This is a genomic window from Micromonospora sp. C41, assembly GCF_018070485.1.
GTDB classification, from domain to species: Bacteria; Actinomycetota; Actinomycetes; order Mycobacteriales; family Micromonosporaceae; genus Micromonospora; species Micromonospora chalcea.
In genome coordinates, this window is record NZ_JAGPXP010000009.1 from 1 (window position 1) to 209,959 (window position 209,959).

The 209,959-nt window shown below is 72.9% G+C and carries 186 protein-coding genes, 1 tRNA gene, 1 other RNA gene and 1 pseudogene; 110 read left to right on the forward strand and 79 right to left on the reverse strand.

Translation table 11 applies throughout. The features are described 5' to 3' along the window. Positions 1–527 (forward strand): hypothetical protein (locus tag KBX43_RS12230; RefSeq protein ID WP_210884438.1); only part of this gene is annotated, 527 nt, incomplete at its 5' end. 66 nt (positions 528–593) lie between these two features. On the opposite strand, the gene gabT is transcribed toward KBX43_RS12230, so the two are convergent. Further along, positions 594–1,865 (reverse strand): 4-aminobutyrate--2-oxoglutarate transaminase, encoded by a 1,272-nt coding sequence (gene gabT / locus KBX43_RS12235; RefSeq protein WP_210884439.1) that lies wholly within the window; start codon positions 1,863–1,865, stop codon positions 594–596. Positions 1,866–1,870: 5 nt separating this feature from the next. Continuing rightward, positions 1,871–3,307, reverse strand: coding sequence for a gamma-aminobutyraldehyde dehydrogenase (locus tag KBX43_RS12240; RefSeq protein WP_030501380.1), 1,437 nt, complete (start codon positions 3,305–3,307; stop codon positions 1,871–1,873). A gap of 142 nt (positions 3,308–3,449) precedes the next feature. Between KBX43_RS12240 and KBX43_RS12245 the strand changes: the two genes are divergently transcribed. Then, complete coding sequence (locus KBX43_RS12245) at positions 3,450–4,889, forward strand: aldehyde dehydrogenase family protein (protein ID WP_210884440.1); 1,440 nt, start codon at positions 3,450–3,452, stop codon at positions 4,887–4,889. 19 nt (positions 4,890–4,908) lie between these two features. Here the strand turns inward: KBX43_RS12245 and KBX43_RS12250 are convergent, their stop codons facing one another. Continuing rightward, positions 4,909–6,144, reverse strand: a complete 1,236-nt coding sequence (locus tag KBX43_RS12250) for an SUKH-3 domain-containing protein (RefSeq protein ID WP_210884441.1) — start codon at positions 6,142–6,144, stop codon at positions 4,909–4,911. 78 nt (positions 6,145–6,222) lie between these two features. On the opposite strand from KBX43_RS12250, the gene KBX43_RS12255 reads away from it, so the two are divergent. The 14 genes from KBX43_RS12255 (at position 6,223) to efeB (ending at position 22,645) form a co-directional block, all read left to right on the forward strand. After that, positions 6,223–6,636 carry a YbaB/EbfC family nucleoid-associated protein gene (locus tag KBX43_RS12255; RefSeq protein WP_043326418.1) on the forward strand — a complete coding sequence of 138 codons (414 nt, stop codon included), beginning with the start codon at positions 6,223–6,225 and terminating at the stop codon, positions 6,634–6,636. 3 nt (positions 6,637–6,639) lie between these two features. After that, a complete protein-coding gene (locus KBX43_RS12260; RefSeq protein ID WP_064447725.1) occupies positions 6,640–6,996 on the forward strand; it encodes a hypothetical protein in 357 nt (118 codons plus the stop codon). A gap of 72 nt (positions 6,997–7,068) precedes the next feature. After that, on the forward strand, positions 7,069–11,232 hold the full coding sequence (locus tag KBX43_RS12265; RefSeq protein ID WP_307851510.1) for a toxin glutamine deamidase domain-containing protein: 4,164 nt from the start codon (positions 7,069–7,071) through the stop codon (positions 11,230–11,232). A 91-nt stretch (positions 11,233–11,323) separates the two neighbouring features. Continuing rightward, complete coding sequence (locus KBX43_RS12270) at positions 11,324–11,680, forward strand: hypothetical protein (protein WP_247677353.1); 357 nt, start codon at positions 11,324–11,326, stop codon at positions 11,678–11,680. A 16-nt stretch (positions 11,681–11,696) separates the two neighbouring features. Continuing rightward, entirely contained in the window at positions 11,697–12,416 is a 720-nt protein-coding gene (gene nfi, locus KBX43_RS12275) for a deoxyribonuclease V (protein WP_210884447.1), read from the forward strand. A gap of 105 nt (positions 12,417–12,521) precedes the next feature. Beyond that, complete coding sequence (locus KBX43_RS12280) at positions 12,522–13,493, forward strand: hypothetical protein (RefSeq protein ID WP_210884449.1); 972 nt, start codon at positions 12,522–12,524, stop codon at positions 13,491–13,493. A 199-nt stretch (positions 13,494–13,692) separates the two neighbouring features. Beyond that, positions 13,693–13,899 carry a Trm112 family protein gene (locus KBX43_RS12285; protein WP_030501390.1) on the forward strand — a complete coding sequence of 69 codons (207 nt, stop codon included), beginning with the start codon at positions 13,693–13,695 and terminating at the stop codon, positions 13,897–13,899. Next, positions 13,896–15,092 (forward strand): SIS domain-containing protein, encoded by a 1,197-nt coding sequence (locus KBX43_RS12290; RefSeq protein WP_043326408.1) that lies wholly within the window; start codon positions 13,896–13,898, stop codon positions 15,090–15,092. Before KBX43_RS12285 ends, KBX43_RS12290 begins: the two co-directional genes overlap by 4 nt. A 28-nt stretch (positions 15,093–15,120) precedes the next feature. Next, positions 15,121–16,143, forward strand: a complete 1,023-nt coding sequence (locus KBX43_RS12295) for a cation diffusion facilitator family transporter (RefSeq protein ID WP_210884453.1) — start codon at positions 15,121–15,123, stop codon at positions 16,141–16,143. Between the two features lie 3 nt (positions 16,144–16,146). Beyond that, positions 16,147–17,307: a mannose-6-phosphate isomerase, class I gene (gene manA, locus KBX43_RS12300; RefSeq protein WP_210884455.1), complete on the forward strand. Its 1,161-nt coding sequence runs from the start codon at positions 16,147–16,149 to the stop codon at positions 17,305–17,307. A gap of 298 nt (positions 17,308–17,605) precedes the next feature. Beyond that, the gene (gene ahcY / locus KBX43_RS12305; protein WP_043326405.1) at positions 17,606–19,105 is read left to right on the forward strand and encodes an adenosylhomocysteinase; all 1,500 of its coding nucleotides are present in this window, start codon (positions 17,606–17,608) and stop codon (positions 19,103–19,105) included. A 175-nt stretch (positions 19,106–19,280) separates the two neighbouring features. After that, complete coding sequence (gene efeU / locus KBX43_RS12310; RefSeq protein ID WP_043326403.1) at positions 19,281–20,168, forward strand: iron uptake transporter permease EfeU; 888 nt, start codon at positions 19,281–19,283, stop codon at positions 20,166–20,168. A 27-nt stretch (positions 20,169–20,195) separates the two neighbouring features. Beyond that, positions 20,196–21,326, forward strand: a complete 1,131-nt coding sequence (gene efeO / locus KBX43_RS12315) for an iron uptake system protein EfeO (RefSeq protein WP_104113183.1) — start codon at positions 20,196–20,198, stop codon at positions 21,324–21,326. Then, positions 21,323–22,645, forward strand: a complete 1,323-nt coding sequence (efeB, locus tag KBX43_RS12320) for an iron uptake transporter deferrochelatase/peroxidase subunit (protein WP_043326398.1) — start codon at positions 21,323–21,325, stop codon at positions 22,643–22,645. Before efeO ends, efeB begins: the two co-directional genes overlap by 4 nt. Positions 22,646–22,671: 26 nt before the next feature. Here efeB and KBX43_RS12325 read toward each other — a convergent pair whose 3' ends face one another. Next, positions 22,672–23,646: an RDD family protein gene (locus KBX43_RS12325; RefSeq protein WP_307851511.1), complete on the reverse strand. Its 975-nt coding sequence runs from the start codon at positions 23,644–23,646 to the stop codon at positions 22,672–22,674. Between the two features lie 41 nt (positions 23,647–23,687). Between KBX43_RS12325 and KBX43_RS12330 the strand changes: the two genes are divergently transcribed. Further along, complete coding sequence (locus KBX43_RS12330; protein WP_043326396.1) at positions 23,688–24,641, forward strand: stage II sporulation protein M; 954 nt, start codon at positions 23,688–23,690, stop codon at positions 24,639–24,641. Here the strand turns inward: KBX43_RS12330 and KBX43_RS12335 are convergent. From KBX43_RS12335 to KBX43_RS12355, 5 genes are read right to left on the reverse strand one after another with little or no spacing between them, the layout of a single operon-like run. Beyond that, positions 24,619–25,929: a DUF58 domain-containing protein gene (locus KBX43_RS12335; protein WP_210884457.1), complete on the reverse strand. Its 1,311-nt coding sequence runs from the start codon at positions 25,927–25,929 to the stop codon at positions 24,619–24,621. The two genes, KBX43_RS12330 and KBX43_RS12335, sit on opposite strands and share 23 nt — an antisense overlap. Beyond that, complete coding sequence (locus KBX43_RS12340) at positions 25,926–26,903, reverse strand: MoxR family ATPase (RefSeq protein WP_030501401.1); 978 nt, start codon at positions 26,901–26,903, stop codon at positions 25,926–25,928. The genes KBX43_RS12335 and KBX43_RS12340 overlap by 4 nt, the downstream gene beginning before the upstream one ends. Beyond that, positions 26,900–28,198, reverse strand: a complete 1,299-nt coding sequence (locus KBX43_RS12345; protein ID WP_210884458.1) for a DUF4350 domain-containing protein — start codon at positions 28,196–28,198, stop codon at positions 26,900–26,902. Before KBX43_RS12345 ends, KBX43_RS12340 begins: the two co-directional genes overlap by 4 nt. After that, positions 28,195–28,794 (reverse strand): DUF4129 domain-containing protein, encoded by a 600-nt coding sequence (locus KBX43_RS12350; RefSeq protein ID WP_064447734.1) that lies wholly within the window; start codon positions 28,792–28,794, stop codon positions 28,195–28,197. The genes KBX43_RS12345 and KBX43_RS12350 overlap by 4 nt, the downstream gene beginning before the upstream one ends. Further along, a complete protein-coding gene (locus KBX43_RS12355; protein WP_210884459.1) occupies positions 28,791–29,636 on the reverse strand; it encodes a hypothetical protein in 846 nt (281 codons plus the stop codon). Before KBX43_RS12355 ends, KBX43_RS12350 begins: the two co-directional genes overlap by 4 nt. 214 nt (positions 29,637–29,850) lie before the next feature. Here KBX43_RS12355 and mtrA point away from each other — a divergent pair, with 214 nt between their 5' ends. The 5 genes from mtrA (at position 29,851) to hpf (ending at position 35,710) form a co-directional block, all read left to right on the forward strand. After that, positions 29,851–30,540, forward strand: a complete 690-nt coding sequence (mtrA, locus tag KBX43_RS12360; RefSeq protein WP_030501405.1) for an MtrAB system response regulator MtrA — start codon at positions 29,851–29,853, stop codon at positions 30,538–30,540. Positions 30,541–30,556: 16 nt separating this feature from the next. Continuing rightward, on the forward strand, positions 30,557–32,308 hold the full coding sequence (gene mtrB, locus KBX43_RS12365) for an MtrAB system histidine kinase MtrB (protein WP_369830099.1): 1,752 nt from the start codon (positions 30,557–30,559) through the stop codon (positions 32,306–32,308). Further along, the gene (locus KBX43_RS12370; protein ID WP_043326390.1) at positions 32,305–34,104 is read left to right on the forward strand and encodes an LpqB family beta-propeller domain-containing protein; all 1,800 of its coding nucleotides are present in this window, start codon (positions 32,305–32,307) and stop codon (positions 34,102–34,104) included. The genes mtrB and KBX43_RS12370 overlap by 4 nt, the downstream gene beginning before the upstream one ends. Positions 34,105–34,110: 6 nt before the next feature. Further along, positions 34,111–34,815, forward strand: a complete 705-nt coding sequence (locus tag KBX43_RS12375) for a ComF family protein (RefSeq protein WP_043326388.1) — start codon at positions 34,111–34,113, stop codon at positions 34,813–34,815. A 250-nt stretch (positions 34,816–35,065) separates the two neighbouring features. Next, on the forward strand, positions 35,066–35,710 hold the full coding sequence (gene hpf, locus KBX43_RS12380; protein WP_064447737.1) for a ribosome hibernation-promoting factor, HPF/YfiA family: 645 nt from the start codon (positions 35,066–35,068) through the stop codon (positions 35,708–35,710). 45 nt (positions 35,711–35,755) lie between these two features. Here hpf and KBX43_RS12385 read toward each other — a convergent pair whose 3' ends face one another. Beyond that, a complete protein-coding gene (locus KBX43_RS12385; RefSeq protein ID WP_210884461.1) occupies positions 35,756–36,862 on the reverse strand; it encodes a GNAT family N-acetyltransferase in 1,107 nt (368 codons plus the stop codon). Next, positions 36,859–38,016, reverse strand: coding sequence for a GNAT family N-acetyltransferase (locus KBX43_RS12390; RefSeq protein ID WP_166457273.1), 1,158 nt, complete (start codon positions 38,014–38,016; stop codon positions 36,859–36,861). The genes KBX43_RS12385 and KBX43_RS12390 overlap by 4 nt, the downstream gene beginning before the upstream one ends. Before the next feature lie 169 nt (positions 38,017–38,185). Here KBX43_RS12390 and secA point away from each other — a divergent pair, with 169 nt between their 5' ends. Beyond that, on the forward strand, positions 38,186–41,083 hold the full coding sequence (gene secA, locus KBX43_RS12395; protein WP_043326381.1) for a preprotein translocase subunit SecA: 2,898 nt from the start codon (positions 38,186–38,188) through the stop codon (positions 41,081–41,083). Positions 41,084–41,302: 219 nt separating this feature from the next. On the opposite strand, the gene KBX43_RS12400 is transcribed toward secA, so the two are convergent. Continuing rightward, on the reverse strand, positions 41,303–41,881 hold the full coding sequence (locus KBX43_RS12400) for an Rv3235 family protein (RefSeq protein ID WP_210884463.1): 579 nt from the start codon (positions 41,879–41,881) through the stop codon (positions 41,303–41,305). Between the two features lie 95 nt (positions 41,882–41,976). Then, positions 41,977–42,204 (reverse strand): helix-turn-helix domain-containing protein, encoded by a 228-nt coding sequence (locus KBX43_RS12405; protein ID WP_030501414.1) that lies wholly within the window; start codon positions 42,202–42,204, stop codon positions 41,977–41,979. 195 nt (positions 42,205–42,399) lie between these two features. On the opposite strand from KBX43_RS12405, the gene KBX43_RS12410 reads away from it, so the two are divergent. Then, positions 42,400–42,909 (forward strand): hypothetical protein, encoded by a 510-nt coding sequence (locus KBX43_RS12410; protein ID WP_043326377.1) that lies wholly within the window; start codon positions 42,400–42,402, stop codon positions 42,907–42,909. A gap of 9 nt (positions 42,910–42,918) precedes the next feature. Here the strand turns inward: KBX43_RS12410 and KBX43_RS12415 are convergent, their stop codons facing one another. Beyond that, a complete protein-coding gene (locus KBX43_RS12415) occupies positions 42,919–44,052 on the reverse strand; it encodes a hypothetical protein (protein WP_210884465.1) in 1,134 nt (377 codons plus the stop codon). 568 nt (positions 44,053–44,620) lie between these two features. Between KBX43_RS12415 and pruA the strand changes: the two genes are divergently transcribed. From pruA to KBX43_RS12460, 9 genes are all read left to right on the forward strand, one after another. Continuing rightward, positions 44,621–46,249 (forward strand): L-glutamate gamma-semialdehyde dehydrogenase, encoded by a 1,629-nt coding sequence (gene pruA, locus KBX43_RS12420; protein WP_187693684.1) that lies wholly within the window; start codon positions 44,621–44,623, stop codon positions 46,247–46,249. Between the two features lie 134 nt (positions 46,250–46,383). Continuing rightward, positions 46,384–46,899: a PadR family transcriptional regulator gene (locus tag KBX43_RS12425; protein WP_043326375.1), complete on the forward strand. Its 516-nt coding sequence runs from the start codon at positions 46,384–46,386 to the stop codon at positions 46,897–46,899. A 45-nt stretch (positions 46,900–46,944) separates the two neighbouring features. After that, complete coding sequence (gene prfB, locus KBX43_RS12430; RefSeq protein WP_043326373.1) at positions 46,945–48,066, forward strand: peptide chain release factor 2; 1,122 nt, start codon at positions 46,945–46,947, stop codon at positions 48,064–48,066. Between the two features lie 118 nt (positions 48,067–48,184). Beyond that, positions 48,185–48,865 (forward strand): cell division ATP-binding protein FtsE, encoded by a 681-nt coding sequence (gene ftsE, locus KBX43_RS12435; protein ID WP_013284225.1) that lies wholly within the window; start codon positions 48,185–48,187, stop codon positions 48,863–48,865. Positions 48,866–48,930: 65 nt separating this feature from the next. After that, positions 48,931–49,806: a permease-like cell division protein FtsX gene (ftsX, locus tag KBX43_RS12440; RefSeq protein ID WP_030501420.1), complete on the forward strand. Its 876-nt coding sequence runs from the start codon at positions 48,931–48,933 to the stop codon at positions 49,804–49,806. A gap of 131 nt (positions 49,807–49,937) precedes the next feature. Further along, entirely contained in the window at positions 49,938–50,417 is a 480-nt protein-coding gene (gene smpB, locus KBX43_RS12445) for an SsrA-binding protein SmpB (RefSeq protein ID WP_030501421.1), read from the forward strand. Positions 50,418–50,520: 103 nt separating this feature from the next. Next, positions 50,521–50,896: a transfer-messenger RNA gene (gene ssrA, locus KBX43_RS12450) on the forward strand. 175 nt (positions 50,897–51,071) lie between these two features. Then, entirely contained in the window at positions 51,072–51,494 is a 423-nt protein-coding gene (locus KBX43_RS12455; RefSeq protein ID WP_043326371.1) for a hypothetical protein, read from the forward strand. 37 nt (positions 51,495–51,531) lie between these two features. Beyond that, the gene (locus KBX43_RS12460) at positions 51,532–52,476 is read left to right on the forward strand and encodes a hypothetical protein (protein ID WP_064447739.1); all 945 of its coding nucleotides are present in this window, start codon (positions 51,532–51,534) and stop codon (positions 52,474–52,476) included. Positions 52,477–52,479: 3 nt separating this feature from the next. Here the strand turns inward: KBX43_RS12460 and mdlC are convergent, their stop codons facing one another. Next, positions 52,480–54,072 carry a benzoylformate decarboxylase gene (gene mdlC / locus KBX43_RS12465; protein ID WP_210884467.1) on the reverse strand — a complete coding sequence of 531 codons (1,593 nt, stop codon included), beginning with the start codon at positions 54,070–54,072 and terminating at the stop codon, positions 52,480–52,482. A gap of 109 nt (positions 54,073–54,181) precedes the next feature. Beyond that, positions 54,182–54,982: an S-methyl-5'-thioadenosine phosphorylase gene (locus KBX43_RS12470; RefSeq protein WP_043326365.1), complete on the reverse strand. Its 801-nt coding sequence runs from the start codon at positions 54,980–54,982 to the stop codon at positions 54,182–54,184. Between the two features lie 148 nt (positions 54,983–55,130). On the opposite strand from KBX43_RS12470, the gene KBX43_RS12475 reads away from it, so the two are divergent. Both KBX43_RS12475 and KBX43_RS12480 read left to right on the forward strand, forming a co-directional pair. Next, on the forward strand, positions 55,131–55,721 hold the full coding sequence (locus tag KBX43_RS12475) for a YqgE/AlgH family protein (protein ID WP_043330624.1): 591 nt from the start codon (positions 55,131–55,133) through the stop codon (positions 55,719–55,721). A 90-nt stretch (positions 55,722–55,811) separates the two neighbouring features. Beyond that, positions 55,812–55,884: transfer RNA gene (locus tag KBX43_RS12480), tRNA-Ala, on the forward strand. A 642-nt stretch (positions 55,885–56,526) separates the two neighbouring features. On the opposite strand, the gene KBX43_RS32060 is transcribed toward KBX43_RS12480, so the two are convergent. After that, positions 56,527–56,748 carry a type II toxin-antitoxin system prevent-host-death family antitoxin gene (locus KBX43_RS32060; protein WP_167435536.1) on the reverse strand — a complete coding sequence of 74 codons (222 nt, stop codon included), beginning with the start codon at positions 56,746–56,748 and terminating at the stop codon, positions 56,527–56,529. A 536-nt stretch (positions 56,749–57,284) separates the two neighbouring features. On the opposite strand from KBX43_RS32060, the gene KBX43_RS32065 reads away from it, so the two are divergent. From KBX43_RS32065 to KBX43_RS12500, 3 genes are all read left to right on the forward strand, one after another. Continuing rightward, the gene (locus tag KBX43_RS32065; RefSeq protein ID WP_210884469.1) at positions 57,285–61,520 is read left to right on the forward strand and encodes a LamG domain-containing protein; all 4,236 of its coding nucleotides are present in this window, start codon (positions 57,285–57,287) and stop codon (positions 61,518–61,520) included. A 79-nt stretch (positions 61,521–61,599) separates the two neighbouring features. Beyond that, the gene (locus KBX43_RS12495) at positions 61,600–68,265 is read left to right on the forward strand and encodes a polymorphic toxin-type HINT domain-containing protein (protein WP_210884471.1); all 6,666 of its coding nucleotides are present in this window, start codon (positions 61,600–61,602) and stop codon (positions 68,263–68,265) included. 63 nt (positions 68,266–68,328) lie between these two features. Continuing rightward, positions 68,329–69,456: a hypothetical protein gene (locus tag KBX43_RS12500; protein ID WP_210884472.1), complete on the forward strand. Its 1,128-nt coding sequence runs from the start codon at positions 68,329–68,331 to the stop codon at positions 69,454–69,456. 94 nt (positions 69,457–69,550) lie between these two features. Here KBX43_RS12500 and KBX43_RS12505 read toward each other — a convergent pair whose 3' ends face one another. After that, positions 69,551–70,039, reverse strand: coding sequence for a DUF1772 domain-containing protein (locus KBX43_RS12505; RefSeq protein WP_210884473.1), 489 nt, complete (start codon positions 70,037–70,039; stop codon positions 69,551–69,553). 71 nt (positions 70,040–70,110) lie between these two features. Between KBX43_RS12505 and KBX43_RS12510 the strand changes: the two genes are divergently transcribed. Together KBX43_RS12510 and KBX43_RS12515 are read left to right on the forward strand one after the other, a co-directional pair. Then, positions 70,111–71,055: an AraC family transcriptional regulator gene (locus KBX43_RS12510; RefSeq protein WP_210884474.1), complete on the forward strand. Its 945-nt coding sequence runs from the start codon at positions 70,111–70,113 to the stop codon at positions 71,053–71,055. Beyond that, positions 71,052–71,393 carry a VOC family protein gene (locus tag KBX43_RS12515; RefSeq protein WP_113971956.1) on the forward strand — a complete coding sequence of 114 codons (342 nt, stop codon included), beginning with the start codon at positions 71,052–71,054 and terminating at the stop codon, positions 71,391–71,393. The genes KBX43_RS12510 and KBX43_RS12515 overlap by 4 nt, the downstream gene beginning before the upstream one ends. Before the next feature lie 35 nt (positions 71,394–71,428). Here the strand turns inward: KBX43_RS12515 and KBX43_RS12520 are convergent, their stop codons facing one another. After that, entirely contained in the window at positions 71,429–73,861 is a 2,433-nt protein-coding gene (locus KBX43_RS12520; protein WP_210884475.1) for a DUF4153 domain-containing protein, read from the reverse strand. A 155-nt stretch (positions 73,862–74,016) separates the two neighbouring features. On the opposite strand from KBX43_RS12520, the gene KBX43_RS12525 reads away from it, so the two are divergent. Next, positions 74,017–74,922: a lytic polysaccharide monooxygenase gene (locus KBX43_RS12525; RefSeq protein WP_140946168.1), complete on the forward strand. Its 906-nt coding sequence runs from the start codon at positions 74,017–74,019 to the stop codon at positions 74,920–74,922. 1 nt (position 74,923) lies between these two features. On the opposite strand, the gene mgrA is transcribed toward KBX43_RS12525, so the two are convergent. Then, a complete protein-coding gene (gene mgrA / locus KBX43_RS12530) occupies positions 74,924–75,913 on the reverse strand; it encodes an L-glyceraldehyde 3-phosphate reductase (protein WP_209960164.1) in 990 nt (329 codons plus the stop codon). 57 nt (positions 75,914–75,970) lie between these two features. Here mgrA and KBX43_RS12535 point away from each other — a divergent pair, with 57 nt between their 5' ends. The 5 genes from KBX43_RS12535 (at position 75,971) to KBX43_RS12555 (ending at position 82,579) form a co-directional block, all read left to right on the forward strand. Then, the gene (locus KBX43_RS12535) at positions 75,971–76,939 is read left to right on the forward strand and encodes an aldo/keto reductase (protein ID WP_166457288.1); all 969 of its coding nucleotides are present in this window, start codon (positions 75,971–75,973) and stop codon (positions 76,937–76,939) included. A gap of 58 nt (positions 76,940–76,997) precedes the next feature. Beyond that, positions 76,998–78,479 (forward strand): magnesium chelatase, encoded by a 1,482-nt coding sequence (locus KBX43_RS12540; protein WP_210884476.1) that lies wholly within the window; start codon positions 76,998–77,000, stop codon positions 78,477–78,479. A gap of 2 nt (positions 78,480–78,481) precedes the next feature. After that, on the forward strand, positions 78,482–80,437 hold the full coding sequence (locus KBX43_RS12545) for a VWA domain-containing protein (RefSeq protein WP_210884479.1): 1,956 nt from the start codon (positions 78,482–78,484) through the stop codon (positions 80,435–80,437). 952 nt (positions 80,438–81,389) lie between these two features. Beyond that, on the forward strand, positions 81,390–81,965 hold the full coding sequence (locus tag KBX43_RS12550) for a hypothetical protein (protein WP_210884481.1): 576 nt from the start codon (positions 81,390–81,392) through the stop codon (positions 81,963–81,965). Positions 81,966–82,102: 137 nt separating this feature from the next. Next, a complete protein-coding gene (locus tag KBX43_RS12555) occupies positions 82,103–82,579 on the forward strand; it encodes a hypothetical protein (protein ID WP_210884592.1) in 477 nt (158 codons plus the stop codon). A 38-nt stretch (positions 82,580–82,617) separates the two neighbouring features. On the opposite strand, the gene KBX43_RS12560 is transcribed toward KBX43_RS12555, so the two are convergent. After that, entirely contained in the window at positions 82,618–83,721 is a 1,104-nt protein-coding gene (locus KBX43_RS12560) for a GlxA family transcriptional regulator (protein ID WP_210884484.1), read from the reverse strand. A 53-nt stretch (positions 83,722–83,774) separates the two neighbouring features. Here KBX43_RS12560 and KBX43_RS12565 point away from each other — a divergent pair, with 53 nt between their 5' ends. Continuing rightward, entirely contained in the window at positions 83,775–85,073 is a 1,299-nt protein-coding gene (locus KBX43_RS12565; RefSeq protein ID WP_210884486.1) for an MFS transporter, read from the forward strand. A gap of 15 nt (positions 85,074–85,088) precedes the next feature. On the opposite strand, the gene KBX43_RS12570 is transcribed toward KBX43_RS12565, so the two are convergent. Genes KBX43_RS12570 through KBX43_RS12580 form a run of 3 tightly spaced genes read right to left on the reverse strand, consistent with a single transcriptional unit; the run spans position 85,089 to position 86,659 of the window. After that, complete coding sequence (locus KBX43_RS12570) at positions 85,089–85,805, reverse strand: RICIN domain-containing protein (protein ID WP_210884487.1); 717 nt, start codon at positions 85,803–85,805, stop codon at positions 85,089–85,091. 58 nt (positions 85,806–85,863) lie between these two features. Then, positions 85,864–86,148, reverse strand: a complete 285-nt coding sequence (locus tag KBX43_RS12575) for a DUF427 domain-containing protein (RefSeq protein ID WP_043330617.1) — start codon at positions 86,146–86,148, stop codon at positions 85,864–85,866. A gap of 40 nt (positions 86,149–86,188) precedes the next feature. Further along, a complete protein-coding gene (locus KBX43_RS12580) occupies positions 86,189–86,659 on the reverse strand; it encodes an aminoacyl-tRNA deacylase (RefSeq protein ID WP_069087588.1) in 471 nt (156 codons plus the stop codon). A gap of 91 nt (positions 86,660–86,750) precedes the next feature. Here KBX43_RS12580 and KBX43_RS12585 point away from each other — a divergent pair, with 91 nt between their 5' ends. The 12 genes from KBX43_RS12585 to KBX43_RS12640 all read left to right on the forward strand — a co-directional run bounded on the left by KBX43_RS12585 (position 86,751) and on the right by KBX43_RS12640 (position 98,454). Next, entirely contained in the window at positions 86,751–88,136 is a 1,386-nt protein-coding gene (locus tag KBX43_RS12585) for an FAD-binding oxidoreductase (RefSeq protein ID WP_210884489.1), read from the forward strand. Continuing rightward, positions 88,133–89,476 carry a class I SAM-dependent methyltransferase gene (locus KBX43_RS12590; protein ID WP_043326338.1) on the forward strand — a complete coding sequence of 448 codons (1,344 nt, stop codon included), beginning with the start codon at positions 88,133–88,135 and terminating at the stop codon, positions 89,474–89,476. Before KBX43_RS12585 ends, KBX43_RS12590 begins: the two co-directional genes overlap by 4 nt. 91 nt (positions 89,477–89,567) lie before the next feature. Then, the gene (locus tag KBX43_RS12595; RefSeq protein WP_069087567.1) at positions 89,568–90,128 is read left to right on the forward strand and encodes a helix-turn-helix domain-containing protein; all 561 of its coding nucleotides are present in this window, start codon (positions 89,568–89,570) and stop codon (positions 90,126–90,128) included. Next, positions 90,121–90,948, forward strand: coding sequence for an SRPBCC domain-containing protein (locus KBX43_RS12600; RefSeq protein WP_187693774.1), 828 nt, complete (start codon positions 90,121–90,123; stop codon positions 90,946–90,948). Before KBX43_RS12595 ends, KBX43_RS12600 begins: the two co-directional genes overlap by 8 nt. 78 nt (positions 90,949–91,026) lie before the next feature. After that, a complete protein-coding gene (locus KBX43_RS12605; RefSeq protein WP_064446874.1) occupies positions 91,027–91,260 on the forward strand; it encodes a zinc-ribbon domain-containing protein in 234 nt (77 codons plus the stop codon). Positions 91,261–91,262: 2 nt separating this feature from the next. Further along, positions 91,263–91,439, forward strand: coding sequence for a hypothetical protein (locus KBX43_RS12610; RefSeq protein ID WP_157539057.1), 177 nt, complete (start codon positions 91,263–91,265; stop codon positions 91,437–91,439). Positions 91,440–91,511: 72 nt separating this feature from the next. Next, positions 91,512–92,582, forward strand: a complete 1,071-nt coding sequence (locus KBX43_RS12615; protein ID WP_043326330.1) for a hypothetical protein — start codon at positions 91,512–91,514, stop codon at positions 92,580–92,582. Next, positions 92,579–94,084, forward strand: coding sequence for a hypothetical protein (locus tag KBX43_RS12620; RefSeq protein ID WP_210884491.1), 1,506 nt, complete (start codon positions 92,579–92,581; stop codon positions 94,082–94,084). Before KBX43_RS12615 ends, KBX43_RS12620 begins: the two co-directional genes overlap by 4 nt. 146 nt (positions 94,085–94,230) lie before the next feature. Further along, a complete protein-coding gene (locus KBX43_RS12625) occupies positions 94,231–96,510 on the forward strand; it encodes a bifunctional diguanylate cyclase/phosphodiesterase (RefSeq protein ID WP_176722751.1) in 2,280 nt (759 codons plus the stop codon). Positions 96,511–96,640: 130 nt separating this feature from the next. Then, positions 96,641–97,273 carry a hypothetical protein gene (locus KBX43_RS12630; protein ID WP_043326326.1) on the forward strand — a complete coding sequence of 211 codons (633 nt, stop codon included), beginning with the start codon at positions 96,641–96,643 and terminating at the stop codon, positions 97,271–97,273. Positions 97,274–97,383: 110 nt separating this feature from the next. Then, the gene (locus tag KBX43_RS12635; protein WP_210884507.1) at positions 97,384–98,142 is read left to right on the forward strand and encodes a MerR family transcriptional regulator; all 759 of its coding nucleotides are present in this window, start codon (positions 97,384–97,386) and stop codon (positions 98,140–98,142) included. A 27-nt stretch (positions 98,143–98,169) separates the two neighbouring features. Next, complete coding sequence (locus tag KBX43_RS12640) at positions 98,170–98,454, forward strand: putative quinol monooxygenase (RefSeq protein WP_013474158.1); 285 nt, start codon at positions 98,170–98,172, stop codon at positions 98,452–98,454. 6 nt (positions 98,455–98,460) lie between these two features. On the opposite strand, the gene KBX43_RS12645 is transcribed toward KBX43_RS12640, so the two are convergent. Continuing rightward, positions 98,461–99,969 carry an SLC13 family permease gene (locus KBX43_RS12645; RefSeq protein WP_210884513.1) on the reverse strand — a complete coding sequence of 503 codons (1,509 nt, stop codon included), beginning with the start codon at positions 99,967–99,969 and terminating at the stop codon, positions 98,461–98,463. A 22-nt stretch (positions 99,970–99,991) separates the two neighbouring features. Then, positions 99,992–101,533 carry a gluconokinase gene (locus KBX43_RS12650; RefSeq protein WP_210884515.1) on the reverse strand — a complete coding sequence of 514 codons (1,542 nt, stop codon included), beginning with the start codon at positions 101,531–101,533 and terminating at the stop codon, positions 99,992–99,994. Between the two features lie 244 nt (positions 101,534–101,777). On the opposite strand from KBX43_RS12650, the gene KBX43_RS12655 reads away from it, so the two are divergent. Both KBX43_RS12655 and KBX43_RS12660 read left to right on the forward strand, forming a co-directional pair. Beyond that, positions 101,778–102,932 (forward strand): hypothetical protein, encoded by a 1,155-nt coding sequence (locus KBX43_RS12655; protein WP_043326319.1) that lies wholly within the window; start codon positions 101,778–101,780, stop codon positions 102,930–102,932. Positions 102,933–102,974: 42 nt separating this feature from the next. Beyond that, complete coding sequence (locus KBX43_RS12660) at positions 102,975–104,147, forward strand: phosphotransferase family protein (protein ID WP_210884517.1); 1,173 nt, start codon at positions 102,975–102,977, stop codon at positions 104,145–104,147. Here the strand turns inward: KBX43_RS12660 and KBX43_RS12665 are convergent. Further along, positions 104,144–105,004, reverse strand: a complete 861-nt coding sequence (locus tag KBX43_RS12665) for an AraC family transcriptional regulator (protein ID WP_064446879.1) — start codon at positions 105,002–105,004, stop codon at positions 104,144–104,146. The two genes, KBX43_RS12660 and KBX43_RS12665, sit on opposite strands and share 4 nt — an antisense overlap. A 103-nt stretch (positions 105,005–105,107) precedes the next feature. Between KBX43_RS12665 and yidD the strand changes: the two genes are divergently transcribed. Continuing rightward, entirely contained in the window at positions 105,108–105,497 is a 390-nt protein-coding gene (yidD, locus tag KBX43_RS12670) for a membrane protein insertion efficiency factor YidD (RefSeq protein WP_307851512.1), read from the forward strand. A 90-nt stretch (positions 105,498–105,587) separates the two neighbouring features. On the opposite strand, the gene KBX43_RS12675 is transcribed toward yidD, so the two are convergent. Both KBX43_RS12675 and KBX43_RS12680 read right to left on the reverse strand, forming a co-directional pair. Continuing rightward, a complete protein-coding gene (locus tag KBX43_RS12675; RefSeq protein WP_209960180.1) occupies positions 105,588–106,322 on the reverse strand; it encodes a YqjF family protein in 735 nt (244 codons plus the stop codon). Between the two features lie 32 nt (positions 106,323–106,354). Then, positions 106,355–106,720: a VOC family protein gene (locus tag KBX43_RS12680; RefSeq protein ID WP_069087558.1), complete on the reverse strand. Its 366-nt coding sequence runs from the start codon at positions 106,718–106,720 to the stop codon at positions 106,355–106,357. 587 nt (positions 106,721–107,307) lie between these two features. On the opposite strand from KBX43_RS12680, the gene KBX43_RS12685 reads away from it, so the two are divergent. Further along, complete coding sequence (locus tag KBX43_RS12685; RefSeq protein ID WP_210884520.1) at positions 107,308–109,467, forward strand: MMPL family transporter; 2,160 nt, start codon at positions 107,308–107,310, stop codon at positions 109,465–109,467. Positions 109,468–109,602: 135 nt separating this feature from the next. Here KBX43_RS12685 and KBX43_RS12690 read toward each other — a convergent pair whose 3' ends face one another. From KBX43_RS12690 to KBX43_RS12720, 7 genes are all read right to left on the reverse strand, one after another. Next, positions 109,603–110,679, reverse strand: coding sequence for a macro domain-containing protein (locus tag KBX43_RS12690; protein WP_069087556.1), 1,077 nt, complete (start codon positions 110,677–110,679; stop codon positions 109,603–109,605). Further along, on the reverse strand, positions 110,676–111,359 hold the full coding sequence (locus KBX43_RS12695; protein WP_210884522.1) for a DUF4433 domain-containing protein: 684 nt from the start codon (positions 111,357–111,359) through the stop codon (positions 110,676–110,678). Before KBX43_RS12695 ends, KBX43_RS12690 begins: the two co-directional genes overlap by 4 nt. A 3-nt stretch (positions 111,360–111,362) precedes the next feature. Further along, on the reverse strand, positions 111,363–112,961 hold the full coding sequence (locus KBX43_RS12700; RefSeq protein WP_083296925.1) for a restriction endonuclease: 1,599 nt from the start codon (positions 112,959–112,961) through the stop codon (positions 111,363–111,365). Between the two features lie 627 nt (positions 112,962–113,588). Then, positions 113,589–116,663, reverse strand: a complete 3,075-nt coding sequence (locus KBX43_RS12705) for a DUF3427 domain-containing protein (protein WP_210884524.1) — start codon at positions 116,661–116,663, stop codon at positions 113,589–113,591. A 105-nt stretch (positions 116,664–116,768) separates the two neighbouring features. Further along, positions 116,769–117,320, reverse strand: coding sequence for a GNAT family N-acetyltransferase (locus KBX43_RS12710; RefSeq protein ID WP_210884526.1), 552 nt, complete (start codon positions 117,318–117,320; stop codon positions 116,769–116,771). Between the two features lie 45 nt (positions 117,321–117,365). Then, positions 117,366–118,265: a phosphotransferase enzyme family protein gene (locus KBX43_RS12715; protein WP_210884528.1), complete on the reverse strand. Its 900-nt coding sequence runs from the start codon at positions 118,263–118,265 to the stop codon at positions 117,366–117,368. Then, complete coding sequence (locus KBX43_RS12720; protein ID WP_187692611.1) at positions 118,262–119,698, reverse strand: helix-turn-helix domain-containing protein; 1,437 nt, start codon at positions 119,696–119,698, stop codon at positions 118,262–118,264. The genes KBX43_RS12715 and KBX43_RS12720 overlap by 4 nt, the downstream gene beginning before the upstream one ends. A gap of 317 nt (positions 119,699–120,015) precedes the next feature. Here KBX43_RS12720 and KBX43_RS12725 point away from each other — a divergent pair, with 317 nt between their 5' ends. Genes KBX43_RS12725 through KBX43_RS12740 form a run of 4 tightly spaced genes read left to right on the forward strand, consistent with a single transcriptional unit; the run spans position 120,016 to position 121,123 of the window. Then, positions 120,016–120,237 (forward strand): hypothetical protein, encoded by a 222-nt coding sequence (locus KBX43_RS12725; protein WP_210884530.1) that lies wholly within the window; start codon positions 120,016–120,018, stop codon positions 120,235–120,237. Continuing rightward, the gene (locus KBX43_RS12730; protein WP_210884531.1) at positions 120,234–120,476 is read left to right on the forward strand and encodes a DivIVA domain-containing protein; all 243 of its coding nucleotides are present in this window, start codon (positions 120,234–120,236) and stop codon (positions 120,474–120,476) included. Before KBX43_RS12725 ends, KBX43_RS12730 begins: the two co-directional genes overlap by 4 nt. Beyond that, positions 120,469–120,723, forward strand: a complete 255-nt coding sequence (locus KBX43_RS12735; protein ID WP_210884533.1) for a hypothetical protein — start codon at positions 120,469–120,471, stop codon at positions 120,721–120,723. The genes KBX43_RS12730 and KBX43_RS12735 overlap by 8 nt, the downstream gene beginning before the upstream one ends. Positions 120,724–120,742: 19 nt before the next feature. Beyond that, the gene (locus KBX43_RS12740; RefSeq protein ID WP_210884535.1) at positions 120,743–121,123 is read left to right on the forward strand and encodes a hypothetical protein; all 381 of its coding nucleotides are present in this window, start codon (positions 120,743–120,745) and stop codon (positions 121,121–121,123) included. Here the strand turns inward: KBX43_RS12740 and KBX43_RS12745 are convergent. Continuing rightward, positions 121,120–121,647, reverse strand: coding sequence for a flavoprotein (locus KBX43_RS12745; RefSeq protein ID WP_069087549.1), 528 nt, complete (start codon positions 121,645–121,647; stop codon positions 121,120–121,122). The genes KBX43_RS12740 and KBX43_RS12745 overlap by 4 nt on opposite strands. A gap of 73 nt (positions 121,648–121,720) precedes the next feature. Between KBX43_RS12745 and KBX43_RS12750 the strand changes: the two genes are divergently transcribed. From KBX43_RS12750 to KBX43_RS12770, 5 genes are all read left to right on the forward strand, one after another. Then, positions 121,721–123,013, forward strand: coding sequence for an AAA family ATPase (locus KBX43_RS12750; protein ID WP_210884538.1), 1,293 nt, complete (start codon positions 121,721–121,723; stop codon positions 123,011–123,013). A gap of 75 nt (positions 123,014–123,088) precedes the next feature. After that, complete coding sequence (locus tag KBX43_RS12755) at positions 123,089–123,331, forward strand: hypothetical protein (RefSeq protein ID WP_043326278.1); 243 nt, start codon at positions 123,089–123,091, stop codon at positions 123,329–123,331. A 47-nt stretch (positions 123,332–123,378) separates the two neighbouring features. After that, positions 123,379–123,684, forward strand: a complete 306-nt coding sequence (locus KBX43_RS12760; protein ID WP_210884543.1) for a DUF6403 family protein — start codon at positions 123,379–123,381, stop codon at positions 123,682–123,684. Next, the gene (locus KBX43_RS12765) at positions 123,681–125,045 is read left to right on the forward strand and encodes a hypothetical protein (RefSeq protein ID WP_307851513.1); all 1,365 of its coding nucleotides are present in this window, start codon (positions 123,681–123,683) and stop codon (positions 125,043–125,045) included. Before KBX43_RS12760 ends, KBX43_RS12765 begins: the two co-directional genes overlap by 4 nt. Beyond that, positions 125,042–126,130: a hypothetical protein gene (locus KBX43_RS12770; RefSeq protein WP_069087546.1), complete on the forward strand. Its 1,089-nt coding sequence runs from the start codon at positions 125,042–125,044 to the stop codon at positions 126,128–126,130. The genes KBX43_RS12765 and KBX43_RS12770 overlap by 4 nt, the downstream gene beginning before the upstream one ends. 27 nt (positions 126,131–126,157) lie before the next feature. Here the strand turns inward: KBX43_RS12770 and KBX43_RS12775 are convergent, their stop codons facing one another. Continuing rightward, positions 126,158–126,724, reverse strand: coding sequence for a snapalysin family zinc-dependent metalloprotease (locus KBX43_RS12775; RefSeq protein WP_064446896.1), 567 nt, complete (start codon positions 126,722–126,724; stop codon positions 126,158–126,160). Between the two features lie 116 nt (positions 126,725–126,840). Between KBX43_RS12775 and KBX43_RS12780 the strand changes: the two genes are divergently transcribed. From KBX43_RS12780 to KBX43_RS12800, 5 genes are all read left to right on the forward strand, one after another. Further along, on the forward strand, positions 126,841–127,227 hold the full coding sequence (locus tag KBX43_RS12780) for a globin (protein ID WP_307851514.1): 387 nt from the start codon (positions 126,841–126,843) through the stop codon (positions 127,225–127,227). A 138-nt stretch (positions 127,228–127,365) separates the two neighbouring features. After that, entirely contained in the window at positions 127,366–128,079 is a 714-nt protein-coding gene (locus tag KBX43_RS12785; protein WP_064446897.1) for a hypothetical protein, read from the forward strand. A 13-nt stretch (positions 128,080–128,092) separates the two neighbouring features. Beyond that, positions 128,093–128,353 (forward strand): hypothetical protein, encoded by a 261-nt coding sequence (locus KBX43_RS12790; RefSeq protein ID WP_030501893.1) that lies wholly within the window; start codon positions 128,093–128,095, stop codon positions 128,351–128,353. Then, entirely contained in the window at positions 128,350–128,757 is a 408-nt protein-coding gene (locus KBX43_RS12795) for a hypothetical protein (protein ID WP_210884544.1), read from the forward strand. The genes KBX43_RS12790 and KBX43_RS12795 overlap by 4 nt, the downstream gene beginning before the upstream one ends. Before the next feature lie 43 nt (positions 128,758–128,800). Continuing rightward, complete coding sequence (locus KBX43_RS12800; RefSeq protein ID WP_210884545.1) at positions 128,801–132,010, forward strand: AAA family ATPase; 3,210 nt, start codon at positions 128,801–128,803, stop codon at positions 132,008–132,010. Between the two features lie 51 nt (positions 132,011–132,061). Here the strand turns inward: KBX43_RS12800 and KBX43_RS12805 are convergent, their stop codons facing one another. Then, a complete protein-coding gene (locus tag KBX43_RS12805; protein WP_210884548.1) occupies positions 132,062–132,916 on the reverse strand; it encodes an ABC transporter permease in 855 nt (284 codons plus the stop codon). Then, positions 132,913–133,926 (reverse strand): ATP-binding cassette domain-containing protein, encoded by a 1,014-nt coding sequence (locus tag KBX43_RS12810; RefSeq protein ID WP_064446900.1) that lies wholly within the window; start codon positions 133,924–133,926, stop codon positions 132,913–132,915. Before KBX43_RS12810 ends, KBX43_RS12805 begins: the two co-directional genes overlap by 4 nt. A gap of 353 nt (positions 133,927–134,279) precedes the next feature. On the opposite strand from KBX43_RS12810, the gene KBX43_RS12815 reads away from it, so the two are divergent. Further along, the gene (locus KBX43_RS12815) at positions 134,280–135,821 is read left to right on the forward strand and encodes a collagen binding domain-containing protein (RefSeq protein ID WP_210884549.1); all 1,542 of its coding nucleotides are present in this window, start codon (positions 134,280–134,282) and stop codon (positions 135,819–135,821) included. A gap of 80 nt (positions 135,822–135,901) precedes the next feature. Here the strand turns inward: KBX43_RS12815 and KBX43_RS12820 are convergent, their stop codons facing one another. The 10 genes from KBX43_RS12820 to KBX43_RS12865 form a co-directional block, all read right to left on the reverse strand. Further along, positions 135,902–136,885 carry an aldo/keto reductase gene (locus KBX43_RS12820; RefSeq protein WP_166455619.1) on the reverse strand — a complete coding sequence of 328 codons (984 nt, stop codon included), beginning with the start codon at positions 136,883–136,885 and terminating at the stop codon, positions 135,902–135,904. A 108-nt stretch (positions 136,886–136,993) separates the two neighbouring features. Beyond that, entirely contained in the window at positions 136,994–137,848 is an 855-nt protein-coding gene (locus KBX43_RS12825) for an aldo/keto reductase (protein ID WP_209964006.1), read from the reverse strand. Between the two features lie 115 nt (positions 137,849–137,963). Continuing rightward, positions 137,964–139,139, reverse strand: a complete 1,176-nt coding sequence (locus KBX43_RS12830) for an endonuclease (protein WP_210884552.1) — start codon at positions 139,137–139,139, stop codon at positions 137,964–137,966. A gap of 42 nt (positions 139,140–139,181) precedes the next feature. Then, positions 139,182–139,721: a DUF1697 domain-containing protein gene (locus KBX43_RS12835; protein ID WP_210884554.1), complete on the reverse strand. Its 540-nt coding sequence runs from the start codon at positions 139,719–139,721 to the stop codon at positions 139,182–139,184. A 37-nt stretch (positions 139,722–139,758) separates the two neighbouring features. Further along, on the reverse strand, positions 139,759–140,502 hold the full coding sequence (locus KBX43_RS12840) for an FkbM family methyltransferase (protein ID WP_113972349.1): 744 nt from the start codon (positions 140,500–140,502) through the stop codon (positions 139,759–139,761). Positions 140,503–140,515: 13 nt separating this feature from the next. Further along, a complete protein-coding gene (locus KBX43_RS12845) occupies positions 140,516–142,285 on the reverse strand; it encodes a sulfatase (protein ID WP_082931007.1) in 1,770 nt (589 codons plus the stop codon). Further along, positions 142,282–143,088 (reverse strand): CDP-alcohol phosphatidyltransferase family protein, encoded by an 807-nt coding sequence (locus tag KBX43_RS12850; RefSeq protein ID WP_205795783.1) that lies wholly within the window; start codon positions 143,086–143,088, stop codon positions 142,282–142,284. Before KBX43_RS12850 ends, KBX43_RS12845 begins: the two co-directional genes overlap by 4 nt. A 153-nt stretch (positions 143,089–143,241) precedes the next feature. Then, positions 143,242–143,952, reverse strand: coding sequence for a hypothetical protein (locus KBX43_RS12855; protein ID WP_307851515.1), 711 nt, complete (start codon positions 143,950–143,952; stop codon positions 143,242–143,244). Continuing rightward, the gene (locus KBX43_RS12860) at positions 143,949–144,734 is read right to left on the reverse strand and encodes a hypothetical protein (RefSeq protein WP_069087540.1); all 786 of its coding nucleotides are present in this window, start codon (positions 144,732–144,734) and stop codon (positions 143,949–143,951) included. The genes KBX43_RS12855 and KBX43_RS12860 overlap by 4 nt, the downstream gene beginning before the upstream one ends. After that, entirely contained in the window at positions 144,731–145,630 is a 900-nt protein-coding gene (locus KBX43_RS12865; protein WP_069087539.1) for an ABC transporter ATP-binding protein, read from the reverse strand. Before KBX43_RS12865 ends, KBX43_RS12860 begins: the two co-directional genes overlap by 4 nt. Positions 145,631–145,762: 132 nt before the next feature. On the opposite strand from KBX43_RS12865, the gene KBX43_RS12870 reads away from it, so the two are divergent. The 4 genes from KBX43_RS12870 (at position 145,763) to KBX43_RS12885 (ending at position 149,833) form a co-directional block, all read left to right on the forward strand. Further along, positions 145,763–146,998 (forward strand): sensor histidine kinase, encoded by a 1,236-nt coding sequence (locus KBX43_RS12870; protein ID WP_210884557.1) that lies wholly within the window; start codon positions 145,763–145,765, stop codon positions 146,996–146,998. Next, positions 146,974–147,666, forward strand: a complete 693-nt coding sequence (locus KBX43_RS12875; protein WP_282101010.1) for a response regulator transcription factor — start codon at positions 146,974–146,976, stop codon at positions 147,664–147,666. The genes KBX43_RS12870 and KBX43_RS12875 overlap by 25 nt, the downstream gene beginning before the upstream one ends. Before the next feature lie 70 nt (positions 147,667–147,736). Then, positions 147,737–149,161, forward strand: coding sequence for a DUF234 domain-containing protein (locus KBX43_RS12880; protein WP_307851516.1), 1,425 nt, complete (start codon positions 147,737–147,739; stop codon positions 149,159–149,161). An 87-nt stretch (positions 149,162–149,248) separates the two neighbouring features. Further along, a complete protein-coding gene (locus tag KBX43_RS12885; protein ID WP_064446910.1) occupies positions 149,249–149,833 on the forward strand; it encodes a hypothetical protein in 585 nt (194 codons plus the stop codon). Positions 149,834–149,957: 124 nt separating this feature from the next. On the opposite strand, the gene KBX43_RS12890 is transcribed toward KBX43_RS12885, so the two are convergent. Continuing rightward, positions 149,958–150,737 (reverse strand): D-Ala-D-Ala carboxypeptidase family metallohydrolase, encoded by a 780-nt coding sequence (locus KBX43_RS12890; RefSeq protein WP_043326248.1) that lies wholly within the window; start codon positions 150,735–150,737, stop codon positions 149,958–149,960. Positions 150,738–150,993: 256 nt separating this feature from the next. Between KBX43_RS12890 and KBX43_RS12895 the strand changes: the two genes are divergently transcribed. Then, the gene (locus KBX43_RS12895; protein WP_043326246.1) at positions 150,994–151,635 is read left to right on the forward strand and encodes a DUF6642 family protein; all 642 of its coding nucleotides are present in this window, start codon (positions 150,994–150,996) and stop codon (positions 151,633–151,635) included. A 31-nt stretch (positions 151,636–151,666) separates the two neighbouring features. After that, on the forward strand, positions 151,667–152,131 hold the full coding sequence (locus tag KBX43_RS12900; RefSeq protein ID WP_030272926.1) for a PPOX class F420-dependent oxidoreductase: 465 nt from the start codon (positions 151,667–151,669) through the stop codon (positions 152,129–152,131). Between the two features lies 1 nt (position 152,132). Here the strand turns inward: KBX43_RS12900 and KBX43_RS12905 are convergent, their stop codons facing one another. Together KBX43_RS12905 and KBX43_RS12910 are read right to left on the reverse strand one after the other, a co-directional pair. Next, on the reverse strand, positions 152,133–152,774 hold the full coding sequence (locus KBX43_RS12905; RefSeq protein WP_043326240.1) for an NAD(P)-dependent oxidoreductase: 642 nt from the start codon (positions 152,772–152,774) through the stop codon (positions 152,133–152,135). Between the two features lie 54 nt (positions 152,775–152,828). Continuing rightward, the gene (locus KBX43_RS12910; protein WP_113971910.1) at positions 152,829–154,061 is read right to left on the reverse strand and encodes a serine hydrolase; all 1,233 of its coding nucleotides are present in this window, start codon (positions 154,059–154,061) and stop codon (positions 152,829–152,831) included. Positions 154,062–154,117: 56 nt separating this feature from the next. Between KBX43_RS12910 and KBX43_RS12915 the strand changes: the two genes are divergently transcribed. From KBX43_RS12915 to KBX43_RS12935, 5 genes are all read left to right on the forward strand, one after another. After that, positions 154,118–154,711 carry a pentapeptide repeat-containing protein gene (locus KBX43_RS12915; RefSeq protein WP_210884561.1) on the forward strand — a complete coding sequence of 198 codons (594 nt, stop codon included), beginning with the start codon at positions 154,118–154,120 and terminating at the stop codon, positions 154,709–154,711. 43 nt (positions 154,712–154,754) lie between these two features. After that, positions 154,755–155,207, forward strand: a complete 453-nt coding sequence (locus KBX43_RS12920) for a pyridoxamine 5'-phosphate oxidase family protein (RefSeq protein WP_210884565.1) — start codon at positions 154,755–154,757, stop codon at positions 155,205–155,207. 1,097 nt (positions 155,208–156,304) lie between these two features. After that, positions 156,305–157,183: a hypothetical protein gene (locus tag KBX43_RS31515; RefSeq protein ID WP_247677355.1), complete on the forward strand. Its 879-nt coding sequence runs from the start codon at positions 156,305–156,307 to the stop codon at positions 157,181–157,183. 125 nt (positions 157,184–157,308) lie between these two features. Beyond that, positions 157,309–158,214 carry a hypothetical protein gene (locus tag KBX43_RS12930; protein ID WP_307851517.1) on the forward strand — a complete coding sequence of 302 codons (906 nt, stop codon included), beginning with the start codon at positions 157,309–157,311 and terminating at the stop codon, positions 158,212–158,214. Between the two features lie 88 nt (positions 158,215–158,302). Then, positions 158,303–158,614: a hypothetical protein gene (locus tag KBX43_RS12935; RefSeq protein ID WP_043326231.1), complete on the forward strand. Its 312-nt coding sequence runs from the start codon at positions 158,303–158,305 to the stop codon at positions 158,612–158,614. Positions 158,615–158,636: 22 nt separating this feature from the next. Here the strand turns inward: KBX43_RS12935 and dacB are convergent, their stop codons facing one another. Continuing rightward, the gene (gene dacB / locus KBX43_RS12940; RefSeq protein WP_210884577.1) at positions 158,637–160,220 is read right to left on the reverse strand and encodes a D-alanyl-D-alanine carboxypeptidase/D-alanyl-D-alanine-endopeptidase; all 1,584 of its coding nucleotides are present in this window, start codon (positions 160,218–160,220) and stop codon (positions 158,637–158,639) included. A 192-nt stretch (positions 160,221–160,412) separates the two neighbouring features. On the opposite strand from dacB, the gene KBX43_RS12945 reads away from it, so the two are divergent. Then, positions 160,413–160,694: an iron-sulfur cluster biosynthesis family protein gene (locus KBX43_RS12945; RefSeq protein WP_030501863.1), complete on the forward strand. Its 282-nt coding sequence runs from the start codon at positions 160,413–160,415 to the stop codon at positions 160,692–160,694. Between the two features lies 1 nt (position 160,695). Here KBX43_RS12945 and KBX43_RS12950 read toward each other — a convergent pair whose 3' ends face one another. Continuing rightward, positions 160,696–161,787: a hypothetical protein gene (locus KBX43_RS12950; RefSeq protein ID WP_210884579.1), complete on the reverse strand. Its 1,092-nt coding sequence runs from the start codon at positions 161,785–161,787 to the stop codon at positions 160,696–160,698. 209 nt (positions 161,788–161,996) lie between these two features. Here KBX43_RS12950 and KBX43_RS12955 point away from each other — a divergent pair, with 209 nt between their 5' ends. Further along, a complete protein-coding gene (locus KBX43_RS12955; protein ID WP_043326228.1) occupies positions 161,997–162,401 on the forward strand; it encodes a hypothetical protein in 405 nt (134 codons plus the stop codon). A 250-nt stretch (positions 162,402–162,651) separates the two neighbouring features. After that, positions 162,652–163,044, forward strand: a complete 393-nt coding sequence (locus KBX43_RS12960; RefSeq protein ID WP_013284343.1) for a cupin domain-containing protein — start codon at positions 162,652–162,654, stop codon at positions 163,042–163,044. Positions 163,045–163,092: 48 nt separating this feature from the next. Here the strand turns inward: KBX43_RS12960 and KBX43_RS12965 are convergent, their stop codons facing one another. Then, entirely contained in the window at positions 163,093–164,274 is a 1,182-nt protein-coding gene (locus KBX43_RS12965) for a threonine synthase (RefSeq protein WP_064446915.1), read from the reverse strand. Between the two features lie 8 nt (positions 164,275–164,282). Further along, on the reverse strand, positions 164,283–165,317 hold the full coding sequence (locus KBX43_RS12970) for a DNA polymerase ligase N-terminal domain-containing protein (RefSeq protein ID WP_104114476.1): 1,035 nt from the start codon (positions 165,315–165,317) through the stop codon (positions 164,283–164,285). A 78-nt stretch (positions 165,318–165,395) separates the two neighbouring features. Here KBX43_RS12970 and KBX43_RS12975 point away from each other — a divergent pair, with 78 nt between their 5' ends. Then, a complete protein-coding gene (locus tag KBX43_RS12975; protein ID WP_210884580.1) occupies positions 165,396–166,178 on the forward strand; it encodes an aldo/keto reductase in 783 nt (260 codons plus the stop codon). Between the two features lie 65 nt (positions 166,179–166,243). Here KBX43_RS12975 and KBX43_RS12980 read toward each other — a convergent pair. Next, a pseudogene (locus KBX43_RS12980) lies at positions 166,244–167,377 on the reverse strand (cellulose binding domain-containing protein); the annotation flags it as partial. A 329-nt stretch (positions 167,378–167,706) separates the two neighbouring features. Between KBX43_RS12980 and KBX43_RS12985 the strand changes: the two are divergent. After that, entirely contained in the window at positions 167,707–168,813 is a 1,107-nt protein-coding gene (locus KBX43_RS12985) for an FAD-dependent monooxygenase (protein WP_210884581.1), read from the forward strand. A gap of 127 nt (positions 168,814–168,940) precedes the next feature. Further along, positions 168,941–170,698, forward strand: coding sequence for a cytochrome c oxidase subunit I (gene ctaD / locus KBX43_RS12990; protein WP_210884582.1), 1,758 nt, complete (start codon positions 168,941–168,943; stop codon positions 170,696–170,698). A gap of 217 nt (positions 170,699–170,915) precedes the next feature. On the opposite strand, the gene KBX43_RS12995 is transcribed toward ctaD, so the two are convergent. Genes KBX43_RS12995 through KBX43_RS13010 form a run of 4 tightly spaced genes read right to left on the reverse strand, consistent with a single transcriptional unit; the run spans position 170,916 to position 176,753 of the window. After that, positions 170,916–172,145 (reverse strand): MFS transporter, encoded by a 1,230-nt coding sequence (locus KBX43_RS12995; protein ID WP_069087529.1) that lies wholly within the window; start codon positions 172,143–172,145, stop codon positions 170,916–170,918. A gap of 39 nt (positions 172,146–172,184) precedes the next feature. Then, positions 172,185–172,766 carry an isochorismatase family protein gene (locus tag KBX43_RS13000; protein WP_043326212.1) on the reverse strand — a complete coding sequence of 194 codons (582 nt, stop codon included), beginning with the start codon at positions 172,764–172,766 and terminating at the stop codon, positions 172,185–172,187. Between the two features lie 11 nt (positions 172,767–172,777). Then, positions 172,778–174,064: a nicotinate phosphoribosyltransferase gene (locus KBX43_RS13005; RefSeq protein WP_210873613.1), complete on the reverse strand. Its 1,287-nt coding sequence runs from the start codon at positions 174,062–174,064 to the stop codon at positions 172,778–172,780. Positions 174,065–174,080: 16 nt separating this feature from the next. After that, positions 174,081–176,753, reverse strand: coding sequence for a LuxR C-terminal-related transcriptional regulator (locus tag KBX43_RS13010; RefSeq protein ID WP_210884583.1), 2,673 nt, complete (start codon positions 176,751–176,753; stop codon positions 174,081–174,083). Between the two features lie 192 nt (positions 176,754–176,945). Here KBX43_RS13010 and KBX43_RS13015 point away from each other — a divergent pair, with 192 nt between their 5' ends. From KBX43_RS13015 to rdgB, 9 genes are all read left to right on the forward strand, one after another. Then, positions 176,946–178,472, forward strand: a complete 1,527-nt coding sequence (locus KBX43_RS13015) for a hypothetical protein (RefSeq protein ID WP_064446922.1) — start codon at positions 176,946–176,948, stop codon at positions 178,470–178,472. Between the two features lie 115 nt (positions 178,473–178,587). Further along, positions 178,588–178,878 carry an ATP-dependent Clp protease adapter ClpS gene (gene clpS / locus KBX43_RS13020; RefSeq protein WP_030501849.1) on the forward strand — a complete coding sequence of 97 codons (291 nt, stop codon included), beginning with the start codon at positions 178,588–178,590 and terminating at the stop codon, positions 178,876–178,878. Further along, positions 178,875–179,378 (forward strand): DUF2017 domain-containing protein, encoded by a 504-nt coding sequence (locus KBX43_RS13025; protein WP_030501848.1) that lies wholly within the window; start codon positions 178,875–178,877, stop codon positions 179,376–179,378. Before clpS ends, KBX43_RS13025 begins: the two co-directional genes overlap by 4 nt. A 54-nt stretch (positions 179,379–179,432) precedes the next feature. Then, the gene (locus KBX43_RS13030) at positions 179,433–179,921 is read left to right on the forward strand and encodes a Mov34/MPN/PAD-1 family protein (RefSeq protein WP_030501847.1); all 489 of its coding nucleotides are present in this window, start codon (positions 179,433–179,435) and stop codon (positions 179,919–179,921) included. A gap of 67 nt (positions 179,922–179,988) precedes the next feature. Beyond that, complete coding sequence (locus KBX43_RS13035; RefSeq protein WP_030501846.1) at positions 179,989–180,327, forward strand: MoaD family protein; 339 nt, start codon at positions 179,989–179,991, stop codon at positions 180,325–180,327. An 11-nt stretch (positions 180,328–180,338) separates the two neighbouring features. Then, positions 180,339–181,304 carry a PLP-dependent cysteine synthase family protein gene (locus KBX43_RS13040; protein ID WP_069087527.1) on the forward strand — a complete coding sequence of 322 codons (966 nt, stop codon included), beginning with the start codon at positions 180,339–180,341 and terminating at the stop codon, positions 181,302–181,304. A 224-nt stretch (positions 181,305–181,528) separates the two neighbouring features. Next, positions 181,529–182,275, forward strand: a complete 747-nt coding sequence (locus tag KBX43_RS13045; RefSeq protein WP_043326202.1) for an MBL fold metallo-hydrolase — start codon at positions 181,529–181,531, stop codon at positions 182,273–182,275. 73 nt (positions 182,276–182,348) lie between these two features. Further along, positions 182,349–183,077: a ribonuclease PH gene (gene rph / locus KBX43_RS13050; RefSeq protein WP_043326200.1), complete on the forward strand. Its 729-nt coding sequence runs from the start codon at positions 182,349–182,351 to the stop codon at positions 183,075–183,077. Continuing rightward, on the forward strand, positions 183,074–183,691 hold the full coding sequence (rdgB, locus tag KBX43_RS13055) for an RdgB/HAM1 family non-canonical purine NTP pyrophosphatase (protein ID WP_043326198.1): 618 nt from the start codon (positions 183,074–183,076) through the stop codon (positions 183,689–183,691). The genes rph and rdgB overlap by 4 nt, the downstream gene beginning before the upstream one ends. Positions 183,692–183,693: 2 nt before the next feature. Here the strand turns inward: rdgB and hutH are convergent, their stop codons facing one another. Genes hutH through KBX43_RS13085 form a run of 6 tightly spaced genes read right to left on the reverse strand, consistent with a single transcriptional unit; the run spans position 183,694 to position 191,495 of the window. Beyond that, positions 183,694–185,232: a histidine ammonia-lyase gene (gene hutH / locus KBX43_RS13060; RefSeq protein ID WP_069087525.1), complete on the reverse strand. Its 1,539-nt coding sequence runs from the start codon at positions 185,230–185,232 to the stop codon at positions 183,694–183,696. Beyond that, positions 185,229–186,398: an imidazolonepropionase gene (gene hutI, locus KBX43_RS13065; protein ID WP_064446923.1), complete on the reverse strand. Its 1,170-nt coding sequence runs from the start codon at positions 186,396–186,398 to the stop codon at positions 185,229–185,231. Before hutI ends, hutH begins: the two co-directional genes overlap by 4 nt. Further along, positions 186,395–187,759 (reverse strand): formimidoylglutamate deiminase, encoded by a 1,365-nt coding sequence (locus KBX43_RS13070; protein WP_210884605.1) that lies wholly within the window; start codon positions 187,757–187,759, stop codon positions 186,395–186,397. Before KBX43_RS13070 ends, hutI begins: the two co-directional genes overlap by 4 nt. Then, complete coding sequence (locus tag KBX43_RS13075; RefSeq protein WP_210884584.1) at positions 187,756–188,976, reverse strand: allantoate amidohydrolase; 1,221 nt, start codon at positions 188,974–188,976, stop codon at positions 187,756–187,758. The genes KBX43_RS13070 and KBX43_RS13075 overlap by 4 nt, the downstream gene beginning before the upstream one ends. Before the next feature lie 11 nt (positions 188,977–188,987). Then, the gene (hutU, locus tag KBX43_RS13080) at positions 188,988–190,634 is read right to left on the reverse strand and encodes a urocanate hydratase (RefSeq protein ID WP_210884585.1); all 1,647 of its coding nucleotides are present in this window, start codon (positions 190,632–190,634) and stop codon (positions 188,988–188,990) included. Between the two features lie 12 nt (positions 190,635–190,646). Further along, positions 190,647–191,495 carry a MurR/RpiR family transcriptional regulator gene (locus tag KBX43_RS13085; protein ID WP_104114461.1) on the reverse strand — a complete coding sequence of 283 codons (849 nt, stop codon included), beginning with the start codon at positions 191,493–191,495 and terminating at the stop codon, positions 190,647–190,649. Between the two features lie 114 nt (positions 191,496–191,609). On the opposite strand from KBX43_RS13085, the gene KBX43_RS13090 reads away from it, so the two are divergent. Further along, positions 191,610–192,803 (forward strand): hypothetical protein, encoded by a 1,194-nt coding sequence (locus KBX43_RS13090; RefSeq protein WP_210884586.1) that lies wholly within the window; start codon positions 191,610–191,612, stop codon positions 192,801–192,803. 13 nt (positions 192,804–192,816) lie between these two features. Here the strand turns inward: KBX43_RS13090 and KBX43_RS13095 are convergent, their stop codons facing one another. Beyond that, positions 192,817–194,421, reverse strand: coding sequence for a hypothetical protein (locus KBX43_RS13095; RefSeq protein ID WP_210884587.1), 1,605 nt, complete (start codon positions 194,419–194,421; stop codon positions 192,817–192,819). A 153-nt stretch (positions 194,422–194,574) separates the two neighbouring features. Here KBX43_RS13095 and KBX43_RS13100 point away from each other — a divergent pair, with 153 nt between their 5' ends. Continuing rightward, positions 194,575–196,293 (forward strand): O-antigen ligase family protein, encoded by a 1,719-nt coding sequence (locus KBX43_RS13100; RefSeq protein ID WP_210884588.1) that lies wholly within the window; start codon positions 194,575–194,577, stop codon positions 196,291–196,293. Here KBX43_RS13100 and KBX43_RS13105 read toward each other — a convergent pair. The 8 genes from KBX43_RS13105 to rfbA are packed head-to-tail and all read right to left on the reverse strand — an operon-like array spanning position 196,209 to position 203,932. Then, a complete protein-coding gene (locus KBX43_RS13105; protein ID WP_210884589.1) occupies positions 196,209–197,501 on the reverse strand; it encodes an acyltransferase in 1,293 nt (430 codons plus the stop codon). The genes KBX43_RS13100 and KBX43_RS13105 overlap by 85 nt on opposite strands. 15 nt (positions 197,502–197,516) lie before the next feature. Beyond that, positions 197,517–198,323 (reverse strand): glycosyltransferase family 2 protein, encoded by an 807-nt coding sequence (locus KBX43_RS13110; protein ID WP_281605053.1) that lies wholly within the window; start codon positions 198,321–198,323, stop codon positions 197,517–197,519. A gap of 23 nt (positions 198,324–198,346) precedes the next feature. Then, positions 198,347–199,255, reverse strand: coding sequence for a glycosyltransferase family 2 protein (locus KBX43_RS13115; protein WP_231915518.1), 909 nt, complete (start codon positions 199,253–199,255; stop codon positions 198,347–198,349). Positions 199,256–199,260: 5 nt separating this feature from the next. Continuing rightward, the gene (locus KBX43_RS13120; RefSeq protein WP_064446932.1) at positions 199,261–200,337 is read right to left on the reverse strand and encodes a glycosyltransferase family 4 protein; all 1,077 of its coding nucleotides are present in this window, start codon (positions 200,335–200,337) and stop codon (positions 199,261–199,263) included. Beyond that, positions 200,334–201,185: a glycosyltransferase gene (locus KBX43_RS13125; RefSeq protein WP_187693929.1), complete on the reverse strand. Its 852-nt coding sequence runs from the start codon at positions 201,183–201,185 to the stop codon at positions 200,334–200,336. Before KBX43_RS13125 ends, KBX43_RS13120 begins: the two co-directional genes overlap by 4 nt. A 1-nt stretch (position 201,186) precedes the next feature. Beyond that, positions 201,187–202,455, reverse strand: a complete 1,269-nt coding sequence (locus KBX43_RS13130; RefSeq protein WP_307851519.1) for a hypothetical protein — start codon at positions 202,453–202,455, stop codon at positions 201,187–201,189. Continuing rightward, positions 202,452–203,054, reverse strand: coding sequence for a dTDP-4-dehydrorhamnose 3,5-epimerase family protein (locus KBX43_RS13135; protein WP_064446934.1), 603 nt, complete (start codon positions 203,052–203,054; stop codon positions 202,452–202,454). Before KBX43_RS13135 ends, KBX43_RS13130 begins: the two co-directional genes overlap by 4 nt. Continuing rightward, on the reverse strand, positions 203,051–203,932 hold the full coding sequence (gene rfbA, locus KBX43_RS13140; protein ID WP_043326169.1) for a glucose-1-phosphate thymidylyltransferase RfbA: 882 nt from the start codon (positions 203,930–203,932) through the stop codon (positions 203,051–203,053). Before rfbA ends, KBX43_RS13135 begins: the two co-directional genes overlap by 4 nt. A gap of 86 nt (positions 203,933–204,018) precedes the next feature. Here rfbA and rfbB point away from each other — a divergent pair, with 86 nt between their 5' ends. Together rfbB and rfbD are read left to right on the forward strand one after the other, a co-directional pair. Beyond that, positions 204,019–205,020 carry a dTDP-glucose 4,6-dehydratase gene (gene rfbB, locus KBX43_RS13145; RefSeq protein ID WP_064446935.1) on the forward strand — a complete coding sequence of 334 codons (1,002 nt, stop codon included), beginning with the start codon at positions 204,019–204,021 and terminating at the stop codon, positions 205,018–205,020. Next, positions 205,017–205,895, forward strand: coding sequence for a dTDP-4-dehydrorhamnose reductase (gene rfbD / locus KBX43_RS13150; protein ID WP_030501823.1), 879 nt, complete (start codon positions 205,017–205,019; stop codon positions 205,893–205,895). Before rfbB ends, rfbD begins: the two co-directional genes overlap by 4 nt. Here rfbD and KBX43_RS13155 read toward each other — a convergent pair. Together KBX43_RS13155 and KBX43_RS13160 are read right to left on the reverse strand one after the other, a co-directional pair. After that, a complete protein-coding gene (locus KBX43_RS13155; protein ID WP_043326163.1) occupies positions 205,864–207,306 on the reverse strand; it encodes a sugar transferase in 1,443 nt (480 codons plus the stop codon). The genes rfbD and KBX43_RS13155 overlap by 32 nt on opposite strands. Positions 207,307–207,415: 109 nt before the next feature. After that, positions 207,416–208,483, reverse strand: a complete 1,068-nt coding sequence (locus KBX43_RS13160) for an LCP family protein (RefSeq protein WP_043326162.1) — start codon at positions 208,481–208,483, stop codon at positions 207,416–207,418. Between the two features lie 165 nt (positions 208,484–208,648). Here KBX43_RS13160 and KBX43_RS13165 point away from each other — a divergent pair, with 165 nt between their 5' ends. Both KBX43_RS13165 and KBX43_RS31875 read left to right on the forward strand, forming a co-directional pair. Continuing rightward, complete coding sequence (locus KBX43_RS13165) at positions 208,649–208,948, forward strand: hypothetical protein (RefSeq protein ID WP_043326160.1); 300 nt, start codon at positions 208,649–208,651, stop codon at positions 208,946–208,948. Positions 208,949–209,019: 71 nt separating this feature from the next. Next, a partial coding sequence (locus KBX43_RS31875; protein WP_210884591.1) for an expansin EXLX1 family cellulose-binding protein occupies positions 209,020–209,959 on the forward strand: 940 nt, incomplete at its 3' end.

Sequence of the window (209,959 nt, forward strand, 5' to 3'; positions counted from 1 at the left end):
CCTTCTCGGCCGAGAGCGGCCCGCCGGCCGCGACGAGCGACAGGTTCCCGGTGGGCACACGCCTGCGGGTGACGAACCTCGACAACCGCAAGGTGGCCACGGTGACGGTCACCGGGCCGTCCGGTAGCTGCGTGCTGCTCAACGCCGCCGCCATGGACCTGGTACGCGAGCCGGGCAAGAACGTCATCCGCCGCAACATGGTGGAACGCCTCGACGGCGCCGCCGCCCCGGCCCCGGGCGCGCAACCGGGCGAGACCCGGCCCGGCGCCGCGCAGCCGATCGGCGGCAGCGTCTGCTCCGGCGCGCTCACGTTCTTCGCCGAAGGCGGGGCACCGGCCGCCACCAGCGGCCAGTTCCCGCTCGGCACCCGGCTGCGGGTGACGAACCTCGACAACAACAAGGCGGTGACCGTGACTGTCACCGGGCCGTCCGGTAGTTGCGTGCTGCTCAACACCGCCGCCATGGACGCCATCCGGGAACCGGGCAAGAACCTGGTCCGGCGCAACACCGTCGAGCTGATTCGCTGAATTCCGGGGTGGGACACCATGGGCCGGTCCTGGGGATGATCGGCCCATGGTGTTCCACGTCCGGGGTCAGCCGAAGGCGGCCGCCAGGATGTCCAGCCCTCGGCCCAGCTCGTCGTCGGAGATGACCAGCGGCGGCAGGAACCGCAGCACGTTGCCGTAGGTGCCGCAGGTCAGCGTGAACAGCCCGGCCGCGTGGCAGGCCGCCGAGATCGCCGCCGTGGCGGCCGGGTCGGGGGTCGACGTGCCCGGTACGACGATCTCCACGGCGAGCATCGCGCCCCGGCCGCGTACCTCGGCCACGCGCGGGTCACCGGCGGCGATCGCGCGCAGCCGCTCACCCATCACCGCGCCGATCCGGCGCGCGGCGGCGGCCAGGTCCAGCTCCCGCATCGTCTCGATCGACGCGAGCGCGGCGGCGCAGGCGATCGGGTTGCCGCCGTACGTGCCGCCCAGACCGCCGACGTGCACCGCGTCCATCAGCTCCGCCCGGCCGGTCACCGCCGCCAGCGGCAGCCCGCCCGCGATGCCCTTGGCCAGCGTGATCAGGTCCGGCTCGACGCCCTCGTGCTCGCAGGCGAACCAGTCGCCGGTGCGGCAGAAACCGGTCTGGATCTCGTCGGCGACGAACACCACCCCGGCCGCCGTCGCCCACTCGCGCAGCGCCGGCAGGAAACCCTCAGCGGGTACGACGAAACCGCCCTCGCCCTGGATCGGCTCGATCAGCAGCGCCGCAACGTTCTCCGCGCCCACCTGCTTCTCGATCATCTCGATCGAGCGGGCCGCAGCGGTGGCGCCGTCCAGCCCGCCGTCGCGCAGCGGGTACGACATCGGCACCCGGTAGACCTCACCGGCGAACGGCCCGAACCGGTGCTTGTACGGCATGTTCTTCGCGGTCAGCGCCATGGTCAGGTTGGTCCGGCCGTGGTACGCGTGGTCGAACACCACCACCGCCGGCCGCCCGGTCGCGTGCCGGGCGATCTTCACCGCGTTCTCCACCGCCTCGGCGCCGGAGTTGAACAACGCCGAGCGCTTCCCGAAACCACCCGGGGTCAGCGCGTTGAGCTGCTCGCAGACCGCCACGTACGACTCGTACGGCGCGACCATGAAGCAGGTGTGGGTGAACCGCTCGACCTGCGCGCGTACCGCCTCGACCACACGCGGCGCGGAGTTGCCCACGTTGGTGACGGCGATGCCGGCGGCGAAGTCGATCCACTCCCGCCCGTCCACGTCGGTGATCGTGCCGCCGCCCGCCCGGTCCACGTACGCGGGAATGGTGCTGCCGACGCCCCGCGCCACCGCCTCGACCCGGCGCTTGTGCAGCTCCTCGCTGGTGGCCATCGCGATCAGCCCTCGATGTTGTGCATGACGTGCTTGACCCGGGTGTAGTCCTCCAGGCTGTAGACCGACAGGTCCTTGCCGTGGCCGGAGTGCTTGAAGCCGCCGTGCGGCATCTCCGAGACGAACGGGATGTGCGTGTTCACCCAGACGCAGCCGAAGTCCAGCCGCCGCGTCATCCGCATGGCCCGGCCGTGGTCGCGCGTCCACACCGAGGCGGACAGGCCGTAGTCCACGCCGTTGGCCCAGCGCACCGCCTCGTCCTCGTCGGAGAAACGCTGCACGGTGATGACCGGCCCGAACACCTCGTCCTGGATGATCTCGTCGGCCTGGCGTACGCCGGAGACCACGGTCGGGGCGTAGAAGAAGCCGCGCTCGCCGACCCGGGCGCCGCCGGTGGTGACGTTCGCGTGGTCCGGCAGGCGGTCCACGAAACCGCTCACCCGGGCGAGCTGGTTGGCGTTGTTCAGCGGGCCGTAGAGCACGTCGGCGTCGTCCGGCCCGCCGGTACGGGTGTTGCGGGCCTGCTCGGTCAGCGCGGCCACGAAGTCCTCGTGGATGCCCGGCCCGGTCAGCACCCGGGTGGCCGCCGTGCAGTCCTGACCGGCGTTGAAGTAGCCGCCCATCGCGATCGCCTCGGCCGCCGCCGCCACGTCGGCGTCGTCGAAGATCACCACCGGGGCCTTGCCGCCCAGCTCCAGGTGCGTCCGCTTCAGGTCCGGCGCCGCCGCGGCGGCGACCTCCATGCCCGCGCGGGTCGAGCCGGTGATCGACACGAGCTGCGGGGTCGGGTGGGAGACCAGCGTACGGCCGGTGTCGCGGTCGCCGCAGACCACGTTGAACACACCCGGGGGCAGGTGCTCGGCGGCGATCTCGGCCAGCAGCAGCGTCGACACCGGCGTGGTGTCCGACGGCTTCAGCACCACCGCGTTCCCGGCGGCGAGGGCCGGGGCGATCTTCCAGACCGCCATCATCAGCGGGTAGTTCCACGGCGTCACCTGGGCGCAGACGCCGATCGGCTCGCGCCGCACGTACGAGGTGTGCCCGGCCATGTACTCACCGGCCGAGCGGCCCTCCAGCAGGCGCGCGGCGCCGGCGAAGAAGCGCAGCTCGTCCACCGCCGGCGGCAGCTCCTCCTCGGTGGTGAGCTGCCGGGGCTTGCCGGTGTTGCGGACCTCGGCGTCGACCAGCTCGGCGGCCCGCGCCTCCACCGCGTCGGCGAACTTCAGCAGCGCCCGCTGCCGCTCGGCCGGAGTGGTGTCGCGCCAGGTCTCGAACGCGGCGGAGGCGGCCTTCATCGCCGCGTCCACGTCCGCCGCGCCGGAGACCGGGGCCTGGGCGAAGACCTCGCCGGTGCACGGGTCGATCAGGTCGGCGTAGCCGCCGTCCACCGGGTCGACGTACTCGCCGTTGACGAAGTTGCGCAGCTGCTGCTGGTCGCTCATCAGAAGTCTCCGTGAAGGTGGCCGGGGAGAGGGTCAGCGGAGGTTATCGCAATCTGACTGCCATCTTGGCTACTAAATCCGAGGCAGACAAGGGTTTGAGCAACTGTTTCCGCGTGGGCACCTGTGGTCTAGGCTGCCGGTCGTGGAGCCGAGAGCCTTCTACGTCGCCGGTCGCCCCGCCCACGGCGAGGACGAGCTGACAGTCACCCACCCGTACGACGGGCAGCCGGTGGGGCGTACCACGCTCGCCACGGCCGACCAGGTCGAAGCCGCAGTCGCGGGGGCCGCCCGGGTAGCGGCGGAGGCCGCGGCCCTGCCCGCGCACGCCCGCGCGGCGGCCCTGGACCACGTCTCCCGCCGGCTCGCCGGGCGGGCCGACGAGGTCGCCGCGCTGATCACCGCCGAGAACGGCAAGCCGGTCAAATGGGCGAAGGCCGAGGTGGGGCGCGCGGTCTCCACGTTCCGCTGGGCCGCCGAGGAGGCCCGGCGCTTCTCCGGCGACCTGCAACGGCTCGACACCGACCCCGCCGCCATCGGCCGGATCGCCCTGGTCCGGCGGGTTCCGCGCGGGCCGGTGCTCGGCATCACGCCGTTCAACTTCCCGCTCAACCTGGTCGCCCACAAGGTCGCCCCGGCGCTCGCCGTCGGTACGCCGATCGTGGTCAAGCCGGCCCCGGCCACCCCGCTCACCGCGCTGCTGCTCGGCGAGATCCTGGCCGAGACGGACCTGCCCGAGGGCATGTTCTCGGTGCTGCCGCTACCGAACGAGCGCGCCGCCGAACTGGTCGCCGACCCGCGCCTGCCGGTCGTGTCGTTCACCGGCTCCGGGCCGGTCGGCGCGGCCATCCGCCGGGCCGCCCCGGACAAGCACGTCACGCTGGAACTCGGTGGCAACGCCGCAGCGGTCATCTGCGCGGACTGGTCGGCGGACGACGACCTGACGTTCGCCGCACAGCGCATCGCCACGTTCTCCAACTACCAGGCCGGGCAGTCCTGCATCGCGGTGCAGCGCGTCTACGTGCACGAACGGCTATACGACGGCTTCCTGCCCCGGCTCGTCGCGGCGGTACAGGCGCTGCGTACCGGCGACCCGCGCGCCGAGCTGACCGACGTCGGCCCGCTGGTGTCGGTCGAGGCGGCGCAGCGCGTCGAGACCTGGGTGGACGAGGCGGTCGCCGCCGGCGCCGTCGTCGAGGTCGGCGGGCGGCGCGACGGCGCGACCTATCCGCCCACAGTGCTCAGCGGCGTACCCGCCGACGCGAAGGTGTGCGCCGAGGAGGTGTTCGGACCGGTGCTGGTGGTCGCCCCGGTCGCGGACGACCGGGCCGCGTTCGCCGCCGTCAACGACTCCGCGTACGGCCTGCAGGCCGGCGTCTTCACCCACCGGCTCGACGTGGCGTTCGACGCCGCCCGCACGCTCGAAGTGGGCGGTGTGATCGTCGGGGACGTGCCGTCGTACCGGGCCGACCAGATGCCGTACGGCGGGATGAAGGGCTCCGGCGTCGGGCGGGAAGGGCTGCGCAGCGCCATGGACGACTACACCGAGCCGCGGGTCACGGTGCTGACCGGCGTGGCCCTCTGATCGCTCGCCCGCCCGCCGCTCACCACGTGCCGTCGTCGCGGACCCGGGCGGGGGCGCGGCCGAGCAGCAGGGTGGTGAGGGCGGCGTCGATGTCGGCGCCGAGGAACCACTCGCCGGCCTGGTCGAGGGCGAAGATCCGGCCGTGCTCGTCGACGGCGAGGAGGCTCTCCTGACGTTCGCTGCCGAGCGGGAAGAGGCGCGCGCCGATGACCGCGCCGAAGTCGGCGAGAGAGTCGGCGCTGTGTGCGGCCCGGAGTGGATTCGTGGTGAATCGGCTGATCCAGACCTGCTCCCCGGGGCCGCGTCGCCGGCTCAGGACGGCCGGGAACGCGGTGAGCGCCGCCTCGGCGGCAGGGAAGGGCTCATGCCGGTGATGCTGCCCCGCGATCTCTCTCGTCTCCGTCATCGCGCCCATCGCGAGCGCCTCGTTGAACATGCTGATCTGCCAGCCGCCGTCCATGAGCGCGTGGGCCACCTCGTCGGGAAACCTCCCGGGTTGAATGACCTCGCGTGGTTCCGGGCGCCATTCCTCGACGAAGGCGAGGTCAGGCCACGGCAGTACCCCGAAGCGCACCAGGAACTTGACGCACGAGTCGCAGGGGAGGTCGGCGAGTCCGCCAAGCGGATCACCCGGCTCGCGGCTGCGGTAGACCTCGATCCGGCTGGTGCCGAGCAGGTCGCGGGCGTCCTCGATGGTCAGTGGTGGCAGACCTTCGGCGGTCCGGCGGTGGTCGTGCTCGTACAGCGCGTCGGAGACCACGATCATCTCGGCGTGCCGCTCGCCGCCCCGCACCAGATGGCCCGGGGTTAGATCGTCCAGGTAGGACTGCACCAGCGGATGGTGCCGGACCTCGCCATCTCCTTTGGCACCCTGCGCGACGTGCCGGCGGCCGTCGAGCGTGAGGTGCGCCGCCGCGCCCGGCGTGGGCAGCCGGGTCAACTCGCGCAGCAGTTGGGCGGCCGGGTCGACGGCGCGCGGCGCACGGGGTTCATCGGGCCGCTGCTGCCGGTACATCGCCTCGACCGCCGGCGCCGGAATCCGCGGCCAGGTGGAGACCTCGCCGGTCTCCTTGTCGATGACTGTGGTCGGCAGGTCGCCGGGCAGCGCCCGGGCATCGGCGGACACAGTGGACAGCACCACGTAGCCCAGGTCGAACTCCTCGACCACCGGCGTGCAGGGAAAACCGAGGCGGTCGGAGTCCCGCCGGGCCCATACCGAGGCGATCTGCTCGGCCTGCTGTCGCTCGATCACCACTTGAAATTACCGGACCCCACGGATTTCGTGGCACCCGGTATGGTCGGGCCTACCCACGGTGACGGAAGGGGTGTGGCGGTGGCCGAGAGTGCGGACCGGGATGCGAACCGTGCACTACGCGCGCGATTCGACGAGGTGTACGGCCAGTACCAGCGGTTGCGGTCCGGTCTGGACGAACTTCAGGTCAAACTGGCCGAGCTGCGGGTCACCGAACGCTCCGACGACGGTCAGGTGACCGCTGTGGTCGGCGCGCGAGGCGAGCTGATCAGCGTCGAGGTGAGCCCTGCCGTCTTCCGGGACCGGGATGCCGGAGGGCTGAGCCGGAAGATCACCGAGACCGTGCTGCGCGCCTCCACGGCCGCTGTCACCGCCACCCGCGAGCTGGTCTCCGGCTATCTGCCCCCGGGTTCACCGTCGGTCGAGTTCCTGCGTACCAATGACTTCGGCGCGCTGCTCGGCCGGGCCGACGCCGTGCTGGCACGCGGCGAGTGACAGGTGGCCGGGGGAGAGATCTGGCTGGACCCGGACCGGGCCCGGCGCGGCGGCGCCGACCTGACCCTGTCCGGTAAGGCGATGAGCGCGGCCCGGCGGGAGACAGGCGACCCGATCGCGACTGCGAGCGCCCAACGACCCTGGGGCCGGGACGACATCGGCGTCGCCTTCGACAAGCACTACCAGGGCTACGCCGAGACGCTGCTGCGCGCGTGGGAACAACTCGGCCGGTCGCTGGAGGTGCTCGGGTCGGACGTCGTCCGCTCGGTCGCGGCCACCGTGGAGACGGACCTGAGCAACGCCCGTGACCTCGGAAAGATCCCCCAGCAGGGCCACAACCCGCGTCGGCCCTGGCGCTGACCACCGGAGGATCCGCGCGTGAGCATGCTGCCCAGCCCGATCCCGCACCCGCTCGACTTCTGCCCGTGGGACGTGCCCGGCTGGGTCTACGAAGCGCTCGACTGGGTCGTGGGCGTCGAGTGGCCGGAGGGCAACGAGCGCTCCGTCTGGGACCTGGCCGACCAGTGGTACGGCGTCGCGGGCGTCCTGACCGGTCCGCGCGACGACGCCACCGCCGCCGCCGGCGAGGTGAAGAGCGGATACGGCGGCGTCGGCCTGGTCGCCGGCGCGTTCGACAGGGCCTGGCACAAGCTCGCCGAAGGTGAGGATGCGCCGCTGCACGTCCTCGTGGCGGCCACCGACGAGTTGGGCCGGCTGGTCGACTCCTGCGGCTGCGACATCGAGGGCGCGAAGCTCGAAGCCTGGATCGAGCTGGGCATCCTGGTGGTGGAACTGCTGGCCCTGGCGGTGGCCGCCGTGCTCACCCTGGGCGCCGCCTCCCCGGCGGCCGCCGCCGCAATCACCGCGACGAGGGTCGTCGTCCAGCAGATCTTCAAGCGCCTGGTGGCCCAGCTCGCCCGCAAGGCGGTCAAGCAGGGGCTCAAGGAGGCGGGTGAGCGGGCCGCGAAGGAGGCGGCGAAGGCCGGTGCCCGTGGACTGGCCCGACGGGCGGCGCTCGGCGGCCTGGTGGAGGCCGGTCAGGAAGCGGGTACCAACCTCGCGACGCAGGCGTATCAGAACACCACCGGCCGACGTGACGGCCTGGACCTGACCGACGTGAGCACGTCGGCTCTCGGCGGCTTCGCCGGTGGGGCGGTCGCGCCGCTCGCGGGTCTGGGCCGTCATGCGAGCGGGCGGTTCGCCGAGATCGGCGAGCGGTTCGGCCGGGAGATGGCCGGGGAGACTCTGGCCGAGACCGCGGCCGGATTGGCCACCGGTCACGGCCCGTCGCTGGAGGATCTCGCGCGCGCCGCGGCGTCCGGCGCGACCGGCTCCGCCACCGGCCAGACCGACTCCGCGCTGCAACGCCGCCTCGACGGGCAGTTGAGCGGGCTGACCGTTCCGCCGGTCGGGCTGGACGTGCCACCCGTCGGCGACCCCGTCGGGCTCATCCCGGCCCAGCGGGTCGCCGAGCCGGTCGTCCAGGGCGGCGATGCGATCGCGGGCGCCGTTCCCGTGACATCGACGCACGTCTCGCCCCAGGTCGTCGGCCCGCACCCGCTCGCCGTGGACCTGCCCCGCTCCGCGCCGGAACCCCCAACGACGCCGCTCGGCGATGCCGTCCCGCACGACGTGGCACGTCCGACGGTCGCCGCGAGCCCCACGTTGTCCTCGGTGATCACGGACGCGCCCGTCGCCACGCCCTCGTCGACCGCGCCCGGCGTCCACAGCGGCGCGGGTCCGGTGGCGGCGCCGATCGACCACCCCACGCCGTCCCCGACCAACTCGATTCACACAGCAGCAGTGCCGACGACACTGCCAGCATCCCCTGCCGACCACCCGCAGGTCGCGACGCCACCCGCGGCGGACCGGGCCGTTCCCACCAGCAATGGAGGCCAGGCAGGACCGCCTCCGGCCTCACCGGTCAGCGCTCAGCCGGGACCGCACCCGGGAGCGCCGGCCGTGGGGCCCGACCCCCGGCCGGGGCCGAATCCCCGTTTCCCGCTGCTGGAGTCCTTGGCTCCGCATCGCCCTCCCACCGACTCCCCAACGCCCCACCCCGGCCCGTTCGATGTCCAGCCGCGGCCCCGCGAGACCGCCGAGCAGCGCGCCGCGCGGCTGAAAGCTGATCGGGAGGGCCTCGACCGGCGGCGCTACCAGGGCTATCTGCAGTCTCAGCGTGCCCTGCACGAGGAGAACCGGCAGCAGGCGCAGATCAAGGAACTGCGTGACCTCGCCGAACAGCACTACGAGGCGGCGCGTTGGCTCCTCACGCAGGCACACGAGCTGCGCCAAGCCGGGCAACACGACCTCGCTGACCGGCACGTGCGGGAAGGGCGGCGGCGAGAGCGCCTGCACTACCGAGCCGTCGACGAGGTGGAGGCGGTGCGTGCCGGCCAGCGTCTGCCGCGCGAGGTGATGGTCGAGGACGACCTCGACTTCTACCGGATCAACGACGACGTGGCGGACCTGGCCGTCGGCGCGGTCGAGACGGCCGACCATTCCGCGCTCACCGGCCACGGCCACCCCGAACCGATCGACAGGTCCCGGCCCTACGGCCGCCGGGGAGGGCTCCGGCCACCGCTCGCGCTGCATCAGACCGACCTGGAACGGCAGATGCCCCGCAACCCGGACGGCAGCGTCGCGCGTACCGCCGATCCCCGGCGTGGCGGATGGTTCCGCCTGGCGAACGACGGCGGACCGGCGGCGGACGCGACCCGGGGCATCAACTGCCTCGACTGCACCCTGTCGCTGTTCGAGACATGGGTCCACGGACGGCCGCGGGTCGCCGCTCCGCGTACGTTCGACGGCTACCTCGGCGGTGACGTGCTCCGCCCGGTGGGCGGCGAGGCGGACGGACCGCTGCGGGTCGAGCAGACCACTGGCGGCCGGTTCCAGAACCTGTGCCCGGTCGACCGGCCCGGCATCACCGGCCCGCAGCGCCAGTGGCTGGTGGATCGCGGCTACCGCGACCTCTACGCGCAGTTGGCGTCGGGCGGCCACGGCAGCTATGCCTTCCTCATCACCAGCTTCGAGGGTGGCGGATCGCACGCCTGGGTGGCGTTGAACCAGAACGGCACGATCCTCTTCCTCGACCCGCAGTCGGGCGCCGTCGCCGACCGGCCGCTCTACCACCACAGCGGTCGCCCGTTCGAGGGCAACGTGGTCGGCGTCGACGCGCTGGTGCTCGGCCCTGACGGACGGCCGATGCCGCTCACCGGCCGCCCGCCCGGCACGTTCAACGTCCTGCCCGAGCCCTTGCCCCGCCCGGCGCCGCCACGCCTGCCCGAGCCGCCGCCGGCCGACGACGGGAACGCGCCGGACTTCAATCACGTCCACCTGCTCGGCGAGTCCACCACTTTCCACACCCGGGCGGACGCACCCCCGCCGGGCAGCGCGCCGCCCGTCGAGCCGCAACCCGACCGGGTACGCGAGGAACACCGGCAGGCGCACGCCGACCGGATAGCCGGCGGGCTCTACGTACGCGACGTGCTCGCCGAGAGCGGAAGCCTCGACGCGGCCTTCGCCGCCGGGGTGACACCCGTGGAGCTGGCGCAGGCCGCCGACGCGCCGACGCTGCGGCGGCTCGCACCCGGGCTGGACGATGCCGCAGCGGCCGACCTCAGCCGGCTGTTCGCCGACCCGCGCGTGCAACGGATGCTCGACCAGAGCTGGGAAGCGCCGCCGCGACGGGAGGAGTTGCTGGCCGAGACGCTGGTACGGCAGCTCGCCGAGCGGCCCGACCTGGTCCGGATGCTCCTGGCGACACCGGAACTCGCGAACTCGCTGACCGCGCGACCGCTGACCCTGCATCACCTGGCCAGCCACCAGCAGGCCATCGACGTGTTGCAAGACGTGCTGGCGGATATCGAGAGAGACGGACCCGAATCGCAGATAGCGGCGGACGACCCGAAACCTCCTCCCACTCCACTCACCGCTGAGCAGCGCAGGCTGACGCGGGATCTGGCTTCCCGGCGCCAGCCGGCCGGACAGGACGGCTTCGACAGGAGCAGAAAGCGGGATCCGGTCTATGTCGCTGCGTACGTCAATGAACTGCGTGCCGAAGCGGCCGTAGCGCAGGCGGAACTGAACACGATCGCCACCACTCTGGCGGGCGAGAGGGGAAAGCCCGGCTGGCGTAACGAGCCCAAGGGTGATGAACGGGTGCGGGACAAACTGGTCGAGTACGGGAATGATGCCTCTCGGCTCAAGGACTTGGCTGCTGCGAAGGCCGAGTTCTTCACGCTCAATGACATCTATGACGCCCTGGGTGACCTCGTTGATGATCCCGAGGTGACGATTCTTGACGTCAAGGATCGTTTCGTTGCTCCGAACGGTAGTGGCTACCGCGACATCCTGCTCAATCTGCGCCTTTCGAACGGGCACGTAGGGGAGCTGCGCCTGCACCTCGAAGCCCTGGAAGATGTCGCCGAATGGGAGCATGCGCTGTATGAGGTTCGGCGCGACCTTGACGCCCTGGCGGAGTTGGACGGCCGTTCGCTGACGACGATGGAGACGGCGATCCGGGATGGTCTGCTGCTGCGCGCGCAGAGCACCTACTGGGACACGGTACAGAAGACATTGGGAGAGGCGTGAAGCAGTGAGGCACCCGACCGGGCTCGTGTTACCGAAGTTCTTCCTGTACTACGACTCGCCGGTGAAGTTGGTGAGGACGGAGGACGGTGGCATGGCGGGCTGGCGACTCTCACTCGACACCGGCCGCTGGCAGCCGGCGAACAATCTCGTGGACCGGCTGCTGTTCGGTAGGGACGACGAGATATTCGAGATCAGCCCCGAGGAGTTCGTCTGGTACGTCGAGCAGGAGCGGGGTCTGAGTCTGCGCGGCGACGGGCCGATCTTCGTTCTCTACGAGACCGTCCGGGCGATCCAGGACACCGTGCGGGAGGAACGCCGATATCCGACGCCGCATGAGCAGGCGCTGATCAGGGGAGTCAGGCGGCGGACCTTTGTGATGTTCGAGGAGCAGCTCCAGCAGGCCGGTGACCCCGCCGCCGACCCCACCATCGCCGCCTCCGCCTCCTGACGCGGCCGGGAACGTCATGTCCGTCGGCGAAAGTCCACCCGTGCCGTACGTGCCGCCCGCCGACGCGACGGAGGCGAGGCGCGTACAGGAGGAGCTGCGGTCGCGGGTGGACCTGGTGGGGCCCGGTCCCGCCGCGCCCGCGACGGTGGCCGGCCTAGACGTGGCGTACGCGCAGGACGGTGATTTACTCGCCGCCGCTGTCACGGTGCTGGACGCAGTCAGCCTCGCCGTGGTGGACGAGGCGGTGTTCGTGGGGCGGCCCGCCTTTCCGTACGTGCCGGGGCTGTTCGCCTTCCGGGAGATGCCGGCGCTGCTGGCCGCGTTGGGCCGGCTGACCGTCCGCCCGGAGCTGCTGGTGTGCGACGGGCACGGGCTGGCGCACCCGCGCCGGTTCGGGCTGGCCTGCCATCTGGGTCTGGTGACCGGGCTGCCCGCGATCGGCGTGGGGAAGACGCCGCTCGTCGGCTCGTGGACCGGGCCGGGCCCCGAGCGTGGTGACAGCGCCGACCTGTGTGACGAGGGCGACGTGGTCGGGCGGGTGCTGCGTACCCGGGAGGGCGTCCGGCCGGTCTTCGTCAGCGTCGGGCACCGGATGGGGTTGGACAACGCGGTCGAACGGGTACTGGCACTGACGCCCCGGTACCGGCTGCCGGAGACGACCCGGACGGCCGACCAACTGTGCCGCCGGGCGCTCGCCTCGGCCGTCGTCTCCGGCGGTGACCTGGACCGGCGGTGATCGCGTGGCGCGGCACACATGTGGCGTGGTCGATGCGAAGGTGCCCTCCGGGCCCGGTAGTAACCTGACCGGCGGATCCGGTCCGGACGCAACGGTGAGGTGGGGATGTCGGTGGGGAGGCACGCGGCGCGGTGGGCCATTGTCGGCGCGCTGCTGGGTGGCCTGATCGCCGTCCCGGCGTCGCCGGCGTCGGCCCGGGACGACCGGGTCGGGCTGCGCTCGGCGGGCAGCTTCACCGCCGGGGGTTCGCCGGGTGGCGTGACTGTCGAGGTGCGCAAGCGCACCGACGGCTGCGTGCAGCTGCGTACCGCGATCGGGCTCCGGTTGGAGGGCCTTCGGGCGGACCAGGTGCGGGTGCAGGTGGCCGCCGGGGACGGCTGGACGCCGGTGCCGGTCTCCGGTGGTGACGGCGCGGTCGCCACCGCCCAGGTCGCGCCGGTCGACCGGCCGCTGTGCAAGGGCAAGGGCGCCACCGTGCGCTACCGGGTGTCCTTCCTGGCCGGCGTCGTCGGCGGGCGGTTGGAACTGGCGGGCGAGGCGAGCGCCGCGAACGGTGACGTGCTCGGCCGGGCCGGTGGGTCGGCCCGGCTGGTGGGCGCGCCGCGTACGCCGAGCCCGAGTCCGTCCCGCAAGCCCTCGCCGACGCCCAGCGCGAGCGAGACCACACCGGCCGAGGCGACTGACACGTCGCCGGTCGCCGCTGCCGTCGCCCCGGCCACCGCCGCGGCCGACGACTCGTCGTTCGGAGGTTCCATGATCATGTGGTTCGGTATCGGGCTGGTGCTCGTCGGCGCCGCGCTCATCGTCCTGCTGCTGCGCCGCAGTCGCGCCGACCGCAGCGGCGGCGGGCCGGTCGCCGACCAGCCGCCGGTCCCGCTGCCACGCAGCACCACCACCTACCGCTCCGGCGCCACCGGGCCGGCCCCCACGGTGTACGGCGGCACGCCGGCGCCCCGTCCGGCGGGCAGCGTGTACGGCGCGCCTTCGTCCGGTCCGACCCCGCCCGTCTCCGGGGCGACGCCGCCCGCGCCCGCGGGCGGGGACGCGACGAGCCTCCTGCCCCGCTTGCCGGACTGAGGCCGAACCCGACCGGCTCCCGGGGTTACCGTGACGGTGGGTGGTCACGCCGTGACCCGGTGGCCGCCACCTGCCCGGCCGGAGGACCGGACACCGGGGCCGAACGGGGCCCGGTGCCGGGGCCGGTTGGCCGATAAGATCGCGTGCGCCGATCGGCACCGCCGACCGGTGAGACCGCATACGTGGAAGGAGCCGCGCCGTGGCCCTGGACCCGCAGTTGCTCGAGATCCTCGCCTGCCCGGACACGCATCACGCCCCGCTCGACTACGACGCGCAGGCGCAGACGCTCACCTGCACCGAGTGCGGTCGCATCTTCGAGGTCCGCGACGACGTACCGGTGCTCCTGCTGGACGAGGCGCGCGGTGGACCCGCGGCCGACGAGGCGCGGGGCGGGTCGTCGCGGTGATGGAGGGTACGGCCGGGGTCAGCGGGCACCGGCACGCCGATGAGGCCCTGCTCGACGACGCGGCGCTGCTGGCCGAGCGGGACCCGGGCGGCATGCTCCGGCACACCGCGTCCGCCGGCGCGCAGGTGCGTGAGTCGGCGGCGCTGGCCGCCGAGGCCAACCTGTCAGTGCTCGCCGACGACGGCCGGCCGCGCGCGGTGGTCATCGCCGGCATCGGCACCGCCGGGCGTACCGGTGACGTGCTGGCCACTGTCGCCGGGCCGCGCTGCCCGGTGCCGGTCATCCCGCACCGCAGCGCCGGCGTGCCGGGCTGGGTGGGCGCGGCGGACGTGGTCATCGCGGTGAGCGCGTCCGGGCGCAGCCCCGAGGCGCTGGGCGCGGCCGAGGCGGCGCACCGCCGTGGCGCCCGGCTGGTGGCGGTGGGCGCGCCCGACTCGCAACTCCAGTCGGTGGCGGAGCGGGCCCGGGCGCCGTTCATCCCGGTGCCCCGGCGCGCGCCGGCGCGCGCCAGCCTCTGGGCGCTCACCGTGCCGGTTCTGCTCGCCGCCCGTACCCTCGGGCTGGTGAAGGTCAACGAGGCCGACCTGGCGGAGACGGCGGCCCGGCTCGACGCCGACGCCGATCGATGCCGGCCGACCGCGGAGTCCTTCGTCAACCCGGCGAAGTCGCTGGCGCTGGGGCTGTCCGGCTCGATCCCGATCGTCTGGGGCTCGTCCCCGCTGGCGACCGTCGCGGCCCGGCGGTTCGGCGACACGTTGTCCGCCAACGCCCGCTACCCGGTGGTCGCCGGCGCGCTGGGCGAGGCGGGCCGGGGTCGTGTCGGCCTGCTCGACGGCGTGTTCGGCGGCCTGGCCGAGGGCGAGCGGGACATCTTCGCCGACCCGGGCGACGACGAGTCCGACGGCACCCGGCTGCGGCTGGTGCTGCTGCGCGACGGCGGGCTCAACGCCGACGACGACACCGACGAGCCGCTGGCGGTCGAGGAGCGCCGCGCGGACGCGGTGCAGACGCTCGCCGAGCGCCGTGGGGTGCGCTGCGACGTGGTGACCGCCGAGGGCGGCTCCGCGCTGGAGCGGCTCGCGTCGCTGGTGGCGGTCCCCGACTTCGCCTCGATCTACCTCGCCCTGGCACACGGGCTGGACCCGATGGCGGTACCGGCCATCACGGAGATGAAGGAGCTGGCGAACCAGTGAGCACACGGGGCATCGAGCGAGGCGGGGAATGAGCGCGAACGGGGGCACGAAGGCGATCGTCGCCGCCCTGGCGGCGAACCTCGGTATCGCCGTCACCAAGTTCGTCGCGTTCGCCCTCACCGGCTCGTCGTCGATGCTGGCCGAGTCGATCCACTCGGTGGCCGACTCGGGCAACCAGGGCCTGCTGCTGCTCGGTGGCCGGCGGGCCAAGCGGCAGGCCACGCCGCAGCACCCGTTCGGGTACGGCCGGGAGCGCTACATCTACGCGTTCATCGTGGCGATCGTGCTGTTCAGCCTCGGTGGCCTGTTCGCGCTCTACGAGGCGTACCACAAGGCGTCCGATCCGCACCCGATCGAGAGCTGGCAGTGGGTGCCGGTGGCGGTGCTGGTGGCCGCGATCGTGATGGAGGGCTTCTCCTTCCGTACCGCGATCAAGGAGTCCAACCTGGTCCGGGGCAACCAGACCTGGGTGCGGTTCATCCGCCGGGCCAAGGCCCCGGAGCTGCCGGTGGTGCTGCTGGAGGACTTCGGCGCGCTCGTCGGTCTGGTCTTCGCGCTGTTCGGCGTCGGCATGACGCTGATCACCGGAAACGGCATGTGGGACGCGGCGGGCACCGCGATGATCGGTGTGCTGCTCGTGGTCATCGCGGTCACGCTGGCGATCGAGACCAAGAGCCTGCTGCTCGGCGAGGGCGCGGAGCAGGGCGAGCTGGCCAAGATCGAGCAGGCCGTCACGAGCGGTCCCGAGGTCGAGCGGATCATCCACATGAAGACGCTCTACCTGGGCCCCGAGGAGCTGATGGTGGCCGCGAAGATCGCGGTGCCGGCCTGGGAGACCGCCGAGGACCTGGCCCGCGACATCAACGCGGTCGAGGCCCGGATCCGGCGTGAGGTGCCGACCGCCCGGGTGATCTACCTGGAGCCGGACATCTACTCGCCGGAGGCGGAGCGGGCGGGCACCGGGCAGGCGGCGGCGACCGCCGTCCCGGAGGCCGCGACCACCGGCGAGGCGCACGCGGCCGACGAGGTGGCCGGGCGGCCTGGGAGCTGACCGATGGAGCTGTTGCAGGGCCGGATCCGCGACTACGCCTGGGGCTCGCGCACCGCGATCGCCGAGTTGCAGGGGCGGCCGGTGCCGAGCAACGGGCCGGAGGCGGAGCTGTGGCTGGGCGCCCACCCGGGCGCACCGGGCACCGTTCAGCGGGACGGCCGTCCGGTCAGCCTCACCGAGTTGCTGGTGGCCGAGCCGGGCCACTGGCTGGGTGAGCGGCTGGTCGGCCGGTTCGGCACCCGGCTGCCGTTCCTGCTGAAGGTGCTGGCCGCCGACTCCCCGCTGAGCCTCCAGGCCCATCCGGACGCCGAGCAGGCCCGCGCCGGGCACGCCGCCGACGTGGAGCGGATCAACTACGTGGATCCGTACCACAAGCCGGAGCTGCTGGTGGCGCTCTCGGAGTTCGACGCGCTGTGCGGCTTCCGCGATCCGGGGGAGTCGGCGGCGGCGATCGCCGCGTTCGGCGTACCCGCGCTGGAACCTGTGGTGGCGGCGTTGCGCGCCGGGCAGGCGGGGCTGCGGGAGGCGGTACGCCTGCTGTTGAGCTGGCCGCGGGCGGAGCGCGCCGGGCTGGTGGCGGCCGTGCTGGCGGCGGCGGACGCCGGTCCCGGGTCGGCGGACGCCGAGCTGGTACGCACGCTGGCGGCCGGCTATCCGGAGGATCCGGGCGTGGTGGTGGCGTTGCTGTTGCACCACGTCCGGCTGGCGCCCGGCGAGGGCATCTGGATGCCGGCCGGGAACCTGCACGCCTACCTGCGCGGCACCGGCGTGGAGATCATGGCGGCCAGCGACAACGTGCTGCGTGGCGGGCTGACCCCGAAGCGGGTGGACGTGGACGAGCTGCTGCGGGTGCTCCGGTTCGAGGTGCTGACCGAGCCGGTGCTGCGGCCGGAGACGGTGGCGCCCGGGGTGCTGACGTGGCCGGTGCCGGTGGAGGACTTCGCGCTGCACCGGGTCGAGGTCGCCACCGGGGCGCCGGGGGCGCGGTTGACGCTGCCCGGGCCGCGGGTGGTGCTCTGCCGGACCGGGAAGCTCACCGTGGACGACGGGGTGGGCGTGGTCACGCTGGGCGCGGGACAGGCCGCTGTGGGCACGGCGGCGGGAGGTCCGCTGACGCTGAGCGGGGACGGCGAGGCGTTCGTCGCCACCTGTGGCCTGCGCTGAGCGCTCAGCCAAAGCCGCAAGTCCGACTTTCCTGAAATGGCTTGACGGCCCACTGGCGTGGTGTGACCCTATGGGTACGCAGCGTTGTCGCGACGAAGGTCCGATGACGTGCGGGGGAACCAAACCGGGGGGATGCACGGGGCGGCCGGGCCGTGGACGGAAAGTCCGTCCACGACCGACCGCCCCGTGCGCTGTCCGCCGACCGGCCGATTGTGTGCTCGGTCAACCGGGCACCGGCCGGGTGGGTCGCGCGCGTAAGGTGGAAGGCTGCGCACCACATCGTTCGACAGGAGCTTCCATGACCAGCACCCTCCCCGCGGCCTCCAGCGGCGCGTCGTCGCAGGCTCGGCCGAGCACCCTCGCCGAGGGCGACTACAAGGTGGCGGATCTGTCGCTCGCCGCGTTCGGTCGCAAGGAGATCCGGCTCGCCGAGCACGAGATGCCCGGCCTGATGGCGATCCGGCGTGAGTTCGCCGAGGCCCAGCCGCTGGCCGGCGCCCGCATCACCGGCTCGCTGCACATGACCGTCCAGACCGCCGTCCTGATCGAGACCCTTGTCGCGCTCGGCGCGCAGGTCCGCTGGGCGTCCTGCAACATCTTCTCCACCCAGGACCACGCCGCCGCGGCGATCGTGGTCGGCCCCGAGGGCACCCCGGAGGCCCCGGCCGGCGTGCCGGTCTACGCCTGGAAGGGCGAGACGCTGCCGGAGTACTGGTGGTGCACCGAGCAGGTGCTCGCCTGGCCGGACGGGCAGGGCCCGAACATGATCCTGGACGACGGCGGCGACGCCACCCTGCTCGTCCACAAGGGCGCCGAGTTCGAGAAGGCGGGCGCCGTACCGCCGGTCGAGTCCGCCGACTCCGAGGAGTACGCGGTCATCCTCGAACTGCTGCACCGCTCGCTGGCCGAGGACAACCAGCGCTGGACCCGGATCGCCGCCGGCATCAAGGGCGTCACCGAGGAGACCACCACCGGTGTGCACCGGCTCTACGAGATGCACCGCGCCGGCACGCTGCTCTTCCCGGCCATCAACGTCAACGACTCGGTGACCAAGAGCAAGTTCGACAACAAGTACGGCTGCCGCCACTCGCTCATCGACGGCATCAACCGGGCCACCGACGTGCTGATCGGCGGCAAGATGGCAGTGGTCATGGGCTACGGCGACGTGGGCAAGGGCTGCGCCGAGTCGCTGCGCGGCCAGGGCGCCCGGGTCGTGGTGACCGAGGTCGACCCGATCTGCGCGCTCCAGGCGGCGATGGACGGCTACCAGGTCGCCACGCTGGACGACGTGGTCGAGCAGGCGGACATCTTCATCACCGCGACCGGCTGCTTCGACGTCATCACCAACGAGCACATGGCCCGGATGAAGCACCAGGCCATCGTGGGCAACATCGGCCACTTCGACAACGAGATCGACATGGCCGGCCTGGCCAAGCGCAGCGACGTGACCCGGGAGAACATCAAGCCGCAGGTCGACGTGTGGCGCTTCGACGACGGCCACGCGATCATCGTGCTCTCCGAGGGCCGCCTGCTGAACCTGGGCAACGCCACCGGCCACCCGAGCTTCGTGATGTCGAACTCGTTCGCCAACCAGACGATCGCCCAGATCGAGCTGTTCACCAAGACCGAGGAATACCCGATCGGCGTCTACGTGCTGCCCAAGCACCTGGACGAGAAGGTCGCCCGGCTGCACCTGGACGCGCTCGGCGCGAAGCTGACCACGCTCACCAAGGAGCAGGCCGCCTACCTGGGCGTCTCCACGGAGGGCCCGTTCAAGCCCGACCACTACCGCTACTGAGTTCACACTCCGGAAGGGACCGGGGTCGGCCGCCGCGCGGCCGTCCCGGTCCCTTTTCGCGTACGGGGTGGGCCGGCGGGTGCCGAACCGGGTGACGTTACCGCGATCAGCTTGACGTTTGCTGTGAACAGGAGGAAGGTATGCCTGCCCTAAGTTAGCGACCACGGAGCAGCTGATGTTCGCCACGTACCTGATCGGCCTGCGCGAGGGCCTGGAAGCGACACTTGTGGTCAGCATCCTCGTCGCGTTCCTGGTGAAGTCGCAGCGCCGCGACCGGCTGCCGCAGGTGTGGACCGGCGTCGGCCTGGCCGTGGCGCTCTCCGTCGGCTTCGGCTCGCTCATCCAGTACACCTCGACCTCGCTGCTGCGCACCTCGGAGTCGCGCGAGCTGTTCGAGGCGGTCACCTCGGTCGCCGCCGTGGTGTTCGTGACCTGGATGATCTTCTGGATGCGCCGGGCCGCCCGCACCATCGCGGGTGAGCTGCGCGGCAAGCTCACCGACGCGCTCGCGGTCGGCTCCCTGGCGGTCGCCGGCATGGCGTTCCTCGCGGTCATCCGGGAGGGCCTGGAGACCGCGCTGATCTTCTACGCCGCCGCCGAGAGCGCGGCCGGCGGCACCGGGCCCGGCTCGCTGCTCGCCCTGGCCGGCGGCATCGCCACCGCCGTGGTGATCGGCTTCCTGCTCTACCGCAGCGCCGTCCGGATCAACCTCAGCCGGTTCTTCACCTGGACCGGGGCGCTGCTCATCCTGGTGGCCGCCGGCATCCTCAAGTACGGCGTGCACGACTTCCAGGAAGCGGGCGTGCTGCCCGGCCTGAACGACCTCGCCTTCGACATCTCCACCACGCTCGACCCGAACGCCTGGTACGGCGCACTGCTCGCCGGCATGTTCAACGTCACCGCCGCGCCGACGGTGCTGGAGCTGGTCGCCTGGGTCGCGTACGCGGTCCCGGTGCTCGTGCTCTTCCTGCGCAAGCCCGCCCGGCCCGCCAAGCCGGTTCCGGCCGCCGCCACACCCGCCGCGCCGGCCGACGTCGCCGCTGTTCCGTCCCCCCGCGCCTGAACCACCCGTTCCCGAGGAGACCGCACGATGCGTACCACCCGACTCGTCGCGCCCGCCGCCGCCGGGCTGCTCGCCGTCGCCGGACTGACCGGCTGCGGGGGCGGTGACGACGCCGACGCCAAGAACGGCGGGCCGATCGCAGTCAAGGCCACCGACACCGTCTGCGAGGTCGCCGACACCGAGATCGACGCCGGTCAGGTCACGTTCAAGGTGACGAACAACGGTTCCAAGGTCAACGAGTTCTACGTCTACGCCGCCGGTGACCGGGTGATGGGCGAGGTGGAGAACATCGCCCCCGGGCTCAGCCGGGAGCTGCGCGTCGAGCTGACCGCCGGCACGTACGAGACGGCCTGCAAGCCGGGAATGAGCGGCCGGGGCATCCGGGGCGCGCTGAAGGTGAGCGGCACCGCCGCGACTGTCGCCCCCGACGCCGCGCTGACCCAGGCCACCGCCAGCTACCAGCGGTACGTGCGCAGCCAGACCGCCGCGCTGCTGACGAAGACCGAGGAGTTCGTGGCCGCGGTCAAGGCGAACGACGTGGCGAAGGCCAAGGCGCTGTACCCGGTGGCCCGCACCTACTGGGAGCGGATCGAGCCGGTCGCGGAGAGCTTCGGCGACCTCGACCCGAAGATCGACGGCCGCGAGGAGGTGGTCGAGGAGGGCATGGAGTTCACCGGCTTCCACCGGATCGAGAAGGACCTCTGGACCACCGGCGACGTCAGCTCCGACGGCCCGATCGCCGACCGGCTCCTGGCCGACGTCAAGGCGATCGTGGCCAAGGCGGACGCCGAGAAGCTCACCCCGCTCCAGCTCGCCAACGGCGCCAAGGCGCTGCTCGACGAGGTCGCCAGCGGGAAGATCACCGGCGAGGAGGAGCGCTACTCGCACACCGACCTCTGGGACTTCAACGCCAACCTGGAGGGCTCCAAGGCGGCCATCGCCGCGCTGCGTCCGGCGCTGGAGCAGCGCGCGCCCGACCTCGTCAAGCAGCTCGACAGCGAGTTCGCGAACGTGGAGACCACGCTCGGCAAGCACCGCGCCGGCGACGGCTGGAAGCTGCACACCCAGCTCGGCAAGGACGAGCTGAAGGAGCTGTCGGACGCGGTCAACGCGCTGGCCGAGCCGGTCAGCAAGGTCGCGGCGGCAGTCGCGCGATGACCGGCCCGGCCGGCGGTGACGCGACGAGCGAGCCGAACCGCGAGCGGACCGGCCGCGGCCTGTCCCGGCGCCGGGCGATGACCCTGGCCGGCGTCGGCGTGGCCGGTGTCGCCGGGGTGGCGGGTGGCGCGGGCGCGCTGCTCGCCGGCGGGAACGAGGCATCAGCGACCGGATCGGCCGCCGGTTCCGTGCCGTTCCTCGGCGAGCACCAGGCCGGCATCACCACCCCGGCCCAGGACCGGCTGCACTTCGTCGCGTTCGACGTGGTCACCAAGGACCGGGACCGGCTCGTCGCCATGCTCCAGGAGTGGACCGCCGCCGCGGCCCGGATGACCGCCGGGAAGGACGCCGGGGTGATCGGCGCGGTCGGCGGCATGCCCGAGGCTCCGCCGGACGACACCGGCGAGGCGCTCGGGCTGCCCCCGTCGCAGCTCACCCTCACCGTGGGCTTCGGACCGACGCTGTTCCGCGACGCGCAGGGCCGGGACCGTTTCGGCATCGCCGCCCGGCGTCCGGCCGCCCTGGCCGACCTGCCGCACTTCGCCGGGGACGCGCTGCGGCCGGAACTGTCCGGCGGCGACATCTGCGTCCAGGCGTGCGCCAACGACCCGCAGGTCGCGGTGCACGCCATCCGCAACCTCGCCCGGATCGGCATGGGCGTGGTGAGCGTCCGCTGGTCGCAGCTCGGCTTCGGGCGTACCTCGTCGACGTCGCGGGACCAGGCCACGCCGCGCAACCTGTTCGGCTTCAAGGACGGCACCGCCAACCTCAAGGCCGAGGACGCCGCCCTGCTCCGCGACCAGCTCTGGGTGCAGCCCGGTGACGGCCCGGACTGGATGACCGGCGGCTCCTACCTGGTCACCCGGAAGATCCGGATGCTGATCGAGACGTGGGACCGCAGCCCGCTGGCCGAACAGGAGATGATCGTCGGCCGGACCAAGGGCAGCGGCGCGCCGATCGGCCGCCGGGACGAGTTCGACGAGCCGGACTTCGCCGCCAGGGGCGACGACGGCGAGCCGCTCATCGCCGACACCGCGCACGTACGGCTGGCCCACCCGGACACCAACGACGGCGCCCGCCTGCTGCGCCGCGGCTACAACTTCGTGGACGGCTCGGACGGGCTGGGCCGGCTCGACGCCGGGCTGTTCTTCATCGCCTACCAGCGCGACCCGCGCCGGCAGTTCGTGCCGATCCAGACCCGGCTGGCCCGCAACGACGCGATGAACGAATACCTGCGGCACGTCTCCAGCGGCCTGTTCGCCTGCCCGCCCGGCCTGCGCGACGCAGCCGACTGGTGGGGGCGCGCGCTGTTCTCCTGAAGCCGGCTCAGCTCACCCGAGGCGGCTCAGCGGCGTACCGGATCGGGTTCGACCTGCGGCGCGGCGGGCCGCAACCGGCCCGCGCCCGGCCCGGCGGGGCCTGGCAGGACGGCGCCCGGCCCGGTGGAGCCCGGCACCACGGCGGGCGCCGGGACCAGCTCCGGCCAGAGCGTGGCGGCGACCGCCCGGCTGCGGCCCAGCCGGTGCGCCGCCCGCCGCCCCCGCTCGGCGAGCACCGCCGACAGGTACGCCCAGTCCGGCGCGGCCCACGGCGGAGGCGGCGAGGTGACCGCCGCGACCTCCGTCCACAGCCCCCGGCCCAGCCGGAACCGGTCCGGTTCGGCGAGCTGGGGCAGCCGGTCCAGGTACTGCCGCACGGCCAGCGCCAGCCCGTCGTCGAGGCGGGTCAGGTCGAGCGTGCCGGCCCAGGCCAGCAGCGGCGGCGCGGCCGGCGGCAGCGGCCGCCACAGCGTCGCCCCCCGGGTGTGCACCACGAGCGTGCCGGCGACCAGGTCACCCAGCCGGCGTCCGCGCGGGTCGGTGACCATCACCGTGACGCTCGCCGCCCAGCTCAGCAGCGGCAGCACCAGCCCGGGCCACTCCACCGCGACGCCGACGAGCGCCCGCGTCAGCGACTGGCCCACCCCCACCGGGCCGCCGTCGGCCCGGACCACCCGCAGCCCGACGGCCAGCTTGCCCACCGTCCGGCCACCGGCGAAACGTTCCATCACCACCGGATAGCCGATCAGCACCAGCACCAGCAGCACGATCTGCAGCGCCCCCGCCAGGGCGGCGTCGAGGTAGTCCCCGAGCAGGGCGAGCGCCACCATCCCCAGCACCGCGCCGAGCACGAGCGCCAGCGCCAGCGCGATCACCGCGTCGATCAGCAGGGCCAGCACCCGGGAGCCCAGCCGGGCCGCCCGGACGTCCAGCTCCACCGCCTCGCCGCTGACCAGACCGGCGTCGGCCCACCGGGGCGGTGGGGGAGGTTGCGCGCGCACCCCGACAGTGAACACCATGGACGCCGAACGGGGGAGGGCGAGTGGATCTCGATGCGTACGTGGCCGAACACAACGCCGAATGGCGGCGGCTGGAGTACCTGACCGGGCGGCGTCGCCTCGACGCGGCAGAGGTCGACGAGCTGGTGGCGCTCTACCAGCGCAGCGCCACGCACCTGTCCGCCCTGCGCGCCCGGGCGCCCGAGCCGGCGCTGGTCAACCGCCTGTCCCACCTGGTCCTCGCGGCCCGTGCCCGGGTCACCGGCCGTCAGCGGTTCTCCTGGGCGGCGGTGGGCCGGTTCCTGGCCGCCGACCTGCCCGCCGCCCTCTACCGGGCCTGGCCGTGGTGGTGCGGCGTGGCCACCGGGTTCAGCCTGCTCACCGCGTTCCTCATCTGGTTCGTCGCCGGCAACCCGGACACCGCCGCCGCGTTCGTCGGCGACGAAGCCGCCCGGGAACTCGTCGACTCCGGTTTCGCCGGCTACTACACCGAGTTCGCCGCGCCCACCTTCGCGTTCCACCTGTGGACGCACAACGCCTGGCTGGCCGCCCAGTGCCTGGCCGCCGGCGTGCTCGTGGTGCCGGTGCTCTGGCTGCTGTGGCAGAACGCGCTGAACATCGGCGTGGTCGGCGGCGTGATGGTCGCCTACGGCCGGGGAGACGTCTTCTTCGGCCTGATCACACCGCACGGCCTGCTGGAACTGACCGGCATCTACGTCGCCGCCGGGGTCGGACTGCGTACCGCCTGGGCCTGGATCGCCCCGCCCGCGGACCTCGGGCGCGGCCGGGCGGTCGCCGAGGCGGGCCGGCTCGCCGTCGTGGTCGCGGCCGGGCTGGTCGGCCTGTTCGCGGTCTCCGCGCTGGTCGAGGCGTTCGTCACCCCGGCGCCGCTGCCGGTCGCGCTCCGGGTGGCCGCCGGCGCCGCGGTGTGGCTGACCTTCCTCGCGTACGCGCTGGTGCTCGGCCGGCGCGCGGTCAGAGCTGACCGAGGGACTTGAGCCGCAGGTAGGTGTCCGCGACGGCCGGGGCGAGCCGGTGCGCCGGCACGTCCACCACCGTCACCCCGTAGCGGGACAGCGCGGCGCGTACCCGGTCCCGCTCGGCCAGCGCCCGCCACGCCGACGCGGCCGCGTACGGGTCGTCCGGGCCGGTCGGGGTGGCAGTGGCGAGCCTGCTCAGCACCGGGTCGCTGCCGGCGGCCAGCACCACCCGGTGCCGGGTCGCCAGCCGGGGCAGCACCGGCAGCAGCCCTTCGCCGATCGCGCCCGCCTCCAGCGCGGTGAACAGCACCACCAGGCTGCGCTGCCGCTCCCGGCGCAGCACCTCCCCGGCGATCAGCTCGAAGTCGGTCTCGGCGAGCGTCGGCTCCAGCGGCGCCACCGCCTCGACCAGCCGGGCGAGCAGGGCCGGACGGCCGCTGCCGGTCACCCGCGCCCGGATCTCGGTGTCCGCCGCCAGCAGGTCCACCCGGTCACCGGCGCGGGCCGCGAGCGCGGTGAGCAGCAGCGCCGCGTCGATGGCGGTGTCCAGCCGGGGCTCGTCGCCCAGCCGGACCGCCGAGGTGCGGCCGGTGTCGAGCACGCAGACCAGGCGCCGGTCCCGTTCCGGGCGCCAGGTGCGGACCAGGATGTCGGCGCGCCGGGCGCTGCCCCGCCAGTCGATCGAACGGACGTCGTCGCCCACCGCGTACTCGCGCAGCGTGTCGAACTCGGTGCCGTGGCCGCGCCCCCGGGTCACCTGCACACCGTCGATGACCCGCAGCCGGGCGAGCTTCTCCGGCAGGTGCCGGCGGGAGTCGAACCGGGGCAGCACCCGCAGCGTCCACGGCGGGGTGGCGGGCTGCCCGGCGCGCTGCCGGGCGCCCAGGCGCATCGGCCCGAGCGAGCGTACGGTCAGCGCCACCGCGGGCCGGTCGCCGCGCCGGGTCGGGGTGAGCCGGACCGGCAGCGTGGCGACGCCACCGGGCGGCACGGTGAGCAGGCGCTGCGGCGGCACGTCCGGGCGGGCCCCGGCCGACGGCACCCAGGCGTCGCGCACCTGGGCGTACAGCGTGTGGTGGGTCGGGTTGGTCAGGTGCAGCGTGACGGTGGCGGTGCCGCCGAGCCGCACCGTACGGTCGCCGGAGCGGGTCACCGTGAGCGCGTGCGGCGGGGCGGCCATCGCCCGGTCGAGCGCCACCAGCAGCAGCACCACGACGGTCAGCACGGCCATCCCGACGAACGGCGCCGGCCAGAACGGCAGCGTCAGCGCGCCCACGCCGAGCAGCAGACCCGCCCGCCAGGTCATCGCGGCGTCGGCACGGTGGCCAGCACCGAGTCCAGCACCGCGTCCACGGTCACGCCCTCCAGCTCCGCCTCCGGGCGCGGCCGCAGCCGGTGCCGCAGCGTGGGCCGGGCCACCGCCTTCACGTCGTCCGGCGTGACGTGGTCCCGGCCGGCCAGCCAGGACCACGCCTTGGCGGTGTTCAGCAGCGCGGTGGCGCCCCGGGGCGACGCGCCCAGCTCCAGCGCCGGGGCGGAACGGGTGCCCCGGCACAGGTCCACGATGTAGCCGAGCACCGGCTCGGCCACGTGCACCCGCTGCACCTCGGCCCGGGCCGCGGCCAGGTCCGCCGCACCGGCCACCGGGCGTACGCCCGCGGCACGCAGGTCGCGCGGGTCGAAACCGGCGTGGTGCGCGCGGAGCACACCCAACTCCTCCTCCCGCTCCGGCAGCGGCACCGTCAGCTTGAGCAGGAAGCGGTCGAGCTGCGCCTCGGGCAGCGGGTAGGTGCCCTCGTACTCGACCGGGTTCTGGGTGGCCGCGACGATGAACGGGTCGGGCAGCGGACGGCGCTCGCCCTCGACCGAGACCTGCCGCTCCTCCATCACCTCCAGCAGCGCCGACTGCGTCTTCGGCGGGGTGCGGTTGATCTCGTCGGCGAGGAGCAGGTTGGTGAAGACCGGCCCCTCCCGGAACGTGAACGCGGCGGTGCGCTGGTCGAAGATCAGCGAGCCGGTGACGTCGCCGGGCATCAGGTCGGGGGTGAACTGCACCCGCTTGGCGTCCAGGTCGAGCGCGGCGGCAAGCGTCCGCACCAGCAGCGTCTTGGCCACCCCCGGTACGCCCTCCAGCAGCACGTGCCCCCGGCAGAGCAGCGCGATCACCAGTCCGGTGACCACGGCGTCCTGCCCGACGACGGCCTTGGCCACCTCGGCGCGCAGCCGGTGCAGGGCGGCGCGGGCGCCGGACGGGGCGGTGGTCGTGACGGGTCCGGTCACCGGGTGTCTCCTTCGCTCGGATGCGGGGCCAGGGTACGGGTCAGGGCGTCCAGTTCGCGGGCCAGCTCCAGCAGCTCGCGGTCCTTCTCCGGGGCGGGGCCGTAGAGCAGTTCGGCCACCCGTTCCGGGTCGGCGCCGGCACGCTCGGCGATCCGGGCGGCCACCTCGTCGTCGGGCGTGTCCGGAGGCAGGTTGAGCCGGGGCAGGAGCCGGTCCAGCGCGGCGGCGCGCAGCGTCTCGGCGACCGTGTCCCGGGCGCCCGCCCGGCGGTAGAGCCGCGCCCGGCCGCGTACCGTCTCGGCGGCCCGCACGGTCACCGGCAGCGGCTCCGACACCGGTGGCCCGAGCCGGCGGGCCCGCCAGAGCACGACGAGCAGCCCGGCCAGGGCGAGCTGCGCCAGCAGCGCCCAGAACCACTGCGGGAAGGCGCCCCAGAGCGGGTTCTCCCACGGCGGGTCGGCGCGGTCGGGCGGGTCGGGCCGTTCCGACCGTCCGCCGTCGCCGCCCTGGGCGGGCTCCTCGGTGAAGGGTTCCGGGGACCAGCTCGGGCGGGTCGGGGCCGGTACCGGCTCGGGCAGGTCGAGCCAGACGAGCGGGCGATTCCCGCCGAGCAGACCGGTGGCGAGGGCTTCGTTGCCCCACTCGCCGATCCGGTCGTTGCGGAACGGGTCGCTGGCGCCGGCCAGCACCACCTCGACCCGGCCGGGGACGCGCAGCAACGCGCCGCCGTAGCAGTGGTCGACCTCGGCCGGCCCGGCGTAGCGCTGCAGGTCGATCGCGGCGGCGCCGGCCCGGACCGCCTCGGGCAGCGGGCACGGCGTGCCGTCCGCGTCCGGCGGCACGGCCCGCGCGGCCCAGCGCCGGGCGGCCGGCTCGACCGGCGTGTCCAGTTCGGCGAGCACCCGCGGGGAGGGTTCGACGAACACCAGGCGGGTGCCCGGGGGCAGGGCGGTCAGGCGGTCGAGCAGGTCCGGGTGCACCAGTCCGGGCGCGGGCACGAAGACGGTGCTCGGCGCGATGCCGGCGGTCTGCAGCACCCCGTCGAACGCCGTCTCCCGGCGCACCGACACACCCTGCGCGCGCAGCGCCTCGGCGAGCCGGCTGCCCCCGTCGTCGTCGGTGGCGACCGGGGAGAGGAAGCCGGGCTCGTCGGTGTCGGGCCGGTCGACGGCGTGCAGCACGAGCGTGGTCACGATCAGCAGCACGGCCAGCCCGAGCGGGACGAGCAGCCGGTGCCGCCGACGGCGCGGCGTCGCGGCGGTGGCCGTCTCCGCCGGCGTCACGGTGGCGGTCATCGCGGCTCCTCCCCGGTCAGCTCGCGACGCAGGTCGGCGGCGAGTTCACGCATCCGGTGGTCGTGCGCGGCGGTGGCGGGACGCTGGGCGTACCAGAGGTCGGAGAAGATCGCCCCGGCGGTGTGCAGCGTCGGCCGCACCTGGGGCCGGGCACGGGCCGCCGCCTCGGTCAGCTCGACCACTGTGAGCCCGGGGCGGGGCTCCACGACGTGCCGCGTGACCAGGAGCCGGACCATCTCGCGCAGCCGTTCCCGGACCGCCTCGGCGTACCGGCCCTCTGCCGCGAGCCGGTCGGCCAGCCCGGGCGCGCCGGCCGGCACGGCCTCCGGGGTCCGGGGCTCGGGCACGCGTACCGGCGGCGGATCGGAGCGGCGGCGGCGCGCGGGCCGGCGCAGGCGGGGAAGCCGCAGCCGGGGCAGGCGCGGCAGGCGCAGCCGGGGCAGTGAGAACCGGGGCAGCCGGCGGGGCACCCAGGCCGGGAAGAAGTACCAGCCCAGGGCGGCCAGCAGCGCGACCGCCAGCAGGATCAGCGCGGCCAGCGGCAGCGGCAGCAGGTCACCGAGGGCCGCGACCGTCTCGGTCCACCACCGGCTCACCGCTGCGCCGCCAGCAGGACCGGTTCCGGTACGCCGGGTCGCGCACGGGAGAGCCGGATGTCCAGCCCTTCGGTGCGGATCCGGGTCTCCAGGTGCAGCACCGCGTCCAGGCAGGCCAGCGCCGGGTACGCCAGCGCGTTCACCGCGGCGAAGGCGGCGACGGTCACCGGCAGCGCCCAGGCGGACACGTCGAACAGGCCCAGCATGCCGAGACCGTGATAGACGCCCAGCCCGATGCCGAGCCGGATCAGCCACCAGCCCAGGTAGCCCAGCAGCCGGACGGCGGCGGCCCGCGCGCTCACCCGGCCCGCCAGGCGGATCGCCCGCCACGGGGCCCGGTGTCCGGGCACCCCGTCCAGCACCAGCACCGGCACCACCAGGCCGAGCAGCCCGTACGCCAGGAACCAGCCCGGCCCGGTCAGTGCGGCGAGCGCGACGACGGGGCCGATCGCGACGGCGGCCAGCAGCGCGGCGCCAGGGCGGGAGCCGCGCAGCAGCTCGGCCGGCCCGGGACGGCGCCCCAGCAGGGCCGCGCCGGCGCCGCGCGCGGCCGGGCCGCCCAGCAGCGCGATGATCGCCGCCTCGGTGCCGGCGCCGGTCGCCAGCAGCAGCCAGTACCAGGGCAGCGAGTCACCGAAATCCGCCGGCCACCACTGCGGCGGGTCGGCCTCGACCAGCAGCCGCAGCGGGTGGAGCACCGCCTGCTCGGCGAGGGCCAGCAAGAGGGCGAGCGGGACGAGCACCCGGGCGTGGTCGCGCAGCAGCAGCACTGCCGCGTCGAGCAGTTCGCCGACGGTCAGCGGACGGCGCGGCAGCACCGCGGTCGGGCCGGCGTCGGGCACGCGTACTCCTGGCGGGCAGGGCGGAGGTGGCGGGCGGCGCGGCGCCCGAGGGATCATGGTTGCACGGCGGGTCCGCATCCGGTGGACCCGTCCGCCCTGACGCGCCACGCTGTGCGGCCACGCCGCTTGCTGTGGTGCGCGGGCCCGCTCGGCGCTACCGTGCCGTGGAGACGCCGAACCCCTCCAGACGAACGGGGATGGAACGATAAACCCCATGAGAGCCCGGGTACTCGTGGTCGACGACGACCCCGCCCTCGCCGAGATGCTCGGCATCGTGCTGCGCAGCGAGGGCTTCGTGCCGTCCTTCGTCGCGGACGGCGAACGGGCGCTGGCCGCCTTCCGCGACAACCGACCCGACATCGTCCTGCTCGACCTGATGCTCCCCGGCATGAGCGGCATCGACGTGGCCCGCGCCATCCGGGGCGAGTCCGGCGTGCCGATCGTGATGCTGACCGCCAAGAGCGACACCGTGGACGTGGTGCTCGGCCTGGAGTCCGGCGCCGACGACTACGTGGTCAAGCCGTTCAAGCCCAAGGAGCTGGTGGCCCGGATGCGGGCCCGGCTGCGCCGGGGCGAGGACGTGGCCCCGGAGATGCTGACGATCGGGCCGCCCGGCAACCAGATCACCATCGACGTGCCGGCGCACACGGTCAGCCGCGACGGCGACGAGGTGAAGCTGACCCCGCTGGAGTTCGACCTGCTGGTCGCGCTCGCCCGCAAGCCGCGCCAGGTCTTCACCCGCGAGGTGCTGCTGGAACAGGTCTGGGGCTACCGCCACGCCGCCGACACCCGCCTGGTGAACGTGCACGTGCAGCGGCTGCGCGCCAAGATCGAGCCGGATCCGGAGCGACCCGAAATCATCCTGACCGTGCGGGGCGTGGGTTACAAGGCGGGTACCGGATAGCCTGGTCAGCACTGTGGTGACCACCCCGCTGCCGGACACGCCGACCGCCGAGCCCCGCCGGCTCCACGCCGTGCGGGCGCTCTGGCTCGCCCTGAGTGGCCGGGTCGCCCGGCTGGTCGCCGCGGTGCACCAGGCCTGGCGGCGGTCGCTCCAGGTGCGTGTGGTCACCATCACGCTGGTGGCGTCGAGTCTGCTGGTGGGCGGTTTCGCCTACCTGATCGCCGACAAGATCACCAGCATCCTGCTGGAGAACGCCGAGACCGACGTGCGGCTGCGGCTGAGCAACGGCAGCGAGTACGCGGCGAAGCAGTTCAACCTCTACAGCCAGCCGCAGGAGGCGCAGCTCCAGAACACCATCGACGGCACGGTGAACTATCTGGCCGGCGGTGACCCGACGCAGACCAGCGGCGTCGTGGTGGCGATCACCGCCGACAACTTCGCCGAGTTCATCGAGCCGCGCACCACGCCCGAGGTGCCGGTGGGCACGGTGATCGGCGACGAGCTGCGGGCCGCCGTGGCCTCCGGCAAGGTCGCCCACCAGATCCGCACCGGGTCGCTCGGCGGCGAACGCACCAAATACCTGGTCTACGGCTCCCCGGTGCCCACCAAGTTCGGGCAGGTCGAGCTCTACTACCTCGTACCCCTGGCCCGGCAGGACGCGACGGCGGCCGACGCCCGGGCCACGGTGGTCGCCACCGGCGTCGCGCTCGTGCTCCTGCTCGGCCTGCTGGCCGCCCTGGTCACCCGCCTGGTGGTGACGCCGGTACGGGTGGCCGCGCGCACCGCGCAGCGGCTCTCCGCCGGCCTGCTCGACCAGCGCATGGTGGTGAACGGCGAGGACGACCTCGCCCTGCTGGCCGCCTCGTTCAACCAGATGGCGACGAACCTGCAACGGCAGATCCTCCGACTGGAGGAGATGTCCCGGCTGCAACGCCGGTTCACCTCGGACGTCTCGCACGAGCTGCGGACGCCGTTGACCACGGTCCGGATGGCCGCCGACCTGATCTTCGCCGAGCGGGACGAGTTCGACCCGGCGGTGGCCCGCAGCGCCGAGCTGCTCCAGGCCGAGCTGGACCGGTTCGAGGAGCTGCTCACCGACCTGCTGGAGATCAGCCGGTTCGACGCCGGCTTCGCGGTGCTGGACAGCGAGCCGACCGACCTGGTGCCGGTGGTGCACCGGGTCACCGAGCGGCTGGCCGGGCTGGCCGAGCGGGTCGGGGTCACGATCGAGCTGGACCTGCCGGACACTCCGGTGATCGCCGAGGTCGACCCGCGCCGCGTCGAGCGGGTGCTGCGCAACCTGGTCGGCAACGCGGTCGAGCACGGCGAGGCCAAACCGGTACGGATCACCCTGGGCCAGGACCGCAGCGCGGTGGCGATCACCGTGCGCGACCACGGCGTCGGCCTCAAGCCGGGGGAGGAGAAGCTGGTGTTCAACCGCTTCTGGCGGGCCGACCCGTCGCGTGCCCGGCAGACCGGCGGCACCGGGCTCGGCCTGTCGATCAGCCTGGAGGACGCCCGCCTGCACGGCGGCTGGCTGGAGGCGTGGGGCGCGCCCGGCCAGGGCGCCCAGTTCCGGCTCACGCTGCCGGCCCGGGCCGGGGACCGGCTCACCACGTCGCCGCTGCGGCTGGTGCCGGCCGACGCCACGGTGCCGTTCGGCGGTCCCCGCGACGGCGGCCTGCTCGCCATCGGCCCGGGCACCGACGCCGGAACGCTGACCGTGGAGCCCGCCACCGACGGCGACCGGGCGGAGGTCCGGCCGTGAGCCGCCGCGCCCTGGCCCTGCTGCTGGCCGGCGCCCTGCTTCCGGCCGCGCTCGTCGGCTGCGGCATCCCGGGTGAGACAGACGTCCAGATCGACGGCTCGGTGCCGGCCGCGCAGGGCGGGGCGCTCAACGGCAGTCCGGCCCGGCCGCCCGAACCGGCCGACAGCAGCGAACCGGTGCCGTTCATCGAGAACTACCTGCGGGCCGCGGCGGCCGGGGAACGCGACCAGGCGTACGCCCGGGCCCGGAAGTTCCTCGCCGAGGAGTCCCGCGACCTGCTCCCGGGCAAGCCGCAGACCAGCGAGGTCGAGTTGACCGTGGTGCGGCTGCGGGAGAAGCCGGAGAGCACGCCGCCGAACAACCAGGGCACCAGCACGGTGACGCTCAAGGTGCAGCAGGTCGGCGTGCTGCGGGCGGACGGCACGCTCGGGCCGCCGGTGGCCAGCGACACGCAGTACGTCTTCGAGCTGCGCCGCGCCGAGCCGGCCGGGACCGGGCTGCTGATCACCGAGGCGCCGAACGTGCTGCTGGCCAGCGACTCGGCGATGCGTGAGTACTACCGCCCCCGCACCGTCTACTTCTGGAACTCGGACCAGACCCGGCTGGTGCCGGACCAGCGCTACCTGCTCTCCTCGGCGCCGACCGAGCGGCGGATCACCGAGGTGATGAAGTGGCTGGCGGACCGCCCCTCGGACTGGCTGGCCGCCGGCGTGACCGGGTTGCCCGACGGCACCCAGCTGATCAACAACGCGACCGGGACGGACGGGCACTGGGAGATCAACCTGAACATGCCGGGGGCCAACGAGCAGCGGCTGAACCGGCTCGGCACCCAGTTGGCCTGGTCCCTGTCGGACCTGGACGGCGTGGTCGACCTCAAGATCCAGAACCAGAAGCGGCTGACCGTCGACCTCCGGCGGGAGCGCGTCTCGGTCGTCGCGTACCCGCGCGGGGCGAACCCGATGCGGTTGGGCGTCTACGACGGTGCCGTACGCCCACTGGCGTTCGGCAACGAGCCGCGGGCCGCCGTGCCGCTGCCGCCGGAGGAGAACCGCAACGTGGTCTCCGCCGCGCTCGCCCGTGCCGAGGAACAGGTGCTGGCCGCGCTCGTCGTCACCGGCGCCGACAACCGCAAGCGGCTCAAGGTGGGCTCCGGCGCGGAGCCGGTGGCCACGCTCAACGCGAGCGACCGCACGTTCCGCGCGATGAGCCGCCCGACCTGGCTGCGGTCGCTGACCAAGGCCCGGCCGGGTGGCCTGGTGGCGGCAGACGGCAAGCTCTACCGGTTCGACGGGTCGGGCCGGATGAGCGAGATCGCGCTGTCCGTGTCCGGCCCGGTGACGGCGGTCGCCGGTTCCCTCGAAGGCCACCGGGTCGCACTGGTCAGCGGCGGCGCGCTCTACGTCGCCGCGGTCAGCGTCGACGGCGGCGTGGTCAACCTGGGACAGCCGCGCCGGGTGGCCACCCTGCTCACCGGCGTGACGGTGGTGGACTGGGTGGCGGAGAACGAACTCGTGCTGGCCGGCAACGAGGCGGACCGGCGTTCGGCGATCCACCAGCTCAGCGTCGACGGCGTGTGGGAGACCCCGCTGGCGGTGGAGATCGGCGCCCCGGTCACCCAGCTCGCCGGGTATCCGGGCGGCAGCGACCGGGGCCTGGCCGCGTTCTCGTTCATGTTCGAGACGGACGGGGCGGCCTGGCGGAACAACCCGTTCGACTTCGTCAAGCGGGAGCAGGTGCTCGACGTGCCGGCCGGCAGCCGGGCGACCAACCCGACCGCCCCGTTCTTCCTCTACTGAGCCGCCGTGCGTGACCTCGGCGGGCTCTGGTCGGACCTGACCGACCTGGTGCTGCCCGCCGGGTGCGCCGGCTGCGGCGGGGGAGCGGCGCGGCTGCGGCAGGGCTTCTGCCCCGGCTGCGTACGCGAACTGGAGTCGCTGCGCCCCGCGCCCACCCGGCCCGATCCGGCCCCGCCCGGCCTGCCGCCCTGTGTCGCGCTCGGCCCGTACGGCGGGGCGCTGCGCGAGGCGCTGCTCGCGTACAAGGAACGGGGCCGGCACGGGCTGGCCCGGCCGCTCGGCGCGCTGCTGGCGGAGGTGGTCGCCGAGGCGGTGGGGCCGCCCGGCCCGGTGACGCTGGTGGCGGTGCCGGACACGGCCCGCGCCGCCCGGGCCCGCTACGGCGACCACCTGGACCGGCTGGTCCGCCCGGCGGCGTCCCGGCTGCGCGCGGCCGGCTGGCCGGTACGCGTGCTGCGACCGCTGCGGGCACTGTCCCGGCCCGACTCGGTGACGCTGGACAGCGCCGGACGGGCCACCGCGGCGGAGGCGGCGTTCCGGTTGCGCCGCCCCGTGACCGGACACCGCCCGGCCGGGACCGTGGTGCTGCTGGACGACATCGTCACCACCGGCGCGACGCTCGCGGCGGTGAGCCGGATGTTGCACCGCGCGGGAATGACGCCAAAGGCCGCGGCCGTGCTCGCCGCAACGCAAAAGCGGCACGTTCGGTGACGCTTCGTGTATCCGTTTCACCCCATGGTGTATGAGGTGTTAAATTCCGCAACCCCTTTCGGCAACCAGGGGTGACGGTTGGCGGTACAGGAGTTAGCGTTTCGGTGTCGGGGGTAGAGAGGATGCCAACCTTCCCCCGGCGCTGGAAGGAGGCGTAGCCGAACACCACCGGTCGACGCCGAGCGGGGCCCTCCCGGGCGGGTCGACCGGATTCTCCGGACCGAACGACCGTCCGAACAAGGGAGGTCACGTGGACATCGTGGTCAAGGGCCGTAACGTCGAAGTGCCGGACCATTACCGGGTGCACGTAGCCGAGAAGCTCGCGAAGATCGAACGCTACGACCAGAAGCTCATTCGCGTGGACGTCGAGTTGTTCCACGAGCGCAATCCACGCCAGGCGGACCACTGCCAGCGAGTGGAGATCACCTGTGTCACGCGCGGCCCGGTGATCCGGGCCGAGGCCTGCACGAGCGACTTCTACAGCGCGCTCGACGCCGCAATCGCCAAGTTGGACACCCGCTTCCGCCGCGCGGCGGACCGCCGCCGGGTGCACCGGGGGCGGCACGCGCCGATCTCCGTGGCCGCCGCGACCGCCGGACTGCCGGTGGCCGAACTCGACGGGCCCGGCCTGGCGGCGCGCGACGGCCACGGCGCCGCCACCGCCGTCGCCGAACGTCCCGACGAGGACGGTTACGTCGAACCCGACGACCAGCCGTGGCACATCGCCCGGGCGAAGGTCCACCCCGCCGATCCGATGACCGTCGACGACGCGCTGTTCCAGATGGAACTGGTCGGCCACGACTTCTACCTGTTCCAGGACAAGGAGTCCGGCCGCCCGAGCGTGGTCTACCGGCGGCACGCGTACGACTACGGGATCATCCAGCTCGACACGTGACCCCTTGACCGGTGAGACGGGCCCCCGCACGCGCGGGGGCCCGTCTCAGTTCTCGTCGGTGGCGAGCCGGCCGTAGACCACCGAGTCGACCCGGGCGCCGTCCGGGCCGGGCAACCGCCCGCGCAGCAGCCCTTCCCGCCGGAAGCCGGCCCGTTCCAGCACGCGCTGCGAGGCCACGTTGTCCGGCCGGGTACCGGCCCAGAGCCGGGCCACCCCGATGCCGAACGCCCACCCGGCGACCAGCCGGACCGTACGCGCGGCCAGCCCGCGCCCGCGCGCCTCCGGCAGCAGGCTGTAGCCGATCATCGCCTGGCCGGTGGCGGGCTCGTCGTAGAACAGCGCGCACCCGCCGACGACAGCGCCGGTCACCGCGTCGACGATCGCCAGGTCGGCAGCCTCGCCGGCCAGCCAGCGGCTCGCCGCCAGCCGGCAGCGCCGCGCGAGCGCGGCCCGCTCCGGCGCCACCGGCGGCACCCGGTTCGCCACCACCTCCGGCAGCGAGTGCAGCCGGTGCAGCACGTCGGTGTCCGCCGGCCCCACCGGCCGCAGCGTCACCACGCCGTCGGTGAGCCGGCCGCCGGGCAGGTCCGGCAGCAGACGGGCGACCGGTCCCGGCGGGTCGTCGGCCAGCCGCACCCAGGCGATCAGATCCTCGCGTACGCCGCCCGCGCTCGCGCCCGCCGCCCGGCGTACGCCCTCGTGCCGGTAGCCGCAGGCCAGGGCGATGCGCTGGCTCGGCACGTTGTCGACGCGGGTGAGCAGTTCCAGCCGGGCCGCCCCGGCGGCGAACGCACGCTCGGTCAGCAGCCGGGTGGCGGCGCTCGCCACGCCCCGGCCGCGCGCCGCGGGACCCACCCAGTAACCGATCTCGTAGCTCGCCCGCTCCGCGCTGAGCCGGCTCAGACCGATGCTGCCGAGGAGCCGGTCGGTGGCCGGGTCGGCGATCGTGTACGCGGCCCCACCCGCCGCCCACGCCGCCGGCGAGCCCTCGGTGATCCACCAGCGGGCGGCGTCCTCGTCGTAGGGATCGGGCAGCAGGGGCATGAACCGGCGGGTCTCCGGGTCGGCGCACCCGGCCACCATGTCCGGCACGTCCGCGAGGTGGCACGGCCGCAGCCGTACGCCGTACCCCTCGATCGTCTCCGGCGTCACACCAGGTCCTCCGGCAGCAGCGCGCCGATCCACGCGTCCTGGCGCTCGCCGCGGTGCTGGACGCCGCCGCGCAGCGTGCCCTCGACGGTGAAGCCGGCCTTCTCGGCGGCCCGCCGCGAGGCGGTGTTGCCCACGTTGGCCCGCCACTCGATCCGGGCCAGGCCGAGCGTGGTGAAGCCCCAGGCGCACACGGCGGTGAGCGCGGCCGGCAGGTAACCCCGGCCGCGCGCGTGCGGCGCGGTCATGTAGCCCACGTCGGCCACCAGCGGGTCGTTGGGGAGGATGCGCAGGTCGATCGAGGCGACGTAGCTGTCGTCCGGGTCGGCCACGGCGAACGTCGCGGCGGTGCCCCGGGCCCAGGCCGGGCGGACCAGGTCGTGCAGGAAGCCCTCGGCGTGCTCCGGCCGGTACGGGTGCGGCACAGTGGTCCAGCGGATCGTCTGCTCGTCCTGGCAGGTGCGGGTCACCGCGGGCAGGTCGCGCTCCTCCAGCGCGCGCAGCCGCAGCTCGGTGTCCCCGGCGGTGGCGAACAGGACCGGCTGCGGCCGGCCGAAGACCGCCGCGCGGCGGGCCTGCAGCGTGTCCGGCCCGTAGGGGACCGGGTCGCCGGGCGCGGCCAGCTCGGCCGGGAACAGGGAGCCGATCCAGCCCTCCGGACGGCCGCCGGAGCTGGGGTGGGCCAGCCGCAGTTCACCCTCGACGCGGAAGCCGGCGCGCAGCGCGACCAGCCGGGAGGCGTGGTTGCCGATCTCGGCCTGCCAGGTGAGCCGGCGCAGCTTGAGCGCGTCGAACGCCCAGCGGGCGAGCGCGCGGGTGGCGCGGACCGCGACGCCCCGGCCCCGGGCCCACGGCGCGGTCCAGTAGCCGACCTCGGCCGAGTCCAGCTCGCGGTCCACGGAGACCAGGCCGCACGAGGCGAGCAGCTCCCCGGTGCCGGCGTCGCAGACCGCGAACGGTGCGCCCGCGCCCTCGGCCCAGGCGGTCGCGCTGAACGTGGTCACGAACTCGGCGGCGTGCTCCGGCAGGTACGGGCGAGGTACGGTGGTCCAGCGCTGGATGTCCGGATCCTGGCAGGCACGGTGCACCGCGTCGGCGTCCGCCGCACGCCAGGGGCGCAGCAGCAGGCCGTCCTCGATGATCTCCACAGGCTCCATCCGAGCCATCGTGCCGGATCGTTCGCGCACGGCGTAACCCGATTAGCGGCCGGTGGCGCACGGTCGCGGCGTTATGTCGGGTTCCGGAGCCCGGACCGCCGCCACCAGTGACCATCGTCGCCTCCGAGCGCCTACGATGGTTCGAGACCGTCTAGGGGAGCGTTGATCCGTGTCGATTCTGGAAAAGGTCCTTCGCGCCGGCGAGGGGCGCATGGTGCGTCGGCTCAAGGCCATCGCGGCCGCCGTCAACTCGATCGAGGACGACTACGTCAACCTCAGCGACGACGAGCTACGCGGCATGACCGACCAGTTCAAGGAGCGGCTCGCTGACGGCGAGACCCTCGACGACCTGCTGCCCGAGGCGTTCGCGGTGTGCCGTGAGGCGGCCTCCCGGGTGCTCGGCCAGCGTCCCTACGACGTCCAGGTCATGGGTGGCGCGGCACTGCACTTCGGCAACATCGCCGAGATGAAGACCGGTGAGGGCAAGACGCTCACCTCGGTCATGCCGGTCTACCTGAACGCGCTCGCCGGCAAGGGCGTGCACGTGGTCACCGTGAACGACTACCTGGCCGAACGCGACGCCGCCTGGATGGGCCGGGTGCACGAGTTCCTCGGCCTGCGCGTCGGCGTGGTGCTGCCCAACCGGCCCGCCACCGAGCACCGCGCGGCCTACGAGTGCGACATCACCTACGGCACGAACAACGAGTTCGGCTTCGACTACCTGCGCGACAACATGGCCTGGTCGAAGGACGAACTGGTCCAGCGCGGCCACTTCTTCGCCGTGGTCGACGAGGTCGACTCGATCCTCATCGACGAGGCGCGTACCCCGCTGATCATCTCCGGTCCGGCCGAGCACTCCGCCCGGTGGTACCAGGAGTTCGCCACCGTGGTGGCCCGGCTCCAGCCCGGCACCGACGGCGAGGGCGACTACGAGGTCGACTACGCCAAGCGCACCATCGCGATCACCGAGCGCGGCGTGGCCAAGGTGGAGGACCGCCTCGGCATCGACAACCTGTACGAGTCGGTGAACACCCCGCTCGTCGGCTACCTGAACAACGCCATCAAGGCCAAGGAACTCTACAAGCGCGACAAGGACTACATCGTCAACGACGGCGAGGTCCTGATCGTCGACGAGTTCACCGGCCGCATCCTGCACGGCCGCCGCTACAACGAGGGCATGCACCAGGCGATCGAGGCCAAGGAGGGGGTGGAGATCAAGCAGGAGAACCAGACCCTGGCCACCATCACCCTCCAGAACTACTTCCGCCTCTACGACAAGCTCTCCGGCATGACCGGTACCGCCCAGACCGAGGCGGGCGAGTTCAACAAGGTCTACAAGGTCGGCGTCGTGACCATCCCGACGCACCGGCCGATGGTCCGGCTCGACCGGCCCGACGTCATCTACAAGACCGAGAAGGCCAAGTTCAACGCCGTCGTCGAGGACATCGCCGAGCGGCACGAGCAGGGCCAGCCGGTGCTCGTCGGCACCGTCTCGGTGGAGAACTCCGAGATCCTGTCGCACATGCTGCGCCGCCGCGGCATCCCGCACTCCGTGCTGAACGCGAAGTTCCACGCCAAGGAGGCGGAGATCGTCGCCCAGGCCGGGCGCAAGGGCGCGGTCACCGTCGCGACCAACATGGCCGGCCGCGGTACGGACATCCTGCTCGGCGGCAACCCCGAGTTCCTCGCCGCGAACGAGCTGCGCCAGCGCGGGCTCGACCCGGTCGAGCAGCCGGAGGAGTACGCCAAGGCGATGGAGGAGATCCTTCCGACCTGGAAGCAGGCGTGTGACGTCGAGGCGGAGGAGGTCGCCGCCGCCGGTGGCCTCTACGTGCTGGGCACCGAGCGGCACGAGTCCCGCCGGATCGACAACCAGCTGCGCGGTCGCGCCGGCCGGCAGGGTGACCCGGGCGAGTCCCGCTTCTACCTGTCGCTGCAGGACGAGCTGATGAAGCGCTTCCGGGCCGGCGCGGTCGAGGCCGTGATGGACCGCTTCAACATCCCCGAGGACGTGCCCATCGAGTCGAAGATGGTCACCCGGCAGATCAAGAGTGCCCAGGCCCAGATCGAGGGCCAGAACGCCGAGATCCGCAAGAACGTCCTCAAGTACGACGAGGTGCTGAACAAGCAGCGCCAGGTGATCTACGCCGAGCGTCTGCGGGTGCTCAACGGCGAGGACCTGTCCGACCAGGTCCGCAACATGATCGACGACGTGGTGACCGCGTACGTGGTCGGCGCGACCAGCGACGGCTACGCCGAGGACTGGGACCTCGATCAGCTCTGGTCCAGCCTCAAGCAGCTGTACCCGGTCGGCGTCACAGTCGACGAGCTGGAGGAGGAGGTCGGTTCCCGCTCGGGCATCGACCAGGACTTCCTGCTCGCCCGCCTGAAGGAGGACGCGCACGCCGCGTACGACAGGCGCGAGGAGAGCCTCGGCGAGGAGGCGGTCCGCCAGCTCGAGCGGATGGTCCTGCTCCAGGTGATCGACCGCAAGTGGCGCGAGCACCTCTACGAGATGGACTACCTGCAGGAGGGCATCAGCCTGCGGGCGTACGCCCAGCGCGACCCGGTCATCGAGTACCAGCGCGAGGGCTTCGACATGTTCGCCACCATGATGGACGGCATCAAGGAGGAGACGGTCGGCTTCCTCTACAACCTGGACGTGCAGGTCGAGGAGGCCGAGCCGGAGGCCGAGGAGGTGCAGCTGCTGGAGAAGCCGGTGGAGATCCGGGCGAAGGGTCTCAACCGCGCGCCGCAGCAGCAGGGCCTGCAGTACTCCGCTCCCGCCGTGGACGGCGAGGCCGGTCGCGGCGCTCCGGTGATCGAGCGGCCCGAGCAGCAGGCGCCGGCGCTCGGCATCGGCCAGCAGTCGGAGCGCCCTGCCGCCGCCGGGCCGCGCCGGGCTCCGGCCGGTGCGAGCGGCCAGGCGGTCGCGGCGAGCACCGCCCGGCGGGCCGCCCCGGGCCAGGTCGACGGCGGCGAGGGCCCGTCCCGTAACGCGCCCTGCCCGTGCGGCTCGGGCCGCAAGTACAAGCGCTGCCACGGCTCGCCCAACGGCGGCAACTGACCCCGAACGCCCACGACGGGCCCCGGCCTCCCGGCCGGGGCCCGTCGCCGTCCCTGGGTTCCCCCAGGGCCCTCGCTCTCTCCCGCGATCTTGCAGTTTCGGCCCTCATCATGCCCGATTCATGACGTTATCTACGGGACTGAAGTGCAAGATCGGCGCCGGTGGAGGCGCGGGTGGCCGCGGCGCGGTCGAGCCAGGTCGGGGGGCCCACGACCGGGCTCAGAGGACGTCCAGGACGAGGCACAGCCAGGTGCCTCGGCGGCGTTCCAGGCGTATCGCAACGGCCCAGCTCGTGCCTCCGGCGCCGGCGAACACGGCGGTGGCCTCGACCGCGCCCGCGCGGGGCTCGCAGACCCGCAGACGCCGCAGGAGCAGAGTCGGCCGGGCGGTACGGCGGCGGACCGGGGTCACCCGGCGGGCTGCTCGGGTCAGCTCGGCCGCGACCGGGCCGGCCGACTCGGGCACGCAGAGCGGCCGGAGCTGGCCGGGTGGCCGGAAGCCGTTGACGATCTCCAGGAAGGTGCGGACGAATCGGTGTGCGGCCCGCGTTCCCTCGGGTGCGGCGGACGCGAGGGCTGACGCGGGGGTGCCGGTCCAGCGTGGCCAGGCGGGTGCCGGGTCCGGGGCGCGGCCGGCGGGGCGTGCGGCGGCACCGCGGCGCGGATCGCTCAGGTCGAGGGTGAGCTGCCCGACGGGACTCCACAACGGCTCCTCGTCGACGCACGGCGGGTCGAGTGGCGGGGCGGGCCGGAGACGGACCGGCGGGCGGGGTGCGCGGGGACGGCGGGTGTCGACCATCTCGAATCCTTGCGTTTGCCTTCGTTTGCCTCCGACAGGGCTTCATCTTCCCGGAATGGTGTCACCGGCGTCAATGGCCGACGGTCCTCGGGTGGTCACTCCTCGTCGCGCTCACCGAGCGGGTTCCCGCGTACCCACTCCGCCGTCTCGGCGTACTTCCGCTCGATGTATTCCTCCAGCCGGGAGCGCTCGACCCGCCACTGCCCCCGACCGCCGATCTTGATCGCCGGCAGCTCGCCACTGCGAACCATGTGGTAGACCTGCGAGTCCGAGACGTTCAGCTCGGCGGCGACGTCGGACAGCAGCAGGAACCTCGACTCCACGGTGACTCCCGGGGTTGGCTTCGTTTGCCTTAGTTTGCCATCACCGGCTGACATCGCCCCATGCCCGTTCGCCTGACACACCGGCGGGAGACTTCACCCGCGCGGATGCCGGGTGTATGACGGTCCTGGCGTACGGCATGATCGGCGCCCGGAGCCGGCGTCCGCCGGTGAGTGGCCTGAATGCGGGAGTGACCGGTGACCGACGAGCTTGTCCGGGTGTACCTGCCGGCGACCGTACCCATGCTCGCCCGGCTGCGCGAGGAGGGGCTGACCGCCGAGGCGGCGCACGCGGTCACCCCGGAACTGCGCGAGTGGTACGCCGAGGGCGACGAGGAGGAACTGGAGTACGTGGCCTTCACCCGGGCCGCCCAGGACGCGCTGTTCCTGCTCCGGAGCGACCCCGCCGCGCCCCGGCGACGGGTTGTCGTCTCGGCCGACCTGCCCGCCCGGGCGGTCGGACGGGTCGGCGGCGAGCTGGGGTCCAGCGTGGTCCGGCCGGCCGGACCGGTGCCGGTGAAGTCGGTCGCCGCGCTTCATGTCGACGGCGCGGAGGCGGTCGAGGACGTGGCCGCTGCCGTCGAGGTGGTGGCCGAGGCCCAGGCCGGGGACCCCGACGCCCAGTTCACCGTCGACGGCGCCGAGGACCACGAACTGGAGTGGTACGACGTGACCGAGCTGGACCTGCTGCTGCGCGAGGCCGGCTGAGCCGGCGGCTCAGGACGCCGCCGGCTCGTCCGTCTCGTCCTCGACCGGGCGGGGGCCGAGCGTGCGGCCGAACACGATGAGCGTGGTCAGCGCGCCCACGAAGAGCACCCAGATCCCGTTGTCCACCCGCGAGGTGCCGAGCGCGGTCTGCGCCACCTCGTCGGCCTCGCTGAGCGCGGCGGCCAGGTCGAGCAGCCCGCGGCCGCCGATCCGGATGATCACCTCGGTGAGCAGCAGGAGCAGGCCCGCGCCCGCGCCGGCCACCAGGTACGCCGGCCAGCGCAGCGGCGACGCCACGCCGTCACGGCGCTCGGCCCGGCGACGGGACCAGGTCAGATAGAGGTACGCGGCGAGGCCGGCGAGCAGGCCGGCGAGCAGCGATTCGGTACGCGAGACCCACTTGGCGGCGTCGAGCACCGACTGCTGGGTCTCCCCGGCGCCGAACAGGTCGGACAGCGGGTCCCGGGCGCGGCTGAACAGCACCACGAAGATCTGCGCGGTGAGCGTCGCAGCGGTGATCGCACCCACCACCCGGGCCTGACGCGCGCCCGCCATCGCGCCGCCGATGATCGCGGCTGCCGCCGTGGTCCCGGCGATCGTGTTCGTGGTGGCGTTGTCGGCGTACGTCAGGTTGATCGCCACCGCGGCGAGCAGGCCGACCACCAGGCCGGTCCCGACGGCGGCCAGGAACCGCAGCGTGGCCCGGCCGAGCCGGTTGGTCGCGGCCAGGGCGACGGTGGCGCCGGTGACCAGCGCCGCGGTGATGACGCCGGGCAGCGCGTACGCGGAGAGGCTGATCGCGGTGACGCCGGCCGCGGTCGAGTGGATCGCCTCGCGGGTCGACCAGAGCATGGCGGCCAGCCATCCGAGCGAGAGCAGGGCGAGTACGAGCGCGCCCGGGGCGAACTCCGGCCGACCGCCGGTGACAGTCCCCTCGTCCGCACGCGCGGGTCCGGCTGCGTCCTCGCCCGTCCGAGCCTCGCTCGCCGGTGCCTCGGCCGACGGTGCCTCTCCGGAGGACGCCTTGACGGAGGACGCCTTGACGGAGGACGTCTCGACGGTGGCCCCGTCGCCCGTGGTCGGCCCGACGGTCTCGGGCTGATCCGTCTCCGCGGCCGTGGAGCTGCCGGGCTGGTTGCTCATCGTCTTCCCTTCGACGGTCGCCGGATCCCCGAGCCGGGCCGGGCAGGTCACCGGTCATCCAGCGTACGCGGCGCATCACCACTCCTCGGGCGGGCCGTGTGCCGTGTGCGCGTTGATCGACTGCAGTACGGCGATGTGGTGGCATCCCGAGGGCCCGGATACCGCCATTTCCCCGAGGTGGAGTGGATCAGTGGCCGATAACCGCCAGCCGGGCGGGCCGTGTGGTGCCGTTGGTCGACTCCAGCTCGGGGAGGTGCCGCCCGGAGGCCCGGAACACCGCCACCCCCGAGGTGGGCTGGATCAAAGGTCGAGTAAGAGCCGACGAATCGTCGACGAACTGGGGCGCGATCCGATGTTTCGTCGGATCCGGGTCGGTTGGGGCCGACGGTCCGGAGATGAACCGGCCGTCCGGTGTGCCAGGGAGGCGCGTCCGGCGGGGGCTTGTCGTGACAGAATCGGGGCCAGGTCCCGCCGCCGCCCACCCCGCGGCGCCCCGGTGTCCGGCCGCCCGGCCGGCGCCCGCGGGTCCGGTTTCGCCGTCGCCGTCGAGATCGCCAGGAGCCTGTTGATGGACGCCGTGTTCTCCGTACCCGAGCCGCTCAACGAGCCGGTCCACTCCTACGAGCCCGGCAGCGCCGACCGGGAACGGCTCCAGCGGCGGCTGGCCGAACTGGCCGCCGAGCGGATCGAGCTGCCCATGACGATCGCCGGCGAGCGGCGGATGGCCGGCGGCGCGTCGATTGACGTGGTGCAGCCGCACAAGCACGCGCACGTTCTCGGCGTCACCGGGCACGCCACCCACGACGACGCCCGCGCCGCGGTGCAGGCCGCCAAGGACGCCGCGCCGATGTGGCGGGCGCTGCCGTTCGAGGAGCGGGCCGCGATCTTCCTGCGCGCCGCCGACCTGCTGGCCGGCCCCTGGCGGGACACGCTCAACGCGGCCACCATGCTCGGCCAGTCCAAGACCGCCGTGCAGGCCGAGATCGACTCGGCGTGCGAGCTGATCGACTTCCTGCGCTTCAACGTGCACTTCGCCCGGCGGCTCCTGGCCGAGCAGCCGCTGTCCTCGCCCGGGGTCTGGAACCGCCTCGACCACCGGCCGCTGGAGGGCTTCGTCTACGCGATCACCCCGTTCAACTTCACCGCGATCGCCGGCAACCTGCCGTCCGCGCCGGCCATGCTCGGCAACACGGTGGTCTGGAAGCCGTCCCCGACGCAGCAGTTCGCGGCGCACTTCACCATGCGCCTGTTCGAGGCCGCCGGCCTGCCGCCCGGCGTGATCAACATGGTCACCGGCCGCGGCGAGGAGGTCTCCGAGGTGGTGCTCGCCGACCCGGACCTGGCCGGCATCCACTTCACCGGCTCGACGAAGGTGTTCCAGCACCTGTGGAAGACCGTCGGCGACAACATCGCCCGCTACCGCGGTTACCCCCGCCTGGTCGGCGAGACCGGCGGCAAGGACTTCGTGGTCGCGCACACCAGCGCCGACGTGGACGCGCTGCACACCGCGCTGATCCGGGGCGCCTACGAGTACCAGGGGCAGAAGTGCTCGGCTGCCTCGCGCGCGTACGTCCCACGGTCGATCTGGGAGGGCGGGCTGCGCGACCGGCTCGCCGCCACCGCGGACTCGCTGACCTACGGCGACGTGACCGACTTCAGCAACTTCGGCGGCGCGGTGATCGACGACAAGGCGTTCGGCCGGCACACCGCCGCGCTGGAGCTGATCAAGGGTGACGACTCCTGCCGCATCCTGGCCGGCGGCACCGCCGACGACTCGGTCGGCTACTTCGTCCGGCCGACGCTGTTCGAGTGCTCCGACGCGGCGCACGAGACATTCACCACCGAGTACTTCGGGCCGATCCTCGGCGTGCACGTCTTCGACGACGCCCGCTTCGACGAGGTGGTCGCCCAGGCCGAGTCGATCGCGCCGTACGCGCTGACCGGGTCGATCTTCGCGACCGACCGCCGGGTGGTCGACCAGGTGGCGGAGAAGATGCGGTACGCGGCCGGCAACTTCTACATCAACGACAAGCCGACCGGCGCGGTGGTCGGGCAGCAGCCGTTCGGCGGCGCCCGGGCCAGCGGCACCAACGACAAGGCGGGTTCCTGGCACAACCTGGTCCGCTGGATGTCGCCTCGGACGATCAAGGAGACGTTCGTTCCGCCGACCGATCACACCTACCCGCACATGGGCTGAGACGCTCGAAGAGGGCCCGTCCCGGCCGGGACGGGCCCTCTTCCTCATCCGACAGTGCACATCGGACCGGTCCGCGGGTGCCGAAATAGGCAAATCCTGGACGCCAGAGCCGACAAAGTGGCAGCTTAGAGGGCATGGCGGATTCCGGAGTCAACCCGACGGCGGCAGCTTTGCTCGGCCTGCTGCACGACGGCCCGATGACTGGCGGCCAGTTGATGGCCGCGGCTGAGCGCCGGCTGGCGCCGTACTGGTCGATGACCCGCAGTCAGGTCTACCGGGAGCTACCGGTCCTGGCCGAGAAGGGTCTGGTGCGTCTCGGCAAGCCCGGGCCGCGCATGAGTCAGCCGTACGCGCTGACAGCTGCCGGTAAACGGACATTCTCCCGCTGGCTGGCGGAGAATCCCGGCAAGGACACCATCCGTAACCCGATAGCGCTACGGATGGCGTTCGGCAACCTGCACTCGGCGAGCCAGCTCAAGAACCTCTACGCGACGGCGAACGAGTACCACACCGAGGCGCTGGCGGCGGTGCGGGAGCAGGTCAAGAACGCCAAGAAGGAAGGCGAGAGCTACGACGCCAGCGCGCTGGAGTTCGCCGTCGCCTACCACAAGGCGGCGCTGTCCTGGCTCAAGACCGCGCCGGTCGGCTGACCACCTGCAGCAGGTTGAGGGAACGACGCAGTAGTCTTGTCTGTCGTGACCGCTGCCGATTACGCCGAACAGCTCAAGGAACTCGACGCCACGCTGCGCAACATCGAGGCCGTGCTCGACCTCGACAAGCTGCGCGAGCAGAAGGCACGGCTGGAGCAGGAGGCCTCCGCGCCCGACCTCTGGGACGACCAGGCCAAGGCGCAGCAGGTGACGTCGCAGCTGTCGTACGTCAACGGCGAGATCACCAAGCTCGGCGACCTGCGCTCCCGGCTCGACGACGCCGGGGTGCTGCTGGAGCTGGCCCAGGCGGAGGACGACCCGGGCGCGCTGACCGAGGTCGAGTCGGAGATCGCCGGGCTGACCAAGGCCATCCAGGAGATGGAGGTCCGCACGCTGCTCTCCGGCGAGTACGACTCGCGGGAGGCGCTGGTGGCGATCCGGGCCGGGGCCGGCGGCGTGGACGCCGCGGACTTCGCCGAGATGCTGCTGCGGATGTACCTGCGCTGGGCCGAGCGGCACGGCTACCCGACCGAGGTCTACGAGACCTCGTACGCCGAGGAGGCGGGCCTCAAGTCGGCCACCTTCACGGTGAAGGTGCCGTACGCCTACGGCACGCTCAGCGTGGAGTCCGGCACGCACCGGCTGGTGCGGATCAGCCCGTTCGACAACCAGGGTCGCCGGCAGACCAGCTTCGCCGGCGTCGAGGTGCTGCCGGTCACCGAGCAGACCGACCACATCGACATCCCGGAGAACGAGGTCCGGGTGGACGTCTACCGGTCGTCCGGGCCGGGTGGGCAGAGCGTCAACACCACCGACTCGGCGGTGCGGCTGACCCACATCCCCACCGGCATCGTGGTGACCTGCCAGAACGAGAAGTCCCAGCTGCAGAACAAGGCCTCCGCGATGCGGGTGCTCCAGGCCCGGCTGCTGGAGCGCAAGCGGCAGGAGGAGGAGGAGAAGATGGCCGGCCTGAAGAGCGGCGGCACCAGCTCCTGGGGCGACCAGATGCGCTCGTACGTCCTGCACCCGTATCAGATGGTGAAGGATCTGCGCACCGAACAGGAGACGGGCAATCCGTCCTCGGTCTTCGACGGTGACCTGGACAGCTTCATCGAGGCGGGAATCCGCTGGCGGAAGCAGCAGCAGCTCAGCGCTGACGGTGCGTGATCACGTTCGGACTGAGCGCGTCATCGATCCCGTTCTGACCGGGTAAATCGATGACGCGCACCGCTTCGGCGGGCCTGGGGGCTTGGCTCTGCGGTTACACCGCGTAGACTACCGACCCGTGATTCAGCTTGAGCAAGTGACGAAGACGTACCCGAAGGCGTCCCGGCCTTCGCTCGACAACGTGTCCGTCTCGATCGAGAAGGGCGAGTTCGTCTTCTTCATCGGTCCATCCGGCTCCGGCAAGTCCACCATCATCAAGTTGCTGCTGCACGAGGTCACGCCCAACAAGGGTCGCGTCGTCGTCAACGGCAAGGACGTGACGTCGATGCGTTCCTGGAAGCGACCACACTTCCGGCGTTCCATCGGCTGCGTCTTCCAGGACTTCCGGCTGCTGCCGAACCGCACCGCGTACGAGAACGTGGCGTTCGCGCTGGAGGTGATCGGTAAGACGAAGGCGGTCGCCCGCCGGGTCGTGCCGGAGGTGCTGGAGCTGGTCGGTCTCGGTGGCAAGGAGCACCGCTACCCGCACGAGCTCTCCGGTGGTGAGCAGCAGCGTGTGGCGGTGGCCCGGGCGTTCGTCAACCGGCCGCTGATCCTGCTGGCCGACGAGCCCACCGGAAACCTGGACCCGGACACCTCGATCGAGATCATGCGCCTGCTGGACCGGATCAACCGCACCGGCACGACCGTCGTGATGGTCACGCACGACTCCAACATCGTGAACCAGATGCGGCGCCGGGTGATCGAGATCGAGAGCGGCCGCATCGTGCGCGACCAGGCCCGCGGCGTCTACGGCTGAGCCGTACGACGTTCCGTAGACCCTGACGACGAACCCTCACGCCGGAGAGCCGGAGGAATATCCCGATGCGGATGAAGTACGTCCTGTCCGAAGTACTGGTCGGGCTGTGGCGCAACGTCACCATGACCATCGCCATGATCATCACAATGGCGGTGTCGCTGTTCATGTTGGGCGGCAGCGGCCTTCTGTACCAGAAGGTCGGCGACATGAAGGACCTCTACTACGAGAACGTCGAGGTCTCGATCTTCCTGAAGACCGACGCCACCAAGGAACAGGTCGACGCGCTGGGTCAGCAGCTCGACCAGGACCCGCTGGTCAAGGACTCGACGTACGTCAACAAGGACCAGGCGTACGAGCGCTTCCAGCAGATGTACGCCGACGCCCCGGACCTGGTCAGCGCGGTCAAGCCGGACCAGCTTCCCGAGTCGTACCGGGTGAAGCTCAACGACCCCGAGCAGTACAAGGCGATCTACGACAAGTACAAGACCGCCGAGGGCATCGACACGATCGTCGACCAGAGCAAGCTGCTCGACAAGGTCTTCGGCGTGCTCAGCGGCTTCCAGAACGGCGCGCTCGCGATCGCTATGGTGATGGCCGTCGCCGCCCTGCTGCTCGTCGCGAACACCATCCAGGTGGCCGCGTACAGCAAGCGGCGTGAAGTGGCGGTCATGAAGCTGGTCGGCGCGTCGAACTGGTTCATCCAGGCGCCGTTCGTGCTGGAGGCGGTGGTGGCCGGTCTGTTCGGCTCCATCCTCGGTCTGCTGGCGTTGATCGCGGTGAAGGTGCTCGCGGCCGGCAGTTCGATGGCGGCCCTGGAGGGTCTGATCACCCCGATCTCCTGGTCCGACATCTTCCTGACCTTCCCGCTGATGGCCGCCGTCGGTGGCGTGGTCAGCGCGGTCACCGCCTGGGTCACGCTCCGCTTCTACCTGCGGGTCTAGTCACCCGTCCGGCTCCGGCAAGGGCCCTCCCGCGCGGAATAAACCGCGCGGGAGGGCCCTTGTGGTTCCGGTAGCATGATCTTCGCTCGCCGGCCGGTGGCCGGCGACGGACCGGGAGGGAGGTGGCGCCGATGCCACGGGAAAAGGGTCGCAAGGTGGTCGCCTCCAACAAGAAGGCGCGCCACGACTACGCCATCCTCGACACGTACGAGGCGGGCATGGCGCTGACCGGCACCGAGGTGAAGTCGCTGCGGGCCGGGCGGGCGTCGCTCGTCGACGCGTTCGCCCAGGAGCGTGACGGCGAGATCTACCTGCACGCCATGCACATCCCGGAGTACGCCCAGGGCACCTGGACCAACCACGAGCCCCGGCGTACCCGCAAGCTGCTGCTCAACCGGATCGAGATCGACCGGCTGCTGGGCAAGCTCAAGGAGAGCGGCCTGACGCTGGTGCCGTTGCAGGTCTACTTCTCCGACGGCTGGGCCAAGGTGGAGATCGGCCTGGCCCGGGGTAAGAAGTCGTACGACAAGCGCCAGGACCTGGCCAAGCGGGACGCCGCCAAGGAGATCGCCCGGGCGGTCGGCCGGCGCGGCAAGGGCATGGCTGAGTGATACGTCCGGTTCGTCCGGCTGCCCACGTCGGGCGGGCCTCGGGATGAATCCGGTTGCGCCAGGCGTTACGCTTGGTGTGCTGCCGACAGGGGCAGCGCTACGAGGGGGTGACTGGTTTCGACTTCGTACGCAGCGACAGGGGAAGCGAGCCGAGGAAGCCGACGTCGTCTCGAGAATCGGTCGTCGGAAACCAATAAGCGCCAAGAACAATCGCGCTGACTTCGCTCTCGCCGCCTGAGGCGAGTAGCAAGTCTGTCGGCCTGGGAGCGCCTTCGACCCAGTCAGCCGGCATCAGCTAGAAGGCTGGCCAATCGGACCCGGTCGCGGGGTCCGTGCGGCGAGATCAATCAGCGACTGGGCCCGTCACACCAACTTGCTCGCGTGAGCGGTGGGGCCGAGTAGAGGCACAGCGAGCTGCGCTCGGAGAAGCCCTGACAAACCGGCGAAGGACCCGGGTTCGATTCCCGGCACCTCCACTACACGGCCTGTGCGCCCCGGTCCACGAGGACCGGGGCGCACAGTCGTCTGAGGCCTCTGAGCCAGCCGGGGCAGATGGTGCCAATGCGGCAGATGAGACGCGTCGCAGCGCTGGACAGCGCCGCGTACCGGGTCCACCATCGCCATACGGGTTCGCCCAGCAGCGGGAGGTGTCCCATGGTCACCAGTCCGATCCAGCAGCCGATCTCCGTGCTCCCCACCGCTCCCGGTGACCTGCGCGCCCTCGCCCGGGCCACCGGCGGTCCGCGCTGGCGGGAGCGCCTGCTCACCGACCTCGACCCGGTCCGGCGGGGCTTCACCGAACACGTCCGCGTCACCGAAGGGCCGGGAGGCCACTACGCCGACCTGGTGCGCGCCGCGCCGCGGCTGCACCGGGGCGTACGCCTGCTGGTCGCCGAGCACGCCGCGATCCTGGCGGCGCTGGCCGCGCTCCAGCACACGGTCCGGCTGCCCGGGGCGTCCGCCGCCCAGGTGCGGGCCCGCACCGTGGACCTGCTGCGCGCGCTCGACCGGCACCGGCGCCACGGTGCCGACCTGCTCTGGGAGGCGTACCAGGCCGACCTCGGCGGCGAGGACTGAGCCGGAACCGTTCCGGGCCGGCACCCGTCCAACCCGTATGCGTCGCGTGCTCGCCCTGCTCGGGATCTCGTTGCTGACCCTCTCCGCCTGCGCCACGCCCGGCGCCGCTCCCGTCCGGACGCCGCCCACCGGCCCGGACCAGCGGCCCGCGTTCACCGAGCGGGCCGAGGAGGTCGCCGCGGGCTGGCGTCCCGGGCCGGGCTGGCGCGACGGGTACGTGCCGCTCCAGGACGCCACTGTGCTCACCGGCGACCCGGGCTTCACCGACGAGACGAAGGTGGCGTTCGGGGCGGGCTGGTACCGGGACCAGATCCCGATCCCGGCCGCCGTGCCGAAGGACGGCACGATCCGGTTCCCCGACGGCACGCTGCGGGTGCCGTTGGTCAGCGCCGCCGACGCGTACGCCCAGCTCCGCCAGGGCGACCCGCCGCCGTGCGACGGGCGCCCGGCCGCGCCGGACCCGGCACCGACCGGACGGCCCGGCCCGAACGACCCGGTGTCGACCTCGGCGCCGACGCCGTGCGTCCCGCTCACAGTGACCGAGGTACGGCTGGGCAGCGCGCCGGTGTGGACCAGCCGGGGCCGCGCCGACGTGCCCGCCTGGCTGTTCACCGTGGACGAGCTGGCCGTACCCGTGGCCCGGATCGCCGTCGCGCCGCGCGTGACCGGCCGGGCGCCCGGCGGCGCGGTGCCCACCCGGCCGCTCCCGGCCGGCCTGGTGTCCGCTCAGCAGTTGCGGGCGGTCGAGGGCAACCGGATCGACTACGTGCTCGGCGTCGGCGCCTGCGACGGCCCGCCCACCCCGCTCGTGCTGGAACGGCCGGACGTGGTGGTGATCGGCGGCGCCGTGATCGCCTCCACCGGCGTCTGCACCGCGCAGCTCGTGCTGAAGCCGGTCAGCGTCACGCTCGACGCGCCGCTCGGCGGCCGGGCCGTGCTGGACGCCGCCAGCGGCGCCCCGCTGATCGTCCAGCCCGGCTGAGTCTCAGAGGATCCGTGGCACGTCGGTGCTGATCGGCACCGGCAGCACCGTCGGCCGGTCCGCGGCCAACGCGGCGTCGAGCGCGGTGCCGAGCCCGTCCAGCGTGGTCACCGCACCGGCGCAGCCGTAGCCGTGCGCCACCGCCGTCACGTCCAGCCCGGGCAGGTCCAGCGCCGGCACACCAGGGGTGTGCTTCAGCTCGGCGAACGCCTTCAGGATCGCGTACTGCTGGTTCACCGGAACCACGACGGCGAGCGGCAGGCGCAGCCGCGCCGCCGTCCACAACGCCTGGACCGAGTAGTGGAACGAGCCGTCGCCGACCACCGCGACCACCGGGCGGCCGCGCCCGGTGTCGCGTTCGGCGAGCGCCATGCCGACCGCCGCCGGCAGCCCGAAGCCGAGCCCGCCGCTGGCCATCGTCAGGTACGAGAGCGGCCGCTCGATCGGCAGCCGGCGGCGCAGCGCGGCCAGGTTGGACGGCGACTCCTGCACCAGCACCCCGTCCGCCGGCCACGCGGCGGCCAGCGCGGCGAACAACGCGTCGGCGCTGGGCGGGTCAGCCTGCTCCGGCGGGGCCGGCTGCGGGCGCGGTGACGGCGCGGGACGGTCGGTCGCCGGCAGCAGCTCGCACAGCGCGGCCATGGTCAGGCGGGCGTCGCCGAGCAGGCTGTCCCCGACCGGGGCGCGGGCCGCCTCGTCCGGGTCGTCTGTGACGTGCAGCAGCCGCGCGTCGCCGGGCAGGTAGTCGCCCGGCACGTGCGGGTAGTAGCGGAACACCGGCGCACCCACCACCAGCACCACGTCGTGGCCGCGCAACGCCTCCGACAGCGGCCCGATCGCGTACGGCAGCACGCCCCGGAAGTGCGGATGCCGCTCGGGGAACACGGCCCGCTCCGGGGCCGGGGCGGCCCAGACCGGGGCGGCCAGACGCTCGGCCAGCGCCACCGCGTCCGGCCAGGCGTCCGACCGGTCCACCGCCGCGCCGAGCACCAGCGCCGGGGCACGGGCGGCGGCCAGCGCGTCGACGAAGCTCCGCAGCCGGTCCGGGTCCGGCGCGATCCGGGTGGCGACGGTACGCACCTGCGGCGGCGGGTCGGCCGGGCGGTCCCAGTCGTCCATCGGCAGGGAGAGGAAGACCGGCCCGGCCGGTGGCTGCACCGCCGAGGCGTACGCCCGCATGAAGGCCGCCGGGATGTCCTGGGCGCGGGCCGGCTCGTGGGCCCACTTGACGTACGGCTGGGCCAGCTCGACCGCCCGGGGGCTGGCCAGGCGCGGCTCGATCAGCAGCATCTCGCGGGTCTGCTGGCCGGCGCTGACGATCAGCGGCGTCCGGTTGTGCCAGGCGGTGACCAGGTTGCCCATGCCGTTGCCGGTGCCCGGCGCGGTGTGCAGGTTGACGTGCGCGGGCCGGCCGGTGCCCTGGGCGTAGCCGTCGGCCATCGCGACCGCCGACGCCTCCTGCAGCGCGTGCACGTAGTGGAAGTCGGCCGGGAACTCCTGCAGGAACGGCTCCTCGGTCGAGCCCGGGTTGCCGAAGACCGTGGTCAGCCCGAGCGCGCGCAGCAGGTCGTAGGTCGCCTCCCGCACCGTCGCCATCGCCGGCTGCCTCCGTCCTCCACGCGGATGCCGGAGACGGCCCGGTGCCCGGTCCCCCGACCAGCCGAATCTATCGGGCCGAGGCCGACTTTTCGGGCGCTTCCCGCGCTCAGGGCAGCGGGAACGGCAGCTTGATCCCGTCCAGCGCGTGCCCGCACCCGCACTCCCGCTCGGCGGGCAGCGCCGCGACGGCGTCCAGCAGCAGCCCGCGCAGCCGGTCGGTGTTCTCCGCGAAGACCCGGAACACCTCCTCGTGGGTGACCGACTCGCCCGCCTCGACGCCCGCGTCCAGGTCCGTGACCAGCGCGATCGACGTGTAGCAGAGCGCCAGCTCACGGGCCAGCACCGCCTCCGGGTGGCCGGTCATGTTGACGATCGTGCCGCCCATCGAGGCGAACCAGCGCGACTCCGCCCGGGTCGAGAAGCGCGGACCCTCGACCACCACGACGGTCCCGCCGTCCACCGCCGGCACGCCCCGCCCGGCCGCCGTGTCCAGCAGCGTGCGCCGCCCCGCCGGGCAGTACGGATCGGCGAACGACACGTGCACCGCGCCCCGGTCGTAGTACGTCTGCACGCGCCCGCTGGTGCGGTCGATCAACTGGTCCGGCACCACGAACGTGCCCGGACCCAGCTCCGGCCGCAGGCCGCCCACCGCGCAGGGCGCCAGCACCTGGCGTACGCCCAGCGACCGCAGCGCCCACAGGTTCGCCCGGTAGGGGATCAGGTGCGGCGGGTAGCGGTGATCACGCCCGTGGCGGGGCAGGAACGCCACCCGGCGACCGCCCACCTCGGCGACGGTGATCGGGCCCGACGGCTCGCCGTACGGGGTGTCCACCACGTGCTCCACCCCGTCGAGCAGGGCGTAGAGACCCGACCCGCCGATCACCGCCAGTTCGGCCTGCGCCGCCATCCGACCCTCCCTCGATCCGTCGTGATCACCCGCCGTCAGACCTTAACCAGCGGGCCGGACGCAGGCTATGGTGCGTGACATGGCGTTGACAGGATGGACGGTCGACGGCCTCGGGCCCGTACGGGCGCACGGCTGACGGGTGTCGGACATGCAGAGTGAGGGGCAGGCGATCGGTGGCCGAGCCATGGAGTCGATGACCGGACGACTGCTGGTCGCGACACCAGGGCTCAAGGATCCGAACTTCGACCGTACGGTCGTGCTGCTCGTCGCCCACGAACCCGGCGGCGCCCTCGGGGTGGTGCTGAACCGCGCCACCGAGGTCTCGGTGGCCGACGTGCTCGGCGACTGGAGCGACCTGGCCCGCGACCCGGCCGTGCTGTTCGAGGGTGGCCCGGTGCAGCCCGACTCCGCCATCTGCCTGGCCCGGATGCGGCACCCCGTCCGGCCGGTCAAGGGCTTCCACCGCGTCTCCGGCGCGGTCGGCACCATCGACCTCTCGGTCGACCCGGAGAAGCTGCGCGAGGCGGTCGGCGGGATCCGGGTGTTCGCCGGCTACTCCGGCTGGGGCGCCGGGCAGGTCGAGCGCGAGATCGAGGAGGGCTCCTGGTTCGTGCTCGACGCGCTGCCCGGTGACGCCTTCGTCGACCGGCCGGATGATCTCTGGCCGATGGTGCTGCGCCGGCAGGGCGGCATGATGGCGGCGGTGGCCCACTTCCCGCCGGACGTGGCGCTGAACTGACCCCCTCGGTGGGGGACCCCCGCGAGATGACCATGCGGGGCGGCGTGTGTATAGTTCTTCCCGTGCCCGGGCGACCGGGTGCGAACGCAAGGGGCCGTGGCGCAGCTGGTAGCGCACCACACTGGCAGTGTGGGGGTCAGGGGTTCGAGTCCCCTCGGCTCCACCGACCGCACCGTTGTGCGAACCGGTGGTACTCCTGAGGTGCCCCCGTCCGTTTCGGGCGGGGGCATTGTCGTGTCGGCGGGGATCTTGAACGCGGGTACGACTCCCTGGTCGGTGAATCGGACTTCGGCGATGACGGGCTTGGAATTGAGCGAGTCGTTGGCGGAGTTCGCGGATGCGGGGTCCGGCGGTGGCGTCGTCCATGGTGCCGTTTTCGATTTGCCGTGTGGTAGCGGTCGATCGAGTTTTTCGGTGGCTCGTCCGGATGCTGCGCCACCTGAGCCTCAAGGGCCGCAGCCTGGTCAGCCACACTCATCGACACGGCACCTACCGCACTGAATGCCTGTCGCGATCGGGCACGGAGCCAGGGGCGTCATGGGCGGTACACGTCAATTCGATAAGCACTTCCACAGCAGTGACGGTGTGAATGTCATCGTCAATGCGGTAGATGATCCGATAGGTGCCTCGCCGGGCGCTGAATCGATCTGACAATGGCGGCAGCAGACGCTTCCCGACCCGGCAGGGTTTCGCGCCAACGGCCCGGTCATGAAACCGTACGAGGCCACAGTGACGGCCGGGGCCTTACGCGACCGAGGCGCGACGGGCGCGAATGATCTCCGCGCGAGGGCGGGCAGACACCTCTTCACCTCGGCACGTTCCGCGTCGAGTCGGCCGGCCGCCACAGGGTGCCCGCATCCCCGAGAACCGCGACCCGTTCCTCCAGACGCTTCAAGTCCTCCACCGAGACCAGCACAGCGGACGGCCGACCATGCATGGTCACTTCGCTGCTGCGTTTGTGCAGTTCCCGTACGGCGTTGGAAGCCCCGTGACGGAGCTGCGAGTCGTCGAAGACGTCGTCGAGCACGAGTGTTGCCCGGCTTGGGACCACGGCCCCGGCAAAGTCGTTAGGTGCCGAACAATGCCAGCGGGCGGGTGCTGTCGCGGGCGTGATGCCGGTTGGCAGCGGTCGGTGTTGCGGTCGGTGTCGCAGGTAGCAGAGCCGGTACGCAGGACGGTGACGAGACCAGCGATGATGGCAGCGCGGCCTTGCTGCCACCAACAGCGGCGCTTCTACCTCAAGCCCCACACGTCAGACACTGTCACGACTTGCCTGGGCGAGGATCTGACCGAGGGGCAGCGCCAGTCAGGTGAAAGCTCATTGACCAAGGTCACCATTGGCTCCTACCATCTGCCCACGCGCTTTGCCGTACGGGGGCAGATGGGCAACCGCTGAACCCTGCGCGAGAACGACTTCATCGCATGGTTCACGGGGGAGCAACACAAATGACGATGGCGCACGCCCGCATCGCGCAGGGCGCCACTTTGGCGATCCTGGCGACGTTACTCTCAGTCGTTACATCACCACCTACCGCCGCTCATGCTGCGGATTGTCCGTCCGGAGTGGTCGCCGAGAGTGAGCCGGCTGCCGAGACCGAGGCGGCGGCACAGCGCCTCGCGGAGCTCTGTGACAAGCCCGTCGAGGTCCTCGCCGAAGCCGATGAGACCACCAAGGTCGTCGCCCTGCCCAGCGGCGACTTCTCTATGGAGACCTACCTCGAGCCGCAGCGCGTCGAGCGAAACGACCGCTGGATCGCGCTGGACACGAACCTCGAGCGCGGCGCGGACGGCCGGTTCCGGCCCAGGGCTGCGGCCGACGTGTCGTTCTCGACCGGTGGCACCGGCCCGCTGGCGACCTACCGCGAGGGTGGCGCCGACTTCACGCTGACCTGGCCCGCGCCGCTGCCGGCCGGCGTCGTGCGCGAGGACTCGGTCACGTACCCGGAGGTTCACCCGGGCGTGGACCTGGTGGTGCGTGCCGTGCCCGGCGGCTTCTCGCACGTGCTCGTAGTGAAGAACGCCGAGGCTGCCGCGAACCCCGAGGTGCGCGAGACGGCCTACGTCATCGGCGGCTCGGCGACCGTGACCGAGACCAACGACGAGATCGTCATCAAGGGCCCGGCCGGTGTGATCGCCGGCGCTCCCAAGGCGATGGCCTGGGATTCGACCCGGCAGGTCCGTGACCCGCAGACCGCCGCGCTGCGCCGGGAGGATCCCGAGGGCCTCGCCCCACCGCGGGTGGCCGAGCCGTCCACCGCCGAGGCTCCGAGCGAGTTCGCCCGCCGGTCCGACCTGGACGTACGGGTTGCCGGCAAGAGGCTGACGGTGAGCGTCGACGAGGATCTGCTGTCCGCGCAGTCGACGTTCCCTGTCTACATCGACCCGACCTATTCGAAGTACTACGCGAAGTGGATTCCGGTCAACGACTCCCGGCCGGACACCAAGTGGGTCTCCGGCGACGCCTGGCCGCGTGAGGTCATCCGGATCGGGTCCAACTACGACAACTACGGCGACGTGTGGCGCGCGCACATGCAGTTCGACATCAGCGCGCTCAGGGGCAAGCGGGTCATCAATACGCCCAGCGTCGACGCCTACCTGACGCACAGCGCCTGGTGCGCCGGTGAGTCGCTGGCGCTCTGGCAGACCAACGCCATCGACGGCAACACCCCGACCTGGAACGGCATGAAGGGCAAGTGGCTGCACGGCAAGGCGATCCATACCAAGACAGTCAAGGTGAACAGCGGCTGCAGCGGCCAGAAGCCGGCCTGGGTCAAGTTCAACGCGGGCGGTGTGAAGACCCACGTGCAGCGGCATGCCGACGAGAACTACAGCACCATCACGTTCGGCCTGCGGGTGCCCACCGAGAGCGGCGGCCACTGGGTCAAGGCCGAGCGCGGCAAGATCAAGCTGGTCGTCGAGTACCAGTCGAAGCCGACCTCGCCGGTGCCGGTGCGCACCGCGCCGGGCGGTAACTGCGCCGCCTCGCCCGGTCCTTGGATCAACGACAGCACCCCGGCCCTGTACGCCACGGCAACCGACGCCGACAACTCGGTGCGGCTCGTCTTCGACGTGAACGGCCCGACGGCGCCGGCCGACTACACCTCCGCCGCGGTGGCCTCGGGCAAGGAAGCGACCTGGACCACCCCGGTGCTCGCGGACGGCAGCTACAACTGGAGGGTCTACGCCACCGACGGCACGGACAAGACCGGCTGGAGCAAGACCTGCTACTTCCGGCAGGATCACACGCCGCCCACCCTGCCGGTGATCGCCCGCAAGGCCGGCACCCCGACGCCCGAGCTGGGCAAGCCGGTGACCCTCACCTTCTCGTCGACCGACGCGCTCTCCGGCGTCGAGCGCTTCGACTACGGCATCGGCGTCGACGTGAAGTCGTCGAACGTCACGGCGTCGGCCGGCAAGGCGGAGGTCACCTTCACCGCGGACAGCGGGCTGACACAGATCTACGTGTGGGCCCGGGACAACGCCCTCAACTCTTCGTCGCGGGCGATCTACAACATCTTCACCGGGCGGGTCACGCCGGTCGAGCCGATGGCCGTCTGGCGGATGACCAGCAACCTGCGTGACGACTCCGGCACCATCGACGACGAGGGCAACACCAGTGAGGCGTCCACCGCGAAGGACCTGCGGTGGACGGTCTCCGGCACGCCGACGTACTCGGCGGACCGGCTGAACCACGGCAGCACCGCGCTCGACCTGACCGGTACGGGCTGCGCCACCACGATTCCGGTGGTGCGCAGTGACGCGGCGTTCACCGCCACGGCCTGGGTCAAGCTGACCAGCAAGGCGGCCGGGTCGAACCGCACCGTGCTGGCCGTCGCCGGCACCAACGCGCCGGCCTTCGCGCTCTCCTACGACCAGGCCAGTGACCGCTGGCAGACGGCGATCACCAACGCCGACTCGGCTACGGGAACCTCAACGATCGCCCGCGGCACCACCTCCCCGCCGCTCAACGGCTGGCAGCATGTGGCGACCACGGTCGACCCGGTCGGCAAGACGATGCGGCTCTATGTGGACGGCGCAGTACAGGCGACCACCGCGATCGGCGCCCTGCCGTGGCGCGGCACCGCCCGCACCCTGGTCGGCTGCGGCGGTACCGCCGGTGTGATCAATGAGCATCTGATCGGCGCGGTGGACGACGTCGCGATGTGGAGCGGCCTGCTCAGCGACGCGCAGATCGCCGCGGCGCGCGACGAACTGCCGGCCGGTGTCGCTGCGGCCTGGAAGCTACGCGGCACCGGTGACGACGCCAGCAACCACGGCCACACGCTGACCGTGCCCACCCCGGCGACGCCGCCTACGCCCGAGCCAACCCCGGAGCCCGAGGTCACCGACGACCCGGCACCCGATCCGGGCCCGGGCGGTGGCCCGACCCCGCCGCCGGGCGAGGAGCCGACGCCCGAGCCGACCGAGACCGGCGACCCGAACGAGCCGGACCCGACCGGTAGTCCCGAGGTGCCTGAGGAGACCGAGGAGCCGTCGCCGGATCCGTCCGAGGAACCGACCCCCGAGCCGACGCCGGCACCGACGGTTCCCATGGAGTGGACCGACGACGCGTACGGCCGGCCGGGCTCCGCCTGGTACGTCAGCGGTGACCGGTGCGCCACCACGCAGCACAGCGTGATCCGCAGCGACGAGTCGTTCACGCTCGCCGTCTGGGCCCGTCTGGACGACCCGAGCGCGATGAACCAGACGATCATCGGCACCGACGGCAACCGGGTCAGCGGCTTGTTTCTCGGCGCCCGCACGAACGCCGCCGGCGTACCGTTCTGGGCGCTCATGATGAAGGCCTCCGACTCCGAGACCTCGACCTCGGAGTGGGCGGGCGGGAGCACCGACGCGTTCGCCGCGACGGTGGGCAAGTGGACGCACCTGACCGCAACCTACAACGCCACCACCAAGACGATGTCGCTGTTCGTGAACGGCGCGAAGGCGGCGTCCGTGGTGCGGTCGACCGGCGCGAACTGGAACGCGTCCGGTGTGCTCAGCCTCGGCTGCGCCAAGTACGCCGGCGCGCGCAACGACTTTTTCCGAGGCGCGATCACCGATGTGAAAGTGTGGCGCGGCGCGCTCACCGACGCCGCGGCTGCCGCCGTGAAGAACGCCAACCCGCCGGTCAGTGTGCAGGCCTGGTACCCGCTGGAGGGGCCGCGTGCCGAGGAGCCGACCAACCTGGAAGACCGCTCCGGCAACGCCAGGCACCTCTCGATGGCCTCCGGTGAGCCGCACTGGGAGCAGGACCGGTTCGCCAGCCGCAACGGCGCGCTGGGCCTGGCCCTCGACGAGGGCTCGTGCGCCGAGACCAATGCGCCGGTGATTCAGGCGAACGAGTCGTTCTCGGTCGCCGCCTGGGTATCGCTGGACGACCTGACCGGCGACCGCACCGTGCTGTCGCAGTCGGGCAGCGTCAAGCACCGCTTCCTCATCGAGTACGCGGCCGGCGTCGGCCGGTTGCGGGTGGTGATGACCGGCGGTGACTCCGCTGACGCGCCGACCGCGGAGGTGCGCTCGCTGGCCGCCCCGGCGGCTGGCGCATGGACGCACGTGGCGGCGGTCTTCAATGGGCTGACGAACAAGCTCACGTTCTATGTGGACGGCGAGCCGCAGGGTGAGGGCACCACGCTGACCGGCTCGCTGTGGTCTGGATCCTCCCCGCTTCGAGTCGGTTGTCTCGCCCTGACCGGCGGGACCCGCTCCAACTACCTGGGCGGCATCGTCGACGACGTCCGCGTCTGGACCTCGACGGTCGACCCCGACCTCTTCGGCACCTTCGCCCACGCCTGACCGGAGAACGTTCATGACTGAGAAAAAGAAGTTCTTCTCATCAGACCGGCGCGGGTTCGCCCTGGCTGCCTCGGCTTTGATGCTGACCTCTTTCCTGACCTACAACTGGGTCGCCGAGGCGCTGGACGGCGAGCGGGACAGCCAGTCCGTCGCCGCCACCAACTTCGGCACCGTCAAGGTCGACCCGGTCCCGCTGCCCGCCGACGGCGGCGCCTGGAAGGGGCCGGAGAAGGGCCGCTGGCCCGCCGCCGGCTCCACCGAGATCGTCCTGGCCGGCGCCGCCGGCCGCGCGGTCGAGGGCAAGGCTGGCTCGATCACGGTGCGGGTCAAGGCCATACCCGGCAAGAAAGCGCCGGACCGGGTGCGGGTCACGTCCCTGCCCGAGGAGCAGTCCACCAAGCTGGGGTTGAGCGGCCCGGTGCTCGCGGTCGAGGGCGACCAGCCCGGCGACGTGGAGACCGAGGTCGACATCGACAGCTTCAGCCAGATGTACGGCGGCGGCTGGGCGGGCCGACTCAACCTCAGCCGTTTGCCGGCGTGCGCGGCGACGACCCCGCAGAAGGCGGAGTGCCAGGACGCGGTGCCGCTGAAGACGGCGAAGCAGGCGACGACGCTGGCGGCGCCGATGGCGCTGACGGCGGCGGGGCCGACCATGCTCGCCCTTTCCGCGGACACCGAGTCCGGTGAGGGCGACTACAAGGCCAGCGACCTGCAGGCGTCCGGCTCGTGGACGGCCGGCGACAGCTCAGGGGCGTTCAACTACTCGAATGCCATCAAGGTGCCTCCGGCGCCCGGCCCGGTGCCGGACGTCGCGCTGAACTACTCGTCGCAGATGGTCGACGGCCGGATGGCGGGCAACAACAACCAGGCGTCCTGGGCCGGCGACGGCTGGGACTACACCCCCGGCTACATCGAGCGCAGCTACGTCACCTGCCAGGACGACGTGGACAAGGTCGCCGGCAAAGACCCGAACAACAAGGACAAGAAGACTCTCGACCAGTGCTGGAAGGACAAGTCGCCGAACATCACCGTCTCGCTGAGCGGAACGAACACGGCGCTGGTCAAGGACGACGCGACGGGCACTTGGCGGCCCGCCGCGGACGCCAACTGGAAGGTGCAGCTGGAGGGCTCGCCCGCCAAGAAGGGCACCGCGACCACCGAACGGTGGATCATCACGACCCCGGACGGCACCCGTAACTTCTTCGCCGCCGAGGTCGCCACGTCCAACTCGCGGTGGTCGGTGCCGGTCTTCGGCAACCACGACGGCGAGGACTGCCACGCCGACGTGTTCAAGGACTCGTCCTGTCAGCAGGTCTGGCGCTGGCTGCTGGACAAGCAGATCGACGTCCACGGCAACATGACCCGCTACTTCTACAAGAAGGAGACCGGGCACTACGGCGCGGCCGGCGACAAGAGCAACCGCGTCTCGTTCGACCGCGGCGGCAACCTCGAGCGCATCGAGTACGGCCTGCACACGGCGTACCCGGACGTCGCGGCCACCGGCCGGATCATTTTCAGCACAGCGGACCGGTGCTTTGCGACCGAGTGCTACTCCGACGGCAAGCCGGTCACCGCGAACTGGCCCGACGTGCCGTGGGACAAGGAGTGCACCGCCGAGCCGTGCACCGACAAGCTCGCGCCGGTCTTCTACTCCATCAAGCGGCTCACCAAGATCACCACTCAGATCCGCACGAGCGCGACCGGGTTCGACCCGGTCGAGTCATGGACGCTCGACCAGGAGTTCAAGGCGCCCAAGGCGGCGCGCTCCGCGTCGCTGTGGCTCAAGTCGATCACGCACGCCGGGCACGTCGGTGGCACCGTCACCGACCCGCCGGTGGTGTTCACCGGCGTCGAGCTGGCCAACCAGGTCAACGCGATCGCCGGAACAGAGTTCTTCTCCCGCTGGCGGGTCCAGAACATCCGCACCGAGTCCGGCGCGGACATCTTCGTCAGCTACTCGGACGCCGACTGCGACGCGAACGACCTGCCGGCTGTGGAGAACAACAGCCGGCTCTGCTACCCGGTGTACTGGACCCCGGACGGCTACTGGGACCCGACCAGGGATTGGTTCCGCAAGTACGTGGTCAAGGAGGTCACCACGTACGAGAACACCGCCGGCCAGCCGCCGGTGACCACCCGCTACGCGTACTCGAACGAGGGCACCAATACCAACGTGCTCTGGGGCTGGGACGACGGCGAGTTCACCAAGAAGAAGCACCGCACCTACGGTCAGTGGCGGGGCTACTCCCGGGTGACCGCCACGGTCGGCGGCACGCAGGCTCCGCTGGTCACCCGCAAGCAGTTCTTCCGTGGCCTCGACGACCAGCCGCTGCCCGGCGACAAGACCCGCAGCGTGCAGGTCATCGACTCGGCCGGCAACAGCTACACCGACCAGCCCGCGCTCGCCGGCTCTACGCTCGAGGTGGCCTCGCTCGACGGCACCGCGGTCGTCGAATCGTCGATCACGTCGTACTGGGTCAAGCAGACCGCGACCCGCACGCGTACCGGCGGATCGGACCGGGCGTACAAGATCGCCCCGTCGGTGAAGAAGGAGCGCCGCCTGCTCGCACCCGGCACCTGGGAGCAGAGCGAGACCCGGACGACGTACGACGACGAGGGCTACGCCGAGGTCGCGTACGAACTGGGCGACACAAGCAAGACCGGCGACGAGTCGTGCACCCGTAACACGTACGTGCAGAACGACGCCCTCTGGTTGCGCGGGTTGGTGTCGCGGAGCGAGACCGTGTCCAAGGCCTGTGGCGCGACGGTGTCCCGGCCGGCCGACGTCGTCGCCGACGTCAAGACCTACTACGACGGGTCGGACACACATGGCGCGGTGCCCAGCAAGGGCAGGGCGACCCGAGTCGACACGCTCGACGAGTGGATGGACGGCGCGCCGAAGTACACGGTGACCACCCGGGCGGCCTTCGACGCGCTGGGCCGGCCGACCAGCAACACCGACTCGCTCGGCAAGACCAGCAAGACGTACTACACCCCGGCGGGTCCCGGCCCGGTCACCCAGACCCGGACGCGCAACCCACTCGAACACGAGGTGATCACCGACCAGAACCCGGCGTGGGCCACGCCCACCTCGATCCTGGACGCCAACAACAAGCGCACCGACCTGGAGCACGACCCGATGGGCCGGCTGGCGAAGGTCTGGCTGCCCGGTCGAGCCAGGACCGCCACGCCGAACCTGGAGTTCTCCTACCTGGTCCGCAACAACGGGCCGCTGGCGGTGACCACCAAGCGGCTCGGCCCGAACAACAACCAGATCAGCGAGATCGGCCTGTTCGACTCGCTCTACCGGTCGGTGCAGGTCCAGGAGGACGCGCAGAAGGACAAGGACGGCAAGGACGCCCGCCTGGTCACCGGCACCGGCTACAACGACCGCGGCCAGGTCGAGTACAAGTCGGACGGCAACTACGCCCTCGGCAGGCCGGGCACCGGACTGGTGAACATCACACCGGGCGAGGACCGCAGCCGGACCGTGTCGACCTACGACCGGCTGGGGCGCGTCGTGGAGGAGGCGCTCTGGTCGCACAATGTCCGCAAGTGGGGCACCACCACGGCGTACGGCGGAAACTCGGCGGGCTGGCAGGTGGCCGTCACGCCGCCGAAGGGTGGCACCGCGACCGCGACCATCGAGAACGTCGACGGCGACGTCATCGAGGAGCGGGAGTTCCACGGGCCCGAGCCGGAGGGCGCGTTCGACAAGACGTCGTACACATACACGCCGCGCGGCGACGTCGAGACCGTGGTGAAGGGGGCCCTCACCTGGCGGTACGAGTACGACCTGCGCGGTCGTGAGATCAAGACGGTCGACCCGGACAAGGGCACCACGGTGCTCGAGTACAACAACGGCGACGACGTCACCAAGTCGATCGACGCCGAGGGCGACGTGGTCTCGACCACCTACGACGACCTGGGCCGCCAGAAGCAGCGCCTGTTCAACGGCGTCAAGGCGGCGGAGTGGACCTACGACACTGTCGCGAAGGGACACCTCAGCAAGTCGACCTCGATCGTCGGCGGGCACTCCTTCACCAAGGAGATCTTCGAGTACAGCGACGCGTACCAGGTCGTCGACGAAGAGGTCACCATCCCGGCGATGCCGGGGCTGACAGGGCTCGCCGGCACCTACGTCGCGACGTACACGTACACCGCGAACGGCCTGCCGTTGCGTTCCAGCTTGCCGAAGATCGGCCCGATGGAGAAGGAGGGCCTGACCCGCACGTACGACGACCTCGGCAACGTGGTCAAGCTGGCGGGCACCTCCTCGCCGTCCGGCACCACCCGCACGTACGTCGACCGGACCACCTACTCGCCGTACGGCGAGGTGCTCAACCGCTGGCTCGGTACTCCGGTCGGGGACAAGCCGCAGGCGTACCAGAACTACGTCTACGACGACGCCACCCGGCGGCTGTCGGAGTTCCGGTTCGACCGCGACGGCAGCGTGCCGAACGTGGCCGCGGTCACGTACGACTACGACGAGGTCGGAAACGTCCGTTCGGTCGCCAACCGGCCGGTGGACGCGGACAAGAACCCGCGTGCGGGCGAGGAAGACGTCCAGTGCTTCACCTACGACCACCTGCGTCGCCTGACGGAGGCCTGGACGCAGGTGGCCACCGAGTGCGCCGGCCCGACCGCTGCGGGTGGCAAGGCGCCGTACTGGAAGACCTGGGCGTTCGACGAACACGGGTCGCGGACCACCACCAGCGACAAGCTCACCGACAAGAGCTCGATCTACGGGTACGCGGCCGGTGCCCAGCCGCACGGCGTGCGCACCATTACGACCGGTGAGCAGGTCGACCACTACGACTGGGACAAGCGGGGCAACCTGAAGTACCGCAAGGTGGGCGACCGCACCGAGACGTTCCAGTGGAGTCCGCACGGCAAGCTGACCAAGATCAGCGGGCCGGAGGGCGACACCACGATGGTGTACGACGTCGACGGCAACCGCATCGCGCGGATCGACCCGACGGGGGCGGCCACCGCCTTCCTGTTCGGCAACGAGTACACCTCGTCGCCGGCGAACACCAGCGCCACGCGGTACTACGAGCACGCGGGTGACACGATCGCGTCACGGACCGACACCACCAGCCGCAAGGGCGACATCATCTGGCTGGCGTCGGACGCCCAGGACTCCGCGACCTGGGCGGTCAACTCGGTCACCCGGGCCGCGACGATCAAGTACAACGACCCGTACGGCAACCCGCGCGACGGATCGCCGACCCCGCAGTGGCCCTCGGGCCAGCGCGGGTTCGTGGGCGGCATCAACGATCCGACCGGACTGACCCTGCTCGGCGCCCGGTACTACGACCCGAGAACCGGCGCGTTCATCTCGGTCGACCCCGAGATCGACGAGCACGACCCGCAACGGCTTCACCCGTACGCGTACTCGAACAACAACCCGACGACGTTCTCCGACCCGGACGGCCTGTTCTGGGGTGCCATCAAGAATGGCATCCAGAAGACGGCCAGTGCGGTGGCGAACGGCGCCAAGGCGGCCACCAAGGCGGTGGTCGACAACGCCGGCACGATCGCGTCGGTGGCCGGCACCGTGGCGATGGTCGCGGCGGTGTTGCCCCCGCCCGCGCAGGTGGTCGCTGCGGCGGCCGGTGCGGTGGCGGCCGTCGCCGGAGCGATCGACACGGCCAAGTCCTGTGTGGGTGGTGACGTCGGCGGCTGTGCGTCGGGCATCGCCGGCATGGTTCCCGGCGTCCGGCAGGCCAAGAACGCCGCACGAGGTATCGGGTCGTTGAAGAACGCCGCGAAGGGTGTCTTCTCCAAGGGCTGCAACAGCTTCTTGCCCGGCACGCGGGTGCTGATGGCCGACGGCAGCACCAAGCCGATCGAGGACGTCGACCTGGATGATCAGGTCGTCGCGCGGAACCCGGAGACCGGTGAGGACGGCATCCGCCCCGTCACGTCACTGATCACGGGCACCGGTGACAAGCAGCTCGTGAAGATCACCATCGACGCCGACGGCGACGGCGTCGAGGACGGCACCGTGACCGCCACCGACGGCCACCCGATCTGGGTGGAAGACGAGCGGAAGTGGCTGGACGCCGGCGTGCTGAAGGCGGGCATGCAGCTGCTCACGCCGGACGGCGCCCGCGTCACGGTCATCGCGGTGGTCGCCTACGGTGCCGTCGCCACGGTGCACAACCTCGACGTCGACGACATCGACACGTACTACGTCGTCGCCGGTGGCACGCCGGTCCTGGTTCACAACGCGGAAGCCTGCTCGATCCTCGAGCACCGAGCCAAGGAGCTGCACGACCTGCGCCGGGACGGCACGGCGGCTGGCTACTTCCAGTGGAAGCTCGGCACGACGGCGATCGTTCGCAGCAAGAAGGTGCTGCCGGACGGCACGGTCACCTACGTCGACGTGGTCGCGGCCAACGGCAAGGGACTGACGGCGGCGCAGAGGGCGGCGCTGCGCGGCAACGAGGAAGAAGCGGTCAACTTCGACGACCTGCACGCCGAGATGAACGCCCTGAAGCACGCTGTGGACTCGAAGTACGAGCCGCTGCACGGCGCGGCGAGTCGCAACGTCTGTCCCTGGTGTGAAAACTCGATCCGGGATCGCGGCGGCCGACTCACCGGACGCTCGAAGTGGCGGCAGGCGGTTCCCGCGGCGGGCGGCAAGAAGAAATACCCGAAGGGGCAACGCGGCTTCGAGATCTACCGCAACGGCTCACTGTATGGCATCAAGGTGAACGGCGGCACCCTGCTGCTCTGAGCACCGGGCTGCCCGGCGCTTGTGGCGCCGGGCAGCCCGACCCATCGTCGATAGAATGCCGCCGTGATTCGTGAGATGCGCTTCGTCGTGTCGGTGCCGGATGAGGTCTCGGCCCATGCCGTCGCCGAGAAGCTGGCCGAGCGCGGCCACCTGCTGGTCGCGGTACGGGAGGTGCCGACCGACCCGCTGGAGGGTCGCTTCGCCGGCTGGTGGCGAGTTCACTCGCTGGCCGTGGACCCGCCCTATGAGGGTCCGCTGGAGGTCTCACCGGCCGAGAAGAAGGCCGTTGCGGCAATTGCCCGGAAGTACGGCGGGCAGGTCAACTCGGCGTGTGGCCAGTTTCCGGACAAGGCGATCGAGCGCTTCTCCCGGGAGGGCCTCGTGCACGAGCTCGACCGGGCCGAGGCCGACCGGATCCGCGCGGAGCTCGTCGGCGGGCAGGCAGCCGTCGCGCCGTCCTTGCCCGCGCCTCCCGGACTCAAGTGCGGCGGTTTCCGTCGTCCTGCCGCCGATCTTCGCGCGGCCGCCGAGGTGGTGCCCTTCGAGGGCCGCACCTTCGACGGTGTGGGCGACCTGATCGCAGCGATCGCGAGCGACGCGTTCCCGCAGGGCTCGGTGGTGCCCGCCACCCCGGGGGCGGTGCCGCGGCTGGCCGCGCTGGCAGGTGCCGCGGGGGTAAGCGACTTCTACCGGGCGATGACGCTCATGGTGCTGTTCCAGATGAGCACCGCGGGTCGGCGGCGGCTGGCCTACCAAGCGGACGCCCCGGAAGACGGCGGTGCCGAGACGCCCGTGGAGACGGCGACCCGGGCCGCGGTCGCGGCGGTGCTGCCCGGTCTCGCCGTGGGCCGCAGTGAACTGGCCGAGTTCCTGCTCGCCGGGCTGTCCGCGGCCACGCGGGAGGCGGGGGCCGGAATGCCGGCCGGCCTGGAGCGGATCGCGGGGCGGTACGCGGGCACCGCCCGCATCCCGGTGGTGAACCTGATCCGGGCCGTGGCAGACGGCGCCGAAGAGCCCATGCGGACCGCCACCGCAGCGGTGGTGGCGGCCCTGCCCGAGGTGGTCGACGGCCTGCAGAGTACAAAGGCATCGGTCGAGGGGCGGGCACTCGACACGCTCGATACCGTGCTGCAGTGGGAGCTGGACAACGCTCGGCTGTCCAAGCTGGGCACCGTCTTCGGCCCCCGCTGATGACCGCCGGCCCACCGGTGGTGTGAGTTGGTGAACGGCGGTGTGCCAGCAATCCGGGTGGTGCCGGCAATGGGCTGAACCGGCCGGAATCCGCTCAACCGGCCGCCCGCCCGACGAGCGCCAGCGCCCAGCACAGCGCGCCGAAACCGGCCGTGCTCGCCAGCGTCCGGACCAGGTTCCAGGTGACCCAGGCGGACTCGAAGCGCTCGCGCGCCGCACCGGGATCGGCGGAACCAGCCGCCGCGAGCGCGTCGTTCAGCGGCACGTTCACCGCCACGGTGACGACGACCATCACCAGGTAGAGAGCAAGCCCGACGACGATCCACGGCAGCGCCGGCCGGACCACCCCGCGCCACGCCAGCACCGCCGCGAGCGCGGCCAGCACCGGCGTACCCAGGAAGGCCAGCAGGAACCAGCCGTTGACGATGGTGACGTTGATGCGCTGCATCGCGTCCACGAACGTGCGGTCGTCCGCGCCGCGCAGCGCCGGCATCACCGCGTACGCGAACGCGGCGAACAGGCCCGCCATCAGCCCGGCCCCGACTGTGGCGCCGACCAGCGTCAGTTGTTGTACGAGTCGCATGTCCTCATCGAACCGCCGCGCGGTGAGACGGCCCATGGCCAGGACGCGCGATCCTGTGTTCAATCGTCTCCGTGGACGCCGTCTCCGGCCTGCTCGACGGTCCCCGGGCGCGGGGCGCCTTCCTGCTGCGCTCGATCCTCACCCCGCCCTGGTCGATGCTGATCCGGGACGAGGCGCCGCTCACGCTGGTCGCCGTGGTGCGGGGGGACGCCTGGATCGTCCCGGAGGAGGGGGAGGCCGCGCGGCTCGGCGATGGTGACGTGGCGATCGTGCGTGGCCCGGCCCCGTACACGGTGGCGGACGACCCGGCCACGGCGCCGCAGGTGGTAGTGCACCCGGGGCAGCGCTGCACCACGCCGGACGGGCGCGAGCTGTTCGCGATGACGCGGTGGGGCGTACGCACCTGGGGCAACGGACCGGACGGCCGGACCGTGCTGCTCACCGGCACGTACCCGGTGCGGGGCACTGTCGGGCGGCGGCTGCTCGACACGCTGCCGCCGCTGGCGGTGGTCCGCCGTGAGTCCTGGGACTCTCCGCTCGTGCCGTTGCTGGCCGACGAGATCGTCAAGGACGACCCCGGCCAGGATGCGGTGCTGGACCGCCTGCTGGACCTGCTGCTCATCGCCGCACTGCGGGAGTGGTTCGCACGGCCCGGGGCTGCCGCGCCCGGCTGGTACCGGGCGTACGCGGATCCGGTGGTCGGCCGCGCGCTGCGGATGCTGCACCACGACCCGGCCCGGCAGTGGACGGTGGCGTCGCTGGCCGCCGAGGTGGGGCTGTCGCGGGCGGCGCTGGCCCGGCGGTTCACCGCCCTGGTGGGCGAGCCGCCCATGGCGTACCTGACGGGCTGGCGGCTGGCGCTCGCGGCCGACCTGCTCCGCGAGCCCGGCGCCACTGTCGGCGCGGTGGCCCGCCGGGTCGGCTACGGCAGCTCGTTCGCCCTGAGCACCGCGTTCAAACGCCGGTACGGCGTGAGCCCTCGTCGGCACGTCGACGCGGCTAGATTGACCGGATGACTGTCGACCTGTTCGCCGGCGTCCCGATCCATGACATCGCCGTGTCGACGGCCTGGTACGAGCGGCTGCTCGGCGCCCCGCCGCAGTTCCTGCCCAACGACCACGAGGCGGTGTGGGAGCTGGCCGAGCACCGCTACCTCTACATCGAGGTGCGGCCCGGGGACGCCGGTCACGCCATGCAGACTGTCTTCGTCGAGGACTTCGACTCCCGTCTTGCGGCGATCGCCGCCCGAGGGCTGGAGCCGGCTGCGCAGGAGACCTACGACAACGGCGTCCGGAAGGCGATCTTCCACGACCCGGACGGCAACGAGATCGGCTTCGGCGGCGGCCCCGCCTGACCGGGCCGCGGCGATCCGCGGCCCGGTCGGCGACGTCAGCGTGGGCCGCGCGTCTTCGGCAGGTCGAACTGGTCCGCCCGGCGGCAGTCCTTCGGGCCGCCGACCGCCTGCGGGCCGACCTCCTCCAGTGCCTTGCGGGCGCGCTGCCGACCGAGGTTCCAGGCGTACCAGGGGTCGGGCTCGGCGAGGTCGTCGGCTATCCAGCTCAGCGTGCACCGGCGTACCGGGTCGGGAAGCTTGGCCAGCGACGGCGTCGCGTCGGCGGACAGCGCCCGCAGGTACCAGGCGTCGATCTTGCCGGTCTGCTCGTACCGCAGCGTGTTGCGGCGGGCGACGTAGTCCTCCGGGTTGAGCACCGCCAGGCCGAGCAGCATCGTCACGGCCAGCGCGACGGTGGCGCCGGGAATCCACCGGCCCTTGAACCGGACGCCGGCCAGGATGATCATCAGGAAGACCGTGCCGAGCAGCATCTCGAACGCCATCACGAAGATCCGCTCGCCGGTGAAGCTGTAGACCTTCTGGTACGTCCACATGCGGGACAACGCCGACGCCACGATCACCACGCTCAGCGCGCTGATCAGCCCGAGCAGCACACGCAGCAGGACGCGCTCGACCGGCCGCTCCCGGCGCGCCCAGCGGCCCACGCCACCGAGCACCGCCACCGTCAGCAGCGTGACGAAGAGCAACTGCCAGAAGCCGCTGCGCGCGTACTCGGCGTAGCTGAGACCGGCGACCCGCTGCACGTGCTGCTGCCCGCCGAAGAGCACAGTGAACTGCACCACCACGAACCCGGCGAACAGCAGGACGAGCGCGCCGATGGCCGGGGCCCACTCCAGCAGGCCGATCCGCCGCTCGCCGGACCTGTCCACGGTGGACAGGTCGGGCGGCGCGGCGAGCGTGTAGACCGCGGCCACCGCGATAAGCCCGCCCACCACGGCCAGGAACACCCAGCTGAACACCGAACCCATGTCGGTCTCGGGAACGAGCGAGCCGAGCGCCTCGGAGAACGCCGCGTCGGCGGAGGCGAGCAGACTGCCGAAGACCACGAGCACCACGACCGTGGCGACCACCGAGACGGTCACCTTGCTCACCGTCGCCGCCGACGCCGAGGCGGTGACGTGCCGGCGTACCCAGGGCAGGCCGCGTAGCGCCGCGAACGGCGTGGCGACCAGGCCGAACAGGATCGATCGCACCAACCGTCCGCCGACGATCGCGAGGGTGGCGCAGCCCAGCGCGCCGAGCACGCAGAACGTCACGAGCCACCAGGCGTTGCGGAACGCCGGCACGGCCATCAGCGCCAGCGCGGCCGCCGCCCACCCGGCCCGGATGAGCCGGTCGGCGCGCGGCAGGTCAGCGGTCTTCGACCGGATCGCCAGCACCACCGCGACAGTGAGCGTGAGCCACCCCAGGAACCAGCCGACGCCGACCCGGCCCAGCGGCACGAAGACCGCGCCGCCGACCGCGCCGGCCAGCACCGCGAGCGGCACGGCCCGGCCGGTCGCCGCCTTCGGGCCGGGCCACCGCGCGCCGAGGAACGAGGTCCGCGGCGTCGGCGGTCGCGGCGTCCAGACCGGCGCCTGCGGATGGCCGGTCCACCCCACACCGGGGTACGGCGGCGCGCCCACCGGCCGACCGGGAGGCTGCGGCATCCCCGGAGCGTGCGGTGTGACCGGCGCGGGCGACGCGCCGGGGATCAGCGCGGGCGACGCGCCGGGGATCGGCGGCGTGCTCGGGGTCCCGGGCCGGCCGGAAGCGTGCGGCGTGCCGGGCGCGCCGGAACCGGCCTGCGGGTGCGCACCCGGTGCGCCCGAACTGGCCAGTGTGCCGGAGCCGGCTTGCGGGTTCGGCGCATCCGACGGGGACGAACCCGGGGTGGCAGGCGAACCGGTGGCCGGAGCCGTCGTGCCGGCGCCCGAGGAGGACGGACCCGCCGATGCGGCGTCCTCGGCAGCCGAAGGGGTTCCGTCGGCTCGGGTGGCGGCAGGCCGGGCCGCCGGAGCGGTGTCCGGCGTGGCGGCGACGGGCTCCGCCGGACGGTCGGCCGGTGCGGTGGCGGGCTCCCCATGATCAGCCGCCCCCGTCGAACCGTCCCCGGCCGGGGACACGCCCGCGCCCGCGGAAGTCGGCGGCGTCTTGGCGACGTCGCCGGTGGTGGGGGAGAGGGCGGCATCCTCCACCGGGGAGCGTTCGACGGCCGGTGCTGTCGCCTGGGCAGGCACCGCGCTCGGCTGGCCGGCCGCCGGCACCAGCGGGAGGAACAGCGCGTACCCCTGGGTGCCGGGCGGGACGGTGACCGGAATCGCCCAGCCGGGCTGCCCCTCCGCGCCGGGCCACGGCACCGGTGGGGGCGCGCCCTCCATGCTGGGCATCACCAGCAGATAGGGCTGGGAAGGTGGGACGTCGCCCGCGGGAGGCCCGTTCGCCGGGGCGGCGCGGGAGGGCTCGGGGGACGGTTCCGGCTCGGGCAAGGGACGCTCCTCGATCACAGGGTTTCGTCACTCTAGGTCCACCCACATGCGCCCCGCCGCCCCGTCTGTCCGTTCGGTCACGTCGGCCCGGCCGATCGGCGCGGATCGAACCTTTGACGTCTCGCGGCCGTACCAGTGCGCGGGAGGTCGATCACATGGCCGCACGCCGCGCGCTCGCCGCGCTCGCCGCCGTCGCCGTGACGGTGCCGCTCGCCGCCACGCCGGCCGGCGCGCACGGTGCGCCGACCAGCCCGCTGAGCCGGGCCGCCGCGTGCGGGCCGGAGGGCGGTGGCCGGGCGCGGACGCCCGCGTGCCGGGCCGCGATCGCCGCCGGAGCGGCGGTACGCGAGTGGGACAACATCCGGGTCGCCCGCGTCGACGGGCGGGACCGGGAACGCATCCCGGACGGGGAACTGTGCAGCGGCGGGCTGTCCGCGTACCGGGGGCTGGATCTGCCGCGCGCGGACTGGCCGGCCACCACGCTCACCGCCGGCGCCCGGCACACGTTCCGCTACCGCACCACCATCCCGCACCAGGGCACGTTCCGGTTCTACGTCACCACCGGCTCGTACTCGCCGCAGCGGCGGCTGACCTGGGCGGACCTGGAGAAGAAGCCGTTCCTTCAGGTCACCGACCCGCCGATCCGCTCCGGCGCGTACGAGATGCGGGGGCGGCTGCCGGCCGACCGGACCGGCCGGCACATCGTCTACGTCATCTGGCAGAACTCGGACACCCAGGACACCTACTACTCCTGTTCGGACGTGATCTTCCGGGCGGCACGCGGTGAGCCGGACGCGACACCGGCAGCGCCGGAGGCGAGCGCGTCGCCTCCGCGTACCCTCGCCGGGGCGGCGACCGACGACGAGCCGGCGGTGCCGGTGGCGACGGTGACCGACGGCGGACCGCTGTCCCGGCCGCTCGTGCTCGGCGCGGCGGCGCTCGTCGTCGCGCTGCTCGCCGCGGCAGTGGTCGGACGGCGGCTGAGCCGGGCCGGCGGCCCTCCGCCCGGACGGCCGTGCGGTGTCCGCAACCACCGCGCCGGGCGGCGCCGCGTCTGGTGAGTCAGCCGAGCAGGACCTCGATCTCGGCCAGGTCGTCACCGGCGAGGTCGAGGTTGTCCAGCGCGGCCACGTTGCCCTCCAGCTGCGCCACGCTGCTCGCGCCGGTGATGAGGCTGGTCATGCGCGGGTCGCGCAGCGCCCAGGCGAGGGCGAGCTGGGCGAGCGTCTGACCGCGCCGCTCGGCCACCGCGGCGAGCCCCCGGACCGTCGCCATCGTCTCCTCGTCGAGGTCGGCCTCGTTGAGGAAGACGCTCGTGCGTACCCGGGAGTCGGCCGGGATGCCGGTGAGGTAACGGTCGGTGAGCAGGCCCTGGGCGAGCGGGCTGTACGCGATGCAGCCGGCGCCGACGCCCTCCAGCGTGTCCAGCAGGCCGTCGCTCTCCGTCCAGCGGTTCATCATCGAGTACGACGGCTGGTTGATCAGCAGCGGCGTGCCCAGGTCACGCAGGATCTCGGCGGCGCGCTCGGTCTGCTCCGAGTCGTAGTTGGAGATGCCCACGTAGAGCGCCTTGCCGGAGCGGACGATCGCGTCGAGCGCGCCCATCGTCTCCTCCAGCGGGGTCTCCGGGTCGAAGCGGTGCGAGTAGAAGATGTCGACGTAGTCCAGCCCGAGGCGGCGCAGCGACTGGTCCAGCGACGAGATCAGGTACTTGCGCGAGCCCCACTCGCCGTACGGGCCGGGCCACATCAGGTACCCGGCCTTGCTGGAGATCACCAGCTCGTCCCGGTACGGCTTCAGGTCGCCTGCGAGCAGCCGGCCGAAGTTCTCCTCCGCCGAACCGGGCGGCGGGCCGTAGTTGTTGGCCAGGTCGAAGTGGGTGATGCCGAGGTCGAAGGCGCGGCGGACGATGTCGCGCTGCCGCTCGAAGGGCCGGTCCGGTCCGAAGTTGTGCCACAGGCCGAGGGAGATGACGGGGAGCTTCAGCCCGCTCCGGCCGCTGCGCCGGTAGATCATCTCGTGGTAACGGTCGTCGCTGGCGAGGTATGTCACGGGGCCATTCTGTCCGCAGCGGAGTGCTGTCGCAGCGGCGCGGGTACGTTCGGCCACATGCGTTACGTGCAGCTCGACACCCCCAAGCCCATCTCCAAGATCGGCCTCGGCACCTGGCAGTTCGGCTCCAAGGAGTGGGGCTACGGCCCCGACTACGAGCGCCGTGCCGCCGAGATCGTCCGGCGGGCGCTCGACCTGGGCGTCACCCTGTTCGACACCGCCGAGCTGTACGGCTTCGGCCGCAGCGAGCGCATCCTCGGCGCGGCGCTGGGCGACGACCGGAGCAAGGTCGTCGTCGCCAGCAAGATCTTCCCGCTGCTGCCGGTCGCCCCCGTCGTGCAGCAACGCGCCGTCGCTTCCGCCGCCCGGCTCGGCGTCGACGGCATCGACCTCTACCAGGTGCACCAGGCCAACCCGGTGGTCGCCGACACCACCACCATGCGCGGCATGCGCTCGCTGCAGGACGTCGGACTGGTCGGCGAGGTCGGCGTCAGCAACTACGGCCTGCGCCGGTGGCGGTTCGCCGAGGCCGCGCTGGGCCGCCGGGTGCTGAGCAACCAGGTCCGCTACAGCATGATCGACCGCGGCCCCGAGGAAGACCTCATCCCGTACGCGGAGCAGGCCGGCCGGATCGTCATCGCGTACTCGCCGCTGGCGCAGGGTTTCCTCTCCGGCCGCTACGACGCCACGAACCCGCCCGCCGGGGCGGTACGCCGGGCCAACCCGTACTTCCTGCCGGAGAACCTGGAACGCGGCACCGCGCTGATCGCCACGCTGCGCGAGGTCGCCGACGCGCACGACGCCACGCCGAGCCAGATCGCGCTCGCGTACGTGCTGCGGCACCCGAACGTGGTGGCCATCCCCGGCGCGTCCGGGGTCGAGCAGATGGAACGCAACGCGGCCGCCGCCGAGATCGACCTGACCGACGACGAGTACGCCGCGCTGGTCGCCGCCGCGCGCGCGTTCCGCCCGGTCACCGGCCTGGCCGCGGTGCCCCGGATGGTCCGCGCCCGCCTCGGGAGGTGAGCGGCGCTCCGGCGGCGTCAGTGGCGACGGGCGCCGCCGGTCACCGGAGCGCGCTAGCGTGGATCGGGTGACCGCTCCCAACCAGGTTCCCCCGGTCCCGCCCGCCGAGCTGCCGAGCACGCTCGGCGCGTTGCGCGCGGCCGGCCACCAGTACCGCACGGTCAAGCAGGAACTCCGAGACAACCTCCTCGCCCGGATGGGCTCCGGCGAGGACCGCTTCCCCGGCATCGTGGGCTACGAGGACACGGTGCTGCCCGAGGTCGAGCGCGCGCTGCTCGCCGGGCACGACATGGTGCTGCTCGGCGAACGCGGGCAGGGCAAGACCCGGCTGATCCGCTCGCTCGGCGCGCTGCTGGACGAGTGGACCCCGGTGATTCCCGGCTCGGTGCTCAACGAGCACCCGATGCACCCGATCACCCCCGCCTCCCGGGTACTGGTCGACTCGGCCGGCGACGACCTGCCGATCGGCTGGCTGCACCGCTCGGTGCGGTACGGCGAGAAGCTCGCCACGCCGGACACCAGCGTCGGCGACCTGATCGGCGACGTCGACCCGATCCGCCTCGCCCAGGGGCGCACGCTCGGCGACCCGGAGACCATCCACTTCGGGCTCGTACCGCGTACCAACCGGGGCGTCTTCGCCGTCAACGAGCTGCCCGACCTGGCCGAACGCATCCAGGTGGCGCTGCTCAACGTGCTGGAGGAGCGCGACATCCAGGTCCGTGGCTACCAGCTGCGGTTGCCGCTGGACCTGCTGCTGGTGGCTAGCGCCAACCCGGAGGACTACACCAACCGGGGCCGGATCATCACGCCGCTCAAGGACCGGTTCGGCGCGGAGATCCGTACCCACTACCCCCTCGACCTCGACCTGGAGCTGTCGCTGATCCGGCAGGAGGCCGACCTGGTCGCCGTCGTGCCGGAACACGTGCTGGAGGTGCTGGCCCGGTTCGCCCGCGACGTGCGGGAGTCCCCGTCGGTGGACCCGCGCTCCGGTGTGTCCGCCCGGTTCGCCATCGCCGCCGCGGAGACGGTGGCCGCCGCCGCGTTGCGTCGTTCCGGTCTGCTGGCCGGTGCCTCTGCTGCCTCGGGTGGCGGGGCCGGGTCGGCGTCCCGGCCGGAGGCGCCGGTGGCCCGGATCGGCGACACCGTGTCGGTCACCTCCACACTGCGCGGCAAGGTCGAGTTCGAGAGCGGCGAGGAGGGACGCGAGATCGAGGTGCTCGCGCACCTGCTGCGTACCGCCACCGCCGAGACGTTCCGCGCCCGCCTGGCCGGGCTCGACCTGTCCGGCTTCACCGCGATCGTCGCCGAGGGCGGCGCCGTGGAGACCGGGGAACTGGTCTCCTCGGCCGAGCTGCTGCGCCAGGTCGGCACCGTACCGGGGCTGGCCAAGGTGCTCGACCGGCTCGGGCTCGGCGACGCGCCCAGCCCGGAGGAGGCCGCCGCCGGCATCGAGTTCGTGCTGGAAGGGCTGCACCTGACCCGCCGGCTCGGCAAGGACGTCACCGACTCCGGGCGCACCGTCTACGGGGACCGGGACTGACAATGGCCGGCGGCAACCGCTTCCGGTACGGGCAGTGGCGCGGCGGACCCGATCCGCTCGCCCCGCCGTACGACGTGCGCGCCGCGGTGGACGCGGTCGGCTCGGACGTGCTCGCCGGCGGCAGCCTGCGCGAGTCGCTGCGTGAGCTGCTGCGGCGCGGCCCGCAGGGGCGGGGCGGCCTGGACGACCTGGCCGCCCGCGCCCGCCGCCTGCGCCGGGAGGCGCTGCGCCGCGGCGACCTGGACGGCGCTGTAACCCGGGCCCGCGCGCTGCTCGACCAGGCGCTCGCCGCCGAACGCGACGAGCTGCGCGGCCGCGACGGCGACGACGCCCGGTTCGCCGAGGCCGTGCTCGACAACCTGCCCCGCTCCACCGCCCGCGCGGTGTCGGAGCTTTCCGGGTACGACTGGGCCAGCGCCGAGGCCCGGCAGACCTACCAGCGCATCCTCGACGGGTTGCGTGGCGACGTGCTGGAGCAGCGCTTCGCCGGGCTGCGCGACGCGGCGCGGGCCGCCGCCGACCCGGCCGCCCAGCGGCAGCTCGCCGAGATGATGCGCGACCTCAACGACCTGCTCGCCCGGCACGCCCGCTCGGAGGACACCACCGACGCGTTCGCCGAGTTCATGGGGCGGCACGGGGAGTTCTTCCCGGAACGGCCCAGGAACGTCGACGAGCTGATCGACGTGCTGGCCCGGCGGGCGGCTGCAGGTGAGCGGCTGATGCGGTCGCTGTCCGACCGGCAGCGCGAGGAACTGGCCGGACTGATGCGCCAGTCGCTCGGCGACCGGCTCGCCGGTGAGCTGTCCCAGCTCGACGCGCACCTGCGGTCGCTGCGGCCGGACCTGAACTGGCAGCGGGGCGAGCGCGTACGCGGCGACCAGCCGCTCGGCTACGGCGAGGCCACCGGCGCGCTCGACGAGATCGCCGAACTCGACGAGCTGCTGGACTCCCTCGACCAGGACCAGCCCGGCGCCACGCTCGACGACGTCGACGTGGAGGCGGTCGCCCGCACGCTGGGCCGTGACGCCGCCGACGACGTACGCCGGTTGCAGGAACTGGAACGCGAGCTGCGCCGCCAGGGCTGGGTCACCCGCGACGCGGACGGGCTGACGCTCAGCCCGAAGGCGCTGCGCCGGCTCGCGAGCACCGCGCTGCGGCGCGTCTTCTCCGACCTGACCGCCGGCCCGCGCGGCCAGCACGACCTGCGCACCGCGGGCGCGGCCGGCGAGGTGAGCGGGGCGTCCCGCCCCTGGGAGTACGGCGACGAGCAGCCGCTGGACGTGGTGCGCACACTCACCCGCGCGGTACGCCGGGCCGGCCCCGGAGTGCCGGTGCCGCTCGCGGTCGAGGACTTCGAGGTGGTGGAGACCGAACGGCGGGCGTCGGCGGCTGTCGTGCTCTGCGTCGACCTGTCGTACTCGATGATCTCGCAGGGGCGCTGGGGCCCGATGAAACAGACCGCGCTGGCCCTGTCGCACCTGATGGCCACCCGGTTCCCGCAGGACGCGTTGCAGATCGTCGGCTTCGGCCGGGAGGCGATGCCGCTGACCCAGCAGGAACTGGCGGCGGTGGAGCCGGACATGCAGCAGGGAACCAACCTCCAGCACGCGCTGCGGCTCGCCGGCCGGCACCTGCGCCGCCACCCGGGCGCCGAGCCGGTGGTGCTCGTGGTCACCGACGGCGAGCCCACAGCCCACCTGGACCCGGAGGACGGCGAGGCGTACTTCCACTGGCCGCCGCTGCCGGAGACCATCTCGGCGACGATCCGGGAGGTGGACCGGCTGACCCGGTCCGGCGCCACGCTCAACCTGTTCATGCTGGGCGACGACCCGGGGCTGCGCCGGTTCGTGGACGCGGTGGCGCGGCGCTCTGGTGGCCGGATGTTCACGCCCGACCTGGACGACCTGGGCGAGTACGTGGTGTCCGACTACCTACGAGCCCGCCACGGCCGCCGCTGACCCCGCGCTCCCTCATCCTCCCGCCCCCCGTCCCCGCGCTCCCGCAGTTCTCCCATGTTCTCGTCGACCTTGGAGTTGTGGCGCCCAGGATGCCCGGCTTGACACCTTTCGCGAGGCACCACAACTCCAAGATCCCCGACCCCCGGGGCCCGTCGGGCTAGCTCGCGGCGCCCCGGATCCGCCCAGACCCCTGAGTGTGCGCGATCTTGCACTTTGGCGCCCCGCGAGCCGGACAAATCGGGTGCTCGGAGGGCGCGAACTGCAAGATCGCGGGGCCGGTCGCGGCCGCTTCGCTCCCGTCCAGCGCACCGCCCTGCCCGCTCGCGTCGATCATGAACTTGGCGGCACTTGGTGTCCGTTATGTCGCCGCTAACCTCATGATCAACGCTATGGCGGGTGCCCGGGGAGGCTTTTGTGGGGGTGATCAAGGGGTTTGTGTCCTCGTGGCGCCGGAAATGGCCGCAAACTCCTTGATCGCCGGGGTGCAGAGTGAGGTGTCCGGATGGGCTGGGCGAGTCTGGTCGGTGGTGTGCGGGTTGTCGGGTTTGGGGGTGGTGGGCGGCACTCTGGTGGCGGAATCGTGGGCGGGCCGGTGGCGTTGTAACCGGGTGAACGACCGAGCAAGGCCGCGCCCCCGAGCGCGTCGGCTGTGGGGACAGACCTCAGGCCGTTGAGTACGTGCGGCGGCGTGAGCCGCGGGGAATCATCCCGCTCGGCTGGTCGTTGAACACGGTTCCGACGACGTGAGCCCCGCGCCGCACCCCCGACAGCGTGAGCTGGCCCGGGAATGATGCCGGGCCGACAGTCGTTGGACATCCTTCCGGCGCCGCGTAGAGGCCCCCGCCCCGCGAGCAGCCGGGATCCCCCTTGAGACTTTCTTGAGCGCCTGACGGTGCCCACGCACCCCCGGTCCCCCCGGGGGGTGTGTCGACCCCCGAATGGAGCCCCCATCATGAACACGATTCTGCGTAAGAGCGTTCTGGGTATTGCTGGTCTGGCTTTCACCGGTGGCGTGTTCGCCGGCCCGGTCGCCGCCCACGCGGCCGACACCGCCCACGCGGTCAAGCCGGTCACCGCCACCGTGCAGTCCGACAAGCTGATCCCGCACGGCGTGCAGGGCGCCCAGTCCCGCATCGACCTCAATGACGAGCAGACCAGGAACGTGAAGGCGATCATCGCGGCGACGAAGAAGGCCGGCATGGACGAGCGTGCCGCGGTCGTGTCGATCGCGACCGCCCTGCAGGAGTCGAAGCTGGAGAACCTCGGCCACCTCGGTGACCGTAACGACCACGACTCGCAGGGCCTGTTCCAGCAGCGCCCCTCCTCCGGTTGGGGCACGGTCGAGCAGATCACCGACCCCGAGTACTCCACGACCGCGTTCCTGAAGGGTCTGAAGCAGGTCGACGGCTGGCAGGACATGCCGCTGACCAAGGCCGCCCAGACCGTCCAGGTCAGTGCTTACCCGGACCACTACGCCCAGTGGGAGCAGCAGGCCGCCGACCTCGTCGCCCAGCACTGGAACAAGTAAGACAAAACGTGAAGGCCGGCACCCCGAACCAACGGGGTGCCGGCCTTCACGCCTGTCCGGACCCGTCCGGGTGAACCGGGCGCGGTAGCCGGGGTGGGCGCGGCAGCGGCGGGGGTTGGATGCGGGACATGGACGAGGTGGACGTCGCGGCACTGCGGCAGGCGTATGACGAACTGTTCGCGGAGATCGACGCGGGCGGGTTCGGGCCGCCGCCGGAGGGGCAACTCAGCGCCGAGCAGATCGTCGCGCACCTCGCCGCCAACGACGAGCTGATGAGCGAGGCGACCGAGGCGGTGCTGGCCGGTTCGCCGTTCGCCTACTACGACCTGGACACCATTCACCGGCCGCAGCTGGACGCGCTGGTGTCCGAGTGCGGCGGGCTGGACGGCCTGGCGGTGCTGTTCCGGGCCACCAGCCAGAAGCTGTGCGCGCTGGCCGAACGGCTCGGCCCGGCGGCGGAGACACCTGTGGACACGGTGCTACGCGAGGGCTTCGACCTGGACGTGGACGAGTCGCTGCCCTGGGGCAGGGCGCTGGACCTGCACATCCGCGTGCACCTGCCGCTGCACCTGACCCAGCTCCGCGCCCTGCGCCGCCAGCCCCACCTCGCCTGACCGCGGGACCGCCCGCCGCCGATCCGCCCCGCCGCCGATCATGGAGTTGTGGCGGTGGACAACTCCGGCACGTCCGGCCTTCCAGGCGCCACAACTCCAAGATCGACGGGAGCGGGGCGCGGGGAACGCGGGGACGTCGCGGGGGACGCCGCGGGGGAAGGGTGGCGGAACGTGCGGCGGTAGGCGGTGGGGGCCACGCCGACCCGGGCATGGAAGTGCTGGCGGAGCGCGGCTGTGGTGCCGAAACCCGCGTCCTGGGCGATGCGGTCGACGCTCAGGTCAGTGGTCTCCAGCAGCACCCGGGCGTGCTCGGTGCGCTGCTGGAGCAGCCACTGCGCCGGGCTGAGCCCGGTCTCGGAGCGGAAGTGCCGGGTGAACGTGCGGACGCTCATCCGCGCGTGCGCGGCCATCTCGCGCAGCGCCACCGGCTCGTGCAGGCGCTGCCGGGCCCACTCGCGGGTGGCGGCGGTGCCGTGGTCGGTGCCCCGGGGCACCGGCCGTTCGATGTACTGGGCCTGCCCGCCGTCCCGCCACGGCGGCACCACGCAGCGCCGGGCCGCCCGGTTGGCCGCCGCGCTGCCGTGGTCGGTGCGGACGACGTGCAGGCACAGGTCGATGCCGGCGGCCACCCCGGCCGAGGTGAACACGCGCCCGTCGTCGACGAAGAGCACGTCGGGGTCGAGGCGTACGCCGGGGTGCAGGCGACGGAAGCGTGGGGCGTACGCCCAGTGGGTGGTGGCCGGGCGGCCGTCGAGCAGACCGGCGGCGGCCAGCACGAACGCGCCGGTGCAGATGGACATGACGCGCGCTCCCCGGGTGTACGCGGCGCGCAGCGCGTCGGCCACCTCGGCGGCCACCGTGCCGTCGAGCAGCGGCGGACCGGCGTGGATGCCGGGGACGATCACGGTGTCGGCGGTGTCGAGGAGTTCCAGACCGTGGTCGGGGAGCACCTGGAAGCCGGCGCTGCTGCGTACCGGCTGCCCGCCGGGGGTGCACGTGGCGACGAGGTACAGGGGGACGCCGCCGTCGGTGCGGGCGGCGCCGAAGACCTGGGCGGGGGTGCCGAGGTCGAGTGCCACCACGCCGTCGAGGGCGAGGACTGCGACCCGGTGCGGTACGGACATGGCCCGATTATTGCGCATGATGGCTTTCCGGCCACTCGTCGGCGAGGCCACCCCGGTCCGAGACTCGGCTGGTGAACCGATCCCGCCTGCACCCGGCCTGGCTCGTCGCCGCCGTCGCCTTCGTCGCGCTCGTCGGCGCGGCCGGTTTCCGGGCCACACCCGGCGTGCTACTGCACCCGCTGCACGCCGAGTTCGGCTGGCCGCTGGCGACCATCTCCGCCGCCGTCTCGGTCAACCTGCTGCTGTACGGGCTCACCGCGCCGTTCGCCGCCGCGCTGATGGACCGGTTCGGCATCCGCCGGGTGGTGGCCGGCGCGCTGGTGCTGGTGGCCGCCGGAAGTGGCCTGACCGTGGCGATGACCGAGAGCTGGCAGCTCATCCTGTGCTGGGGCGTCCTCGTCGGGCTGGGCACCGGCTCGATGGCCCTGGCGTTCGTGGCGACGGTGACCGGGCGCTGGTTCGTCAAGCGCCGGGGCCTGGTGACGGGTGTGCTCACCGCGGGTGGGGCGGCCGGGCAGCTGGTCTTCCTCCCGCTGTTGGCGGTGCTGGTGCGCGACCACGGCTGGCGCACGGCGGCACTCGTCGTGGCCGGGGCCGCGCTGGCGGTCGTACCCCTTGTGGTGTGGTTGTTGCGCGAGCACCCGGCGGATCTGGGGCGGCCCGCCTACGGCGCGACGGAGGTCGTGCCGCCGGCCCGGCCGGAGGGCGGCGCGGCGGCCCGGGCGGTCGGCGCGCTCGCCGCCGCCGCGCGGACGCGGCCGTTCTGGCTGCTCGCCGGCGGTTTCGCGATCTGCGGCGCGACCACGAACGGCCTGGTGGGTACGCACTTCGTGCCGGCCGCGCACGACCACGGCATGCCGGAGACCACAGCGGCCGGGCTGCTCGCCCTGGTCGGGCTCTTCGACATCGCCGGTTCGATCGCCTCCGGCTGGCTCACCGACCGGGTCGACGCGCGGCTGCTGCTCGGCGCCTACTACGCGTTGCGCGGGGCGTCGCTGCTGGTGCTGCCGAGCCTGTTCGCCGGGTCGGCCCGGCCGAGCATGCTGGTCTTCATCGTCTTCTACGGGCTGGACTGGGTGGCCACGGTGCCGCCCACTGTGGCGCTGTGCCGGGAGTGGTTCGGCGCGTCCGGGGCGGTGGTGTTCGGCTGGGTGTTCGCCGCGCACCAGTTCGGGGCCGCGCTCGCAGCCACCGGCGCGGGCCTGGTCCGGGATCGGCTCGGCGACTACGCGATGGCCTGGTACGTGGCGGGCGCGCTGTCGGTCGGCGCGGCCGGGCTGTCGCTGCTGCTGCGCCGCCGTCCCGCCGACGAACCGGCGTTCGCGCTCCCGGTGGTCGCGGGCCGGCGGGCCTGGAGCTATCGGGGTTGACGCCCGCGCTCCCGGTCAGCCGACCGCCCACTGCTGCTCCGGAGCGCCGCTGCACGGCGCCTGCTCCAGCTCACGGCCGGGCTCGGTGCCCGCGTCGTCGACCTGCGCGCACTTGCCGCTGTGCACGGCGACCAGCAGCGCCACGCCGTCGCCGGCCTGCTGGAACCGCCACTGCTGGTTGGCCTGCCCGTTGCAGGACCACTGCTGCACGTCCGTGCCGTCGTCGGTCTTCGCCTCGCTGACGTCCAGGCACTTGCTGCTCGCGGCGTTGACCAGCAGGTAGGTGTCGTTCGTGACCGGCGTGACCACCCACTGCTGCTCGGGCCCGCCGGTGCAGTCGGCGAGCGCTGCCTGCGCGCCCTCGGCCTCGTCGCCGGTCACGCCGAGGCAGCGCCCGGACGGCACGCCCCGGAGCACCTTCGGCGTGGCCACCGGCGCGGCCGGGGTGGTCGGCGCCGCGCTCGGCGAGGGCGACGGCGTGGGCTCCGCCGACGGTTCCGCGCTCGGCTCGCTCGCCGTCGCGGTCGGCACTGCCGCCGCCGGCACCACCGGCCGCTCGTTGCCACCGCCGAGCACGCCGGTGGCGAAGAAGGCCCCGAGGAGTACGCCGGTCACGCCGACGCCCAGCGCGATCCGCATCAGCGGGTCCTGCGGCAGCCGGAGACCACGGGCGCCACGGGCGCGGCGGGCCCCGTAGACGGTGCCGGACGGGTCGGAGTGCGGGTCGGCCATGGGAGCATGGTGACCCACCGGGGCCGCCGGGTGCCAGTCACCCCGGCGGCACGGTGACTCAGTCGACGACCCGGACGTCCTTCCAGAACGCCACCCGGTCGCGGACCATCTCCGCCTCCGGCTTCGGGTCGCTGTAGTACCAGACGGCGTCCGGGCTGGTCACGCCGCCGTGTTCGAGCGTGTAGTAGGAGGCGGTGCCCTTCCACGGGCAGACCGTGTGGGTGTCGGAGGGGCGGATCAGGTCCTCGCGCAGGGCCGTACGGGGGAAGTAGTGGTTGCCCTCGACCAGCACCGTGTCGTCGCTCTCGGCGACGACGAGGTCGTTCCAGACGGCTTTCGGCATGTCCTCCACGCTATGCCGCCGGCCCTCCACCGGCCACCGCTCAGCGCGTCGGCTCCTCGTCTGTCACGTCGGCCACAGTCGCGCCGAGCGCGGCCAGCGCGGTGTCCGCGTCGACGGCGACGGCGAGGCCGTGCTCGCCCGCGCCGAGCGTGATCTCCCGGCCGCGCAGCCGCTCGTCGGCGACCACCGGCCAGGCGGTGGTGGAGCCGAACGGCGTGATGGTGCCGCGCGCGTACCCGGTGGCGGCCTTCGCCGCCTCGGCGTCCGGCATCGACAGCCGGCTGACACCGAGCAGGGCGCGCAGCTTCGGCCAGGAGATCACCCGGCCGCCGGGGGTCAGCACGAACAGCAGGTCGCCCTCGCCGCGGCGGACCACGATCGTCTTGACCACGTCCGGCACCTCGACGCCGCGCGCCGCGGCCGCCTCGGCGAGGCTCGCCACCGGGCCGTGCCGGATGACCCGGTACGGCAGGCCGGTGTGGTCGAGAGCGGTCAGCGCGGGATTCGCCATGGCGGTCACGGTAACGCGCGCGCCGACCGTGAGTCGGCGAGGCCATCGTGGACGTCCCCCGAATTGTCGTACCCGCGCGTAAGGTGATCTCATGCACGCTGTCCGTGATCATGAACGGGCGGTGGACACGCTGCGGCGCTCCTACGCCGCGGTGCCCGCCGGGGAACCCGTACGGCTGGCCAAGCAGACCTCGAACCTCTTCCGGCCACGTTCCGCTCCACGTACGCCGGGTCTGGACGTGAGCGGCCTGACCGGGGTGCTCGCCGTCGACCCGGCGGCCCGCACCGCCGACGTGCAGGGCATGTGCACCTACGAGGATCTGGTCGACGCGACGCTGCCGCACGGCCTGATGCCGCTTGTCGTGCCGCAGTTGCGCACGATCACGCTGGGCGGCGCGGTGACCGGGCTGGGCATCGAGTCCACCTCCTTCCGCAACGGCCTGCCGCACGAGTCGGTGCTGGAGATGGATGTGCTCACCGGCTCGGGAGAGGTCGTCACGACCCGGCCCCGGGGCGAGCACGCCGAGCTGCACCGGGCCTTCCCCAACTCGCTGGGCAGCCTCGGCTACGCCACCCGGCTGCGCATCGAGCTGCAACCGGTACGCCGTCACATGGCGCTGCGCAACATCCGGTTCACCCGGCTCGAGGAACTGGTCGACGCGGTCGGCGAGGTGGTGGCCAAGGGCGCCTGGGGCGGCGAGCCGGTCGACGCCATGGACGGGGTGATGTTCAGCCCCGGCGAGGCGTACCTCGTGCTCGGCACGTTCACCGACGAGGCCGAGGACGGTCCGTCCGACTACACCGGCCAGGAGATCTACTACCGCTCGTTGCGCCGGCGCACCCGGGACACGCTCACCGCGTACGACTATCTCTGGCGCTGGGACACCGACTGGTTCTGGTGTTCGGCGGCGTTCGGGGTGCAGCACCCGGTGGTGCGGCGGCTGTGGCCGCGGCGCTACCGGCGCAGCGACGTCTACCACCGGATCGTGCGGCTGGAGCACCGGCACCAGGTGGCCGCGCGCGTCGACAGGTGGCGGGGCCGCCCGGCCCGCGAGCGGGTGGTGCAGGACGTGGAGGTCCCGCTGGACCGCACGCCCGAGTTCCTGCGCTGGTTCGCGGCGAACGTGGGCATGACGCCGGTGTGGCTGTGCCCGCTGCGGCTGCGCGAGCCCGCCGGCCCCGGGTCGGCGAAGGCGTGGCCGCTATATCCGCTCCGACCGGGCGAAACGTATGTGAACATCGGCTTCTGGGGAAGCGTGCCCATCGCGGCGGGCGCCGCCGACGGGGACGTCAACCGCCAGATCGAGCGCATGGTGTCGGAGGTGGGCGGTCACAAGTCGCTCTACTCCGACGCGTACTACGACCGGGGCGAGTTCGACCGGCTCTACGGCGGGGAGACCTGGCGCGCCGTGAAGGACCGCTACGACCCGGACCACCGACTCACCGGACTGTACGAGAAGGCGGTAACCCGAGCATGAGTCTGACCGACCGAACACCGGGGGCGGCGAGCGCCCCGGCCGGCCCGCCGGCGGGCGGCCGGCGTACCGGACCCACAGTCGCGGACGTGGTCCGCGCGGTCACCACCGGCGACCTGCCCGTCCGGGTGACCGGCTACGACGGCAGCGCGGTGGGCCCGGCCGACGCCGGCATCACCCTGGCGATCCACACCGAGCGCGGCTTGTCCTACCTGCTCACCGCGCCCGGCGACCTGGGCATGGCCCGGGCCTACGTCAGCGGCGACCTCGGGCTGGAGGGTGTGCACCCGGGCGACCCGTACGAGGCGCTGCGGGTCATCAAGGACGAGGTGCCGTTGCGGATCCCGGCGATGAGCGAGGCGCTCGCGCTGGTCCGCGGGCTGGGCTGGGAACGGCTGCGTCCGCCGCCGCCCCCGCCGCAGGAGGCGGCCCCGCGCTGGCGGCGGCTGATGACCGGGCTGCGTCACTCGCGTACCCGGGACAGCAGCGCGATCTCGCACCACTACGACGTGTCGAACGCCTTCTACGAGAAGGTGCTCGGGCCGTCCATGACGTACACCTGCGCGGTTTTCCGCAGTCCTGGCGACACCCTCGAAGAGGCGCAGCGGGCCAAGTACGACCTGGTCGCGGGCAAGCTGGCGCTAAAGCCGGGGATGCGGCTGCTGGACGTCGGCTGCGGCTGGGGCGGCATGGTCCGGCACGCGGCCCGCGAGTACGGCGTCAAGGCGCTCGGTGTGACGCTGTCGAAGGCTCAGGCCGAGTGGGCGCGGGCGGCGATCGAGCGGGAGGGGCTGAGCGAGCTGGCGGAGGTGCGCCACCTGGACTACCGGGACGCGCCGCACGAGCAGTTCGACGCGATCTCCTCGATCGGGCTGACCGAGCACATCGGCGTGCGCAACTACCCGGCCTACTTCGGCGCGCTGCGCTCCCGGCTCAAGCCCGGCGGGCGACTGCTCAACCACTGCATCACCCGGGCCGACAACCGGGCGCCGCACCGCTCCGGCGCGTTCATCGACAGGTACGTCTTCCCGGACGGCGAGCTGGCCGGTCCGGGTCGGCTGATCAGCGAGATCCACGACGCCGGGTTCGAGGTGCACCACGAGGAGAACCTGCGCCAGCACTACGCGCTGACGCTCGCCGGCTGGTGCCGCAACCTGGTCGAGCACTGGGACTTCTGCGTCGGCGAGGTCGGGCCGGGCACCGCCAAGGTGTGGGGCCTCTACATGGCCGGCTCCCGGCTGGCGTTCGAGCGCAACGGCATCCAGCTGCACCACGTGCTCGCCACGCACAACGGCCCGGAAGGGGTGAACGGGTACCCGCTGCGTCCGGACTGGACGCCCTGACCGGTCGTACCGACGAGAGGCCGCGCGGACCGCGCGGCCTCTCGTCGAAGTCATTGACAAAGAAGTTTTGTACGTACAAACTGATTTTGCCATGAGAGACGTCCTGTACCTGGAACAGCGCGAGCAGGCCGAAGCCCTGCTCAAGCCGCAGCGCATCGAGGTGCTACGGCAACTGGCCGAACCCCGCACCTGCACCGAGGTCGCGGCCCGGCTGGAACAGACGCCGCAGCGCGTCTACTACCACGTCAAGCAGCTCGTCGCGGCCGGGCTGGCCGAGCAGGTGGCGCAGCGCCAGGTGCGCGGCATCACCGAGGGCATCTACCAGGCCGCCGCCCGCTCGTACTGGCTCTCGCCCCGCCTGGTCGGCCGCATCGGCGGCGCCCGCCGCGCCCGCGACGAGCTGAGCCTGGGCTCCCTGCTCGACCTCATGGAAGAGGTCCAGGCCGACATCGCCGCGCTCGACCGCGCCGCCCCCGAACTGCCGTCCGTCGGCGTCTCCGGCGAGATCCGGGTGCCCGCCGAGCGGCGGCAGGAGTTCCTGCACGACCTGCAGACGACGCTGCAGGACCTGTTCACGCGCTACGGCGGCGCCGAGGGCGACGCCTTCAAACTCGCCGTGGCCTGCTACCCGAAAGGCGACAAGCATGAGTGAGCCGATGACCATCCGCGCCCGCCTCGCCGCACCCGTGGCGACCGTCCGCCGAGCCCTGACCGACCCCGCCGAGCTGCGCGTCTGGCTGGCCGAGCACGCCGAGGTCGAGCTGCCCCGGCGGTACGAGTTCTGGGGCCGCTACACGCCCGAGGGCGACGCGCCACACCAGCGGCTGCTGCACGTCGACGACCGGACGCTGCGCTTCGCGTGGACGCTCGACGGGGTGGAGACCACCACCGAGTTCGAACTGGAGCCCGACGGCGACGGCACGATACTCACGCTGCGGCAGAGCCACTTCGACTACGCGGAGGCGATGAGCGGCAGCAGCATCCGGGGCGTGCTCCAGACGTACTGGTACCTGGCGATCGCCCACCTCAACGACCACCTGGACGGCCGGCCGCTGCTGCCGCGTACCGACTTCACCTCCGCCGACCTGAGCGGCGAGGTGGTCATCGACGCCCCGATGGACAAGGTGTGGACGTCGCTCACCGACTCGGAGCAGGTCACCGCCTGGTTCGGCTACCCGATCGGCGTGGAGCCCTGGGAGGGCGGCCGGTACGCGATGGGCGGCCTCGACGCCGGTGAGGCCGCAAAGGTGTTCGACGTGACGCCGGGGCGGGCGCTGTCCATCGACTGGGGGCCCGTCGGCGTGACGTCCTGGGAACTGGCGGAGTCCGACGGCAGGACGAAGCTGACGTTCGTGCAGTCCGGCTTCGACGAGGGCAACCCGCCGTACGCGGCGTGGAGCGGGAACGTGGCCGGGTGGGCCGAGCTGCGGCGCTTCCACGAGGTGCCCAACTGGAAGCCGATCTGGCTGTAAGGAAGGGCCCCCTCTTAACGCCTCCGGTAGAGGAGGGGGCCCCTTTTAACACGGCGCCCGGGTGGGTAATGCCGGGCGATGTTCTTCATCTTCGGGCTGCGGACCAAGGTCGTCCGGTCCGGCGTCGTCACCGAGGTCTGCCGCAACTGCGGCAACCATGCCGCCCAGGTGATCACTCGCCGGGTCACCAAGTTCAGCCTCTTCTTCGTCCCGCTGATCCCGCTGCGCACCCGGTACGCGCAGCAGTGCACGTTCTGCGGCGCCGAGTACGACATCTCCCGCGCCGAGGCCGAGCGCCTCCCGGTCGGCTGACCGTGACCCGCTTCCTCTACTGGCTGATCGGCCGGCAGCCGGCCGCTCCGGCCGCCCCGCCGGTGCACACCGCCGCCCGTCCACCCTGCACGCCCGGGCGCCGGCACCACCGCCGGCGTCGCCGGGTCGCGGGCGCGCAGTCGCCCCGCTCGCCCTGGAACCGTTCCGCCGACCGCTGACGCACCGTGTTAATAAGGGGCCCTTCCTCTACCGGAGGCGTTAACAGGGGGCCCTTCCTTACACTTCATCGGGTGGAAGATCGGCTGGCACGGATCAGGGGTGGTGGGCCGCCCCGGCGGCACAACGCCCGTACCATCGCCGCGCTGACCGGCAACCCCGGCTGCACCCGCCGCGCCGTGCTGGACAGCGCGGGCGCGGACAAGCCGGCGCTGGCCGAACGACTCGGCTTCCCGGCCCGCTTCGGTCAGTCCCGCTTCGCGATCACCCGCGGCAACGCATTCGAGGCGCAGGTGAAGGCCGACGGCGGGAAGGAACTGCTGCGCCTGGTCGCGGAGCGGCTCGGCGTACCCGTCCCGGAGGGCGCGACCTGGACCGACCTCGGCGCCGACGACGACCGGCCGGAACGGTCCCGGGCGGCGCTCACCGCGAGCGGCGACGGCCCGGCGCTGTTCGACCACCCGCTGCTCGGCCTGGACGTGGCGGGTACCCGGGTGCACCTGGAACCGGATCTGGTCGCCGCCCGGCTGGCGGGCCGGTTCCACGTCGTGGAGATCAAGTCGTTCCCGGTGATCGACGGGCAGGCCGACCCGGGCAAGGTCGCCGCCGCCGCGATCCAGTCCGCCGTCTACGTGCTGGCGTTGCGCGAGCTGCTCGCCGCCGAGGGACACGACCCGGAGCTGGTGTCGCACGAGGTGGTGCTGGTCTGCCCGCGCGACTTCGCCAACCAGCCGGTGGCCAGCCTGCTCGACGTGCGCCGCCAGCTGCTGGTGCTGCGCCGCCAGCTGGCCCGGATGGCCCGGGTCGAGGACCTGCTCGCCGCCGTACCGGCCGGGTTCACGGTCGACCCGGCGGCCGATCCGGCGACGCTCGCCGCCGCGCTGCACGAGGTGCCGGCCCGCTACGCGCCTGATTGCCTGGCCGCGTGCGAGCTGGCGTACTTCTGCCGGCACGAGGCGCGCGGGCAGACCGGCGCGCTGGGCCGGCCGGTCCGCGAGGCGCTGGGCGGCGTCGAGGAGGTGGCCGACGTGCTGGCGCTCGCCGAGGGTTCGGCCGCGCCCGAGCCGGGGCAGGCGGAGGCCGCCGCGCTGCTGCGGGCCGCCGCGCGCCTGCGCGCCGACGCCCTCGCCGGGCAGACCGCATGAGTACGCTGCGCGCGCTCGCCCGGGCGCAGGCGGTCGCCTCCGGGCGGGCCCAGCCGGTGGCCACCGTCCGGCACCTGCACCTGTCGGAGCGGCCGTTGGTGCTGGTGCCGCTCGCGCTCGCCGGTGAGGCGAACGCCCCGCTCGCCGCGATGGTCGGCGCCGCGCCCGACGACGCCCGGCTGCTGGTGGTGCCGCAGCCGCGCAACCGGGACCAGCGGTTCGCGTTCGCCGCCGAGCTGGCCGCGATCGTGCTGCCGTACCTGGACGAGTTCCGTGACCTGACCGAGGCGGTGCCGGTGGACCGGGGCCGCGACGTCCGCCACCGGTACGTCGACGCGCCGCAACTGCTGGTGCCGAACCCGGCCGGGATCACGTTCCTGCGGCTGTTCGGGCGCTCGACCCGGTTCCGCCGTACCGACGGCGACTATCCGGTGCACCAGTCGGTGCCGCTGCTGGGTCGCTGGCTGACGTTCTTCGCCGAGCGTGCCGAGCAGCCCGGCTCGTCGGCGCTGCTGGCGTTGACCGAGGCGCTGACGTTGCACTGGACGACCGGGCAGAGCGTGGTGGAGGACCTGCATCTGCCGGCGGTGCTGGGCTGGCTGGACCCGCCGGCCGGGCTGACCGGGGCTGAGGCGGCGGCCCGCGCCGAGGACCCGGCACACTGCCCGCCGGCCGGGCCGGCCACCGACCCGGACTTCGACAACCGCCGGCTCGCCCCGGCGATCGAGGCGTACACCCGGGCCGGGGACGACCCGGCGGCCCGCGCGGCCGCGTACGACGAGCTCGCCGGCCTGCTGCGCGACCAGCTCGCGCCCACCTGGGAGCTGATGTGGCGCGGCGTCGGCCTGCTGCGGACGCTGCCGGCCGGTGCTCGGGTGGCCGGCCGGTGGGCCGGTGACCGGGACGCGTTCACCGCGCACGCCGAGCACGTCGACGCCGGGGGCGGCCCGCAGCCGCGGCGCGACGGCGCGGTGGCGGCGGCGCTGCGGTTGCAGCGGCTGGAACGGGCGTCGACCGCGTGGGCGGTGCAGCGCGCCTACGACGATCCGCTGGTGATGGCCGAGCACCGGCTGTCCGGGGAGGCGTTCGTCGGTGAGGTGACGCTCGCCGACCCGGCGCGGGTGGACGACTCCGGCAAACGGCCGGTGCTGCGCCCGCGCATCCAGGTGGTCACCACCGAGCCGGTGCCGATGCCGGTGGGCGCGAGGCTGTACTCGCCGCAGCGCCCGGCGCAGAAGGCGACTGTGGTGTTCGTGACGCCCGGCGCGGACGGCAAGACCGAGGTGGTGCTGGAGCTGTCCGGCGGGATGGGCCGGGGGCTGACCGCGCCGCCCGGCAGCGTTCCGGGGGTGGGCGAGCGGATCTGTCTGACCAGCCTCTCCGACGGTTTCCTGCCGGGTGGGGCGTTCCCGGCGCCGGAGGAGACGCCGTGGACGCACGGCGGGCCGCCCGGCACGGCCGCCGCACCGCCGGACCCGGCCCCGGCGGAGGACTGGTCCTGACCGTCACGGTCCGCTGACCGACAGCCGTCGACTCTGGCGGCGGCCCCCGGCGCTGACTAGGCTTGCGCCGTCCGTCGTCCTGCCCTCGGCGTCGAGGGTGCACGTCTGGAAGAGAGCCGGAGCGCATCGTTGTACCCCAGCTCGACGTGAGCCTCGCCGCCGCTGCGCCGGCCCGTCATCCGCTCGCCGGCCGTGTCGGACTTGTCGCGGCCGCCGTCGTCGTACTCGGGGAGACGGCCTGGCTGGTCGCCCGGCTGCCCGGCGCGGCGCTGGTCAGCGACCTCGGCGCGGTTGCGGTGTCGAGCCTCGCGGCGGTGCTCTGCGTTGGCGCGGCGCGGCGCCACCCGGTCGCGCTACGCCGGTTCTGGGAGCTGCTCGCGGTCACCATGGTCCTCGCCGCGCTCGGCCGTACGGTGTGGACGGTCGAGCGTCTCGGCGGGCTCGGGCTGCCGCACACGCCGCTGGTCGCCGGACTGTTCGCCGGCGGCATCGTCACCGGCACCGCCGCCCTGCTCAGTTTCCGCGCCGGCCCGCGCAGCCTGATCGGCCGGGCCCGCACCCTGCTCGACGGGGTCATCGTCGGGCTGGCCCTCCTCCCGATCGGCTGGGTGGTGGTGTTCCAGGAGATCACCGAGGCCGGCCTGGCCGATCCGATGCGTACGTTCGGCCTGCTCTACCCGATGTTCGACCTGATGCAGCTCACCATCCTGGTGGCGGTCGCCGGTCCGGGCCGGCCGATGTGGCGGGCGCTCACCGTGATCGGGGCGGGCCTGGCGATCCGGGCCGGCGCGGACGCCGTCTACGTCTCCCTGGTCGCGCACGGCAACTACACGCCCGGTCACCCGGTCGACATCTGCTGGCCGCTGAGCTACCTGCTGGTCGGCCTGGCCACCCGCTATCCGCCGCCGGTCGACGAGGACGGCGACGACGACGTGGTCGAGTCACCGCTGCCGCCGTGGTGGCGGGTGGCGCTGCCGTACCTGCCGGTGGGCGGCGCGATCGTCGCGGTCATGCTGTCGCGGCGGCCCAGCGGGCAGACCCCGCACGTGGTCTTCGTCGGCATGATGGCCCTGCTCGGCGTACTGGCGCTGCGTCAGGGGCTGGCCGCGAACGAGAACCTGCGGCTGGTCGGCCGGCTGCGCCGGCTCGCGTACTCCGACCAGCTCACCGGCCTGCCGAACCGGCTGACGTTCGTCCGGCGGCTGCGGCGGGCGTTGCGCACCGGCGGGCCGGTCGCCGTGGTGCTGCTCGACCTGGACGGCTTCAAGCAGGTGAACGACAGGTTCGGGCACGCCGCCGGGGACCGGCTGCTCACCGCCACGGCGGAGCGCATGCGGGACGCGGTCGGCCCGGACGGGATGATCGCGCGGCTGGGCGGCGACGAGTTCGCGGTGCTGGTCGCCGGGGACCGCGCGGTGCCGCCCGAGCGGCTCGCGATCCGGCTGCTGGCCGCGCTGGAGCCGCTGCCCGGCGAGGAGGACCTGGGAGTGCACCCGTCGGCGAGCATCGGCATCGCCGAGTACGGGCCGCAGCACGCCTCGCACACCGACCTGCTCCGCGACGCCGACATCGCCATGTACGCGGCGAAGGCGGCCGGCAAGGCCGCGTACCGCACGTGCACGCCGCACCTGCGCGAGTCGGCGGTCAGCCGCGCCGAGCTGATCGCCGACCTGCGCCGGGCGGTGGACGAGGGCCAGTTGCTGATGGAGTTCCAGCCGATCGTCGACCTCGACACCGGCGCGGTACGCAGCGCCGAGGCGCTGGTGCGCTGGCGGCATCCCCGCCTCGGCGTGCTCACCCCGGCCCGGTTCCTGCCGCTGGCGGAGGAGACCGGGCTGATCGTGGCGATCGACAGGTGGGTCATCCACGAGGCGTGCCGGGCCGCCGCGACCTGGCGCGCGCACGCGCCGGAGGTGACGGTCGCGGTCAACATCGCCGCCGCCCACCTGTGCCGGCCCGACCTGATCGCCACCGTCACCGGCGCGGTCGCCGCGGCCGGCCTGCCGCCCCGCGCGCTCACCCTGGAACTCACCGAGTCCGCGCTGATCGAGGGCAGCGAGGCGGTGCTGGACCGGCTGTCCCAGCTGCGTGACCTCGGCATCCGCATCGCCATCGATGACTTCGGCACCGGGTACTCCTCGCTGAGCTATCTGCACCGCATCCCGGCCACCGAGCTGAAGATCGACAGGTCGTTCGTGTCCCGGCTGGACGCCGGGGACAGCCGCGCGTACGCCACAGTCGAGATGGTGAACCGGCTGGCCGGCGCGTTCGACCTGGCCGTGGTGGCCGAGGGGGTGGAGACGGTCGCGCAGCACGCGGCGGTCACCGCGATCGGCTGCCGGCAGGGCCAGGGCTGGCGGTACGGCCGCCCGGCCGCCCTGACCGACCTACTTCCCGCGTTGTCCGGGGCGGGCGCGGACCGCTGACCGGCCCGGGTCCACGGGGGCCGAAGGTCCCGGACGGGACAGGGGGTTCGACCCTGCTCACGGGCGGTCCGGCACCGCCATGATGGTTCTCGTCAACAAGACGAACACACCCTCCACACGGGAGCTTGATATGAAGCGACGGACTCTCGACCTGCTGTTCAGCATCGGTGGGCTGGGCCTGGCGGTCCTGCTGCTCGTCGTCGGCGTCGTCCTGACGACGAACGCCAACTTCGCCAACGACTACGTACGCAGCCAGCTCGGCGAGCAGAACATCACCTTCACCCCGGCGGACAAGCTCTCCGACGAGGAGAAGAAGTCGGACTGCCTGCGCGAGTACGCCGGCCAGAAGATGACCACCGGCAAGCAGGCGGAGTGCTACGCCAACGAGTACATCGGCCTGCACCTGAAGAACATGGCCGGCGGCAAGACCTACGCCGACCTGGGCGAGCCGCAGAGCGCGCTTCGTGAGCAGGTGGCCCAGGCCGAGCAGAGCAACGCCGCCAACCTGGCCGACCTGCAGAAGCAGCTCGCCGAGGTGACCGCCCAGCGGGAGACCGTGTTCAAGGGCGAGACGCTGCGCGGCCTGCTGCTCACCTCGTACGGCTTCAGCGAGTTCGGCCGCAAGGCCGAGCAGGGCGCCCTGGCCGTGTACCTCGGCGCGGGCCTGCTCCTGCTGCTCTCCGCCGCCGGCCTGGTGCACGCCTTCCGCACCCCGCCGACCGCGACCTTCGCCGCCCCGGAGAAGGAGAAGGTCACCAACTGACCGCACCGACGACGCCCCCGGCCGATCCTGGTCGGGGGCGTCGTCGTGTTTTCCGGCTTGACCCTCACGCAGCGGAAGGCGGCAGCCTTGGTCGCGGAAGGGAGGGAACCATGGCGTACACGGTGGGGCAGGTGGCGCGGGCGGCCCGGGTGACGGTCCGGACGCTGCACCACTACGACGAGATCGGGCTGCTGCGGCCCAGCGGGCGCACGTCGGCGGGCTACCGCCGCTACGACGAGGCGGACCTGGACCGGTTGCAGCTCATCCGCTACTACCGGGAGCTGGGGTTCCCGCTGGAGGAGATCGCCGAGATCCTGGACGATCCGGACGCCGACCCGGTGGCGCACCTGCGCCGGCAGCACGAGCTGCTGTCCGGGCGGATCGGGAAGCTCCAGGAGATGGTCGCGGCGATCGAACACGCGATGGAGGCGAGGACGTTGGGGATCCAGTTGACGCCGGAGGAGCGGTTCGAGGTGTTCGGGGACTTCGACCCGGACGAGCACGCCGAGGAGGCGGGGCAGCGCTGGGGCGGCACCGAGGCGTACCGGCAGTCGCAGGAGCGCGCGGGCCGCTACTCGAAGGAGGACTGGCTGCGCAACAAGGCGGAGAACGAGGAGTGGGGGCGGCGGTTCGCCGCGCTGATGGACTCGGGCGCGCCGGCTGACGGCCCGGAGGCGATGGCGCTGGCCGAGGAGCACCGGCAGCTCATCACGAAGTGGTGGTACGACTGCTCGTACGAGATCCACACCGGTCTGGCCGACATGTACGTGGCGGACCCGCGGTTCACCGCGTACTTCGAGGCGCTGCGGCCGGGGATGGCCGCGTACCTGAACGAGGCGATCCACGCCAACGCGATCACCCGGTCCTGACCGGGAGCGGGTGGCAGGATGGCCGGCATGCTCATCGTCGCCGGCACCCTCTACGTCGATCCGGCCCGGCGGGACGCCTACCTGGCGTCCTGCGAGGCTGCCGTCCGTGCGGCCCGGGACGCGCCCGGCTGCGTGGACTTCGCGGTCAGCGCGGACCTGGTCGAGCCGGGCCGGATCAACGTCTACGAGCGGTGGGAGTCCGACGAGCAGTTGCTGGCGTTCCGGGGCTCCGGCCCGGAGGCCGAGCAGGTGACGGAGATCCTCGGCGCCGAGGTGCACAAGTTCCGCATCTCCGGCGTCGAGGCCCCCTGACCGCCTCTAGATGAAGACGTCGAGCAGCAGGACGCCGAGGAAACCGACCACCGAGATGATGGTCTCCATCACCGACCAGCTCTTGATGGTCTGCCCGACGGTCAACCCGAAGTACTCCTTCACCAGCCAGAAGCCGGCGTCGTTGACGTGGGAGAAGAACAGCGACCCACAGCCGATGGCCAGCGCCAGCAGCGCCACCTCGGGGGCGGCGAGCGTGTCGGCCAGCGGCGCGACGATGCCGGCGGCGGTGATGGTGGCGACGGTGGCCGAGCCGGTGGCGACCCGGATGCCGACAGCTACCAGCCAGCCGAGCAGCAGCGGGGAGAGGTTCGCGCCGTCGGCGGCGTTCGCGACCAGGTCGCCCACGCCGGCGTCGACGAGCACCTGCTTGAAGCCGCCACCGGCGGCGACGATCAGCAGGATGCCGGCGATCGGCGGCAGCGAGCCGCCGAGGAAACCGGAGACCTGGGTACGGCTGAAGCCGGACAGGTAGCCCAGGAAGATCATGGCGAAGACGACGCCGGCGAGCAGGGCGATGATCGGGGTGCCGACGATGTCCAGCGCCTTGCGGCCGGTGGTGTCCTCGCCGAGCGTCAGCTCGCCGATCGCCCGCAGCAGCATCAGCACCACCGGCAGCAGCACGGTGACCACCGCCGCCCACAGCGCCGGGGCGCGGCGCGAGCGCCGTCCGTCCGGCTCGTCGATCGCGCCGCCGGGCCGCCCGGTGCCCGGGTTGACCAGGTCGTCCTCGGTGACCAGGTCGCCGTCGGCGTCGAGCCGTCCGTCACCGGGACGGGTCGGGCTGCGGTCGTCGGCGTCGCGCCGGGTCGGCAGCAGCTCGGCCGGGGCGGTGGCCGGCACGTACCGGGCGATGAAGTTACCGAAGACCGGCCCGGCGATGATCACCGTGGGGATCGCCACCAGCAGGCCCAGGGCGAGCGTCTGACCGAGGTTCGCGCCGAGCGCGTCGATCGCCACCAGCGGGCCCGGGTGCGGCGGCACCAGGCCGTGCAGCACCGACAGGCCGGCCAGCGCGGGAATGCCGATCTTGATCAGCGGCACGTTCACCCGCAGCGAGACGAGCAGCACGATCGGCACCAGCAGCACCACGCCGACCTCGAAGAACAGCGGCAGGCCGATGAGCGCGGCCACGCCGGCCATCGCCCAGGGCAGCGCGGTCCCGGAGACCCGGCCGACCACCCGTTCCACGATGCCGTCCGCGCCGCCGGACTCGGCCAGCAGGCCGCCGATCATCGCGCCGAGTGCGATCAGCAGGCCCACGCCGCCGACCGTGGAGCCGACGCCGCCGCTGAACGACGTGACGATCTTGTCGACGGGTACGGCGGCGACCACGCCGAGCACCGCGGCGCCGAGGATCAGCGCGAGGAACGGGTGCACCTTGCCCCACGCGATGAGCAGCACGACAGCGGCGATGCCGAGCAGGGCGGCGAGGACGAGCTGGGTGTCACCGGCGTTCGTGAGCGGTTCCGCTGGTGCGGTGAGCAGTGTGACCACGGCTATCACGCCCTTCGGTCGGTCAGCGGGGTGGTGCGGTGGGTGGGGGTTCCGGCGGCAGGCTCGGCGCCATCCGTCGCAGTGAGGCGAACGTGGGTACCAGTGCGTCGTACAGCTCGGAGAAGAGCGGGAGCAGCGCCGCGTACGTGGCGGCGGAGGCGGGATCCGGGCGGACCGTCTCCTCGATCCGGACCAGGTCGGCGGCGACCTCGATCGATTCGATGAGGCCGAGCGCCTGCATGCCGAGCAGCGCCGCGCCGAAGCCGGACCCCTCGTGCCCGGCGGGGAACCGCACCGGCATGCCGAGCGCGTCGGCGAGGATCTGCCGCCACAGCGGGCTGCGGGCGAAGCCGCCGCTGGCGCGGACCTCGCGTACCTCGTTCCCGGCCGCCCGGACCGAGGCGAGGACCAGCGCGAGCTGCTGGCAGACGCCCTCCAGCGCGGCCCGGACCAGGTGCGCCCGGCCGTGGCCGTGGGTCAGCCCGACGTACGCGCCGCGCGGCAGCGCGCTCCAGTGTGGTGCCCGCTCGCTGAGCAGGTACGGCAGCATGATCAGCCCGCCGGAGCCGACCGGCGCCGTGGCGGCCAGGTCGAGCAGTTCCTCCTCGGCGTGCTCGCCCAGTTCGGGGGCGAGCGCGTCGTTCGCCCACTGGAGGACGATCCCGCCGTTGTTGATGGCGCCGCCTACCACCCAGCGGTCCTCGGTGAGGGCGTAGCAGAACACGCCGCCGAGGGGGTCCACGCCGGGGCGTTCCACCATCACCCGCATCGCGCCGCTGGTGCCGATCGAGCAGGCCACCACGCCGGGGCGTACCGCGCCGAGGCCGAGGTTGGCCAGCGGCCCGTCGCCGGCGCCCACCACCAGCGGGGTGTCCGCCGGCAGGCCGGTGGCCCGCGCCGCCTCGGCGGTGAGCCCGGGCAGCACGTGCGTGGTGGGTACGAGCTGGGGGAGCTGCTCCTCGGTGATGCCGGCCAGGCGTAGCGCCTCGGTGTCCCAGGCCAGCCGGTGGATGTCCATCAGCCCGCTGGCGGAGGCGACCGAGTGGTCGGTGACGAGCGCGTCGGCGAGCCGCCGCAGCACCAGATCCTTGATGCCGACCCAGTGCGCGACCCGCTCGTGCAGTTTCGGCTCCTGCTCGGCGAACCAGACCAGCTTGGGCAGCGGCGCCATCGGGTGCACCGGGGTGCCGGTGCGGCGGTGCAGCGCGAGCCCGGACGGCACCGCCCGCAGCCGCTCGGCCTGCGCGCTGGCCCGGGAGTCGGCCCAGGTGATCGACGGGGTCAGCGGGGTGCCGTCGGCGTCCAGCCCGATCAGGCTGTGCATGGCGGTGCTGAACGACAGGCCGGCGATCGGCGCGGCCAGCTCGTCGACGACCGCGCGGATGACGCCGAGTACCGCTTCGTAGATGAGGTCCGGGTCCTGCTCGGCCCAGCCGGGGTTCGGCTCCTCCAGCGGGTAACCGATCGAGTGGCTCGCCAGTTGCCGGCCGGAGGTGTCGAACGCGACCGCCTTGGAACTGGTGGTGCCGATGTCCACGCCCACCACGACGGCCGGGTCGCCCACCGGTGCACCTCCTCGCCGCCCGGGGGCCGCGGTACGCCCCGCTGTGCGGCTGACGTTACCGACGTGCTCCCGCGCGCGCATGACGAAGCAGCGCCGCCGGGAAGCGCGGGGGAGTTTCCGTCGATAGTGTCGGTCAATCAGCCGATCGGTCTAATTGGCGACTTTCGCGTGTCTTCGTACCCCTGCCGGATCGTTGACATGAATGACACCCCGATTGGTGGGCTCGCGCGGCGGAGGAGTCGGCGTGACGAAGACTGATTCGACGGGTTCCACATGGCGGTACCGGTGGGCGCACCGGCAGAACGAACGGCGGCAGCGGGCGTTCCGCGCGGCCGACGAGGCGTGGCGACGCCGCGACGACGAGCTGCGCCGCCTGCGTACGCTCGCGGTGTCCTTCCACGGCTCGGCCCAGGCGGGCGTCGGCCTGCCGATGGAGCTGGCCCCCGGTGAGGTGGTCTTCTGGACGCTCCCGGCCGCGCAACTGGTGGAGGTGCGGCACACCGCCGTGCTGCCCGCCCCCGAGCTGACGGTCGACCCCGACCCGCCCGTGCTGCGCCCGCGCCGCCCTGAGGGGGTCAAGGTGGTCGACGCCGGGCTCGCCGTGCTCACCAACCGCCGGCTGGTGCTGCTCGGCGGGCGAGGCCGGCGCGACTGGGCGTACGGCCGGATGACCGGCCTGTCCCACGACCCCGGCGCGCCGGTCACCCTGATCCAGGTGCTGGACCGGCGACGTACCTCCGGGTTGCTGCTGCCCACCGGCGCGGTGGCCGACTTCCGGTTCACGCTCACGCTCGCGTTCGCCGACGCGATCGAGCAGCGCGCCGCGGTCGTGGCCGAGCTGGACGAGCTGATCGAGGAACACGCGGCGGAGCGCCCCCAGCGCCCGCCCGTGCTCACCCCCGCCCAGGCCCGGGTCTCCGCGCTGGTGCCCGGCGGCCGGCGCACGGTGGCCGTCGGCGCGGCGCTCGCGCTCGTCGTCCCGGCGATGCTCTTCGAGTCCAACCCGCCGACCCGGGCCGGCTCGGAGCGCGCCGTCGCGGCCACCCCGGCGGCCACCGGAACCCCCGCGCCACCGCAGGTCGCGCCCGCCGTCCAGGTCCGGCCCACCACCAGCCCCGAGCCGTCGCGTGCCCGTCCCGCGCCGCCGCGCGGCACGCCCCAGCCGCCGGTCGAGCGCCGCTGCGGCGCCCCGGCGAACCCCTTCGGGTACGACTTCTGCGGCGGCCAGCGGATCCGCAGGCCGGCCGCCGGGGTGTGCGACTGGTTCGAGTGCGTACCCGGGTTCTGGTCCGATCGGGGCTGGCTGGTGCAGTGCCGCGACGGGTCGATCAGCCGCACGGGTGGCCAGCGCGACGTGTGCGCCGGGCACCAGGGGTTGCGCCGCACCGTCTGGCGCTGAATCCGCTCGCCTCCCGTCGGGGCGTCCGGCTACCGTCCGGCCGTGTCCCGCACCGTCACGCTGATCCTGCTCGACGCCGCTGGCCGTCCGCTCGGCGCGCTGCCGTCGTTCGACGTGCCGGAGCCGTGGTGGCAGGAGGTCGCCTCGATCGTGGCCGAGGTTCGTCGTCGCCACGGTCTGGCGGTCGCCGTGCTGCGGCTGCTCGACGCCGACCGTCCCGCGCCGCCCGGTGGCCACGTCCGTTACCTGGCGCAGACCGCCGACGCTCCCGCCGTACCCCTGGAGCGGGTTGCCGTGGACCTCGCGCCGCACCCGCTGCGCCAGTCGTGGGCGCAGGCCGGCGGCCCGGAGCGCAGCGTCGCCTGGGCGGCGGGTGAGCTGCGCCGGCTCGGCCGTCGGGTGACGGCGGTGGCGCAGCAGCGCACCTGGAACCTCTCCGCCATCTGGCGCCTGGACACCGACGCGGGCCCGGCGTGGCTGAAGCAGCTCCCGCCCTTCGCCCGCCACGAGCCCACGGTCCTGGCCTTCCCCGGTGACCCGAGCTCCTTGGTCAACGGGCCGAAGGTGCTCGCCGCCGACGGGGAGGGGCGGATGCTGCTGGCGGACGTGCCGGGGCAGGACCGGTACGGGGCCGGGGAAGGGGAGCGTGCCTCCATCGCGGTAGAGCATCACGCGGTGCAACTGCGGGCGTGTGGGGTCGTCGGTGAGCTGGTCGCCGCCGGGGTGCCGGATCTGCGCGGGACGGGGCTGGCGGACTGGATCCGTGAGCGGCTCGCCGGGCACGACGTGTCGGCGGCCGCCGGTCTGCTCGACGGGCTCGACCACCGGCTCCAGCAGGTCCGGGACTGCGGCCTGCCCGACACGCTCGTGCACGGCGACCTGCACCCCGGCAACGTGCGCGGCGACGGGCGGCGGCGGGTGGTGATCGACTGGGCGGACTCGTTCGTCGGCCACCCCGCCTTCGACATCCTGCGCCTCACCGAGGACGTCGACGCGGACGCCGCCGTCCGGCTGACCGGCGCGTGGACGCGGCGCTGGCGCACCGACGTACCGGGCAGCGACCCGCACCGGGCCGTCGACCTGCTCCGGCCGGTCGCGCCGCTGCGGCTGGCCGCCGTGTACGCGATGTTCCTCGCCGCCATCGAGCCGGGCGAGCATCGGTACCACGTACACGACGTGCCGGCCGCGCTGGCGCGAGCGGCAGCTACTCCCTAGACCCGGCGGACCGGGATCCACAGCTCCGCGTCGGCGGTGCCGCCGTCCTCGGCGACCCGCACCCGCGAGATCTCCGGCCCCGGGCGGGCCTCGTACGGGTTGGACGGGAACCAGGACGTGAACACGGCCCGCCACAGGTGCTGCACCGCCACCGGGAACGCCCCGGAACTGGAGAACACCGCCCAGTCACCGGCCTCGACCGGCAGGCTGTCCAGATCGCCGGGCACCTCCGCGCCGGTCACCGCCGCGTACCAGTAGTCCAGCTCGGCACCCTCGTCGCGGGAACCGGCCAGCTCGGCGCTGACGTTGACGATCCCGCGCGGCTCCTGGTCGGACAGCGCCTCGATGCGGCGTACGGTGGCCGGGTCGATGCCCCTGACGAACGCCACGATGTGCGGGTTCATCCCCTCGTGCACGAGCGGCACCCGCGCTTTCAGCCCGGCGAGCCGGAAGGCGTCCTTGGTCACGATCCGGTAATCCATGCTGGTGTTCCCTTCGACGACGAGCCGGAAGGACAGCCGGGGCTGGGACCGCAGCACCGCCCCGGCCTGCCGGGCCTGCGTCGGCCCGACGCCGTGCACGGCCCGGAACGCGCGGGCGAACGCCTCGTTCGAGCCGTAACCCCAGCGGACCGCCACGTCGAGCAGTGACTCCCGCCCCGCGAGCACGTCCGCGCCGGCCAGCGTCATCCGGCGACGGCGGACGTACTCCGACAGCGGCAGCCCGGCCAGCGCCGAGAACAGCCGGCCGAAGTGGTGCTCCGAGACGCCCGCGATCCGGGCCAGCGCGGCCACGTCGAGCGGCTGCTCGAGCCGCTGTTCGAGGTAATCCAACGCGGCGTTGAGCCGATCCAGCACCCGATGTTCCTTCCTGGTGACGACCTCGACGCTAGGTTCCCGGCCGTCCACAGACCCGATCACACCGGACCCGGTCCGGTCGCCTCATTCGACACTGGCGGGCGTGTCGCATCATGACGTGGTGATCTTCCGGAAGCGGCACCGCCACAAGAAGAAGAGCCGGGACTGGTGCAACTGCGACGTGCCCACCTGTGACGGGCCGGGCTGCTGCGACCTGGGCCTCTTCTCGATGCTGCTCACCCTCGGTTCGGTGACCGCCGGCGTCGTCCGGCGGCCCGCCGTGGACCGCGCCGGCCGGGCCGCCATCCTCGGCTACCGGCGCTGGCTGTCGCACCGCTGGCCGGCGACCTGCCGCTACACGCCCACGTGCAGCGCGTACGGGCTGGCCGCGGTCGAGCGGTACGGGCTGGCGGTGGGCGGTCGGATGGCCGCCGACCGGGTGCGCCGATGCCGTCCCGACGTGCCGCACGGCACCTACGACCCGCTGCGCTGACGCGCCCTCGCCACGTCGGGGAGGTGGCGGTGTCCCGGTGCGCCGGATGCCGCCACTCCGGCGACCTGGTGTCGATCGAAGCGGTGGCGGTCACCCGGCCGACGTGGGGCCGCCGAAGACGACGGGGACGCCGGGGGAGTAGAGCACGCTCACCGGTGGGCCGTCCGGCGCGGGCAGGCCGGCGGCGGTGACCAGTTCGTCGTCCAGGTCAAGCAGTTCGGCACGGTGCAGCGGCCACTGTGGATGCCAATTCGGCACGTGAAGGGTGCGGCCGTATGCGCGGGTGTGCAGACCCCAGCGCGCGGTGAGGAAGTGCTCCAGTGGCGTCGGCTCGGCGATCGGCGCGCCGACGCGCACCGTCATCCGGCTGGACGCGCCGGACGGACCGGGCCAGCGGCGGCGGCAGCGGTAGGTGAGCGTGTCGCCGGAGCGGTCCAGCCGCATCGCCGACCACTTGTACGGCAGGCGCAGACTCAGCTGGGCCACCAGCACCGGCACCAGCCGGGACGCGTCGAGCGAGCGGAACACGACGGCGCGCCGCCCCGAACCGTCGACGGAGTAGAGCCGGACGTTCGTCTCCCAGAACGTGCCGAAGTACGGCACGCCTGGGCCGACGCCGAGCCCCAGCCCGACCATCTGGAACCCGATCAGCCCGACGTAGGTGAGCCCGTCGAACGTGTCCGGCCGGGTGCCGGCGGGCAGCAGCGGCGCCACCCGCTCCGGCGGGACCGCCCAGTGCAGGAACGTCAGGTCGTGCCAGCGCTGTGCCAGCCAGGACCGGCGGATGGCGCGTACCGGAGCGTGCTCGACCGGTTCGATCTCCACCGGTCCATCCTGTCTCGCCGACGCAACCGGACTCACTCCGGCCGGTGGCAGACCGCCTCGACGTTGTTGCCGTCCGGGTCGCGGACGAACGCGCCGTAGTAGGTGGCGTGGTATTCCGGCCACTCCTTCGGCGCGTGCAGCACCTCCGCGCCGGCCGCGACAGCCGCGTCGTGGAACGCGCGCACCGTGGCACGGTCGGCAGCGGTGAACGCGATGTGCACGGGCACCGGCGTGGCGTCGGACGGCGCGGGTTCCACCCAGAAGTCGGGCTTGTCGACGCCGTAGCCGATCGGGCCGGGCTCCATGAGCCGCCGCGCGCCCAGCGGGGCGAGCACCGTGTCGTAGAAGGCGCCGCTGGCCGCCAGGTCGCGCACCGCTACGGAGAAGTGGTCGAGCACGTCGCCTCCCTGCGATCGTCGTTGACCGCGCCAGGCTACGAGCCCTCTACGACACTTTCGCCGCCCGGTTTGCGTCGCGCCCGCCGCCGGGCAGCCGTCGCGGTGACGCCAGCCGTCGTCGAGCGCCCGGGCTCCGTGGTCCAGCCTCGTTGAAGACGTGTGCCATCCAGAGCGATATGCCTCAGAGTCATAATTACGACTCTGAGGTATATCGCTTCTGCCTCCATGTATTTCCGGCGGCGGTAAGGACCGTCGGGCGGAATGCTGTCGCCGCCGGGCGGTGAATGAACTCGCCCGCCGCGCCCCGGATTTCCGCACGCCGCCCACCACGTAGTGGGTGCTGTCCTCGGCGCCGAGCCGTACCGTGCTCTGCGCCAGCAGCGCGCCGAACACGACGGCGTACCCGATCAGCGGCGGGGCGTCGGGGTTGGTGGACCGCCAGCACGGGGGCGAGCACCGGCGCCGCGAGCACGGGCCACACAGCGCGGTGGAGACCGGATCGTCGACGAAGTCCGCGAGCCGTCCGAAAGGGATTGCTCACGCAGCGTAGGATCGCGTGCGACACAGCCGAACACACGGGGGAAACGATGTTCGAGCGCCTGGGCAGATTCGTCGTGGGCAAGGCGTGGTGGGTGATCGGCGGCTGGGTCGTCGCCGCGATAGCGATCATCGCCGCCAGCCCGTCACTGAGCGACATCACCTCCGCCGACCAGGAGAGCTTCCTGCCGAGCTCCTACGAGTCGGTGCAGGCCACCGAGCTGGCCGGGAAGTCGTTCCCACAGGCGGCCACCGCCACCGCCACCGTCGTGGTCAAACGCGGCGACGGCAAGCCGCTCACCGCGGCCGACGAGGCGCGCGTGGGGCAGCTCGCCGCCGCGCTCAAGGCGCGGAACATCCCGCAGACCTCCGGCTACCTGACCGGGCCGCAGGCCGTCGCGCCGGACAAGTCGGTGCAGGTGGTCACCGTCGGTCTCGACGCCGACAGCCCCGACGACCCGGGCCTGCTCGACGCCGTACGCGATCTGCGTGCCGCCCTCGGGCCGGACCTGGCCGGCAGCGGCCTTACCGCCGGGGTGGCCGGCGACGTGGCCAGCTTCGTCGACAACGAGGACACGTTCAACGACGCGTTCGCGGTGGTCGGCGTCGCCACCATCATCCTCATCATCGGGCTGATCCTGATCATCTTCCGCAGCCCGATCGCCGCGCTGCTGCCGGTGGTGGTCATCAGCGTGGTCATGTCCGTCACCACCGGCCTGGTCGCCGCCGCCGGCAAGGCGTTCGACCTCAACGTCAGCCAGGACCTGCAGACCATCCTGCTGATCGTGCTGTTCGGCATCGGCACCGACTACATCCTGTTCCTGCTGTTCCGCTACCGGGAGCGGCTGCGCGCCGGTGACGACAAGCGCACCGCGATGGTCGTCTCGGTGCAGCGGGTCGGCGAGGTCATCACCTCCGCCGCCGGTGCGGTCATCGTGGCGTTCCTGGTGTTGCTGCTCGCCTCGCTCGGCTTCTTCGGCTCGCTCGGCCCCGCGCTCGCCATCGCCGTCGGCGTCATGCTCGTCACCTCGCTGACCCTGATCCCGGCACTGGTGTCGCTGCTCGGCCGGTGGGTGTTCTGGCCGTCGAAGGCGTGGCAGCGCCCACCGAAGGCGACGCTGTCCCGGCGACTCGGCGCCGCCGTCGGCCGTCGCCCGGCCGTCGTCGCAGCCGCCTCCGGCGTGCTGCTCGTCGCGCTCGCCGCCGGGGTGCTCGGCTACAAGGCCGACTACGACTTCAGCGCCGGATTCCCGCAGGACACCGAGTCGGCGCGGGCCGCCCAGGACCTCCAGCGCGGATTCGCCGCCGGTGCGCTCGCGCCCACCGAGGTCTACCTGACCACCGGCAACGGCACCCCGCTCACCGACCAGCAGGTGAACGACTTCGCCGCCGCGTCGGCCAAGGCGCCGGGCGTCGGGCGGGCGCAGCCGCCGGAGCGCAGCGCCACCGACCCGAGCGTCGCCCGGATCAGCCTGCTGCTGAACGAGAACCCGATGTCCAACGAGGCGATCACGCTGGTCCGCGACGACCTGCGGGACGTGCTGCACGCCGCCGCGCCGCCGGGCACCAAGGCCTTGGTCGGCGGCGCCACCGCGATCTTCGCGGACATCAACTCGGCGAACAACAGGGACCTCTCGGTCATCCTGCCGGTCGCCGCCGGCCTGATCGCGCTCATCCTCGGGTTGCTGCTGCGCAGCCTCGTCGCGCCGGTCTACCTGGTGATCGCGGTGCTGCTCAACTTCGCCGCCACGCTCGGCGCGACCGTGTACGTGTTCCAAGGGCTCCAGGGCAACCCCGGCGTGACGTTCCAGCTGCCGATCATCCTCTACCTGTTCGTGGTGGCGATCGGCACCGACTACAACATCCTGATGATCGCCCGGCTTCGCGAGGAGGCGCGCGAAGGGCACGAACCGCACGAGGCCGCCGCGATCGGGGTGGAACACGCCGGCCCGACAGTCGCCGCGGCCGGGCTGATCCTGGCCGGCACGTTCGGGGTGCTGATGCTCGCGCCGATCTCGTTCCTGCAGCAGATGGGTTTCGCGGTGGCGATCGGGATCGTGCTGTCCGCGTTCGTCATGTCGATGTTCTTCGTACCGGCGCTGACCGGGCTGATCGGCCACACGGCATGGTGGCCGGGGCACGGCGACGAACGGCGTAACGGCGGTGGCCGGCACGCGGCACCCGAGACGGCCGACGCCGCCCAGGTGTAATGGCCGCCCGTCACCACCTCGGCACTCACCGTAGGTTCCAGCCATGTCCGGTTGACGCCGAGCGGATGACGATCGGGGGCGCTGCGCGCTCCCGAACGAGGTGGAGAACTACTACAGATGGTGGCGCAAATGGCCTCAGGTTCGTGCCGGGCTCGGCAGCAGTCCGACGTCCTGGAGCCGGTCGAAGGCCATCCGGATGTGGGCGGGCGTGAAGAGCCGGGCTTTGCGTCCGCTCCACGTTCGCACCCGATCGACCAGCACATCGATGTCGGTGGCCGGAGGGTGCAGCTCGGCAGCGTAGTGCACAGTCGCCAACAGCTCGAGGCTGTATGGCGTCTCGAAACCGTCGACAAGCCGCGTGAAGCGGTCCAGTAGAGCGTCCGGTGCGGGATGTGCGGCAAACCACGCGGCGACGTCGTCGGCCGCGCCGTCGATCAGGCGGAACGGCTGAAGCTCCCCGACTCGGGCGGACCGGTCGCCGAACCCAGTGAGGTAGTGCCCCTCGAGCCGGTCGAGGACATGGTTCAGGTTCTCCGCGTAGGGGCCGTAACGCCCACGCGTGAACTGGAGGCGGAGGGGCTGACCGAGCACCTGGAGGAAGTAGGCGATCTTCTGGATCTCCAGCACGGTGACCCCGTCGCGCGGTTCCAGCGCGCGGGCGCGGTCGACGTAGCGCTCGATCGCGCGCAGCAGCGTGGCTCGGCCAGGAGTGAGCCCGGGTTTCTCCGTGGCAACCGGCATGTCACCGGGATCGGGGGCGCCCTCGGGAGGGAACAGCAGCACCCGGATCTCGGGGAGTTCGGCGAAAGCCTCCTCGATCATGGGCCGGACCTCGCCCCAGTCGAGGCCACCGTTGCCGCAGCCCAGCGCCGGCACCGCTACGGACGTTATCCCCGTCTCGCGTACCACGCGGACCAGATCCGCCAGCCCGGAGCGGATGTCCTCGATTCGCGAGTTGGCCCGCCAGTGGCTCTTGGTGGGAAAGTTGATCACGTACCGCCGTGGGCCGAGACGAGCCGAGTCGAAGACGAACATCTCGCCCAGCTTGACTTCTCGAGCTGCACAAGCGGCTCGGTAGGCGGTGTAGTTGGCCGGGTAGGCGCGCTTGAACTGGAGGGCGATGCCCTTGCCCATGACGCCCACCGTGTTGACCGTGTTCACGAGGGCTTCGGCATCGGCAGTCAGCAGGTTGCCATGGCTGACGACGATCACTCACGCACCTCCCCTCGTTGGTATCCGTAGTACCAGTGCTGTCTGACATCAACGTACGCGTCAATGATGCCAGCAGAGCGGAGGACGTGCCCCAGCTGCGCCTTTCGCGCATCGGTCCGGACGACGTAACCGGTGATCAGGTTGACAGGGAATTCGCGGTGTACCAGTAACTCGGCCATCCGGCGTCGGATCCGATCGGGGTCTTCCGGCACGTTGTTCCAGTACGTCGCCCGCATCAACGGCCAGTCCACCAGTTTGCCCAGGTCGTCGACGTTCCCGGTGAAGGCGGTGACTCCCGCGGCGCAGTTGCCGTCACTCGCCACCCAACGCAGCCCCGCTCCCTGCACCCGGTCGACTGAGCTCACCAGGTAGACGAGGGGATCGTCCCCACCTGGGTAGCAACCTGCCTTCCCGTCTCGATGTTCGCAGGAGATCCGATACATCATCGGCGAGCGGGGGGCGAAGTAGAACGGCACGTAGTCCGCGACAAATCCGCCCGGGGGACAGGTGACCGGCCGCTCCCGACGGCTCGCCTTGATGCCGACTGCTCCGACGTCGGTCCTCAACTGAGCCCCAACGGCGCTGTCGGCAAGCAGCCGGCCGGTGGCAAGGATGTTCGGCAGGTTGTCGATGTGCGTGAAGTGCATGATTCGCGCACGCTCGGGTGTGGGACGGCTCACCACTCAATCCAGTTCGCCGGGATCGATCCGGGCCTTCACCTCCGCATGCTCGGCAAGCAGGTAGAGCAGGTTCGAACCGTCGATCAGCTCCAGAGGCTTGCCGGAGGCGAACTCGTACGAGGCCGGACCGTAACCACTGGTGGTGACGAGGATCCCCTTGGAAGCGCCCTCGTTCTGCAAGGTGCCGAACAGGTCGCGGACAGCGGAGACATCGACCGTGTGGCGGTAACGCTTGGCCTGGATGACCACCTTGCCACCGAAAATGGGTCGGGGGTCGAAGGCGACGCAGTCGACGCCACCGTCGCGGGACGGCCTGGTCTGCTTGGTGTCCAGGCCCATCCTGCCGAAAAGGTTCTGGATCAGGCTCTCGAACTCGGTCGGACTGAGCTTGAGCAGGTTGGGTCGCTGGTCGAGATCGGCAAGTACGTCGACTTCCTCGACGAAACGCTTGTCGACCATGTCGAACTCCAAGACCGGCCGCACCGGAGCCAGCTCCGCCGGACGCTTGGAAACCGAGGCGTTGAGGTGTTGCAGGCAGGCTAGTGGCTCGACCAGCTTCAGGTTCAGCACGGTGAACGCGTCTCGGGTGGTCCGAAGCGTGACGAGGCACGGCTGGACGGACGCGCCGGTCCGAGGGTCGGTCGTGTCGACGATCCCGTTGAACACCACCGTCTCCACAAGCCCGGAGCGGTCCGCCTCGAACAATTCGTGCACCGTCCGCAACGTGACCTGGGCAACGAGATTCGCGTACCGTTCCTTGATCTCCTTAGCTGGGCGGGCAGCAGTGGTGATCTCGTCGCGAGACTTGATATACCGATATTCGCGGACCGCAGGGATCACGTCCAGGGTTGGCAGATGGTACTCGACCACCAACTGCCGAGACTCCGGCACGTAGGCGAGGCGGTAGTGCTGGGGGAAATCGTCGGGGTAGACGGAGTTGTCCAGCACCATGCCGAAGTATTCGACCACGCGCTCGGGTTCGGCGGCGGCGAGGGCCGCCGCGAAGCGCTCGATTTCCGCGTTGTGCGCAGTGACTTCCGCGTCGACCTTCGCGCAGTGCTGCTGGTACTTATGGTGTGCGGCAGCCAGTCGGCGCTGCCGATCAGCCTCGGCCGCCGCGTGTTGCGTCTGAGCCTGCGCGAACGACTGCTGTGCCGCTGCCATCTGCTGCTGGTGGCGGGCTTGGCCACCGAATATCTTGCTGATCCCGCTTGGGGCGGGGGGAGCGAAGCGCCGCCAGTCCGGAGGAGCCAGGGGCGTGCCGAGGGGCCCGGGGTCGAAAGGCGGGTGCTTCGCGGACCGCCGCAGGCGACGGAGATCGATGTGGTCGTCGACCTCGAGCGTTGCCGCGAGGAGGTTGTCCAACTCTTCGAGGTGCGACTGTAGATCAGCGTTGTCGGCGACCACCTCCGCCGCACGCGCTTCCCCGTAAAGCCGCTTTTTCTCGCGCTCGTTCGCGGCGCTGGCGCGCTGCGCGGCCTTCATCGCGCGATCTGCCTCACGGCGCATCTGTTGCTGATGTCGGTAGGCGGCGGCCTGAGCCTGCTTCTGGGCGCGCACCTGCCGCGCGTGCGCCCGTTGCATCTCCTTGAGGATGCCCACAGTCGTTCCTAGGTGTCAGGAGGGGTGCGGAATCGACACCTTATCCAGTGCGCAGGACACTCGGGCTCTGCCGAATGTCGAAATGGCGGCCATGGGAGGTCAAATCCAGGCCGAATGTCCATGTGCGCCTGATTCTAATGTCAGATCTCAGACAGATTCTCTTTCCCGGACTGTCGCTCGGCGGAGGCGTTCTACCGACTCTCGGCGTGCCGGTCCGGCGGAACGGACGGCGTTCGCGCCTGCGCCGTCCGAACTGCCCGATCAACACAAGGGTGCACATGCTCTCCGCTCGGTGTCCACTGCCGAACCTAGGTCGCTGATCCTCGACCGAGCCACCTCACTGGTCGACTACCTCATGGTGTACGGGCGCAATTGGAGAAGCCCGCCCGGACGGTGCCGCACAGCGACGTCTTCTGGCAGCACGACCTGCCAGCCCACCCGACTGCCCGTTTGGTGTCTCAACGGACGGCAGCAATTGGTTGCGGTGGGTCTGCAGTCTTGGGTTTGGACAACCACAAGGTTCAGCGGTTGCTGCTCCATGCCGTGGGACAACATCACGCCACCACCCAGGTCGGAACGGATACCAAGCAGCAGATGAGCTGCTTCCCAGCGGGTGAGCCGTCTATATCAGGCGGCAATCGCTCGGGCGGCGGCGTACATGTCGGCGGGCAGCGGAGTCCGCAGCTCCCAGAGGATCCGCATCGGCCGGTCGCCGCTGTGCTCCCGGTACGTCATCGGCCCCGCGTACAGGTACGGCGGCGCGCCGAGATCCCGGTCGGCGATCTTGGTCTCGCGGACGAACAGGTGGACGGTCGAGCTCTGCGCGACGTGGTTGACGTACCGCCGCCCGGTGGCCGAGCCCGACGACGTGGTGCTCTGCGACTCCCACTGGAACAGCTTGTCGGTTATGGCGCGGTCGGCGTACATCGTGGTGGGGGAGTAGTGCTCCTCGGACTTCACGAGCGTGACGAAGAACAGATCCGCTCGCTCGTCGGGCAGCCACTTCACGCCCTCGCGCAGCGAGCCCGGGTTGGTCATGCCGAACGCCGCGCACGCTTCGTTGCGGCTGTAGCGGGCGTGCACCCGCAGCGGTACCCGATCCTGGGCAGGCGGCTCGGTGACCCGGTGGATACGGTCGCGCAGTACCTCGGCCACCTGCCGCAGTTCGGCGCAGCGCGCCGGTTCCGCCCACAGCCGCTTGAGCCGGGCGTCGCGTTCGGTCAGCGGCACCGACGGACCCCACAAGCTGAAGTGCAACATGTCGAGCAGCCGTCCGGCGGCGGGGCGCTGGCCGGCGGCGACCCGGGCGAGCAGATCCAACCTGTCGACGTCGTCGGTGTGCAGCATCCGACCGATGGTCCGGCTCAGGTCCCTGTCGTCCGGGCCACAGGCCGTCGTGTCGAGGCCGGCCAGGCGGCGTAGCCCGGCCCAGCCGCCGAGGCTCCCCGACCGGTAGACGTCCTCGATCTCCAGGCCGGTCTCGCGCAGGAATCTTGCGAGGCTGACGTCGCCGAGTTGCCGTAGCTCCGCCACCAGCGCGTTCTTCGACGTCGGCATCGCCGACTTGAGATTGCGGAGGACGATGTCCTTCGCCACCCGGTCCAGTTCGATGTGGCAGCCGCTTGGCAGCGAGGGGAAGTCCTCCCGCACGGCGGCTTCGACAGCCCGTCGGCTCACCCCGGCAAGTGCCCGCCAGCGCAGATCGAAGCGGAAGTTCGCGTGCTGGCCGCCGATGAAGTCGAGCACTGTCAGACACGGCTTGCCGTCGTCCAGCCGCAGGCCCCGGCCGAGTTGTTGGAGGAAGATCGTGGCGCTCTCGGTGGGGCGCAACATGAGGATGGTGTCGACCATCGGCAGGTCGACGCCCTCGTTGAACAGGTCGACGGTGAAGAGCACTCTCAGCTCGCGCTTGCGGAAGCGGTCAATCAGCGCGTGCTGATCTGCCCGCTTGATGCTTGATGTCACGGCCGCCGACGGCACACCGTGCCGCGTGAACCAGTCGGCCATGAACCGCGCGTGCCCACGGCTGACGCAGAAGCCGAGCGCACGCATCTGCCCGACATCAGCGATGCGTGTGACCGCTTGCAGGATGAGTCGGGCCCGAGCGTGGTTGCCTGTGTAGACGCCTTCTAGTTCGCTGGTGTCGTACCCCTGCCCGCGCTTCCACCGCACGTGGGACAGGTCCACGTCGTCGTGCAGCCCGAAGTACTGGAACGGCGCCAGCAACTGCCGTTCGAGGGCATCCCACAGGTGCAGCTCCACCGTCGCACGGCCGTCGAACCACGAGCGCACGTCCCGGCCGTCACTCCGCTCGGGAGTCGCGGTCAGACCCAGGAGTACGCGCGGCCGAAGCCGCTCCAGCAACGCCGTGTACGTGGCCGCCTCGGCGTGATGGAACTCGTCCACGATGACCATGTCGTACGCCTCGGGGTCGATCTCCTGCCGGTGCAGCGACTGGATCGACGCGAAGATGTGCTTCCAGCCCTGCGGCCGATCGCCGCCGACAAGCGTCTCGCCGAACGTGCCGTCGCCCATGACCTGGCGGAACACCGACCGGCTCTGTCGCAGGATCTGCTCCTGGTGTGCGACGAAGAGCAGCGAGTCGACATGCCCCGCCCGCTGGAGCCGGCGATAGTCAAGCGCTGCCACCACGGTTTTGCCGGTGCCGGTCGCCATCACCACCAGGTTGCGCCAGCGGCCGTGCACCAGCCGTTCGGCGTTGAGGTCGTCAAGAACCTCCTGCTGGTACGGGAACGGCCGGACGTCCAGGTTCGCGATTTCGGTCGGCGCGTCGTCGTCGCGTTCCCCACGCAACGCGACGCGCAGGCGCTCGGCGTCGGTGGCCGGGTCGTAGGTCTCGAACGCCGAGTCGTGCCAGTAGTCGGCGAACGTCGCCTCAAACGTGTCGATGACGTGCGGCTGCTCCAGGTTCGAGATGCGCACGTTCCACTCCACGCCGTCGACAAGCGCGGCCTTGGACAGGTTCGAGGAGCCGACGTACGCGGTGGTGGTGCCGTTGTTGCGCCGGAACAGCCAAGCTTTCGCGTGCAGGCGGGTGGTACGGGTTTCGTAGGAGACCTTGATCTCGGCGCCCAGCTCGGCGAGCCGATCAAGTGCCCGCTGGTCGGTGGCGCCCATATACGTGGTCGTGATGACGCGGACCCGGCCACCCCTCGCGATCACCTCGGTGATCGCGGGCTCGATGATGCGCAGCCCGTGCCACTTGATGAACGCGCAGAGCAGGTCCACCTCGTCCGCCGAGGCCATCTCGTGGCTGACCTCGTGGCCGATCCGCGGCTGGTGCCGGCCGTTGACCAGGAGCGCGCCGGTGGAGAGCGGTGTCGAGGGGCGGATCGGGAAGACAGGCGCGGCCGGCGGGGTGGGCGGCGCGGCGATGGCGTGCAGCAGACGTTGGGCGTCGGCCACCTGGTCGTCGGCGGTAACGGCACGCGGCTCGGCCTGAGCGATGTGCGCGGCGATGCGGTTCGCCAGGTCGACCTGCCGGGCGAGCTTGTTGTCACCGCCGCCGACGCCGAGGAGCGCTCGCCGGGCCAGGCCAGCTATGTGCCGGGCCAGGAGTTCATGCGCGTCAGCGGGATCCAGCTTCTCGTCGCGGACAAGGGCGTTGTCGATGTGCCGGAGCTGCGTCGCCAGCTTCTCCGTGATCAGGTGCTCGTAGATGCCCTGTTCAAGATCCCCCACGAAGGCAAGCTAGCCGCGATGAACGCCGGGCGGAAGCCGGTGCGGTAGGTGTCAGGAGCTTTCTCCTTCCGCCTGTCAGATCATCGACACGGTCTCCGGGATACCTCATCGACGCGCTGGCCCGATGGGCTTGGTGCGGACCTCGAACAGCGGTGCGCCATCCCGCGCGGGCTGCAGCCGGCCGGCCGGCTGCCATCCCCAGGAGTCGTACGCGCGCTGGGCAGGGGCGTTGTCGGGCCGTACGAGCAGCGTGGCGCGTTGTTCCCGCCGCGTGCTCAGGAGCCGGTCGTGGAGTGCCCGGGCGATCCCCCGGCGTTGCCACGAGCGCCGCACCAGCAATTCGCAGACCGCGAAAGTCCGGTGCCCGTCTTCGTCCGTGAAGCCGTCCGGCACCGGCTCATGAATGCCGTCCCACCAACGCGAATCGGCTCCGAGCGGGAAGCCGTACACGTAGCCGACCAGATCGTCATCGATCCTGGCCGTCACCAGCTCCCAGCCTTCCCGGGGCATGTGTGCCGCGAGCTGCTGTTCGTACCGCTCGGCCGTGTAACGCGGGCCGTCGTCGGCGTGCGCGTCGAGGTAAACGTCCACAAGCTGGTCTACCAGGCCCTCGGCTCCCGCTGCGGTCTCCTGCCGTAGTCGCAGATTCTCCAGCACGATCACAGGATCCCACCCGGGCGGCAGTCACTCGCCGAGAGGCTCTCAGACGAGATCGGCGAATGGCTTCCAACGTAGACCGTGGTCGCCTTGGATGACCGACTGCAATCGCTTGTCAAACTCGGCTGCGACCTTCCCCGAACTTGCGAGAAGCGGCGTGGCAGCAGCGATCATCTTGAGCTCGCGGGCTTCCCGCAGAAGTGGCCAGTCGCGGTCGGACGTCACGTCATACCCGTACGCCTCGGCGAGCGCCCGATGCGCCCCGGTCTTCCCGAAGCGGACCTCACCCACGGCGACCGCTGCCAGGTCCACCTGCCAAGGCCCGAGACAAGTGGCGTCGAAGTCGCAGAGCAGGATGCCGCGCGACGCATCCCGGAGAAGGTTGCCGACGTGCGCGTCCCCGTGGATGAGCGACTGCTTCCCGCGCTGGTTGAGGTCGGCGACCTGCGGCTCCAGGCGGTCGCACCACGCCGCCAGGTAATCGTGGTCGTCGGCGGTCAACCCGTCGGCATCCGCCAGGCGTCGACGCGCGTCCCCGATCGGATCCCAGGTGGCCAGCGGGAAGGGCGGGGGTCCGAGCGCATGAAACCGCTGCAGCGCCGAGCCGAGGTCATTCATCGTCGGAGTAGGCGCGGCGGGTGGCACGTAGACCCACACCGAGGCCACCAAGTCACCGACCGCAACCGGCTGCGCCACGCCGGGCGCCAGCCGGATCGTGGGCGCGTCCAGCTCGGCGAACCATCGCGCAAGCTGAACGACCTTCGTCACCCGGCCCCGGAGCCGGTGCGTCCGCGCGATGCGGATGACGAGCCCGGATTCCGGCAACGCGAACACGGCGTTGTTGGTCAGCCGAAGGAGGCGGGCATCCTCGGTCGGCACCTCAAGTCCGCCGGCGATCTCCCGCATGGCGAGGGTCATCGCTTCTTCCGAGAACCGTCCGTTCATACCGTGGCCGCAGCTCGTGCGGTGAGCGTCCGTTCGAATTCGGCAACGACGGCAAGGTGGCGGTGCCGTCGGAGATCACGGCGTAGGTTGAGTACTCGATCAACGACTCGACTGGAACTCAGCGCTCGCGACTGCTCGACCACGCGCGTGCCGACAGCGACCGCCCGCTCGGGCTCATCGGTGAGGAAGAGCGCGCTGCACAGGCCGACCTCGTTCAGGACCATGCTGCGGACGTTCGCCGGGCCGAAGGCGACGATCGCCTCTTCGACGCTCCGCACCGCCTGCGTCGCGTGCGTTCCGGCCTGCCGAGCCATGTCGCGGTACACGCGACCGTACTGCGCTAGCAGCTCGCCACGGTCGTAGAAGGCCATCCAGGTTGGCTCGCGCTCGGGATCCACACGCTCGAACTGATCACTCGCCTGACCGAGGAGGGCCAGCGCGTTCTGGTGGTCGCCGAGTGCGGCTGACGAGGCTGCCTCCGCGCCCCAGAGCAGCGCCTTCACGGCAGGGGTCGCCCGGGATCCCAGCTCTGAGTGGGCCAGCCGCAGCGTGGCCAGAGCATCGTGGTTATGCCGAAGGTGTTGCAGTTGCTTGGCCTGCGAGTAGCGGATCAGAGCCGCCAGCGGAGCGTCGTCAGCGGACATCGCGGCCCGCTCGCCGGCGGCGAAATGCCGTTGAGCGTCCGCGTGCCGGCCAGCGTCGAGCGCGGTCCAGCCAGCCAACTGGCGAGCTGCCGCGATGGCCGCGACCAGGCGGGGTGTCACCCCGGGCGAGTGCGACCAGTCGAGCATGCGGTACACCGACTCCGCGAACCGGGCGACCTCCCGATAGAGCAGACCGCCACCGCATTCGTAGTCGACCGACCGGTAGAGCTCCAGTACCGCGTTTAGTCGAGTCACGTCCGCGCTGCCGATTCGGCGAGGACGGGGATCCTCAGGGGCTCCGACCAGCCCGGCTCCCGCCGAAACCGCCGCGATGCCAGCCAGGAGGGTCCGCCGGCCCAGGTCTGGTGCGGCGCGGCTCCCGTCGGCCCGAGGGCTGCCCGGGGAGGCGGGACCGACGGCGAACCAGAGAGATCCCGGCGGGACGCGGAGCACTGTCGCCCAGTGCGCCAGCCGGTCGAGATGCACCAGGGCGGGGCCGTTCTCGATCCGGCTCAACTGCGCCTGCGTGATCCCCAGCCACCCCGCGACGACGCTCTGCGGCAGCGGGCTCCGCCCGTGGTACGGGTGGTGTCGGTACGCCCGGATCACCTGCCCGAGGTGCCGTCCGGCCAGCGCCGCCCGGAGCGGCTCATGGTCCCAGAACGAGTCGGGCACGGCGGGCGGCGTGCTGAGGCGGTCGCGCTCGGCGGCCTGGCAGGGCGCGCAGCGTCCCGTGTCGTTGTCGCGCGCCAGGCGCCCGCCGCAGCGGGGGCAGTTCGCAGGTGTCACCGGCAACCTCGCCGTTCGCGGAGAACCTGTGTCCGAAGTCGAGCCTAGCCATTCAACCCGTTCCGGAGCGGCCCGGTATACGCACCGCGCATATCGCCGGATGTCTCGCGGCGGTGACTGAGCGTATGCAGTGTGCGCATGACGACCACGATCATCAGCGCATGGGCTTCCTGCCGGGAAGGCCTGAGAGTCGGCGCATGGCCCGGGGCGGGTGCTGGGCTCCGGCGGCGTCGCGTCCCCCGATCGCGGCTGTCCACCGACCCCGTCCGCCCCGGTGCCGCTCCACGACACACACCCGACCCCGGAGGCGCCCACCGATGTCCGCCGACTTTCCCGTCCTCACCCCGGTCACCGACGAGGATCTGCTCGTCGCCGCGCTGGCCGTGCGCGTACACGTGCCTGAGCACTGGCCGCAGGGGCCGTTGTGTCGCAGCGAGCGCGTCCCGTACCCCTGCCGGCTGGCCCGGTGGGGGAGGGCGACGCTCGCCGCGGCCGGGCTGCCCGACGAGGCCGTGGCGGCCGGGATGGTGGCGTCGTGATCTACGTGACCGGGGAGCGGGTGCAGGCGTACCAGGTGCGCAGCGCGGTCTTCGACACCCGCTGGCGCGGGCTGGACCCGGCGCAGGTGCACGACTACCTGTGCCGGGTCGCCGACGAGATGGACCGCCTGCACCGCGAACTGGCCACCGCCCGGACCGAGTCGGAGCGGGTCTGTCAGGCGTTGCGGCAGTGGCAGTCCCGCCACAACGGGTGCCGGCGACGCGGTCACGATGACTGAGCCTCGCTGGATCATCCATCTGCCGACCACGCTGACCAGCCGGGACGCCGCCGCCGACCTGGCCGCAGCGCTCGCCCGGTCGCTCGGGCACCTGGATGCCGTCGATTTCGGCGAGACCACGCTCAGCGAGGAGGACGCACAGCACGTGCGGTACCGGGTCTGGTGCGATCAGCGGTTGCCCGAGGGTGGACGCTGTGGGCTGCGGAACGGTCACGGCGGGTCGTGCTGGGCGACGGAGCCGCGCTGACGCCGGTACCGTCCCCGCCGTGCTGGACACCGAAGAACTACTCGCCGAGTTCACGTCGCCCCGCCCGTACACGATGGCGGTCGTCGCCGACGCGCCGGCCGCGCCCGGCGTGCACCTGGTGCTCGACGGTGGCGTGGTGGTCTACGTCGGCTACACCGGCAACCTGCGCTCCCGGCTGCGGCAGCACCTCACCGGCAACCGCGACTCGTCGGTCCTGCATGACCAGGTCGGCCAGCTCCTCGACACCCCGGGCCAGGCCGCGACCCGCGACGACATCGCCGGGTGGCTGGGGCGGCGCGAGGTCCGCTGGCTGAAGACCGACCACCCCGAGGGTACGAAGGACGCGCTGGTCCTGGCGTTGCGTCCCCGCTTCAACCGCCAGGTGCCCCGGCCCCGCTAGGTGTCGGATCGCGTCGCGCGCAGCGCGTCCACCACCACAGCCCATCGGTTCGGCGACATCTCTTCCGGCGTCCGCAGCACGTCCCCGTCGTGCACCACCACCCCCGCCTCACGCAGCCGCTCCAGGTTCGGCTGGTATGCCGGATGCGCGGTAAGCACGGCTTTGACCCGGGGAAACACCTGGATCGGCAGGCCGGAGCCGAGCAGCTCGTTGAGGATGCCCAGGACAAGTGTGTCGCTCGCGCCGGTTGCCCACTTGTTCAGCGTGTTGAACGTGGCGGGCACGACCGCAGCGACGTCGGCCGGAGGGTGCGGCTCGGGGTCGTCGGGGCGGCGCCACTGCGCCCGCACCGGATATCCGGTCTGGTCGGCGAGTACGTCACAGTCGAGCCAGCTCGCAGCGATCGGCGTGGCGATCAGACACACTCGCCACCCGTCGGCCATGAGCAGCTCGACGAGTTCGCCGATCCGCTGGGCCGGGGGAGCGGCGCAGACGATGAGGTAGAGCACCGGCGCTTGACTCATGCCCGCAGTTTTACCCGGCGCGTGTTAAGAAGGGGCCCCGCCTCTACCGGAGACGTTAAAAGGGGGCCCTTCCTTGCACGAAGCGGAGCTGGTGATCCAACGGGTGCTGCGGGACCTCCGGGAGGGGGCGCATCGCGGCGTCGTGGTGGACTCGCCGCCGGGCGCCGGGAAGTCCACCCTCGTGGTCCGCGCCGCGGTCGAGATCGCCGCCACCGGCGACCCGCTGATGATCGTGGCGCAGACCAACGAGCAGGTGGACGACCTCATCGACCGGCTCGGCCGTAAGGCCCCGGAGCTGCGCGTCGGGCGGCTCTCCGCGACCGACTACCGGCCCACCGGGCGGGTCACCGGCCATCCGGCGGTCCGGGTCGCGGCGAAGGTCGCCGACCTGGGCGGGCCGGCGGTGACCATCGGTACGGCGGCCAAGTGGGCCACCGTCACCGAGGGGAGCTGGCCGTGGGCGATCGTGGACGAGGCGTACCAGATGCGCGCGGACGCGCTGCTGCGCGTGGCGGGGCGGTTCGAGCGGGCGCTGTTCGTCGGTGATCCCGGGCAGCTCGATCCCTTCTCCACAGTGGAGACGTTCCGCTGGACCGGGCTGACCTGGGATCCGATGCAGTCGGCGGTGGCGACGCTGCTGCGGCACAACCCGGAGCTGCCGGTGCACCGGCTGCCGGTGTCGTGGCGGCTGCCCGACTCGGCCGCGCCCGTCGTGTCCGCCGCGTTCTACCCGTTCACCGGGTTCCGGGCCGGTACCGGGCCGGCCGACCGGGTGCTGACGTTCACCGAGCCCGGTCCGGGGGACGCCTACGACGCCTCGGTGGAGGTGGCCGCCGCGACCGGCTGGGCGTTGCACGAGCTGCCGGCCCGGCACACGGTGCGTACCGATGGGGAAGCCGCCGCGGCCTGCGCGGAGCTGGCGTTGCGGGTGCTGGCGCGCGGCGCGGTCGCGGTGAGCGAGGCCGCGCCGGGCGGCGCGCCGGTCACCGCGGACCGGATCGCCGTCGGGGCCGCGCACCGCGACCAGGTCGCGGCCATCCGGTCCCGGCTGGGCACGGCCGGGGCGGGCATCACTGTGGACACGGCCAACCGGCTCCAGGGCCGGGAGTACGACGTGACGATAGTGCTGCACCCGCTCTCGGGCCGACGGGACGCGACCGCGTTCCACCTGGAGTCGGGGCGGCTGTGCGTGCTGGCGTCGCGGCACCGGCACGCCTGCGTGGTGGTGGCCCGGGCGGGGATCGGTGAGCTGCTCGACGCGTACCCGTCGACCGAGCGGGTGCACCTGGACGTGCCGGTGAAGTTCCCGGACGGCTGGGAGGCCAACCAGACGGTGCTGACCCACCTGGACGCGCACCGGGCGTGACGAGGGGCCGTCGTGGCATGTGCGGCGAACCGAACGGATCTTCCGGCGGTTGAGGGCGGTGGGCACGATGGCCGGATGTACCCTCACGACCCGTATCAGCAGGATCCGTACCAGCAGCAGTACCCGCCGCCGCAGTACCCGCAGTACCCGCCGCAGGCGTACGCGCCGCAGCCGGAGCAGCCGACGAACAGGTGGGCGATCGTCCTGTGGGTGGCGCTGCCGGCGCTGCTGGTGATCCTGTGCTGTGCCGGCTGTGTCGCGTCCGGGTTCGCGGGCGGGTTCATCGAGGGGTTCAACGAGGGCTATTCGTCGTCGTAGGCGTACCTCGGCGCGCGCCGCTGGCGGCGGTGCGTTAGACATGGATCATGACCGCGAGTGTGCTGCCCTGGCTGGGTGGGGGCGTGGTGGCCCTGGCGGCCGGGTTCCTCGCCGCGTTGCTGCCCCGGCGACGTGCCCGCGCGCAGAGCCGGCGTGTCGCCTGGTCCTCGGCGCGGGCGGCGATCCACGACGCCACGGTCAGCCGGGACGCGTCCCCGACCGCGGTGCCGGAGGCGGAGCGGCTGCTGGCCCGGGCCGAGCTGCTCGCCGCCGGTCGGGGCGGCGCCGACGCGGCCCGGGCCGCGGCCGAGCACGCGCGCCGGGCCGACGAGCTGTGGCGGGCGGGCCGGTGAGCGCGCCGAAGCTGCCGGTGCGCCGGGAGCTGGTGCGCTGGTCGCTGCTGGCCGCCGCGGCGGCAGTGCTGGTGGTGTTCCTGGGGGCGCAACGGCAGAGCGTGGAGGTCAGCTACGGGCGGTCCCCGTCGGCGGGCGCGCTGCCGCAGGAGGGGTCGGCCGGGGAGCTGAGCGACGCGAGCGTGCCGTCGGTCGAGGAGATGACCGCGCTGGTCGCGGCCGAACCGGTGGTGCGGCTGCCCGGGGCGGTCGCGCGCTGGGACGAGCAGCGGGTACGTGAGGCCATCGGTGACCGCGGCACCCGGATCCTGGTCGCCCCGCCCGGTCTGGACGAGGCGGAACGACGCCGGGTCAAGGACGTGGAGAACGCCGAGATCCGGATCGTCGGCACCGAGGTCAGCGGCGGGCTCTACGTGGCTTCGCCGGACGACCTGCCGGGCTGGCGGGCCCGGTTCGCCACCCGTGACGTGACCGGCCCGCTGCTCACGCTGCTGGCGACGCTGCACGACCAGCCGACGCCGCCGGACCGCGACGACCTGCGCTGGCGGGAACCGACCGGTCCGGAGCTGGCCCCGATGGTGGCCGCGTTGCGCGCCACCGGCCGGTACGTGGGCCCCGGCGCCACGCTGACCAAGCTGCCGGAGAAGGCGGCGAGCAGCGCGTTCCCGGACGGGGCCTGGTTCGTGGTGCTGCCCGCGCAGCCGTACGGGGAGCCGCTGCCCGCGTACGGGCCGGCGCTGCACCGGCTCGCCCCGGATCAGCCGCTCCTGGTGATGTACGGCGACTGGATCGAGTACCACGGTCCGAGTGCGGCGGAGTTCGCCGAGGTGGCGGGCGCGAGCTTCTACGCCCAGTTCGGCAGCCGGCTCGGCCGGTACGCCTACCCGCAGCAGAACGTGCTCGCCACGTACCTGGGCCAGGTGACCGACGTGCGGTACGCGGGGCTGTTCGACCGTCCGCTGCCGTACCGGCCGTTCGACCCGCTGCGGGTGGCGCTGCCGGCGCTGCCCTGGATCTTCGCCGCCTGCGTGGCCGGTTTCGTGGCGCTGTCGATCCGTACCGTGCGGGGCAGCGGTCGCCGTCCGGCCGACGTCGGTCCGGGCGGTACGCCGGCCCGGCTGGCCGGGCTCTCCGCGCTGGCGGTGGAGCTGTCGCTGCTCACCGACGCCCGCACCGACCCGGCGCTGGTGCGGGGCGTGGGCCGGTTGCGGGCGGCCCGGGACGCGCTGGGCGAGGGGTTGCCCGACCGGCACGTACGCGAATTGCTGGCCGACGCGGCGGCCGAGCTGGACGACGTGGCCCGGCACGTGCGGATGCCCGGCTACCGGCCGGACGTCTACCTGCGGGCGAGGCTGTCGTGAGCGGCGTCGCGACCCGGCCCGCGCGGGTGCCCGCCCGGCGCGGCGCGGCGGCGACCGGTCCGCGCCGGCTGCTCGGCCGCCTGGTCGGCACCGCCTTCGGCCGGGCGACGCTCGCCTGCCTGGCGCTGGCCGGCTGGGCGCTGTGGTCCGGCGGCATCCTGGACGGGCCGGTCGCGCGGCAGGTGCGCGTCTCGTCGGTCTACGCCGCTCCCGGGGTGGACCTGGACCGGGCCGCCGCCGAGCGGGTCATCGGCAACCGGCGGCTGGTGGTGCTGATCATGGAGCCGGGCGCCGACCTGCGCGAGGCGTGCGCCGACACGAAGCGCGCCGCCCAGGGCACGCTGGTGCTGGCGATGAGCCGCGACGGCGAGGACTGGGACACCTACGGCTGCTCCCGGCTCGGTGGCGACGGGGCCAAGGACCTCGGCCGGGCCGTGGTCGCCGAGACCACCATCGGCCGGGGCGCCGACGCGTTCGTGGACCGGCCGGTCGAGGCGCTGAAGGTGATCGTGCTCAACTACGACCGGCTGGTCCGGGCCGGTCTGGTGCCGGACGGCGCTCGTACCATCAGCCCGTCGCTGCCCCGGTACCTGCTGGCCGGTGGCGCGGTGACCGGCGTGGTGGCCGGCGCGGCGGTGCTCTGGTTCGGCGGTCGCCGGGCCGGTCGCCTGGCCGACGCGCGCCGGGCCGGGCGGGACGCGCGCGCCGACGAACGGGCCGCGCTCGGCGCCGCCACCGCTGTGCTCGCCCAGCAGATCATCGACCTGGACGGGTACGCCGGTCCGGCCGCGCCGGCGCACCGGCGGCTGGCCGCCGACTACGTCGGCCTGCTCGACGAGGTGTCCGAGGTGGACGACGACGCCGGGGCGTTGCGCCGGCTCCGGGAGCGGGTCGAGGAGCTGAACCGCCGCGCGGCGGCTCTGGCCGACGACGCCGCGTCCGGGCGGGGCGCCGATCGCGCGGGTGGCCGCAAGCAGGACAAGCCGCCGGCCGGGAGCGCCGGCAGGTCGGCGGGCGGGCGTCCGGGCCGGACGGCGGCCGGCGCGCCGGGGAAGGGCCGGACGCGCGGACGGGGCCGGCGGTGACCCGCCGACCCCGTCGTCACTGCGTCGTCAGCGCTGGGCGCCCACCGTCGCGGCGGCCGGCCAGCTGCCGGTGAAGACCTGGGCGGGCGTCGCGCTGCGGGCCGCGAAGCCGAACAGCGAGTCGACCCGGGAGGCCTCGGCGGAGCTGGGGTACGGGTTGGTGCAGCTCGTACCGGCGCTGCCGCCGGACATCAGGATGGCGCAGTTGCCGTTGTAGTTGTCCGGCAGGCCGAGAATGTGGCCGATCTCGTGCGTCATGATGCGCAGTGCCGAGTACTGCTGGGCCTGGTTGTAATCGATCACCACGCGGCCGTTGCCGAGGCTGGTGCGCTGGGCGTACGAGCCGCCGCCGTAGGTGTAGGTGATCCGCAGGTTGGACCCGCACTGGGCCATGTTGATGTTGTTCGTGTAGTTGTTCCAGATCGCCGCCGCCTGCACCGCCGTGTTGGCGAACGGGCCGGCCTGGCTGATGTTGTAGCAGACGTTGCGGACGGCGGCGGAGGCCGGAGCCGGGTTGACGGCTACCGCGCCGAGCGCTGCCAGCGTCGCGGCCGCGAGGGTGGCGAGGATCCGGGACAGCTTGGGCTTACGCATGGTTCACACTCCTTGGGATGGGGGGTGAGCGGAACGCCGCCAGCCTATAGATTGGTATCCATCGATATCAAGTATCGCGGTGAACTGACCGGGCTCGATCATCCGTACCACTTGTCGTGCGGACCACGGAGCTGGTGACCTGTCCCCGCGAGCCGCGCGACCGGCTCGGCCCGGTCGCCGTACGCGAGGCGGTGCACCGCTGGCTGCGGCTGATCGCGGCGGACGCGGAACTGGCCCCGTACCTGATCGGGGTCGACCGCCGCCGGCTCGCGGCGCTGCTCACCGACCGGCTGGACGCGGCGCTCGGCGGTGTGTGGCGCAGCCCCGGCGGCACCGGCCCGGACGGCGGGCCGGTCCTCGGCGGCGCGCGGCGACCGCCGTTGAGCGAGGAGCAGCGCTGGCGCGTCCTGGACTACCTGGCCGCCGCGCTCTGGACGCTCGACCTGCCGCCGACCGCGCTCGTGGACGCCCAGCGGGCCGTCGCCGGACTGCTGCGCGCCTGATCGCCCACCAGCACAGGAATGGTCGTTCACGCCGCCGGGAATCCCCGGTTTTCCTGTCAACCTCCCGTCACGCGGGGTGTTTTTCTGATCGCTTCCGGTCGATAACGTCGGGCCACTGCCGTCGACGAAGGGCCGACGATGAACGACAACGGACACCCGCTCGACCGCCGGCGACTGCTCGCCGGCGCGGCGGCAGCCTCGGCGGTCACAGTGACCGGCCTGGCCGTCGCCTCCACCGGAGCCGCCGCCGCGGCGGCTCCCGCCCGTCCCGCGACACCGCTGATCGCCCGGGACCGCATCGCCACCGCCGCGCTGCGCGCGCCCGACGGCTCCGCGCCCGCGGTCGGCGTCCAGACCGACTTCCACGCCCGGCTCGCCGCCTGGCTCGCCTTCTGGTCGGCGAACTCGCCGCCGGCCTGGAGTACGCCGGTGCACGTGGTCGCCCGGGTCGAGCCGGCCGGCGACGCGCTGGTGCTGCACGCGATCCGGCACCGCCGCGACGACGAGCTGCACGCCGGGTTCGCCGCCGGCCGGCGCGACGCCACCCACCTGGCCACGCTGGCCAGCCTGCACCACCACTTCCCGGACGTGCGGGTCCGGCCGGACGGCACGATCCGGGTCGCCGACGGACCGGCCGGGTTCACCGGCGCGCCGGAGCAGGTCGCCTTCGCGGTCGCGGCCTGCCGCGAACTGTGGGGCGACGCCGCGGCCACCCCCGGCCGCTGGGCGGAACACGCCGCCCGGGTGCTCGCCCGCGCCGGGCAACGCACCGACGCCGCCTCGCACGCCGGCTGGGCGGCCTTCACCCGAACCAGCCTGCGTCGCGGGCTGGGCACCGAATCGTACGAGTGACCGGAGGAAGCACATGGCCCGCAACGAGTTCCGCTTCGTGGTCGACGGTGTCGACCTGAGCGCCGAGCAGCAGACGCTGATCGCCGCGGAGATCCAGAAGGCCGGCCTGGCCGCCCTGCGTACCGCCGACGCGAAACTGACCAACCCGCTGACCGTCGGCCACGGCAACATCAAGCTGCGCCCCGAGTGGTACGGGCTCTGGGTCATCGACGGCCCGTTCGCCCAGGACCTCGGGCAGAAGATCAACGACATCGGGTTCTGGATCCAGCGGTGACCGACGCCGCCCGGCCGGCCGGCGCGCCGGAGCGGATGTGCCCGAGCACCCCGGCGTCGAACGCCACGGTGTTCCTGGGCATGATCACTCCGGCGGGCCGGGTGGCCTACGTGACCCCGGCCGTACCGGCCGAGGTGGCGCTCGCCGGGCTCGGCGACTCCGACGAGCCGGTCGAGGCACGGGTCCGGCTCGCCGGTCCGTGCGTCACCTCGTCCTGCGGCTTCTGGACCGGCTCGCACTGCGGGCTGGGCGCGCGGATGGCCGCCTCGTACGCCGAGACCGCCCCGCCCGCCGAGGAGGCGCTGCCGAAGTGCGCCATCCGGCGTTCCTGCAGGTGGTTCGCCGAGCAGGGGCCGTCGGCGTGCCCGGCGTGCGCGCACGTGGTGACCGACGCGCGGACCTGATCGCTGTCGTCTTGTCGGACCCCTCGACTAGCGTCGGGAGGTCATGGAGCCGCGGTTCGGCGAGCAGATCATCGGGCGGGAACACCCCGCGGCGCTGTTGCGCGCCGAGGTGGCCCGGCTGACCGCGGGCCACGGCGGCCTCGCCCTGGTCACCGGCGAGCCGGGCATCGGCAAGACCACACTGGTCTCGGCCGCCGCCGACGAGGCCCGCCGAAGCGGCGCGCTCGTGCTCGGCGCCGCGTGCTGGGACTCCGACACCGCCCCCGACTACTGGCCCTGGGTCCAGGTGCTGCGCCGGCTGGCCCGCTTCGCCGACGACCCGTCCGGCGCCCGCGAAGCGGTCGACGCCGGGCTGGCCGCGCTGCTCGGCGAGCGCCCCGCCGGAGAGGGCGACGAAGCGGGGGACGACGGCGACGAGGCGGGGGACGGCGGCCGGGCCGAGTTCGACAGGCACGACGCGGTGACCGCGGCGCTCGTCGCCGTCGCGCAGCACCGGCCGGTCGTGGTGGTCCTCGACGACCTGCACTGGGCCGACCCGGCGTCGGTCCGGCTGCTCCAGTTCGTCACCCGGCACACCTGGTTCGAGCGGCTGCTGTTCGTCGGCACCTACCGGGACGCCGAGGTCGAGTCCGGCGAGCATCCGCTGCGCCCGTTGCTGGTGCCGCTGAGCGCGAAGGCCACCACGGTCACGCTCACCGGCCTCGGCCGGGACGACGTGGCCGCCCTGATGACCCGCACCGCCGGCCGCGAGCCGGGCGCCGATCTGGTCGCCGAGGTGCACCGGCGCACCGGCGGGAACCCGTTCTTCGTCGAGCAGACCGCCCGGCTCTGGCACACCGACGGCCTGACCGACACCATCGCGCCCGGCGTCCGGGAGGTGGTGCGCCGCCGGCTCGACCAGTTGACCGCCCCGGTCGTCGAGGCGCTCACCGTCGCCGCGGTGCTCGGCCACGAGTTCGACAGGGGGACGGTGGCGGCCTGCGTACCCGCTCCGGTCGCACAGGTCGACCGCATGCTCGGCCGCGCCGCCGCGGCCCGGCTGGTGCTGCCCCGGGGCGGCGGGCGGTTCGTCTTCGTGCACGACCTGGTCCGCGAGACGCTCTACGACGGGCTCGCCGCGGACGCGCGGCGGGCCCGGCACGCGAGCGTCGTCCGCGCCGTGGACAGGTCCGACGCGCTCGCCGGCGCGCTCAGCCCCGCCCACCTGGCCCGGCACGCGTGGCTGGCCGGCGCCGAGCTGGACCCGGTACGCGCCGGTGAGCTGCTGGTCACAGCCGCGCGGGACGCGGCCGGCCGGCTCGCCGTGGACGAGTCGGTCCGGCACTACCGGCGGGCGCTCGATCTTCCCGGTGAGCCCGTCCCGCGGGTCCGGCTGCTGCTGGAACTGGCCGGGCTGCTGCACCACATCGGCCCGGCCGAGGAGGTCGAGCGGCTGCTGACCGAGGCCGCCGCGCTGGCCCGGCAGGCCGACGACCCCGGCGTGCTGACCCGGGTGGCGCTCACCGCGCACCGGCGGCACTCGGCCACCCGCCGCCGGCTCGACGCCGACGACCTGGTCCGCGAGGCGTACCGGCGGTTGATCGGCGAGCCGGATCCGCAGCGGTCCGTGCGCAGCCTGGTCACCGACCTGATCACCGCCACCGAGACGCTCGCGAGGCACGGCAGCGACGACGAGGCGCTCACGTTCAGCCTGTGGGCCCGCCACGACACCACCTGGGGGCTCGGGACCGCCGAGGAGCGAGCCCAGGTGACCGCCGAGATCCGGGAGGTGGCCCGTCGCGGCGGCGACCGGGAGACCGAGCTGTGGGCCACCGCGCTGCGCTGGGTCGCGCTGCTGGAACTGGGCGACCCGGGATACCGCCGGGAACTGGCCTCGTTCGTGGCCGGCGCCCGGCAGGGCGAGGTCCCCCGGCAGCGGATGGCGGCCACCATGGACAGCGGCATCATCGCCGCGTTCCGGGGCGACCTCGCCACCGCCGAGGAGTGCTTCGCCGAGGTGGAGAGCCACCCCGAGCCGGAACACTCCGACCACGCCTTCATGACGTACCACATCCGCTGGTCGGTGCTGCTTCTCTACGGCCGCGTCGCCGAGGCCGAGGCCCTGCTCGACAAGGTGGGCGCCGGCCACCCGCAGGCCGAGCTGCTCCGGGCGATCACCGCCGCCGAACGCGGCGACCCGGCCGCCGTACGCGGGCTCACCGCCGGGATCGAGGCCGCCGGCGCCACGTACCCCCGGTCGGTGTCGCCGCTGTGGCTGCGGCTGCGGGCCCAGACGGCGGCAGTGGACGGCGACCCGGGCCGGTGCGCCGAGGCGCGGGCGGCGCTGGCGCCGCACCGGGGACGGTGGATGGCCGCGCTGTTCGGCTGCGACATCGCCGGCCCGGTCGACCTGTGGCTGGCCGCGGTGGACGCGGCCGACGGCCGGTGGGACGACGCGGTCGCCGGTTACACGGCGGCCCGGGACGCCGCCGACCGGCTGGGCGCTCGCCCGTGGTCGGTGCTGGCCCGGGTCGGGCTGGTGGCCGCGCTGACCGGGCGCGACGGGCCGGGCGACGCGGCCGAGGCGCGGCGGCTGCGCGCCGCGACGGCGGCCGAGGCGCGGGCGCTGGGCATGAGACAGGTGCCCGGCCGGCTGGCCGCCGCCCGGGCGGACCCTCCGGCGGTGGCGGTCTCTCCGCTGACCGCTGTTCGCCCGGCGGTGTCCGCTCCGCCGGAGTTCCGCCCGGACGGGCCGGTGTGGCGCCTCGGGTACGGCGGTGTGGTGGTGCACCTACCCGACGCCAAAGGGCTGCACGACCTGCGGCTGCTGTTGAGCCGGCCCGGCACCGACGTGCCCGCCGTCGAGTTGCTCGACCCGGCCGCCGGCCCGGAACTTGTCGCGGCCCGCCGCCTCGGCGCCGACCCGGTGCTGGACGACGAGGCGAAGGCCCGCTACCGCCGGCATCTGCGGCGGCTCGACGACGAGATCGACCGGGCCGCCGTACGCCACGACGAGCGGCGGCTGTCCGCGCTGGACGCGGAGCGCGCCGCGCTGCTCGACCAGTTGCGGACCGCCGCCGGGCTGGCCGGGCGCAGCCGCCGCCTCGGTGACCAGGCCGAACGGGCACGCAAGGCGGTGACCGGGCGGATCCGGGACACGCTGCGGCGCATCGACCAGCGGCATCCGGCGCTCGCCGCCCATCTGCGTGAGTCCGTCACCACCGGCGGCGCCTGCCGCTACCTGCCGCCCGAACCGGTGTCCTGGCGGCTCTGACCTGCCGTACGCCGGGGTAACGGGTTCGGGTCCCGCCACCCCGGCGGGCGGTCAGTGGCGGTTGTAGCGGTACATGGTCAGCGTGCCGAAGACGACCACGAAACCGGCGCTCCAGAGCAGCAACCACATCGTGTTCGGGCCGTCCATCGAGCCGGCCATCGCCGCGCGGACCGAGGCGACCAGGTGGGTGATCGGGTTGACCTTGACGAACGCCTGCAGCCAACCGGGCATGGTGGACGGTTCCACGAACACGTTGCTGAGGAACGTCAGCGGGAACAGCACCATCATGCTGACCCCCATCACCGACTTCTCGCTGCGCAGCACCAGGCCGAAGAACGTCCACACCCAGGAGAACGCGAACGAGAAGACCACGAGCAGCCCGATCCCGGCCAGCACCCCGAGCAGCCCGCCGTCGGGGCGGAAGCCGAGCACCAGCCCGACCGAGAGGATGACCACCGCGGCGAGCACGTAGCGCAGCACGTCCCCGAAGATCATCCCGACCAGCGCGGCCGGCCGCCAGACCGGCAGCGTACGGATCCGGTCGAAGACGCCCTTCTCGATGTCGTTGTTCAGCCCGACCCCGGTGTACATGGTGATCATCACGACGCTCGTGACCATGATGCCGGGCAGGAAGAACTGCAGGTACGCACGCGGGCTGTCGGCGAGCGCGCCACCGAACAGGTACGTGAACATCAGCACCATGATGATCGGGAACGCGGTCACGTCGAACAGCTGCTCCGGCACGTGCTTGATCTTCAGCAGGGCCCGCCAGCCGAACGTCAGCGACGCGGCGAGCGGACTCGGCCGGGCCGGCCGTTCCGCCGGGGCGAGCACCGTGGCGAGCGCCTCGGCGGACGGGACGTAGACGGACGGCGCGCGCCCGGTGGTAATCGCGGTGTCGCTCATCGCGCCGCCTCCAGCTCGTCGTCCCGCTCGTCCGCCGGGACGGCCGGGTGGTCGGTCAGGGCCAGGAAGACCTCGTCCAGGCTGGGCTGGCCGAGGGAGAAGTCGTCCACCACGATGCCGGCGCCGGCCAGCTCACCGAGCGCGCGGGCGGCCTGCGCGCTCGCCTCCAGGTCGGTGCCGTCCTCGCCGACCCGGGCGGTCAGCGCCACCGGGTCCGTGTCGAGCTGCACCGGTACGCCCAGCGCCGCCCGCAGCACCTTCTCGGCCTGGGGCCGCTGCCCCGGATCGCGCAGCCGGATGTGGACGCTGCCGGATCCGACCGACGACTTCAACTCGCCCGGGGTGCCCTCCGCGATCACCCGGCCGTGGTCGACCACCGCGATCCGCCCGGCGAGCTGGTCCGCCTCGTCCAGGTACTGCGTGGTCAGCAGCACGGTGGTGCCGTACGCCACCACTGCCCGCACGATCGCCCACACCTGGTTGCGGCTGCGCGGATCCAGCCCGGTGGTCGGCTCGTCCAGGAACAGCAGATCCGGGGTGTTGAGGATGCTCGCGGCGATGTCGATGCGCCGCCGCATCCCGCCGGAGTACTTCTTCACCTGCCGCCCGGCGGCCTCGGTCAGCCCGAAGGCGGCGAGCAGCTGGTCGGCGCGGTCCCGGGCGCCGGCCCGGCTCAGCCCGAGCAGCCGCGCCAGCAGAATCAGGTTCTCCGCACCGGTCAGGTCCTCGTCCAGCGAGGCGTACTGGCCGGTCAGGCTCACCCGGGAGCGGACCGCGTCGGCGTCGCGCACCACGTCGTGGCCGAAGACCCGGGCGGTGCCGCCGTCGGGGCGCAGCAGCGTCGCCAGCACCCGTACGGCTGTGGTCTTGCCGGCGCCGTTGGGGCCCAGCACCCCGTACACGGTGCCGGCGGGGACCCGCAGGTCCAGCCCGTCGAGCGCCCGCGTCGTACCGAAGGACCGGACCAGGCCCTCGGCCTCGACGGCCAGGCCGGTGTTCCGGTTACTCATGGATTGCTACCTCTCTCGTCGGTGTCTCGACAGGCGTACGGCGTGCCGCCGGACCGATCGCCTGTTTCAACGAGGCCGGGGAGCTGTGGTGTTGTGCCGGCCTCACCTCTTCGGCGCCAGACGGTCCGCCAGATCCGATCTGGCGGTGGCGGTTCCCGGCCGACGGCGGCCCGGTACGGGAGAAAGGCGGGGTTATGACCGTTCCCGCAGCAGTCCGCCGGATGACCGGTCGCGGACAGTGCGCGATCGATCTTCTGCCATATGCTGCGCCGGCATCCGACGCACGGGGGGCGTGCCCTGGTTGTGGAGACGCGGACGCCTCTTGAGCGCATTGAAACCGAGAGGGGTCCACCGTGTCCATCGTCCGAAGAGTGCTCGGCGCACTCGCCGTGGCGGCCCTGGCCGTCACCGCCGCACCCACCGCCGCCGGTGCGGCGGCGGATCCGGCAGGCGTGCTCCACCTGACCGTCACCGGGACCGACGGCAGCCCGGCCGGCGGCAACGTCGCCGTGACCGCAGCCGACAGCAGCTACGACAAGGACCTGCTGCCACTGGATGAGTCCGGGCAGCTCAGCGTGGAGGTGCCGGCCGGCGACTACAAGATCGCCATCACCCCGGTGTACAGCGACGGCCAGGACGACGAGGTGCTCCGGCAGTGGGTGCCGGGCCGCACCAGCTGGGCGCAGGCCGGAACGGTCCGGGTGTCCGCGGGGGACACGACGGAGGTCTCCGAGCGCCTGGTCACGCCCAGCGGGTCGACCCTGCGGGCGCGCGACGCGGTCACCGGCGCCGCGGTCGACGGGGTATGCGTGTTCCTCGACCCCCGGCGCAATCCGTGCGGCGACACCCGGGTGACCGTCCCGCCGCTGATCCCCGGCCCGCAGGAGGTGTGGGTCTACACCCGGGACGACACCCACCTGCCCCGCTACGCCACGGTGAACGTCCTGGCCGACGGCAGCGGCACCGCCGTGGTCGTCCTGACCCCGGCCGCGAACGTGGTCTCCCGGGTGGTCGACGCGGTGACCGGCGCACCAGTCGCCGGGGCCTGCGTGACGCCGGCGCCCGCCGGTACCGGCGAGCTGCCCGCCAACCCGGGACGGTACTGCTCCGACGCCTCCGGGAACGTCCGCGTCGGCCTGGTCGCGGCCGGCTCCTGGAACCTGTTCGCCCGCCCCGCCGGCGGATCGGCGTACGGCGCGCAGTGGGTCGGCGCGACCGGCGGCACCGGTGACGTGAAGCAGGCCCGGATGGTCACGCTCCGCGCCGGGCAGACGGTCACCGTGCCCCCGATCCGGCTCGACCGCGCCGGTGTCGTCACCGGCACCGTGACCAGCGCGGCCACCGGCAGGCCGGCGACCTCCGGCACCGTGACGCTCGCGCCCGAGACAGGCGACTTCCCGGATTGGGGAGTGGAGCTGGACGCGCAGGGCCGCTACCGCATCGACTGGCTCGGCCCGTACGCCTGGCCGCTGCTGTTCACCACCGCCGACAACGCCACCCAGTGGTCCGGTGGGTTCGCCCTGCGGGGCAAGGCCGTGCCGGTCACGGTCCGGGCCGGCGCCACCACCGTCTACGACCTTGCCGTACGGCGAGGCGTCCTGGTCACCGGCCGGCTCGTCGACCCGGAGGGCCGCCCGGTGACCGCCGAGCTGACGGTGCGCAACGCGCGTACCCGTGAGGTCATCGGCTGGACGCTGGATCGCGACGGCGAGTACGCGCTGCGCGTGCTCGGCCCCCAGCCGGTCATCGTGGCCTGGCTGTGGACGCCGCCGTTCGTCAGCTACGCCGGCTGGTTCGACGGCGCGGCCCGCCCGGCCGACGCCACCGAGGTGACCCTGCCGGGCACCGGCACCCTGCGGCTGGACGTCGCTGTCGACCGGTACCCGGCCGGCTGAGCGACACGATCCGGTCGAACGGCACGAGCGGTCGATCGGCACGGGCCGGGTGGCGTGTGAGCCACCCGGCCCGGCGCCGGTCAGCGCGCCGAGTCCAGCCGGGTCCGCTGCTCGGCGGTCAGCTCCAGGTCGACAGCGCCCAGGCTCTCCTCCAGCTGCGCCACCGAGGAGAAGCCGACGAGCGGGATCGACGGGATGTCGCCGCCCATCAGCCAGGCCAGCACCACCTGGTTGACGGTGGCCCCGGTCTCGGCGGCCACCGCCCGCAACGCCTCCAGGCGGGCCGGGGTGGCGGGCACCGCGTACTCCTCGCCGAGCCGTTCCGGCCGGACGTACGCGCCCTTGAGCAGCGGCGAGTACGCGACCAGCGTGAGTTGCGGCTCGGCCCGCAGGTAGCTGAGCAGGTCCGGGCCGACCCAGCCGACGTCGCCGTCCCGGTCCAGCTCGCTCGGCACGTCGAGCCGCCGGGGCAGGTAGCTGCGGTGGTACTGCAGCACCTCGTACCCGGGCAACCCGGCCGCGGCGGCGAGCGCCCGCGCCCGCTCCACCCGCCAGGCGCGGTGGTTGCTGGCGCCCAGCAGCCCGACGGTGCCCTCCGCGACCAGCTCGGCAAAGCCCTCCACGGTCTCCCGCAGCGCAACCGTGTGGTCCTCGATGTGGGCGTAGAGCAGGTCGATGCGGTCGAGCCCGAGCCGCTCCCGGCTGCGTTCGGCGGACTCGCGGATCACCTTCGCCGACAGCCCTTCGGGGTTGTCCACGTAGCTGGTGCCCGGGGCGAGTGGCCGGGCACCGAGCTTCGTGGCGATGACCACCTCGTCGCCGACCCCGCGGCTGCGCCGCCAGCGGCCGAGCAGTTCCTCGCTCTCGCCACCCTGGCCCCCGTTCTGCCAGAAGGCATAGTTGTCCGAGGTGTCGATGAACGTGCCGCCGGCCTCCACGTAGCGGTCGAGGATGGCGAACGAGGTGGCCTCGTCGGTGGCGGTGCCGAAGAGCATCGCGCCGAGGCTGAGCACGCTGACCTTGCGGCGCGTCGCAGGGTCGGTGCCGATGGTGCGGTAGCGCATGGATTTCCTCCCCGTCGGAGCTTTGCCGGTCACCCTGCCCCTTCGAGTGCGCGCGAAGTCAAACGTCGAAGGGCCCCGGTTCCCCGGGGCCCTTCGGTGTGCGGCGGTTCAGCTCGGGATGTAGTCGAACTCGTCCGGGTTCGGGCCCGTCCGGCCGTCCTCGCCCCGGTCCAGCGAGGTGAGCCGCTCCATCGCGGTGTCGTCGAGCGTGAAGTCGAAGATCGCGAAGTTCTCCTCGATCCGCTTCGGGGTGGTCGACTTCGGGAAGACGATGTCGCCGCGCTGCACGTGCCAGCGCAGCACCACCTGGGCCGGGCTCCGGCCGACCTGCTCGGCCACGTCGACGACCGTCGGGTCGTCGAGCACCGCGCCCTGCGCGATCGGCGACCACGCCTCGGTGAGGATGCCGTGCGCCTTGTCGTACGCCCGCACCTCCTCGTTGCCGAGGTAGGGGTGCGCCTCGATCTGGTTGACCGCCGGCACCACGTCCGCCTCGGCGGCCAGCCGCTCCAGGTGCGCGACCTGGAAGTTGGACACGCCGATCGACCGGACCGTGCCCGCGTCACGCAGCTCCTCCAGCACCTTCCAGGTGGAGACGAAGTCGCCGTCGTAGCGGGTGGGCAGCGGCCAGTGGATCAGGAACAGGTCGAGGTAGTCGAACTTGAGTTCCCGCAGCGTCTGCTCGAACGCCTTGCGGGCGTCGTCCGGGCGGTGGAAGCCGTTGTTCAGCTTGCTGGTCACGAAGACCTCGCCGCGGTCCAGCCCGGAGGCGCGCAGCGCCTGACCCACCTCGGCCTCGTTGCCGTACATCTGGGCGGTGTCGATGTGCCGGTAGCCGATCTCCAGCGCGGTGCCGACCGCCCGGGCGGTGTCCTTCGGTTCGATCTGGAACACGCCGAAGCCGAGCTGTGGGATGGAGTTTCCGTCGTTGAGCGCGATGTCCGGAACGCTGTTGGGGGCCATGAAGAGTCTCATCTCCGATCGTGCGGTGCCGGGGCGCGTCCGTGCCGCCCGCCCCGGCCGTGCCAACCGGATGTCTCTACCCGCTCGCCACGCTTCCTCACATCGGGGACGAGCGTCAACCCCAGATCGACCGGGCCCACTCCGGGTGGTCGACGAACGGGTTGCGGTTGCCCTGCCAGCGTTCGTAGATCCGCTGGTTGCGTCGCTGCTCGAAGGCGTCCGGCGGGTCCTGGTCGTTCCAGGCCAGCAGCTTCGACAGCCGCCCGAGCCGGGGCGCGGAGCCGTTCGACACCGAGTCGTTCGGTTCCAGGTCCGGCCAGCCGTCGCCGCCCTCGTACCGGATCGCCATGTACAGGATCATCCGGGCCACGTCGCCCTTCACCGCGTCGCGCGGCTCGAACGAGTCGGCGTCGGTGTAGCAGCCGGGCGCCTCGGCGACCGCGCCGCCGCCGGCGTCGAAGTCCTTGTTGCCGCGCAGCGAGTTGACCGACACGTCCTCCGGCCGCAGGTGGTGCACGTCGGTGCCGGGGCCGGTGGCGGTGCCGAAGTCGCCGTGCGACTTGGCCCAGACGTGCTCCCGGTTCCAGTCGTTCGCACCGCCGCCGTTGCTGGTCTTGCTCTGCGAGCGTCCGCTGTAGAGCAGGATCACGTTCGCCGGGTTGGCCGGGTCCTGGTCGGTGTCCTTGAGCGCGTCCCACACCTGGTCGTAGCTGAGCTTCGTCTGCACCCGGATGATGCCGTGCAGCGCGGTGCGCAGCGCCGGCCCGGTCTTGCCGGCCGCGGCCGCGTAGTAGGCGTCGGGCGTGCCGGTCGGCGCCGGGGTCGGGGTCGGGGAAGGGCTCGGCGTGGCCCCGCCGCCGAGGCTCATCGCGCTCGGGTTCTTCAGCCCGCCGTGACTGAAGTACGCGGTCAGCGTGCCGGTCGCGGTCACCTGCCGCCCGCGCAGCGACGGGTTGCCGAGCAGCCCGAAGGTGCTCCGCCAGGCGGCCGTGACCTGCACGTACAGCATCCGGGAGGTACCGGTCTCGCCGGACTGGTCGGCGATGGCGATCGCGGTGTCCGCGGTGAAGCCGGAGGTGAGCACCGTGTTGGTGGCGGTGGGCTGGCCGATGACGTAGCCGGTCACGGTGGCGGTCCGGCCGTCCTGCGCGGCGAGGGCCTGTGCCACGGTCAGTGTGGTCGCGGCCGAGGCGGCGCCGGTCACGCCGAGCGGGATCGCGACCGCGACGGCGAGCACGACCGCCGCGAACATCCGCCCGGATCGCGAGCGGGTGACGCGCTTCATATTCATGAGCAGCAATGCTAGGTGCCGCGGGCCGGTTTGAGGAGAGGCTCAGGCGGCGGTGAGGTCGCGCAGGGCCAGCACCGACCGCCAGTTGCGGGCCGTCGCCACCACACCCAGCTTCTTCTCCAGGTACGCGGCGGTGAACTTCGTCCGCCCGTAGCCGCCGGCCGGGAAGTGCAGGTGCGCCTCCCGGCCGATCACCTCGTACTCCATCGTCTCGCCCGGCGGCACGGCCAGCTCGCGCACCCGCGCGGCGGCGGGCGCGGCCGACAGGAACACCACGAGCACCCGCGTGTGGTCGTTCTGCCGGCCCGCGTACGGGCTGGCGGCGGCCACCGCGGCCAGCTCGTCCCCGTCGCGGACCAGCACCGGCACCCGCAGGCCCAGTTCGTCGCCGAGCCGGTTCGCGATGCCCTCGGCCAGCGTCTCCGGCCGGGCCGGCGGGCTGGTGAAGACCACGTTGCCGCTCTGCAGGTAGGTCTTGACGTCGGTGTGACCGAGGTCGGTGACCACGCGGCGCAGGTCGGCCATGGCCAGCTTGTTGACCCCGACGTTGACGGCCCGCAGCAGAGCGGCGTACCTGGCCATCGGCCCTCCTCGGCTCGTGCTCGGGGCCGACCCTACGTCAGGAGTCCGACAGCCGGGCGTAGACGTCGCCGGAGCGACCGGCCGGGCGGTACGTCTCCAGCAGCCGCACCAGCCCGGCCGCGTCCAGCCAGCTCTCGCTCGCGAACCGCATGGTCTCCACCGGCGAGTAGTTGTAGCGGTACGCGCCCAGCTGTTCCACGAGGTCCAGCGACGCGAGCGCGGCGTCGTGCGCCGGTGGCAGGTACTCGAAGGACAGCCCGCGCACCGGGTGGCTGAGCCCGGACAGCACGTCGACCTCGAAGCCCTCGACGTCGACCTTGCAGAACGCCGGTACGCCGTGCCGCGCCACCAGGTCGTCGAGCGTCACCACAGGCACCTCGACCGACCGGTCCCAGCGGACCCCGGCGAAGCTCGGATCGGCGGTGACCGACTCGATCCAGGACGACGACATGGTGGACACCGTCGGCGTCGCCGACGACAGCTCCAGCCGCGCGCTCCCGGACCGCGCACCGACCGCCGTCGGCTCGATCACCACGTCGGCGTCCCGCCCGAAGCCCAGGCGCAGCACCCGCAGGCAGTCGGGCTGCGGCTCCACCGCGACCACCCGCGCGCCCAGCCGCCGCCAGGTGCGCACCCGGCCGCCGACGTGGGCGCCGATGTCGAAGGCGAGGTCGCCGGGGGAGAGGAACTGCCCGTAGAGCTGCCGGGCACGCCGGTGCTTGGCCGGCTGACCGTGGTAGACGGCCAGGGAACGGGTGATCCCCCAGGCCCGCGCGAGCATCGTCACGACATCCCTAACTGTGAGTGGTGGACTGCGGTCCGAACGCCCGCAGGAAGCGGTCCCGGAACGACTCCATCGGCCAGACCGGGGCCTGCGGGTCCGGGTTGAGCCCGTCCTGCCAGCCCCATCCGGCGATGCGGTCGAGCACTGCCGGGTCCTTCGCGACGACGGTGATCGGCACGTCCTTGCCGGCGTCGTCGCCGGTGATCGTGCGGGCGGGCTGGTGGTCGCCGAGGAACACCAGCACCAGGTTCTCGTCACCGTACCGCTGCACGTAGGAGATGAGCGTGCGCAGCGAGTACACGACGGCCTGCCGGTACGCCTCCCGGGTGCCCTCCGCCGAGCGGTCGGCGCGCGCCGTTCCCTTGTAGACCGAGCCGTCGCCGATGTCGTCCCAGCCGACGAGGGGCGGGACCGGCGTCCACGGCAGGTGACTGGAGAGCAGCGGGATCTCGGCCATCACGGGCGTGCGCCCGGGGCCGCGCTCGCGGCGTTGGAACTCCGCCAGCGTGTACTGGTCCGGTGGCGAGGAAAAGCTGAACAGCGGCCCCTTGTAGCCGAGTTCCTTTGCCCCGTACAGCGTGTCGGGTTCGAAGAATGCCGCCTCCGGCCACGCCCGGTTCAGCGCCGGCATGACGAGCGCGGTCCGCCAGCCGGCGCGCTTGAACGCGCCGTTGAGGGTCAGGTGGTCGCTGCGTACCAGGTTGGTGTAGCGCAACTGGTTGTCGGTGCGGATGCCGCTCATCAGCGTGGCGTGCGCGAGCCAGCTTCCACCGCCGGTGGTGGACGAGGTGAGGAACGCGCTGCGGCTGCCGTAACCGGCCGCGCGCAACTGCCGGGTCCCCTCGTCGAGGACGGCGTCCACCTCCGGGGCCAGTTCCGGGTCCTCCAGCGCGACCCGGCCGTAGCTCTCCACGAACGTGAACAGCACGTCCTTGCCGCGCAGCGCGGTGAGCATCCGCTCACCCGGCACGTCCCGGAACGGGTCGCCGGCGAGCTGCGTGTTCAGCGTCTCCTTGTCGTTCAGGCCCGCCCGCACCTGCCGGGCGCGGTCGAAGACGTCGGCGGCGACGGTGTCCGCGGCGACCGGGAGGCCGGGCACGATCTGCGCGCCGAGCACGGCGCAGACCACCCAGGCGGCGGCGAGCGCGGTGACGGCGCGCGTGGTCACCCGGCGGTGGGCCGCCGCGGCGCGGGCCAGCCGCCGCGCCGAGAGCGTCACCAGCACCGGTACGGCGAGCGCCGCGACCACGGCCAGGGCGATCGCGCCCACCTCGGCGGCCCCGCCGTACGACTCGGACAGGAACTCCGCGCCCGCGCCGAGGAACGTCCAGTCGGCGATCAGGTCGAAGCGCCGGTCGAGCACCATCGAGAACCCGAGATCGGTGACCTTGAGCACCAGGATCAGGCCGAGCAGCGCGCCGAGCAGCGTGGCCACCACGCGGCGCGGGCGGGCCGGCAGGACCAGCAGCAGGGCGACGGCGAGCAGCCCTTCCACCGGGATGCGGAGCAACGCCCCGAGGGACAGCAGTTTGACCTCGCTCGGCGCGACCAGGGCCACCAGCACGAGCGCGCCGGCCAGCGCGGTGACCGCCGCGCCGAGCAGCCGCCGGGCGCTCCACGCGCCGACCGCGTCGTTGCCCGGGTCGCTCGTCTCCCTGTCGTTCGGGGTGCGGTCGCCGCTCTCGGCCGAGGCGCCGGCGCTGTCCGGCGTGCTGTCTTCCGTGGACGTGGCGCCGGCCGGGACGTCGTCGCCGTCGGCCGGCCGGGACAGGTCGGTCACCGGCGCCGCCCGCCGACCTCGACGGGCTGGCGCACGATCCGCGTGCCCGGCGTCCACTCGGACCCGTGGCCCGCCGGCGCGGGGGAGACCGGCGCCGCCGGGAGCGCCGGCCGTACGCGGTGCCGCCACAGCCAGCCGACGTCGCGTCCGAACGACTCGACCAGCAGCGCGAGCGCGCCGAGCACCACCGCGAGGGCCAGCGGCCGGGGCAGCACACCGGCCGCCACCACCGTCAGCGCGATGCCCTGCGTGGCGGCGACCACCTTGCGCCAGTAGCGCGGCGGCAGCGAGCCGCGCATCCACGGCAGCACCCAGCCGGCGGCGACGAAGACGTACCGCATCGCGCCGATCACCAGCACCCAGGCGCCCACCTGGTCGGCGACGTACCCGCAGAGGACCAGGACGAGGAAGGAGTCGACCTCCATGTCGAACCGGGCGCCGAGCGCGCTGGTCGTGCCGGTGCGCCGGGCCACCTGCCCGTCGACCCAGTCCAGGGAGAGGGCCACGGCAGCCAGCGCGACCAGCACCGGCACCGCGATCGGGCCGCGGAACGCCTCGACTGTCAACGCGGCCACCCCGCCGGCGAGCGTGGCCCGGGTGAGCGTCACCCAGTCGGCCGGGCCGAGCCGGTCCGCGCCCGAGCGGCGCAGCCCGTATCCGAGCGCCGCGACCATGACCACCCCGAAGAGCAGACCGGCCAGCCAGCCGTACGCGCTCAGGCCGACCGTGCCGGCCAGGGCCGCCAGTACGCCGACCTGGAGTATCGCCCCCGCGAATGGATCAGTTCGAACTGCGGACACCATGCCTCCGAGGTAGACGTCACGTACCACACCTGTGTACGGAGAACATGCCCGAACAGTTCGTTCTGATGCCGGAAACGCGCCAGCGATGTGACTTGTCACGTCCACCGGCGTCGCGGCGGGCACCGCGCGGATCAGGCGCCGGAGCGGAGGCCGTCAGCGCGGCGGCGGTCCGGGGACCAGCCGCCAGTACTGCCGTTTGCCCTCGTCGCGGACCACGACGCCGAGCCGGGCCAGCTCCCCGTGCAGCTCCCGGGTCTCGGCGTCGTGGCCGCCGTCGAGCGCCCGCTGCCGGGCGCGCAGCAGGGCGTCCGCGCCCGGCGGCAGGTCGGGCAGCCCTTCGACCCACCTGCGGTACGCGTCCCGGTGCGGGTCCTGCCCGGTCCACGGCCAGCCCTGCCGGGTGAACGCCTCCCGCAGCCGCTCGGTGTCCAGGTCGGACTTCTCCCGGGCCAGCTCGCCACCGGCGGTGTCCAGCAGCACCAGCGCCTCACCGTCGACGAACACCCCGGCGACGTCGGCGCGGGCCACGTCCCGGCCGTGCCCGTCGCGGTGCAGCCGTACCGTGCGGTGCCCGACCGTGACGGTCAGCCGGTCGCGTACCGCCACCACCGCCAGGGCCAGGCCGCCGAGCAGACCCAGCCCGGCCCCGATCGGGTACGCCCGCTCGTCCGGCCACCTGTCGAGCAGCTCGAACAGGCCCTGGAACGGGAACCAGGGCAGCCCGGCGATCCAGCCGGACAGCGTGGTCAGCCCGGCGCCCAGTCCCGCCCCGAGCAGCGGGAACCCCGCCCAGAACAGCACCAGCTCGCCGCGTCCGCCGTCGACCACGACGTCCTCGCCGGTGTGCCGGGCCGCCACGGTCACGACACCTCCCGGCGCAGCGTGCGGACCAGACCGGCGACCAGCGGCAGGAGCACCCAGACGGCGAGCGAGACGCCGAGCCGGCCCCACTGCCCGCCGGTCATCTCGGCGCCGAGCAGCGGCTCCATCGTGTACGAGGTGTCGAGCCAGCGGGCCGGCTCCCGCAGCGCGGAGATCATCGCGGCGAGCAGGCTCCACACCGTGGGCAGCAGCAGATAGGTGACGATCGCCAGCGGCGTGTTCAGCAGCAGCAGCCCGAAGGCGGCGCCCATCAGCACGTTCACCACCTGGAACACGGCCGCGTGCGGCAGCAGTTGCCAGTCGAACGTCCAGGCGCCCGCCCCGCCGGTGGCGCCGGCGGCGAGCGTGCCGACCGCGGCGACCGCGAGGCTGACCAGCACCGACGCGAGCGCGGCCAGCACCACGGCGGCGAGCTTGGCGACGATCACCCGTTCCCGGCGGGGCACCAGCGCGAACGTGGTGAGCGCGGTGCGCTGCGACCACTCGCCGGTGATGGAGAGGATGCCGAGCACCGGCAGCAGCAGGCCGACCGGCAGCAGCGACGGGGTGAAGAAGGCGGTGAACGTCTGGTCCGGCGCCTCGACGACGAAGAGCTGCACCACCACGATCACGGCCGCGATCAGCCCGATCGTGATCAGCAGCCACCGTCCGGCCCGGGTGTCGGCGAGCTTGCGCAGCTCCACGGCGGTCAGCCGGGCCAGCGTCGGTCCGGCGACGGCGGCCTCGGGACGCGGCGGCGCTGGGGTACGGGTGGCGGTGGTCATCGGACGGCCTCCTTGGTCGACGCGCCGGCGGTGAGGGTGAGGAAGAGCTGTTCGAGGCCGCCGCTGCCGGCCGGGCGCAGCTCGGTGAGGACCAGTCCGGCGTCCGCCGCGGCCTGGCCGACCTGACCCGGCTCGGCCCGGACCACGTAGCCGCCGTCGGTGCCGGCCGTGGCGGGCAGCGCGGCCCGCTCCAGCGTCAGGCGCAGGGCGTGCGCGTCGCGGGCGCGCACCAGCGTGCCGGCGCCGGCCAGCAGCTCGTCCTTGCCGCCCTGGGCGACCACCCGGCCCCCGCCGATCACCACCAGCCGGTCGGCCACCGCCTCCACCTCGCGCAGCAGGTGCGAGGAGAGCAGCACCGTGCCGCCCCGGTCGGCGAAGTCGCGCAGCAGGCCGCGCATCCAGAAGATCCCCTCCGGGTCGAGGCCGTTGGCCGGCTCGTCCAGGATCAGCACCCGGGGGTCACCCAGCAGCGCCAGCGCCAGGCCGAGCCGCTGCCGCATGCCCAGGGAGTACGCGCCGACGCGGCGCCGGGCGGCGGTCTCGTTCAGCCCGACCCGGTCCAGTGCCGCCGCCACCCGCGCCCGGTCCACGCCCATGGTGCGGGCGGCGAGCGTGAGCGCCTCCCGTCCGGTGCGCCCGGCGTGCTGCGCCGAGGCGTCGAGCAGCACGCCGATCTCCCGCCCCGGATTGGGCAGGTCGCGGTAGGGGCGGCCGGCGACCGTGGCGCCGCCGGAGCTGGGCGGCGTCATCCCGCAGATCATCCGCATCGTGGTGGACTTCCCGGCACCGTTCGGCCCGAGGAAACCGGTCACTGTGCCCGGTTCGCACCGGAACGTGACGTCCGCGACGGCGGTGTGCGGGCCGTACCGCTTGGTGAGCTGGTCGACTTCGATCATGCCGTCGAGCCTGCCGGGGCCACCCGGCCACGCGCTGCGGCCGGCGGTCGGCGTCGCCGTCGACCTCGGTTCACCGCAGTCGTCGACTTTGGTAGCTGGTAGCCGGTCCGGACGGCTTCCTAGCATGGGTGGGTGAGCAGCGCCGTCGTACCCGATCATCCCTGGCTCCTGCCGGGCTCCCTGGTGCCCGCCCGGACCGCCCGGCGGACCCCGCGGGACTGGTTCGTCGACGGCGCGCTGTTCGTGGCCTCGCTGCTCTGGGTGCTCATCGCCCACGGCGACGTCACCAGCGCGAGCCCGGAGTTCGGGCTCAACGCCGGTCCGGCCTGGCTGGAGGAGGTCGACCTGCTGATCGGCCTGTGGATCAGCGGGGCGCTCTGGCTGCGCCGGCGCTGGCCGGTCGGGCTGGCACTGGCCACCGCGCCGCTGGTGTTCTTCTCGGTCACCTCCGGCGTCGCGTTGCTCGTCATCACGTTCACCGTGCTGGTGCACCGGCCACTGCCGGTGGGCCTGGCCCTGGCGGCCTGGAACGTGCTCAGCCTGCCGGTCTACCTCGCCGTCCGGCCCGACCCGACGATGCCGTTCTGGGGTTCGGTGATCTGGACCGCGCTGTTCATCGGCGTGGTGGTGGCGTGGGCGCTGTTCGTCCGGGCCCGCCGCCAGCTGGTGCTGTCCCTGCGCGACCGCGCCGAGCGGGCCGAGGCCGAGCAGCAGCTCCGGCTCGACCAGGCCCGGCAGCTCGAACGCGGCCGGATCGCCCGGGAGATGCACGACGTGCTCGCCCACCGGATCTCCCTGCTCAGCCTGCACGCGGGCGCGCTGGAGTTCCGGCCGGACGCGCCGCCGGAGGAGGTGGCGCGGGCGGCCGGGGTGATCCGGGCCAGCGCGCACGCCGCGCTCCAGGACCTGCGCGAGGTGATCGGCGTGCTGCGGGCCGAGGTCGGCTCCGAGGCCACGCCCGAACGGCCGCAGCCCACGCTGGCCGACGTGCCCGCGCTGGTCGCCGAGAGCCGCGACGCCGGGGTACGGGTCGCCGTGATCGAGGAGGTGGCCGAGCCGGAGGCGGTGCCCGCGGCGATCGGGCGCAGCGCGTACCGGATCGTGCAGGAGGGGCTGACAAACGCCCGCAAGCACGCGCCCGGCGCGGTGGTGACGGTCCGGCTGGCCGGTGGCCCGGGTGACGGGCTGGTGGTGGAGATCAGCAACCCGTGGCCGGTGGGCAGCCCGGCCACCGCGATCCCGGGCACCGGCACCGGCCTGGTCGGCATCGCCGAGCGGGTCACGCTCGCCGGTGGCCGCCTGGAGCACGGGCGGGACGCCGACGGCACGTTCCGGCTGACCGCCTGGCTGCCCTGGGCGGCGCAGTGAGCGCCCCGGTGCGGGTACTGATCGTCGACGACGACCCGCTGGTCCGCGGCGCGCTGTCGATGATCCTCGGCGGCGTACCCGACCTCGCGGTGGTCGGCGAGGCCACCGACGGCGCCGAGGTGCCCCAGGCCGTCGCCGCCCACGCCCCGGACGTGGTGCTGATGGACATCCGCATGCCCCGGGTCGACGGCCTGGCCGCCACCGAGGCGCTGCGTGCCACAGCGGAACCGCCCGAGGTGCTGGTGCTCACCACGTTCGATGCGGACGAGCAGGTGCTGCGGGCGCTGCGGGCCGGGGCGAGCGGCTTCCTGCTCAAGGACACCCCGCCGGCCGAGATCGTGGCGGCGGTACGCCGGGTCGCGGCGGGGGAGGCGACGCTGTCCCCGGCGGTGACCCGCAAACTCATCGCGCACGTCACCGGCGCCGCGCCGACGCCCGGCCCGGACCCGAAGCGGGAACGGGCGGTACGGCTGCTCGACGGGCTCTCCGAACGGGAACGGGAGGTCGCGGTGCTGCTCGGCCGGGGGCGGACCAACGCGGAGATCTCCGCCGAGTTGTTCATGAGCGTGGCGACGGTGAAGGCGTACGTGTCGCGGCTGCTGACGAAGCTCGACCTGAACAACCGTGTGCAGGTGGCCCTGCTGGTCCAGGACGCCGGCCTGGTCTGAGGCACAGACACTCTCATTCGGGATACTGTCAGAGATGAGAGTATCCGTCCTGAGAGTATGAGGTGATGACGTGGCCGGTTTCGTCGGCAGGACGAGGGAGCTGGCCCGGCTCGACGGCATGTTGGCGCGCGTCGAACGCGGCGGCCGGGCGGGGCGCCCGGGACGGGCGCTGCTCATGCGTGGACGCCGACGGGTGGGTAAGTCCCGCCTCGTTGAGGAGTTCGTCGAGCGCGCGGGCGTACCCCACCTCTTCTTCACCGCCTCGGCGCAACCCACCCCCGCCGCCGACCTGCGGCTCTTCGTCGAAGCGGCGGCCGGCTCGACGCTCCCTGGAGCGGGTCTGTTCGCCGGACAGGCGCCGGCCACCTGGGACGCGGCTCTCACCCTCCTCGCCGCCGCGCTGCCCACGGATCAGCCCAGCGTCGTCGTGCTCGACGAGATGCCCTACCTCATCGCCACCGATCCCGGCTTCGAGGGCACCCTCCAGAAGGTCTTCGACCGGGAGCTGTCCCGTCGGCCGGTCCTGCTGATCTGCGTCGGCTCGGACCTGGCGATGATGGAGGCGCTCAACGACTACGGCCGCCCGTTCCACCAGCGCGCGACCGAGATGGTCGTGCCGCCCCTGAGCCCCGGCGACGTGGCCGAGATGCTCCAGTTGCCGCCGGCGGATGCCATCGACGCGTACCTCGTCACCGGTGGCCTGCCGCTCGTCCTCGACGACTGGACCCCCGGCGAGACCGTGCGCGACTACCTCGCCCAGGCCGTCCCGGACCCCACTTCCGCGCTGCTCGTCAGCGGGGAACGGGCCCTCGCTGCCGAGTTTCCGCCGCAGTCCCAGCCGGGCGTGGTGCTGCGCGCCATCGGCTCCGGGGAGCGCACCTCCTCCTCCATCGCGCGGGCGGCCGGCGGAATCCCGCAGGCGTCGCTGCACCGCGCGCTCCGACTGCTGACCGACAAGCGGGTCGTGGAGGCCGCCCTCCCGCTGTCCACCCGTCCGTCGCGCGAGACCCGCTACGTGGTCGCCGATCCGTATCTCCGCTTCTGGCTCGCCTTCCTCGACCCCTACCTCGCCGAGATCGAGCGCGGCAGAGGGGATCTGACGCTCGCCCGCATCCATTCGTCCTGGACCTCATGGCGAGGGCGTGCGGTCGAGCCGGTGATCCGGGAGTCCCTGCGGCGGCTGCCGCCGGGGAGCCTGCCGTCCGGGACGGCGGAGGTGGGCGGGTACTGGACGCGTACCAACGATCCCGAGATCGACCTGGTCGGCGGCGATCGGAGCCCGGTGGCCAAGCGGATCACGTTCGTGGGCTCGGTCAAGTGGCTGGAGAACGGCGCGTTCGACGGTCACGACCTGGCCCGGCTGCTTCACCACCGCGCTCAGCTACCGGGCGCCGACGACCACACACCGGTCGTCGCGGTGGTGCGCAGTGGCCGTGCGGTCGACGGAGTCACCGCGCTCGGGCCGGCCGAACTGCTCGCCGCGTGGCGGGATTGAACTGCTGCCGTCATCCGGCCGTACCAGTGGTCGAGGATGTGGTGCGGCCGTTCCGCCGCACCGCTGCCGAACTGCGGGAGGCCTGCCGTGCGAGTTGGTGAGCAGTCGACGGATCCCATCGACCAGATCCTGGGCGAGGTGCCGGTACCGGCGCCGTTGACCCCTGAGGACGTCCGCCTCGCGGTCCGGGCGGTGGTGGTGCACGCCGCCGAGGAGTGGCCCGCGGGGCCGAAGTGCCGCAACGACGGTTCGTCGTTCCCCTGCCGGTTGCATCGCTGGGGCCGGCGCGTGCTGGAGACACACGGTCTCAACGACCGCCAGATCGACGCGCTGATCCGGCACGGCAACCCGTTCGTGCACGTGCCCTTCCCGTTCGTGCTGACCGGACCGTCCGGCGCCCGTCCCGCCCCCGGGCAGGCCGCCCGCGGTCAGACGGCGCGACCGGGCGTACCCGGTCAGGTGGCGCGGCCCGGCGTACCCGGTCAGGCCGGCCGCCCTGTGCCCGGACAGCCGGCCCGGGCGGTGCCGGGTCAGGCCGCCCGCCCCGCCGCGGCGCAGGCGGCGCGCGGTGCGGTTCCGCGGGCCGCCGCGCCGCCGGTGCGGCCCGGTCTGCGGCCGGTCGCCGGGCGGTCGGCTCCCACCGCCCGGCCCCGCTGGCCCCGGGCGAGCTGACGCCCGGCGCCCGGTTCCGGTCGCGCCGACGCCCCGTCGCGGAGTGGCGTCGGTCGCGCCGGAGCATGCCGACGGCGGCCCGGACGGGGAGCCCCCACCCCCGGTCCGGGCCGCCGTCACCGCATCACTTGACTCCGCAGTCCGGTGCGGACCAGCCCTTCGTGTTCGACGACTTGTCCCGGTTGTTCTCCCGCCGCGAGTCGACGTGCGTGTGGTCGTCGTGGTCCGGGTAGCCGGGGCCGTAGATGCCGCTGAAGCCCCGGCTGCGGGCCGAGCGGGCGATGTCGCAGAGGCTGCGGTGCTTGGCGATCAGGTCGGCCGCGTTGCCGTAGAGGTGCTGGCTGTCCGCGGCGCCGCCGACCTGCCGGTTGCAGGCGATGCTGCGGAACCCGCTGGTCACGTAGAGCGGCTTGTCGCCGAGGCTGCGCCGCAGCGCCTCCAGCTTCCACATGGTGCGCAGCGCGTTCTCCCGGGTGGCCGACGCGGAGAGCGGGCCACCGGCCCACCCGCCCTTGCCGCAGCCGTTGTCCAGCTCGGCGTAGCTGAAGTGCTTCGGCGTGCAGTCGCTGTCCTTCTGCAGGTCGTAGATCCTGGCGAACGTCTGCGGCCCGGCCACGCCGTCGGCGCGCAGCCCGTACGCGGTCTGGAAGCGCTTGACCGCAGCGGCCGTCTCCGGGCCGTACACGCCGTCGACCCGGACGATGCCGCCGTACGCCGCCCAGCCGGCCACCCGGATCTGGAGCTGCCGGACGTCGTCGCCGGAGCTTCCCTGGGACAGCGTCCGGTTCCAGGTGTAGCAGCCGTCGGCGTGCGCCGGTGGCGCGGCCACGACTGTCGCCACGGCGGCCCCGGGCAGGGCCAGCGCGAACGCGACCGCCGCCCGCTTCAGGGTGTTGACGCGCACAGAGTCCTCCCGATGTCAGAGCGGAACTGGGATCCGACGGGCACATCGACCGGTACGTCCCGTCCCTATCACCGTGACAGGTACGAGGATTCTTCGTGGTGATTAGCGGAAATTGTTCTCACATCGCCCGGTTGCTGGGTATTGGCTGTGAATACTGCCTGTTTGCGTACGCGCTGCCGGGTGTCGCCCGTCGGACGTGACCGGTAACGTCTGCTCCCGGACCGGGCGGCGACCTCGACGGGCGGGGAGGTGGGCGTTGGCGCGTGGCGGCGTGTTCTGCGTCGAGGGGCAGTGGCACCGCGACCTCAACGAACGCGGGTCCGTCCTGCCCACGCTCGACCTGCTGGAGCGGCTCGGCCGCATCCGCTACATCCACAAGGACGCGGCCACCCGCGACGAGCTGTTCTACTTCGTCGACCGCTGGCTGCTCAAGCAGTACGCCGACCACCGGGTGGGCTTCTTCGCCATGCACGGCGAGCCGAGCCGGCTCTGCCTCACCGACTGGGACTCGGTCGAGCTGTCGGACGTGGCCGAGCGGATGGCCGGCCGCTGCGAGGGCCGCCGCCTCTACTTCGGCAGCTGCTCGGTGCTGCGTGCCTCCGACGCCACGCTGCGCGAGTTCCTCGACGTCACCGGCGCGGCGCTGATCTGCGGCTTCACCCGCGAGGTGGACTGGGTCGAGTCGGCCGCCTTCGAGACGGTGCTGCTCGACGTGCTCGCCAACGGGCAGCGGCACAACGCCGCCGAGCTGCGGATGCGCTCGGCGCACTGGGCGCCGCTCGCCGCGTACCTCGGTTTCCGGGTGATCTACGCCAACGGCCGCGCCTGGCGGCCCTCGGCCCGCCCGCGCGTGCCGGAGCAGGTCACCGCGCAGCGGTCCGCCGGCCGCCCGCGCTGAGAACGACGGACATGCCTGGTAGAACCGAGGCATGGCACGCAGCATCGCGAAGAACACCCGGGTCGACCGGGACGCCCTGATCGAGTTCCTCCGCCCCCGCCACCACGTCGTGCTCATGACCACCCGCTCCGACGGGCGCCCGCAGTCCTCCCCGGTGGCCTGCGGGGTGGATGCCGAGGGCCGGCTGGTGATCTCCACCTATCCCGAGCGTGCCAAGGTCGCCAACATCCGCCGCGACCCGCGCGTCTCCGCGTGCGTGCTCTCCGACGACTGGAACGGCCCGTGGGTGCAGGTCGACGGCGTGGCCGAGGTGCTCGACCTGCCCGAGGCGCTGGAACCGCTGGTCGAGTACTTCCGCAGCATCTCCGGCGAGCACCCGGACTGGGACGAGTACCGGTCGGCCATGGTCGCGCAGGGCAAGTCGCTGATCCGGGTCACGATCGAGTCCTGGGGCCCGATCGCCACCGGCGGCTTCCCGGCCCGGCTGGCCGACTGAATCAGTACGCGACCGTGAACCGGGCGTTGCCGAAGCGCGGATCCTCGATCTCGTCGACGATCGCCACCGCCAGGTCCTCGTAGGTGAGCACCGAACGGCCCTGCGCGTCGGTCACCGGGTGGTCGGTGCCGGTGCGGTAGTGCCCGGTCCGCTCGCCCGGGTGGAACTCCAGCGGCGGCGGGGAGACGTACGTCCAGGTCACCCCGTCGGCGCTGGACCTGTAGAACTCCAGCGCGTCGGCCTGACCGTGCGCCGAGTCCCGGTACTCCTCCGGGAAGTCCGGCTCGTCCAGATACCGGGTCCCCTTCGGCGTGAGCAGCGTCGAGCCACCGCCGACGTGGATCACCCGAGGTGGGTCCGGCAACTCACGCAGCGTGTCGACCAGCGTCCGCGCGGCGTCGCGCCACAGGGCCCGCTCGCCGCCGCCGATGGCCACCACCAGCACATCCGCGTCCTCGGCCAGTTCGCGTACGCTCCGCGCCGACGTGGCGTCGCCGGTCACCGTGCGTACGCCTGGGGGTAGGTAGCCGACCGCCTCCGGACGCCGCACCGCCGCTGTCACCCGGTGCCCCCGCTCGACCGCCTCCGCGGCGATCCGCGAGCCCGCCGTCCCGCCGGCGCCGAACACGACGATGTCGCTCATGCCTCACAGGCTAGGCAGCCTGCCGGCGGACGGCGGGAGTTCCGCCGAACCGGCTCAGTCGACGATCGCCGAGTAGACGAGCTGGCGCAACTGGCTGCGCAGCGGGTACGTGCTGGACGGCATCAACTGGGTGAACAGCAGCGCGGTGACCTCCTCCACCGGGTCCACCCAGAACGCGGTGCTGGCCAGGCCGCCCCAGTAGAACTCGCCGACGCTGCTCGGCACCCGCGACGGCACCGGGTCCAGCACGACCGCGAAGCCCAGCCCGAAGCCGATCCCGTCGAGGATCGTCTCGGCGAAGCCCTCCGGCGAGAACGAGGCCAGGTCCCGGTTGCCGGGCAGGTGGTTGCGGGTCATGAAGCGCACCGTGCGCGGCCCGAGCAGGCGCACCCCGTCCAGCTCGCCGCCACGCAGCAGGAACTGGGTGAACCGGTGGTAGTCGGCCGCCGTGGAGAGCAGCCCGCCGCCGCCGGAGTGCCACGTCGGCTCCGCCAGCGCGGCCCGGCCCACCCCGTCGGCGCGTACCGCCTGACCGGTCGCCGGGTGCGGGGCGTAGAGCGCGGCCAGGCGTTTCGCGTCCGCCGCGTCCACCCACCAGCGGGTGTCGGTCATGCCCAGCGGGCCCAGGATCCGCTCGGCGAAGAACGCGTCGAGCGACTGCCCGGAGATCACCTCGACCAGGCGGCCCAGGACGTCGGTGGAGACGCCGTAGTTCCAGCTCGTGCCCGGCTGGAACAGCAGCGGCAGCCGGGCCAGCCCGGCCGAGGCCGCCGCCAGGTCCGCGCCCGGCGGCACGCCCAGGTCGAAGCCCGCCGCCCGGTACAGGCCGTCGACCACCGACACCTGGGCGAAGCCGTACGTCAGGCCGGCGGTGTGGGTGAGCAGGTGCCAGATCCGGATCGGCTCGACCGCCGGCACCGTGTACGGCTTCAGCACCGAACCCCGGTCGTAGACCCGTACGTCGGCGAACTCCGGCAGCCAGCGGCTGACCGGGTCGTTCAGCTCGAGCCGGCCCTCCTCCCAGAGCATCATCGCGGCGACCGAGGTGATCGGCTTGGTCATCGAGTAGATGCGCCAGAGCGTGTCCGCCTCGACCGGCGTACCGGCCTCCCGGTCGCGCAGCCCGTACGTCGAGGAGTGGGCGATCTCGCCCCGGCGGGTGACGACGATCTGCCAGCCGGCGAGCCGGCCGTCGTCGACGTACCGGGCGAAGTGCTCGTCGATCCGCGCCAGCCGGGCGGGATCGAGGCCGACACGTCCGGGGTCGGTGCTCACGGTGACACTCACGACCGCGAACCTACCCGCAGGTATCGCGGCCGGGAAGTGTCACTACTGTCGGTGGCATGCCGGAGCCGGTCGAGGACGTCACCTACCGCCAGCAGGACTGGTACGCCGAGGAGCTGGGCGACAGGCACTTCGTACGGTGCGAGTTCTTCCACGTCGACCTGACCGAGGCGGTCAGCCGGGGCGCGGTCTTCACCGACTGCGTGTTCGGCAACGTGATGTTCAACGCCTCCCGGCACACCGACTCGGCGTTCACCAGGTGCTCGTTCAGCAAGTGCAACCTCTTCGAGGCCGAGTTCACCGGCTGCAAGCTGGTCGGTAGCACGTTCGACCGCTGCGACCTGCGCCCGCTGCGGGTCGACCGGGGCGACTGGTCCTTCGTCACGCTCGCCGGCGCCGACCTGCGCGGGGCACGGATCACCGACGTACGGATGCGGGAGGTCGACCTGACCGGTGCCGACCTCACCGGCGCGACGCTGACCGGCGTGGACCTCTCCGGCGCCCAGTTGCACGCCGCCAAGCTGATCCGGGCCGACCTGCGCGGCAGCGACCTGTCCGCGCTCGACCCGACGGCGGTGCAGCGTTCCGGCGCGCGGATCGACGCCGAGCAGGCGGTGATGCTGGCCCAGGCGCTCGGTTTCCAGGTCGGCTGAAAGCTGCCGCGGGTTGTCAGGTTTCCCGGCCAGAATCGGGCGCATGACATGGTGGTCCGATCTGGTGGCGGCCGAACCCGAGTTCGCGGCGCGGGTGCGCGCCCGCTTCGCGGTCCGCAAGCACGGCACGATGGCGACACTGCGGCGGGACGGCTCGCCGCGGATCAGCGGCACCGAGTTCGACTTCGGTGACGACGGGCAGCTGCGGCTGGGCAGCATGGCCGGCGCGGTCAAGGCGCTCGACCTGCGCCGCGATCCTCGGGTGGCGCTGCACAGCCCGACCGAGGACGCCCCGCCGGACGACCCGTCCACCTGGGACGGGGACGCGAAGATCGCCGGCCGGGCGCACGAGGAGCAGCCCGCCGAGGACGGCTCGCACAGCTTCCGGATCGAGCTGACCGAGGTGGTGCTCACCCGGATCGGCGACCCGCCCGACCACCTGCTGATCGAGAGCTGGCACCCCACCCGGGGCCTGCGCCGCCGCACCCGCCACTGACGCCACCCACCATCCCGCCCGCTCCCCACCCGCCCCGCTCCCCACCCCCCGCCCGCTCCCGTCGATCATGAAGTTAACGGCATTCCGCGCCCGAAATGTCCCCGCCAACCTCATGATCAACAGGTTGACGAGGGTGGGCGCGCCGGGCCGGGGGAGATCTTGGAAGGAAATGGCTCCTATGGGGACCTGAATCTTCCAAGATCTGGTCCGTGGGGCGGGTTGGCGGCGTGGGGTGCGTGGGAATTGCGAGGGCGGATGCCTTCTGCAAGATCGCGTTCTGTGTCATCCTCCCTACGGCGAGCCACGGGGCCGGGTCGCTCGCCGCCGGTGGCCGAGGAGGGTCGGTGGCTGAGGACGACATCGCGCGGACCGGAATCCGGGTCGGGGGTTGGCTGCCCGCGCCGGACGAATCGGCAGACGCGCCGGCGCGGCCCACCGGTCCACGCCGCCTGCCCGGGAACACCGACCCCGGCGTGTCCCGGCCGGTGACGCCCCCGGACGCCGAACGCTCACCTTCCGGCGCGGACGATCCGGTGCCGCCGGTCGACCTGGATCCGCCCGGTACCGCTGTCTGGCCGCCTCCGCGCGCCGGCGGACCGCCGGCTCTCGACCTTCCGGCCGCCGGCCCGCTCCCGGCGGACACGCCCGCCCCGGGCGCGCTTGCCCCGGGCCCGCTTGCCCCGGGCTCGATCGCCCCGGGCTCGCTCGCTCCGGGCTCGATCGCTCCGGGCTCGATCGCTCCGGGCTCGATCGCTTCGGGTCCGCTCGCTTCGGGTCCGCTCGCTTCGGGTCCGCTCAGCCCGGGTGCGCCTGCTCCGGGTCCGCCCGGCTCCGGCACGCCCGCTCCGGGTTCGCTCGGCCCGAGGCCACTCGTCTCCGGGGCGGCTGCTTCGGCCGGCCCCGAGTCCCGTCCGAACCCGCCCGGCGGTCGGGTTCCGCTGGTCGGGCCGGCGCCGATCGGACTGCACCTGTCCGCTCCGTCGCCGGTCCGGCCCGCTCCCGATCCGGCCGAACCCGGCCCGCCGCAGGTGGCCGAAACAGAAGCGAGACCGGGCCGGCACTCCGCCCGGGAGAGCATCCCGGCGCGCCTCGCCGATATGACCAGCGGGATCGGCCACCTGACCAACGGGATCGGCGACCTGGCCGGCCGGATCGGCGATCTGGCGGGCGGGATCGGCGTCCGGCTGCGCGACGCGGCGCGAACCAGGCTGACACTCGGCCCGACCCGGCCCCCGGCCGACGCCCCGGCCACCCGGGTCGCTGTGGCCCGGGCCCGTCGTCGGCGCCGGCGCGCCGTGCTGGCGGCGGTGACCGTGACCGGGCTGGTGGCGGCGCTGGCGTACGCGGGCCGGTCACCCGCGCCACCGTCGAACCGGGAGACGTCGCCCGTGGCGGCGCCGAGCGATCAGGCGCCGGCCGACCCGGTGTCACCCGGCGGGCCGCTGCTCGACGTGGACCTGGCGCCGCTGCCGGGGGCGTTGTCGCTCACCGCGCTCGGTACGCGGGACTGGCGGCACTGGGGCGGTACCGGCGCGGACAGCTTCCATCGCAAGGCGGGCGGCACCGGCGAGATCCAGGATCCGGGTGGCGAGCGGCTGGAGCACAACGCGGGCGCCTGTGATCTCGAGTGGACCGACGGTACGCCGACAGCGCGCCAGGAGGGCACCCGGGCGGGTGTCTTCCAGCGCGGCGCCGGGAAGAGCTTCACGCTCGGGGTGGCCGGGAGCGGGGACCTGCGCACGGTCCGGCTGTTCGTCGGCACGTTCTCGGCCGGCGCGCGGCTCGACCTGACGCTGTCCAGCGGCGGCGATCCCGTCGTCCGTGAGGTCGCCCTCGCCGCGGGCGACCGCTTCTACCAGTACGTCATCCGCTTCCGGGCGGCCCCGGGGGAGCGGCTGCTGATCAAATGGCAGGCCCTGACGGTCACCGGCGCGCAGAACGACGGGGTGGCCCTGCAGGCGGTCACGGTAAGCTGAGCGGCCGGTCTGGCGAGCGGCCGCCAGGTAACGAACTGGAAACGCCCGTCACTCGACATATGGCGCAAAGAGCCGTCCGGTGACACCGTGAAGCCCGTCGCGCACCAGTCGTATCCGGCGGTGTCGTGACCGAAGTGGAGGGTGTGGTGGGCCAGGAGGACCGTCCGCGTACCGGCCCCGGCTCGCATCGGCACGGCCTTCCGCGTACCCGCTCCGCGCTGCGGCGGCTGCGCCGTCGGCGTCGGCTGATGCTGGAAGGGCTGGCCGCGTTCCTCTGCCTGGCGGCACTGGCGCTCTACCTCGGCGTCGAGCGGCACGACGCGCCACGCGAGGAGCACGCCCGGCTGCCGGCCGCGCCGCCCGGCCGGGTCGGGCTGCCGAACGAGGCCGACGACACGGTGGCCAATCCGGGACTGCGTCCCCGGCAGCGGCCACCGTCGCCGAGCCCGACGCCGTCCACGCCGTCGCCGTCGCCGACGAGTGCGCTCCCGCCGACAGTCACCGTGACCCGCGCCGAGGTGCCCGCCACCGTCGACCTCACCGCCGTGGGCACCACCGACTGGGTCCACTGGGGGCTCACCGGCGCCGACCGGACGGTCCGCAAGCGGGGCGGCTCCGGCGAGATCCGCGACGAGGGCGGCCGGGGGCGGCGGCAGAGCTTCAGCAACAACCCCGAGGCGTACGCCTGGCGCGACGGCAACCCGGTCGCGTCGGCGAGCGGCACCATGTCCGGCGTGTACGCCTGCCACCGGGGCAGCGGGTTCAACCTGGCGGTGGTCGCCGACGGGCAGCAGCGCACGGTGCGTCTGTACGCCGGGCTCTGGATGGCCCGTGGCCGCCTCGACGTGCGTGTCTCCACCGGCGGACCGGTGACCACGCTCCGGATGGAAGACCCGCACACCGCGCTCACCACCGAGTTCACGATCAAGTTCCGCGCCCAGCGTGGCGCGCGGCTGCTGCTGAACTGGACGGTGGAGGAGTCGCTCGGCGACTGCGGCAACGTCAGCCTCCAGGCGGTGGCGCTGCGCTGAGCGGGGACAGTTTGTCCGTCGCGTACCCGGCACGGCGTCGTAGGTTTCCGTTGTTCCCGTCCGACCATCCCCTGTGGAGGCACGACCGATGACCGGCCCTGCTCCCGTCGTCCCCGCCCGCCCCCGCGCCGACGGTGACGTGCTGCGCGAGATCCCGATGCCGCCGTACGTGACGGTCGAGGACGTCCAGTTCGCGGTGCGCGCGGTGGTGGTGCACGCGCCGCGGACGTGGTCGGGCGGAACCATCTGCCGCAACGACGCCAGCCCGCACCCGTGCCGGCTGCACCGGTGGGGTCGCCGGGTGCTCACCCTGCGCGGGCTCCCACCGGCCGAGATCGACGCGCTCGTCGAGCGGGGTGACCCCGCCGCCGGCCCGCAGCCGCGCCGCCCCGGCGCCTAGCACCCGGGCGGTACGGCGCCGGTCAGCAGAGCGCCGGTTTGACCCAGGAGCACTCCCGTCCCTCCGGTACGCGCGGTGACTCCGGCGCGGCCGGCACGGTACGCCGGGCGGTGGCCGTCTCCCTCTCGGTGTACGCGGCCAGGGCGATCGCGATCTGATCCTCCAGCCCCTTCACCGACGAGGTCAGGTAGTTGTTCAGCACGATCGAGAACGCCAGCAGCCGGCCGTCCGCACTCGTGACGTAGCCGGAGAGCGCTGACGCGCCGGTCAGGCTGCCGGTCTTGGCGTGCACGTTGTTCGCGGCGGCGGTGCCGCTCATCCGGCTGCGCAGCGTCCCGCCGACGAGCCGGTTCGGGTTGCCGGCCACCGGCAGCGCGGCGTACCAGGTGTCGAACCAGGGTTCGGCGCGGACCGCCGAGAGCAGCGTGACGAACTGTCCCGGCGGGACGAGGTTGCGCCGGGACAGGCCGGAGCCGTCACGTTGGCGCAGCGTGCCGGTGTCCACCCCGGTGTCGCCCACGTACCCGCTGATCGCGGAGAGCCCGGCGGCCCAGGTGCCGGAGCCGGAGAGCTGCCGGCCGAGTTCCTTGGTGAGCACTTCGGCGTGGCCGTTGTTGGAGAGCTTGAGGAACGGCACCATGAGGTCGGTCAGCGGCATCGAGTCGTGCCGGGCCAGCGGCTTGGCCGTGTCCGGGGTGGCGGCGCCGAGCACGGTCCGCCCGAGCACCCGTACGCCGTGACGGCGCAGCGCGGACCGGAACACGTCGGCCGCGTACCCGGTCGGTTCCCAGACCGTCACCCAGTCGCTCTCGGTGGCCTGGCCGAGCGCGATCTGGCCGGTGACCACCACTGTGTTGCCGCCGTGCTCGCGTTCGAACGAGATGGTGCTCTCGCCCTCGGTCACCGTCTCGGCCCGGTTCTCGATGCGCAGCCAGCCGTTGTCCGGAGTCATGGTGATCTTCGGTCGGGCGCCCGCCCGCGTTCCCGGCGCGGCGTGGACGATCACCGTGCCGGCGTCGTAGTCGGTGTCCGGGGCCACGGTGAGCGCGGACACCTGGGCGGCGTAGTAGTAGGGCTCGTCGTCCCAGGTCCAGTCCGGGCCGAGCCGGTCGCGGTCGTACCGGGTGTCGTCGGCGACCAGGTTGCCCGCGACGACCCGTACGCCGGTCGCGGCGACCTGCGCGGCGAGCCGGTCGTAGTCGGCGGCGAGGATGGTGGGGTCGCCTCCGCCGCGCAGGTAGAGGTCGCCGGAGAGCATGCCGGCGTGGCGCGGCCCGTCGGCGCTCACGTCGGTGGTGAACCGGTGGCCCGGTCCGAGCAGTTCCATCGCCGCCGCGGAGGTGAACAGCTTGGTGTTGGAGGCCGGGATGAGCCGTCGCGTCCCGTTGCGGTCGTACAGCGTGCGGCCGGTGGTGGTGTCGACGACGACCACGCCCGCCTGCGCGCCGTCGAGCCGGCTGTCGGCGAGGACGGCGTCGATGGTGGCGTGCAGCCGGGTCTGCGCGGGGGTGGGCGCTTCGGCAGTGGCGGTGGTGGCGCCGGCGGTGGCCGCGGTGGCGACCAGCACCAGCACCGCGAGCGCCCGGGGGAATAGGCGACGATGCATGTGCCGATGCTGCCATGGAGATTTCCTGCGGGAAAGACTCCGGTGTGAAAGGTTATCGCCAGGAGACGTGGCGCGCACCGCGCCGTCTCTGCCCCCAGCCTAGGGATTCGCCGGGCCGAGGGAGGGAAAAGACCTGTACGTGGGCCTTGTCGCCCGCGCGAATCCCGACATCCAGCCATGAGGAGTTCAGCGATGCTGACCATGACCGACAACGCCGTCCTGGTGATCCGTGACCTCGCCGCCCAGCAGGACGTGGCCGACGCCGGTGGGCTGCGCATCGCCGCCGACACCGAGGCCGGTTCGCTCTCCATCGAACTGGTGCCGGAGCCGGTGCGGGGCGACCAGGTGGTGGACACCGAGGGGGCGCGCATCTTCCTCGACTCCGACGCCGCCGAACTGCTGAACGACACCTCGGTGGACGCGGTCGTCGACGACGAGGGCGTGGTGCAGTTCGGGTTCACCGAGAAGGAGTGAGTCAGCCGGCGCGGCGGGACTCCCCGCCGCGCGGCGAGCGGCCGGTACGCCCCCGTTCCGGGACGTCCGGGTCGGCCCACCACGCCCGGCCGCGCTGGTCCCGTTTCGGTCGGACCAGTGCGGCCAGCACCTGCGCCAGGTGGTGCGAGGTGCTCCACGCGATCCAGTTGGCCGGGGAGCCTGCGCCCGCGCCGCGCCGGGCCCGCCGGACGATCTCGTGGTCGCCCCAGGAGAAGCCGGCCCCGGCTGCCGGCCAGTGCGCGGCGGCGGTCACCGTGCGGCACAGGTCGGCGAAGCGCTCGTCGCCCCGCCCGCCGCGCCGCGACCAGCGGTAGACCCACCACGCGTCGTCGGTTGCCCAGCGCAGCGTGGGAACCCGGTCGACCGGCTCGTCCGCGCCGCGTACCGCGCAGCTCACGCCGTAGTCGCCGTACCCGAGGTCCAGGTCGGCCAGGCGCTGCCAGAGCGACCAGTCGTACCGGTCCAGCCGGACCGGCTCGTCCACCGGAAGCCGGGTCAGGGCCGGCGGCATCCCGCCGGCCGCCACCGTCACCGAGCGCCAGGCGTGCCGCCGGGCCCATTCCGCCGCGCGCCGCACCCGTGGCTCGGCCAGCCGGACGTCCGCGGTGCAGCACACGTCCTCCGCGTCGAGCAGCAGGTCGCACTGCTCCGGCATCAGGCCGGTCAGCCGCCACACCCGCTCCGCGGCGGCCGTCGCGGCGTCCGGCCCGCTTCGGTCCGGGCCGGTGCGCAACCGGACGACCGCGTGGTGCGCCCAGGCCCGTGCCGCCGCGCCGTGCGCGGCCAGCCGCCGGTCGCTGTCCGTCAGGCCGATGACCGGCGCCAGCGGTACGCCCCACCGGACCGGATCGTGTTCCGGGGTGTCCGGAAGCGCCGACACGTCGACGGCGGGCAGCAGCCCGTCCGGCAGTCGAGCCAGCGAGTCCTTGATGGACGGTGCGTCCGCCGCGACGTTGAGAACCGGTGCGAGCAGCGGGGTGGAGGCTCCGTCGAGATGGGACAGCGCCTCCAGCTCACCGCGCCGCGCGGCCAGCACCGGGCGGTAGACCGGGCCTCGGGGCGACTGCACCATACTTAAATGTAGCCAGCCGATCGCTCTGCGTCACGTCGTGAACGTTTTCGCAGGTCAGAGCCGTTCGCTGTCAATGATCGGACACCTCTCCGGCTGGTTGCCGGGCGGTGCGCCGACATAGCGTCGGAATCATCGAGGGTGACCGCCGACGATCGCCCGAACGCGCACGAACGCCTCCGGCCGGCGTACCGGCGGGAGAGAGGATCACCATGCCCAGCCGCAGAGGTAGGAGGGAAACCACCGGCCAGCCGATCCCGAGCATGCGGGAGGCCGCACGCGCCGACACCGAGATCAACTCGTGTTCGCCGGTCGGGCTGCCGGCCACCGCACGGATGCTGTTCGCCGTGGTCGACGCCGACGGAAAACTCGTCCGCGGCCTCGGCGCCACCTCGGCCACCCGGCTCGCCGCCGGGATGTACCAGGTCGCGTTCGACCAGGACGTGGCCGGAGCGGCGTACGTCGGATCGGTGGGCCCCGCGACGGCGAACGGGCTGGTCCCGCAGGGTGTCATCACCGTGGCGCCGCGCTCGGGTATCGCGAACGCCGTGTTCGTCGAGACGCACGGCACGAGCGGGCACGTGGACCGTCCGTTCCACCTGGCCGTGCTGGCCTGACCGGACGCGCAGACGAGCGCACGGCGCCGCACGACCTCCGGTCGTAACGTCGCCGCGCTCCGGCCGTCTCCCACCGCCGCAGCCGTACAGGCGGTACGCCAGCGGGGACTTGGCTCGACCGGCCCGTCCCGCACCGGTCTTGTCGGCAGCACATGCCCCTTCTCCGGGGATCCAAACCGGATCGGCGTGGGGAATTCCACCATCTGCGACTCCCGGCGTGGCGGGCGCGTGATCGGGGTATGAGCGGGCCATGGAGCATTTCACTATCGCGACAGTCGCCGAGAAGAGTCCCGACTTCCGCCGCGTGCTCTGGACCGGGGAGCACACCCAGCTGGTCATCATGACCATTCCGCCGGGCGGCGAGATCGGCGAGGAGGTCCACGAGGGCATCGACCAGATCCTCACGTTCGTCAGCGGCACCGGCGAGGCCCGGGTGGCCGGCGAGAAGAAGGAGGTCGTCTCCGGCGACCTCGTGGTCGTCCCGGCCGGCACGAAGCACAACTTCGTCAACACCGGGCCGAACCCGCTGGTGCTCTACACCGTCTACGGCCCGCCGGAGCACGCCGACGGCGCGGTGCACAAGACGAAGGAGGAGGCGGACGCCGCCGAGGAGGCCGGCGAGGACGAGCCGCCGACGTCCTGACGCCCGGTGCGCACGTGTTAAGCGGGGGCCCCTGCTATACCGGAGACGTTAAGAAGGGGCCCCTCCTTGCATCAGGCCGGGGTATTTCAGGCCGGCACCGGTGTTCAGCACCACCACGCGCTCGCCGGGACGGATCCAGCCACCGGCCCGCAGGTGCCGGGCGGCGGTCAGGCAGGCCGCGCCCTCCGGGCAGAGCAGCAGCCCCTCGCGGGCGGCGAAGTCGCGCAGGTCGGTGAGGATCTCCGCGTCGTCCACGGCGATCGCGGTGCCGGCGCTCTCCCGCAGCGCGGACAGGATCAGCTCGTCGCCGAGCGGGGCGGGCACGGTGATGCCGAACGCGACGGTGCGCGCGTCCTCCCACGGGGTGACGCGGTCCTCGCCGGCCGCGAACGCCCGCACGATCGGCGCGCATCCGGTGGACTGCACCGCTACCAGCCGGGGCAGCCGGTCCTCGACCCAGCCGAGCTCGCGCAGCTCGTGCAGCGCCTTGTGGATGCCGATCAGCCCGACGCCCCCGCCGGTCGGGTAGACGATCACGTCGGGCACCTGCCAGCCGAGCTGCTCGACGATCTCGTACCCCATGGTCTTCTTGCCTTCGAGGCGGTACGGCTCGCGCAGCGTGCCCGCGTCGAAGATCCGCCCGTCCGACCCGGCGATCAGCTCGGCGATGTCCCGGCCGGCGTCGTTGATCAGGCCGTCGATCAGCCGTAGGTCCGCGCCGGCGGCGAGGCACTCCTCCCGGCAGATGGTCGGCGCGGCCAACGGCATGGCGATCGTCGCGCCCATCCCGGCCCGCGCCGCGTACGTGGCCCAGGCCGCCCCGGCGTTGCCGTTCGTGGGCATCGCGATGTGCTCCACGCCCAGTTCCCGGGCCCGGCTCACGCCCACCGACGCGCCCCGCGCCTTGAACGACCCGGTCGGGGTCAGCCCCTCGTCCTTGACGAGCAGATCCGCGATGCCGATCTCGTGGCCGTACGCGGGCGCACGCCACATCGGCGTCCAGCCCTCGCCGAGCGTGGTGACGCACCGGGGATCGGCCACCGGCAGCAGCTCCCGGTAGCGCCACAGGTCGGCCGGGCGCAGCCCGAACTGCTCCGGGGCCACGGTGGCGGCCACCTCGGCGAGGTCGTAGCGCGCCAGCAGCGGTGAGCCGCAGCCGCACAGGTTCTGCAACACGTCGGCCGGATGGTCACGGCCGCAGCGCGGGCACTCCAGGTGCGTCAGGTGCACGGTGGTCCTCAGCTCGCGTCGATGCTCAGCCAGTGCCGGCTGCGCCGGCCCGGCTCGTACGGGGAGTCGAGGCGTTTCGCCACCACTCCCGGGAGCCCCTGCTCACGGGCGGCCCGCAGGGCGTCCGCACCGACTCCCGGGAACCACGGCGGAGTCTGCCAGTGCGGACCGGCGAGCGCCAGACCGTCGAGCAGGTCACGGCGTTGCGCGTACGGCACGTCCAGGCTCGGCACGCCCTCCAGCCAGAGCAGGTCGACGGCGAGGAACTGCCCGTCGCGCCGGGTCGGCGGCCGGACCCGCCCGGCCGGGTCGATCCGGACCAGCACTCCGTCGAGCACCGCCTCGGCCGGGGCCAGCGCCTCGGCCATCGCCCGCAGCCAGGGGTACGACCCGGTGACCTCGTCGTCGTCGCCGTCGAGCAGCCGCAGCCGGCCGCCCGAGACGTACGCCATCGCGCGCACGCCCGCCCAGCGCAGCTCGTACCCCCAGGCGTCGGCGTCGCGCGGCAGCCGCCCACCCTCGGCGGGCCGCATCGGGCGGACCAGGTCGGGCATCGGCGTCCAGCCCTCCGGCGCCGGGTCGGTGCGCCTGATCATCCAGTCCCGGCCCCGCCCGCCGGTGGCGAACAGCACGTACCGCCCCTTCGTGCGCTCGCCGTCGAGCACCACGATCACCTCGTCGTCGCGCCACTTCTCGGCCCGGTAGGTGCCGGTGTCGTGCACTGTCATCCGGCCGCCGCCGTACTCCCCGGCGGGAATCTCCCCGTGGAACGTCAGGTACTCCATCGGGTGGTCCTCGGTGTGCACGGCGAGGTGGTTGCGGCCCGGGTCGCGGGGCAGGCCGCGCGGCACCGCCCAGGAGGCGAGCACGCCGTCGTGCTCCAGCCGCAGGTCCCAGTGCAGGCTCCGGGCGTGGTGCTGCTGGATGACGAAGCGGGGCGCGCGCCGCGCGGACCGCTTCCGGCCGGGCGCCCGCTCGGGCACCGGTTCCGGGGTACGCGCGGCGTCCCGTTTGCGCCGGTACTCGTCCAGCCGGTCCGCCATCCCCGCATCCTCCCCCAGACGCGCCGTGCGCGCCGGGATGCCGGTGTGTGTGCGGCGAACCGGGGTAGAACGGGGGACATGGACAGCGACCAGCCCACCCTTCCGCTCGCCGGTGACGTCCGGATCCCGCTGCTCGGCTTCGGGACGTGGCAGGCCACCGGCGAGGCCGGTTTCCAGGCCGTGCTCGCCGCGCTGGACGCCGGCTACCGGCACATCGACACGGCCACCATGTACGGCAACGAGAAGGAGGTCGGGCGGGCGGTCAAGGAGAGCGGGCTGCGCCGCGAGGACGTCTTCATCACCACCAAGCTGCCGCCGGACCGGGTGGGCCGGGAGCGGGAGACCATCGAGGCGAGCCTGGCCGCCCTGGACACCGACTACGTGGACCTGTGGCTGGTGCACTGGCCGCCGTCCGCGCCCGGCGACAGCATCCCGGTGTGGCGGGAGATGCTCGCCGCGCGGGACGAGAACATGGCGCGCACGGTCGGGGTGAGCAACTACTCGATCGGGCAGATCGACGAGCTGATCCAGGCCACCGAGGAGACGCCGGCGGTCAACCAGATCCGCTGGAGCCCCTCGCTGTACGAGCGGCACACGCACGCCGCCCACCGGGACCGGGGTGTGGCGCTGGAGGGGTACAGCCCGTTCAAGACCAGCGACCTGTCCGACCCGGCGCTGGTCCGCATCGCCCAGGCGCACGACGTGTCGCCGGCCCAGGTGGTGCTGCGCTGGCACATCGACCACGAGATCGTGGTCATCCCGAAGTCGGTCACGCCGGAGCGGATTCGGGCCAACGTCGACGTGTTCGGGTTCTCGCTCACCGCCGAGGAGATGCGCGACATCGACGCGCTCGCCGGCTGAGGCGTACCCGGGGGAGGGGGCGCGGTCCGCGCCGGGCCGCGCCCCCCCCCCCTGTGGGGTGGTGAGCCCCCGGGGCAGGTGGAGCCGTTGAGCGTGAAGCTGCTCGGTGCCGAGTAGCTGCCGTTGAGCGTCGCCTGGTAGCCGAAGGTGGTCGACGCGCCGGGCGACAGGGTGCCGTTGTAGCCGGCGTCGCGAGCGGTCGCCGCGGAGCCGCTCTGGCTGACGGTGGCGTTCCACGCGTTGGTGACGGTCTGCCCGGAGGGCAGGTTGTAGTTGAGCGTCCAGCCGTTGATCGTGCCGGAGCCGGTGTTCTTGACCGTCACCTCGGCGGTGAAGCCGTTGTTCCACACGTTCGCCGCCTTGTAGGTGACGGTGCAGGACGCGCCGCCCGAGGGCGGGGGCGTGGTCGGCGCCGACGTGGTCGGCGGCGGGTTGGAGCCGCCGGTGTTGACGTTCTGCGAGAACGAGTTGACCGCCAGCCCGACGCCGCCCTGCCACGGCTCGAAGCCGGCCTGGATGCTGGTCAGGTACCAGTCGTTCGTGATCGCGCCCCGGTTGCGGGTGTCGTTGATGAACGCCAGCGCGTCGAAGCTGAAGCTGGGGATGGCCGACGGCGACAGGTACGAGATGACGTTGTTCGAGCCGTTGCTGCCGCGCCACACCTCCCAGGTCCGGCCCGCGATGTTGGCGGTGCCGACCGGGGAGCCGATGGGCTGGATCGAGCCCTGCCGGTTGAGCCAGATCATGATCTCCATCTGGTTCACGCCGTCCCGCTTCGGCGACGGGTCGAGCCAGATGTCGTACGAGGCGTTGAAGATCGCGCCGCTGACGTAGTTGTAGCTGATGCTGGACGGTGCGCTGCTGATGTTCTTCACCTGCACCGGCAGGTTCGTGCCGGGCGAGCAGTTGGTGTAGTGGCAGCCCACGAAGATCGACGGGTAGGCGACCGGCGCCCCGTTTGTCGGCGCGGAGCCGTCCGCCCGGGTGATCGAGAAGCCGGTCGAGGTGACGTTGATGCACTGCTGGGCGCTGGTGCCCCAGCGGTTGTTCTGCACCACGTACTTGCCGCCGATGGTGGTCGAGCCGTACTGCTCGCAGATCTGCGTGTCGGCGGAGGCGGTGCCGCCGAGCGCGACGGCGACGATGGTGCCGGCGGCCAGCAGGCCGGCTGCGGCGAGAGCCCTGAGTGGACGCTTCATGATGCTCCTTGGCTCGGCGCGGGGACGGCGCCGGTTCGGTCGGTGTTACGGACGGGAGCGCTCCCACGGTGCAGGGAATACATTTACATGTCTCGAATCATTGCGCAAATGCGCCGGGCTCGTTAACGCTCCGCGTACGGCCGGTGGTGCGACCGAGTGCCACGGCCGACCCCTTCCCCCAGATGGAGGCGGGATTCCTGCCGGTGGGACGGGGTGTGCCGCCGACCGGCGGTCCGTGCCAGGGCGAGCGGGCACTTCCGCCGCCTGGTTGCGGCGAGTAATGTCTTGCCTCCAACGCGTGCCGTTCCCCTCCGGAGGCGTAACCCACCATGGGTGGTTCACCCCTGCGCGTCCTCGTCGTCGGCGCGGGCATCGCCGGACTCGCCGTCGCCCGGGCGCTTCGCCTGGCGGGATTCCGGCCCGACGTCACCGAGCGGCTGCCACCCGTGGAGTCGACAGACACCGGCCTCTACCTGCCGGGCAACGCGGCCCGGGCGATGCGCCGGCTCGACCTCGACGGCCCGCTGCGCCCGCTCGGCCAGGTGATCCACCGGCAGCGCTTCCTCGACGCCGCCGGTGCGCCGCTGTGCGAGGTCGACCTCGACGCGCTCTGGACCGGAGTGGGGGAATGCCGGGCACTGCCCCGGGCCGAGCTGCACCGGGTGCTGCTCACCGGCGCCGGCGGCGCGGTCCGGCACGGCGCCGAGGTCAGCACCGTCGACCCGCTGCCCGGCGGCGTGGCGGTCGGCTTCACCGACGGCACCAGCGCGGAGTACGACCTGGTCGTCGGCGCGGACGGGCCACGCTCGGCGGTACGCACGCTCGCCGCGCTCGGCGGGCCGCCCCGCCCCGCCGGTCACGTGGTCTACCGGGCCCTCGTGCGCGGCGGCCCGCGGATCGCCGACTGGACCGCCCTGCTCGGCCAGCGGGCCGGGTTCCTGGTGGTGCCGCTCGGCGCCGGGCGGCTCTACTGCTACGCCGACGAGGCCGGCACCGACCTGCCCGCCGACCCGCTCGCCCGGCTGCGCGAGCTGTTCGGCTCGTACGGCGGCCCCGTCCCGGAGGTGCTGGACGCGCTGGAGACGGTGTGCGTCGAGCGCACCGAGGAGGTCGAGCTGGGGCGGTGGTTCCACGGCCGGGTGCTGCTCGTCGGTGACGCCGCTCACGCCACCGCGCCGACGCTCTCCCAGGGCGCGGCCATGGCGCTGGAGGACGCCGTCGTGCTCGCCGAGTCGCTGCGCGCCGCCGGCAGCGTCGACGCCGCGCTGCTGGCGTACGAGAGTCGCCGCCGCCCGCGTACCCGCTGGGTGCGGGACCGGACCCGGGACCGCAACCGCACCCGCGACGTGCCGCCGGCGCTGCGCGACCCGTTGCTGCGCGGACGCGGCGGACGGATCTTCCGGGAGCACTACCGGCTCCTGACCGGCCCGCTCTAGGCGGCCGGAGATCGTAGCCGCCCACCCCACGCGGCGGGGCCACCTACCGGGGACTATCCTCCTTGCGGATGACGGCTGCGCCGATGACCAGCGCGCCGAGCGGGACAACCAGAACCGGAGGCCACTCGTGACCACCGTCGCACCCAAGCCGGTCGTGACCCGGCCCTGGCCGGTCCGGGAGCCGGTCAAGGGGTCGGCCCTCGCGCGGCTGTTGCGCACCACGGACGCGAAGCAGATCGGGATCATGTACATGGTCACCGCGTTCGTGTTCTTCATGATCGGTGGCCTGATGGCCCTGATCATGCGTGCCGAACTGGCGCGGCCGGGCCTGCAGTTCCTGTCGCCCGAGCAGTACAACCAGCTCTTCACGATGCACGGCACGATCATGCTGCTGTTCTTCGCGACGCCGATCGTGTTCGCCTTCGCGAACTACGTGGTGCCGCTGCAGATCGGCGCGCCGGACGTGTCGTTCCCGCGGCTCAACGCCTTCGCGTACTGGCTCTACCTGTTCGGCGGCACGCTCGCCACGGCGGGCTTCATCGCCCCGGGCGGCGCGGCCGACTTCGGCTGGACCGCGTACACGCCGCTGAGCACCGCCGACCACGCCCCGGGCGTCGGCGCGAACATGTGGGTCGTCGGCCTGGCCATCTCCGGTCTGGGCACGATCCTCGGCGCGGTCAACCTGATCACCACGATCCTGACCCTGCGCGCGCCCGGCATGACCATGTTCCGGATGCCGATCTTCACCTGGAACATGCTGGTCACCAGCCTGCTGGCGATCCTGGTCTTCCCGCTGCTGGCCGCCGCGCTGTTCGCGCTCGCCGCGGACCGCCTGATGGGCGCCCACGTGTACGACCCGGCGACCGGCGGGCCGATGCTGTGGCAGCACCTGTTCTGGTTCTTCGGTCACCCCGAGGTGTACATCATCGCGCTGCCGTTCTTCGGCATCATCAGCGAGATCATCCCGGTGTTCTCCCGGAAGCCGATCTTCGGCTACAAGGGCCTGGTGGCCGCCACCATCGCCATCGCCGCGCTGTCGATGAGCGTCTGGGCGCACCACATGTTCGCCACCGGCCAGGTGCTGCTGCCGTTCTTCAGCTTCCTGAGCTACCTGATCGCGGTGCCCACCGGTATGAAGTTCTTCAACTGGATCGGCACCATGTGGCGGGGCCAGATCACCTTCGAGACGCCGATGCTGTTCTCGATCGGCTTCCTGGTGACCTTCCTCTTCGGTGGTCTCACCGGTGTGCTGCTGGCCAGCCCGCCGCTCGACTTCCACCTGCACGACTCGTACTTCGTGGTGGCGCACTTCCACTACGTGCTCTTCGGCACCATCGTGTTTGCCGTCTTCGCCGGCATCTACTTCTGGTTCCCGAAGATGTTCGGCCGGATGCTGGACGAGCGCCTCGGTAAGATCCACTTCTGGCTCACCATGCTCGGCTTCCACACCACGTTCCTGGTGCAGCACTGGCTGGGCAACGAGGGCATGCCGCGCCGGTACGCCGACTACCAGGCCATCGACGGCTTCACCACGCTGAACACGATCTCCACGATCGGCGCGTTCATCACCGGTATCTCGACGCTGCCCTTCATCTGGAACTGCTGGAAGTCGTACAAGACCGGCCCGGTCGTCGAGGTCGACGACCCGTGGGGCTACGGCAACTCGCTCGAGTGGGCCACCAGCTCCCCGCCGCCGCTGCGCAACTTCGACCGCATGCCGCGCATCCGCTCCGAGCGGCCGGCCTTCGACGCGAAGTTCCCCGAGCTGGCCGCCGGGCAGAGCCTGGCCGGCCCGCCCGAGGGTGGTGCCAAGCCGCTGACCAGCGAGGTCAACGGTGGCGCCAGCTACCAGGAGGACACCGCAGGCAACCTCGACCAGCGCTGAGTTTCGCGCCGTCACGTCGAGCCGGGCGCCGCACTCCCCAACGGGGGTGCGGCGCCCGCCCTTTTCCGCCCTTTCCCGTCCCCGCCCGCCTGCCCCGCGGCACCAGTTCGGGGAAGTGGCGGTGTCCAGGGCGCGTGGATCCAGCCACTTCCCCGTACTGGCCTCGCCCTCCGCCACGCGGGAGGACACGAACTCCTGATCCCGCCGGCCGAGGGGATTAGCGGGAGGCTAGGGCCAGGTCGGGGTCCGGGATCGGGGTGCGGCGGTGGCGCAGCTCGATCGGGAGCACCACCAGCGCCACCAGCGCCCCGATCGCGCCGGTGACCGCGAAGCCCCACGCGGGCGCGGAGGCGTCGATGACCGCGCCGGCCAGCGGCGCGCCGAGCGCGATGCCCACCGTCACGGCGGAGCCGTGCAGCCCCATCGCCACACCGCGTACGGAGGGCGGGGCCAGCCGGCTGACCGCGTCGGAGGTGGACGCGAGGGTGGGCGCGCAGAGCGCACCGGCCGGGATCAGCGCGAGACAGAGCAGCCACCAGTGCGATCCGCCCAGCCCGACCGGGATGGTGGCGAGGCTCAGCACCGCCACCAGCGCCAGCGGGGAGAACGAGCGGCGTACCGCGCCGTACGCGAAGCCACCCACCAGCGAGGCGACCGCCCAGGCGGCGAGCACGACGCCGGTCCAGCCGACCTCGCCGCCGGAGCGGAGCACGGCGACCACTGCGACGTCGGTGCCGCCGAGCACGAGGGTGGCGGCGAGGCTGACCGCCAGCACGGCGAGCAGGCGCGGGGTGAGCCACTCGCGGCGGTGCACCGGGCGCTGCGGCCCGGTCTGCTCGTCGGCGGCCCGCACCGGCGGGTTGAGCAGCCAGAAGCAGATGCCGGAGCCGACGATCCCGGCGCCGACCGCCCACAGCGTCAGGCGCGGCGTGACGGCGGTGGCCAGGGCGACGGCGAGCGCCGGGCCGACCATGAACGACAGCTCCATCGCCATCGAGTCCAGCGCGTACGCGGGGCGGCGCTTCTCGGCCGGCACGAGCGCGGCGATCGACTGGCGGATCATCGAGAAGATCGGCAGCGCGAGCAGCCCGGCGAGGAACGCGGCCGGCAGCAGCACCGGGTACGGCAGTGTGGGCGCGGCGGACCAGAACAGCGCCTCGGCGACGGTGGTGAGCACCAGCACCGGCCGCAGTCCCCGGCGGTCGATGAGCCGCCCGAGCAGCGGGGCGCCGACCGCCGCGCCGATGGTCGACGCGGCGCCGACCAGGCCGGCGGCGCCGTAGCCGCGGCCCAGGTCGAGCACCACGTAGAAGGTGAGCGTCACCCCGGTGGCGGTGAGCGGCACGCGGGCCAGCACCGACACCAGCAGCAACGATCGGACACCGGGTAGGGCGAGCGCCTCCCGGTAAGGCTTCAGGTTCACGACGGTCCGTACCTCCGGCGTCATCCTGGGGCCGGGGTACGACACCCGCAAGCGATTACCGGGTCAAGCGGTGGCGATCACAGGCTCGCCCACCATTGTCACCCCGGCGCCGTCGAGGGCCCGCAGCGCCACGTCGAGCGTGTCCGGCGCGACGGCGGCGGTCAGGTCGAGCAGCACAGTGGTCCGGAAACCCTCCCGGGCGGCGTCCAGCGCGGTCGCGCGCACGCAGTGGTCGGTGGCGATGCCGACCACGTCGACCCGGTCCACGTCGTGCCGGCGCAGCCAGTCGGCCAGGCACTCGCCGTCGGGCGCATGGCCTTCGAAACCGGAGTACGCGGCCGCGTGCTCGCCCTTGTGGAAGATCGCCTCCACCCGGTCGGTCGCCAGCTCGGGGTGGAACTCGGAGCCGGAGGTGCCGACCACGCAGTGCCGGGGCCAGGAGTCGACGTAGTCCGGCGGGTCGCCGAAGTGCGCGCCCGGGTCGATGTGGTAGTCCTTCGTCGCGACCACGTGGTCCCACCGGTCCGGCTCGGCGGCGAGCAGCCGGGAGATCCCGGCGGCCACTCCCGCCCCGCCGCCGACCGCGAGGGAGCCGCCCTCGCAGAAGTCGTTCTGCACGTCCACGATGATCAGGGCGTTCGCCATCGGGTTCCTCCTCAGCTCGCGGGTACGACGGTGACGGGGACGGCCGGGTCGCCGGCGGAGAGCTTGAGCCCCTCCCACGGGATGGAGATCAGGCACTGGCGCAGGTGGTCCCGCGACTCCTCCAGCGTGGGCAGTGTCTCCGGCTCGCCCGACACCACGTACGAGCGCTGGAGCAGCCGGTCGTTGGGCTGCCGGTCCGGCACGCCCTGCGGGACGATGACCTCCTCGGTGGCGGTCCCGGTCGGCTTGTGCCGGCGGACCGCGACCTTCCGGCCGCCGATGGTGGCCTTGTGCTCGGAGCGTTTGACCACCGGCCGCCCCTCCACCTCGACCAGCTTGTAGACCAGTCCGGCGGTGGGCGCGCCGGAGCCGGTCACCACGGCGGTGCCGGCGCCGTACATGTCCACCGGTTCGGCGGCGAGCGCGGCGATCGCGTACTCGTCGAGGTCACCGGAGACGATGATCTTCGTCTCGGTGGCGCCGAGCGAGTCGAGCAGCTCGCGGGACTGCTGGGCGATCACCGCGAGGTCGCCGGAGTCGATCCGGACCGCCCGCAGCTCCGGCCCGGCCACCGCGATCGCGTTGCGGATGCCCTGGGCGATGTCGTACGTGTCGACCAGCAGCGTGGTGTCCTTGCCCAGCGTGGCGACCTGGGACGCGAACGCGGCCCGCTCGTCGTCGTGCAGCAGTGTGAAGGCGTGCGCGGCGGTGCCCGCGGTGGGGATGCCGTAGCGCTGCCCGGCGGCCAGGTTGGAGGTGAACCGGAACCCGGCCAGGTACGCGGCCCGCGCCGCGGCGACGGCGGCCTCCTCGTGCGCGCGGCGGGAGCCCATCTCGATCAGCGCCCGCCCCCGTGCGGCGGTGACCATCCGGGCCGCGGCGGCGGCGACCGCGCAGTCGTGGTTGAGCACCGACAGCACGAGCGTCTCCAGCACCACGCACTCGGCGAACGTGCCGGACACGGTGAGGATCGGGGAGCCGGGGAAGAACAGCTCGCCCTCGGCGTAGCCGTCGATGTCGCCGGTGAAGCGGTAGTCGGCCAGCCACTGCGCGGCCCGGTCGTCCACCACACCGGTACGGCGCAGGAAGTCGATCTCGGCCGGTTCGAACCGGAAGTCGCGGATCATCTCGATCAACCGGCCGGTGCCGGCGACCACCCCGTACCGGCGCCCGGCCGGCAGCCGCCGGCTGAACACCTCGAAGACGCAGCTCCGGTCGGCCGTGCCGTCACGCAGCGCGGCGCTGACCATGGTCAGCTCGTAGTGGTCGGTCAGCAGCGCGGGGCGAAGGGTGCTCACCGCTCCAGCCTAGAGTTCAGTCCGGCTCCGTGCCGTCGTGCCCCGGCATCGACCGCAGCGCGGCCCGCAACTCGCCGCGCCCGGCGACGCCGAGCTTGCTGTAGACGCGCTGGAGGTGGTTCTCCACCGTTCGCGTGGACAGGAACAGCCGCTCCGCGATGGCCCGGCTGGTCACCCCGTCGGCGGCCAGGCGGGCGACCTCCCACTCCCGGTCGCTGAGCGTCGGGCGGAGCCGCCGCAGCGCCGGGGTGGAGATCTCGTCGCAGCGGCGCAGCAGGTCGGCGAGGCGTTCCCGGACCGGCCCGGTGGCGCCGGCGCGGGCGTTCCGCGTCCGGTGCAGCGCCATGGCGGTCGCCTCGGCGGCGTACACGGTCAGCTCGCGGTCGGCGAAACCGTCGGCGACGGCCAGCAGGGCGTCCGGGGCGCCGTCGGCGGCGGCCCGGCCGAACCGGGCGACGAGCGGCGGCAGCACGCCGTCGACCTGCTCGGAGAGCTCGGCCAGGCGTTGCGCCACGGTGCGCCGGCCGCCGTCGGTGCAGGTCGGGCCGACCGGCGCGGCGGCCTGGTCGAACCGGACCAGGTCGAGCAGGACGAGCAGCTCGTGCCCGGCCAGGCCGTCCTCGCGCAGCCGGTCGGCGAGCGCGCACAGGTGCTTGGTGGCCGCCGGCAGGTCACCCGTCGCGGCCTGGACCGCGCCCCGGGCCTGCTCCAGCCAGGGATAGAGCACGGCCATGCCGGGGGCGTGCGTCCGGTCCGCCTCGGCCATCGCGTCGGCCGCGTGCGTCACGTCCCCGCGCAGCGCGGCGGCCTGGGCGCGCTCGGCGTGCGCCAGCCCGGCGTACACGCGGCTGGTGGCGAGCACCGCGCACGCCTCCAGGCTGGTCCGCAGCGCCTCGTCGCCGCGCCCGCGCAGCCGCGCCGCGTACGCCTGGAGGATGGCCAGGTAGCCGGTGCCGAGCCGGAAGTCTCCGGCCCCGGCCAGGTCGGCGAACTCGTCGGCGACTATCGCGTCGATGCCGGGCAGGTCGCCGGAGAGCGTCAGCCGGGTGCCCCGGGCCAGCTCCATGGCGAGCTGGAGGTAGGGCATGTCGGCCCGCCAGCACGCCGCCTCGGCCTGGACCCGGGCGATCGCGGTGGCGCTGCGCTGATACTGCCCCTGCGCGGCCTGGAGGTGGGCCAGCGTGCAGCGGGCCAGCTCCCGGGCGGCCATCGGGGCGGCCGGGCGGTCGAGCACCTCCTGGGCCAGCCGTACCGCGACGTCGACGTCGAGCCGGTGCAGTCGCATGATGGCCTCGAACGCGCGTACGCGAGTCCGGTCGGCGGGGTCGCGCAGCTCCTCGCCGCGCGCGGCGATCTCCTCCACCGTGGACTCCCGGTTGAGTCCCCAGTAGCTGACCATGCCCCGGACCGTCAGCCACCGGCTGCGCCGGCGGTCGTCGTGGATCTCCCCGGCGACCTGGTCGAGCACGCTGATCGCCTCGTCCGGCCGGTCGCCGAACATCAGGATGGTGGCCAGCAGTTCGGCCGCGTCGGTGCCGCCGCCGGCCTCCAGCGCGGCGCGGGCCAGCCGGGTGGCCAGCGGCACGTCGTACCGGCCGAACGCCTGGACCGCCGCGTCGAGCAGCAGGGCGACGTCCTGCGCCGTGCCCGAGTCGAGCCGCCACACCGCGACCCGCAGCAGGTCGTCGCGGCGGCGCGTGCCGACCTGCTCCAGCAGCCCGGCGAGGGTGGCCTGGAGTCGGCGGGTGCGGCTGACCGGGCAGTGCCGGCGCATCACCTCGCCGTAGAGCGGGTGCGCCAGGCGGACGTTGAGCCGCCGGTCGTCGTGGATCAGGGTGATGAGCCCGCGCTCCTCGGCCGTCTCCACGTCCGCCGGGTCGACCGCCCGTTCCAGCAGTTGCAGGCCCAGCGGCTCGCCGAAGGCGACCAGCTCGACCACCGCCCGGACGCCGGGGGTGAGCTGCCCGATCCGGGTGTCGATCAGGTCGGTGAGGCTGGGCGCCAGCTCCAGCCGCCCGGTCCAGGTCCAGATCCCGTACGTGCGGCGCAGCTCGTCGTCGGCGGCCAGGACCAGCTCGCGCAGCAGCAGCGGGTTGCCGGCGCAGAGCTGGAAGAGCCGGTCGGAGGAGCCGGCGTCGACCGGTCCACCCAGGATGGCGGCGAGCAGACCGGTGGTCTCGCTGCGGCCGAGCGGGCCCAGTTCGACCAGTTCGACCAGGTCGTCGGTCCAGAGCGCGCGGATCGGCAGCGGGATCTGCTCGCCGTTGCGCAGCGTCCCGATGACTGTGGCGTTCTCGGAGCGGGCGACCAGGTGCACAAGCGCGGCCGAGGGTGGGTCGAGCAGGTGCGCGTCGTCGATGGCGAGGACGATGGGCCGGCCGGCGGCCTGTTCCTGCAGCACGTCGACGGCCCAGCGCAGGATTCCGGCGGGGGAGAGCCCCTGCGGCTGGGTGGCGGGCAGCACCTGGACGAGCCCGCCGAAGGGGAGCGCGGCGGTGGTGGCGCTGGCCGCGATGGACCAGATCGCGTACCGCTCGGGGGAGAGCTCGGAGACGCCCTCGCGCAGCAGCCGGCTCTTGCCGACCCCGGCGTCGCCGCTGAAGAGCAACCCGCGCCCTCCAGGTCGGCCGATCGTCGACAACAGACGGTTGAGTTCATCCCTACGGCCGACGAACTCCCACCTACTCATCGGAGCAGCATATCGACCGTGTTCCGTCCGCGTGCGGGCCGTTACGCAGTGAAGTTGAGTAATCTGGCCGTTACCCATGAGTATCGGAGGTGTTCGTTGTCGGATGGCCGACAGCCGTACTCTTCCGACAGCCCCTGCAACCAGGGAAAAGCCGCGACCGGCACCCCGGTCGCCTGACCGGGAGGCCACCTGATGACGCCGGGTCCACTCCCCTCGGTCGACGTGCCCGACCCGCGCCGTCAGGCCGGCCCGCCCGGGTGCGCCCCGCTGCCGACCCGGCTCGGGGCGGCCACGCCCGGACCGGACGATCCGATGGCCGTGGTCGTCGCCGGCCCGGCCGGCGCCGGCCGGCGCGAGGTGATCGCCGGCCTGCTCGGGATCGACTCCGCGACGCTCGCCGTGCCCGCGGGAAGCAACCTGCTGGTCCAGCACGCCGAGAAGGCGACCCGCGCCGCGTACGTCCCGGGCTACCGCCAGCCGCACGCCTACGGCGCCGACCCGATGGCGACCGGCCCGGCGCTGGCCCGGCCGCCACGCCGGGTCGAGCTGAGCCTGCCCGACCCGCTGCTGCGGCACTTCGCCGTGGTCGACACGCCGGACACCGGCACGCTCGGCGTGGCCGGCGGCCGGGTGCTGCGCGACGCCGTCGGCCGGGCCGGCGCGCTGCTCTTCGTGATCTCCGCCGACCAGGCGTTCAGCGCGGCCGAGCTGCACCTGCTCGCCGAGATGGCGCGCGCCCGGGTCGAGGTGTTCTTCGCGGTCACCCCCGGCACGACCGGCTGGACCGCGTCGGCCGACGGCCCGGCGGCGGAGGCCACCGGTCCGTCCGCCCGCCGGCTCGACCCGGTGTCGGTCTCCATCGAGGCGCACCGCGCGGCGCTGCTGGCCGCGGTGCCGGCGCTCACCCCGGCCCGGTGGTTCCCGGCCCGCCGGGCCGAGCTGCCGCACCTGCGGCGTGCGCTGGTCGGCTGGGCCGCCGACGAGGGACTGCGCCGCGGCAGCGCAAGCCCGCCGGTGCCGCCCGGCGCGCACGGCCGGGTGCCGGTGCTGGCCGGCGTCGAGCCCGGCGAGCTGGCCGACCGGATCGACAGGGGGTCACGAGCCTGCGCCCGCCGGATTCGTCAGCACCTCGCCCTGGAGTTGGCGAACATCCACCTGCGGGTGGTGCAGGAGATCGTCTTCGGGGTCGGCTGCGCCGGCCTGCCGCAGATGCTCGACCGCGAACTGGAGGCGCTGTCGCTGCTCGCCACCGCGCAGTGCGACGAGGCCGTCCGCGGTCTCGTCGACGCCGCCGCCGCCCGGGTCTTCGGCGCGCCGCTGGCAGAGGGCGTACGCGGGCGGATCGCGCACGCGGTGCGCTGTAGCCTGGCCGACCATCCGGACGGCCGGGAGCTGGACCGGGTCCTCCTGGTCACCAGCACGGCCGGGGTCGCCGCGCTGACCGGCGAAGGCGCTCTCGACGCCCTGGCCGGGCTGCCCGGCGGGCAGCGGGACGAGATGCTCCCGCCCGTCGGCGTCGCCCTCAACGGCGGCTGCTGGCAGCACTGGCGGGCGACCGACAACAACGACCCGAACGCCGCCCGGTCCTGGGCCCAGCGCGCGCTGCGCGAGGTCGAACTCGAACTGTCCCGCGAGGTGTCCCGCCGCTTCGAGGTGATCCGTCTCTCGCTGACCGGGGTGCTCGCCGATGCTGTCGACCACGGCATCCTGCTTGCCTGACCACGGCGCGGGCACACCGCGACCCGGGCTCGCGTACGCGGCCCGGGCGGGTGACGACGGCCGCCGCGGTGTTCCGGTTCATCGGTTCCCCGGATCCGGTGGCACGATGGGGGGCATGGCGGCTCCACAGGTTGCGCCGGTCGAGACGCCGGACACCGAAGAGGTGCCGGTCTCCGACCGGCCGTGGGTGACCATCGTCTGGGACGATCCGGTCAACCTGATGACGTATGTGACCTGGGTGTTCCAGAAGCTCTTCGGATACAGCCGGGAGAAGGCGGAGCGGCTCATGCTGGACGTGCACCACAAGGGCAAGGCCGTGGTGTCCACCGGCGCCCGGGAACGGATGGAGCACGACGCGGCGCAGCTGCACGCGTACGGTCTCTGGGCGACGGTGGAGAGGTCATGAGCATGTTCCGCCGCCGGGGCGACCACTACGTGGCGACGTTCGCCGTCGACGAGGTCCGGGTGCTGCGCAAGGTCGCCGCCGAGGTGGTCGGGCTGCTGACCGACGGCTTCGACCACGGTGACCCGGTGGTCGGCCGGCTCTTCCCCGACGTCTACCCGGACGACGACGCCGGCACCGCCGAGTTCCGCCGCTACACCGAGGGCGATCTGAAGACCGGGAAGATCGACCAGGCGGGCGCGATCCTCGCCGCCCTGCCCGACGGCGACTCCGGCGGCGAGGTGCGACTCGACGCGGAGGCGGCCGAGGCGTGGCTGCGCGCGCTCAACGACGCCCGGCTGGCGATGGGCGTACGCCTGGAGATCAAGGACGGCACCGACCTGGGTGAGGAGCTCGACGACGCGGTCGCCGAGGACCCCGGTTCGTCCCGGGTGTTCCAACTGTCGGTCTACGCCTACCTCGGTTATCTGCAGGAGTCCCTGCTCAACGCGCTCATCGACTGAGTGGTGACGGTTGCCACCTCGCCGCCCGGCCCGGCCAGGGGCTAGGCTGGTGGCGTGCTGAGCATCGACCGGTCGATCATCGACGCGATCGTCGCCCACGCGCGTCGGGACCACCCGGACGAGGCGTGCGGCGTGGTCGCCGGCCCCGTCGGCAGCGACACCCCGACCCGGCACATCCCGATGGACAACGCGGCCCGCTCCATGACCTTCTACGAGTTCGACTCGATGGAGCAGTTGCGGGTGTGGCGGGAGATGGACGACCGCGACGAGGAGCCGGTGGTGATCTACCACTCGCACACCGCGACCGAGGCCTACCCGTCCCGCACGGACGTCTCCTTCGCCGGCGAGCCGGGCGCGCACTACCTGCTCGTCTCGACCCGCGAGCCCGACACCGAGGAGATCCGCTCCTTCCGGATCGTCGACGGCGTGATCACCGAGGAACCGGTGAAGATCGTGGATGCCGCCGTGGACCCGAACGCCGTCCAGTCCTACATGTTCGGGCAGAGCCCGGCGACGGTCGACTACGAGTGTTCCGACCGCTGATCTTCAGCGCCGGCACCTTCCTTTTCCCGTCACCTGGCACCATCCCGAACGAGGAGCACGAGACATCATGGCCATCGAGGTTCGCATCCCCACCATCCTGCGCAGCTACACCGGCGGCGCGAAGGTCGTCGAGGGCAGCGGCGACACGCTCGCCGACCTGATCGCCGACCTGGATTCGCGGCACGGCGGCCTGAAGGCCCGCCTGGTCACCGACGCGGGCGTGCTGCACCGGTTCGTCAACGTCTACGTCAACGACGAGGACGTCCGCTTCCTCGGCGCGCTCGACGCCAAGCTCAACGACGGCGACAGCGTGACCATCCTGCCGGCCGTGGCCGGTGGCGCGTTCGGCTTCGCGGCCGCCGCGGCGATCGCCTCGCACGCGGTCTCCACGCGCGCCGCCCGCTGAGGGGGCCCGCGATGGCGCGGTACGACAGCCTGCTCGACGCGTGCGGTGGCACCCCGCTGGTCGGGTTGCCCCGCCTCTCGCCGACGGCCCCCGCCGGGGCGCCGCCGGTGCGGCTCTGGGCCAAGCTGGAGGACCGGAACCCGACCGGCAGCATCAAGGACCGCGCGGCGCTGTACATGGTGCGCGCGGCCGAGGAGGCCGGCCGGCTCCGTCCCGGTGACACGATCCTGGAGCCGACCAGCGGCAACACCGGCATCTCGCTGGCCATGGTGGCGAAGCTGCGGGGCTACCGGCTGGTCTGCGTGATGCCGGAGAACGTCTCCACCGAGCGGGTGCAGCTGCTCCGGATGTACGGCGCGGAGATCATCTTCTCGCCGGCCGCGGGTGGTTCGAACCAGGCCGTCGCGACCGCGAAGCAGATCTCCGCCGAGCACCCGGACTGGGTGATGCTCTACCAGTACGGCAACGAGGCGAACGCCCGGGCGCACTACGAGACGACCGGACCGGAGCTGCTGCAGGACCTGCCGGGCATCACCCACTTCGTGGCCGGGCTGGGCACCACCGGCACGCTCATGGGCACCGGCCGCTTCCTGCGGGAGAAGGTCGACGGGATCCAGATCGTGGCGGCCGAGCCGCGGTACGGCGAGCTGGTCTACGGTCTGCGCAACATCGACGAGGGCTACGTGCCCGAGCTGTACGACGCGGGTGTGCTGTCCCGCCGCTTCTCCGTGGGCACCCGGGACGCCGTGCTGCGGACCCGGCAGCTCGTCGAGGTGGAGGGCATCTTCGCCGGGTTCTCCACCGGCGCCATCCTGCACGCCGCGCTCGCGGTGGCGCACGAGGCGGTCCGCGACGGCCGCCGCGCCGACGTGGCGTTCGTGGTCTGCGACGGCGGCTGGAAATACCTGTCGACCGGCGCGTACGGCGGCACGCTCGCCGACGCCGAGGAGTCGCTGGAGGGGCAGCTCTGGGCCTGACGGTCCGGCGACGGTCCGGCCGGTGGTGTCCCCGCCGGCCGGACCGCCGCGCCTGCCCGGAGCGGACGTGTATGGGTGTCACGTTGATGACAACTTCCGGCAGATGATTCTTGCCCGACCGGGGCGGCGCGTAGGCTGCGCAGCGTGGCGAGCGCGTCGGTAGAGATCATCGGCGGCGTCGCCGCCGGCGCATCGACTACTCATGGTGAGATCGAGGCCACCGGATGAGACTGACCGTCCTCGGCTGCGCGGGCAGCTTCCCGGGCCCCGAATCGCCCTGCTCGGCCTATCTCATGGAAGCCGAGGGCTTCCGGCTCCTGATCGACTTCGGCGTGGGTTCGCTCTCCACGCTCCAGCGCTACGTCGGGCTGCACGCCCCCGACGCGGTCCTCCTCACCCACCTGCACTGCGACCACATGTTCGACGCGGTGTCCTACGTGGTGGTGCGCCGGTACGCGCCGGACGGTCCGTACCCGCCCCTGCCGATGTACGCCCCCTCCGGCGCGCCCGACCGGCTCGCCGCCGCGTACGGGCAGGAGGAGGGCTCGGTGGAGGACGTCTACCAGTTCTACGGTCTCCAGCCGGGCACGTTCCCGATCGGCCCGTTCAGCGTCACCGTCGACCGGATGAACCACCCGGTCGAGACGTACGGGGTGCGGCTGGAGCACGGCGGGCGGGTGTTCTGCTACTCCGCCGACACCGCGCCCTGCGAGGCGTTGCTGCGCCTGGCCCAGGACGCCGACGTGTTCCTCTGCGAGGCGAGCTACATGGACGGCGTGGAGAACCCGCCGGATCTGCACCTGACCGGCCGGGAGGCGGGCGAGGCGGCCACCAAGGCGGGCGTGGGGCGGCTGCTGCTCACCCATCTCGTACCGGCCTGGGGCAGCGAGTCGCAGACGGTGGAGGCGGCGGCCGGGGCGTACGCCGGGCCGCTGGACGTGGTGCGGCCCGGCGCCTGCTACGACGTGTGACCCCGGCGGCGGCCGGGCCGTTTCGGCGGACACCCGCGGACGATCCGATCACCGCACCGCATAGGGTGCAGGCATGGCGCGACCTGACGGGCGGGAGCCCGACCAACTCCGACCGGTGACCCTGACCCGGGGCTGGAGCACCCACCCGGAGGGTTCGGTGCTCGTCGAGTTCGGCGCGACCCGGGTGCTCTGCACGGCGAGCGTCACCGAGGGCGTGCCGCGCTGGCGCAAGGGTTCCGGGTTGGGCTGGGTGACAGCCGAGTACGCGATGCTGCCCCGGGCCACGAACACGCGCTCGGACCGGGAGAGCGTGCGCGGCAAGGTCGGCGGGCGTACCCATGAGATCTCCCGTCTGATCGGCCGCAGCCTGCGTGCCTGCGTGGACCTCAAGGCGCTCGGCGAGAACTCGATCGTGCTCGACTGCGACGTGCTCCAGGCCGACGGCGGCACCCGGACCGCGGCGATCACCGGCGCGTACGTCGCGCTGCACGACGCGGTGACCTGGCTGGCCGAGCGCAAGGCGCTGGCCGGCAAGGTGGAGAAGGTGATGCACCGTTCGGTGGCGGCAGTGAGCGTCGGGGTGATCGGCGGCGAGCCGATGCTCGACCTCTGCTACGCCGAGGACGTCACCGCCGAGGTCGACATGAACGTGGTGTGCACCGGCGCCGGCGACTTCGTCGAGGTGCAGGGCACCGGCGAGGCGGGTGTCTTCGCCCGCGATCAGCTCGACGCGCTGCTCGACCTGGGCGTGGCGGGCTGCCTGGAACTGGCCGACGCGCAGCGGAAGGCGCTCTCGTCATGAACAAGGTCCTGCTGGCCACCCGGAACCGGAAGAAGCTCGTCGAGCTGCAGCGGATCCTGGACGGCGCGCTCGGCGCGCACCGGATCGCGCTGCTCGGCCTCGACGACGTCGAGGAGTACCCGGAGCTGCCGGAGACCGGCCTCACGTTCGGCGAGAACGCGCTGATCAAGGCGCGGGAGGGCTGCCGGCGTACCGGCCTGCCGACCATCGCCGACGACTCGGGGCTGGCGGTGGACGCGCTCAACGGCATGCCGGGCGTGTTCAGCGCCCGCTGGTCCGGCCGGCACGGCGACGACCACGCCAACCTCCAGCTCGTGCTGGACCAGGTCGGCGACGTGCCGGACGAGCACCGGGGCGCGGCGTTCGTCTGCACCGTCGCGCTGGTGCTGCCGGGCGGCAAGGAGCACCTGGTCGACGGCCGCCAGTCCGGCCGGCTGCTGCGCGCGCCGCGCGGCGAGGGCGGCTTCGGCTACGACCCGATCTTCCTGGGCGACGGGCAGGAGCGCACCAACGCGGAGCTGACGCCCGAGGAGAAGGACGCGGTCAGCCACCGCGGCAAGGCGCTGCGGGAGCTGGCCAAGCTGGTCGCGAAGGTGCTCCCGCCCGCCACCTGAGATCAGCCCAGCGGGCCGATCTCCCGTTCGATCGCCGCGCGCAGCTCCGGGCCGCGTACCACGTCGCGCGCCGCCTCCATCAGCGGCGCGAGGAACACGTCCGGTCCCGGCTCGCCGATCGTGCGGCCGAGCACGTCGAGCGCCGCCCGCCCGGCCGGTGACGGCGTCAGCGGGGCGCGCAGCTGGAGCCCGCGTACGGCCGCCAGCAGCTCCACCGCGAGCAGGCTGGTCAGGTTGTCCAGCACGGTGCGCAGCTTCTTGGTGGCCGCCCAGCCCATCGAGACGTGGTCCTCCTGCATGCCGCTGGTGGGCAGCGAGTCGACCGAGGCGGGCGCGGCGAGCCGGCGGTTCTCCGCCACGATCCCGGCGGCGGTGTACTGGGCGATCATCAGCCCGGAGTTCACCCCGGCGTCGGGGGACAGGAACGCGGGCAGCTCCCGGGAGCGGGTGACGTCCAGCAGCCGGTCCACCCGGCGTTCGGCGATCGCGCCCACCTCGGCGGCGGCGATGGCCAGGTAGTCGGCGGCGAAGCCGAGCGGCGCGCCGTGGAAGTTGCCGGTCGACTCGACCCGCCCGTCCGGCAGCACCACCGGGTTGTCCACCACGGACAGCAGTTCCCGGCCCGCGACCACCTCGACGAAGTCGAGCGTGTCCCGGGCCGCGCCGGCGACCTGCGGGGCACAGCGCATGGAGTACGCGTCCTGCACCGCGTGCGCCAGGTCGTCGCGGTGCGAGTCCATCACCGCCGAGCCCTGCAGCAGCCGGTGGATGTTCGCCGCCGAGGCGGCCTGGCCGGGATGCGGGCGGATCGCGTGCAGCTCGGGCAGGAAGGGCCGCTCCGAGCCGAGCATCGCCTCGATGGCGAGCGCCGCTGTCACGTCCGCCATGGCGAACAGGTGCCGGGCGTCGGAGACGGCCAGCAGCAGCATGCCGAGCATGCCGTCGGTGCCGTTGATCAGCGCCAGCCCCTCCTTGGCGGCCAGCGACACCGGCTTCAGCCCGACCTGGTGCAGCGCGTCGGCGGCCGGGACGCGCTCCCCGGACGGGCCGAGCACCCAGCCCTCACCGAGCAGCACCAGCGCGCAGTGCGCCAGCGGCGCCAGGTCGCCGGACGCGCCGAGCGAGCCGTGCTCCGGCACCCACGGGGTGACGTCGTGGTTGAGCAGGTCCACGAGCGCCTCGGCGACCAGCGGGCGTACGCCGGAGCGGCCGAGCGCCAGCGAGCGGACCCGCAGCAGCATCATGGCGCGTACCACCTCGCGCGGCATCGGCGCGCCCACCCCGGCGGCGTGCGAGCGGATCAGCGCGTGCTGCAGCTCGGCCCGGCGCTCCGGTGCGACGAACGTGTTGGCGAGCGCGCCGAACCCGGTGGAGACGCCGTACACCGGCCGCCCGGCCGCCTCGATCCGGTCCACGATGGACCGGGAGGTCGCCATCGCCTCGGTGGCGGCCGGGTCGAGCACGACCTTGGCGGTGCCGCGGGCCACCGCGAGCACGTCGGCGGGGGTGACCCCGGTGGACAGGATGGTCACTGTGGTCATCGCGGCACTCCGTTGTGCAGAACCTGGCGGATCAGTGGCACCCCCGGCCGGTAGGCCAGGTGCAGGTGGGACGGGGCGTCGAGGATGATCAGGTCGGCCCGCGCCCCGGGGGTCAGCCGCCCCACGTCGGTGCGGCGCAGCGCCGCCGCCCCACCGGCGGTAGCGGCCCACACCGCCTCCGCCGGGGTCATCCGCATCTCGCGTACGGCGAGCGCGACACAGAACGGCATCGACGACGTGTACGACGAGCCGGGGTTGCAGTCGGTGGCGAGCGCGACTGTCACGCCCGCGTCGAGCAGCCGCCGGGCGTCCGGGTACGGCGACCGGGTGGAGAACTCGGCGCCGGGCAGCAGCGTGGCGACCGTCTCCGAGCCGGCCAGCGCGTCGACGTCGGCGTCGGTCAGGTGGGTGCAGTGGTCGACGCTGGCCGCGCCCAGCTCAACGCCGAGCCGTACGCCCGGCCCGGGGCCGAGCTGGTTGGCGTGCAGCCGTACGCCCAGACCGGCGGCCTGCCCGCAGGCGAGGATCGCCCGCGCGTGGTCGGCGTCGAACGCGCCCCGCTCGCAGAACACGTCGATCCAGCGGGCGTACGGCGCGGCGGCGGCGAGCATCGGCCCGCAGACCATGCCGACGTAGTCGTCCGGGCGGTCGGCGTACTCGGCGGGGACCACGTGCGCGCCGAGGAACGTGGTGTCCTCGGTGAACTCGGCGGCGATGCGCAGCGAGCGGGCCTCGTCGGCGACGGTGAGGCCGTACCCGCTCTTGATCTCGACGGTGGTGGTGCCCTGCCGCAGCATCTCCGCGCGTAGCCGGCCCACAGTGGCGCGCAGGTCGCCGTCGGAGGCCGCGCGGGTGGCGCCGACTGTGGTGCGGATGCCGCCGCCGGTGTAGGGCTCGCCGGCCATCCGGGCGGCGAACTCGGCGGCCCGGTCCCCGGCGAAGACCAGGTGGGCGTGGCTGTCCACGAAGCCGGGCAGTACCGCCGCGCCACCGGCGTCGATCCGCCGGTCGGCGGCGGGCGCGTAGCGGGCCGACCCGATCCAGGCCACCTGGCCGTCCTCGACCAGCAGCGCGGCGTCGCGCCTGATGCCCAGCGGGTCGCCGTCGCGGCCGTCGTTCGTGACCAGCTCGCCGATGTGGTCGACGAGCAGGCTGCCGCGCGTCACGAGTCCTCCTTCGCGGTCACCGCCGCGATCGCGTCCCGCAGCTCGGTGGGCACGTCCACGGTCAGGTGCCGGCCGCCGTCCACCACCGGCCTCCCGTCCACGATCACGCTCGTCACGTCGGCGGCGGTGGCGGCGAAGAACGCGCCGGCCGGCGGCACCCCGGCGGTGCGGGCGCTGTCCAGCCGTACCGTGACCAGGTCGGCCCGCTGCCCGACGGCGAGCCGGCCGGCGTCGCCCCAGCCCAGCGCGGCGTGGCCGCCGACGGTGGCGGCGCCGAGCAGCTCGACCGGCGTGAAGTGCCCCCGCCGTCGGGTACGCAGCCGCTCGTCCATCTCCAGCGCGCGGGCCTCCTCGAACAGGTCCACCACGGCGTTGCTGTCGCTGCCCAGGCTCAGCGGGCTGCCCGCGTCGGCCATCCGCCGCACCGGGCCGACCCCGTCGGCCAGGTCGCGTTCGGTGGTGGGGCAGACGCAGACCCGGGTACGGCTGTCGCCGAGCAGCGCCACGTCGGCGGCGGTCGGGTGGGTGGCGTGCACGGCTGTGGTGTGCGGGCCGAGCACGCCGTGGTCGGCCAGCAGCCGCGTCGGGGTGCAGCCGTGCACGGCCCGGCAGGCGTCGTTCTCGGCCGGCTGCTCGGACAGGTGCACGTGCAGCGGCAGCCCGTTGCGGTCGGCCCAGCCGGCCACGGTGGCGAGCTGCTCGGCCGGGACCGCGCGCACCGAGTGGATGGCCGCGCCGAGCCGGACGTGGTCGTCGGCCGGCCCGAACGCGTCCACCCGCGCCGCCCAGCGCAGCGCGTCGCCGTCACCGAACCGGCGTTGCGGCCCGGTCAGCGGCGCGCCGTCCACGCCCCCGGCCAGGTACGCGGTGTCCAGCAGCGTGAGCCGGATCCCGGCGTGCGCGGCGGCCTCCACGAGCGCTGCGGACATCGCGTTCGGGTCGTCGTACGGGGTGCCGCCGGGACCGTGGTGCAGATAGTGGAACTCGCCCACGCAGGTGATCCCGGCAAGCGCCATCTCGGCGTACACGGCGCGGGCCAGCGCCAGGTAGGTGTCCGGGTCGAGCCGGGTCGCGATCGCGTACATCAGGCTGCGCCAGGACCAGAAGTCGCCGCGCCCGTCGTGGGTACGCCCGCGCAGCGCCCGGTGGAACGCGTGCGAGTGCGCGTTCGCCAGGCCGGGCACCGTCAGCCCGGGCAGCCGTACCGCGTCGCCGAGCACCTCCACCCCGGCGGTCGGCGGACCGTCCCCGGTCAGCGGGGTGACAGCGGTGAGCCGCCCGTCGGTCGCCTCGATCAGCACGTCCCGGGTGGGCTCGGCGCGGTCGGGCAGCCAGGCGTACTCGGCCAGCCAGCGGGTCAGCGGCATGCCAGCTCCTCCAGGACCCGGGCCAGGGCGGTCACCCCGGCGGCGCAGTCGGCGTCGGTGGCCGCCTCGGCGGGGGAGTGCGACACCCCGGTCGGGTTGCGCACGAACAGCATCGCGGTGGGCAGGTGCGCCGCCAGCACCCCCGCGTCGTGCCCGGCGCCGGTGGGCAGCACCGGCGCGCCGAGCAGCGTGACCAGCCGGTCGGCCAGCCCGCGGTCGAACGCGACGAGCGGGGTCGCCGACTCCTGGGTGCAGGTCAGCGCGGTGCCGTCGCGGCCGGCCCGGTCGGCGGCCTTGGCGCGTACCGCCTCGACCAGACCGTACAGCGTCTCCGCCTCGGCCGCCCGCGCGTCCAGCCAGCCGGTGACCCGGGATGGGATCGCGTTCGTGGCGTTCGGCTCGACCGACACCCGGCCCACTGTGGCGTGCGCGTCGCGCAGCCGGGCCTCCTTGTTCGCCGCCAGCACGGTGAACGCGTAGGTGAGCATGGGATCGCGGCGGTCGGCCATCCCTGTCGTACCCGCGTGGTTGCCCTCGCCGGTGAAGTCGAACCGCCACCGGCCGTGCGGCCAGATCGCGGAGGCCACCGCGACCGGCGCGTCCTGGTCGACCAGCGCGCGGCCCTGCTCGACGTGCAGCTCCACGAAGGCCGCGAAGCGGCCGAGCAGCGCCGGGTCGGCGCCCGCCGGCCGCTCGCCGAGCGCCTGCGCGAAGGTCGTCCCGGCCTGGTCGCGCAGCCCGGCCGCGCGGTCGACGTCGATCTCGCCGGTGAGCAGCCTCGACCCCAGGCAGGGTACGCCGAACCGCGCGCCCTCCTCCTCCACGAACGCGGCCACCACCACCGGCCGTTCCGGGGTGATGCCCGCGGCCCGCAGCTCGTCCACGGCGAGGAACGCGCTGACGATGCCGAGCGGACCGTCGTACGCGCCGCCGTGCGGCACCGAGTCGAAGTGGCTGCCGGTGAGCACCGCGTCGCCGGCCTCCGGGTCGCCCCACCAGGCGAACAGGTTGCCGTTGCCGTCCTGCTGAACCGGCATCCCGCGGGCGTCGGCCTGGTTGTGGAACCACTCCCGCAGCCGCAGCTCCGGTTCGGTCAGCGCGTAGCGCAGGTAGCCGCCGCTGCCCTCGTCGCGCCCGATCGGCGCGATCTCGTCCCACAGCTCCCGGAACCGGTTAGGAAGGGACCCTTCCCATGCAGAATGCGTTAACAAGGGGCCCTTCCTTACTCGGCCATCGGGATGCGGACGCCGGTGCGCTCGGCCACCGCGCGGGCGTCGTCGTAGCCGGCGTCGACGTGCCGGATGACGCCCATCGCCGGGTCGTTCGTCAGCACCCGCTCGATCTTCTGGCCGGCCAGCTCGCTGCCGTCGGCCACGCAGACCTGCCCGGCGTGGATGGACCGGCCGATGCCGACGCCGCCGCCGTGGTGGATCGACACCCACGACGCGCCGCTGGCGGTGTTCACCAGCGCGTTCAGCAGCGGCCAGTCGGCGATCGCGTCGGAGCCGTCGGCCATCGCCTCGGTCTCCCGGTAGGGGCTGGCCACGCTGCCGCAGTCCAGGTGGTCCCGGCCGATCACCACCGGCGCGCTCAGCTCGCCGGACGCGACCATCTCGTTGAACCGCACCCCGGCCCGGTCCCGCTCGCCGTAGCCGAGCCAGCAGATCCGCGCCGGCAGACCCTGGAACGCGACCCGCTCGCCGGCCATCCGGATCCACCGGGCGAGGGACTCGTTCTCCGGGAACAGGTCGAGGATCGCCCGGTCGGTGGCCGCGATGTCGCGCGGGTCGCCGGAGAGCGCGGCCCAGCGGAACGGGCCCTTGCCCTCGCAGAACAACGGCCTGATGTACGCGGGCACGAACCCGGGGAAGTCGAACGCCCGCTCGTATCCGCCGAGCTTGGCCTCGCCCCGGATCGAGTTGCCGTAGTCGAAGACCTCCGCGCCCGCGTCCAGGAAGCCGACCATCGCCTCCACGTGCTTCGCCATCGACGCGCGGGCCCGGTCGGTGAACTCGGCCGGCTTGGCCGCCGCGTAGTCCCGCGCGTCGCCCGGGTCCACGCCCTCCGGCACGTACGACAGCGGGTCGTGCGCGCTGGTCTGGTCGGTCACGATGTCGATGGCTACGCCCCGGCGCAGCAGCTCGGGGAAGACGGCGGCGGCGTTGCCGACCACGCCGACGCTGAGCGCCCGCCGGTCCCGCCTGGCCGCGAGCGCCCGCTCGATGGCGTCGTCCAGCGAGTCGGCCACCTCGTCGAGGTAGCGGTCGTGCACCCGGCGGTCCAGCCGCGACCGGTCCACGTCCACGATCAGGCAGACGCCGCCGTTCATGGTGACGGCGAGCGGCTGCGCCCCGCCCATCCCGCCGCAGCCGGCGGTGAGCGTCAGCGTGCCGGCGAGCGTGCCCCCGAAGCGCTTGGCGGCGACGGCGGCGAACGTCTCGTACGTGCCCTGGAGGATGCCCTGGGTGCCGATGTAGATCCACGAACCGGCGGTCATCTGCCCGTACATGGTCAGGCCCAGCGACTCCAGGCGGCGGAACTCCGGCCAGGTGGCCCAGTCGCCGACCAGGTTGGAGTTGGCCAGCAGCACGCGCGGCGCCCACTCGTGGGTCCGCATCACACCGACCGGCCGGCCGGACTGCACCAGCATCGTCTCGTCGTCGCGCAGCTCGGTGAGCGTGCGCACGAGCGCGTGGTACGACGGCCAGTCCCGGGCCGCCTTGCCGGTGCCGCCGTAGACCACCAGGTCGTCGGGGCGCTCGGCCACCTCCGGGTCGAGATTGTTCATCAGCATCCGCAGGGCGGCCTCCTGCGGCCACCCCTTCGCGGTGCGGGTGACGCCGCGGGCGGCGCGGACGGGCTGGTGCATCTCGTACTCCTCTCAGCCGAGGAACAACTGGCGGCGGGCGGCGGACGACTCGAACGCCTCGAGCCGGTCCTGGGTCTCGGCCGGTGCGGCGTCGCAGATCGCCTGGAGCACCACCATGGCCAGGGTCATCGGTGCGGTGTGCAGGTCGAAGACGAGGTCGGCGCCGACGGCGGCGGGCAGCACCACCTGGGCGTGCTCGGTGGCCGGGCTCACCGGCGAGTCGGTGATCGCCACGACGGTCAGGCCGGCGTCCCGGGCCTCGCGCAGCGCCTCCAGGGTCTCCCGGGGGTAGCGGGGCAGCACGAACGCGAGCATCGCCGTCGCGCCGGCCGCCACCGCCTGGTCCAGGCGGTCCACGAGCATGCTGCCGCCGTCGTCGAACACCCGTACGTCCGGGTGCACCTTCGCCGCGAAGTAGGCGAAGTAGGCGGCCAGCGGCGCGGCGGCCCGCAGCCCGAGCACCGGCAGCGGGCGGCTGGCGGCGAGCAGGCGGCCCACCTCGGCGACCCGGTCGGCGTCGGCGAGCTGCGCGGCGAGCCGGTCGAGGTTGTCCCGTTCGGCGTGCACCGCCCGTTGCAGGGCGTTCCCGGCGCGGTCCTGGTCGGCGGCGTCGCGCGCGCCCAGTTCGCGCAGGCGGCGGCGCAGCGCGGGGTAGCCGTCGTGGCCGAGCGCCATGGCGAACCGGGTCACCGACGGCTGGCTGACGCCTGCGAGCTCGGCCACCTCGGCGGCGGACAGGTACGCCGCCGCGCCCGCGTGCCGCACCAGGCAGTGCGCGATGCGGCGCTGCGTCGGGGTGAGCCGTACGCCGTGGAAGAGGTCGAGCAGGCGGTCAGGGGAGGCCGCACCGCTTTCATTCACGAGCCGACTCTATGCATGAAAACTTTCAGAGCGCAAGCGTCGCGCGACCGTAGGGAGGTCCGATGAGCGTGCTCTCTGTACTATCCGCACGGCGGGTGAACAGAGGAGTGGGGCATGCAGCCGGAGGGGCCGTACAGGTTCACCGAGACGTTGGGCGAGTGCCAGGTCGGCCGGGCGTGGGCGGCTCTCGACGGGCAGGACCGCCCGGTCACCGTCGCCGTCCTCGAAGGCGCCGCCGCCGCCGACCAGCGCTGGCGGGAGGCGTTCGCCAACGCGGCGAACGTGCTGGCCCAGACCTCCGGCGGCCACCGGTACGTCAATGCCGACTTCGCCGCCGCCGAGCCCTGGATCGCGTACCCGTCCGAAGAGGAAGGTGCGGCCGAGCGGCTGTTCCGCAGCCTCGGCATGGACTACCAGCGCACCCCGACGGCCGAGATGCTCCCACCGCCCCCGGCCGCCGCCCCGGTCTCCCCGCCGTCCCAGTTGCCGTGGGTTCCGCAGCCCTGGGCGATGGCGGCTCAGCCGATCTCCGGCGCGCCGATGTCCCCGGCCGCCGTCTCCGCGACCTCCGGGGTCCCCGCGCAGTCCGCCGTCTCCGCGCCACCCGCCGTCGGCTCGGCGCCGGTGGCCACCGACCCGCTGGACCCGTCCGGCGGACGCCGGATCGCCCCGGTGCAGCCGGCGCCGAAGCGGCGCGACTGGATCTCGATCGTCGGCGCCCTGGTGCTCACCCTGGTCGCCGGCACCGCCGGGTTCTTCCTGGGCGCAGGACGCGAGAAGGAGGCCGCGACGCCCACGCCGTCGGCCAGCCCGTCGCTGCCGCCCTACGAGGCCACGCAGCTCGCCATCAACAAGGCCAAGTTCGAGGGTGAGCTGGCCCCGCTGGTCGAGCCCTGGCTGACCCGGATCGGCGGCTGCACCGTCTACAACCAGCCCGGCGCACCGAAGCTGCCGGCGGACGAGAAGGGGCACGTGTTCTGCCACTACGGCGGCGCGTGGCTGCACTTCACGCTCTACCCGGGACAGAAGCAGAAGGACACCGCGCGGGCGTACCGCCAGCAGCTCAACCTGGCCGGCGGCTCGCTGGCGCCGGGGCTGCGCGAGGCGAGCACCACGAAGGGCGGGGTGACCGGCAAGCCCGGCAGCTACGTCGAGTACGCCTTCGAGGGCGAGGACGGCCGGGCGATCTGCGGCGTCTGGTGGGACCCCGACGACATGCAGGGGGCCTTCTACATCGAGACGCTCTGCAAGGACGGTGTGGACGGCGACTGGGACGCCCTGCGCGACCTGTGGCAGCGCGGCAGCTGACCGCCGCGCCGCGTCATGCGGCGCTGATCCGCGCGACCGGCTCGACCCCGCCGGTGACCTGCTCGACGCGGTAGGCGGCGAGCGCCTGCCGCCAGGCGTCCACCTCGTCGCCGACGACGTGCGAGCGGATCAGCCAGACGCGCGCCCCGTCGCCGCGCTCGGCCGCCAGCTCGACCGCGTGCCGGAGACCGGCCTGCACGGCAGTCGTGTCGTGGCCGGGCACCACCACGACGTCCGGCCGCTCGGGCATGTCGACCCACCAGCCCACCGTGTTGCCGTGCGGCACCACCAGTCTCAGCCGCTCGTGCCGGGAGTAGAACGCGAACCCGTACCAGGCCGCGTTGTTCATGACCACGACGTCGTTCGGGAGGCGGTGCCGGGCCACGTACTCGGTCGCCGAACGCACGTCGGTGACGGCGATCGCCGTGTAGTAGAGCCCCGGCTCGTTCCCGTCGAACCGGTACCAGTGGCTGTTGCCGGCCGCGTACCCCCCGAGCACTACCGCGCAGACGGCCGCGGTCAGGACGGCGGGCCGCACCCGGGGGAGCCGGCGGCAGGCCAGGTCGGCCGCGCGGCTCGCCGACCCGGCGACCCCGAGCCCGGCCACCGCGGCGGCGGTGACGAGCAGGAAGTGCGAGGTACGCAGTTCCAGCAGCGGATAGACCTTCGCGACGCCGACGATCGTCGCCACCACGGGCAGGAGCATCACGGCGACCGCGGCGGCGGGCCGGCCGTGCCGGCGGAGCGTCAGCGTGCCGGCCACGAGCAGGGCGACCACCACCAGCCCGGGCGCGCCGACCACCGGCATCAGCGTGTCGACCTGCCGCGCCAGGTAGCCGGGCAGCTCGGTCACCCCGGGGAAGTTGCCGGCCCAGAACTGCTGCATCGGTACGTTGCGGCCCTGCATCGAGATGCCGAAGTAGACGCCGGTGAGGACCAGCCCGGCGTTGAGCCCGGCCACCGCCACCTCGACCAGGCGTAGCCACTGCCGCCGGACCGTGGTGACCAGCAGCAGCCCGCCGAACGCGCACGGCGCCACGATCGCGGTGACGTGGCTGACCAGCATGCCCGCGGCGACGGCGGCGGTCAGCACGTTGAGCCGCCGCCGCGACCACCGTTGCTCGACCCAGGCGACCAGGGCGAGCACGCCCACGGCCACGGCGGCGTCGGCGGTGTACTGCTTGAGGTCGTGGCGCACCTGCTGGGCGGGGAGCAGCAGGACCGCCGCCGCGCAGGCCGCGCCGGCCACCACGCCCCGGCCGGGCGTCGACCACCGCAGCGACCTGCCGAGCCCGTACGCCGCCACGACCGCGAGCCCCTGGAACGCCAGGGTGACCAGCCGCAGGTCGTCCGGGTCCGGCACCAGCCGCAGCAGGAAGCTCCAGCCGAGCGGGCTGGACGACGTGGTGACCGGCAGGTCGCCCAGCGGGAACCGGACGGACAGCGCGACCCACGCCTCGTCGAGCCAGTACGGCGCGCCGAGCATGGTCTTGACGTCGTGCAGGATCGGCAGCAGGCACAGCAGCGCGAGGACGGCGGTGCTGTCCCACAGGATCGGGCGGGGCCCCGGCGGTCGGCCCGCCGCCGCGCCGGTTCTGTCCACATCGGCTGGTTCCACCCGTGTCACCACGTAGATCCCTATCCCCGCCTGCCGACCGGCCGTCACCCTAACCCACCACTCAGGTGCGTCGACAGGCCCGGAACTGCGGGTCCGCGTCCCCGTCCCCGGGGCTGGTGCCGATCGGCCACTGCTGATCCGTACGATCGTGCGGTGCGCGTGTTGGCTGACCGGATCAGGGGCGTGGAGCGCAGGGTCCGCTACCTCGGCCTCGGCCTCGTCGTTCTGGCGGCCGGGTTCCTGCTGACGGGCAGGTGGCAGCTCGCGCTCGGGGTCGCCGTCGGCGCCCTGCTCGGCTGGGTGCTGACGGACCCGGTCCGGATCACCTGGGCGGTCTTCGTCATCGCGTTCGCCGTCCCGGTGACCATCGACGTCGGCTATCCGACGAATCCCTCGTACGCGCTGCTGCTGGTCCTGTTCCTCCTCGCCGCCTGGGGGCGGGTGCTGCGCGCCGAACGCGACGGGTGGCCGCCGAAGGCGCTCGCGGCGGCGCTCCTGCTCCCGGCGTGCGCGGTGCTCGCGGGGCTGGTCCACTGGCACGGGGTGAAGCCGATCGCGGTCGGCGTCGCGCCCCTGCTGTGCTTCGGCGTGCTGGCCTGGCACCTCGCCGAGGAGGCACGGCACGACCGGCGGACCGTCCGGCGGATCGCGGAGGCGCTCACCTGGTTCAGCGTCGCCGTGGCAGTGTTCGCCAAGTACCAGACCGCTTCCCGGAGCTGGCCGATCTTCGACCAGTTCGCGTACGACTGGACCTACACCTCGGCGTTCGACGCGACCCGGGCGGTGGGCCTGTCCGGGCACCCCATCATCTACGGCACGTTCGCCATGGCCATGGTGCTCGTCGCGCTGACGCTCCGGGGCCGGTTCTGGTACGTGCCGGTCACCGCCAACCTCGTCGGCCTGGTGCTCTCCGGCACCCGCAGCGCCTGGGTGGGCACGGTTCTCGCGCTCGGGCTCTGGCTGTTCCTCCAGTGGCGGAAGGTCAGCTGGCGCGGCCTGGGCGCCACTGCCGCCGTCGCCGCGGTCACCTTCACGCTCGTGGCGGTCAACCCGCCGGCCCTGCGGCCCGACACCACCGCCGCCGCACCCACGCCGAGCCCGGCCGCTCCGGCGGCGAGTTCGGCGGCGCCGGCCCCCGAATCGCCCGCTGCCACGCCGAGCCCGGCCGCGCCGAGCCCTGCCACGCTGAGCCCTGCCACGCCGAGCCCGGCCACGCCGAGCCCGGCCGCTCCGGCGCCTCCGGCGGCGAGTTCCCTGCCGCCGGAGCCCGGCGCGCCGACCCCGGCCGCGCCCACCGCCAGCGCCGTGGACTCCGTCGACGTGGCGGGATCACGGATCTCCGACCCGGCCAGCGCCGACGCCCGCTTCACGCGCATGAGCGTCGTCTGGGACGGCATCACCCGCGACTGGTCCACAGTCGTCTTCGGCAACGGGCCGGAGGCAAACGTGCGGTTCCTGGAGAACGTCGGCATCGGCGACGGCCAGGCCCAGGTCTTCGACAACACCTACCTGACGTTCTGGTACAACTTCGGCCTGATCGGACTGGCCTGCCTGCTGGCGCTCCTGGTGCTGCTCTACCGGCACCTCCGGTCGCTGCCGGCCCGCCTCCTGCTGGTCGGGTTCGCGGCCCAGATCTTCTTCTTCGACGTGTGGCTGTGGCTGGGCGCCGTGGCCGTGCTGCTCCTGGCGGTCGCGCTGGGCGCCGCCGACAACCCGTCCCTGTCGGCGCGGGCGCTACCGGTGCCCCGTCGCCGGCAACCTGGCGCGCAAGCCGCCGCCGGCCCCCGTCAGCCAGCGGCCGGCGCGGCGGCCGGATCCGGCTCGGCGCCCGCCGCGCGCCCGGGCAGCGCAGGCGCGTCGGGACCGTCCTGACCCGGCCGATCGTCCGGCGGCTCGCGCAGCGCGGGCGGCGTCCAGTCCTTTCCCCGCAGCGTCGGCTTCTCCACCAGATGCCAGGAGAGCATCGCCAGCCCGAGGCTGAGCGCGGCGCTGACCAGGAAGAACCCGGCCACGCCGAGAGCCGGCAGGCCGAACTTGGCGAGCACCTGCTGCACCATGAACGAGTAGATGTAGACCCCGTACGAGTAGTCGTTGTCGCGGCCGACGCGGTGCAGCACGCGCGGCAGCCGTACGGCGAGCCAGAGGACGGCGTACGCGTAGGCGAGCAGCGCCGGTGCGAAGAACGCGCCGTCGACGGCGTACACCCCCGGGCCGACGAAGTCGCGCCGCACGGCGAGCCAGCCGACCGTGCCGAGCGCGAGCACGCCGAGCAGGTCGTTCATCGGCAGCCGGTCGCGGTACAGCTCGGCGGCCCCGCCGGCCAGGAACATGAACCCGAACCAGAGCAGGTAGGTCTTCTGCAGCGCGCCGAGCATCGGCAGCGGACCGACCGCCCCGCTGGTCCAGAGCGCCGCACCGGGCTGGAGGTGGTTCCAGCAGAGGACGCCGAACACCGCGACCACGGCGAGGAGCGTGACCCAGCGGAGCTGCCGGCGCAGGACGGTCAGCGCGGCCAGGACGGCCACCGCCAGATAGCAGTAGATCTCGTAGGCGAGCGTCCACAACGATCCGTTGATCGTGTTCCCGCCCTGCCAGTGCCAGTACGGCGTGTCACCGCGCAGCAGGTCGGCGATGCCGAACTGCCGCAGCCCGCCCCACCAGTTCAGCCGCAGGTAGTCGAGCACGCCGCCCGGGCTGCGCCACAGCCCGTCGAGCGTGCCGTGCCGGTCGAGGTACAGCAGGGGCGCCACGACCAGGCCGGTGAACAGCAGGCAGACCCACAGCCCGGGCCAGATCCGCAGCGCCCGGTGCCACAGGAAGCGGGGCACCGAGTTGCGTCGCGCCGAGCCGACGACGAGGAAACCGGAGATCGTGAAGAAGCCCGCCACCGCCAGGGCGCCCAGGTCGACCCGGTGCAGCAGCGGACGCCCGAACCCGAGGGCGGCGGTGTGGGACAGCACCACGGCCAGCGCGAAGACGAGCCGCAGCGCGCCGAAACCGTTGGCCCGCCCGTGGTACGCGCTCGCCAGCGGCTGCGACACGAGCGCACGCCGGACGGCGGCCTTCAGGAGGGGAGACACGCGGACCGACCCGGCTCAGCCGGCCACCGGCGGGCGGGGCGCGGGCACCCGTGAACCGATCAGCCCGGCCGCCCGGTGGTGCCGGCGGGCAGCCGGCGGCAGGCCGACCAGGAACTCGGGGAACATGCCGAAGAAGATCCGGGCGCTGCGCAACTCCAGCGTGTGCGCCGGTGACCACCGCACCGAGTTCGTCGCCCGCGCCCAGTGGTGGGTCCACCGCACGTCACCGAGCAGGGCGACCGGGAGACCGCGCTGCCACGCCCGCAGGCCCAGCTCATGGTCCTCGTAGTAGAGGAAGAAACGCTCGTTCCATCCGCCCAGCTCGACGAGGTCACCGGTGCGTCCGGCGACCGCCGCCCCCATCAGCCAGGCGACGTAGCGGACCTCGCCCGGCTCGGCCACCATCCGGTACGACTCGTGCAGGCGGGACAGCGGCCACAGCTTCCGGTTGCCGAGCTTCGCGGTGGCGTACGGGAAGCCACGCCCGTTTGGTTGCGGGGTCCCGTCGGTGGAGAGCAGTTGGGGCGCCACCAGTCCGCCGTGCGCGTCCAGGTGCCGCGCGAGCGCCTCCAGCCCGTCCGGGCGGACCTCCAGGTCCGGGTTCGCGAAGAGGACGTACCTGCCGGCGGCCTCGTGCAGCGCGACGTTGTTGGCCCGGGAGAAGCCCACGTTCTCCGGCAGCCGGACGACCCGCGCGCCCAGCTCCCGGGCCACCGCCGCCGAGTCGTCGGACGACGCGTTGTCCACCACGATCCACTCGTACGGCTTCTCGCCGCGCCAGCAGCGGCGCAGCGTGTCCGCCGAGTTGTAGGTGACAGTCACGACACTCCACGGGTGTCCCGTCATCACGCTCTCCGAACTGTCAGATAGCTGAGCAGGGTCGCGAAGCCGAACCGCTTGCCGGTCCACTGCCGGCGGGCGGCCGGCCCCTGCCGCAGGCCGTGTCCCACGCCACGCAGGAACGGCCGCAGCAGGCCCTGGCGGACCCGCCGGGCGGCGAGCGCGACGTGCGCCAGCGCGAGGACCGGCAGCGCGACGAGCAGCAGCGGCCAGGTGAGCGTGCGCGCCGCGACCAGGAGCCGGTTGCGGGCCAGGAGGAACGCCCGGAATCCCTGCAGCCGGTCGTCGCCGTCGACGCTGTGCCCACCGGCGTGCGGCAGCATCAGATCCAGCGCCCGGGTACGAACCCCCGAGGCGTGGAGCCGCAGGGCGAGGTCGGCGTCCTCACCCCAGGCGAACAGGTGCTCGTAGAACCCGCCGAACCTGCGGTACAGCTCGGTGGGGAAGACCGCCGCGCCGCCGGACGGGCCCAGTGGCGCCCGTGCCGTCGTGGCGGACCGGTCGATGAACAGCGAGACCGGATTCAGGTCGATGCCCACGTACTCGCCGCCGTGCATGGCCAGGCCGACCGCGACCGGGGTGCCGGGGTCCTCCGCGACGGCGGCGCAGATGCGGGCCAGCGCGCCGTCGGGCAGCCAGACGTCCGGATTCAGCAGCAGCACGTGGCCGGTGGTGGTGGCCGCGACGGCCCGGTTGCAGCCGGCCGCGAAGCCCGGGTTGGACGAGTCGGGAAGGTACCGGTACCGGTCCTGGTCGAGGCAACCGGCGATGATCTCCGCGCAGCCGTCCTCGGGCCAGTTGTCGGCGAAGACGAACCGCACCGGCAGCCCTTCGGCGCTGCGTACCCAGGTGGGCAGCGTCTCGGTGAGCATGCCGGCGGACCGGTAGAGCACCGTGACGACGGTCAGTTCCACGGCGGTCACCGCAGCGACCGGTACAGACTCTGCCAGCGCGTCACGCACCGGTCGAAGGCGTACTCCTGGGCGTACCACTCGGCCACGCCCCGCCGCTCCTCGGCGGGCCCGGCCTGGGCCAGCGCCCGGCGGACGGCGCCGGCCAGCGCGGCGGGGCTGGGGTCGGCCCGGACGGCGAGCGTGCCGGTGGCGTGCCGGGTGACCTCGGCCAGCCCGCCGGCCCCGGTGTGCACCACCGGTACGCCCAGGGACAGCGCCTCCAACGCGCTGAGCCCGAACGACTCGACCCGCGACGGCACCAGGAGGCAGTCGATCCCGCGGAGGAAGTCCGCCGCGACGACCCGGCCGACGAGTTCCAGGTTCGGCCGGGCCGCGATCGGCAGCGAGCCGGCCCCGGCGACCCGGACGTCCATCTCCGGCAGGTGCGCGGCGGTCTCGGCCAGCAGGTCCGCGCCCTTCTCCCGTTCCAGCCGGCCCAGGTAGCCGACCACTGGACGCCGGCCGGACGCCGGCGCGTCGGCGGGTTTCGGGGCGGGCCAGTCGGCCGGCAGCGGGTTGGGGATCAGGTGGACGTTCCGGACGCGGCCCCGCTCACGCAGCTCGGTGGCCTCGAACTCGGACACCGCCACCGTCGCGTGCGGCCGGAGGCGGCGCATCGCCAGGTCCAGCGCGATGTTGGACTGGGTGGCGGCCTTCTGCTGCCACGACCCGGCGGTGTCCCGGTACTGCCAGAGGCTGTTGTGCAGGGTGACCACGAGCGGGGTGCGGTCCAGGCTGAGCGCGGCCCGCGCGTGCATCGCGGCGGACAGCAGATGGGCGCAGACCACGTCCGGCTTCACCTCGCGCACGAGACGGCGGATCTGACGCGCGTAGCCGAGGTCGATCCGGCTGGTCGCGCCGAGCCCGACCCACGGCACCCCGGCCTCGCGCAGCGACCGGCCCACCTCGTCGTCCGAGGTGGCGGCCACCACGTCGACGCCGGTACGGGCGTGCGCCGGCACCAGCTCGGCGAGCATCCGTTCCGCGCCGCCCAACTGCCGCCGCCCGGAGCCACCGGTCGTGCAGACGAAGAGCACCTTCACGACGCACGCAGCCCCGCGACGGCCCCGCGCGCGATCGCGCGGCGCACGGAGTCGCGGCCCACCGCCGCCCGCAGCAGGATGCCGCAGACGTACGCGGTGGCCGCCACGCGACCACGGCGGCCGCCCAGGTCCCGGCTGGCCCGGATGAACTCCCGGGTACGCCGCTCGGAGATCTCCTCCGCCGACCAGCGCCGCTTGGCGGTCGCGTCGTCCTCGTGCATGATCACGGCGTCCGCCACGTACGCCAGCCGTTTGCCCTGCCGGCGTACCGCCCAGCACAGCCGCATGTCCTCGGAGTAGAAGAACGACGTCTCGTCGACTCCGCCGATGGCGTCGAAGGTGCTGCGCCGCAACGCGACGAACGGCCCGGTCAGCCAGTCCGCCTGCTCCGGGGGCGCGACGATCCGCAGGCGCGGCACCACGAGGCTCAGCCCGGTGGCGTGGCCCAGCCCGACCCCCATGGTCAGGAACCGGCCGCCCTCGGTCTGCGGCACGCCCTCCGGCGTCACCACAGCGGGGAAGGCGGCGCCCACCTCCGGGTCCTCCAGAGCTGTCAGCAGCCGGGCCACCGCGTCACCGTGCACGACGATGTCGTTGTTGGAGAGGATGACGTTCGCCCTGCTGGTGTGCCGTACGCCGAGGTTCATGCCGCGGGCGTACCCCAGGTTCGAGCCGGACTGGACGTAGGTGACGCCCTGCTGGGCGCAGAACTCGCTCAGCGCCTCGCGGATCTCCGCCGAGCTGCCGTTGTCCACCACGACGATCTCGGCCTCGGCGGGCAGGGACAGCACGCAGTCGCGGGTGCGGTGGAAGTCCTCCCAGGCGAGAACCACGATCGAGACGTCCATCTCACACCATCCCAGGATTCGGCGGCTGCGCCCGGCGCAGGCTCGCTCTCGACGCGAACGCGTGTACGGCGTAGGCGAGCGAGGAGGCGATCGCCGCCCCGACCACACCGGCCCACGGGATGACGCCGAGGTATGCCGGAACCGCGACCGCCGACGTGACCACGGCGACCACAGTGGTCGCCCTCTCACCCCGCCGCTTCAGCAGCAGGGCGCTCCAGCTCTTTCCGGCCGCCGTGGCCAGCGAGCCCGGCAGGAGCAGCAGCCCGAGGAGCCAGGCGTGCCGGTACTCCGGCGCCAGGAAGCCCAGCACGCCGAGCCCGACGATCGCGGCCAGGGCGATCGGCAGGGCCGCCGTCACCACCGCCCGCGTCGGGTCCGGGCCGTTCCCACCGTCCCGGTCGGCGAGGATGCGCTGTGCCCGCACCACGGCGCCGGCCTGCGCGAACTCCAGGGCCGCGACCGCCAGCGCGTAGACGCCGAGCGGACCGGCCCCGGCGAACCGGGCCACCAGGACCTGGTTGAACCGCAGCGTCATCATCTGCGCGAAGATGCCCAGGTGCAGGCTCCCGGCCGCGAGCAGGTCGGCCCGGAGGTCCGCGCCGGTCGAGGTGGGCGCCGGGGCCGCCCCGGCCCGCCGCAGCCGGACCAGGACCAGGCCGCACACGGCGAAGGCGCTGAGCCACTGCACCGCGAGCCACACCATGCTCCACACGCCGCCGTCGAGCCGGCCGGCGGCGTAGAGGGCGGCGTACCCGGCGACCAGGACCGCGCCGCTCGCCGCGCGCATCGCGTAGACCAGCCGGAAGCTGCGCTGCCGCAGGGCGAGCGACGAGACCGTGTTGAACACGGTCAGACCCACCGCGGACCCGACGCCGACCAGATAGACGCCGACGCCCGCCGCCGCGGTGAGCAGCGCGGCGGCGACACCGGAGAGGAGTACGGCGACGCCGAGGATCGCGATCACGTACGTCCGTCCCCGGGACTGCACCCAGCCGGCCGGACGCGAGATGAGGAAGGTGTCGAGCGACAGCCCGCCGACGGCCGCGCCGAGCGTCGCGCTCACCATGTTTGCCGACAGTTCGCCGCGCTCCGCCGCGGGCAGCGCCACCGACATGACCGCCGCCAGGCCGGTCAGTCCCAGCGCGCCGAGATAGAGGCGCTCGGGCGCGACGAGCCGCCGCAGCAGACCGGCCGCCCGGCGCCGGTGCGGCGGTGTCGTGCCGGGGTCCGACGAGGACTGCGCGGCGTCGACCAGCGAACCGCCTGTCACTCGTCGCCCCCGAACGGTGCGGCACAGGTGCGGGTACTGCGGTAGTCGGGCAGGAGCCCGGCCGTACGCGCGTGGGCCAGGCTCGGCGCGGCGGCGTCCCGGGCCGACAGCACCGGCGCCTCGGCCGGCCAGTCGATCGCCAGGTCCGGGTCGAGAGGGTGCACCGTGTGCTCGGCGCCCGGGTTGTAGGTGGTGGAGCAGAGATAGCTGAGTGTGGCGTCGTCGGTCAGCGCGCAGAAACCGTGCCCCAGACCCTCGCTGAGATAGACGGCTCGCCGGTCGACGTCGTCCAGCCGCACCGCCTCCCACCGGCCGAACGTCGGCGAGCCCACCCGGATGTCCACCACTAGGTCGACCACGGCCCCGCGTACGCAGGTCACGTACTTGGCCTGGCCGGGCGGGACGTCGGCGAAGTGGATGCCGCGGACCACGCCCCGCGCGGAGACGGACAGGTTGCCCTGGGCCAGCCGCAGCGGACGCCCGACCACCTCGGCGAGCCGGTCGAACCGGTACCACTCCATGAACAACCCGCGGGAGTCGCCGTGCTGCCGGGGCGTGATCTCCCACGCCCCCTCGATACTCAGCGGCCGGATCTTCATCCTTCGGTCCCGCTCCGCTCGGCCAGCAGGCCCAGCAGGTATTCGCCGTAGCCGCTGCGGGTCAGCGGATGGGCGAGCACGCGCAGCCGCTCGTCGTCGATCAGCCCGGACCGCCAGACCACCTCCTCGACGCAGCCGATCTTCATGCCCTGGCGCTCCTCGATCACCCGGACGAACTCCGCGGCCTGCATCATCGAGGTGAACGTGCCGGTGTCCAGCCACGCCGTGCCCCGGTCGAGGACCGTCACGGTCAGCTCGCCCCACGCCCGGTACGTCTCGTTGACCGCCGTGATCTCCAGCTCGCCGCGCGCGCTCGGCGTCAGCTTGCGGGCGATGTCGACCGCCCGGTTGTCATAGAAGTAGAGGCCGGGCACCGCGTACCGGGACCGGGGACGGGCCGGCTTCTCCTCGATCGAGAGCACCCGGCCGTCGGCGTCGAACTCGACCACGCCGTACGCCTGCGGGTTCGCCACCGGGTACGCGAAGACCCGGCCGCCCGCCGGTTCGCCGTGCTGGGCGAGCTGCCGGCCGAGCCCGACGCCGTGGAAGATGTTGTCGCCGAGGATCAGCGCCACCGACTCGTCGCCGATGAAGTCCGCGCCGAGCACCAGCGCCTGCGCGATGCCCTCCGGACGGGGCTGTTCGGCGTACGCCAGCCGCAGCCCCCACTGGCTGCCGTCGCCGAGCAGCCGCTCGAACTGGGCGCGGTCCTCCGGAGTGGTCACCACCAGGATCTCCCGCACGCCGGCCATCACCAGAGTGGAGAGCGGGTAGTAGACCATCGGCTTGTCGAACACCGGCATCAGCTGCTTGGAGACGGCCCGGGTGATCGGCCACAACCGGGACCCGGTGCCGCCGGCGAGAAGGATTCCACGCACTCGCGGAGACTACCCGTGACGCCGTCACCACCGTGGCCCGTCGACGTCCCGCCTGCGCTGCGGGTACGGCGTAGACTCCTCCACCCGTGAGGATCCTCGTCACCGGCGGCGCCGGCTTCATCGGGTCGGAGTACGTGCGGATGCTGCTGGGCGTGCCCGGCGGTGACGCGGCCGGGGTGCCCGCGACGGCGCCCACGGCGCTCACCGTGCTGGACAAGCTCACCTACTCCGGCAACCTGGCGAACCTGGCCCCGGTACGCGACGACCCGCGCCTGCGCTTCGTGCACGGCGACATCTGCGACGCGGCGCTCGTCGACGAGGTGGTGCCCGGCCACGACGTGATCGTCCACTTCGCCGCCGAGTCGCACGTGGACCGCTCGATCACCGGCGCGGCGCCGTTCGTTACCACGAACGTGCTCGGCACCCAGACGCTGCTGGACGCCGCGCTGCGCCACGGCGCCGGCCGGTTCGTGCACGTCTCCACCGACGAGGTGTACGGCTCGATCGACTCCGGCTCCTGGACGGAGGACTGGCCGCTGTCACCGAACTCGCCGTACTCCGCCTCGAAGGCCGGGTCCGACCTGCTGGCGCTGGCCTACCACCGCACCCACGGCCTGGACGTGGTGGTGACGCGCTGCTCCAACAACTACGGGCCGTACCAGTACCCGGAGAAGGTCGTCCCGCTGTTCGTGACGAACCTGCTCGACGGCGGCACCGTGCCGCTCTACGGCGACGGCGGCAACGTGCGGGACTGGCTGCACGTGCACGACCACTGCCGGGGCGTGGCGATGGTCCAGGAGAAGGGGCGGGCCGGCGAGGTCTACCACATCGGCGGCGGCACCGAGCTGACCAACCGGCAGCTCACCGAGCGGCTCCTGGCCGCCTGCGACGCCGGCTGGGACCGGGTCGTCCCGGTCACCGACCGCAAGGGCCACGACCGCCGCTACTCGCTGGACATCAGCAAGATCAGCGACGAGCTGGGGTACGCCCCGACCATCGACCTCGACCGGGGGCTGGCCGAGACCGTGCGCTGGTACCGGGACAACCGGGCCTGGTGGGAACCGCTGAAGACGGCCGGCCACCGGTGACCCGGGTGCTCGTCACCGGCGCGGGCGGCATGCTGGGGCGGGACCTGCTCGCCGTGCTGCGGACCCGGCCGGACCTGTCGGTCACCGCCGCCACCCGCGCCGGCCTCGACGTCACCGACGCCCACGCCGTCCGGGACGCGGTGAGCGGGCACGACGTGGTGCTCAACGCCGCAGCGTGGACCGACGTGGACGGCGCGGAGACCCGCGAGGCGGACGCCACGGCTGTCAACGGCGACGCGGTCGCCCACCTGGCCCACGCCTGCGCCGGGTCCGGCGCGCGCCTGGTGCACGTCTCCACCGACTACGTGTTCGCCGGGGACGCGGTCGAGCCGTACCCGGAGGACGCCCCGACCGGCCCGGTCAACGCGTACGGGCGCGGCAAGCTCGCCGGGGAGCTTGCGGTGGCCCGGCTGCTGCCCGAGACCGGGTACGTGGTGCGTACCGCCTGGCTCTACGCCACCCACGGCCGCAACTTCGTCACCACGATGCTGCGGCTGGCCGCCGAACGCGACCGGCTCGACGTGGTGGACGACCAACGCGGGCAGCCCACCTGGTCGTACCGTCTTGCGGAGCGGCTCGTGGCGCTCGCCGACGCGGCGCTGGCCGGCGACGCGGCGCCCGGGACGTACCACGGCACCGCCGCCGGCGAGACCACCTGGTACGGCCTGGCCCGCGCCGTGTTCGCCCTGCGCGGCCTGGACCCGGACCGGATCCGGCCCACCACGAGCGACAGTTTCCCGCGCCCGGCGCGGCGTCCCCGCTACAGCGTGCTCGCGCACGGCCGGTGGGCCGCGGCGAAGCTGCCGCCGCCGGGGGACTGGTACGCCGACCTGGCCGAGGCGCTCAGCCTCCACCGCCCCGGAACACCTCGCTGACGGTACGCAGCACGATCTTGATGTCGAGCCAGAGCGACCAGTTCTCGACGTAGTAGTTGTCGAACCGCGCCCGGTCCGAGATCGGCGTGTCCCCGCGCAGGCCGCTGACCTGCGCCAGCCCGGTGAGCCCGACCGGTACGCGGTGCCGCATCGCGTAGGTCGGGTACTCCACCGAGAACTTCTCCACGAAGTACGGCCGCTCCGGGCGGGGCCCCACCACGCTCATCTCACCGCGCAGGATGTTCCACAGTTGCGGCAGCTCGTCCAGCGAGGTGCGCCGCATGAACCGCCCGATCGGTCCGACCCGCTGATCGTGGGCGATGGACCAGGTCGTCTGCGACTCGTGCTCGTCCTCCGGGCGCATCGACCGGAACTTGATGACGTGGAACGGCTTGCCGAACCGGCCGATGCGCTCCTGCCGGAAGAACACGCCCCGGCCGCCGTCGAGGAACGTGGCGAGGGCGCAGAGCAGCAGCAGCGGGCTCAGCACCACGAGCGCGGTCACCGCGAAGACCACGTCCGAGGCCCGCTTGAGCCGCCACCGGGGGCCGGTGAGCGTGGTGTCGCCGATCTTGACGATCGGAATGGCGCCGATGTGGTCGGGGTAGCCGCCCTGCGACCGCGAGCCCCACAGCCGGGGCACCGCCCACAGGTCACACCGCGAGCTGGCCGGACGCAGCAGCGACTCCATCAGCTCCGACTCGGAGCAGTCCGGGTCGGCGATGACCAGGACCTCGCACTCCAGCATGTCGGTGAGCTTCTCCAGGTCGTCGATCGTGCCGATCAGCGGCAACGCCCCCATGCGGGGCCTCGACGGGGCGTCCACCGCGCCGACGAACCGCAGCCCGTACTGCGGGTGGCGGCGCAGCAGCCGGGCCAGCTCCCCGCCGATCGGACCGCCGCCGATGACGATGGTGTTGCGCTCCACCCACCGGCGCTTACGGGCCAGCAGGACGAGCCGGCTGTTCAGCGCGCGCCCGACGATCACCAGGCCGGCGGAGAACGCGACGCCCTGGACGAAGCCGCTCACGTGCGGCACCGAGTCGTGCCGCAGCGCCGCGATGATCGCCACCACCGCGCCGGAGGCCAGCAGCCGCCCGCCGAGGCTCGGCAGCTCGTCCAGGATGCTGATGTGCCGGCGCGGCCGGTACAGTCCGCCCGCCGCGAAGAAGCCCACCGTCAGGGCCGCGTTGGCCAGCGTGCCGCGCCAGTAGTTCTGGGTCAGCAGCAGCGGCGCGAGCAGCGCCGCCACGTCGATGGGCGCGGTCACCATCCACGCGCGCACCCATCGGGTACGCGTCGACGCCCGCGACCCGGCGTAGGGCAGGACCGTTGTCGTGTCCAGGCCGCTGTTCATCGGCGGATCGTTCGACGGCGCGGCCGGATGCTCGAACGCCGGAAGGCGTGGCATTGTCGATCCTCCCCCGTGACGCCGCCGGCCCGGATGCGGAGACCGACGACGATCGCAGGATACGAGCGGCCCCGCCGCGCCGCCACCACCGGCATGGCAGATCGACGTCCTACTTTCCGCTGACGGCGAGAATCTCCGGGACCGAGTCGCGGCGGACCGCGTCGAACAGCGTCTTCGCGCGCGCCGGATCCGGGAACACGACGCTCTCGCTGCCGACCCGGCCGGTCCCCTTCACCGGGCAGGTGAAGAACGTCAGATTGCCGCTGCGCAGGCCACGCATCTCCATCGCGAGGTCCACCAGAGACAGTGATTTGTCGACGGCCACCGAGTTCGACGTGGCGCGGACGAACGAGTTGAGCTTCGCCGGGTTGGTCATCACCCCGCCCGAGGCGGCCTTGTCCAGAATGGCCTTGATCACCTGCTGCTGGTGCCGGATGCGGGCGAAGTCGCCGTCGGGGAAGGCGTGCCGTTCCCGCGCGTAGTCGAGCGCGGCGGCGCCGTCCATGGTCTGGCGGCCCTTCTTGAACGTCCGCGTGCCGATCAGCGAGTAGTTCGTGGTGAACCCCTTCTCCACGTCGATCTCGACACCGCCCAGCGCGTCGATGATCTCCTTGAAGCCGGCGAAGTCCACCATCGCCACGTTGTCCACCCGTACGCCGCTGAACTTCTCCACCGTCTGCACCATCAGCGGCACACCGCCCCAGGCGTACGCGGCATTGATCTTCGCGTCGCGACCGCCGCGACCCTCCTTCGACTTCGGGACGGCCGTCCAGGTGTCCCGCGGGATCGAGATGAGCTGGGCGCTCGACCGGTCCTTCGGCAGGTGGGCCAGGATGATCGTGTCGCTGCGCGAACCGCCGGTGCTCTCCGGGTCGCGGGAGTCGCTGCCCAGGATCATGATGTTCATGGCGCCCTTGACCTCGACCTGCGGGCGCGACTCCTCCGGTACGCCCTCGAAGGCGTCGACCCGTTCGATCGACTTGTCGACGGAGCGGTAGTACAGGCCGCCGGCCAGCGCGCCCCCGCCGGCGAGCAGCACCATCACGAGCAGCACGATCAGGGCGATCCGGCGGCCCCGGCGACGGCGCGGCGCCTTCTCCCGCACCGGCTCGCCCGCCTCCACATCGGAGACCCCGGAGCGGGCGTCGGAATCGGCGAGCTGATGGCGATCTGACATGCTGCGATGCTACTGATTCGCGCTGCGCCGCGGGGGGACCCTCGGACGGCAGGCGGTGGGCCTCGGCACCGGTCGGCGAGCCGCACGACCGGCGTGCCGGGCCTTGCCGTGAGGAGCGTCACGGATCGATGATGGTGGGGCAGCCAGGTCGACCGAGGAGTCGAGATGCAGGTTATCCACCAGCCCCGGGTGGCGTGGGACGCGGCCCGCGTCATCGGCGCGTCGATCCACGACGAGGAACTGTTCCGCTGGCTCTACCGTGTACTCGGCGATCTGCTCGGCCCCGCCACATGGGCGGCCCTCGACGAGACCCGCGACCGGGTCCGTTGGTCCGGCGACGAACGGATCCCGGTCGAGACCGGAGTGTGGCGCGTCCGCCTGGAGGACTCGCTGCGCGGACGCCCCGACCTCGCCGACGAGCTGGCCGGCATCGTCGCCACCGCCCGCGCGGTCCGGCCGTACTAGCCGCCGCGCCGGTTTAGCTTTCGCTTAGCTCGCTTGTCCGGCGGCACGCCGGTCCGGCAGCATCGACCGGCGTGACCGACGGCACCGTACCCCACCCGCCGACCGACGACCACGCGCCCGCCAGCCGTGCGGCCACGCGCCGTCGCCGGCTCGCCGCCGCCGGTCTGGTCACCGTCGCGGCGGCGGTCGCTGTCGCCCTCGCGGTACGCGGCGGCGCCGCCCCCGCCTGCGCGGCCCCGCCTCCACCCGCCGGCGTCCCGGTCCTGGCGGCGGGTCCACTCGGCGCCGCTCCGCCCGTCGGTGGGACGACCCGCAGCGGCAAGGCCACCTTCTACGACTCCGCGGGCGCCGGCGGCAACTGCTCCCGCCCCGCCGCCCCGGCCAACCGGATGTACGTCGCGCTCGGCCCGGGCGAGTACGCGGCCGGCGCCTCCTGCGGCGGGTTCCTCGACGTCACCGGTCCGCGCGGCACGGTCCGGGTGCTCGTCATGGACCAGTGCCCGGAGTGCGCCCCCGGCCACCTCGACCTGTCCGCGGAAGCGTTCGCCCGGATCGCCGACCCGGTGCAGGGCGTGGTGAAGGTCAGCTACCGGGCCGTGGTGAACCCGCCGCTGCCCGGGCCGCTCACCTTCCGCATGAAGGAGGGCTCGTCGCAGTGGTGGTTCGCCGTCCTGGTCGGTGACCACGGCAACCCGCTGCGCTCGGTCGAGGTCCGGCAGAACGGATCGTGGCGGGCGGCCCAGCGGCAGGACTACAACTACTGGCTGATCGATTCCGGCGCCGGCCCCGGCCCGTACACGATCCGGGTCACCGACGTGTACGGCAACCGCGCGACCGCCACCGGCGTCCGGATGCTCCCGGGCCAGGTGCAGCGCAGCGCGGTCCGGATGTACGGCGCGAAGCCCGCCGCCACCACACCGACCCCGAAGAAGTCCCGCCCCGCATCCCCGACCCCGTCCACCCCGACCCCGACCGCATCCACCCCCACCCCCGCGGCCCCCACGTCAGCCC

Coding starts and splice junctions, on each gene's coding strand:
- gabT (WP_210884439.1), bottom strand. CDS start 1,865: ATGGCCACCAGCGAGGAGCTGCACAAGCGCCGGGTCGAGGCGGTGGCG.
- KBX43_RS12240 (WP_030501380.1), bottom strand. CDS start 3,307: ATGAGCGACCAGCAGCAGCTGCGCAACTTCGTCAACGGCGAGTACGTC.
- KBX43_RS12270 (WP_247677353.1), top strand. CDS start 11,324: ATGGCGGGCTGGCGACTCTCACTCGACACCGGCCGCTGGCAGCCGGCG.
- nfi (WP_210884447.1), top strand. CDS start 11,697: ATGTCCGTCGGCGAAAGTCCACCCGTGCCGTACGTGCCGCCCGCCGAC.
- KBX43_RS12280 (WP_210884449.1), top strand. CDS start 12,522: ATGTCGGTGGGGAGGCACGCGGCGCGGTGGGCCATTGTCGGCGCGCTG.
- KBX43_RS12295 (WP_210884453.1), top strand. CDS start 15,121: ATGAGCGCGAACGGGGGCACGAAGGCGATCGTCGCCGCCCTGGCGGCG.
- manA (WP_210884455.1), top strand. CDS start 16,147: ATGGAGCTGTTGCAGGGCCGGATCCGCGACTACGCCTGGGGCTCGCGC.
- ahcY (WP_043326405.1), top strand. CDS start 17,606: ATGACCAGCACCCTCCCCGCGGCCTCCAGCGGCGCGTCGTCGCAGGCT.
- efeU (WP_043326403.1), top strand. CDS start 19,281: ATGTTCGCCACGTACCTGATCGGCCTGCGCGAGGGCCTGGAAGCGACA.
- efeO (WP_104113183.1), top strand. CDS start 20,196: ATGCGTACCACCCGACTCGTCGCGCCCGCCGCCGCCGGGCTGCTCGCC.
- efeB (WP_043326398.1), top strand. CDS start 21,323: ATGACCGGCCCGGCCGGCGGTGACGCGACGAGCGAGCCGAACCGCGAG.
- KBX43_RS12335 (WP_210884457.1), bottom strand. CDS start 25,929: ATGACCTGGCGGGCGGGTCTGCTGCTCGGCGTGGGCGCGCTGACGCTG.
- KBX43_RS12345 (WP_210884458.1), bottom strand. CDS start 28,198: ATGACCGCCACCGTGACGCCGGCGGAGACGGCCACCGCCGCGACGCCG.
- mtrA (WP_030501405.1), top strand. CDS start 29,851: ATGAGAGCCCGGGTACTCGTGGTCGACGACGACCCCGCCCTCGCCGAG.
- KBX43_RS12390 (WP_166457273.1), bottom strand. CDS start 38,016: ATGGAGCCTGTGGAGATCATCGAGGACGGCCTGCTGCTGCGCCCCTGG.
- KBX43_RS12400 (WP_210884463.1), bottom strand. CDS start 41,881: ATGGTCGACACCCGCCGTCCCCGCGCACCCCGCCCGCCGGTCCGTCTC.
- KBX43_RS12415 (WP_210884465.1), bottom strand. CDS start 44,052: ATGAGCAACCAGCCCGGCAGCTCCACGGCCGCGGAGACGGATCAGCCC.
- pruA (WP_187693684.1), top strand. CDS start 44,621: ATGGACGCCGTGTTCTCCGTACCCGAGCCGCTCAACGAGCCGGTCCAC.
- KBX43_RS12425 (WP_043326375.1), top strand. CDS start 46,384: ATGGCGGATTCCGGAGTCAACCCGACGGCGGCAGCTTTGCTCGGCCTG.
- ftsX (WP_030501420.1), top strand. CDS start 48,931: ATGCGGATGAAGTACGTCCTGTCCGAAGTACTGGTCGGGCTGTGGCGC.
- smpB (WP_030501421.1), top strand. CDS start 49,938: ATGCCACGGGAAAAGGGTCGCAAGGTGGTCGCCTCCAACAAGAAGGCG.
- KBX43_RS12455 (WP_043326371.1), top strand. CDS start 51,072: ATGGTCACCAGTCCGATCCAGCAGCCGATCTCCGTGCTCCCCACCGCT.
- KBX43_RS12460 (WP_064447739.1), top strand. CDS start 51,532: ATGCGTCGCGTGCTCGCCCTGCTCGGGATCTCGTTGCTGACCCTCTCC.
- mdlC (WP_210884467.1), bottom strand. CDS start 54,072: ATGGCGACGGTGCGGGAGGCGACCTACGACCTGCTGCGCGCGCTCGGG.
- KBX43_RS12470 (WP_043326365.1), bottom strand. CDS start 54,982: ATGGCGGCGCAGGCCGAACTGGCGGTGATCGGCGGGTCGGGTCTCTAC.
- KBX43_RS12475 (WP_043330624.1), top strand. CDS start 55,131: ATGCAGAGTGAGGGGCAGGCGATCGGTGGCCGAGCCATGGAGTCGATG.
- KBX43_RS12495 (WP_210884471.1), top strand. CDS start 61,600: ATGCTGACCTCTTTCCTGACCTACAACTGGGTCGCCGAGGCGCTGGAC.
- KBX43_RS12505 (WP_210884473.1), bottom strand. CDS start 70,039: ATGCGACTCGTACAACAACTGACGCTGGTCGGCGCCACAGTCGGGGCC.
- KBX43_RS12515 (WP_113971956.1), top strand. CDS start 71,052: ATGACTGTCGACCTGTTCGCCGGCGTCCCGATCCATGACATCGCCGTG.
- KBX43_RS12525 (WP_140946168.1), top strand. CDS start 74,017: ATGGCCGCACGCCGCGCGCTCGCCGCGCTCGCCGCCGTCGCCGTGACG.
- KBX43_RS12535 (WP_166457288.1), top strand. CDS start 75,971: ATGCGTTACGTGCAGCTCGACACCCCCAAGCCCATCTCCAAGATCGGC.
- KBX43_RS12545 (WP_210884479.1), top strand. CDS start 78,482: ATGGCCGGCGGCAACCGCTTCCGGTACGGGCAGTGGCGCGGCGGACCC.
- KBX43_RS12550 (WP_210884481.1), top strand. CDS start 81,390: ATGAACACGATTCTGCGTAAGAGCGTTCTGGGTATTGCTGGTCTGGCT.
- KBX43_RS12560 (WP_210884484.1), bottom strand. CDS start 83,721: ATGCGCAATAATCGGGCCATGTCCGTACCGCACCGGGTCGCAGTCCTC.
- KBX43_RS12570 (WP_210884487.1), bottom strand. CDS start 85,805: ATGGCCGACCCGCACTCCGACCCGTCCGGCACCGTCTACGGGGCCCGC.
- KBX43_RS12575 (WP_043330617.1), bottom strand. CDS start 86,148: ATGCCGAAAGCCGTCTGGAACGACCTCGTCGTCGCCGAGAGCGACGAC.
- KBX43_RS12580 (WP_069087588.1), bottom strand. CDS start 86,659: ATGGCGAATCCCGCGCTGACCGCTCTCGACCACACCGGCCTGCCGTAC.
- KBX43_RS12585 (WP_210884489.1), top strand. CDS start 86,751: ATGCACGCTGTCCGTGATCATGAACGGGCGGTGGACACGCTGCGGCGC.
- KBX43_RS12590 (WP_043326338.1), top strand. CDS start 88,133: ATGAGTCTGACCGACCGAACACCGGGGGCGGCGAGCGCCCCGGCCGGC.
- KBX43_RS12595 (WP_069087567.1), top strand. CDS start 89,568: ATGAGAGACGTCCTGTACCTGGAACAGCGCGAGCAGGCCGAAGCCCTG.
- KBX43_RS12600 (WP_187693774.1), top strand. CDS start 90,121: ATGAGTGAGCCGATGACCATCCGCGCCCGCCTCGCCGCACCCGTGGCG.
- KBX43_RS12605 (WP_064446874.1), top strand. CDS start 91,027: ATGTTCTTCATCTTCGGGCTGCGGACCAAGGTCGTCCGGTCCGGCGTC.
- KBX43_RS12620 (WP_210884491.1), top strand. CDS start 92,579: ATGAGTACGCTGCGCGCGCTCGCCCGGGCGCAGGCGGTCGCCTCCGGG.
- KBX43_RS12630 (WP_043326326.1), top strand. CDS start 96,641: ATGAAGCGACGGACTCTCGACCTGCTGTTCAGCATCGGTGGGCTGGGC.
- KBX43_RS12635 (WP_210884507.1), top strand. CDS start 97,384: ATGGCGTACACGGTGGGGCAGGTGGCGCGGGCGGCCCGGGTGACGGTC.
- KBX43_RS12640 (WP_013474158.1), top strand. CDS start 98,170: ATGCTCATCGTCGCCGGCACCCTCTACGTCGATCCGGCCCGGCGGGAC.
- KBX43_RS12685 (WP_210884520.1), top strand. CDS start 107,308: ATGTTCGAGCGCCTGGGCAGATTCGTCGTGGGCAAGGCGTGGTGGGTG.
- KBX43_RS12715 (WP_210884528.1), bottom strand. CDS start 118,265: ATGAACGGACGGTTCTCGGAAGAAGCGATGACCCTCGCCATGCGGGAG.
- KBX43_RS12725 (WP_210884530.1), top strand. CDS start 120,016: ATGTCCGCCGACTTTCCCGTCCTCACCCCGGTCACCGACGAGGATCTG.
- KBX43_RS12735 (WP_210884533.1), top strand. CDS start 120,469: ATGACTGAGCCTCGCTGGATCATCCATCTGCCGACCACGCTGACCAGC.
- KBX43_RS12745 (WP_069087549.1), bottom strand. CDS start 121,647: ATGAGTCAAGCGCCGGTGCTCTACCTCATCGTCTGCGCCGCTCCCCCG.
- KBX43_RS12755 (WP_043326278.1), top strand. CDS start 123,089: ATGTACCCTCACGACCCGTATCAGCAGGATCCGTACCAGCAGCAGTAC.
- KBX43_RS12760 (WP_210884543.1), top strand. CDS start 123,379: ATGACCGCGAGTGTGCTGCCCTGGCTGGGTGGGGGCGTGGTGGCCCTG.
- KBX43_RS12775 (WP_064446896.1), bottom strand. CDS start 126,724: ATGCGTAAGCCCAAGCTGTCCCGGATCCTCGCCACCCTCGCGGCCGCG.
- KBX43_RS12785 (WP_064446897.1), top strand. CDS start 127,366: ATGAACGACAACGGACACCCGCTCGACCGCCGGCGACTGCTCGCCGGC.
- KBX43_RS12790 (WP_030501893.1), top strand. CDS start 128,093: ATGGCCCGCAACGAGTTCCGCTTCGTGGTCGACGGTGTCGACCTGAGC.
- KBX43_RS12800 (WP_210884545.1), top strand. CDS start 128,801: ATGGAGCCGCGGTTCGGCGAGCAGATCATCGGGCGGGAACACCCCGCG.
- KBX43_RS12805 (WP_210884548.1), bottom strand. CDS start 132,916: ATGAGCGACACCGCGATTACCACCGGGCGCGCGCCGTCCGTCTACGTC.
- KBX43_RS12810 (WP_064446900.1), bottom strand. CDS start 133,926: ATGAGTAACCGGAACACCGGCCTGGCCGTCGAGGCCGAGGGCCTGGTC.
- KBX43_RS12820 (WP_166455619.1), bottom strand. CDS start 136,885: ATGCGCTACCGCACCATCGGCACCGACCCTGCGACGCGCCGCAAGGTC.
- KBX43_RS12825 (WP_209964006.1), bottom strand. CDS start 137,848: ATGGCCCCCAACAGCGTTCCGGACATCGCGCTCAACGACGGAAACTCC.
- KBX43_RS12830 (WP_210884552.1), bottom strand. CDS start 139,139: ATGAATATGAAGCGCGTCACCCGCTCGCGATCCGGGCGGATGTTCGCG.
- KBX43_RS12835 (WP_210884554.1), bottom strand. CDS start 139,721: ATGGCCAGGTACGCCGCTCTGCTGCGGGCCGTCAACGTCGGGGTCAAC.
- KBX43_RS12840 (WP_113972349.1), bottom strand. CDS start 140,502: ATGCTCGCGCGGGCCTGGGGGATCACCCGTTCCCTGGCCGTCTACCAC.
- KBX43_RS12850 (WP_205795783.1), bottom strand. CDS start 143,088: ATGGTGTCCGCAGTTCGAACTGATCCATTCGCGGGGGCGATACTCCAG.
- KBX43_RS12860 (WP_069087540.1), bottom strand. CDS start 144,734: ATGACCACCGCCACCCGTACCCCAGCGCCGCCGCGTCCCGAGGCCGCC.
- KBX43_RS12865 (WP_069087539.1), bottom strand. CDS start 145,630: ATGATCGAAGTCGACCAGCTCACCAAGCGGTACGGCCCGCACACCGCC.
- KBX43_RS12900 (WP_030272926.1), top strand. CDS start 151,667: ATGGCACGCAGCATCGCGAAGAACACCCGGGTCGACCGGGACGCCCTG.
- KBX43_RS12905 (WP_043326240.1), bottom strand. CDS start 152,774: ATGAGCGACATCGTCGTGTTCGGCGCCGGCGGGACGGCGGGCTCGCGG.
- KBX43_RS12915 (WP_210884561.1), top strand. CDS start 154,118: ATGCCGGAGCCGGTCGAGGACGTCACCTACCGCCAGCAGGACTGGTAC.
- KBX43_RS12920 (WP_210884565.1), top strand. CDS start 154,755: ATGACATGGTGGTCCGATCTGGTGGCGGCCGAACCCGAGTTCGCGGCG.
- KBX43_RS31515 (WP_247677355.1), top strand. CDS start 156,305: ATGACCAGCGGGATCGGCCACCTGACCAACGGGATCGGCGACCTGGCC.
- KBX43_RS12935 (WP_043326231.1), top strand. CDS start 158,303: ATGACCGGCCCTGCTCCCGTCGTCCCCGCCCGCCCCCGCGCCGACGGT.
- dacB (WP_210884577.1), bottom strand. CDS start 160,220: ATGCATCGTCGCCTATTCCCCCGGGCGCTCGCGGTGCTGGTGCTGGTC.
- KBX43_RS12945 (WP_030501863.1), top strand. CDS start 160,413: ATGCTGACCATGACCGACAACGCCGTCCTGGTGATCCGTGACCTCGCC.
- KBX43_RS12950 (WP_210884579.1), bottom strand. CDS start 161,787: ATGGTGCAGTCGCCCCGAGGCCCGGTCTACCGCCCGGTGCTGGCCGCG.
- KBX43_RS12955 (WP_043326228.1), top strand. CDS start 161,997: ATGCCCAGCCGCAGAGGTAGGAGGGAAACCACCGGCCAGCCGATCCCG.
- KBX43_RS12960 (WP_013284343.1), top strand. CDS start 162,652: ATGGAGCATTTCACTATCGCGACAGTCGCCGAGAAGAGTCCCGACTTC.
- KBX43_RS12970 (WP_104114476.1), bottom strand. CDS start 165,317: ATGGCGGACCGGCTGGACGAGTACCGGCGCAAACGGGACGCCGCGCGT.
- KBX43_RS12975 (WP_210884580.1), top strand. CDS start 165,396: ATGGACAGCGACCAGCCCACCCTTCCGCTCGCCGGTGACGTCCGGATC.
- KBX43_RS12985 (WP_210884581.1), top strand. CDS start 167,707: ATGGGTGGTTCACCCCTGCGCGTCCTCGTCGTCGGCGCGGGCATCGCC.
- KBX43_RS12995 (WP_069087529.1), bottom strand. CDS start 172,145: ATGACGCCGGAGGTACGGACCGTCGTGAACCTGAAGCCTTACCGGGAG.
- KBX43_RS13000 (WP_043326212.1), bottom strand. CDS start 172,766: ATGGCGAACGCCCTGATCATCGTGGACGTGCAGAACGACTTCTGCGAG.
- KBX43_RS13010 (WP_210884583.1), bottom strand. CDS start 176,753: ATGAGTAGGTGGGAGTTCGTCGGCCGTAGGGATGAACTCAACCGTCTG.
- KBX43_RS13015 (WP_064446922.1), top strand. CDS start 176,946: ATGACGCCGGGTCCACTCCCCTCGGTCGACGTGCCCGACCCGCGCCGT.
- clpS (WP_030501849.1), top strand. CDS start 178,588: ATGGCGGCTCCACAGGTTGCGCCGGTCGAGACGCCGGACACCGAAGAG.
- KBX43_RS13025 (WP_030501848.1), top strand. CDS start 178,875: ATGAGCATGTTCCGCCGCCGGGGCGACCACTACGTGGCGACGTTCGCC.
- KBX43_RS13035 (WP_030501846.1), top strand. CDS start 179,989: ATGGCCATCGAGGTTCGCATCCCCACCATCCTGCGCAGCTACACCGGC.
- KBX43_RS13040 (WP_069087527.1), top strand. CDS start 180,339: ATGGCGCGGTACGACAGCCTGCTCGACGCGTGCGGTGGCACCCCGCTG.
- KBX43_RS13045 (WP_043326202.1), top strand. CDS start 181,529: ATGAGACTGACCGTCCTCGGCTGCGCGGGCAGCTTCCCGGGCCCCGAA.
- rph (WP_043326200.1), top strand. CDS start 182,349: ATGGCGCGACCTGACGGGCGGGAGCCCGACCAACTCCGACCGGTGACC.
- rdgB (WP_043326198.1), top strand. CDS start 183,074: ATGAACAAGGTCCTGCTGGCCACCCGGAACCGGAAGAAGCTCGTCGAG.
- hutH (WP_069087525.1), bottom strand. CDS start 185,232: ATGACCACAGTGACCATCCTGTCCACCGGGGTCACCCCCGCCGACGTG.
- hutU (WP_210884585.1), bottom strand. CDS start 190,634: ATGCACCAGCCCGTCCGCGCCGCCCGCGGCGTCACCCGCACCGCGAAG.
- KBX43_RS13090 (WP_210884586.1), top strand. CDS start 191,610: ATGCAGCCGGAGGGGCCGTACAGGTTCACCGAGACGTTGGGCGAGTGC.
- KBX43_RS13125 (WP_187693929.1), bottom strand. CDS start 201,185: ATGGACGTCTCGATCGTGGTTCTCGCCTGGGAGGACTTCCACCGCACC.
- KBX43_RS13135 (WP_064446934.1), bottom strand. CDS start 203,054: ATGAAGATCCGGCCGCTGAGTATCGAGGGGGCGTGGGAGATCACGCCC.
- KBX43_RS13155 (WP_043326163.1), bottom strand. CDS start 207,306: ATGCCACGCCTTCCGGCGTTCGAGCATCCGGCCGCGCCGTCGAACGAT.
- KBX43_RS13160 (WP_043326162.1), bottom strand. CDS start 208,483: ATGTCAGATCGCCATCAGCTCGCCGATTCCGACGCCCGCTCCGGGGTC.
- KBX43_RS13165 (WP_043326160.1), top strand. CDS start 208,649: ATGCAGGTTATCCACCAGCCCCGGGTGGCGTGGGACGCGGCCCGCGTC.